General features: G+C 44.7%; 192 protein-coding genes, 1 tRNA gene and 1 other RNA gene (2 of these 194 cut by a window edge). 91 read left to right on the top strand and 103 right to left on the bottom strand.

Going from position 1 to position 230686, the window contains the following annotated elements; genetic code table 11:
- From murG to argC, 15 genes are all read right to left on the bottom strand, one after another.
- Positions 1–152, bottom strand: the 5' portion of a protein-coding gene (murG, locus tag AB1S55_RS08060; protein WP_370981294.1) for an undecaprenyldiphospho-muramoylpentapeptide beta-N-acetylglucosaminyltransferase. It extends 910 nt beyond the left edge of the window; the window shows 152 of its 1062 coding nt (coding positions 1–152); it begins with the start codon at positions 150–152; the stop codon falls past the left edge of the window.
- Positions 142–1299 (bottom strand): putative lipid II flippase FtsW, encoded by a 1158-nt coding sequence (ftsW, locus tag AB1S55_RS08055; protein WP_370981293.1) that lies wholly within the window; start codon positions 1297–1299, stop codon positions 142–144. Before ftsW ends, murG begins: the two co-directional genes overlap by 11 nt.
- Positions 1296–2642, bottom strand: coding sequence for a UDP-N-acetylmuramoyl-L-alanine--D-glutamate ligase (gene murD, locus AB1S55_RS08050; RefSeq protein ID WP_370981292.1), 1347 nt, complete (start codon positions 2640–2642; stop codon positions 1296–1298). Before murD ends, ftsW begins: the two co-directional genes overlap by 4 nt.
- Positions 2643–2644: 2 nt before the next feature.
- Complete coding sequence (gene mraY / locus AB1S55_RS08045; RefSeq protein ID WP_370981291.1) at positions 2645–3727, bottom strand: phospho-N-acetylmuramoyl-pentapeptide-transferase; 1083 nt, start codon at positions 3725–3727, stop codon at positions 2645–2647.
- A complete protein-coding gene (murF, locus tag AB1S55_RS08040) occupies positions 3727–5094 on the bottom strand; it encodes a UDP-N-acetylmuramoyl-tripeptide--D-alanyl-D-alanine ligase (RefSeq protein WP_370981290.1) in 1368 nt (455 codons plus the stop codon). The genes mraY and murF overlap by 1 nt, the downstream gene beginning before the upstream one ends.
- Positions 5088–6524 carry a UDP-N-acetylmuramoyl-L-alanyl-D-glutamate--2,6-diaminopimelate ligase gene (locus AB1S55_RS08035; RefSeq protein WP_370981289.1) on the bottom strand — a complete coding sequence of 479 codons (1437 nt, stop codon included), beginning with the start codon at positions 6522–6524 and terminating at the stop codon, positions 5088–5090. The genes murF and AB1S55_RS08035 overlap by 7 nt, the downstream gene beginning before the upstream one ends.
- Positions 6524–8248, bottom strand: a complete 1725-nt coding sequence (locus AB1S55_RS08030) for a peptidoglycan D,D-transpeptidase FtsI family protein (protein WP_370981288.1) — start codon at positions 8246–8248, stop codon at positions 6524–6526. Before AB1S55_RS08030 ends, AB1S55_RS08035 begins: the two co-directional genes overlap by 1 nt.
- A complete protein-coding gene (ftsL, locus tag AB1S55_RS08025) occupies positions 8245–8556 on the bottom strand; it encodes a cell division protein FtsL (RefSeq protein WP_370981287.1) in 312 nt (103 codons plus the stop codon). Before ftsL ends, AB1S55_RS08030 begins: the two co-directional genes overlap by 4 nt.
- A 2-nt stretch (positions 8557–8558) precedes the next feature.
- The gene (gene rsmH / locus AB1S55_RS08020) at positions 8559–9485 is read right to left on the bottom strand and encodes a 16S rRNA (cytosine(1402)-N(4))-methyltransferase RsmH (protein ID WP_370981286.1); all 927 of its coding nucleotides are present in this window, start codon (positions 9483–9485) and stop codon (positions 8559–8561) included.
- A 9-nt stretch (positions 9486–9494) separates the two neighbouring features.
- Positions 9495–9938, bottom strand: a complete 444-nt coding sequence (gene mraZ / locus AB1S55_RS08015) for a division/cell wall cluster transcriptional repressor MraZ (protein ID WP_370981581.1) — start codon at positions 9936–9938, stop codon at positions 9495–9497.
- Positions 9939–10417: 479 nt separating this feature from the next.
- Positions 10418–10763, bottom strand: an RNA gene (rnpB, locus tag AB1S55_RS08010) — RNase P RNA component class A.
- Positions 10764–10847: 84 nt separating this feature from the next.
- Complete coding sequence (erpA, locus tag AB1S55_RS08005) at positions 10848–11201, bottom strand: iron-sulfur cluster insertion protein ErpA (RefSeq protein WP_370981285.1); 354 nt, start codon at positions 11199–11201, stop codon at positions 10848–10850.
- Between the two features lie 69 nt (positions 11202–11270).
- Positions 11271–11726: a polymer-forming cytoskeletal protein gene (locus tag AB1S55_RS08000; protein ID WP_370981284.1), complete on the bottom strand. Its 456-nt coding sequence runs from the start codon at positions 11724–11726 to the stop codon at positions 11271–11273.
- A 1-nt stretch (position 11727) separates the two neighbouring features.
- Positions 11728–12468, bottom strand: coding sequence for a DUF6776 family protein (locus tag AB1S55_RS07995; protein WP_370981283.1), 741 nt, complete (start codon positions 12466–12468; stop codon positions 11728–11730).
- A gap of 35 nt (positions 12469–12503) precedes the next feature.
- Entirely contained in the window at positions 12504–13544 is a 1041-nt protein-coding gene (gene argC, locus AB1S55_RS07990; protein ID WP_370981282.1) for an N-acetyl-gamma-glutamyl-phosphate reductase, read from the bottom strand.
- Between the two features lie 158 nt (positions 13545–13702).
- On the opposite strand from argC, the gene AB1S55_RS07985 reads away from it, so the two are divergent.
- Genes AB1S55_RS07985 through hemL form a run of 3 tightly spaced genes read left to right on the top strand, consistent with a single transcriptional unit; the run spans position 13703 to position 17167 of the window.
- Positions 13703–15466, top strand: coding sequence for a chloride channel protein (locus AB1S55_RS07985; RefSeq protein ID WP_370981281.1), 1764 nt, complete (start codon positions 13703–13705; stop codon positions 15464–15466).
- Entirely contained in the window at positions 15453–15884 is a 432-nt protein-coding gene (gene hemJ, locus AB1S55_RS07980) for a protoporphyrinogen oxidase HemJ (protein ID WP_370981280.1), read from the top strand. The genes AB1S55_RS07985 and hemJ overlap by 14 nt, the downstream gene beginning before the upstream one ends.
- An 8-nt stretch (positions 15885–15892) precedes the next feature.
- Complete coding sequence (hemL, locus tag AB1S55_RS07975; protein WP_370981279.1) at positions 15893–17167, top strand: glutamate-1-semialdehyde 2,1-aminomutase; 1275 nt, start codon at positions 15893–15895, stop codon at positions 17165–17167.
- A gap of 23 nt (positions 17168–17190) precedes the next feature.
- On the opposite strand, the gene AB1S55_RS07970 is transcribed toward hemL, so the two are convergent.
- Together AB1S55_RS07970 and AB1S55_RS07965 are read right to left on the bottom strand one after the other, a co-directional pair.
- Entirely contained in the window at positions 17191–17514 is a 324-nt protein-coding gene (locus AB1S55_RS07970; protein WP_370981278.1) for a PilZ domain-containing protein, read from the bottom strand.
- A gap of 38 nt (positions 17515–17552) precedes the next feature.
- Entirely contained in the window at positions 17553–19823 is a 2271-nt protein-coding gene (locus tag AB1S55_RS07965) for a DUF1631 family protein (RefSeq protein WP_370981277.1), read from the bottom strand.
- A gap of 265 nt (positions 19824–20088) precedes the next feature.
- On the opposite strand from AB1S55_RS07965, the gene AB1S55_RS07960 reads away from it, so the two are divergent.
- Positions 20089–21078, top strand: a complete 990-nt coding sequence (locus AB1S55_RS07960; RefSeq protein WP_370981276.1) for an adenosine kinase — start codon at positions 20089–20091, stop codon at positions 21076–21078.
- Positions 21079–21126: 48 nt separating this feature from the next.
- Here AB1S55_RS07960 and AB1S55_RS07955 read toward each other — a convergent pair whose 3' ends face one another.
- Positions 21127–22176: a DUF2333 family protein gene (locus tag AB1S55_RS07955; protein ID WP_370981275.1), complete on the bottom strand. Its 1050-nt coding sequence runs from the start codon at positions 22174–22176 to the stop codon at positions 21127–21129.
- Between the two features lie 102 nt (positions 22177–22278).
- The gene (locus tag AB1S55_RS07950; protein ID WP_370981274.1) at positions 22279–22995 is read right to left on the bottom strand and encodes a hypothetical protein; all 717 of its coding nucleotides are present in this window, start codon (positions 22993–22995) and stop codon (positions 22279–22281) included.
- 189 nt (positions 22996–23184) lie between these two features.
- Between AB1S55_RS07950 and AB1S55_RS07945 the strand changes: the two genes are divergently transcribed.
- The 11 genes from AB1S55_RS07945 (at position 23185) to AB1S55_RS07895 (ending at position 35096) form a co-directional block, all read left to right on the top strand.
- On the top strand, positions 23185–24897 hold the full coding sequence (locus tag AB1S55_RS07945; protein WP_370981273.1) for a protein-disulfide reductase DsbD family protein: 1713 nt from the start codon (positions 23185–23187) through the stop codon (positions 24895–24897).
- 154 nt (positions 24898–25051) lie between these two features.
- Positions 25052–25495 (top strand): type II 3-dehydroquinate dehydratase, encoded by a 444-nt coding sequence (aroQ, locus tag AB1S55_RS07940; RefSeq protein WP_370981272.1) that lies wholly within the window; start codon positions 25052–25054, stop codon positions 25493–25495.
- Between the two features lie 29 nt (positions 25496–25524).
- The gene (gene accB / locus AB1S55_RS07935) at positions 25525–25995 is read left to right on the top strand and encodes an acetyl-CoA carboxylase biotin carboxyl carrier protein (RefSeq protein WP_370981271.1); all 471 of its coding nucleotides are present in this window, start codon (positions 25525–25527) and stop codon (positions 25993–25995) included.
- A gap of 14 nt (positions 25996–26009) precedes the next feature.
- A complete protein-coding gene (gene accC, locus AB1S55_RS07930) occupies positions 26010–27353 on the top strand; it encodes an acetyl-CoA carboxylase biotin carboxylase subunit (protein WP_370981270.1) in 1344 nt (447 codons plus the stop codon).
- A gap of 141 nt (positions 27354–27494) precedes the next feature.
- Positions 27495–28379 (top strand): 50S ribosomal protein L11 methyltransferase, encoded by an 885-nt coding sequence (prmA, locus tag AB1S55_RS07925; RefSeq protein ID WP_370981269.1) that lies wholly within the window; start codon positions 27495–27497, stop codon positions 28377–28379.
- A gap of 102 nt (positions 28380–28481) precedes the next feature.
- On the top strand, positions 28482–30014 hold the full coding sequence (locus AB1S55_RS07920) for a zinc-ribbon and DUF3426 domain-containing protein (protein ID WP_370981268.1): 1533 nt from the start codon (positions 28482–28484) through the stop codon (positions 30012–30014).
- Between the two features lie 171 nt (positions 30015–30185).
- A complete protein-coding gene (dusB, locus tag AB1S55_RS07915; RefSeq protein WP_370981267.1) occupies positions 30186–31175 on the top strand; it encodes a tRNA dihydrouridine synthase DusB in 990 nt (329 codons plus the stop codon).
- Positions 31172–31486 (top strand): DNA-binding transcriptional regulator Fis, encoded by a 315-nt coding sequence (fis, locus tag AB1S55_RS07910; protein ID WP_370981266.1) that lies wholly within the window; start codon positions 31172–31174, stop codon positions 31484–31486. Before dusB ends, fis begins: the two co-directional genes overlap by 4 nt.
- Positions 31487–31581: 95 nt before the next feature.
- Positions 31582–33159, top strand: a complete 1578-nt coding sequence (purH, locus tag AB1S55_RS07905) for a bifunctional phosphoribosylaminoimidazolecarboxamide formyltransferase/IMP cyclohydrolase (RefSeq protein ID WP_370981265.1) — start codon at positions 31582–31584, stop codon at positions 33157–33159.
- Positions 33160–33179: 20 nt separating this feature from the next.
- Complete coding sequence (purD, locus tag AB1S55_RS07900; protein ID WP_370981264.1) at positions 33180–34469, top strand: phosphoribosylamine--glycine ligase; 1290 nt, start codon at positions 33180–33182, stop codon at positions 34467–34469.
- A 183-nt stretch (positions 34470–34652) separates the two neighbouring features.
- The gene (locus AB1S55_RS07895) at positions 34653–35096 is read left to right on the top strand and encodes a DUF3859 domain-containing protein (protein ID WP_370981263.1); all 444 of its coding nucleotides are present in this window, start codon (positions 34653–34655) and stop codon (positions 35094–35096) included.
- Between the two features lies 1 nt (position 35097).
- On the opposite strand, the gene AB1S55_RS07890 is transcribed toward AB1S55_RS07895, so the two are convergent.
- On the bottom strand, positions 35098–36561 hold the full coding sequence (locus AB1S55_RS07890; RefSeq protein ID WP_370981262.1) for an AAA family ATPase: 1464 nt from the start codon (positions 36559–36561) through the stop codon (positions 35098–35100).
- A 122-nt stretch (positions 36562–36683) separates the two neighbouring features.
- Here AB1S55_RS07890 and coq7 point away from each other — a divergent pair, with 122 nt between their 5' ends.
- Positions 36684–37331, top strand: a complete 648-nt coding sequence (gene coq7 / locus AB1S55_RS07885; protein WP_370981580.1) for a 2-polyprenyl-3-methyl-6-methoxy-1,4-benzoquinone monooxygenase — start codon at positions 36684–36686, stop codon at positions 37329–37331.
- 51 nt (positions 37332–37382) lie between these two features.
- Here the strand turns inward: coq7 and AB1S55_RS07880 are convergent, their stop codons facing one another.
- Positions 37383–37814 carry an OsmC family protein gene (locus tag AB1S55_RS07880; RefSeq protein WP_370981261.1) on the bottom strand — a complete coding sequence of 144 codons (432 nt, stop codon included), beginning with the start codon at positions 37812–37814 and terminating at the stop codon, positions 37383–37385.
- 214 nt (positions 37815–38028) lie between these two features.
- Between AB1S55_RS07880 and crp the strand changes: the two genes are divergently transcribed.
- A complete protein-coding gene (gene crp / locus AB1S55_RS07875) occupies positions 38029–38664 on the top strand; it encodes a cAMP-activated global transcriptional regulator CRP (RefSeq protein WP_370981260.1) in 636 nt (211 codons plus the stop codon).
- A 90-nt stretch (positions 38665–38754) separates the two neighbouring features.
- Here crp and trpC read toward each other — a convergent pair whose 3' ends face one another.
- Genes trpC through AB1S55_RS07860 form a run of 3 tightly spaced genes read right to left on the bottom strand, consistent with a single transcriptional unit; the run spans position 38755 to position 41222 of the window.
- Positions 38755–39555, bottom strand: coding sequence for an indole-3-glycerol phosphate synthase TrpC (gene trpC, locus AB1S55_RS07870; RefSeq protein WP_370981259.1), 801 nt, complete (start codon positions 39553–39555; stop codon positions 38755–38757).
- Positions 39556–39578: 23 nt separating this feature from the next.
- A complete protein-coding gene (gene trpD, locus AB1S55_RS07865; RefSeq protein ID WP_370981258.1) occupies positions 39579–40610 on the bottom strand; it encodes an anthranilate phosphoribosyltransferase in 1032 nt (343 codons plus the stop codon).
- A 27-nt stretch (positions 40611–40637) separates the two neighbouring features.
- Positions 40638–41222, bottom strand: a complete 585-nt coding sequence (locus AB1S55_RS07860; RefSeq protein ID WP_370981257.1) for an aminodeoxychorismate/anthranilate synthase component II — start codon at positions 41220–41222, stop codon at positions 40638–40640.
- 237 nt (positions 41223–41459) lie between these two features.
- Between AB1S55_RS07860 and AB1S55_RS07855 the strand changes: the two genes are divergently transcribed.
- Genes AB1S55_RS07855 through prsR form a run of 3 tightly spaced genes read left to right on the top strand, consistent with a single transcriptional unit; the run spans position 41460 to position 47296 of the window.
- Complete coding sequence (locus tag AB1S55_RS07855) at positions 41460–43838, top strand: DUF1631 family protein (RefSeq protein WP_370981256.1); 2379 nt, start codon at positions 41460–41462, stop codon at positions 43836–43838.
- A 36-nt stretch (positions 43839–43874) separates the two neighbouring features.
- The gene (gene prsK, locus AB1S55_RS07850; RefSeq protein ID WP_370981255.1) at positions 43875–45938 is read left to right on the top strand and encodes an XrtA/PEP-CTERM system histidine kinase PrsK; all 2064 of its coding nucleotides are present in this window, start codon (positions 43875–43877) and stop codon (positions 45936–45938) included.
- A gap of 2 nt (positions 45939–45940) precedes the next feature.
- Complete coding sequence (gene prsR / locus AB1S55_RS07845) at positions 45941–47296, top strand: PEP-CTERM-box response regulator transcription factor (RefSeq protein WP_370981254.1); 1356 nt, start codon at positions 45941–45943, stop codon at positions 47294–47296.
- 55 nt (positions 47297–47351) lie between these two features.
- Here prsR and trpE read toward each other — a convergent pair whose 3' ends face one another.
- Both trpE and rpe read right to left on the bottom strand, forming a co-directional pair.
- Entirely contained in the window at positions 47352–48833 is a 1482-nt protein-coding gene (gene trpE, locus AB1S55_RS07840; RefSeq protein ID WP_370981253.1) for an anthranilate synthase component I, read from the bottom strand.
- Between the two features lie 106 nt (positions 48834–48939).
- Complete coding sequence (rpe, locus tag AB1S55_RS07835) at positions 48940–49605, bottom strand: ribulose-phosphate 3-epimerase (RefSeq protein ID WP_370981252.1); 666 nt, start codon at positions 49603–49605, stop codon at positions 48940–48942.
- A gap of 252 nt (positions 49606–49857) precedes the next feature.
- On the opposite strand from rpe, the gene AB1S55_RS07830 reads away from it, so the two are divergent.
- The gene (locus AB1S55_RS07830) at positions 49858–50946 is read left to right on the top strand and encodes a DUF3530 family protein (protein WP_370981251.1); all 1089 of its coding nucleotides are present in this window, start codon (positions 49858–49860) and stop codon (positions 50944–50946) included.
- Here the strand turns inward: AB1S55_RS07830 and AB1S55_RS07825 are convergent.
- Together AB1S55_RS07825 and AB1S55_RS07820 are read right to left on the bottom strand one after the other, a co-directional pair.
- Positions 50943–51626, bottom strand: coding sequence for a nucleotidyltransferase family protein (locus AB1S55_RS07825; RefSeq protein ID WP_370981250.1), 684 nt, complete (start codon positions 51624–51626; stop codon positions 50943–50945). The genes AB1S55_RS07830 and AB1S55_RS07825 overlap by 4 nt on opposite strands.
- Positions 51623–52624 carry an aminoglycoside phosphotransferase family protein gene (locus AB1S55_RS07820; RefSeq protein WP_370981249.1) on the bottom strand — a complete coding sequence of 334 codons (1002 nt, stop codon included), beginning with the start codon at positions 52622–52624 and terminating at the stop codon, positions 51623–51625. Before AB1S55_RS07820 ends, AB1S55_RS07825 begins: the two co-directional genes overlap by 4 nt.
- A 228-nt stretch (positions 52625–52852) precedes the next feature.
- On the opposite strand from AB1S55_RS07820, the gene AB1S55_RS07815 reads away from it, so the two are divergent.
- Genes AB1S55_RS07815 through AB1S55_RS07790 form a run of 6 tightly spaced genes read left to right on the top strand, consistent with a single transcriptional unit; the run spans position 52853 to position 59719 of the window.
- Positions 52853–55366 (top strand): LPS-assembly protein LptD, encoded by a 2514-nt coding sequence (locus tag AB1S55_RS07815; protein WP_370981248.1) that lies wholly within the window; start codon positions 52853–52855, stop codon positions 55364–55366.
- 28 nt (positions 55367–55394) lie between these two features.
- On the top strand, positions 55395–56690 hold the full coding sequence (locus AB1S55_RS07810) for a peptidylprolyl isomerase (RefSeq protein WP_370981247.1): 1296 nt from the start codon (positions 55395–55397) through the stop codon (positions 56688–56690).
- Positions 56690–57685, top strand: coding sequence for a 4-hydroxythreonine-4-phosphate dehydrogenase PdxA (gene pdxA, locus AB1S55_RS07805; protein ID WP_370981246.1), 996 nt, complete (start codon positions 56690–56692; stop codon positions 57683–57685). Before AB1S55_RS07810 ends, pdxA begins: the two co-directional genes overlap by 1 nt.
- Positions 57685–58500 (top strand): 16S rRNA (adenine(1518)-N(6)/adenine(1519)-N(6))-dimethyltransferase RsmA, encoded by an 816-nt coding sequence (gene rsmA, locus AB1S55_RS07800; RefSeq protein ID WP_370981245.1) that lies wholly within the window; start codon positions 57685–57687, stop codon positions 58498–58500. Before pdxA ends, rsmA begins: the two co-directional genes overlap by 1 nt.
- The gene (gene apaG, locus AB1S55_RS07795) at positions 58497–58868 is read left to right on the top strand and encodes a Co2+/Mg2+ efflux protein ApaG (RefSeq protein ID WP_370981244.1); all 372 of its coding nucleotides are present in this window, start codon (positions 58497–58499) and stop codon (positions 58866–58868) included. Before rsmA ends, apaG begins: the two co-directional genes overlap by 4 nt.
- Positions 58869–58909: 41 nt before the next feature.
- Positions 58910–59719, top strand: a complete 810-nt coding sequence (locus tag AB1S55_RS07790) for a symmetrical bis(5'-nucleosyl)-tetraphosphatase (protein ID WP_370981243.1) — start codon at positions 58910–58912, stop codon at positions 59717–59719.
- A 52-nt stretch (positions 59720–59771) separates the two neighbouring features.
- Here AB1S55_RS07790 and AB1S55_RS07785 read toward each other — a convergent pair whose 3' ends face one another.
- Positions 59772–61871, bottom strand: a complete 2100-nt coding sequence (locus AB1S55_RS07785; RefSeq protein ID WP_370981242.1) for a transporter substrate-binding domain-containing protein — start codon at positions 61869–61871, stop codon at positions 59772–59774.
- Between the two features lie 231 nt (positions 61872–62102).
- On the opposite strand from AB1S55_RS07785, the gene AB1S55_RS07780 reads away from it, so the two are divergent.
- The 4 genes from AB1S55_RS07780 (at position 62103) to AB1S55_RS07765 (ending at position 68400) form a co-directional block, all read left to right on the top strand.
- Positions 62103–64025: a PrkA family serine protein kinase gene (locus AB1S55_RS07780; protein ID WP_370981241.1), complete on the top strand. Its 1923-nt coding sequence runs from the start codon at positions 62103–62105 to the stop codon at positions 64023–64025.
- A 15-nt stretch (positions 64026–64040) separates the two neighbouring features.
- Positions 64041–65303 carry a YeaH/YhbH family protein gene (locus tag AB1S55_RS07775; protein ID WP_370981240.1) on the top strand — a complete coding sequence of 421 codons (1263 nt, stop codon included), beginning with the start codon at positions 64041–64043 and terminating at the stop codon, positions 65301–65303.
- Positions 65300–66856, top strand: coding sequence for a SpoVR family protein (locus AB1S55_RS07770; protein ID WP_370981239.1), 1557 nt, complete (start codon positions 65300–65302; stop codon positions 66854–66856). Before AB1S55_RS07775 ends, AB1S55_RS07770 begins: the two co-directional genes overlap by 4 nt.
- A 125-nt stretch (positions 66857–66981) precedes the next feature.
- Entirely contained in the window at positions 66982–68400 is a 1419-nt protein-coding gene (locus tag AB1S55_RS07765) for a deoxyribodipyrimidine photo-lyase (protein WP_370981238.1), read from the top strand.
- Between the two features lie 35 nt (positions 68401–68435).
- Here the strand turns inward: AB1S55_RS07765 and AB1S55_RS07760 are convergent, their stop codons facing one another.
- Complete coding sequence (locus AB1S55_RS07760) at positions 68436–69374, bottom strand: DMT family transporter (protein ID WP_370981237.1); 939 nt, start codon at positions 69372–69374, stop codon at positions 68436–68438.
- Positions 69375–69669: 295 nt separating this feature from the next.
- Between AB1S55_RS07760 and AB1S55_RS07755 the strand changes: the two genes are divergently transcribed.
- Positions 69670–70815 (top strand): hypothetical protein, encoded by a 1146-nt coding sequence (locus AB1S55_RS07755; RefSeq protein ID WP_370981579.1) that lies wholly within the window; start codon positions 69670–69672, stop codon positions 70813–70815.
- Here AB1S55_RS07755 and folB read toward each other — a convergent pair.
- Together folB and tsaD are read right to left on the bottom strand one after the other, a co-directional pair.
- The gene (gene folB / locus AB1S55_RS07750; protein WP_370981236.1) at positions 70812–71168 is read right to left on the bottom strand and encodes a dihydroneopterin aldolase; all 357 of its coding nucleotides are present in this window, start codon (positions 71166–71168) and stop codon (positions 70812–70814) included. The genes AB1S55_RS07755 and folB overlap by 4 nt on opposite strands.
- Position 71169: 1 nt before the next feature.
- Positions 71170–72225 carry a tRNA (adenosine(37)-N6)-threonylcarbamoyltransferase complex transferase subunit TsaD gene (gene tsaD, locus AB1S55_RS07745; protein ID WP_370981235.1) on the bottom strand — a complete coding sequence of 352 codons (1056 nt, stop codon included), beginning with the start codon at positions 72223–72225 and terminating at the stop codon, positions 71170–71172.
- Positions 72226–72517: 292 nt separating this feature from the next.
- Between tsaD and rpsU the strand changes: the two genes are divergently transcribed.
- From rpsU to AB1S55_RS07695, 10 genes are all read left to right on the top strand, one after another.
- Positions 72518–72733 (top strand): 30S ribosomal protein S21, encoded by a 216-nt coding sequence (gene rpsU, locus AB1S55_RS07740; RefSeq protein ID WP_370981234.1) that lies wholly within the window; start codon positions 72518–72520, stop codon positions 72731–72733.
- 71 nt (positions 72734–72804) lie between these two features.
- Positions 72805–73254 (top strand): GatB/YqeY domain-containing protein, encoded by a 450-nt coding sequence (locus AB1S55_RS07735; protein WP_370981233.1) that lies wholly within the window; start codon positions 72805–72807, stop codon positions 73252–73254.
- A 218-nt stretch (positions 73255–73472) separates the two neighbouring features.
- On the top strand, positions 73473–75461 hold the full coding sequence (gene dnaG / locus AB1S55_RS07730) for a DNA primase (RefSeq protein ID WP_370981232.1): 1989 nt from the start codon (positions 73473–73475) through the stop codon (positions 75459–75461).
- Positions 75462–75689: 228 nt separating this feature from the next.
- On the top strand, positions 75690–77519 hold the full coding sequence (gene rpoD / locus AB1S55_RS07725) for an RNA polymerase sigma factor RpoD (protein WP_370981231.1): 1830 nt from the start codon (positions 75690–75692) through the stop codon (positions 77517–77519).
- Positions 77520–77780: 261 nt separating this feature from the next.
- Positions 77781–77857 (top strand) — tRNA-Ile (locus AB1S55_RS07720).
- A gap of 260 nt (positions 77858–78117) precedes the next feature.
- Complete coding sequence (locus tag AB1S55_RS07715; protein ID WP_370981230.1) at positions 78118–78966, top strand: thiamine pyrophosphate-dependent enzyme; 849 nt, start codon at positions 78118–78120, stop codon at positions 78964–78966.
- A complete protein-coding gene (locus AB1S55_RS07710) occupies positions 78932–79876 on the top strand; it encodes a hypothetical protein (RefSeq protein WP_370981229.1) in 945 nt (314 codons plus the stop codon). Before AB1S55_RS07715 ends, AB1S55_RS07710 begins: the two co-directional genes overlap by 35 nt.
- A complete protein-coding gene (locus AB1S55_RS07705) occupies positions 79855–80772 on the top strand; it encodes a JmjC domain-containing protein (protein ID WP_370981228.1) in 918 nt (305 codons plus the stop codon). The genes AB1S55_RS07710 and AB1S55_RS07705 overlap by 22 nt, the downstream gene beginning before the upstream one ends.
- 8 nt (positions 80773–80780) lie before the next feature.
- Positions 80781–81698 carry a DUF6817 domain-containing protein gene (locus AB1S55_RS07700; RefSeq protein ID WP_370981227.1) on the top strand — a complete coding sequence of 306 codons (918 nt, stop codon included), beginning with the start codon at positions 80781–80783 and terminating at the stop codon, positions 81696–81698.
- Between the two features lie 21 nt (positions 81699–81719).
- On the top strand, positions 81720–82325 hold the full coding sequence (locus AB1S55_RS07695) for a class I SAM-dependent methyltransferase (protein ID WP_370981226.1): 606 nt from the start codon (positions 81720–81722) through the stop codon (positions 82323–82325).
- A gap of 11 nt (positions 82326–82336) precedes the next feature.
- On the opposite strand, the gene AB1S55_RS07690 is transcribed toward AB1S55_RS07695, so the two are convergent.
- From AB1S55_RS07690 to AB1S55_RS07575, 24 genes are all read right to left on the bottom strand, one after another.
- Positions 82337–83344, bottom strand: coding sequence for a glycosyltransferase (locus AB1S55_RS07690; protein ID WP_370981225.1), 1008 nt, complete (start codon positions 83342–83344; stop codon positions 82337–82339).
- The gene (locus AB1S55_RS07685; RefSeq protein ID WP_370981224.1) at positions 83332–84153 is read right to left on the bottom strand and encodes a galactosyltransferase-related protein; all 822 of its coding nucleotides are present in this window, start codon (positions 84151–84153) and stop codon (positions 83332–83334) included. Before AB1S55_RS07685 ends, AB1S55_RS07690 begins: the two co-directional genes overlap by 13 nt.
- Positions 84150–85949 carry an asparagine synthase-related protein gene (locus AB1S55_RS07680; protein ID WP_370981223.1) on the bottom strand — a complete coding sequence of 600 codons (1800 nt, stop codon included), beginning with the start codon at positions 85947–85949 and terminating at the stop codon, positions 84150–84152. Before AB1S55_RS07680 ends, AB1S55_RS07685 begins: the two co-directional genes overlap by 4 nt.
- A gap of 11 nt (positions 85950–85960) precedes the next feature.
- A complete protein-coding gene (locus AB1S55_RS07675) occupies positions 85961–87031 on the bottom strand; it encodes a hypothetical protein (RefSeq protein WP_370981222.1) in 1071 nt (356 codons plus the stop codon).
- A 78-nt stretch (positions 87032–87109) separates the two neighbouring features.
- Complete coding sequence (locus AB1S55_RS07670) at positions 87110–87883, bottom strand: hypothetical protein (protein WP_370981221.1); 774 nt, start codon at positions 87881–87883, stop codon at positions 87110–87112.
- 563 nt (positions 87884–88446) lie between these two features.
- Positions 88447–89118: a hypothetical protein gene (locus AB1S55_RS07665; protein ID WP_370981220.1), complete on the bottom strand. Its 672-nt coding sequence runs from the start codon at positions 89116–89118 to the stop codon at positions 88447–88449.
- A gap of 307 nt (positions 89119–89425) precedes the next feature.
- Positions 89426–89815 carry a hypothetical protein gene (locus AB1S55_RS07660; protein WP_370981219.1) on the bottom strand — a complete coding sequence of 130 codons (390 nt, stop codon included), beginning with the start codon at positions 89813–89815 and terminating at the stop codon, positions 89426–89428.
- A 172-nt stretch (positions 89816–89987) separates the two neighbouring features.
- On the bottom strand, positions 89988–90491 hold the full coding sequence (locus tag AB1S55_RS07655; RefSeq protein WP_370981218.1) for a hypothetical protein: 504 nt from the start codon (positions 90489–90491) through the stop codon (positions 89988–89990).
- 131 nt (positions 90492–90622) lie between these two features.
- Complete coding sequence (locus AB1S55_RS07650; RefSeq protein ID WP_370981217.1) at positions 90623–91021, bottom strand: hypothetical protein; 399 nt, start codon at positions 91019–91021, stop codon at positions 90623–90625.
- A gap of 262 nt (positions 91022–91283) precedes the next feature.
- Positions 91284–91628, bottom strand: a complete 345-nt coding sequence (locus AB1S55_RS07645) for a hypothetical protein (protein WP_370981216.1) — start codon at positions 91626–91628, stop codon at positions 91284–91286.
- Positions 91629–91643: 15 nt separating this feature from the next.
- Positions 91644–91973 carry a hypothetical protein gene (locus AB1S55_RS07640; RefSeq protein WP_370981215.1) on the bottom strand — a complete coding sequence of 110 codons (330 nt, stop codon included), beginning with the start codon at positions 91971–91973 and terminating at the stop codon, positions 91644–91646.
- A 624-nt stretch (positions 91974–92597) separates the two neighbouring features.
- Positions 92598–93107, bottom strand: a complete 510-nt coding sequence (locus AB1S55_RS07635) for a hypothetical protein (protein ID WP_370981214.1) — start codon at positions 93105–93107, stop codon at positions 92598–92600.
- A gap of 1318 nt (positions 93108–94425) precedes the next feature.
- Positions 94426–95073, bottom strand: coding sequence for a GAD-like domain-containing protein (locus AB1S55_RS07630; protein ID WP_370981213.1), 648 nt, complete (start codon positions 95071–95073; stop codon positions 94426–94428).
- Positions 95074–95383: 310 nt separating this feature from the next.
- Complete coding sequence (locus tag AB1S55_RS07625) at positions 95384–95773, bottom strand: hypothetical protein (protein WP_370981212.1); 390 nt, start codon at positions 95771–95773, stop codon at positions 95384–95386.
- A gap of 48 nt (positions 95774–95821) precedes the next feature.
- Positions 95822–96124, bottom strand: a complete 303-nt coding sequence (locus AB1S55_RS07620) for a DNA/RNA non-specific endonuclease (RefSeq protein ID WP_370981578.1) — start codon at positions 96122–96124, stop codon at positions 95822–95824.
- Positions 96120–96431, bottom strand: coding sequence for a hypothetical protein (locus AB1S55_RS07615; protein ID WP_370981211.1), 312 nt, complete (start codon positions 96429–96431; stop codon positions 96120–96122). The genes AB1S55_RS07620 and AB1S55_RS07615 overlap by 5 nt, the downstream gene beginning before the upstream one ends.
- A gap of 139 nt (positions 96432–96570) precedes the next feature.
- Positions 96571–96966, bottom strand: coding sequence for a hypothetical protein (locus AB1S55_RS07610; protein WP_370981210.1), 396 nt, complete (start codon positions 96964–96966; stop codon positions 96571–96573).
- A 281-nt stretch (positions 96967–97247) separates the two neighbouring features.
- Positions 97248–97637 carry a hypothetical protein gene (locus AB1S55_RS07605; protein WP_370981209.1) on the bottom strand — a complete coding sequence of 130 codons (390 nt, stop codon included), beginning with the start codon at positions 97635–97637 and terminating at the stop codon, positions 97248–97250.
- Between the two features lie 565 nt (positions 97638–98202).
- Entirely contained in the window at positions 98203–98694 is a 492-nt protein-coding gene (locus AB1S55_RS07600) for an ankyrin repeat domain-containing protein (RefSeq protein WP_370981208.1), read from the bottom strand.
- Positions 98695–99428: 734 nt separating this feature from the next.
- Positions 99429–100583 (bottom strand): ADP-ribosylglycohydrolase family protein, encoded by a 1155-nt coding sequence (locus AB1S55_RS07595; RefSeq protein ID WP_370981207.1) that lies wholly within the window; start codon positions 100581–100583, stop codon positions 99429–99431.
- 700 nt (positions 100584–101283) lie between these two features.
- On the bottom strand, positions 101284–101574 hold the full coding sequence (locus AB1S55_RS07590; RefSeq protein ID WP_370981206.1) for an HNH endonuclease: 291 nt from the start codon (positions 101572–101574) through the stop codon (positions 101284–101286).
- 420 nt (positions 101575–101994) lie between these two features.
- A complete protein-coding gene (locus AB1S55_RS07585; protein WP_370981205.1) occupies positions 101995–102390 on the bottom strand; it encodes a hypothetical protein in 396 nt (131 codons plus the stop codon).
- Positions 102387–107153, bottom strand: a complete 4767-nt coding sequence (locus AB1S55_RS07580; RefSeq protein ID WP_370981204.1) for an RHS repeat-associated core domain-containing protein — start codon at positions 107151–107153, stop codon at positions 102387–102389. The genes AB1S55_RS07585 and AB1S55_RS07580 overlap by 4 nt, the downstream gene beginning before the upstream one ends.
- A gap of 269 nt (positions 107154–107422) precedes the next feature.
- Positions 107423–110122 (bottom strand): protein kinase, encoded by a 2700-nt coding sequence (locus tag AB1S55_RS07575; protein ID WP_370981203.1) that lies wholly within the window; start codon positions 110120–110122, stop codon positions 107423–107425.
- 262 nt (positions 110123–110384) lie between these two features.
- On the opposite strand from AB1S55_RS07575, the gene tagH reads away from it, so the two are divergent.
- The 6 genes from tagH to tagF all read left to right on the top strand — a co-directional run bounded on the left by tagH (position 110385) and on the right by tagF (position 119512).
- Positions 110385–112232: a type VI secretion system-associated FHA domain protein TagH gene (gene tagH, locus AB1S55_RS07570; RefSeq protein ID WP_370981202.1), complete on the top strand. Its 1848-nt coding sequence runs from the start codon at positions 110385–110387 to the stop codon at positions 112230–112232.
- Between the two features lie 47 nt (positions 112233–112279).
- Positions 112280–112885, top strand: coding sequence for a type VI secretion system lipoprotein TssJ (gene tssJ, locus AB1S55_RS07565; RefSeq protein WP_370981201.1), 606 nt, complete (start codon positions 112280–112282; stop codon positions 112883–112885).
- Between the two features lie 66 nt (positions 112886–112951).
- Entirely contained in the window at positions 112952–114286 is a 1335-nt protein-coding gene (gene tssK, locus AB1S55_RS07560) for a type VI secretion system baseplate subunit TssK (RefSeq protein ID WP_370981200.1), read from the top strand.
- A 4-nt stretch (positions 114287–114290) separates the two neighbouring features.
- Positions 114291–115220: a type IVB secretion system protein IcmH/DotU gene (gene icmH, locus AB1S55_RS07555; RefSeq protein WP_370981199.1), complete on the top strand. Its 930-nt coding sequence runs from the start codon at positions 114291–114293 to the stop codon at positions 115218–115220.
- Positions 115221–115289: 69 nt separating this feature from the next.
- A complete protein-coding gene (tssM, locus tag AB1S55_RS07550; protein WP_370981198.1) occupies positions 115290–118829 on the top strand; it encodes a type VI secretion system membrane subunit TssM in 3540 nt (1179 codons plus the stop codon).
- Between the two features lie 11 nt (positions 118830–118840).
- The gene (gene tagF, locus AB1S55_RS07545) at positions 118841–119512 is read left to right on the top strand and encodes a type VI secretion system-associated protein TagF (protein WP_370981197.1); all 672 of its coding nucleotides are present in this window, start codon (positions 118841–118843) and stop codon (positions 119510–119512) included.
- A gap of 61 nt (positions 119513–119573) precedes the next feature.
- Here the strand turns inward: tagF and AB1S55_RS07540 are convergent, their stop codons facing one another.
- Genes AB1S55_RS07540 through AB1S55_RS07520 form a run of 5 tightly spaced genes read right to left on the bottom strand, consistent with a single transcriptional unit; the run spans position 119574 to position 128065 of the window.
- Positions 119574–121460 (bottom strand): LapD/MoxY N-terminal periplasmic domain-containing protein, encoded by a 1887-nt coding sequence (locus tag AB1S55_RS07540; RefSeq protein WP_370981196.1) that lies wholly within the window; start codon positions 121458–121460, stop codon positions 119574–119576.
- 27 nt (positions 121461–121487) lie between these two features.
- Positions 121488–122279 (bottom strand): transglutaminase-like cysteine peptidase, encoded by a 792-nt coding sequence (locus AB1S55_RS07535; RefSeq protein ID WP_370981195.1) that lies wholly within the window; start codon positions 122277–122279, stop codon positions 121488–121490.
- Between the two features lie 7 nt (positions 122280–122286).
- Entirely contained in the window at positions 122287–123804 is a 1518-nt protein-coding gene (locus AB1S55_RS07530) for a type VI secretion system contractile sheath domain-containing protein (protein ID WP_370981194.1), read from the bottom strand.
- A gap of 2 nt (positions 123805–123806) precedes the next feature.
- On the bottom strand, positions 123807–127136 hold the full coding sequence (locus AB1S55_RS07525; RefSeq protein ID WP_370981193.1) for a DUF6531 domain-containing protein: 3330 nt from the start codon (positions 127134–127136) through the stop codon (positions 123807–123809).
- 53 nt (positions 127137–127189) lie between these two features.
- Positions 127190–128065: a Stp1/IreP family PP2C-type Ser/Thr phosphatase gene (locus AB1S55_RS07520; RefSeq protein WP_370981192.1), complete on the bottom strand. Its 876-nt coding sequence runs from the start codon at positions 128063–128065 to the stop codon at positions 127190–127192.
- Between the two features lie 221 nt (positions 128066–128286).
- On the opposite strand from AB1S55_RS07520, the gene AB1S55_RS07515 reads away from it, so the two are divergent.
- The 10 genes from AB1S55_RS07515 (at position 128287) to AB1S55_RS07470 (ending at position 137051) form a co-directional block, all read left to right on the top strand.
- Positions 128287–128994, top strand: a complete 708-nt coding sequence (locus AB1S55_RS07515) for a transposase (protein WP_370981191.1) — start codon at positions 128287–128289, stop codon at positions 128992–128994.
- Positions 128995–129602: 608 nt separating this feature from the next.
- Positions 129603–130079, top strand: a complete 477-nt coding sequence (locus AB1S55_RS07510) for an Hcp family type VI secretion system effector (protein ID WP_370981190.1) — start codon at positions 129603–129605, stop codon at positions 130077–130079.
- A 164-nt stretch (positions 130080–130243) separates the two neighbouring features.
- Positions 130244–132184 carry a type VI secretion system Vgr family protein gene (locus tag AB1S55_RS07505; RefSeq protein WP_370981189.1) on the top strand — a complete coding sequence of 647 codons (1941 nt, stop codon included), beginning with the start codon at positions 130244–130246 and terminating at the stop codon, positions 132182–132184.
- Positions 132185–132223: 39 nt separating this feature from the next.
- Positions 132224–132799, top strand: a complete 576-nt coding sequence (locus AB1S55_RS07500) for a hypothetical protein (protein ID WP_370981188.1) — start codon at positions 132224–132226, stop codon at positions 132797–132799.
- A gap of 4 nt (positions 132800–132803) precedes the next feature.
- A complete protein-coding gene (locus AB1S55_RS07495; protein ID WP_370981187.1) occupies positions 132804–133292 on the top strand; it encodes a DUF6795 domain-containing protein in 489 nt (162 codons plus the stop codon).
- Positions 133293–134462 carry a lipase family protein gene (locus AB1S55_RS07490; protein WP_370981186.1) on the top strand — a complete coding sequence of 390 codons (1170 nt, stop codon included), beginning with the start codon at positions 133293–133295 and terminating at the stop codon, positions 134460–134462.
- An 11-nt stretch (positions 134463–134473) separates the two neighbouring features.
- Complete coding sequence (locus AB1S55_RS07485) at positions 134474–134764, top strand: PAAR domain-containing protein (RefSeq protein WP_370981185.1); 291 nt, start codon at positions 134474–134476, stop codon at positions 134762–134764.
- 25 nt (positions 134765–134789) lie between these two features.
- The gene (locus AB1S55_RS07480) at positions 134790–135272 is read left to right on the top strand and encodes a hypothetical protein (RefSeq protein ID WP_370981184.1); all 483 of its coding nucleotides are present in this window, start codon (positions 134790–134792) and stop codon (positions 135270–135272) included.
- A 137-nt stretch (positions 135273–135409) separates the two neighbouring features.
- Positions 135410–135868, top strand: coding sequence for a DUF6795 domain-containing protein (locus AB1S55_RS07475; RefSeq protein WP_370981183.1), 459 nt, complete (start codon positions 135410–135412; stop codon positions 135866–135868).
- Between the two features lie 25 nt (positions 135869–135893).
- A complete protein-coding gene (locus AB1S55_RS07470) occupies positions 135894–137051 on the top strand; it encodes a lipase family protein (protein ID WP_370981182.1) in 1158 nt (385 codons plus the stop codon).
- Positions 137052–137257: 206 nt separating this feature from the next.
- Here the strand turns inward: AB1S55_RS07470 and AB1S55_RS07465 are convergent, their stop codons facing one another.
- Positions 137258–137830: a M57 family metalloprotease gene (locus tag AB1S55_RS07465; protein ID WP_370981181.1), complete on the bottom strand. Its 573-nt coding sequence runs from the start codon at positions 137828–137830 to the stop codon at positions 137258–137260.
- A 256-nt stretch (positions 137831–138086) separates the two neighbouring features.
- On the opposite strand from AB1S55_RS07465, the gene AB1S55_RS07460 reads away from it, so the two are divergent.
- Complete coding sequence (locus AB1S55_RS07460; RefSeq protein ID WP_370981180.1) at positions 138087–138530, top strand: hypothetical protein; 444 nt, start codon at positions 138087–138089, stop codon at positions 138528–138530.
- 52 nt (positions 138531–138582) lie between these two features.
- Here AB1S55_RS07460 and AB1S55_RS07455 read toward each other — a convergent pair whose 3' ends face one another.
- The 3 genes from AB1S55_RS07455 to AB1S55_RS07445 all read right to left on the bottom strand — a co-directional run bounded on the left by AB1S55_RS07455 (position 138583) and on the right by AB1S55_RS07445 (position 160879).
- Positions 138583–139431 carry a hypothetical protein gene (locus AB1S55_RS07455; protein WP_370981179.1) on the bottom strand — a complete coding sequence of 283 codons (849 nt, stop codon included), beginning with the start codon at positions 139429–139431 and terminating at the stop codon, positions 138583–138585.
- A gap of 321 nt (positions 139432–139752) precedes the next feature.
- The gene (locus AB1S55_RS07450; RefSeq protein ID WP_370981178.1) at positions 139753–158601 is read right to left on the bottom strand and encodes a filamentous hemagglutinin N-terminal domain-containing protein; all 18849 of its coding nucleotides are present in this window, start codon (positions 158599–158601) and stop codon (positions 139753–139755) included.
- Positions 158602–158881: 280 nt separating this feature from the next.
- The gene (locus AB1S55_RS07445; protein WP_370981177.1) at positions 158882–160879 is read right to left on the bottom strand and encodes a ShlB/FhaC/HecB family hemolysin secretion/activation protein; all 1998 of its coding nucleotides are present in this window, start codon (positions 160877–160879) and stop codon (positions 158882–158884) included.
- A gap of 699 nt (positions 160880–161578) precedes the next feature.
- Between AB1S55_RS07445 and AB1S55_RS07440 the strand changes: the two genes are divergently transcribed.
- The 3 genes from AB1S55_RS07440 (at position 161579) to AB1S55_RS07430 (ending at position 166068) form a co-directional block, all read left to right on the top strand.
- Positions 161579–163765 (top strand): immunoglobulin-like domain-containing protein, encoded by a 2187-nt coding sequence (locus AB1S55_RS07440; RefSeq protein WP_370981176.1) that lies wholly within the window; start codon positions 161579–161581, stop codon positions 163763–163765.
- A 357-nt stretch (positions 163766–164122) separates the two neighbouring features.
- Positions 164123–165268 carry a hypothetical protein gene (locus AB1S55_RS07435; protein WP_370981175.1) on the top strand — a complete coding sequence of 382 codons (1146 nt, stop codon included), beginning with the start codon at positions 164123–164125 and terminating at the stop codon, positions 165266–165268.
- A complete protein-coding gene (locus tag AB1S55_RS07430) occupies positions 165268–166068 on the top strand; it encodes a hypothetical protein (RefSeq protein ID WP_370981174.1) in 801 nt (266 codons plus the stop codon). The genes AB1S55_RS07435 and AB1S55_RS07430 overlap by 1 nt, the downstream gene beginning before the upstream one ends.
- Before the next feature lie 68 nt (positions 166069–166136).
- On the opposite strand, the gene tssH is transcribed toward AB1S55_RS07430, so the two are convergent.
- The 8 genes from tssH to tssA form a co-directional block, all read right to left on the bottom strand.
- Complete coding sequence (gene tssH, locus AB1S55_RS07425) at positions 166137–168800, bottom strand: type VI secretion system ATPase TssH (protein ID WP_370981173.1); 2664 nt, start codon at positions 168798–168800, stop codon at positions 166137–166139.
- Positions 168801–168966: 166 nt separating this feature from the next.
- The gene (gene tssG / locus AB1S55_RS07420) at positions 168967–170109 is read right to left on the bottom strand and encodes a type VI secretion system baseplate subunit TssG (RefSeq protein WP_370981172.1); all 1143 of its coding nucleotides are present in this window, start codon (positions 170107–170109) and stop codon (positions 168967–168969) included.
- Positions 170073–171905 carry a type VI secretion system baseplate subunit TssF gene (gene tssF, locus AB1S55_RS07415; protein ID WP_370981171.1) on the bottom strand — a complete coding sequence of 611 codons (1833 nt, stop codon included), beginning with the start codon at positions 171903–171905 and terminating at the stop codon, positions 170073–170075. The genes tssG and tssF overlap by 37 nt, the downstream gene beginning before the upstream one ends.
- Positions 171906–172385: a type VI secretion system baseplate subunit TssE gene (gene tssE / locus AB1S55_RS07410; RefSeq protein ID WP_370981170.1), complete on the bottom strand. Its 480-nt coding sequence runs from the start codon at positions 172383–172385 to the stop codon at positions 171906–171908.
- Positions 172386–173909, bottom strand: a complete 1524-nt coding sequence (tssC, locus tag AB1S55_RS07405; protein ID WP_370981169.1) for a type VI secretion system contractile sheath large subunit — start codon at positions 173907–173909, stop codon at positions 172386–172388. It abuts the gene before it with no gap.
- Between the two features lie 84 nt (positions 173910–173993).
- Complete coding sequence (gene tssC, locus AB1S55_RS07400) at positions 173994–175481, bottom strand: type VI secretion system contractile sheath large subunit (protein WP_370981168.1); 1488 nt, start codon at positions 175479–175481, stop codon at positions 173994–173996.
- The gene (gene tssB / locus AB1S55_RS07395) at positions 175482–176003 is read right to left on the bottom strand and encodes a type VI secretion system contractile sheath small subunit (protein WP_370981167.1); all 522 of its coding nucleotides are present in this window, start codon (positions 176001–176003) and stop codon (positions 175482–175484) included.
- Positions 176004–176041: 38 nt separating this feature from the next.
- Positions 176042–177328 carry a type VI secretion system protein TssA gene (tssA, locus tag AB1S55_RS07390; protein ID WP_370981166.1) on the bottom strand — a complete coding sequence of 429 codons (1287 nt, stop codon included), beginning with the start codon at positions 177326–177328 and terminating at the stop codon, positions 176042–176044.
- 607 nt (positions 177329–177935) lie between these two features.
- On the opposite strand from tssA, the gene pyk reads away from it, so the two are divergent.
- Positions 177936–179357 carry a pyruvate kinase gene (gene pyk / locus AB1S55_RS07385; RefSeq protein WP_370981165.1) on the top strand — a complete coding sequence of 474 codons (1422 nt, stop codon included), beginning with the start codon at positions 177936–177938 and terminating at the stop codon, positions 179355–179357.
- 90 nt (positions 179358–179447) lie between these two features.
- Here pyk and AB1S55_RS07380 read toward each other — a convergent pair whose 3' ends face one another.
- From AB1S55_RS07380 to AB1S55_RS07365, 4 genes are all read right to left on the bottom strand, one after another.
- A complete protein-coding gene (locus AB1S55_RS07380) occupies positions 179448–179885 on the bottom strand; it encodes a PACE efflux transporter (RefSeq protein WP_370981164.1) in 438 nt (145 codons plus the stop codon).
- Between the two features lie 30 nt (positions 179886–179915).
- Positions 179916–180974, bottom strand: a complete 1059-nt coding sequence (locus tag AB1S55_RS07375; RefSeq protein WP_370981163.1) for a HupE/UreJ family protein — start codon at positions 180972–180974, stop codon at positions 179916–179918.
- Positions 180964–181779 carry a peptidyl-prolyl cis-trans isomerase gene (locus tag AB1S55_RS07370; RefSeq protein ID WP_370981162.1) on the bottom strand — a complete coding sequence of 272 codons (816 nt, stop codon included), beginning with the start codon at positions 181777–181779 and terminating at the stop codon, positions 180964–180966. Before AB1S55_RS07370 ends, AB1S55_RS07375 begins: the two co-directional genes overlap by 11 nt.
- Before the next feature lie 81 nt (positions 181780–181860).
- Positions 181861–183768 carry a DUF3604 domain-containing protein gene (locus AB1S55_RS07365; protein ID WP_370981161.1) on the bottom strand — a complete coding sequence of 636 codons (1908 nt, stop codon included), beginning with the start codon at positions 183766–183768 and terminating at the stop codon, positions 181861–181863.
- Between the two features lie 230 nt (positions 183769–183998).
- On the opposite strand from AB1S55_RS07365, the gene AB1S55_RS07360 reads away from it, so the two are divergent.
- Entirely contained in the window at positions 183999–184622 is a 624-nt protein-coding gene (locus tag AB1S55_RS07360; RefSeq protein WP_370981160.1) for a LysE family translocator, read from the top strand.
- On the opposite strand, the gene AB1S55_RS07355 is transcribed toward AB1S55_RS07360, so the two are convergent.
- Both AB1S55_RS07355 and AB1S55_RS07350 read right to left on the bottom strand, forming a co-directional pair.
- A complete protein-coding gene (locus tag AB1S55_RS07355) occupies positions 184619–185443 on the bottom strand; it encodes an SDR family NAD(P)-dependent oxidoreductase (RefSeq protein WP_370981159.1) in 825 nt (274 codons plus the stop codon). The two genes, AB1S55_RS07360 and AB1S55_RS07355, sit on opposite strands and share 4 nt — an antisense overlap.
- A 72-nt stretch (positions 185444–185515) precedes the next feature.
- Entirely contained in the window at positions 185516–186607 is a 1092-nt protein-coding gene (locus AB1S55_RS07350; protein ID WP_370981158.1) for a zinc-dependent alcohol dehydrogenase family protein, read from the bottom strand.
- 198 nt (positions 186608–186805) lie between these two features.
- On the opposite strand from AB1S55_RS07350, the gene AB1S55_RS07345 reads away from it, so the two are divergent.
- From AB1S55_RS07345 to AB1S55_RS07295, 11 genes are all read left to right on the top strand, one after another.
- Positions 186806–187690 (top strand): LysR family transcriptional regulator, encoded by an 885-nt coding sequence (locus AB1S55_RS07345; RefSeq protein WP_370981157.1) that lies wholly within the window; start codon positions 186806–186808, stop codon positions 187688–187690.
- A gap of 279 nt (positions 187691–187969) precedes the next feature.
- Entirely contained in the window at positions 187970–188692 is a 723-nt protein-coding gene (locus AB1S55_RS07340) for a DUF2971 domain-containing protein (RefSeq protein ID WP_370981156.1), read from the top strand.
- Between the two features lie 128 nt (positions 188693–188820).
- Positions 188821–189045 carry a hypothetical protein gene (locus tag AB1S55_RS07335; RefSeq protein ID WP_370981155.1) on the top strand — a complete coding sequence of 75 codons (225 nt, stop codon included), beginning with the start codon at positions 188821–188823 and terminating at the stop codon, positions 189043–189045.
- Positions 189046–189281: 236 nt separating this feature from the next.
- A complete protein-coding gene (locus tag AB1S55_RS07330) occupies positions 189282–189587 on the top strand; it encodes a hypothetical protein (RefSeq protein ID WP_370981154.1) in 306 nt (101 codons plus the stop codon).
- A 163-nt stretch (positions 189588–189750) separates the two neighbouring features.
- Positions 189751–190467: an NYN domain-containing protein gene (locus AB1S55_RS07325; RefSeq protein WP_370981153.1), complete on the top strand. Its 717-nt coding sequence runs from the start codon at positions 189751–189753 to the stop codon at positions 190465–190467.
- Between the two features lie 54 nt (positions 190468–190521).
- Positions 190522–190824 carry a hypothetical protein gene (locus AB1S55_RS07320; RefSeq protein ID WP_370981152.1) on the top strand — a complete coding sequence of 101 codons (303 nt, stop codon included), beginning with the start codon at positions 190522–190524 and terminating at the stop codon, positions 190822–190824.
- A 131-nt stretch (positions 190825–190955) separates the two neighbouring features.
- The gene (locus tag AB1S55_RS07315; RefSeq protein WP_370981151.1) at positions 190956–191561 is read left to right on the top strand and encodes a Crp/Fnr family transcriptional regulator; all 606 of its coding nucleotides are present in this window, start codon (positions 190956–190958) and stop codon (positions 191559–191561) included.
- Positions 191562–191658: 97 nt separating this feature from the next.
- Positions 191659–192390 carry an SDR family oxidoreductase gene (locus AB1S55_RS07310; RefSeq protein WP_370981150.1) on the top strand — a complete coding sequence of 244 codons (732 nt, stop codon included), beginning with the start codon at positions 191659–191661 and terminating at the stop codon, positions 192388–192390.
- Complete coding sequence (locus AB1S55_RS07305) at positions 192390–192821, top strand: DUF2141 domain-containing protein (RefSeq protein ID WP_370981149.1); 432 nt, start codon at positions 192390–192392, stop codon at positions 192819–192821. The genes AB1S55_RS07310 and AB1S55_RS07305 overlap by 1 nt, the downstream gene beginning before the upstream one ends.
- 10 nt (positions 192822–192831) lie before the next feature.
- Positions 192832–193476: a TVP38/TMEM64 family protein gene (locus tag AB1S55_RS07300; protein ID WP_370981148.1), complete on the top strand. Its 645-nt coding sequence runs from the start codon at positions 192832–192834 to the stop codon at positions 193474–193476.
- A 265-nt stretch (positions 193477–193741) separates the two neighbouring features.
- Complete coding sequence (locus AB1S55_RS07295) at positions 193742–194230, top strand: hypothetical protein (RefSeq protein ID WP_370981147.1); 489 nt, start codon at positions 193742–193744, stop codon at positions 194228–194230.
- A gap of 190 nt (positions 194231–194420) precedes the next feature.
- Here the strand turns inward: AB1S55_RS07295 and AB1S55_RS07290 are convergent, their stop codons facing one another.
- A complete protein-coding gene (locus AB1S55_RS07290; protein ID WP_370981146.1) occupies positions 194421–195002 on the bottom strand; it encodes a TetR/AcrR family transcriptional regulator in 582 nt (193 codons plus the stop codon).
- Positions 195003–195146: 144 nt separating this feature from the next.
- On the opposite strand from AB1S55_RS07290, the gene AB1S55_RS07285 reads away from it, so the two are divergent.
- The 4 genes from AB1S55_RS07285 (at position 195147) to AB1S55_RS07270 (ending at position 198555) form a co-directional block, all read left to right on the top strand.
- Positions 195147–195587, top strand: coding sequence for a GFA family protein (locus tag AB1S55_RS07285; RefSeq protein ID WP_370981145.1), 441 nt, complete (start codon positions 195147–195149; stop codon positions 195585–195587).
- Between the two features lie 128 nt (positions 195588–195715).
- Positions 195716–196069, top strand: a complete 354-nt coding sequence (locus tag AB1S55_RS07280; RefSeq protein ID WP_370981144.1) for a MerR family transcriptional regulator — start codon at positions 195716–195718, stop codon at positions 196067–196069.
- A 60-nt stretch (positions 196070–196129) separates the two neighbouring features.
- On the top strand, positions 196130–196936 hold the full coding sequence (locus AB1S55_RS07275) for an SDR family NAD(P)-dependent oxidoreductase (RefSeq protein ID WP_370981143.1): 807 nt from the start codon (positions 196130–196132) through the stop codon (positions 196934–196936).
- A 1034-nt stretch (positions 196937–197970) separates the two neighbouring features.
- On the top strand, positions 197971–198555 hold the full coding sequence (locus AB1S55_RS07270) for a DJ-1/PfpI family protein (protein ID WP_370981142.1): 585 nt from the start codon (positions 197971–197973) through the stop codon (positions 198553–198555).
- A gap of 976 nt (positions 198556–199531) precedes the next feature.
- On the opposite strand, the gene AB1S55_RS07265 is transcribed toward AB1S55_RS07270, so the two are convergent.
- Together AB1S55_RS07265 and AB1S55_RS07260 are read right to left on the bottom strand one after the other, a co-directional pair.
- The gene (locus AB1S55_RS07265) at positions 199532–199876 is read right to left on the bottom strand and encodes a DUF5992 family protein (protein WP_370981141.1); all 345 of its coding nucleotides are present in this window, start codon (positions 199874–199876) and stop codon (positions 199532–199534) included.
- A 312-nt stretch (positions 199877–200188) separates the two neighbouring features.
- Positions 200189–200821: a class I SAM-dependent methyltransferase gene (locus AB1S55_RS07260; RefSeq protein ID WP_370981140.1), complete on the bottom strand. Its 633-nt coding sequence runs from the start codon at positions 200819–200821 to the stop codon at positions 200189–200191.
- A gap of 190 nt (positions 200822–201011) precedes the next feature.
- On the opposite strand from AB1S55_RS07260, the gene AB1S55_RS07255 reads away from it, so the two are divergent.
- From AB1S55_RS07255 to AB1S55_RS07240, 4 genes are all read left to right on the top strand, one after another.
- On the top strand, positions 201012–201923 hold the full coding sequence (locus AB1S55_RS07255) for a LysR family transcriptional regulator (protein ID WP_370981139.1): 912 nt from the start codon (positions 201012–201014) through the stop codon (positions 201921–201923).
- A gap of 53 nt (positions 201924–201976) precedes the next feature.
- Positions 201977–202462 carry a GNAT family N-acetyltransferase gene (locus AB1S55_RS07250; protein WP_370981138.1) on the top strand — a complete coding sequence of 162 codons (486 nt, stop codon included), beginning with the start codon at positions 201977–201979 and terminating at the stop codon, positions 202460–202462.
- Between the two features lie 106 nt (positions 202463–202568).
- Positions 202569–203216: a class I SAM-dependent methyltransferase gene (locus AB1S55_RS07245; protein WP_370981137.1), complete on the top strand. Its 648-nt coding sequence runs from the start codon at positions 202569–202571 to the stop codon at positions 203214–203216.
- Positions 203217–203612: 396 nt separating this feature from the next.
- Entirely contained in the window at positions 203613–204017 is a 405-nt protein-coding gene (locus AB1S55_RS07240) for a DUF1801 domain-containing protein (RefSeq protein ID WP_370981136.1), read from the top strand.
- Between the two features lie 100 nt (positions 204018–204117).
- On the opposite strand, the gene AB1S55_RS07235 is transcribed toward AB1S55_RS07240, so the two are convergent.
- Together AB1S55_RS07235 and AB1S55_RS07230 are read right to left on the bottom strand one after the other, a co-directional pair.
- A complete protein-coding gene (locus AB1S55_RS07235; RefSeq protein ID WP_370981135.1) occupies positions 204118–204945 on the bottom strand; it encodes a hypothetical protein in 828 nt (275 codons plus the stop codon).
- Between the two features lie 396 nt (positions 204946–205341).
- Entirely contained in the window at positions 205342–208614 is a 3273-nt protein-coding gene (locus AB1S55_RS07230) for an FG-GAP-like repeat-containing protein (RefSeq protein ID WP_370981134.1), read from the bottom strand.
- A gap of 785 nt (positions 208615–209399) precedes the next feature.
- Here AB1S55_RS07230 and AB1S55_RS07225 point away from each other — a divergent pair.
- The 6 genes from AB1S55_RS07225 (at position 209400) to AB1S55_RS07200 (ending at position 212363) form a co-directional block, all read left to right on the top strand.
- Entirely contained in the window at positions 209400–209723 is a 324-nt protein-coding gene (locus AB1S55_RS07225) for a YceK/YidQ family lipoprotein (RefSeq protein ID WP_370981133.1), read from the top strand.
- 116 nt (positions 209724–209839) lie between these two features.
- Positions 209840–210058: a DUF6500 family protein gene (locus AB1S55_RS07220; RefSeq protein ID WP_370981132.1), complete on the top strand. Its 219-nt coding sequence runs from the start codon at positions 209840–209842 to the stop codon at positions 210056–210058.
- Positions 210059–210142: 84 nt separating this feature from the next.
- Positions 210143–210820 carry an SAM-dependent methyltransferase gene (locus tag AB1S55_RS07215; RefSeq protein WP_370981131.1) on the top strand — a complete coding sequence of 226 codons (678 nt, stop codon included), beginning with the start codon at positions 210143–210145 and terminating at the stop codon, positions 210818–210820.
- A 71-nt stretch (positions 210821–210891) separates the two neighbouring features.
- Positions 210892–211356 (top strand): GNAT family N-acetyltransferase, encoded by a 465-nt coding sequence (locus AB1S55_RS07210; RefSeq protein WP_370981130.1) that lies wholly within the window; start codon positions 210892–210894, stop codon positions 211354–211356.
- Between the two features lie 3 nt (positions 211357–211359).
- A complete protein-coding gene (locus tag AB1S55_RS07205; protein WP_370981129.1) occupies positions 211360–211641 on the top strand; it encodes a hypothetical protein in 282 nt (93 codons plus the stop codon).
- 110 nt (positions 211642–211751) lie between these two features.
- A complete protein-coding gene (locus tag AB1S55_RS07200) occupies positions 211752–212363 on the top strand; it encodes an alpha-ketoglutarate-dependent dioxygenase AlkB (RefSeq protein ID WP_370981128.1) in 612 nt (203 codons plus the stop codon).
- Positions 212364–212366: 3 nt separating this feature from the next.
- Here the strand turns inward: AB1S55_RS07200 and AB1S55_RS07195 are convergent, their stop codons facing one another.
- Both AB1S55_RS07195 and AB1S55_RS07190 read right to left on the bottom strand, forming a co-directional pair.
- A complete protein-coding gene (locus tag AB1S55_RS07195; RefSeq protein WP_370981127.1) occupies positions 212367–213320 on the bottom strand; it encodes a pyridoxamine 5'-phosphate oxidase family protein in 954 nt (317 codons plus the stop codon).
- Between the two features lie 32 nt (positions 213321–213352).
- Positions 213353–213994, bottom strand: a complete 642-nt coding sequence (locus tag AB1S55_RS07190; protein ID WP_370981126.1) for a glutathione S-transferase family protein — start codon at positions 213992–213994, stop codon at positions 213353–213355.
- 170 nt (positions 213995–214164) lie between these two features.
- Here AB1S55_RS07190 and AB1S55_RS07185 point away from each other — a divergent pair, with 170 nt between their 5' ends.
- A complete protein-coding gene (locus tag AB1S55_RS07185) occupies positions 214165–215067 on the top strand; it encodes a LysR family transcriptional regulator (RefSeq protein WP_370981125.1) in 903 nt (300 codons plus the stop codon).
- A 38-nt stretch (positions 215068–215105) separates the two neighbouring features.
- Here the strand turns inward: AB1S55_RS07185 and AB1S55_RS07180 are convergent, their stop codons facing one another.
- From AB1S55_RS07180 to AB1S55_RS07170, 3 genes are all read right to left on the bottom strand, one after another.
- Positions 215106–215873 (bottom strand): ABC transporter permease, encoded by a 768-nt coding sequence (locus tag AB1S55_RS07180; protein WP_370981124.1) that lies wholly within the window; start codon positions 215871–215873, stop codon positions 215106–215108.
- Positions 215870–216892 (bottom strand): ABC transporter ATP-binding protein, encoded by a 1023-nt coding sequence (locus AB1S55_RS07175; protein WP_370981123.1) that lies wholly within the window; start codon positions 216890–216892, stop codon positions 215870–215872. The genes AB1S55_RS07180 and AB1S55_RS07175 overlap by 4 nt, the downstream gene beginning before the upstream one ends.
- Positions 216893–216999: 107 nt before the next feature.
- On the bottom strand, positions 217000–217575 hold the full coding sequence (locus AB1S55_RS07170; protein ID WP_370981122.1) for a flavodoxin family protein: 576 nt from the start codon (positions 217573–217575) through the stop codon (positions 217000–217002).
- A gap of 65 nt (positions 217576–217640) precedes the next feature.
- Between AB1S55_RS07170 and AB1S55_RS07165 the strand changes: the two genes are divergently transcribed.
- Complete coding sequence (locus tag AB1S55_RS07165; protein ID WP_370981121.1) at positions 217641–218591, top strand: LysR family transcriptional regulator; 951 nt, start codon at positions 217641–217643, stop codon at positions 218589–218591.
- 81 nt (positions 218592–218672) lie between these two features.
- Here the strand turns inward: AB1S55_RS07165 and AB1S55_RS07160 are convergent, their stop codons facing one another.
- The 14 genes from AB1S55_RS07160 to AB1S55_RS07095 all read right to left on the bottom strand — a co-directional run.
- Complete coding sequence (locus tag AB1S55_RS07160; protein ID WP_370981120.1) at positions 218673–219302, bottom strand: energy transducer TonB; 630 nt, start codon at positions 219300–219302, stop codon at positions 218673–218675.
- Between the two features lie 57 nt (positions 219303–219359).
- A complete protein-coding gene (locus AB1S55_RS07155; RefSeq protein WP_370981119.1) occupies positions 219360–220682 on the bottom strand; it encodes a M56 family metallopeptidase in 1323 nt (440 codons plus the stop codon).
- Positions 220683–220827: 145 nt separating this feature from the next.
- Positions 220828–221214: a BlaI/MecI/CopY family transcriptional regulator gene (locus AB1S55_RS07150; RefSeq protein ID WP_370981118.1), complete on the bottom strand. Its 387-nt coding sequence runs from the start codon at positions 221212–221214 to the stop codon at positions 220828–220830.
- A 205-nt stretch (positions 221215–221419) separates the two neighbouring features.
- The gene (gene lipA, locus AB1S55_RS07145) at positions 221420–222400 is read right to left on the bottom strand and encodes a lipoyl synthase (protein ID WP_370981117.1); all 981 of its coding nucleotides are present in this window, start codon (positions 222398–222400) and stop codon (positions 221420–221422) included.
- A 68-nt stretch (positions 222401–222468) separates the two neighbouring features.
- Positions 222469–223194 (bottom strand): lipoyl(octanoyl) transferase LipB, encoded by a 726-nt coding sequence (gene lipB, locus AB1S55_RS07140; protein ID WP_370981116.1) that lies wholly within the window; start codon positions 223192–223194, stop codon positions 222469–222471.
- Positions 223195–223200: 6 nt separating this feature from the next.
- Complete coding sequence (locus tag AB1S55_RS07135; RefSeq protein ID WP_370981115.1) at positions 223201–223473, bottom strand: YbeD family protein; 273 nt, start codon at positions 223471–223473, stop codon at positions 223201–223203.
- Positions 223474–223478: 5 nt separating this feature from the next.
- Positions 223479–224645, bottom strand: coding sequence for a D-alanyl-D-alanine carboxypeptidase family protein (locus tag AB1S55_RS07130; RefSeq protein ID WP_370981114.1), 1167 nt, complete (start codon positions 224643–224645; stop codon positions 223479–223481).
- A gap of 84 nt (positions 224646–224729) precedes the next feature.
- The gene (locus tag AB1S55_RS07125; protein ID WP_370981113.1) at positions 224730–225737 is read right to left on the bottom strand and encodes a septal ring lytic transglycosylase RlpA family protein; all 1008 of its coding nucleotides are present in this window, start codon (positions 225735–225737) and stop codon (positions 224730–224732) included.
- Between the two features lie 12 nt (positions 225738–225749).
- A complete protein-coding gene (rodA, locus tag AB1S55_RS07120; protein WP_370981112.1) occupies positions 225750–226898 on the bottom strand; it encodes a rod shape-determining protein RodA in 1149 nt (382 codons plus the stop codon).
- The gene (mrdA, locus tag AB1S55_RS07115; RefSeq protein ID WP_370981111.1) at positions 226888–228783 is read right to left on the bottom strand and encodes a penicillin-binding protein 2; all 1896 of its coding nucleotides are present in this window, start codon (positions 228781–228783) and stop codon (positions 226888–226890) included. The genes rodA and mrdA overlap by 11 nt, the downstream gene beginning before the upstream one ends.
- Positions 228784–228786: 3 nt before the next feature.
- On the bottom strand, positions 228787–229254 hold the full coding sequence (gene rlmH / locus AB1S55_RS07110) for a 23S rRNA (pseudouridine(1915)-N(3))-methyltransferase RlmH (RefSeq protein WP_370981110.1): 468 nt from the start codon (positions 229252–229254) through the stop codon (positions 228787–228789).
- Entirely contained in the window at positions 229251–229601 is a 351-nt protein-coding gene (gene rsfS, locus AB1S55_RS07105) for a ribosome silencing factor (protein WP_370981109.1), read from the bottom strand. Before rsfS ends, rlmH begins: the two co-directional genes overlap by 4 nt.
- 30 nt (positions 229602–229631) lie before the next feature.
- Positions 229632–230285, bottom strand: coding sequence for a nicotinate (nicotinamide) nucleotide adenylyltransferase (gene nadD, locus AB1S55_RS07100; protein ID WP_370981108.1), 654 nt, complete (start codon positions 230283–230285; stop codon positions 229632–229634).
- A 16-nt stretch (positions 230286–230301) separates the two neighbouring features.
- On the bottom strand, positions 230302–230686 hold the 3' portion of the coding sequence (locus AB1S55_RS07095) for a glutamate-5-semialdehyde dehydrogenase (protein WP_370981107.1). 872 nt of this gene lie beyond the right edge of the window; 385 of the gene's 1257 nt are visible here — the last part of the coding sequence; its start codon lies beyond the right edge, outside the window; it ends in the stop codon at positions 230302–230304.

Raw genomic sequence — 230686 nt, 5'->3', positions numbered from 1 at the left:
CGCACAGGCACTAAACGTGATTCCAAGCCCGCTTCAGTACCAAGCCACTGCACTTCATAACCTCGAAGCTGTAATTGCTCGGCAAGAGCCAAACCAGGAAACACATGGCCACCGGTACCACCTGCGGCTATAAGGACAAGCTTATTTTTCATCGCTCTGCTCCTTATTTAGATCCGCCTGAACTCTAAAAACCAAAGCCAACATGACGCAAGTAACCACCAGGCTTGAACCACCATAACTGATCAATGGCAGGGTCAAGCCCTTGGTTGGAAGTAAGCCCGAGGCAACTCCCATATTAATAAAAGCCTGCATAGAAAGCTGGGCCGCGATGCCTAAACATAAATAAGCACCAAAGTCTTTGCCCCGCTCAAAAGCACGGAAAGCCACTTTCAATATTTGCGAAATAAAAAAACAGTACGCCGCAATAAAAACAACAACACCTAATAAACCAAACTCTTCCGCAATGATTGCAAAAATAAAATCTGTATGGGCATCGGGTAAAAAGAACAGCTTCTGAATGCTATTCCCTAGGCCTAAGCCAAACCACTCACCACGACCAAAGGCAATCAAAGACTGTACTAACTGATAACCACCATCGTAAGGATCTTCAAACGGATTCATAAATGACAGCAAACGTTCTTTTCGATATTCAGACATAAGAACCAAGAGACTGGCACTAAACACACCTAAAACCGAAAGCAGCACAAAACGAAGCACCGGTACACCGGCAACAAACATCATCACACCTAGGGTGAAACAAATAATTACACAGGCACCAAAATCGGGTTCAAGCAATAACAGGATTGCCGTTAATGCGATGATTCCCACCATAATGGCAAAGCTAAGCCAACGTGAATTGACCATGTTCGCTCGGCGGGTAAGGTAGCTGGCATAAAAAACAATCAAGCAAAACTTGGCAATCTCCGAGGCCTGAATACCAAATGGGCCGAAGTTGAGCCAGCGACGACTGCCATTCACAACCTTGCCAATGCCGGGCACCAACACCAACAACAAAAGAGCAAAGCTCATTAATAAAAACAGCATGCTAAAACGATGCAGCAGCTCTGTGGGCATCATAAAAACAAGGCTTCCAGCACATAAACCTAAAAACAAAAAGAACAGCTGTTTTTTAGCAAAGTACCAAGCATCTCCATAAACGGATGCCGCAAAATCAATCGAGCTGGAAGCGACAACTAACACCCCAAAACTGGCAATAGCGAGTAATGAAATAAACAAGTGATTATCGCTATTAAAGGCGGCAAAGCTTGGGCACTCATAACTAAAGTTGAAGGCTATCATAAAAACAGAGCCTCCACTTCATGCTTAAAGCTCTCTCCACGATGTTCAAAACCTTTAAACATATCAAAGCTTGCACACGCAGGGGACAATAAAACTAGGCTACCTGTTGAAGCTCGCTCATTCGCCACACCAACGGCCTCAGCCATGGATTCAACACGCAAACACTCTACCGTTTTATCTACCTTGCTTATCAGACTCGCAGCCGCATCACCTATAAGTAAAAGCAAATCAACACGATCTTTAAGTACGGGTAACAACTTAGAGAAGCTCGAGCCTTTGGCTTGCCCACCGGCAATTAAAATCACCTGAGAGAATTCATCTGCTAAGCCATTAAGGGCTGCAATACAGGCTCCTTCATTAGTTGCTTTAGAGTCATTTACAAAACAAACCCCGCCGTGTTCAGCGATAAATTCGCAACGATGTGCAAGCCCAGGGAAACGTTGTGCTACATCTTTAGTCGCTGAACGCTCAATACCTGCGGCATCACAGATTGCAAATAGGGCAAGTACATTCTCTATATTGTGCAAACCACGCTGCCTAATCTCACTGCGAAGCATCAGCTGCTCATCGCCACACATTAAGTAGCCGCTTTGCTCATCAAACCAATATTGAAGCTCTGAGCTTTCAATTGTTTTAGCTAAGGCGAAACCACGTCGACTCACCCCATCCACAATAGGCGGCTGAGTCAGTCTGTCGTCTGAGTTATAAACAACATTTTTTGCGCCGTGAAAGATTTTTTGTTTAGCAGAGAAATAATTTAACAAACTGCCATGTCGATCTAAGTGATCTTCACTGACATTCAAATTTACTGCTACCTGTAAATTGGCCTGAGCAGTACTTTCCAGTTGAAAGCTACTGAGTTCCAATACATACAGATCAGCCTGATCGGCTAATAACTCAAGAGCGGGGCGCCCTAAATTACCACCTACGGAGCTCTTAATACCGGCTTTTTCGGCTGCTAGCGCCACCATCGTTGTCACTGTGGACTTGCCATTAGAACCGGTGATACCAATAACAGGGCTAGCAACGGCCTTTAAGAACCAACTAATATCACCAGCGACTTCTATTTCTTTTTCAAGTGCAGCTTTAACCACAGCCGTATCACGACTGACACCAGGGCTTAATAAAACACTGCTAACTTGCTCGAGCAAGTTAAGATCAAACTCGCCTGAAAAACATGGAATGCCTGTATCAATTTGACGAAATGGCTCAAGAAGCGATGGCTCTGAGCGTGTATCAAAAACAAAAAACGCGATACCCTGCTGATGTAAATAGCGCGCAGCAGAAAGCCCAGTAGCTCCACCACCGACAATCAATACCGTTTGATTGCTCGCTATTAACATTCTTATCTCAACTTCAAAGTAGCTAATCCGACAAGGACAAGCATTAAACTAATAATCCAGAAGCGCACAATGACACGCGGCTCAGGCCAACCTTTTAACTCAAAATGATGGTGCAAAGGTGCCATTCTAAAAATACGGCGCCCTGTCAATTTGAACGATGCGACTTGTAAAATGACCGATACCGTTTCCACAACAAAGATGCCGGACATAATAAAAAACACGATTTCATGCCTAACCATGACAGCAATAACACCTAAAGCCGCGCCTAAAGCTAAGGCACCAACATCCCCCATAAACACTTGAGCAGGGTGGGTGTTAAACCATAAAAAGCCTAAACCTGAGCCAACTATCGCGGCACAAAACACAACAAGCTCACCAGTTCCCGCAACATAAGGAATGTGCAAGTAAGAAGAAAAATTTACATTACCAACCAAATAAGCAAATAAGCCTAAGGCAGCACCAACCATTACCGTCGGCATAATTGCCAAACCATCTAAACCATCGGTTAAATTAACGGCATTACTAAAGCCAACAATCATAAAATAACTAAGAATAATGTAGGCTGGACCTAACTGCAGAGCCCAATTTTTAAAAAATGGGAAATACAAAGTAGTCTCTACTGGGCTTTGCGCGGTGTAATACAGGTAGATAGAAGCGGCCAAACCAAAGACGCTTTGCCATAGATACTTCCAACGAGCTGGCAAACCTTTTGAATTTTTTTCAACTACTTTGCGATAGTCATCGACCCAACCAATAGCACCAAAGCTGAAGGTTACAAATAACACAACCTGAATATAACGATTCGCTAAATCGCCCCATAACAATGTTGCCAGACCGATTGAAAATAAAATTAATGCGCCACCCATAGTTGGCGTGCCAGACTTACTTAAATGAGACTGAGGGCCATCTTCACGAATAGCCTGACCAACTTGTAGCTGCTCAAGCTTACGAATAACCCAAGGCCCCAGCATCATCGATAAACCAAGGGCTGTTAACACGCCAACAATGGCACGAAAGCTTAAGTAGCGAAAAACACCAAAAACCGGAAAATATTCTTTTAAATTATCTGCGAGCCAATAAAGCATTATTGCCCTTCCTCTTGCTGTAATGCCCGACAGACTATATCCATCGATGAAGAACGAGAGCCTTTAACCAACACCGTAGGTCCATCGGACAAACGCTGCTGTAAATAGAGCACTAGTTCATTTTGATTCATAAAATGTTTTGCTTTTGAGCCATAGGCATCACAATAATCATCAGCAAAAGCACCTACTGCAAGCAGCTCATCCACACCATTTAAAGCTGCATACTTACCCACTTCACGATGAATATGTTCTGCGTCTTCGCCAAGCTCGGCCATATCACCCAAGACCAGAATTGATAACTCTTGCTTAGATAAATAATCAATAGCCGCCTTCATTGAAGCGGGGTTAGCGTTGTAGCTATCGTTCACCAATGTGGCCGCACCAAGTTTGCTAATTTGCATACGGCCTTGTTCACCACAATAAAGCTCTAAGCCGGCCACAATCGAAGCGGCATCAATACCCATCGCAAGTGAACAAGCTGCAGCAGCCAATGCATTTTCTAGCTGATGATGACCAGGAACGCGCAACTGAACCTCAAAAGCCTTGCCAGATAACTGCAATTTAAAGCCAGCACAACTGAGCTCATTTAACCGCTCATCACTGGCTGACACCGCCAAGCTCGTGTCGTCACGCTCAGTAAATAAAAGTACGGAACTTTGCTGTAACTGCTTAGCTATAGGCTCATAACTCAATAAAGCTTCATTAATCACGATTTGGGCATCGCGATTAAGATGCTTATAAATTTCTGCTTTTTCTTTTGCGATACCAGCTAATGTGCCAAAACCTTGTAAATGAGCAGGATGGACATTAATAACAACCGCAACATCGGCACAAATAAGCTCCGATAAATAAGCGATCTCCCCTTTAGCACTTGTACCGGCCTCAACAACTAAAAAGTCGTGAGTTTCATTAGCAGCCAATAAGGTAAGTGGAACACCAATATGATTATTTAAATTCTTAGGGGTCGCGTGAACAGTACCAGCTTGCTCGCAAATAGTGCGCAACATTCCCTTCACCGACGTCTTGCCGCAACTACCGGTAATCGCAACAACCTTAGCACCTAGCAACTTGCGCCAAGCGGCGGCTAAACGCCCAAGCGCCTCGGTTGTATTTTCAACAATGATTTGAGCTGAAGCTAAGTCATCCTGCCAAGAAGTCACAACAGCGGCGCAAGCACCGGCATTAAAGGCACGCTCAACAAAAGCCTCGCCATTGAAGTTATCGCCATGCAAAGCGATAAATAGGTCGCCAGTCTGAATGCTGCGGGTATCCGTGCTTACTCGATTAAATGCTAAGTTAGCATCTGCAGAAGGCCCTACTAAGCGCCCGTTCATCGCTAGTGCTGCATCGTGTAGAGTCATCAGCATTGCAACAACTCCTTAACCACAACGGCATCATTGAAGCTTATTTTTTCACCTTGAATTTCTTGGTATTGCTCATGCCCCTTTCCTGCAACAAGCACTAGATCGTCATTACTCGCTTGCTGTAAAGCAGCTTGAATGGCCTTGCGACGATCCAACTCCACAATAAAGCGAGACTCATCTTGAATACCACTTAAAACATCTTTAACAATAGTTAAGGGCTCTTCACTTCTAGGGTTATCTGAGGTCAGCAAAACGCTATCAGCAAGCCGTTCAGCGACTCCTCCCATCAAACTGCGCTTACCCTGATCTCTATCACCACCACAACCAAAAACAAGAATAAGCTTGGCCTGACAGTGCTCCTTTAATGAACGCAATACGTTTTCCAAAGCATCCGGAGTATGAGCAAAATCGATATAAACCGCTGGCTGTAAACTAACCCTTTGTAAGCGCCCAGGAACAGCTTGTAACTTTTCAGCAAGTGAGGCCAAGCGACTTAATGTTGTACCTTGCTTATACAGCACTGCAAAAACAACAAGTAAATTAGCTAAATTAAAGTACCCCATTAATGAGGTTTTAAACTCAAGCTGATGTGAGGCAAGCTGAAAGCGCGCACTCATACCCTGCAAACTAAAGCTTGCAGCCAACAGTGAAAACTCAGCCGCTTTATTACTTAATGAGAAGGCAGATATATGCGGCAACAAATCAAGCAACTGCTCATCATCGGCATTAATAATTGAACCGTTTGTATTACAACTCACAAACGACTTCTTAATTGCCGCATACGTTTGCATATCACCATGATAATCAAGATGATCGCGACTGATATTGGTTAACACCCGTTGATCAAAGTGAATTGCAGCAATGCGCTTTTGAGCAATGGCATGTGACGATACCTCCATTGCCACATAATCAATTCCATTTTCAACAAACCGAGCCAGAATCTTCTGCAGCTGCAAAGCGTCTGGAGTAGTCATGCCTATGCAGTGGTACTCTCCCGCTTTTGTAGACCAGCCAAGAGTACCTATACTCGCAGCAGAAAAACCTAGCTCACGCCAACTCTGGACAAGCAAATCAGCACACGATGTTTTACCGTTGGTACCTGTTATGCCAACAATGTTTAATTTTTTACTTGGCTCGCCATAAAACTTGGATGCAATCTGCCCCATACGCTCATTAAGGTCTACAAGTTCAAGGTAAACGACTTGGTCCTTTACACTGACGGAATCTTTGCCACTGACACTTTCTCGCACAATGACTACAGCACCTGCTGCCAAAGCAGCATCAATAAAATCTTCGCCATTGGAGTGCAAACCACGTACAGCAAAGAACAAACAGCCCTTAGCCACAAGCCGGCTATCTAAACTTAATTGGCTAATGCCGTAGAACCGAACGGCTTCAGGCAAAGAAATATCAACAAGTGCTTGTAAATCCATTAACCGCGCCCCCCAAATAGTTCTGAGGTACTGCTCAAATATGCAGATCGATCTTCAGGAGTAACACTAATAACACGTAAGCTTTTTTCCATAACACTTGCAAAGATAGGCGCAGCCGCTTTACCACCGCTGTACTCGCCATAAGCAGGCGGCTCATCAACAACCACGACCGTTACTAAACGTGGGTCATTCGCGGGAGCAAAACCTGCAAATAAAGCGCGGTATTTATCATCTGCATAACCACCACTTTTCGCATCAATTTTATGAGCGGTTCCCGTTTTACCGGCAACGGGGTAGTCAGCAATAGCCGCACGCGTTGCCGTACCGCCTTTTTCGGTTACCCCTCGAAGCATATCTCGAACTTCACGAGCAACATCTCGGTCAATGACCTGAACAGCATCAACATTTTGTTTTTGCTTAATTAAAGATAAAGGCAATAGCGCACCATCATTAGCTAAAACCAAATAAGCTTGTGCCAACTGCAGAGCATTCACGTTCAAGCCATAACCAAACGCAAAATTAGCTCGCTCAACATCGCTCCAACGATTCCGCTGAGGCAAGGTACCTGCTCGCTCGCCAGGGAAACCAATACCCGAGTTCTGGCCAAGCCCTGCACGAAAATACATATCTTGCAGCTCACTTGGCTGCATTTCTAAAGCGATTTTACTTACTCCCACTTGGCTTGATTTTTTTAAGATTTTTGCCAAGTCCATAGGTCCATAATTAACTGGATCCATAAAGGTTTTCGAGCCAACACGTAAATAACCCGGTGACGTATTGATCACATCGGTCGAACGGTAGCGGCCACTTTCCATTGCCGCAGCAATTGTTAAAGGCTTAACCGTAGAACCAGGCTCAAACACATCGGTGACCGCTCGATTGCGCATATGATCCCATGCGGCACCCTGTAAATTGTTAGGGTTATACGAGGGTTGATTAACCATCGCTAATATTTCCCCTGTGCGCGCATCAACCGTCACTAAAGAGCCACTTTTAGCTCCCTGCTTAGCAATCGCATGTTTTAACTCTTTGTAAGCTAAATATTGAAGCTTTAAATCTATGGTTAACTGAAGATCCTTACCTGGTACCGGCGCCTTTATAAGCCCCAACTCTTTAACAGTATGTTGTTTGCGATTTTTTAATACCCGCTTACTACCCAACTCTCCCTCAAGCCAAGAGTCAAAAGCTAACTCTAAACCTTCAACACCGCCTTTATCGGAGCCTGTGACACCCACCACATGAGCGGCGACTTCACCGGCAGGATAAAAACGCTTATATTCAGTACGACCATTAACACCGGAAAAGCGCTGTTTAAGAATTTTTTCTGCAACATGCGGAGCCAACTGCTGAGCTAGATACATAAAACGTTTATTTTTATAAAGCTCAACCCGCTCACTCAGTTTTGCCTTAGATAGCCCCAAAGCCTTAGCCAGCTCAGGCAATTCTTTTTTATTTAAAAACTTAGGATCGGCATAAATAGAAGTAACAGGTGTACTAACTGCCAATAGTTCACCACTTCGATCCGTAATCAAACCACGATAAGCAATAAGCTTTTCTGTTCGCAACGTACGGTTATCACCCTCAGCTTTAAGTGAGATGCCATGCTCTTCACCTTCCAACACCAATAAATTTGATGCTCGCGCCAACAGTAAATAAGGCAAAACCATCATGCCTATTACAATAAGCAAGAAGCGCCAGTGTTTTTTGATATTGAGCCAACTCATTGCGCTGGCACCAAGACCGTTTTTGACGGTTCCGGCGGTGTCATTTCGAGCTTAGCTTCCGCTAAGGTTTCGATGCGGGAATACGAAGCTAAAGAACTAAGTTCAAGCTTGTACTGGCCTGCACTTACCTTAAGCGCCAAACCTTCTCGACGTAAACTTTCCAGCTCCTGCGTTTTAATTCGTGATACATATGTGCTGTAAACAACCGCTAAACCAGAGAACAAAGTCAGCACCCACAAAAACGCCAAAACCGCGGCCCGAATGGTGCCGCGGTTAACGTTTTGTTCTTGATGCATGTCTTGCTGCATAGCTAATCCAAACAGCGTTCAGCAATGCGCATAATCGCACTGCGTGATCGCACGTTCTCCCCTAGTTCTTTATCACCGGCTTTAATTGCTTTGCCTATTATTTTGAGCGGCGACTTTAATTGATCGTGTGTTACCGGCACACCAATCGGAAAATCCTGACTCTGACTGTACTTTTTAATAAAACGCTTAACGATTCTGTCTTCTAAAGAATGAAAGCTAATAACGACTAAACGCCCGCCAGGCTTCAATGCTTTCATCGCGGCATCAAGTGCAAGCTTTAAATCTTCCAGCTCACGATTTATTTCGATACGTATAGCCTGAAACACACGAGTGGCTGGGTGCTTTTTTTCATCTTTTTTAGGCACTGTTTCTTCAATCAAACGCGCCAGCTCTAACGTTCTGGTCAATGGCTTTTCTGCGCGTCGTTCAACTATTTTTCTTGCAATGCGACGCGCAAAACGCTCTTCACCGTAATCGCGAAAAACACGTACCATGGCATCTTCTGCACTGTGTTCCAGCCATTGCGCGGCACTTGGGCCGGCGCTGGTATCCATACGCATATCTAAAGGGCCGTCACGCATAAAACTAAAACCGCGCTCGGCCTCATCAAGCTGGGGAGACGACACCCCCAAATCAAGTAAAATACCATCTACCCGACCACGGCAATCGGGTAGCGATGCGATATCAGCAAAGCTTGAATGCTGAATAGTGAAACGAGCATCTTCTGAGGCAAGCGCCTCTCCCGTAGCCACTGCCTGAGGATCTTTATCAAAACCTATAAGACGCGCATCAGCACCCAAGCGCTTTAGCAAAGCTCGGCTATGCCCACCTCGACCAAAAGTGCCATCCACATAAAGACCCTGCTTATCTTGCAGTAATCCATCTAGCGACTCCTCTAGGAGCACTGAGTAGTGCACATCCTGACTCATAGGTCCTTCTTATATACTTAGGTTCAGCATGGCTTCAGGGATAGGCTCATCCCCGATATCTTCAAGCGTTGCATTCCAGGCTTGCTCATCCCATAACTCGTACTTGTTACCCAAGCCAACTAACATCAACTTTTTTTCCAAACCAGCAAACTCTCGAAGCGTTGGAGGCAAAAGAACTCGACCGTTAGCATCGAGGGTAAACTCATGGGCATAACCAATGACAAGACGCTGTACACGGGCAGCTTGCTTGTAAGCAGTGGGTAAGGCTTGAATTTGCGGAAGGATGTTTTGGGTCCACTCACTTAAAGGGTAAACACAGAGACAGCGCTCTTGCATATGGGCGGTAATCACAACCTGTCCGCCACAGGCAGCAACTAGCTCATCCCGACAACGAGTCGGAATCGCAATGCGCCCTTTGGCATCCATGTTGATGTTGTTACTACCCTGAAACACTTTTTTCCCCGAAGCGCCCTTAACCTCCACTGAAAAGCACAAAAACCCACTTTCCACCACTTCTCACCACTATATTTCAGCAGCGCATAAAGTCAAGAAAATCCAGCACCGGAGCAGGGGCTAAGCAATTGAAAAACTTAGATTTTTCAACACGGGCACGAGAGGAAAAGAAAAATAAAACCGATTAAAAACAAGAGGGTAGAACCCGAAGCTAGAAACAGCATCAAGAACAAGATTATTTTGACCTGAAATAGGCCTGCAGAAATACTAAAAAATCATAAGAAAAAACGGCGACCACACTAAAGTACTAGTAATGCCAACATGCAAGACTAGACGACAGTACGCGAAGCCTCAAAAGACCGAGCTTGAGAGCCCAGTAGATAGCGCTAAAGCGCCTACCGCCTCACTCATCAAGCACAGCTAGCCTAGCCACGTTCGAGTGCGCTCTTGAAGAGCAACCAACCCATAACAAGCAGAATATATTGAGCCAGCCTATAAGCCGGGTTCTGTCTAGGACAATCATTCATCTAGGCCCATCATCGCTAATGGGCTCAAGCGACCTACCCGAATCCAGCGCGGGTACACGCCTATAGGATTCCTATTTGGTCTTGCTCCGAGTGGGGTTTACCATCGCCACAGACTGTTACCAGCTGCGCGGTGCGCTCTTACCGCACCTTTTCACCCTTACCACTGCTTACACAGAGGCGGTTTCCTTTCTGCTGCACTATCCGTAGGCTCACGCCCCCCAGGCGTTACCTGGCACTCTACCCTATGGAGCCCGGACTTTCCTCTCAACCGAAGTCGAGCGATTGCCCAGCTGGCTCGCGAGCAAATGTACACAAGCAAACAAAAAGAAACAAGTAAGATAAGTGAAGCGCCGAGAAAACAACGCCCTTAAAGACGGGGAAACTAGATTGAGAACGAAGAGCCACAACCACAGGTGGACTCAGCATTCGGGTTTTCAACCTTAAAGCGCGAGCCCTGTAAACCCTCTTCGTAATCCAAGGTTGCCCCCACAAGATAGGGGTAGCTCATAGCATCAACCACAACACAAACCCCATCACTCTCAATGAGGGCATCGTCTTCGGCATAGCTTTCCTCAAAAGCAAAGCCGTATTGAAAACCCGAACAACCACCACCTGTTACAAACACACGTAATTTAAGATCGGGATTCTCTTCCTCTTCAACCAGCTCGCGCACTTTGGAGAGCGCCGTACTAGTGACATTAAGAGCTTGAGGAACAAAGGTAGATGCGGTGCTCATATATAAGGATTGGCCTAATTTGACTAACTAGCTACGATTATCCAAATACCCGAGTACTTTAGTCAAGTATTATTGTGATTTCGACTCTTGTACTGCTCCCGCATCAGAAGAAACCTTAAGCTCTGCAACCTTGGCACTTGACTCAACCTTGCTAGGCTCAGCCTCCGTAATATGCACCAAACCACCATTCACGTGGGCACCTTTGACCATCTCAATCACCTGATAGTGCACATTGCCATTAACCTCAGCCTTGGCAGCCAGTTCCAGATGCTGATCCGCAAACACATCACCATTAACCTGGCCATTGATAATGACCTTAGGCGCACGAAGCTCACCATTAACACAGCCTTTGTCACGAATGCGGACCAGCGCATCGGCACCCTCCTCAGCCACGATATCACCGTTGACCGTCCCCTCAATATCAAGAGTGCCAGCAAAGCGCACACTGCCATCGATCACTAGTGCATGATCAAATAAGGTGTGGCCACCCTTAGCAAATTGGGTCTTCTTTTTTCTGCCTAACATCTTAACTCTCCTCTACCAGCCAGCCGAACTTTTTGGTTTTACTCTGGGCATTTTTACCCGTACTTCGCGCTTCAATTAAAATACCTGCCGGCTCAAAGCCTTCTGGCAGGGTTAAAACGCCCTCGACCACCTGAAAATACTTAAAACGTAAACGAATCGTGTCGCCTTCCACAGAAGAACTTAAGGCACTCAACGCATACTCTTTATCAACACCAGCCTCAGCCCCCGACAAGGTCACTTTAAGACTGCCGCTTAGCAAGTTGTGACGAGAAGCTAGCTGCTTAACCACAATCTTATAGCTGTAACGGCGAGGCTCACCTGCACTGACAAGCTCTACCGAACCAATAGTCAGACCACTGGCTTTTTCGTTCGGGGCCATCAAACCACGATAAAAGTTATTCTCTTCAGTCAGGCGAGCTATCTCATCATTTAGCTCAACAATAGTTAAGCGAACATCCTCACTTGCCTGCCTATCAACTTCAGCTGCAAGTTTTGAGTTTTCTAACATCTGCTCGTATTTATTCGCTTCAGATTGGTAGTGAGCTAAATCTTTTTTGAGTACACCCAATTCACTAAGTGCCTGTTGCTTTTCTTGCCCACCAAAGTTCAAGCCCAACCAATAAGACGCGGCAATGGCCGATGAGAACAACAATAAAACGATAAAGAACCATACAAATAGCTCGCGCAAACGGTATTCGACCACCTTAATGCGCTTTTTCTTAGATCCCGCCACCAATGCCATAGGCCTTTTACACCACCTTCATAATCAACAAGCTGCTAAGGCAGCAGTGCGATCTGTTCTAGACCTTCAGTCTCGGTAAAACCAAACATCAGGTTTAAGTTTTGAACAGCTTGAGCTGAGGCTCCTTTAGCTAAGTTATCAATCACTGACATCACAACCAACATCCCCTCATCCTGAGGATTTTCAACGCTAAGACGGCACATATTAGTACCTTTAACTGTGCGTGTTTCAGGGTACATACCTTGAGGCAATACATCTACGAAGGGCTCATCACTGTACTGTGCCTCAAAGAGTGACTGTAAATCACCTGCCTTTTCGTTCGCACGCACATAGATAGTGGAGTGGATACCACGAATCGTCGGCAGCAGATGCGGCACAAAGGTCAAGCCAAGCTCGGCACTCTTATCAGCACACATTGCCTTAAGGCCTTGAGAAATTTCCGGCAAGTGCCTATGCCCTGCAACACCGTAAGCCTTAAAGCTGTCGTAATTTTCAGCCATAAGTAAACCGGTCTTTGCATTGCGACCTGCACCACTAATACCAGAAGCAGAATTAGCAATTATAGTACTTGTATCGACCCAACCGGCTTGTAGCAAAGGCAATAAAGCCAACTGCACGGAAGTAGGATAACAACCAGGGCAAGCAATCAATTGAGCCGATTTAATCTGCTCACGATTTAACTCAGGCAAACCATAAACGGCCTCTTCGACCAAGTCAGGGCAAGCATGGGCTTGACTGTACCACTTCTCCCATAAAGCAATATCTTTAATACGAAAGTCCGCACTGAGATCGATAACACGAGCACCGGCATCAACCAACGGCTTCATCATCGACTGAGCAACGCCATGAGGCGTGGCAAAAAAGACCACATCACAGCCCAATAGCGCATCGGACTCAGGAGCGACAAACTCAAGATCAATCACGCCTCGCAAGCTTGGAAACAAACTGTCGATGCGCTTACCGGCTTCAGCACGAGAGGTAACAACACTTACCTCCACCTGCGGATGACGGGCTAACAATCTCAACAATTCGGCGCCGGTATAACCCGTCGCACCAACAATGGCGGCTTTAATCACAAGCTTTCCTCTATGTTTATAGTTAATTCAGCACTACGCCGAATCAAAAGGGGCCTAATGATAAGCCCTCACTCACAAAAAATCATGCCTAGCTTCACAAGCTTTGGTCATGACTGTGTACAATAGCCAACCTGACTCGTTTCTACACGACTAAGTACATGCCTCTTCGCAACGCTATTCAAACAAGGCTCGACCAACTGCGGCTATCTCTTGCTCAAGTTGATGCCCTCCCCCAGCTCAGCGCCATTGCTATTGTGGTGGGGGCCTTATGCGGCCTACTTATCGTACTTTTCCGGCTGGCCCTTGAAAGCCCCGATCTTTTTCTGCCCATGAGTAGCGCCGACAGCTTTGAGGAATTAAGCCCTCTTCAACGCACCTCTCTACTGCTTGGTGGCAGCGCGCTTATCGCATTAATTTTTCATCGATTAAATAAATATCAACGCCAGCTCAGTGTCGCCCACGTCATTGATCGCCTGCACAATCACCAAGGCCAATTGCCGATGAGCAACTGGCTAGCACAATTTGGTTTAGCCGTACTGGCTATATGCAGCGGCCACAGTGTTGGCCGCGAAGGCCCTGCCGTTCACTTAGGTGCTGGCGCGGCTAGTCAACTAGGACAGTGGCTGCGTTTGCCTAACAATAGCATGCAAACTCTACTCGCTTGTGGTGTCGCAGCTAGTATCGCAGCCTCTTTTGATACACCACTTGCAGGGGTCATTTTTGCGATGGAGGTGATCTTAATGGAGTACAGTATTATTGGTTTTGTCCCTGTAATTCTAGCTTCAGTCATAGGCGCCGCAATCAGCCAAACACTGCTTGGCGAAACCGTTGCTTTTGATGCCGAAAACGGCGGTTTAAACAGTTTAGTGGAATTGAGCCTGATCGTATTTTGCGGCTTTATTATCGCAGCCTTAGCCGGAAGCTATATCCGCATTCACCTATGGGTTGCTCGTATCGCTCGCTGGCCTATTAGCTTGCGCATTATGCTCGCAGGCGCCTTAACTGCAGCCATTGCTTGGCCTGTGCCTCAAGTGATGGGTTTAGGCTATGACACCATCCACTTAGCCATTGAAGGCCAGCTACTTATCAGTACGCTTATCTTTATCGCGCTGGCCAAGCTACTGCTAAGCCCCGCCGTTGTAGCGCTAGGCATACCAGGAGGCCTTATTGGCCCCTCGTTATTAATTGGCGCCTGCGTTGGTGCTGCTGTCGGCAGTATTGTTGAATTACTTATGCCCAACCTCAATATAAATCTAAGCCTGTACGCACTCCTAGGCATGGCCGGCATGATGGCCGCAACCATTAATGCACCACTAGCCGCCTTGGTGGCCGTTGTTGAGCTCAGCGACAACCCTCATATTATTTTTCCAGCCATGTTAATCATTGTTGTAAGCAGCATTAACACACGCACCTTTTTTAAAGTCAGCAGTATTTTTGTCGAACAACTGCGCATGACAGGGCGAGACATAGAGCTGGGGCCCGCTGCCCGAGCACTACGCCGAGCCAGTATCGTCAACACCATGGATAGAAAATTTATTATTGCCGACGCCCGTATCAACATTGAAGATGCGCGCTATATCTTAAGCACAGCTCCAAACTGGGTGGTATTTAGCGAGGGGGATTATTTATATTCACTGTGGGCAAGTGACCTTGCCAGTTTTATAGATAGTGCACCAGAGGATGTACTCAAGGGCGAAGCACTCATCCAGCTCAATGAAGTTCCAGGGCGCCGCCATCTTATGCAGCGTATATCGGAGTCGGAATCTCTTTACGATGCACTGAAACTGATTAAGAGAAGCCAGTGTGAAGTGCTTTATGTAAGCTCTAGTAGCTTATCGCACCGCTCTGTGCACGGCATTGTGAGCCTGCAAGATATTCAAAACCATTATCAACCCAAGGAAATGCGAGATGCTCTGGCTTAAAAGTTTTCACATTATTGCCGTTGTCTGTTGGTTCGCAATGCTTTTTTATATGCCTCGTCTCTTTGTCTATCACGCAATGACAGATGATGAAGCAGGAAAAGAGCGCTTTAAAGTTATGGAGCGCAAACTCTATAGAGGCATCGGCACCCCCTCAATGATAGCAACCATTTTACTGGGATTCGGCACCGCCTTTCACGGTGGTATGTGGGCCTATTACAGTCAGGCAACTTGGTTCTGGATAAAAATAGCCCTCGTTGCAAGCCTAGTTATTTATCACTTTGTGTGCGGCCACTATATGAAGCGCTTTGCTCGTGGCGAACAAGTACCCGGCCATGTATTTTTTAGAATTTTTAATGAGCTACCCGTAGTCGTACTGATAGCCGCTGTTATTTTGGTTGTATTAAAACAGCCTGCTTAGGAGAAAAAATGAGCACCGAATTTGAACAAGCCCAACAAGTTATTCCCGGCGGCGTAAACAGCCCAGTACGCGCCTTTAAAGCTGTTGGTGGTGAACCTATTTTTATAGAGCGAGCCGAAGGCCCTTATATCTACGATGTCCACGCTAAGCGCTATATCGACTACGTACTCTCGTGGGGCCCGATGATTGCAGGCCACGCCCATCCAGATGTTATTGAGGCCGTTAGTGAAAAACTAAAACTCGGCTTAAGCTTTGGTGCGCCCACAACAATTGAAACCGAACTTGCAGAAAAAGTGTGCTCCCTTGTGCCCTCAGTCGAAAAGGTTCGCTTTGTAAGCTCCGGCACCGAAGCCACTATGAGCGCTATTCGACTCGCACGAGGCTTTACTGGCCGCGACAAAATCATCAAATTCGAAGGCTGCTATCACGGCCATAGTGATAGTTTACTAATTAAAGCCGGCAGTGGCGCCCTAACCTTAGGTCTACCGAGCTCACCTGGGGTGCCTGCCGCCCTCGCCGCACACACAATAACATTGACTTATAACGACCCAGAACAGCTTAAGCAGGCTTTTGCTGAATTTGGCAATGAAGTCGCATGCGTGATCGTAGAGCCGGTGGCTGGCAATATGAACTGCATTCCACCAAGCGAAGGCTTTCTTGAAACAATGCGCCAGTGTTGCACCGATGCGGGCAGTGTACTTATTTTTGACGAAGTAATGACTGGCTTCCGCCTAGGCCTAGGCTGTGCTCAAAGCTATTACAATATAGAGCCAGACCTAACCACCCTCGGTAAAGTCATGGGCGGCGGTATGCCCGTTGGCGCCTTTGGCGGCAAACAAGAAATAATGGATTACATCGCCCCAGTCGGCCCGGTTTATCAAGCCGGTACTTTAAGCGGTAACCCTGTAGCCATGGCCGCAGGCCTTAAGACACTTGAACTCATTGAAGAACCGGGCTTTTACGATAAAGTATTTAAGCTAACCAAACGTTTGGTGACTGGCTTGCAAAAAGAAGCCGATGCAGCAGGCATTCCATTTACCACCAACCACGTTGGCTCAATGTGGGGCTGCTTCTTTACCGAAGCGGAAAGTGTGAGTAATTATGAGCAGGTAATGAGTGGCAATATTGAACGCTTTAATCAGTTTTTCCACGGTATGTTAGAACAAGGCGTTTATTTAGCCCCAGCATGTTACGAAGCCGGCTTTTTATCCTCAGCCCACAGTGAAGCTGATGTAGATGCAACCATCGCCGCAGCAGCAAAAGTATTTCAAAGCCTAAAATAAAACCAAGCAGCTTGAGAGATTTATTAAATTTGTGAGATATAACTCTCAAGCTGGCTTCGCCCCTCTGGGCTAATATCGATAATTTTAAAACCCGCCCAAGATTTATCGCTTTCAGTCGAGTCATTTAACCAAAGACACTCCAAACCTAAATGCAATAAAGCCTGGTCGGGAAACTCCATTTGCACCTGATAAACGCCGCCCTCATTTAATTGAGTAGCTCCAAGTAACATCAAACCGTCACGACTCAAGTTCACAAGCATGCCAAGGCTTTTATTTGTCAGGCTATTTTTTACCACTAGAGAACGCTCAATCGGGTGGCGCTCATGCCTGCGAAGCTCACTACTCATAATAAACACCCGCTATATGTTGCATACTAGGCGCCAGACTATTCAGCTTTAGCAGTTTCAGCTCCGGCACTGTCACCGGCCTGCTCTTGTAATTTGTGATAAATATTTTCCAGTGCTCTTTCAAAGAAGGGCTTAGAGCTACCTGAAATCACTTTGACCGAGCCTTGAATCATCTTCCTCGCCAGCACTAAACCACTTTCCATATTGACCCTTTTACCCATCTGATCAACAAACATATAGTGCGACGTTCGACCGTTATACCAAGCAACCTTTAAACGCTTGCCATCTTCAAACTCAAACCAAGTGCCAAACTCAATCATCTTAAGGCTTTCGACCATTTGCGCTTCTTCAGGGCTCATACCCTCCTCAGCCCCAGCATTGTCCCCAGCCTTCTCAGCAGATTTACGCACCATTTCTTCACGCATAGGCTCAGGCGCAGGCTCAGCTTTTTTCGCCTTCATCGCCAATTTAGACATATTAGAAAAAGCCACAATAAGCTTTTCGGCCTTAGCTGAGTCATAGCCGATAACCTCAAAGCCCTGCCTTAAGGCTTCTATCACTTTGGCTGTATTTTTAACCTGACGACCAACCAAAGTTGGGTCTTTTTTAGGTTGAACACACCATAGAATAGCTTCAACCACCCTCGTAGCATCTTTCCAGGACTGACTCTCACTACCATGACGCAATAAAATAAAGGCTAAATAATCCGACCAGGGCTGCAGCAATAACAACAAAATAGCGGACGGTAATTCATGACCATTAATATATTTACGGATATGTACATTCACGCGAAGCTTTACTTCGCGCAATTTATCTTCACCTTCAGCCTTCTCTTTAGCTCGCTTCTCGGTTAGCTCCTGCTTACGCTGAGCTTTTTTGGCATAGCTATTAAATTCAAATAACAGCGTCGTAATAACTTTAACGTCTTTATCAAATTCTTTAAGCACACGATCAACAGTGCCGCGAATTTGATCATACATATCAAATTGAGAGCTGCCGTTATTTTGCACCCACTTTGAACCTGCGTCCGCCAAGGTGTTTAACAAAACACGTGCAGGGTGCTCCGTACTTTCAAAAAAGTCATGATCAATAAACGCAATCTTAAGGAACGGCGTGTGTAAATAACTCAACAAGGTCTTCACTGCATCAGGGATATTTTCATCATTAAGCATGTACTCAAAAACCATACCGACCAAGTCGATGGTTTCCATGTCACTTTGCTTAACCGAGCCAGCTTCACCGGCGTCGCTTAAAGAGTGCTGAACATCGCTAGCAGCAGCGCCAACATTGAGTGGCACCAAACTACCAGGCTCTGCATTTTCCAAGTTGAGCAGGGCCTGAGGCTGAACCTGCAAACCACCGAGCGCTTGCACAAGCTGAGGCACCGTATAGGCCGGCCCTGAAGCGACAGAAGCGGCACTAACCACCCCAGCTTTAAGCTGCTGATTTAAACTGCGAATTGCAGAAACCAGTTCAGCCTGATACTGCTCAGGTGAGGCCTCTGGATTTGGCTCAGCACGCTGTATACCGTAATCCTCTTGACGGCGACCAAAGGTATCCCCCTCTTCAGCCAAATATGATTTTGGAGCTGCCTCTTTTGGCAGGCTATATTTGATATTCGACAGCACTCCCTGCTGCCCTAAATAACTATTGATGTCTTCAGACACCAACTTAAATAAATTTAACAACTGAAGATCAAATACTTTATAAGCCAGTAGCTTGGCACTGGCACTGAGCTCAAGTAAATCTAAGCAACTGCGCAAAGCATCACAGTACTGAATAGGTGAGGCAGGGTTATTGGCTTCTGTCACAGGCACACCGCCATTTAATACGGAAAAGCGCTGATTCAAAGCCCATAATGGTTCGGAAAAATAGGTATCCACTCGCTGGGTAATAGAGCTAATAGCAATGCTCTCTTCTAGCTCTTCATTTTCAATAATGCTGAGCTTTCCCCCTTCATCACTCTCACCGGAACCAATGCTGGTATTCAATGTTTTTTTACTAAAGCGAACAAAACCCTCTAAAAAATGCCCACAAAATTGATGCTTTAACTCCGTTGCATTTTTGCGAATAGAGCGCTGCATAGCCATCAACTTAACAGACTCGTCATTAGACTTGGCTTTATCAATTTCAATATCGTAGGCATCAAAGAGTGACTTTAAAAACACATCAAAGGCTCTCTCAACATGATCTCGAGCCAAGCCCTGGCATCCCTTAAGCAGATCTACAATCGCGGAAGACGACAAGATAGGCGCAGAAGAAACCACTTCAGCAGCGTTATCCTCGTGTTCACGAATGAGCTTTGACATAGATTTCCCTCAAATCCGCCCCAATAAGGCAAGCATAAATATAACTATAGAAGAGTAATTAGCAAAAACCGGCCCGATCCAGTAAGGCGCTGAAGAAAACTACCATATACCTATATAAAGGTTGAGTATTTCTATGTATTTAACGAATTTAAGCCTATATTTCAGGCGCTATCAAAACATTAAGCGACTAAAGCATGTACTTTAACTGCGCGTTCATGCCCAGTTTTGCTACACTCGCGCTTTTAAATTCACTAGAGAATTGATTGTGAGCCAATACGATATCTACGCCTTAGGCGCAGCCCTGCTCGATACTGAAATTGAAGTCAGCGATGCCGATCTTGCCACCTTTAACATCGACAAAGGCGTTATGACTTTAGTCGATGAAGCTCGACAGCATGAGCTAATGAACGCCCTAAGCGAGCACCTTGTACACTCCAAACGCAGCTCAGGCGGCTCGGCCGCAAACTCAGTGATTGCAGCTAGCTATTTTGGCTCTAAGTGTTTTTATAGCTGCAAGGTCGCTAACGACGAAAACGGCAAACACTACCTAGCCGATTTAAGTGCCGCCAATGTTGCCTTTCATAATAACAACGGTGTCGATACAGGCATTACAGGTAAGTGTTTAGTCTTAATTACTCCCGATGCTGAACGCACCATGAACACCTACCTTGGCATAAGTGAGCAACTCAGCACTAAAGATATCGATGAAGATGCACTTAGCCAAAGCCGCTGGGCTTATATAGAAGGCTATCAAGTGACCTCAGAGACTGGCCGCCCGGCAGCGATTAAACTGCGCGAGCTTGCGCATAAGCACAAAGTAAAAGTTGCTTTATCGTTAAGTGATCCAGCCATGGTGCAGTTTTTCCATGAAGGCTTAAGTAGCATGATTGGCGACGGCGTCGATTTATTATTCTGTAATGAAGCTGAAGCACTGGCCTACACAAAAAGCGATAACATTGACGATGCTGCAGAAGTATTAAAAGCCTGCGCCCAGAGCTTTGCGATCACCCTTGGTGCCAAGGGTGCCCTCATTTACGATGGGCAGAATTTGAGTACTGTTGATGGGGTTGAAGCCAAGGCTGTTGACACTAACGGTGCTGGTGACATGTTTGCAGGCACGTTTTTACACGCACTCTGCGAAGGCGCAAGCTACGAAGAAGCAGCTAAACTGGCAAACCGCTCTGCCGCTATCGTAGTAAGCCAATACGGGCCGCGTTTAAGGGAAGAGCAATACCTAGAGCTAAAATCGAACTAAAAAGAAAATACTGCGAGCCGATTCATACCGGCTCGCAGGCTTAAAACGCTAGCCTTTTTCCAGTAACTCACGCAAATCAATAATCGCCGCATTGGCGCGAGATAAATAAGAGGCCATCACCAAACTGTGATTGGCCAACATGCCAAAACCACTGCCGTTAAGCACCATTGGACTATAAAGTGTTTGCTGAGTACCTTCTAACTCACGAATAATTTGTTGCACGCTGACTCGTGCATTTTTCTTCTCTAAGACTTCGGCAAAATCCACCTCAAGTGCTCGCAAGAAATGAATTAACGCCCAAGCACTGCCTCTTGCTTCATAAAAGACATCGTCAATTTCATTCCACGGAGTCTTCACAATAAGCTCAGATGCAGAGCTGGTGCTTTGACGCGCAACCTCGACGTTTGCCAAATCTAAATTAATTCGACGCTGACCAACACTAGCACTCAAACGCTGGCTTAAACTCCCCAAGCGAGTTTCTACAGAGCTCAACCAGTAACGTAAATTATCAGAGCGAGCATAAAACTGCGCATTGCTATGATCATCATCCGTAAGGCGCGATAAGTAGTCACGAAGATAGCCAATACCCTCTTTATATTCACTTTCACTCGGGGGCAATAACCAGCTGCGATGATCAAAGTTCAGGCGCGACTCAGCCAAAGCCAAGGCTTTATCTTCGGTGCTTTGACTCTGAGAACGACTAAACGCTTCACGCATGGCTTTAGTTAAATCACGTACTTGAATAAGAGCCCCGTATTCCCAGTTAGGGATATTATCAAGCCATATCCCTGGCGGCGTAGCATCATTACTCAAGTAGCCGCCAGACTTATTAAGCAATGTATCAACCACGCCAATAAGCGATGAGCTTGTTGCCACACCGGCAACCAACTCAGGGCTTGCTATCGAAGATTCAGTTTGGGCCCGCTCCAACACATCAAATTCGTCAGGCTCAAGACTCCAATACATCCCCACAAGCATGGCAAGCAAGAGATATATGCCCACCGCACTTAACAACAACTTAAACACTTTATTCGATTCATAGAATGAGCGACGCACGTTCGCGCACTTTTCACTCCACCACTGACGAATACTATTCATTGGAAATCCATATCAATAAAAACAACAACGAAGGCTCATTCTACACCACATGTGCATAGCATGAGCCCATTAGTTCGCAGGCCTTAGAAAAAACGATCTTGATTACTCGAATGGCTCAAGCAAATGTAATTCAGGCCCACCTATACGTATATCTCCACGAATTCGATAACCTGTTACGGCCTCGCGCATTTGCTTGTAAATCCATCGCCCCTCAGCGTCTGAACGGGCATAAATCATCAAGCCCTGATGGGTATGCTTGATTTGCAAAGCCACCCCCACTAGCAAGCTTTTGACACTCTCATTTCGAGCACGCAGATCCGCGCCATCTAACTTGATCACCTCGATATGAGAAGTGGGCTCTGCAACCTTAACTGTCGCTTGAGGACGCAGATTGCGTTTTTTCTTCAACCCATCAAGCTCAACCTGAACACGCTCAACACTCGGCTCACCAGGAAACAGGGCCGAGCACTGCTTAAGCTGACGCTGAGCCTGAGCAAGCCGCCCCTTAGCCATAAGCTCATTCACCTTTTCAAGTTCTGCCAGCATAATCGCCTGCATACCAGCCATGGCAGTACTGCTTTTCGGCTCAAGCATCAACGCCGCACGGTAATATAAATACGCATTATCCTGTTCAGGCTCTAGTAAGCGACCAACATTAAATAAGGCATCAGCTTTAGCAATCATCGTGTCGGCCATTGTCGGCACCACACCGGTAAGCGGCGCAGAGGGGGCCACAGCTTCTTGCTCAGATTTAGTTGGCGTACTAGCACCACAAGCAGTAAGTAAGGCTGCTAGCACGAAAACAATGACAAACTTCATAATTTACCTTTAAATTTCTAAAACATGCCGTAATAAATGGCACTATGTCGCGACAAATATTTTAAACAACGATAAAGGCTAAGTATCCTATACTGGCCACGCAATATTTTCTTGTCAGGATACACATTCCTTATGCTGCACAGCACCATTTTCAAATCAAGCCGACAAACACTTATACAGAGCCTGGGTATGATCACCCTATGCCTACTCTCTTGCCTCAGTTGGGGCCAAGGCTTATTTGAGCAAGAAGACAGTTTCCTACCCGTAGAAAAGGCTTATCAAGTAGAAAGCTTTATAGAAGGGCGGCAAGTAGAGCTCCTATGGACGATTGCCGAGGGCTATTATCTATACCGGCACCAGCTCAAGCTCGAGCTAATTCAAGACGGGCAGCGCAGTAAACTCGATTTTGAGGTGCCCTCTGGCAAGAAAAAATACGACGAGATATTTGAAGAAGAGCTTGAAGTTTATTATCACAACCTAAACCTCAGCGCACTATTACCCCCCAATAGTGAAGGGGCAGTTATCGAACTGCATTCGCAAGGTTGTGCTGATGCGGGCCTTTGTTACCCCCCAAGAAAGCAGTGGTTTAAATACAGCAATGGGACGCTAAGCCCAACCGATCAAAGTAGCATTAGCACCCAAGTAAATAATGCCCCTGTTACCAATGCCCCTGAACCTATACCAAGCGCTCCCGACACATCATCTAGCTTAATCGTTATTCTGATTGGGGCTCTTGTCGGCGGCATGATCCTCAATCTAATGCCCTGCGTATTCCCTGTTCTGAGCCTAAAAGCACTCACACTATCGGCTGGCAACGCCAAACAGCATCGCATTAATGGCTGGGCTTACACAGCAGGTGTTGTTGCTTCGTTTTTATTGGTTGCCTTTATCATCAGTATTGCCAAAAGTGCCGGAGCCCAATTAGGTTGGGGCTTTCAACTACAGCAACCGATTTTTGTGGCTTGCTTAGTCTATTTATTTGTTTTACTGGCCCTCAATCTTTTTGGTCTATTTGAAATTGGCACAAGCCTCATGGGGCTCGGCCAAAACCTAGTCAACGGCAATGGTGTCTCGGCCTCTTTTTTCACCGGCGTACTCGCAGCCGTAGTAGCCAGCCCTTGCACAGCGCCGTTTATGGCCAGCGCCATTGGCTTTACCCTCAGCCAAAGCATGTCGGTATCGCTATTAGTCTTTTTCTGCTTGGGTTTTGGCATGGCTCTGCCTTATTTATTGCTTAGCCACAGCCCTGCTCTTTCCGCAAAACTACCTAAACCCGGGCCGTGGATGGAACACTTTAAGCAGTTTTTGGCCTTTCCTCTTCTCCTTACCGCAGCTTGGTTGCTCGCCGTCGTTGGCGAACAGACAAGCGCTTACGCTAGCGCGCTACTGGTTGGCGGCAGCATTTTGCTTGCTATGGCTTTGTGGCTACTTAACAAGAGCTATAGCCCCAAGGGCCGCTGGCTAGCTCGAGCTGTCGCCGCCTTGCTTGTTTTAATCGCCCTGCATATCGTTAGAGACATTCAAATTCACGGCAAAGCCAACGCCGAACACTGGCAAAGCTATAGCCCCGAATTACTCGAAGAACTACGCCAAGAGGGGCAGGCAGTCTTTATCGATCTAACCGCGGATTGGTGCATCACCTGCAAATTAAACGAACGTGTAGCTCTCAATATCGATAGTGTGCAAAGCTTTGCCCGCGATAACAATATAGCTATGCTGCAAGGCGACTGGACATCCAGCGACCCTCAAATTAGCGCCCTTTTGCATCGCTACGGCCGCAACGGAGTACCCCTTTATTTAATGTACCCAGCCAACAGTGATGCAGACGCAGAAATCCTGCCACAAATACTCAGCCCCAGCCTTGTAATCGAGGCTATGGAAAGAGCCACAGAAACACAGTAGCTGCATGAACTTCGGCAAAATTTCACGAAATAGCAGTGATCTGCTGAAAATAGTCCATAATCGATAGACAGACTTGCCTTTTTTGGGCAAAATCGCCGAACTTTTTCTGATAGCTGCGCTCTATGCGTAGTGAGATCTTGTTGTGAGCACGTTTATGGCTAAAATACTGGCGCTACATGGCCCCAATTTAAATCTTCTTGGCACTCGCGAGCCTGAGATTTACGGCCACACGACCTTGGCTGATATTAATCAGCGTCTTGCCGAACTTAGCGCAACTCATAACTGCGAATTCGACCACCTTCAAAGCAATGCGGAGCACGAGCTGATCAACCGCATTCATCAAGCACGTGAAGAAAAAGTCGACATAATTATTATTAACCCCGCTGCTTTTACACACACTAGCGTGGCCTTACGCGATGCCCTTGCCGCTGTCTCGATACCTTTTATCGAAGTACACCTTAGCAACGTGCACGCACGCGAAGCATTTCGCAAACATTCATATTTATCTGATATCGCCGTTGGTGTTATCTGCGGCTTGGGCGCCTATGGCTATGAACTCGCCTTTAATGCCGCATTACAGCAACTAACTAACAAATGACATTCGTCGTCTGGTACTGAGAGGAATCCATGGACATTCGTAAAATCAAAAAACTAATCGAGCTACTCGAAGAATCCAATATCGAAGAGCTTGAGATTCAAGAAGGCGAAGAAAGCGTTCGCATCAGCCGTGGTCAAAAAGGTTCTCAAGCCGTTATTTCTGCTCCAGTTGCAGCCGCGCCTGTTGCAGCTGCTCCGGTTGCCGCACCTGCCCCTGCTGCCGCACCAGCCGCCGCGCCTGCTGTTGAAACCCCTGCCGCACCGGCTGGCCACAGCGTAAACAGCCCTATGGTTGGTACCTTCTATCGCTCGCCTAGCCCTGGCGCTGCCGCGTTTGCTGAAGTTGGTCAAAGCGTTAAAGCTGGCGACGTCATTTGCATTGTTGAAGCAATGAAAATGATGAACCAAATCGAAGCCGACAAGAGCGGTGTTATCGAAGCAATCTTGGTTAAAGACGGCGAGCCCGTTGAGTTTGATCAAGCCCTGGTTGTCATCTCCTAAGTCGAGGATAGAACATGTTTGATAAGGTTCTAATCGCCAACCGTGGCGAGATTGCCCTACGTATTTTACGTGCCTGTAAAGAGCTGGGCATCAAAACCGTAGCCGCTTACTCAAAAGCAGACCGCGACTTAAAACACGTTTTATTAGCAGATGAAAGTGTTTGTATCGGCCCCAATAGCAGTCTTGAGAGCTACTTAAATATTCCTGCCATTATTGCAGCAATGGAAATCACTGATTCTGTAGCCGTTCACCCGGGTTACGGCTTCCTTGCTGAAAATGCTGATTTTGCTGAACAAGTGCAAAAAAGTGGCTTTACATTTATTGGCCCCGATGCCGATGTTATTCGCTTAATGGGCGACAAAGTATCCGCTATTGAAGCCATGAAAAAAGCGGGCGTACCCACTGTCCCTGGCTCTGACGGTGAATTACCTGATGATGAAGCTAAGTGTCGCGAAATTGCTGAGCGTATTGGCCTGCCGATCATCATTAAAGCCGCAGCGGGCGGTGGCGGTCGAGGTATGCGGGTTGTACACGACATAGAAAGCCTGTGGAGCAGCATCCAAGTAACCAAATCGGAAGCCGGTGCAGCCTTTGGTGACGACACGGTTTATATGGAGAAATTCCTACAGAATCCTCGTCACGTAGAAGTTCAAGTACTGAGCGACGGCCAAGGCAACGCCATCCACCTTTATGATAGAGACTGCTCTTTACAGCGTCGCCATCAAAAGGTTCTCGAAGAAGCGCCTGCCCCAGGCATCGACATGGCCATTCGTGAAGAGGTTTATAATGCCTGCACCAAGGCCTGTATCGAAATTGGCTATCGTGGCGCTGGCACCTTTGAATTTTTATACGAGAACGGCGGCTTCTACTTCATTGAAATGAATACCCGCATTCAAGTAGAGCACCCAGTAACCGAGATGGTAACTGGCGTCGACTTAATTCGTGAACAGATTCGTGTATGCGCAGGAGAAAAACTCTCCATCAAGCAAGAAGATGTGAAACTTCAGGGCCACGCTTTTGAATGTCGCATTAATGCTGAAGACTCTAAAACCTTTATGCCATCACCGGGCTTGGTTGATAAGTTTCATGCCCCGGGCGGCCTTGGTGTTCGCGTTGATTCGCACCTCTACGGAGGCTATAAAGTTCCGCCTTATTACGACTCAATGATCGCGAAGCTCATCACCCATGGTGAAGATCGAGCAACAGCGCTAAAGCGCATGGAAATTGCTTTAGATGAGCTTGTTGTGTCTGGCATTAAAACCAATACCGACCTACAAAAAGACTTAGTTCGCGATGAAGCCTTCCAAGAAGGTTGCGTGAATATCCATTACCTTGAGAAAAAGCTCGGCCTTTCTTAAGCCTTGTTTACGCACCCGCAAGCATGCGGGTGCATTTCTCCCAAGGGTGTTTATTAATGGCAAGATGCGGCTTAATAGCCACTAACTTGCCATTAATAAACACCTTTTGGCTTTCTGCCTTCCAAAGGAAAAGCTCCACTTATGTCTTGGCTCCAGCTTCGTATAATTACTGACCCCGATCACGCAAGCGTCGCGGAAAAAGCCCTCAATCACGCAGGCTCCATGTCGATCACATTCGAAGACAATGCCGACCAACCCATTTTTGAGCCAGAACTTGGCGAAACCCCTCTTTGGGCCGCTACACGAGTCACCGGGCTATTTCCAGCTGAGGTCGACTCGAATGCCATAGCACAGGACATCGCAACACGCTTAAAGATCAGCCAAGAGCAACTACATTGGCACGTACTAGAAGATAAAGATTGGGTGCGTGAGTGGATGAGCCAATACCACCCCATTCAATGTGGTGAACACTTTTGGATTTGCCCTAGCTGGTGTGATGAACCCGACCCTTCAGCCGTTAACTTAAAACTCGACCCCGGCTTGGCTTTTGGTACAGGTACTCATCCAACTACTTTTTTATGCCTACAATGGCTTGCAAAACAAAAGGTAAAAAACCTGCACGCGGTCGACTTTGGCTGTGGCTCCGGCATACTCGGTATCGCAGCATTATTATTAGGCGCCACACAAGTACACGGTGTCGACATCGACCCTCAAGCCTTGCTGGCCACGCAGGACAACATTCAGCGCAATAGCCTCGCCAACGAGCAAATGCCCGTTTATTTTCCAGATAAAGCACCACAAGAGCCTGTCGATTTAGTACTCGCCAATATTCTTGCCGGCCCTTTGGTTGAACTCGCGCCACAACTGATCGCCCTACTGAAACCCGGAGCCTTTATTTGTTTAAGTGGCATTCTAGCGACACAGAAAGACAGCATCGTTGCTGCATATGAACACGCTGTTGATTTTTCCTACAGTAAAGAACAAGAACAGTGGTTGTGCCTTGTCGGCCAGCGACGAAAAAACTAGACCAGGGCCCCAGACTTGCATGGAGATGTTTTACCTACGCCCATGCAAGGTATAGACTTCTGAAAGCCCCTATTGACGGACAACACAGTAATCCGAACGGATATGAGTGACTTAATCACCCGCTGCCCTAAATGCAGCACCGCATTTAAAGTACAACCTAGCCACCTCAACAGCGCCAAGGGGGCTGTTCGCTGTGGCTCATGTTTACATGTGTTTAATGCCAAAGAGCACCTTATAAGCTCACCTGCAAGCTCAACCAAGAAAAAAGCAGGCAAAAAACCTGCATCCAACAGATTAAGCGCTCAGCAAAAAGCGAAAGAAACAGCTCCGCAAAACCCCATCATTAGCCAGAATGATGATGACATTTTAATTAGTGACGATACGCCTTTCGACGAAGAGAAGTGGTCAGAACCTCAGCCAGAAGAGAAACAAAGCGAGCCCAAGCAGGCAAGCTTTATCGAGTCAGAGGAAGATAATTCATTCAACAGTGGCTTAATTAGTGATATCGATGAAGGCAGTGTTGACTTTGGCTTTGACGAAAATGTTTTTTTTGGGCACGAAGCCTCGAGTAAAGACATCAATCTCTTCGAAAAGAAAATCAAAGAAGTTGAAGTCAATGACGAAGATGACGCCGGTGAAGACGATGAAAGCTGGGCTCTATCTTTACTGGAAGATGAAGAGCGCGCAGAGCAAAAAAGCGCGGCTAAAACACCAAACAAGCTAGCACTCGAAGAACCGGAGCCTGAAGCAGAACCAGAACTAGAAGAAGCCGAAGAAGCTGAAACCAGCTCTATGTATCACACTAGCAGCTTTCGCATTATCGACGAACAAGACAGCACTACATCAAAGACCGATGATGAGCTCGACGGCATGGGGCAACTCGCCCAACAAGAGCTGAGCCAACGCACTAACAACAGCACAGAACCAACTGTCGATAATGACCAAGGCGACCCGTTTGACATTGACCACAATGTGATCAATGAGGAATTGGAGCCCAAGCTCGATGCCAAGAAAAAACAAGATAACGACGAAGAGTACGGCTTTGAACCCTTTGAGGGTGACATGCTCAGTGACAGTACTGCAGATGATGAGGGCAGTCGACTTGATGAGCTAGAAGCAGAACCACTTGAGTTTTTAGTCGAAGACAGTACGCCATGGTGGCGCTCGGGTAAACTCTGGCTCGGCCTGAATGTCATGCTCTTGCTATCGGCTTGTTTCCAACTTGCCTATTTTAAATTTGATGACTGGAGCCTTAAACCTCAGTGGCGCCCCTATTATGCTCAAGCCTGTCAATTACTTGGCTGCCAACTGCCCGCCCTGAAAGATTTAGGCGCGATAAAAATTGAAAGCATGCTAGTGCTCGATCACCCAGAAAAAGAAAGCATGCTCTTGGTTGACGCCACCTTATTGAATCGTGCAGGCTTTGCTCAAGACTTCCCCGAGCTAAAAATAAGCTTTTCAGACATCAATAACCGTGTTCTTAGCGATGTCCGTTTTAGCCCCTCACAATATGTCGGTGGAGAGCTTGCGGGTCGTAAGTCAATGCCACCTCGTCACCCAATTCACATTACTCTTGACGTTGAAGACCCAGGAAAAGATGCCGTTAACTACCAAATCAGCGTTGTGAAGCCCTAATCAATAGTTAGTCAAGACCCAAACTGCACTTTTATTGATCAAATTGTATAAAAGCTGCATTCCCAACGGCCTTCGGCTTAGGTATGATAGCCCCCCTTTTTTGGCGGGGCGTCTTTTTAACCAATAGTTAATTCAGACGCCAGCAGCAAGATATGATCGCGGGGGATCTAGGTGTTAAAAATTGGTCCATACGAGCTCGACAGTCCGGTACTGCTCGCGCCCATGGCTGGTGTCACCGATCTTCCTTTTCGTAAAATCTGCCGTCAGTTTGGGGCGGGCCTAACAACCTCAGAAATGCTAACGAGCGATACCTCCTTGTGGCACAGCCGCAAAAGCTCTAAGCGCTTAGTTATTGATGAGCAAGACTGGCCTATCAGCATTCAAATAGCCGGAAGCGACCCGCTAATGCTGGCCGATGCAGCGCAAGCTTGTGTAGAACTTGGTGCGCAAATTGTCGATATCAACATGGGTTGCCCAGCCAAAAAAGTCTGTAAAAAAGCAGCGGGCTCAGCACTGTTGGCCGACGAGCCTCAAATCGAGGCTATATTGCGAGCGGTGATTGATGCCGTCGAGGTGCCTGTGACCTTGAAAACTCGCACAGGTACGGAGCCAAGTAACCGCAATAGCCCTCGCGTTGCGAAAATGGCAGAAGCATTAGGTGTTAGTGCAATAGCCATACATGGCCGCACTCGAGCCTGTCGCTTTAATGGCGATGCTGAGTACAACACAATTACAGAAATCAGCTCAGAACTAAGCATTCCAGTTCTAGCAAATGGGGATATAAACTGCGCTGACAAAGCTCAAGCAGTGATAAAGAAAACCGGTGCCGCCGCACTTTTAATCGGGCGCGGAGCACTTGGCCAACCTTGGCTTTTTAGGGATATAAAACACATGCTGAATCACGGTGAACTACCAACACCGCTCAGCATGAGAGAAAAACAGCACGTTGTAGAACAACATCTAAGTGCGCTGCATGCATTTTACGGCCCCGTTCAGGGAGTTCGCATTGCACGTAAGCACTTTGCTTGGTACTGCGCTCATCTTCCCGATGGAGAACAGTGGCGACGGAAGTTCAACCAACTGCAAGAGCCTGAGCAACAGCTCTGGCTCAATAACAACTATTTTCAATGGCTCATTAGTTACGAGGAACAAGCAGAATGAATACAGCGGACACGCTCCTGACCGACCGAAATACCGACTTTGCAAGTCAGGTCCCAGCGCCAAAAGACTATGTAGCACCTCAAGATCAGTCTTTGCGTGACAGCGTAGAACGCGCCGTGAGCAATTATTTCGAGCACCTTGAAGGCCACGATGTTACCGATGTATATGAAATGGTACTCGCAGAGGTTGAAGCACCTCTGTTAGAAGTCGTGATGAAGTACACTCGCCATAATCAAACCCGTGCAGCCAATGTGCTGGGTCTAAACCGCGGCACCCTACGCAAGAAATTAAAGCAATACGGCCTACTTTAAGTAGCTCGTCGTAAGTAAAGAATGGAAAGGGACACTTGTGTCCCTTTCTTGGTTAAGCAGCCCGCCCACTCCGGCACACACTACAGGCTCACTCCATGACTGAAAAAGCATTGGTAAAAATCAATCGCGCACTGATTAGCGTCAGTGACAAAAGCGGCATTGTCGAATTTGCTCAAGCTCTTAGCGCACAAGGCGTTGAGATCCTATCTACAGGCGGAACCTACCGTCTACTTAAAGACAACAGCATCGCTGTTACCGAAGTCAGTGATTACACCGGCTTCCCTGAAATGATGGACGGACGTGTAAAAACTTTACACCCTAAAGTTCACGGTGGCATCCTCGGCCGTCGCGGCCAAGACGACGCCATCATGGCCGAGCACGGCATCAACGCCATCGACATGGTTGTAGTGAACCTATATCCATTTGCACAGACAGTAGCCAAAGCCGATTGCACTCTGCCAGATGCCATTGAAAACATTGATATCGGCGGCCCAACCATGGTTCGCTCTGCGGCAAAGAACTTTAATGACGTAGCAATTGTTGTAAACGCCAGCAGCTACGATGCTGTATTAGCTGAAATGAAAGCCAATGACGGTCAAATCGCGCGCAATACTCGTTTCGATTTGAGCGTACAGGCTTTTGAACATACCGCAGCCTACGACGGTATGATCGCCAACTACCTAGGTAACAAAGTACAAAGTGACGAAGCTGAGTTCCCTCGCACCTTTAACAGCCAGTTCCAACTAACTCAAACCATGCGCTACGGTGAAAACCCTCACCAAAACGCAGCGTTTTACGTCGACAAAAACTTTGAAGGTGCCAGCATTAGCACTGCCAAGCAACTGCAAGGCAAAGAGCTTAGCTTTAACAATGTTGCTGACACCGACGCGGCCCTTGAAACAGTGAAACAATTTGACGAGCCAGCTTGTGTGATTGTTAAGCACGCCAACCCTTGTGGTGTTGCAGTCGCTGCAAACATTGAAGAAGCCTACCAACAGGCTTTTGCCACCGACCCTGAGTCTGCTTTTGGCGGCATTATTGCGTTTAACCGAGAGCTTGATGAAGCCACAGCTGCCGCCATTGTCGAAAAGCAATTTGTTGAAGTCATTATCGCGCCAACAATCAGCGCCAAAGCTGTAGCAGTTGTTGCGGCCAAGAAAAACGTTCGTCTACTTGAGTGCGGCCAGTGGGCTGACGCCGTAACCGAAGGTTTTGACTACAAAAAGATCACAGGCGGCTTGCTTGTACAAGGCCGTGACAACGGCATCATCACCGCAGCAGATCTCAAGGTGGTAACTAAACGCCAGCCAACCGAAGACGAGATTCGCGACCTTCTATTTGCCTGGAAGGTTGGCAAGATGGTTAAGTCCAACGCCATTGTCTACGCCCTTAACAATCAGACTGTTGGCATAGGTGCAGGCCAAATGAGCCGTGTTAATTCCGCTCGTATTGCTGGCATTAAAGCCGAACACGCCGGTTTTGAAGTGCCGGGTTCTGTTATGGCATCCGACGCCTTTTTCCCTTTCCGCGACGGTATTGATAACGCCGCCAAGGCAGGCATCAAAGCCGTTATCCAGCCAGGTGGCTCTATGCGTGATGAAGAAGTTATCGCTGCCGCAGATGAAGCAGGTATGGCAATGGTCTTCACCGGCATGCGCCATTTCCGCCACTAATTCAGGAGCCTAGAGCAGATATGAAAGTACTCGTTATTGGCGGCGGAGGCCGCGAACATGCTTTGGCTTGGAAAGCGGCTCAAAGCCCCGAAGTTGAAGCCGTTTTTCTTGCACCCGGTAACGCCGGCAGTGCACGTGATGCCAAGCTTAAAAACATCGATTTTGACGCAACAGACTTCGCAAGCCTTGCAGGTTTCGCCAAACTCGAAGGTATTGAGCTAACTATTGTTGGCCCTGAAGTGCCTTTAGTAGAAGGCATTGTTGATTACTTTGCGGAAAAAGGCCTAGCTTGTTTTGGCCCAAGCAAAGGTGCAGCTCAACTAGAAGGCTCTAAGGCTTTCACCAAAGACTTCCTAGCTCGCCACAATATCCCAACTGCGGCCTATGAAAGCTTTACCGAAGTTGAACCAGCCTTGGCCTATCTTCGCAAACACGGCGCTCCAATTGTTGTCAAAGCAGACGGCCTAGCCGCAGGTAAAGGCGTAATAGTTGCTGAAGATTTAGCAACTGCCGAAGAAGCCGTGAAAGATATGCTTAGCGGCAACGCCTTTGGCGACGCAGGCTACCGTGTTGTTATCGAAGAGTTCCTTTCCGGTGAAGAAGCCTCCTTTATTGTCATTGCAGATGGCGTCAATGTTCTGCCAATGGCAACCAGCCAAGATCATAAACGTGCAGGTGATGGCGACAGTGGCCTAAACACCGGCGGCATGGGCGCCTATAGCCCTGCGCCTGTGGTAACCCCCGAAGTCTATGAGCGCATTATGGATGAGGTGATCATGCCCACTATTCGCGGTATGGCCGCCGAGGGCAATGACTACACAGGTTTCTTATACGCCGGCTTGATGATTGACAGCGATGGCACACCTAAAGTGATTGAATATAACTGTCGCTTTGGTGATCCTGAAACTCAGCCTATCATGATGCGCTTACAGAGCGATCTTCCAGCTCTTTGTTTAGCAGCCTTAGATGGCAAGCTAGACCAATGTAAAACAGAGTGGGATGAGCGCCCTGCCGTTGGTGTTGTGCTTGCAGCAGGTGGCTACCCCGGTTCATACAATAAAGGCGATGTCATCAGCGGCCTTGACGGTATCGACACGGATTCGGCAAAAGTTTTCCATGCTGGCACAGCTGATAAAGATGGGCACGTGGTAACCAATGGCGGTCGTGTACTTTGCGCTACCGCGCTGGGTAACTCAGTGACCGAAGCCCAACAAGCAGCTTACAAGCTTGCCAATAATATCGATTGGAAAGATGTCTATAAGCGTAATGACATTGCCTATCGTGCTATTGCTCGTGAGCAAGGCAAGTAAGCACTCGCCTAATAGCTGCATACACAACTGTATGCAGCTATTTTTAGGCCAAGCACCTATCTATTCACTCAAGCTAAACCGATACATATTAAACCCCAAACGCGACTCTGCTTATGCCCGTCCTCAGGCCCAAGGCTCAGCCAAGCTCAGTACTTACACGCCGTAACAGCTTTATCCAACTATATGCCCAAAGCCAAAATTGAAACAAAACTTGTTAGTTATGGAATCTACACAAAGTGGGATGCCAACTGTAAAAAACTGCCCAAGCTGCAGCGCTTTACCACCGAGGTGCCAGCCGAGATCGATATTGAGTTTGGTATGATCATCAACATCAAAAAAGCCAAAGGCAAGCAGATACATTGCTGTATAGACCACCCCGGCGTACTTGATGAGCACGGCCAAAAGCGCCCTCCGTTTAAAGACACACTTTATATAAGAGATAACAACTGGGATTTCTTTCTAGGCGATACCGTTTGGGCTCCTGTGGCCGATAAGCTCGGAAAGTGGGCCTTAAGCATAGAGCTTGAAGGCCAGGTCATTGCACAAAAAACCTTTCATATTGCCCCTTACCAAGAAACCCAAGTCAAACAAGAAGAGTCCTTAAAAGACTTATTATTTGGGGAATAACCTAAGCGGGTACAGAACGCTCTTTAGCCCAAGCCCTCAAGGCGTGAAGCTTCTCTGCCTGCAATACCGACAAGGGCCGAGTTTGAGTTAACGCGCGCTGCAAATACAGCTGCTCTAGCTGGCATTCATCAGCCCTTGCTTGATAGCAAGCCGCTACCACTGCTTGCTCTATTTCGGCACCCGTAAAGCCCTCGCTCATTGCCGCCAAGCTGTTTAAATCAAAGCCTTCACAATGAATGTCACGCTTTTGCATATGGATCGTAAATATATGCTTACGTGTTTCTTGCTCTGGTAAATCAACAAAAAAAACCTCGTCAAAACGCCCTTTTCGCATCAGCTCTGGAGGCAAGACACTGATGTCATTACTCGTGGCGACCAAAATAACCCGGCTCTTTCGCTCTGCCATCCAAGTTAACAAAGTACCGAGTATGCGCTGAGCAACACCACTATCACCATCTTCAGCAAGGCCCTTCTCAATTTCGTCTATCCATAACACACAAGGTTGCATGGTATCGGCAAGGGCTAAAGCCGCTCGTAAATTACGTTCGGTTTCACCGATGTATTTGTTATACAAGGCGGCCATATCCAAGCGCAATAAAGGCAGCTTCCACATACCGGCAATGGCTTTAGCAGCCAAACTTTTACCACCACCTTGCACACCAAAGAGCAACACGCCTTTAGGCGGCTCCAGGTCAACATCCATCAAGGCTGGCTCACGCTGCTTTAACCACCTTTTTAAACCTTCAAAGCCCGCTACACTGGCCAGAGCCTCAGTGTGGTACTCATAGTGCAATACCCCTTGCATATCCATCAATGCGAACTTTGCCTTATTAAGTTTGGGTACATCAGATTCGGTAATAGCGCCATCATCGGCTATCGCCCCCCAAGCCAAACGCCTAACATCTTCATGTGGCAAGCCACGCAAATTGGCAATTAAAGCGTCAAGACTGGCCTTATCAGTCTTAACACGAAGGCCTCGATTTTGCTCTTGCCAGCGCTTGGCCTCCAGGCGCAGCAAGCTTCTGATCTCATCATCGTCTGGCAGAGCTATCGCACTTTTTACACTTAGACGAACAAGCTCTTCTGGCAAACTCAAACGGTGGCTAAGTAACACAAGCTTTTGCCTCTGGGCATCAAAGCGTAAGGCCATATCTTTTAATAAACGAATGACTTTGGCATCGTCCAAAAAGGGGTGTAGATCACAAAGCACAATAAGTAAGGGGCCAGACAAGCCCTTCAAATGACGCAGGGCCGCTTCAGGCTCACAGTATTGCGATGCATCACTTAACTCGAGGCCAAAGCCCAAAGGGCCAATGCCGTCTGTTAAGGTCCACTTCCAAGCCGCCATGCCCAGATCACGAGCATGCGAGCTAACGAGTTCTACGGCTCGCTGTTCATCGTAACTCTCTAAAGCTATCAAAGGCACTCGCCCCTTTAATAAGAGGGCCAGATCATTGTTATCCATATACATCCTTTTTACAGCAGGCTTGATCTCACTAATCTAAACGCAAGAGTTTAGGCTGGACTATTTACTACGCAAAGGTAAAGTGTAAGCCAAAGCCTCAATACAACCCAGCTCGAGAATCGATTAACACCATGCGCCATCTAAGTCTTATTGACCGCTTTATTAGCGAAGCTGACCGCGCCCTGCGCTCCATTAGCCCTCATACTAAACCAGCATTACGCAGCTCTCCTGCTGAAAGCCTTAGCGAGAACGAACTGAGCGATAGCCAGCGACGCCACTCAGCAGGCTTAATGCGCGTCAACCACAGCGGTGAGGTATGTGCACAGGCCCTGTATCAAGGCCAAGCATTAACGGCAAAGCTAAGCGCGGTGAAAAAAGACATGCAACATGCAGCAGATGAGGAGATCGATCACCTCGCTTGGTGTGAAGATAGGTTAAAAGCGCTCGACAGCCACACTAGCCTATTGAATCCAGCATGGTACGGGCTTTCTTTTGGTATAGGCGCTATTGCGGGCTTAATTAGCGATAAGGTCAGTTTAGGCTTTGTAGCCGCCACCGAAGAACGTGTGTGCGCCCACCTTGAAGAACACTTACAAAGCCTTCCCTTAGAAGATAAACGCTCCAGAGCCGTGGTTGAGCAAATGCTCGAAGATGAAGCCAAGCATCAGCATATGGCCTTAGAGGCGGGGGGCTACGACTTTCCCGCCCCGGTAAAGACAGCCATGACGCTAGTCAGTAAAACCATGACTCAAAGTAGTTATCGTATTTAAGAACAAGGAGGGCGGCTTTAACGCTCTCCCAGTTTTTGAAGTGTTCAGTAATTATTCAGCGGCTTCAAGCTCTTCAATTTCATAGCTATGTGTCACCTCAACGCCGGCGGCCTCAAGCATGATGGAAGCCGAACAATATTTCTCCGCAGACAAAGATACCGCTCGCTTTACCAGCGTCTCTTTAAGTTTTGTACCTGTTACTTTGAAGTTCAAGTGAATCTTAGTAAACACCGAAGGCACCGCATCAGCGCGCTCGGCATCTATTTCAACATCGACATTGACGATTTGCTGGCGACTTTTCTCTAAAATAGACACCACATCAAAGGTCGAACAGCCACCCAAACCAAGCAATAGCATCTCCATAGGGCGCGGGCCTTGATTCTCTCCACCATGATCTGGAGGACCATCCATCGTTACGCTGTGGCCGCTACCTGAGTTGCCAATAAATTTGGCCTTACCGGCCCAGTTGACTGTTGCTTTCATGTTTTTATCCAGTGCTGTCAAAAATACTGCAGATTAAGACGCAATATATGTGGTTTAGGTGCCATTTTTTCAAGTGCATGCTGGTATTATGCACTAATTGTATGCAAAGATTCGCCCTGCCCAGTGTGCTGAAATATTTAGTACACGGTGTCAGGATGACAAACCGGCACTATCATAAAAGAACTGGATGTAAAAAGAACCTGAGGGCTCAGCTTTGATTACTGCTCCAATAACACCTCATATCGACAATGTGGATACTTTTTTATCCCACTGTCATCGACGTCGCTTCCCAGCCAAAAGCACATTAATTTATGCAGGCGATACCAGCGACTCTCTGTACTACATCGTCAAAGGTTCCGTTACGGTACTTATTGAAGATGACGAAGGCCGTGAAATGATTGTCGCCTATCTCAATGATGGTGACTTTTTTGGCGAAATGGGTATCTTTGATCAAGAAGATGCACGTAGCGCATGGGTTCGAGCCAAAAGTGAATGTGAAATAGCCGAGATTTCTTACGCTAAATTTCAAGAACTTTCTGAAACGCACCCAGAATTTTTATTTGCCGTCGGTAAGCAAATGGCTAAACGCCTGCGTAATACCACACGTAAAGTCGGCGATCTTGCCTTCTTAGATGTTACCGGACGTGTTGCCCGTACCTTGCTCGATTTAACCAAAGAACCCGACGCAATGACCCACCCAGATGGTATGCAGATTAAAATTACCCGCCAAGAAATAGGCCGTATCGTTGGCTGTTCTCGCGAGATGGTTGGCCGCGTACTTAAAACCTTAGAGGAACAAGGTCTGGTGTCGGTGAAAGGTAAAACCATGGTGGTATTTAATACACGCTAGTACCAACAAGCTTACATACTAAGCATAATTGCACATTAAAAAAGGCGCTGATAAGAGCGCCTTTTTTAATTTTAAAATACAAATCTAAAATTAACGAAATAATTCTGCCAATTTATCGCCTGGCTCAGGCACTCGCATCATACTCTCGCCAACTAAAAAACTGTTAACACCGTGGCGGCGCATAAGTGCAACGTCTTCAGGGGCTAAAATACCACTTTCTGTGACCACAACACGCTCACTGGGTATTTGCTCTAGTAAATCCAGAGTGGTTTGTAAGCCAACTTCAAAAGTATGTAAATTGCGATTGTTAATGCCAATGAGCTTATTAGGCAAGGCCAAGGCCTGCTCTAGCTCTTCATCATTGTGAACTTCGACAAGTACATCTAAACCCAGCTCTAAGGCAAGTTCATTGAGCTCTTTGAGCTTTTCAAATTCCAGCGCAGCAACAATCAACAGAACACAATCTGCGCCCATCGCCTTCGCCTCATATACCTGATAAGGCTCAACCAAAAAATCTTTGCGTATAACCGGTAAGTCACAAGCGGCACGAGCTTGCTTTAAATATTCATCCGCGCCTTGGAAAAAATCGACATCGGTCAGAACCGATAAGCACGCAGCACCCGCTTTAGCATAGCTTTTAGCGCAATCTGCAGGAACAAAATGCTCACGAATAACCCCCTTGCTAGGCGAAGCTTTTTTTATTTCGGCAATGACTGCACTCTCGCCTTTAGCCAGCTTATTAAGCATGCTGTCAACAAAACCACGAAAAGGGGTGTGGCGCTCATTTGCCAGCACTTTTATATCGGCAAAGCTAAGTGTTGCGCTGCGCTCGTTTATTTCTTCATATTTACGCTGAATAATTTTTTTCAGCACGGTAGGAGTGTCTTGCACGTTGTTACCTGTTATTGATATCGTTATTGAGCTTGAGTAAATTGCGCAAGCGCAGTTAATTTCTCTGTGGCAGCACCACTCTGAATTGCGTCCTCTGCCATAGCTACGCCCTCAGCCAAACTACTTGCAATACCCGCAACATAAATAGCCGCACCGGCATTCAAACTAATAATGGCGTGAGCCTTAAGGGCGGCATTATTTTGCTCACCAGTAAAAACAGATTTGATTAGAGCTAAGCTTTCATCTGCACTACTGACTTCCAAGCCGTTCAAATTATCAAACTCAGCCAGGCCTAAATCGGCAGCGCTGATGCGATACTCCAGAATTTCGCCGTTTTTTAGCTCGGCGACATTGGAGTGCCCCACAATCGATAGTTCATCCAAACCGTCATCAGCATGTACCACCATGACATGCTCTGACCCTAGGCGCTGTAGCACTTCAGCCATCGGCCGACACAAAGCGGCACTAAAGACTCCTAGGACTTGCCGCTTAACACCTGCGGGGTTGGTCATAGGCCCTAGCATATTAAAGACCGTACGCAAGCCAAGCTCTTTACGCGGGCCAATAGCATGTTTCATGGCGCCGTGGTGGGCCGGCGCAAACATAAAACCAACACCAATGCTTTCGACGGCCCTAGCAACCAACTCTGGCGACACGTCTAAGCGTACTCCGGCGGCTTCTAAGACATCGGCGCTACCGCTTGAACTGGATACAGAGCGATTGCCATGCTTAGCTACATGACCTCCGGCAGCAGCAACCACAAATGCAGCCGCCGTACTGACATTAAAAATATTGGCGCCATCACCACCGGTACCACAAGTATCAACAAGGTTTTCAGCATTAATAGCAACTGGGGTCGCCAGTTCTCGCATCACCTGAGCGGCCCCCGAAATTTCATCGACGGTCTCGCCCTTCATACGCAAAGCAACCAATAAACCTGCAATTTGCACAGGGCTAGCTTGCCCTGTCATCACTTGCTGCATAACTTCTGCCATTTGTACTTGGCTTAGGCTTTGTTGCTCTACCAATGCGGTGAGCGCTTCATTGATGTTCATATACATCCTTATTTTTATTGAGCAGACTTAGCAGCTTAGATCTAAGAAGTTCTGTAATAACTTATGCCCATGCTCACTTAAGATAGATTCGGGGTGAAACTGCACACCTTCAATCGCATAGTCTCGATGACGAATACCCATGATTTCATCAATTTCACCACTGTCTGTTTGTGTCCACGCAGTGACTTCCAGCCCTTCTGGCAAGCTCTGTTTATCGATGACCAATGAGTGGTAACGTGTAGCATCAAAGGGGCTCGGCAAGCCTTTAAACACGCCTTGACTACTGTGATACATGGGTGACAGTTTGCCGTGCATGACTTTAGCCGCGCGGATAATATCAGCACCAAAAGCTTGGCCTATACTCTGATGTCCCAAGCAAATACCCAAGATGGGAACGTTACCCTTAAAACGCTTAATCACATCAACCGAAACACCTGCCTCGTTAGGCGTACAAGGGCCCGGGCTAACGACAATACGCTCGGGTTGTAAAGCTTCAATTTGCTCCACACTAAGTTCATCATTGCGCACCACCTTTACTTCGGCTTTTAATTCCGCGAGGTATTGCACAACGTTATAGGTAAAAGAATCGTAGTTATCGATCATTAACAACATGATCTAAGGTCCCTAAAGTAAGCGAGGCCCACATTATAGGTTGCCGAGCGTATGAAACAAGCACACAAATCCACTACTGCAGGCTAGGTAGCGAAGCGTGTACAATAAAATGCAACATAACAATACACCGCGCTGCTGGCAGGCAGATAGGAAGCATTCAAGCCCAAAGGTTTGAAATGGAGCTAAGGCCCTTTCTAGAGAACGGTACACGCTTTAATGGAAGGCTTTGCAAGAACGATGATCTCAAATGCAAATAAGGAGCTGCTTCAGCAAATCGCTGAGATTAGCCATGACCATATACAGACCTTATTGGCCGAGCTTTTTAGTTCATCAGACCAACTGTTCTACGAACTCAGTGGCCGAGCGACCACAAACAATGAAGAGAACCTCTACTTTGAGGCCAAGCGAGCCATTCGCTCTGCACGCAACAAGTTTATTAGTGACTTTGGCCAAAAATTAGAAACGTATTTTAAATCGCTTGTCGAAGAACAAAGCCAAGCGTACTTAAACCCCGCAGCTACACCAGAGGCCGACAATGCGCTTTCTATTGTAGATAGCGAAGTACTTGAGCTAGAACTGGCCCAGAAAAACATGGCCGACCGTAGTCGCGATACATACCGCATTGAGCTTCACGAATTAGAAGCTCGCTTAGCTAAACTGCTAGAGCCTCTATTACTTAAGCAACAACACAACCCACTCGCTCCACTTACATTAAGCCAGCTGTTTAGCCAAATCTGTAAGGAGCAGCTAAGCCTCAATATTAAAACCCAACTGATCATGTTTAAGCTTTTTGAAACCCATGTGCTTAAACAGCTAGGGCATGTCTTTGCTGACTGTAATCGGGTGCTTATTAATGCTGGCATACTGCCCAAAGTAGCGCCCCCAAAAAGTAAAACCGTATGCGAAGAAGCAGAGTCAAGATCAGGATTTGAGATAGAGCAGAAAGAAGCACTCGGAGCAGAAACCGCAGCTTCCGAAACTCGGTCAACAGGAGCCTTTTGCTCTAGAGGGAAAATCAAAGCGGCTAATTTCGAACAATTTGAAACAGGCACACAAGCAGTACCGAGTAACAATACCTTCCAACCACTCTCAAGCCAGCTAAAGCATGGGCAAAATCTAACTCAAAACCTAGGTCACCACCAAGGTTTTAATATTGAAGCCTCGGTCTTAAGCGTTTTGATGGCCTCTATACGTACAGCTCGACAAACCCAATTACCGGATATAGACGATCTCGCTAATTACCATGTATTTAGTGAAAACCCCGGAACTTTAATGCCCGCAGCAGAGCTGAGCCAAAAACTAAGCCAGGCTCAAACTCAGCTAGACGCTCGTATCGACCAGGGCGAGCCCAAAAACTATGTGCCCCTTTTAGTTAAACAAATCCTCGCCAAACAAGACCCAAAGAAGCCACAAGCCACCAGTCAACCAGATGAAGACATCATCAACTTAATTGCGTTATTTTTTGACAAAATACTCGAAGATGAGCAGCTGCCAATCGCTGTGCAATCTTTAATCTGCCGCTTACAAATACCTGTATTAAAAGTGGCTTTATACGATAGCAACTTTCTGAATGATCAAAATCACCCCGCGCGCTTACTGATTAATACAATTACAGAAGCAGGCATGGGCATTGATGACAACAAGTCTCTAGAGAAAGACACGCTTTATCAACTGATGAGCCGCATCATCCAGCAGCTAAACCGGCAATTTAAGCTAGACCAAGATTTTTTTAGAACTGCCCGAGCAGAAATTCAAGCAGCCCTGCAAAGCGAACAAGACAAAGCCGCAATCGTCACCAGTAGAACAGAGCAAAGTGAAAGCGGTAAAGTTAAGCTCTCTTGTGCACGCGAAATGGCTCAAACAACGATTTATGAAAAAATTAAAGATCAACAGCTACCGGCTCAGCTAAATGAGTTTTTAGTTAGTACTTGGCTGCAAGTATTACTCATTAGCCACGCCCGTGGTGGCCGCCAATCAAGTGAGTGGATAGAGTACGAGCAAGTCGTGAGTGATCTTGTTTGGATTAGTCAGGGCCATAGCGATACAAAATCGATCGCGCGTCTACAGCGTTTATTACCCAATTTATTACAGCAACTTGCTACAGGCATAGCCTTAACGATCAATAACGATGAGGTCTGTAAAGAGAAGCTCGCTGAACTGGAGCACTTATTAATCAAAGCTGCTAATAATACAAGCCCACAGATACAGCGCCAAGGTATCAACTCCGAACAGCGTATCAAGCTCGGTAAAGATGAGCATGCCACTAAAGCCTGGGAAGATATGGATGCGCTAGAACGCCAACAAAGTCGTTACGAACAACTCAGCAACGAGTTTTATCAAAAAGCTAAAGATATGGCAGAGGGAACTTGGTTTAATTACCTGGGTGAAAAAAAAGCTTTACGCTGCAAACTTAGTGCAAAACTAAACGCGGAAAACTATATTTTTGTTAATCGCTTTGGCTTTAAAGCCTTAAACAAAAGCCGCAGGCAGTTTGCTTATGACATGCAATTTAAAAAAGCGATCGTGCTTTCCAACACACCTTTATTTGATCGAATAATGACAAGTTTAATAACTCGAGTCGGCAACATTAGTAAAGCTAGCCAGCCCCTATCGTAAGCAGCTAACCGTACTATAAAGAGGACAGCCAAACCAATGCAAAGCAGCCTAAGTATTACCGCGCTTATTTACCTTGCATCTAGCTTTATAAGCCTAAGCTTTTTCCTGACGCTGCTCTTACGCTATAAACGCTTACACCTAGGGCCTGCATTTATCGGAGCGGCATTCACACAAAGTACGTTCTTCCTAGGTATTACTCTACTCGACCCCTTTACTCAACAAAAACACCTAGAACATAGCTCTCAGATCATTAGCCAAATATGGCTTATAGAAAGTATACAATTAGGGCTTTGGTTATTTGCGCTTGTTTTAGCCACCCAGCGTTTATGCTCAAATAGCTTACCTAAAATACTGCGCATCAGTGCTTACACCCTCAGTATCGCTATACCAGGGCTAGCACTTAGCAACCTACTCAGCGACTATTTAGAAGACATACAACTGCAAGCATTACAGTGGAGCAGTATTGTTTTTTCCGTATTCTGCTTTCTGAGCTTGGAACAACTCTACCGCAACCTGCCCCACAACAGACCGCTTAGGGTTATTTGCTTAGGCCTTGGCCTTATTTTCATCTTTGATGCGCTAATCTACGCTCACAACCTGATCAACCATGAATTGAATCAAAGCCTTTGGCAAGCCAGAGCCTCCGTTAGCTGTATAGCCCTAGCGTTTACAACTGTCGCTTTACTCTTTTTACGCGACAATCAATTACATCAAGTCAATTTACGCTTCTCTCGTTCGGTGGTTTTTTATAGCACCTCCCTGACTATTTCTGGCGCCCTATTATTGCTTCTTGGCGCCGGCGGTTATTATGTAGAGTTTAATGAGGCTAGCTGGTCGAGTGTGATTTTCTCAGCTATAGCTGCGACAAGCACGATCGCTATCGTACTTTTATTTTCCTCTTCGCAAATACGCCAAGGCATCAATGTCTTTATTAATAAACACCTATTTAATTACAAATACGATTACCGCAATGAGTGGTTAAAACTGATAGACCTGTTATCACTGCCGACAGAGCACAAACAGTGTGGTGATATTGCTATCTCAGCTGCGGCAGACTTGTTTCGCTGTAAAAGTTCGGCTTTATGGTTAGTGCAAGACAGACAGCTTGTCGCCGCCGAGCAACAAGGCTTAAACCCGACACTGAAGCTAGAAAATATCGAACTCGATAGCGCCTTTGCCAAAACACTGGCCCAAGGCTGGGTCTTTGCACCTAGCGCCAACCAAAAACAAATGTGCCAATACAACGACCAACTACCAGATCACGTTGAAGAAATTGATCACTGTTGGTTGATTATGCCCCTACTTGTAGAAGGAACACTTAATGGTTTTATCCTACTTGCCGAACCGCAAAGTAATGAACGCCCCAACTGGGAAGACTTAGACTTAGCTAAAACCGTTGGCCGTCAAATTGCTAGTTATATATCTAGGCATGAGCAAAGTGAACTACTATCTGAAGCGCGCCAGTTTGAGGCAGTTAACAGGCTTTCTGCCTTTTTGATGCATGACTTAAAAAACCTCATAGCACAACAAAGTTTAGTCGTGAAAAACGCAGAAAAACACAAAGATAACCCCGCTTTTGTCGAAGACGCCATTAGCACGATTAGCAATTCGGTAGAGCGTATGAATACCTTATTGCGCAAGCTAAAACAAAATGAGCCCGAACAAATTCAAAGCATTAAATTAAAAACACTCATTCTCGATGCTGTGCGCCGCTGCCAAAAAAGCCTACCAACTCCAAGCCTTAGCAATATAGACCCTGACATCAGTATTAAGGCCGATTTTGACTCATTAGTAATGGTATTCACCCACCTTATTCACAACGCTCAAGACGCGACATCCGACCAAGGCTTTATCGATATTTATTACCAAAACGACAATGAGTACGCCCTCGTCATTATTGAAGATAATGGTGAAGGCATGAGCAATGAATTTATACGTCATAAACTCTTTCGAGCATTTGAAAGTACAAAGGCGGGCAAAGGTATGGGGGTTGGTGTATTTCAGGCTAAGGAATATATAGAATCTATTGGTGGCCACATCGATGTCAAAAGTCAGGTCGGCGAAGGCACGACCTTTACCTTATCAATACCAACGGCGTAAGCATGGCAAAAAAACAACAGCTTAATAAATTACTGATCGTCGAAGATGATACCGGCCTGCAGAGCCAACTGCGCTGGCACTTTGATCAGTACGAAGTCTACATTGCCAGTAATCGCGCACAAGCTATTGATGCCATTCGCCTGCATGAACCGGCTATCGTCTTGCAAGACTTAGGTTTACCGCCTGATGACGAAGGCGTCGAAGAGGGTTTTAAATGCATTCAAGAGATCAGTGCGCTCTCTCCCGCCACAAAAATCATTGTTATGACCGGTAACGCCGATTATGAAAATGCCGTGCGCGCAGTGGCTATGGGAGCTTACGATTTCTACCAAAAGCCCGTTAACCCAGACACTCTCGACCTTATCCTCGAGCGCGCCTTTCATATACACAAACTTGAACAGCAGAATCGCTTGCTGCAAGAACAAATGCACAGCCCTTTAGATGGGGTAATTGCCTGCGACGAAAAAATGCTAAAAATTTGTCGCATGATAGAAAAACTGGCTCCAAGCAATGTCACCTGCACCTTTTTAGGTGAAAGCGGTACGGGTAAAGAAGTACTCGCCAAGGCCCTGCACAACAGCAGCCCCCGCAAAGACAAACGCATGGTCGCCATTAATTGCGCTGCTGTACCTGAAAACTTAATGGAAAGTGAACTTTTTGGTTATGAAAAAGGCGCCTTCACCGGAGCCAGCAAGCGCACCTTAGGCAAGGTTGAAACCGCTAATCACGGTACTCTATTCCTAGATGAAATCGGCGATATGCCTTTGCCTCTACAAGCCAAGTTACTGCGTTTTTTACAAGAGCGGCATATCGAACGCCTTGGTGGCCGTGAAGAGATCCCTGTTGATGTTAGAGTTATCTGTGCAACCAATAAAAACCTACAAGAGCTAGTCAAAGAGGGCCTATTTAGAGAAGACCTTTATTATCGAATCTGTGAAATGGAAATCGCCATCCCACCTCTTCGAGAACGAAGTGGTGACAGCCTATTACTTGCACGACACTTCTTAAAAAAAGCCGCGCAAAAAAATAATAGTAATGTGACTGGTTTCACCCCCGAGGCCTGCGAAATTATCGAGAGTTACACTTGGCCCGGTAATATCAGAGAGATGGAAAACCGAATAAATCGCGGCGTGGTTATGGCAGATGAAAAACTCGTCAGTGCCGATGACCTAGGTATGAGTCTAGAACGAGAGCTGGACCTAAACTTACGTGAAGTGCGCTATAAAGCTGAGCGAGGAGCGATCATGCGAGCTTTATCGATGACAGACAACAATATCAGTTCATCGGCAAAACTATTAGGTGTGACTCGCCCCACCCTGTATGACCTGATGAAAAAATACAATATTGCCCAGATCTAGCAACAAGGTTACTGCCCTAGCTTGAAGCCCAAAAAGGCTTCAAGCTGCAAACAACTTAGCTATTATTAACCCAATCAATAGCACCAAATAAAGCCCGAGCTTTATTCATTGTTTCTTTCCATTCCAGCTCGGGAACAGAGTCCGCAACCACTCCCGCTCCAGCTTGAACATGGGCCTTACCATCTTTAATAACAGCCGTACGTATGGCAATGGCCATATCTAAATGACCATTCCAGCTTAAATAACCAACTGCACCACCATAGATACCACGCTTAACGGGCTCCAGCTCGTCAATAATTTGCATTGCTCTAATTTTAGGTGCGCCTGATAAAGTGCCGGCAGGCAATGATGCTTTTAATACATCCATTGCATCTAATTCGGGTTTGAGCTTCGCTGTTACATTAGAAGTAATATGCAAAACGTGGCTAAAACGCTCAACAACCATTTTTTCAGTCAATGTCACTGAGCCCACTTCAGCAACTCGACCCACATCATTACGACCCAAGTCGATCAGCATTAAATGCTCAGCAATCTCCTTGGGGTCATTAATCAATTCTTTTTCTAACGCTTTATCTTCTTCTTCGGTATAACCGCGACGGCGAGTGCCAGCAATAGGTCTAACGGTGACTTCACCGTCTTCAAGGCGGGCAAGAATTTCAGGGCTTGAACCGACAATTTGAAAATCGCCCAAATCCATAAAATACATATATGGTGAAGGATTTAAGCTGCGTAAAGCGCGATATAGATTAATCGGCTTAGCAGTAAATTCCCCAGTCATACGCTGGGCAAGAACTACCTGCATGGTATCACCAGCAAGGATATAGTCTTTAATCTTTGCCACTGCCTGCATAAAGCTATCGCGGCCATAACTCGACTCAAACACTGTTTCACTTTCGGTTTTGGCTGAGTCGATATTAGCCAGTAAACGATCACTTTTTACCACGCTGTTTTCAAGCTTATCTCGAAGCTCATCAATGCGTGTATGTGCACGCTCAAAAGCCTGCTCTTGAGCAGGGTCAACATTAACAACAAGGTGAATTTTGCCTTGCAAATTATCAAAGACAAGCACTTCGTTAGAAACCATCAGCAAGATGTCGGGCACATCCAGCTCATCGTCAGGAGCATGGCCGGCCAGTTTATCTTCAACATAACGCACAGCGTCATAAGCAAAATAACCAACTAAGCCACCAAAGAAACTGGGTAAACCTTCAAGTTCCGGCACCTTAAAACTGTTCTGATATTCAGCAACAAATTCGAGCGCATCTTTATTTTTAACAAACTCATCGGCCTGAGCCTCACGCTTAATAACAATGCTATCTTCACGAATTTCTACGCGCTCTGATGCATGTAAGCCAATAATGGAATAGCGACCCCATTTTTCACCACCCTGCACAGACTCAAATAGATAACTATAAGGGCCTGCCGCAAGCTTTAAATAAGCAGTTAGAGGGGTTTCCGTATCGGCTAAAATAGTCCGAGTCACGGGAATACGGTTATAGCCTTGCTTGGCAAGGGCTGAAAATTCTTCTTTCTTCATGTTTTATCCTGTTTTGTAGTGGGGGCTAACTGAAACAAAATCAGTCACGCCAACGCTCTACAAAACGAAATCCTGGGCTGTAATGACGCTTTAACACACTCTTACCTTAAAGCCCTTCTAATTCAACACGCATGGCCTTAACAACATCGGCGTAATCATCACTGCCAAAGATAGCCGAACCAGCCACAAACGTATCAGCGCCAGCCTCTGCGACCTGACGAATATTGTTAACACCTACACCACCGTCCACTTCGATACGACACTCGAGACCACGCTCAACAATAAGCGCTTTTGCCTTGCGAATTTTATCCAGCACATAAGGTAAGAACTTCTGACCACCAAAACCTGGGTTGACCGACATAAATAAGAGCATATCCAGCTGATCCAGTACCGGTTCAATAAGAGAAACAGGGCTTGCAGGGTTTAAGACCAAGGCTTTTTTGCATCCTTTAGACTCGATCAGTTTTAGCGATCGGTCCACATGGCGAGACGCCTCCGGATGAAAACTGATGAAATCAGCACCCGCATCAGCAAAGCTAACAATTAAATCGTCTACCGGCTCAACCATCAAATGCACATCGATTGGTGCTGTGACTCCATGCTTACGCAGAGCTTCACAGATCATTGGGCCAAAGGTCAAATTTGGCACATAGTGATTATCCATAACATCAAAATGGATCATATCCGCCCCAGCTGCGAGCACATCATCACACTCCTGCCCTAAACGAGCGAGATCAGCAGCTAAGATTGAAGGGGCAATTAAAAAAGACATGAAACACAACCTGCGTAAGTGCAAAAACAAAATTGTACTAAGGATCGCCCCTATAAATCTATGCCAAGCACACGAGATAGCGCACTGAAGCCTATAAGTGTCGTATTTTGAGCAAAACACAAGCGCCACAATGCATCTAAACTAAAGAGCAAAGACAAGCATAAACCTAAACACACTGGGCTACCCTTGCTAAGACTTGCAACAATACAGAGATTGACATCAAGCTTCTTGCCACTGAGCAAGCAAGTTTTTATGGCTCTTTTAGCAAGCTTACTACTTTCAAGCTTGGCCAGCTTTGCTCAAGACAAAGCAGATGAGCCAAACACCCCCGAAAAAACACAATCCTTGGAGGGTGAAGAGCCGTCAGCGGATGAGGAGTCGTCAGCAGGTAAGGAGCGATCAGCAGAGAACGAGCCATCTGCAAATAAAAACGCCATAGAGCGTACCGTTCCCAAGCCTCACCAAAATCTCATTAAACAACTCAAAGCCAGCTATAAAGCAAATGAACTCAACACTTTGCAAGCAGAAGGTGAAAGCTTTCACGCCCTTTGGCGAAAAGATAGTACTGGTCAAGCCTATGGCGCGGTACTTCTCGTTCCTACAGATGGCCAAACCCCCAACTGGCCATACACAATAGAGCCTCTACGCACCCATTTAAGCACAAGCGGCTGGGCCACCCTGTCTATTGAAATCAGCCCCCATCCTGCAAGCGCGATCCCCTCACGCCCAGCCCCCAAACAAGTAAAAGCAGAACAAAAACCTGCCGAAACAGAAGCCGATGAAAATGGCGATAAAACTGAAAACGACTCAAGCCAAGACGAAGCGGTAGAAAAGCCAATAGAAAATCAGCAAGAAATAACGACAAAAGAAAAAAACACGGAAACAAGCATCAAAAAAGACAGCGGACTTGCGCGCATCGACGCCGCCATCCAGTTTCTCCATAACAACGGACAATTCAATATCGTTTTAGTCGCTTATGGCAATTCCGCTCAACGTGTACTCGACTATGTTTTTACTCACGCTAAAAACCCAACCAAGCAAATGCGAGCCCTAGTATTAGTTAACCCAATGCCGCACAAAGCAGGGGATCTTAATGCAGCACTGACTCGCTTCAACGAACTCAACTTACCAATACTGGATATTAGCTTCTCTCAACACCCTATCGACCAACTTAAGACCCAAGAGCGCCTCAACATTGCCAAAAGCCATAATTTTAACGCCTATGAACAGAGCCTGATTATGGAGCCTCTCCACAGTACATCCAGACAAGAGAACCGCTTAAGTAAACGTATTCGAGGCTTTTTAAACCGCAAAGCCAAAGGCGTTGAAATAGAGCGCTAAGCTAAACGCTGCTGAAGGCTGAGCAAGCGCTCGGGAGTGCCTATATCATCCCACTCACCTTTAAATATCGAGCCTGTCACACGATTGGCATGCATAGCCTCGAGCAAGGCCTCTTTCATAGGGAAAATAGATCTAGCCTTGCTATAAGCGCTAATTAAGCGAGGATCAATCAAGCTGATACCGCTAAAGGTCCAACCTGCTTCTTGAGAAGCAGCCAAGGGCCCTATTCGCTCACCACAAGTAAAATCAAAATCACCCGTTTCTTTAAAAGGCGGGTTCGGAATCAGCACCAAATGGGCAAGCTCTCCTTCATCTAAAGAGCGCTTTAGCAGTTGACTGTAATCGTAATCCGTCCACACATCAGCATTGACCAACAGAAAAGGCTCGTGCCCCAATAAAGGCAATGCTTTTAATAGCCCCCCCCCGGTCTCTAAAGGCTCCTCTTCAAACGACAAGCTAAGCGTTATCCCGCCCAGGTCCATCTGTTTTAACGCAGTTTCTATTTGCTCGGCAAGGTAGCTGACATTAATCACACATTCGCTAACACCTGCAGCAATCAACTTTTGCAACTGATGCTCAAGCAAACTACAGGAGCCGGCCAGCAATAAAGGCTTAGGCTTTTCCAGTGTCAAAGGCCGCATGCGTCGCCCTTCCCCTGCGGCAAAAATCATCGCCTTCATGATGCCAAACTCTGTAATCGAGTACTTAATGTCGGAGAAAGTTGATCTGCAAACAATGAACTTAAGATCCCAGCCTCATCGTATAAAGATAGGACCTCAAGCACATAAGCTAAGACCCGAGGCAGATCTTGCAAATAGTGATGCTTGCCATCTCTTAGAGATAAACGAGCAAAGATACCCAATACTTTTAAGTGACGCTGCAAGCCCATTAAATCAAAAGAGCGTAAGAACTCAGTAGCACCTTGTGCAGGCATAAGACCCGCGTCTGCTGCTAGAGATGCATAAGTTAAAGCCCAGCGCTCTACTCGTTCTCGCGGCCAGTCAATGTAACAATCCTTAAGTAAGCTAACCAAGTCATAGCTTAAAGGGCCATATACAGCGTCTTGAAAATCAATAGTTGCCAAACTTTCATCGGCCAATAAGAGCAAGTTACGACTATGAAAGTCTCGATGAACAATAACTTGAGGCTCAGATATAGCGCTCTCGATCAACATTTGCTTTAGTACCGCTAACGCCGCTTGCTGCTCGACATTAAGCTCAAAAGATAAAAGGTGCGTTAAAAACCACTCATCAAACAAATCTAACTCTCGCTGCAATAAAGCACGGTCATAAGCAGGGAAAAGTGCTGCATCAAGCTCAGAAGCCTGTAAATGCAACAGCATAGACATTGCCTCTGCATAATAGGTATCAACTGTATCCTCATTAAGCTGCGCTTGTAGTAAGGCATCACCTAAATCCTCAAGCAACAAGAACCCTTGTTCACTATCATGAGCTAGGATTTTAGGCACACGCAAGCCACGCTTAGACAGCCAACTAGCCACTGCACAGAATCGCTCAGAATTTTCACTTTCAGGTGGGGCATCCACAAGCAGCACTTTAGCTTGGGTATCTAAACGGTAATATCGTCGAGCGCCGGCATCACCACTCAGTGGCTTAAGCTGCTTAGATTTAAGCTCTATCAATGCCGCTTCACAAGAACGCTCAGCAAAGCCTAACATCGCCTCAGTACGAGCACATAAACTAGACAGAATTCCCTCCTAATAGTATTTTTCAAGCCACAAGTTAAAGTCTGCCTTTAACTTTACTTGAGATATTCGAGCTTGTCCTCGATCCGGCAAGAAATCATCGAAGCACATAGACTGTGCTTTAGTCATTTGCGCAGGTAGAATGCTCGTTTTGAATCTCTGCCTTATACGCAGTCCGTCATCATCGACCTGTTGCAACACATGCCACTTCGCTTTATTAGCCCGAAAAATAAGCTCTTAGCTGCAAGCCTTAGGCGTACTCTGCTAATCGCTAGCACTCTTGTGCCCCTAGCTCAAACGTATGCCGACACTATCTATGCCGACAGTACCGATGGGATTTGCGATAGTGAAAACGCAGATACAAACCAAGCATGCAATAGCACGACTCACAGCTTTGCAGATCTAGATTGGCTCAATAAAGATCAACTGAATCCTGCGCAACAACACGAGTTAGCGCCAGGCTGCACCGGTATCTATGTAGACCCATTTGCAGATCAGTCGATCGACGATGCTGACATGGCAGAACTACCGCTGATTGTTGAAGCCGATTCAACTGAAGTTATCGGAGGTGTGCATGCAACCCTAGAAGGGGATGTCGAAGTCTCGCAGGGCCCGCGCTCTATTGCAGCTGACAAAATGGTGTATAGCCGAGCAGACGATAGCGCCTTAATGCAAGGCGATGTTGTTATCCGTCAACAAGGCTTACTCATTCGCGGAGAAAGCGCCCGAGTGGATACCACCAAAGAAGAAGCCGAGTTTATTGACGCCCGAATTGTTTTACACAATCAACATATCCGCGGCAGCGCCAGCAGCATAGCCCAAGAAGGTCGCGGTAAAGCCGTACTCAGAAACGGCCATATCACCAGTTGTGCACCGGACTCCAACGCTTGGTCACTCGAAGGCGCCGAGCTGGGTATCAATGAACTAACCGGGCAAGGTTATGGTAAACACGTTAAATTTCGCATTGCCGACGTCCCCATTTTCTACCTACCCTATGCGACTTTTCCCGTTGGGGATCAGCGTCAATCGGGCTTTTTAGCGCCGAGCTTTAGCACCAGTGATAAAGGCGGTTTAGATATTAGCCTGCCTTATTATTTAAACTTGGCGCCTAATTATGACGCGACCATCACCCCGCGTATTATTAGTGACCGCGGACCGATGCTTGAAGCCGAGTTCCGCCATTTAAGCCACTCTATTGAACAAAAAGTAAGCGGCTCCTTCCTACCCGATGACGGCGGCTCCCAAGGTCACGACGGCTCTAGCAACACTCATGTTGGAACTAATCGCTGGTTATTTCAGTACAAACAAAACGGCGGCTTAGGCAGTGGCTGGTATACCGAGGTCGACTATAACTTAACCTCGGATGAAGATTATTTTCGAGACTTAGGTACGTCCTCTTTTGAAGTGGCCAATACCACCTACCTCGACCAAAAGTTAGTCGCAGGTACTCAGCTCGATAACTGGGATCTCAACCTAAGAGTTCAAGATTACCAAACGCTCTTACTAAACCTTGATGCCCCCTACCGAAAGCTTCCGCAAATAGAGGCTAATGGTAATTACTACCTTGGCCGCATGAACCTAAACTTAGACAACCAGCTCACAAGCTTTGATCATGAGCAAGGTCTAAGTATCAGCGGTAAACCCATTATCACAGGCCAGCGCTATGCCGCGGATTACACTTTAGGCCAGCGCTTTAGCAATGCTGCGGGTTATATCAAACCGGAAGTCGGCTATAAGTATCGCCAGTACAAGCTCAGTCCAGGCGAAGGGGATAGCATAGAACAAGAGCACGTCAGCCTCGGCGCACCACAGGCCTCTGTCGACGCAAGTCTTGTCTTTGAAAATCCTCAGGGGCGCTATTTACAAACCTTAGAACCGCGCTTGTATTATTTATACCGAAGCTATGAAGACCACAGTGCGCTGTACAACGCCAGTAACTCCGGCGGAGGCGTCAACTTTGATACCTCAACACGAACCTTTAGTTATGGCCAGCTCTACAGGGACTCCCGCTTCAGTGGTTACGACCGCTTAGACGATGCCAACCGCCTTACAGCAGGTATTACCAATCGCTGGATGAGCCACAAAGATGGCCATGAATTTTTTGCGCTTAGCTTAGGCCAAATAAATTATTTTGAAGACCGCCGAGTTGGTTTAGAAAGTGACATTGACGCGCAGCAAAACTCCTCGGAGATCGCACTTGAGTTTAGTGCCAACGCTCGAGCGGGCTCCGGCGTCTTTGGCAACTTAATCTATGACGACGCAGCAGAACAGATGAGCCGTTTTTCCGCAGGCTATAACTATGCAAGCCAAGACAAACTTAGCCTCGTCAGCTTGAGTTATAGCTTCGTTCGTAAAGACCCAGAGATCAGCAGCAGTAAACAACTTGATCAAGTCGATCTCGCATTTGTTGCCCCTATCGTACAACAGTGGTTTATGATGGGCCGCAGTAATTACGACTTTGAAAATCAACAGGAACTCGAGACCTTTGGCGGTATCGAATACAACAACTGCTGCTACCGAGTACGTTTTTTAGCAAGGCGCTGGCTCGATAGTAATGTTGCTAACGAAGAAGGCGGCTCAGGCCAATATGACCGAGGCGTCTACCTTGAGATTGAATTCAAAGGCCTAGGTAGCACTGGCACACGCATTCGTAACATGCTTGAAGACGCCCTACCAGGCTACGAGCGCCGCGAACGATTAATGAGCGAGCATTAAGCTCCAGAACACAAAAGTAAAAACAAAGATGACCTCACTATTATCCAAACTTAAACTTGCAGGCTTAGCCATACTACTTAGTTACAGCTATGCCGCCCGCGCAGAAATACAAATGCTCGATCGCATTGTTGGGGTTGTTGATGACACAACCATAGCTCAGAGCGAATTAGACGAACGCGTCAGTGGTGTTATCAACCGAAGCCGAGCAGCCGGAGTCGCTCTGCCCCCTATCAGCGTGTTAAGAGAGCAAGTTCTTAATCAATTAGTTGATGAAACACTGCAGTTAAATGTAGCCAATCTTTATGGTGTTGAGATAAGTGATGAGCAGCTTGCTGAGTCCATGCAAGACTTATATAAGCGTCAAAACTTAACCGAAGCTCAGCTTGCAGCCACACTTCAACAAGAAGGCACAAACTTACCTCAATTTAAAGAGGACATGCGCCGCCAATTGAAAGTGCAAACCATTGTGCAAGGTTTGATGCGTCAACGAATTAAAATCAACGAAAAAGATATTGATAACTTCTTAAAATCGGCAGACGCTCAATTCTGGATTGCGCCGTCCTATCACTTACAGCACATCCTTATTCCGATTGCTAGCGGTGGCGGTACAAGCGCTGTTGCCGCTGCACAAAATCACGCCGAAGAGATTTATCAGCAACTACAAAATGGCGCCAATTTCTCAGAACTTGCCATTGCCGAAAGTCGAGGCCCTGCTGCACTAAAAGGCGGTGATTTAGGCATGCGTAAAAGCTCTGAGCTGCCTACGCTGTTTGCTCAAACTGCGCCGAATCTAGACATCGGCCAAGTCAGCGAACCACTGCGCTCACAAGCAGGTTTTCACATCTTAAAGCTGTTAAATAAAGAGGGCGAAACAAAGCAAGTTGTTCGTCAAAGTCATGTACGCCACATCCTTATTAAGACCAATGAAATTATTGATGACGAGGGCGCACGTGAAAAATTACTGGGCTTTCGCAAACAGATCGAAAGCGGAGAGAAAACCTTTAGTGTACTAGCCAAACAATACAGTGATGACATCGGCTCTAAAGCAACGGGAGGCGATATGGGGTGGTCCAGCCCTGAGATTTTTGTACCCGAATTTGAGCAAACAGTAAAAACGATAGAAGTCGGTAAAATCAGTGAGCCATTTAAAACACAATTTGGCTGGCACATTCTTGAAGTGATGGATAGAAGAGACGAGGACTTAAGTGAAGAGGTGATTCGCAATAAAGCACGCAACCTTCTTATTGGACGCCGCATGGAAGATGAGGCTCAGGTTTGGATGCAAGAAATCCGTGATGAAGCCTTTATTGAATTAAAAATCTAATGACTTGTGCCCGCATACTTCTAACCGCCGGTGAACCGGCGGGCATCGGCCCCGAACTCGTCGTCAAAGCCGCACAAACAGCCCGAGCCTATGAACTCTGCGTGATTGCGGATGCTGAACTCTTACAAAGCCGCGCTAAGCAACTAGGCCTTGAAATCAGCATTCGACATACAAGCGCCAACGACTCACCTCGTGCAACACAGGCCGGTGAGCTTGCCTGCATTCACAGCCCGCTTAACAAGCCCAGCATAGCCGGCAAGCTTGATGCCGCCAACGCAGCGTATGTCTTAAACACCTTACAGCTTGCCAATGACTTAGCGCTTAACAAACACGCTGAAGCCATCGTCACAGGCCCAGTTCAAAAAAGTATCATCAATGATGCCGGTCACGCCTTTAGCGGCCACACCGAATTTTTTGCCGAGCAAAGTAAGACCAACAAAGTCGTCATGATGCTTGCCTGCCCGGGTTTAAGAGTCGCTCTCGCAACCACACACCTGCCTTTAAAAGAAGTCAGTGACGCGCTAACACAAGCTGAGCTAGAGCAAGTCAGCCGCATTCTCTATCAAGAACTTCAAACAAAATTTGCCATTAAAGAGCCTCGCGTTTTAGTTGCTGGGCTTAATCCGCATGCTGGTGAAGGTGGTCATTTAGGCCGTGAAGAAATCGAAACAATAGAGCCGGTATTAAGCAAGCTGCGCGAGCAAGGAATGAAGCTACAAGGGCCTTTGCCTGCGGACACGCTATTTACACCGCGATATCTAGAAACAGCAGATGCCGTGCTAGCAATGTATCATGACCAAGGTCTTCCTGTATTGAAGTACCTAGGCTTTGGCAACGCCGTCAATATCACCTTGGGTTTGCCTTATATTCGTACATCGGTAGACCATGGCACAGCACTTGATTTGGCTGGCACCGGTAAAGCCGATTCAGGCAGCTTAGAAGTCGCACTCGAGCAAGCTTGGCTGCTCACCCAAAACATAGGCAAAATAAATTAATGGCGAACAAGAACCCTTTACAGCACAAAGCGCGTAAACGCTTTGGGCAAAACTTTTTAGTCGATTTTGGCGTTATCCGCCATATCGTGCGCGCCATTGGGCCACAAACCGATGACAATATTGTTGAAATTGGCCCAGGCCAAGGCGCCATTACCGCCTCTTTGCTTGAATCATGCACCGAGCTCAATGTCATCGAGCTCGACCGCGACTTAATCCCAATACTAAAAGTAAAATTTGATCGCAATCCGGGCTTTAAAGTCCATGAATGTGATGCGCTTAAATTCGACTTTGCAGGCCTAGCTCAAGCCGAGCGCCCTTTAAGGGTTGTAGGCAACCTGCCTTACAATATTTCAACACCGCTTATTTTCCACTTATTAAGCTACAAAGACTGCATAGCCGATATGCACTTTATGCTGCAAAAAGAAGTCGTGATGCGCTTAGCAGCAAAACCTGGCGATAAAAACTATGGCCGGCTTAGTGTGATGGCCCAGTACTGGTGTGAAACTGAAGACTTGTTTGATGTGCCCCCCGAGTGCTTCGATCCAGCACCAAAGGTTGTATCTGCCATTGTGCGACTCACCCCACATAAAAACCTACCTTATCCGGCACAAAGCTTTGAAGAATTGGAAAGAGTGGTTAAGCTCGCTTTCTCTCAGCGGCGAAAAACCTTACGCAATGCACTCAAACCATTATTAGAAACATTGCCAGAAAATACCGAGCTATGCGTCGATCTTGGATGCCGTGCAGAACAGTTGGGCCTAGAGCAATTTGTCGCCCTAGCAAATCAGATTACAGAACTACAAAAATTAGCATGAACAACGATATAACCGTCAACGTTAAAGCACATTACTTAGAAAAAGAAAGCCAGCCCGATAACAGGCGCTTTGTTTACGCCTATGAGATTTCAATTGAGAACAACAGTGAAATCAGCACCCAACTGATTAGCCGCCACTGGAAAATTATCGACAGTAATGAAGGCATTCAAGAGGTTCAAGGCCTTGGTGTTGTCGGCCAGCAGCCTATTCTGCAACCCGGTGAAAGCTATCAATACACAAGTGGTGTTGTGCTTGAAACGGATAGCGGTGTAATGGAAGGCAGCTATATGATGCGCGCTGAAGACGGCCTAGAGTTTGAAACACCAATACCAAGCTTTGCTCTAGTCAGCCCTCGCGCCCTACACTAAGCCCGAACAGGGCAAAAGTGTAACAAGGCTAATCTATAACTATGGCTACCTACGTTGTTGGTGATATACAGGGCTGTTTAGAGCCTCTACTGAAACTACTAAAGAAAGTCGACTTTAGTGAAGACGACGTACTCTGGTGCGCCGGAGACCTCATTAATCGCGGCCCCGATAACTTAGCCACCTTACGCTTTTTAAAAGAGCTTGGCCCTCGCTGTAAAGTTGTTCTCGGCAACCATGACTTACACCTTCTTGCTTGCTGGAAGGGCCAAAGAAGCCCAGGTAAAAAAGATAATTTCGACGATGTCTTAGAGGCAAAAGACGCAGACAAATTACTGAAATGGCTGATTAAACAACCTTTAATTCACCGTGATAAAAAACTTGGCTACGCTATGGTACACGCGGGTATTCCGCCGCAGTGGTCACTAAAAAAAGCACTTAAACGAGCAGCCGAAGTAGAGAAGGTATTACGCTCTAAAAAAGCAGAGGCCTTCTTTGCCCATATGTACGGCAATGAACCTAATCGTTGGAGCAAAGACCTTAAAGGCATGGATAGACTGCGTGTTATCACCAACTATTTTACTCGCATGCGCTTCTGTGCCGAAGATGGCAGCCTTGAACTCGAGAGCAAATGCGCACCTTCCACACCGCCTAAAGGTTTTGCCCCTTGGTTTAGCTTTAAAAAACATCGAGCGCGCAATAAACGCATTCTTTTTGGTCACTGGGCAGCGCTACTTGGCGCCACCAATAGCCATAATTTTATTGGTTTGGACACAGGCTGCGTTTGGGGCGGTGAACTCACCATGATCCGTTTAGAAGATTCCGAACTCTTCTGTTTGGATTGCTCTCTCTAACGAGCCCCCGCCACTATAAACAGCTGCCCCCATTGGCTTTGAACACTCTTACTTACATTGCATTTAAATACGCCATATAACGCTCGCGAATGTCGCGAACATAATTCACCGGTTCACGGCCACGCACATAGCCAAAACGCGCTTTTTTATAATATTTAGGTTTGGATAAAGCCAACATGGCATTTTCGACATTGCCAAACCAGCGCTTATCATCATAACCTAACTCTCGTGCGAGCTTACGTGCATCCCGTACATGGCTTGCGCCGGCATTGTAGGACGCCAGCGTAAAATACAAACGCTCCTCAAAAGCCAAATCTTCAGGGAAGCGGTCTTTTAACCAGTGCATATAAGCTACTCCGGCCTCTAAGCCCTCACTCGGCTCTGCTAAATTAGTAAAACCTAACTCTTTAGCTGTACGAGGAAGTACTTGCATTAAACCTTTGGCGCCAGCATGAGAACGAGCCTTAGGGTTAAACTTACTTTCCTGATACATTTGCGCAGTAATTAATCGCCAATCCATATGATAGCGCTGTGCCAAAGCTTGCACAGTCTCGTCATAAGGTGAGAGCCCGCCTCCGGGTAAAACTCGTGCCTGCTGATATTTTTTAATGCGCTTTTCATTTTTGAAATACTTGTTGTAAGTCACGTTATAAAACAGACCACGATGTTTCTTTTTAATAAAAGAATCTAACTCTTGTTTAAGCTCTAGTTGTTCAGGCCTTAGCCCCCAAGCAATTGCCACATCTTCATTAAGTTTATAAACCTCATTAACGTGTTTGTGGTAGCTATTCTCCAAAGCTACAAGGTGACTATCAGCGAGCGTATAGTCATAGGCATCCGAATCCAGAGCCTCTAAAAGCTCTTCCGTTGAAGCCTCAGGCAACGACACCAACTCTAATTCAACACCCTGCTTTTGCAGCTCTAGCATGCGTTTATAAAATACCGTTGTCGGATTCACCGCGACTCGTTTGCCCGCCAAAGCGCTTAAATCCATAATCGCTTGCTTATCAAGAGCCCCTACAATTAGCTCATCAATATATAAATAAGGGCGACTAAATTGCACACCAAGGGCTTCACGCTCAGGGGTCGCCGTCATTGAAGCAGCAATAACATCCCCCTCTCCTGCTTTAAGGGCCTCGATTAAACTTTCATAATCGGGTTTTACAATCACGGATAAACTGAGCTTTTGGTTTTTAGCAAACTTATTGAGAAGATCATAATCAAAGCCCATTTGCTCCCCGCGCCACAAGAAATAACAGGATGGGTTATTTAAGGTCAGCATCCGCAATTGGCCACTGTCTTTAATTTGCTGCCAAGTGCGAGGCTGATTATTCGAGGCACTGGCAAGCACATGGTGCTCAACTAAATAGTGATTCAAGTAGCTCAGCAATTTAGGGTTATCCGGCCGTAAAGCCCAAGCAATCGAACGGCGTTTTTGTAAGGTCTGCCCCAGCTTTAAGTTTGGAAACAAACCAATAAGATCTCTTGCCATATTGCTATCAAGTACAGTCGCTCGAGAAGGCTCTTCTGCAATATAACTCAACCATTCATAAGCACTTTTATCTGCAGGCAAGATGGTCACATGCTCAACCCCCTGCTTACTTAAACTTTCAGAAAACGCGCTCGCCTCACCCACTATGTAATGCTTTTGAGCAGGCGGCTCCGTTGTTTCTTGATGCTCGACTACAAGTTCATCTACCTTGGCTAAAGGGCGGCTAAAACTCACCTGCTTTTTACGCTCAGGCGTCACACTGATATTACTAACAATAATATCTCCTCGCCCCGCTAATAAAGCAGGAATTAAATCACTGCGATCTTTTACGAATACCCACTCGGCTTCAAGTTTTAAGCGATCGGCCAGCGCATTAGCTAAGGCCTCATACTCTTTAAACAGTGGGGATCGATTCGAAAGGGCTTGTGGCTCTGTCGCCGCAAGTGGTGCAATAAAACGGATACGACCATGCTGCTTAATAACATCAAGATCAGCACTAGAAATATATTCAGGAGAGGGGCTGGGGCTAGGACTTAACTCAACAACAGGCTCTTCAACATCCTTACTGCATGCCGTTAACAAAAGCAGAGCACATAATACAAAACAGAAAAAAAGAGGGCTAAGTATGGCCTTGTCATATAGAGCGATAGGCTTAGGCATATACGAATCATTAGTTATCATTTTTTGTCATTATCTCAGCGTCACGTCACGATATTGTTTCAGCAGCAAGGCCTACTCGCAAGCCTTTGATTTACGCATGCTTTTTAAGCCCAACTGTATTTTCGCGCCAATTTGTCCGCTAAGCACTAGCTACAGGGTCTATGCTTAGATGGAGGCTGTGTCGTTGAGCCTCTGAAGGCGGACTGCCAATCCAGCGTACAGGAGGCTTTAATGACGATCTTCAGTCACTATCAACAACGCTACACCGACACCTTGCAAGAAGAGCTAAGCCTGCAAGAGTATTTAGATCTGTGTAAAGAAGACCCCACTGTCTATGCCAGTGCCGCAGAGCGCATTTTAAATGCGATCGGCGAGCCTGAGCTTGTCGACACATCCAAAGATCCACGCCTAAGCCGTATCTTTTCTAATAAGGTGATCAAGCGCTACAAAGGTTTTGAGCACTTTTACGGCATGGAAGAGGCAATCGAACAAATTGTCTCGTTCTTTCGGCATGCTGCGCAAGGTTTAGAAGAGACCAAACAAATTTTGTACCTACTTGGCCCTGTTGGTGGCGGTAAAAGCTCATTAGCCGAAAAGCTTAAAAGCCTAATCGAAAAAGAGCCCATTTACTGCCTTAAAGACAGCCCTGTTTTTGAGTCACCTTTAGGTCTGTTCGATGAAGAGGAAGATGCCGCCATCCTAGAAGAGGACTACGGTATTGCGCGTCGTTACATTAAAAATATTATGAGCCCTTGGGCAGTTAAACGTTTACACGAATACGGTGGTGACATCAGTCAATTTCGTGTTGTTAAGTTACGTCCATCAGTCTTGGATCAAATAGCAGTAAGCAAAACAGAACCCGGAGATGAGAACAACCAAGATATTAGCGCCCTAGTTGGTAAAGTAGATATACGTAAACTTGAAGACTTTCCTCAGCATGACCCAGATGCATACAGCTTTTCTGGTGGCTTGTGCCGAGCGAATCAAGGCTTAATGGAATTTGTAGAAATGTTTAAGGCGCCTATTAAGGTGCTTCACCCTCTACTCACTGCAACTCAAGAAGGTAATTACAATGGCACCGAAGGTCTTGGCGCCATTCCATTTAACGGTATTGTTCTTGCCCACAGCAATGAGAGCGAATGGCAAACCTTTAGAAACAACAAAAACAATGAAGCTTTCTTGGATCGAGTGTATATCGTCAAAGTACCTTATTGCTTACGCCTGTCAGGAGAGGTACATATTTACGAAAAGCTACTACAAAATAGTTCTTTGCACACATCGCCCTGTGCTCCAGACACGCTCGACATGCTCGCACAGTTTATTGTCTTATCTCGCTTAAAAACGCCAGAAAATTCAAATTTATTCTCAAAGATGCGTATCTACGATGGTCAGAACCTAAAGGATACAGACCCAAAAGCTAAATCCATTCAAGAGTATCGCGATAACGCCGGTGTCGACGAAGGCATGGACGGATTAAGCACACGTTTTGCGTTTAAAATACTCTCTAAGGTCTTTAACTTTGATCCAACAGAAATTGCGGCCAACCCTGTACACCTGCTTTATGTACTTGAGCAACAAATTGAGCAAGAACAGTTTAGCGATGAGATTCGTGATCACTACCTCTCATTTTTAAAGGAGTATCTAGCACCACGCTATATCGAATTCATAGGAAAAGAAATACAAACAGCTTATTTAGAAAGTTATTCAGAGTACGGACAAAACATCTTTGATCGCTATGTCACCTATGCAGACTTCTGGATTCAAGACCAAGAATATAGAGACCCAGAGACAGGAGAAATACTCAATCGCTCCTCTTTAAATGAAGAGTTAGAAAAAATTGAAAAATCTGCCGGCATAAGCAACCCCAAAGACTTTAGAAATGAAGTCGTAAATTTTGTCTTGCGCGCTAGGGCCAATAATAACGGCCAAAACCCTGCGTGGAACAGCTATGAAAAACTGCGCACAGTCATAGAGAAAAAAATGTTCTCCAATACCGAAGATCTCTTGCCTGTTATTAGCTTTAACGCCAAAAGCTCTGCTGACGATTCGAAAAAGCATGAGGATTTTGTTCAACGTATGACCGAACGAGGTTATACCGAGAAACAAGTGCGCCTACTATCGGAATGGTATTTACGCGTTCGAAAATCTCAGTAGCCACGGGGGCCTGGCATGAGTTATATCATCGACAGGCGGTTGAACTCCAAGAACAAAAGCACGGTCAACCGCCAGCGCTTTTTACGCCGCTATCGAAAGCATATACGTAAAGCCGTATCTGATGCAGTCGACAAGCGCTCTATTACAGACATGGACAAAGGGGAAAAGATTAGTATCCCCAGTAAGGATATTAGCGAACCGCTCTTCCATCACGGTAAAGGTGGAAAAAACACGCGGGTCCTTCCAGGTAACGATCAATTTGTTAGCGGCGATCATATCGCTCGCCCTCAAGGCGGGCAAGGCCAGGGCGGCTCAGGTGAAGGCGCTAGCGACTCTGGCGAGGGCATGGATGAATTTGTTTTTAATATCAGCCAAGAAGAGTTCCTTAACTTTGTTTTTGAAGATCTAGCCTTACCCAATCTTGTCAAACGTCAACTAGCAGGTATTGATGAGTTTGAATACCATCGTGCAGGTTTTAGCAATGAGGGAAACCCTGGCCAAATCAATGTCGTTCGCTCTTTGCGATCAGCCAATGCAAGACGCATCGCTTTAACAGGTAAAAGTCGAAAACGGATTCGTGCCATAGAAGAAGAGCTTAAAACACTCAAGCAGACAGATTCTAATAAACGCATAGAACTCGAAGCGGAACTGAAAAAGCTCAAAATACGTATTAAAAAAGTACCGTGGTTAGATAACTACGACCTTAAATATAATCTTCACGTTAAAAGGCCAATGCCAACTAGCAAAGCGGTGATGTTTTGTATTATGGATGTGAGCGGTTCCATGGACCAAAACACCAAAGACATTGCTAAACGCTTCTTCCTATTACTGTATTTGTTTTTACAGCGAAACTATAAAAAAATTGAGGTGGTCTTTATTCGTCACCACACAAGTGCAAAGGAAGTCGATGAACAAGAATTTTTCTACAGCCGAGAAACCGGTGGCACCATTGTGAGCAGTGCATTAAAACTAATGCAAGAAGTCATGGTCGAACGCTATCCCAGCTCCGAATGGAATATCTATGCAGCGCAGGCATCCGACGGAGATAACTGGAATGATGATAGCGGTCTCTGCCAAGAGCTACTCAGCCAAAACATACTGCCTTTCTGCCAATATTTCTCTTACATTGAAATCACCAATAGAGAACGCCAAGCTCTTTGGCACGCTTATCAAGAGATTCAAGCTCAATTCCCAGACACCTTTGCAATGAAGCATTTAATTGGCGCCGGCGATATATACCCGGTATTTAGAGAACTCTTTCAGAAGCAAAGCGTATGAATAAATCTCTCATTTCAGAAAGCTCCGAATGGAGTTTTGAGCTAATAGAAAAATACGATCGCGAGATAGCGGCAATTGCTCAAGAGTTCAAACTCGACACCTACCCAAATCAAATTGAGGTTATTAGCTCAGAACAAATGATGGATGCTTATGCGGCTACCGGTATGCCGATAGGCTATAACCATTGGAGCTATGGCAAGCAATTTTTAAGTGTCGAACAAGGCTATAAGCGTGGTCAAATGGGGCTTGCTTACGAAATTGTAATTAACTCCAACCCCTGTATTGCCTACCTTATGGAAGAAAACACGCTCACCATGCAGGCGCTGGTTATTGCGCACGCGTGTTATGGGCACAACAGTTTCTTTAAAGGCAACTATCTCTTTAAAAGCTGGACAGATGCAGACTCTATCGTCGACTATCTTGTATTTGCAAAAAACTATATTGCAAAATGCGAAGAGCGCTTTGGCATAGAGGAGGTCGAAAACTTACTCGATTCATGCCATGCCTTAATGCACTATGGTGTCGACCGCTATAAACGCCCTTATCCCTTGAGTACCTCCGAAGAACTAGAACAGCAAGAAGAGCGGGAGCTCTACCTGCAAAAACAAGTCAATGACTTATGGCGAACCATTCCCAATCAAAATAGCGAAAAAACACAAGATACAAAGCTGCGCTACCCGTCTGAACCGCAAGAAAATATTCTTTATTTTATCGAGAAAAATGCACCTCTACTTGAACCCTGGCAGCGTGAAGTCATTAGAATAGTAAGAAAACTCGCCCAATATTTTTACCCCCAGCGCCAAACTCAGGTCATGAATGAAGGTTGGGCCTGCTTCTGGCACTATCACTTACTTAACGAGCTCTACGACCGAGGCAAAGTAAACGAAGGCTTTATGTTTGAGTTTATGCAGAGCCATACCAGTGTCATCTATCAACCCCCTTATAACAGCCCTTATTTTAGCGGTATTAACCCTTATACCCTGGGCTTTAACATGATGATGGACATAAAACGCATCTGCCAACAACCAAGCAAAGAAGACAAACACTGGTTCCCTGAACTTGCAGGCAGCCCCTGGTTAGAAAGCCTTGACTTTGCAATGCGCAACTTTAAAGACGAGAGTTTTGTATTACAGTATTTATCACCTAAATTAATGCGAGACCTAAAGCTTTTTAGCATTATTGATGACGATGCTAATAGCGACATTGAAGTTAACGCGATACATGATGATCCTGGTTATCAACAAGTCAGAGAAGCCTTATCCGCGCAATACAACCTAGGCAATAACGAACCCAATATTCAAGTTTACAGCGCCGATGTCAGAGGTGACCGTTCCTTAACCTTGCATCACTACCGCCACAATCGTAAACCACTTGATGACGGCGCCAATGAGGTACTCAAACACGTACACCGCCTCTGGGGCTTTGACGTACATTTGCACTCGCTAGAAGGCGATCAACTACGCCAAGAATTTCATTGCCCAGAACAAAAACCTGCTCAGGCCACAGAAGCCAAAAACAACATAGGGACATCCATCAACCTTAGCGCCCCTTAACGGCCCTGTTTTATGAGTGCTTTAAGAGCTGAGCTGAGCGAGATCCGCCCCCTTGCCCTATATAGATAAAGTGTAAACTAAGCACCGACCATGATCCAAATTAGTATATTAAGCGTATTGTGACCATGCGATGCTTATACCTATTTACCAACGACCTTCGTCTTGATGATAACCCTGCCCTCAATGCAGCTTGTGCTGCCGAGTACATTTTGCCTGTTTACATACACCCAACTTGCCCATCTAGCGAGCAAGCTGAAGCGAGAAACTGGTACTTAAAATCAAGCTTAGAAGAGTTGCAAACAAGTTTAAAGAAACAAAAACTTGCGCTAGTGTTGAAATCTGGTGATGTACTTAAACACTGCAAAGAGCTGTGTATTGAGCATAATATCACTCACTTATACTGTGCTCGATCCTACACACCCGAAGAGAGAGTCCTACAAAAAAAATTACACCAGTGGTGTAATCAGCAAACTATTAGCTTTAAACGCTGGCCCGGTGGCCTGCTAACAGAGCCCGAGAGCATACAAAATCAATCAGGTTCTTTTTTCAAAGTATTCACCCCTTTCTACAAAAAAGTACAGCAACAAGTACTGCGTAAACCCCATATATTCCAAAGGGCTCACGCCAAACTAATAAAATGCCAAGGTGATTCCATTCATGAGCTCGGCTTATACACATCAACACCTGACTGGGCATCCGACTTTAAAACACACTGGCAGCCTGGACACCTAGACGCCGAGCAACGCCTGCATGAATTTGTGCAAGGGCATATACAGAACTATGAAAGTACTCGCAATGAACTCAATTACCTAGAAAGCTCTCAACTTGCTGCCGCACTTGCAAACGGGGAGATAAGCGCAAGCCGCATATGGCAAGAGTGCAGAGAATATTGTGGCGAAGAGCAAGCAGCGGTTTTTCTGCGCCAATTAGTATGGCGAGATTTTAACGCACATCTACTTTTTCATAGGCCAGAACTACTTACCAAAAACTTTAAAGACAGCTTTGATGCCTTTCCATGGCGTAGCACCTCGAACGAGCTCAAGGCCTGGAAAAGAGGGCAAACAGGCTATCCTGTCGTCGATGCAGCCATGCGCCAACTATGGCAGCAAGGCTGGATGCCAAACAGGGCACGCATGATTGTCGCATCGTTTTTATGCAAACACCTATTGATTGACTGGCGCCTAGGTGAGCGGTGGTTCTGGCGCACCCTTGTCGACGCTGACTTAGCTAATAATGTCGGCGGCTGGCAATGGACGGCCGGTAGCGGTGCAGATGCTGCCCCCTACTTCCGCATCTTTAACCCAATCACTCAAGCAGAAAAATTTGATCACGACGCGACTTACATAAAAACATGGCTGCCCGAATTAAAACACTTAGAGACACGATACTGCTTCGACCCAAGTTCTGCACCGCAATCGGTATTAGATAAAGCAGGCATTCAACTTGGTCGCGATTACCCTAAACCTATAATTGAGCATAAAGAAGCGCGTCAGCGAGCATTAATGGCTTATCAGTTTTCAAAAGACAATGCCCCAAACAAGTAATAGCCCTCTTTACTCAAATAGGGCTATTACAAACGTCACACAAACAGCGGTTTTACTTTCATCAGGGCATAGTTTAAATCTTTTTTCCACCTTCTATGCACAATACGATATAGACGTTGGAACAACTGCTGATATAAAGCGAGTGAAAACAAAATACACACAGCGCCGATTAACATCGCCAAACGTATCTGCTCGCCCTCAATCAACACTCCCAATGCAATCGCAACCACGGGCGTTAAAAGAGGAATTAAACTCACTGTCACTACCTGACAATTCGTTAGCACATAATAAAATGCAACCCCACCAAACATAGAACCAGCCAATACTAGGTAAGCCACCCCTAGAGCCGACTTAAGATCTATCGATGCAGGAATAAAACCATCAGTAAGATACCAAGTTAATAAGAACCCAGGTGCAGCAATAAACAAGCTGCCACTTAACTGCCTAAACGCATCCACAGAACCGCCGACCTTTTTCACCAATACCGTAGAGAAGGAAAAAAGCAACGATGAAGTAAGTATGCCCAAGACGCCATAAACAGCATCCGAACCAAGCTGTAATTGATCAGCATGAATAACCACCAAGCCTATTAATGCTATAAACAAGGCCACCACCCTACTTACATTAAAAGGGTTCTGTTTAAGCACAACAATGGAACACAAACCCGTAAAAAAGGGATAGGTGCCAAATAGAATCGCAATTAATGACGAGGGAATAAACTGGGCAGACCAATACACCAAAAGCATATTAGGAAAGATACCAATAGAACCGGCAATAAAACTTAAAACATCGCGTTTATCTTTCACTATCGCTCGGCGACTAACAAGTAAAATAAGCGCGCATAAAATGGCAGCAATCGCCATACGCGCAGTTGCAGCGGCCTGAAAACTCAAGCTGCTATTACTCCACTGGACCGCAAGCGGTGTAGTGGACCAAATTAATACAACGCCTAGATAGGCACCGATGACTTTCATGACATTACTCCCTTAGTGAGTCATCTACTTGTTAATCGCGTTGTATTTTCCTTTGACCATAAACGAAAAAGGCCGCAGGAAAATCGCTGCGGCCTTTAATAAATATTGCTGTTTTATTGCAAATCAACTAAGCCGCTTTTTAGATGCACGCAGACACCACACTTTGCGTACAAAACGCAGTGCGGGAATGACGAGTGCAATAGCGGGTTTCAAAAAGTTCATCGCAAAAAAAATTACTTAGCATTAAGATAGTGGCTAAAGTGTGAGCCATGAACAACAAAGCGTCAACAGTGAAATGAAAATATATTTAGTCGGTGGTGCCGTACGTGACAAGCTGCTCAATTACCCTAGCATCGAAAATGACTGGGTCGTTGTTGGTAGCAGCGAAAAAGCCATGCTAGAACAAGGCTTTAACTCAGTTGGTAAAGACTTCCCCGTTTTCTTACATCCGCAGACAAAAGAAGAATACGCACTGGCGCGCAAAGAAAGAAAAGTGGCAGCAGGTTATGGCGGTTTTGATTTTGACACCGACAGCAAGGTCAGCCTTGAAGAAGATCTGCTACGTAGAGACCTCACTATTAACGCCATTGCCGAAGATGAGAACGGTAAGCTGATCGACCCTTATGGCGGTATCGACGACATTAATAACAAGCTACTTCGACATGTCAGTCCCGCTTTTACTGAAGATCCATTACGTGTCTTACGTGTTGCTCGCTTTGCTGCTCGCTACCACCACCTTGGTTTTTCGGTTGCAGATGAAACACTCGCTTTAATGCAAGAGATTTCAGCCAGTTCGGAACTCGATGCCTTAGTCGCCGAGCGAATATGGCAAGAATTTCAAAAAGCGCTTGGCGAGCCAAACCCAGAAATATTTTTTGAGGTACTCAGTTCTTGTGGTGCTTTAGAACGACTGTGGCCAGATCTTGCACAACACAAAGAAAGCGCTTTATTCCAGTTGCGACAAGCAACGTTTTTAACTAGTAGAAATAAAAATCTCAACGCCAAACAATGCCGCTTTGCATGTTTATTGCAAAGCCTAGAAGCAGAACAAATCCTCCACTTATGCGCAGCCATAAAGTGCCCTAAAACTTGGCAAGAACTTGCCAGCCAATTAAAACAGCAATTAACAGTAATTAGCGCTAGCCTTCATTTCAACGCTCAAGAACTGTTTCAAGTTTTAAAAGACAGTGACGCCTTGCGCCGCAGTGATCGCTTTGACGACCTATTGCTGTGTTGTAAAGCTTGCTACCGAAGTCAGACAGGGAAAACTTTAGACAATTTTGTTCAAGCTTATCAACTTAAACTGGCCCTAAAAATAATTGCAAATATCAACGCTAAAGATCTTATCAAGCAAGGTTTAAAGGGCCCAGAGGTAGGGCGAGCCTTAGAAGAAAAGCGCATAGAAGCGCTCGAAGAATTAATGCAAGCACTCAATAACTAAACGGCAATGCCACGGCGAATAACAATACCCACCGAATGGGTATTAGCAATCGCCTGAGGCTTAGAGACACGCAACATTAAACCTGGAATCTTAAATTCATTTAATAAACATTGAGCAATAGTTTCAGCCAAGGTTTCAACCAGTTCAAAATGCGTTTCAGCGCAAATTCGCTCAATGCGAATACAAACTGCGTGGTAATCCAAGGTATCTGTTAAACGATCACTGACACACGCTTTCTGACAATCCCAAGCCATATCCAGATCAAACAGCAGAGGCTGAGGCTCGAGCTTTTCATGATCATAAACACCAATTAGGGTGGCGACTTCTAAATCACGAATAAAAACCGTATCCATATTAAGCACCTTCGCTTTCACTATTCACTGAATCTAAAGGCGGTAGATCTTCCATCGCCCAACGCGGTTTTACCTGCACACTTAAATCACTGCTTAAGCCTGCCTGCAAACGTTGATGACCTGCAAATGCGATCATTGCACCGTTGTCCGTACATAGCTCGGGCCGAGCATAAAAAACCGTAGCATTCATTTTTGCCAGTGCCGCTTCTAACTTCTCACGCAAGCGCTTATTCGCGCTCACACCACCAGCTATGACCAAACGACTATAATCGCAGGCCTGCAAAGCACGACGACACTTAATAACCAAGGTATCAACAACAGCTTCCTGAAAGGCAAAAGCAATATCAGCGCAGCACTGATCATCCGGCAGCCCGTTCACCTGAGCATGCTTAGTCACCGTATTTAAGGTAAAGGTTTTAAGACCGCTAAAGCTAAAGTCTAATCCCGGCCTATCACACATAGGGCGCGGAAACTTAAAGCGCTCAGCAGAACCATGCTCGGCAAGTTTGGCAATGTTGGGGCCTCCAGGGTAGTCCAGATCCATCATTTTAGCCGCTTTATCAAACGCCTCACCGGCGGCATCATCTAAGCTCTCACCTAAAAGCGTGTACTTACCAATCGCTTCTACCTGCACCAACTGCGTATGACCGCCACTGACTAACAAGGCAACAAACGGAAAACTCGGAGGGCTATCTTCTAACAAAGGCGCCAGTAAATGCCCCTCCATATGATGCACACCAATTGCAGGTATCCCCCATGCATAAGCAAGAGCCCGCCCTGCACAGGCCCCAACCATAAGCGCGCCTATTAGGCCAGGACCTTCGGTATAGGCAATCGCATCAATACGATCTTCGCTATCACAGGATTTCAGCAGCGAATCAATCAAAGGAATAAGCTTGCGCACATGATCGCGAGAAGCCAATTCAGGCACAACACCACCATATTCACTGTGCACCTGAATTTGGCTATAGAGTTCATGCCCCAATAAACCTTGCTCAGAATCGTAAATGGCAACGCCTGTTTCATCACAGGAACTCTCAATACCCAAAACCCGCACAATACACCTCTTACGCAGAGCTGGAGCGCCTCTCCAGCCTGCTCATAACCTTAAAGTCGCGGACAATAACACAGAAAATAAGCATGAGCATGAACTCAGGGGCTAAAAATCGCACAAGTGTGTTGCCTGAGAGTAAGAGTGGGTATAGAATGCGCCACCCGATTTTAGTGAAGTAAGCGCTGATCTTTTTAGAAAACAGCAACTAAACTTCAAAGCAATTGGCCAATTTTGACTTGGATGCTGCCGTGAAGGCGGCGACATTCAAACAGAACTAACGGATAACTGACTTAATATGCCTTCTGTAAAACTTAAAGAAAACGAACCATTCGATATTGCTCTTCGTCGCTTCAAGCGCTCGTGTGAAAAAGCCGGCATCCTTGCCGAAGTTCGCCGTCGTGAATTCTACGAGAAGCCAACCGCTGTTCGTAAGCGTAAAGCTGCTGCCGCTGTTAAGCGTCACATGAAGAAAGTGAACCGCGAAGCGCGTCGCTTTACTCGCCCTTACTAAGTTTTAGATTTTATAACTGAGTAAGTTGCGGCGCGCCTAATCTCTTAAAGCGCGCCCGCAAGGATCTTCTTATGGCTAGCCCAATAAAAGACAGCATTGCTCAAGCAGTGAAAGATGCTATGCGCGCCCGTAATAAAGAGCGCCTTACCGTCCTCCGCATGCTTATGTCTGAATTCAAACGCGTTGAAGTTGATGAGCGCATTGAAGTAGACGACAAGCGCGTGCTTGCTATTTTAGATAAATCCGCCAAACAACGCCGTGACGCTGCCCAGCAGTACCGCGATGCAGAGCGTATTGATCTTGCCGAAGTCGAAGAGTTCGAGATAGGCGTCATTCAAGACTACCTACCAAAGCAGTTTAGCAGCGAAGAGATTACCGGCCTGCTTGATGAAGCCATCTCCAGCACCGGCGCCAGCTCCATGGCTGACATGGGTAAACTTATGGCCGCACTCAAACCCAAACTTCAAGGCCGCGCTGACATGGGCGAAGTAAGCAAACTGGTAAAACAGAAGCTCAACTAAGCCAATCAGAATACACCTCTAGGCAAGCTAGCGTGACTAAATAGGGCACGCTGAACCTGCGTTACTGCGCACAACAAAAACAATACCAGCGACCGCACAAACCTTTAACAGATCTTTTCTTTACGCACTACCTTTGCACAAACCCAGCATAACCCAGACCACACGACAACAAGAAAAGCGCTATCTAGATCGAGACAACAAAGGTTAAACTGCGCATCATGAGCCGTATCCCCCAAAGTTTTCTTGACGACCTACTTAGCCGTGTCGACATTGTCGAAGTGGTAGACCAGCGCGTCAAACTAAAACGCAACGGCAAAAACTACAGCGCCTGCTGCCCTTTTCACGATGAAAAGACCCCCTCCTTTACCGTCAGCCCCGACAAACAGTTTTATTATTGTTTTGGCTGCGGTGCGAGTGGCACCGCGATCAACTTCCTGATGGAATACGACCGCAGCAACTTTGTTGACTCGGTGGAATACCTCGCCAAACAAGCCGGCGTTGAAGTGCCAAGAGAGCAGCGCAGCGAAGCTCAAGATGCCCGTGAAATACAAAGAAAACGCTGTTACAAGCAGCTTCTTGAAGCAAGCGAGCACTTCCAAAACCAACTGCGACAACACCCCAAGCGCGACTTTGCGGTTAAGTATTTACAGGGCCGCGGCCTAAGCGGGCAAATCGCTAAAGCTTACGAACTTGGCTACGCCCCTCCCGGCTGGGACATACTATTGAGCCGCTTCGGCAAAACAGAAAGCGACACAAACCTACTGATCGATTGCGGCTTAGTGGTTGATAAACTTGATGAGAATAAGCGCTACGACCGTTTTCGCCACCGCATTATGTTTCCTATACGGGATGTAAGAGGTCGCTGTATCGGTTTTGGCGGGCGCGTACTAGATGACAGCAAGCCCAAATACCTAAACTCACCAGAGACCGATGTATTCCATAAAGGCCAAGAACTCTACGGCCTCTATGAGGCTCGCCAATTTAGCCGCAACCTAGAGCAACTGATCGTCGTTGAAGGCTATATGGACGTTATTGCCCTAGCCCAATACGGCATCAGCAACGCCGTTGCTACCCTCGGAACAGCCTGTGGCGAAGACCATCTCAAACTCGCTTTTCGCCATGTAAAAAACATCGTTTTTTGCTTTGACGGCGACAAAGCCGGACGCAATGCCGCCCAGCGCGCCCTACAAGCCTCACTTGGCTCAATGGAAGATGGCCGCCAAATACGCTTTTTATTTCTAGCAGAAGGCCAAGACCCAGATAGCCTTGTACGCCAAATTGGTGCCGAGCGCTTTCAGCAGCAACTCGATAACGCCCTGCCCTTAGAGCAGTTCTTATTTGATAGCGCCGCAGAAGGAGTCGACCTAAACAGCCTTGACGGCCGGGCCCGCTTCGCAAAAAACGCAGCACCAATGCTCAACCAATTACCCGGCGGTATTTTTCGCTCACTCATGTTCGACAACCTCGCCAAGCGCACAGGCTTAAGCACCGAACAACTGGTTGAGTTCACCGACATGCCCGTTATACCGGAGCCCGCTAATAGCGAAGCTGAGGTCGAGCACGCAAACGAGCCTAGCCCAACACAAACAACAGAAAAGCAAGCCCTCCAAAGTACCACGCATCAGACAGACAATGGCGATCAGCCCACCGAGCACGACAACGAACCCCCGGCTTGGCTCACTCAAGAACTAGAACAAAACCAAAGCCAACATCACGTCGAACACCTAAGCGCACCAACTCAACCAACACGAACACGCAGCCTAATGGCACTGAGCCCTGCTCGACGCGCAAGTATCTTGCTACTCGACCACCCACAGCTATTCAACAACAGCCAACACCAACTCAATATCCAAGATGAACAGCCAGAGCAAGAACTGCAAATCCTTGTCGATATCATGCAATATTTGCAGCGCCGACCTCAGGCAAACTTCAACAACATCATGGGCTGGTGGGGCGGGAGCCATGGCGTAGAAGCGCAGCAAGCACTTGCAAACATTGTTAGCCATCCACTGTTTAACGAACTTAAAGGCCTGAGTAATTTTGACGCTGAAAGAGACTTTAGTGCCTGCCTTAAGGCCATCAATGAAGAGCAGCTTAAAGCCCACTGCAAACGTGAACTCGCCCAACTTAACGCCAAAGGCTTAAAACAATTGAGCCAAGAAGAAAAACTGCGTTACCAACAACTTATTCTCGGCAACTACAGCTAAGCCACACAAAGCTGCCACAGGCCATCGATTTAGAGGGATGAAGTTGTAAAAAGCCCTACCCGCCCCCATCTATAGGGCCAAGCACACTCTAAGCACAGCAAAACAAAAAAAAAGAGCCAAAAAAAGGGAAAAAGTGCCCCAACTTGGCTCTCGTTCACTGGCCGCTTAGAAGCGAAATGATTATAATGGCGGGCTTTTCGCCAACCCCTCCAGCAACAGGGAACCTTAATGAGCGACCAACCGCAACCGCAGCAAAAGCAGTCTCGCATCAAAGAACTGATCAATCGAGGCCGCGAGCAGGGCTACTTGACTTACGATGAGGTCAACGACCACCTGCCCGATGAATTCAGCGACCCGGATCAGGTCGAAGACATCATCCAAATGATCAACGACATGGGTATTCGTGTATACGAAGTAGCACCTGATGCCGATGAACTTTTGATGACCGATGGCGACAACAGCACCGATGAAATTGCTGCCGCCGAAGCTGCCGCCGCTCTTGCCGCAGTAGAGACTGAAGCAGGCCGTACTACCGACCCAGTGCGTATGTACATGCGCGAGATGGGTACGGTTGAACTTCTAACTCGTGAAGGCGAAATTGCTATCGCCAAGCGTATCGAAGAAGGTATTCGTGAATTAACTCACGCCTTAGCGCACTGGCCAAATTCCGCACGTAAAATCGTTGACGAGTTTGACCTTATTGAAGCCGGCGAACGCCGCATGCCAGATGTTGTCAGTGGCTGGCTAGACCCCGCTGATGAAGTGCAAGCTGCAACACCAATCAATCAGGCAGAGAAGAACGAGAAAGACGACGAAGCCGACGACGAAGATGACGACAACCCAGGTGGTATTGACCCTGAGTACGCCAAAGAGCGCTTCGACGAGCTACGTGTTGTACTAGAAGCAGCCGAAAAAGTCATCGAAGACAAAGGCCGTGCCAGCAAAGAAGCAGGCAAAGCACTGGAAGAACTGGGTGAAGTTTTTAAATTCTTCAAACTTCCACCTCGCCAGTTCGACCCCATTTATGATCACGTTCGTGGCATGCTTCGCCGTATCCGCATCGAAGAAAAAGCCATTATGCGCCTTTGTGTTCAGCGCGCAGGTATGCCTCGTAAGACCTTTATGAAGGAATACCCAGGTAACGAAAGTGACCTAGAGTGGATTAACGATATCGTTAAGAAAAAGCGTGACTACAGCGACGCGCTACGTGGTTACCAAGGCGACATCCTGCGCAGCCAGCGCAAGCTCGCTCAAGTAGAAGAAGAAGCCGGTTTAGACCTTGCCACCATTAAAGAGATCAACCGTCGCATGAGCATCGGTGAAGCTCGTGCTCGCCGCGCCAAAAAAGAAATGGTTGAAGCGAACTTACGCCTGGTAATCTCTATTGCGAAAAAGTACACCAACCGCGGTTTACAGTTCTTGGACCTTATCCAAGAAGGTAACATCGGCCTAATGAAAGCCGTAGATAAATTCGAATACCGCCGAGGTTACAAGTTCTCAACCTATGCAACATGGTGGATTCGTCAGGCTATTACTCGCTCTATTGCCGACCAAGCCCGCACCATTCGTATTCCGGTACATATGATTGAAACCATCAACAAGCTCAATCGTATTAGCCGTCAGATGCTACAAGAAATGGGCCGTGAAGCCTCGCCAGAAGAATTGGCAGAGCGCATGGACATGCCAGAAGACAAGGTTCGCAAAGTACTGAAAATCGCCAAAGAGCCTATCTCTATGGAAACGCCAATCGGCGACGATGAAGACAGCCACCTAGGCGACTTTATTGAAGACGTAACGATCACCTCACCGGTTGAATCAGCGACCTCTTCAGGCCTTCAGGAAGCGACTAAGTCAGTACTTGGCGGCCTTACCGCCCGAGAAGCTAAAGTACTTCGTATGCGTTTTGGTATCGATATGAATACCGATCATACTCTTGAAGAAGTAGGCAAGCAGTTCGACGTAACGCGTGAACGTATTCGTCAGATCGAAGCAAAGGCTCTGCGTAAATTACGCCACCCTTCACGCTCAGATCACTTACGCGGCTTCCTAGACGAATAAGCACTAAAAGCACGATTCAAAAGGAGGGCCTAGGCTCTCCTTTTTTTATTTCTGAAATAAAGAAAAACCAACCCTAGTTTTTCATGCCACTGCACCTTATAATGCGCCGCTTACTGATTCTAATCACTTAAGAAACAAACGCTTAGAACAGCAAGTGCAAAGTGAATCGAGTAAGATGGATTCATCTGTTTACACAAAGATCAAACCAGCTTGTATTACCCTCGGTAACTCCAAGCACGCTCTCCATCTATGGAGACATAAGGGCCTTTAGCTCAGTTGGTTAGAGCATCCGACTCATAATCGGCAGGTCCCCAGTTCAAGTCTGGGAAGGCCCACCACTTTTTACCTCAATAAGATAATTCTGTTCATGATATAAAAGCTTGGCTGCTTTATTTAGCTACATTGAAGAGCTTTATTCATAAATTATTGTGTTTTGATCACCAAGATCTGACCCAAAATCATTTCAAGCCAATTGTTCTCATATTTGCACTTATTCCAGTTATATCAAATTACCAAAATGATCATTGCCTCTTTCACCATCAAGCATTAAGGTTTGAGGCTAGATTGCAGGGACAAATATAATCATCAGGGATATAGCATGGTTACGATTAGCAAGAAGGAGCAGCTAGGCAACTCGACAAGTCGCCAAATACGCCTGCAAATTCTCGATGCACTTTACCAAGCAAAAGGGGGGCATTTTGGAGGGGCATGTAGTTGTGTCGAGATCCTTCAAGCTTTACTCGTACATGGCAGTATTTCCCAGCGTGGAGCCAGCCAAGATATTTTCATTTTATCAAAGGGCCACGCAGCCGTTAGCTATTACGCTAGCCTAAATGCATTGGGCCTGGCGCAGCTAGATCTTTCCAATTACGGTAATTCAATTACTGGCACCGAAATACACCCCTGTATTCATGCTAACAACTGGGTACACTTTTCAACAGGCTCATTAGGCCAAGGTCTGTCTTATGGACTAGGAAGCGCACTAGCGCTTGCCAATGAACCGAATCGTCATGTCTGGGTAGTAATGGGAGATGGCGAGTGCCAAGAAGGTCAGGTGTGGGAAGCCGCTATGCTGGCCTCACGCTACCAATTAACCAATTTGCATGTCATCTTAGATTTAAACCGACACCAGGAGTGTGGCTGGGAAGCTCAGGAAGTCGCTCATAATGTGCCGCTACCTGCTGCTGAAGAAAAATGGCGGGCCTTTGGTTGGCAAGTAGAGAGCTTAAATGGCCACTGCCTGACTAGCCTACGATCTTGGATTGAGGCAAGTAAAACACGAACACTGCAACCTCTAGACCCTAAACAGCCTAACATCGCCATTGCAAACACCGTAAAAGGGGCCGGCATTCCTTGTTTTGAACAACAACCTGCATTAAGCCACTGCACGACATTAAGTAGGGAGCACTATCATGCCAGCAGAAACTTCCTCGCCGAAGCTTGCTAAATTACTCGTTCAGCATTTAGCAAAACTGGCGCGCTCTGAATCAGACTTATGGCTACTGGATGCCGATCTGGGTGACTCCTACGATATAAACAGCGATGTCATAACAACCTTTGGCCCCCGCTATATCCAAGCAGGTATCGCCGAACAATGTATGGTATCGGTCGCAAGCGGTTTAGCTGCAATGTCTAAACGTCCGTGGGTATTCTCATTTGCGGCTTTTTTATTAAGCAGAGGCTACGATCAAATACGGTGCGGTGTCAGCCAAATGAAGCTACCTGTAACCTTAGTTGGTGCAAATAGTGGCATCACCGGCATTAAAAATGGCAACTCGCATATATGCCTAAATGATGTGGCCATTATTTCCAGCCTACCTCATATTGATATCTGGTCACCTGGATCAGAAAAAGATGTAATTTATGCAGTCAAACAAATATTAGAGCGACAACAACCAGCTTATATACGCCTTTCTAAATTTACTCCAGCAATCACAACGGAAAAATCACAAGACTGCTATTGGCTAGAAAAACAAGGCCATGATGTTCTTTTAATTTCCAGTGGTACAGCCAGCGAATGGGCAGTTGATTTAAGCCTGTCGTTAAAACAGAGTGTTTCCGTAAGCCATATGCATATCAACCGGATTCGTCCACTACCAGAAAAACTCGACACAATTATGCGGCAACCGTTTAAGCATATTTATGTAATTGAGGATCATTTTTCTAACGGTGGGCTCGGTGATATCGTGGCCCATCAATACCCACATTTAACCATTCACAAAATTGGGTGGCCACAGAATTGGCTACCCGTGATGCAGTCAATCAACGAATTACGAGAGCAATGCTCTATTGACACAGCCAGCCTACGACAATGGATTTTGGAAGATATAACACCATGGATACAACAGAAGCTCTAGCCCCACTCGCGTCGAAACACGCTGATATTGACGTCCTTAAACGCATCCTCGGCAAGGTCAGTGTCGATGAATTTATGCATGACTACTTCAATAAAAAAGCTCTTCACATTAAAGGCTCTGAAGATAAATTTGATTTTCTTTTTCGTACAGACGAGTTTAAAGAAAACCTAGACAAAGCGGATCATATTCGAGCAGTGTTCCCCTTGTTACGCCAAGCAAACATAAGCATCGCAGATATACCAGATATGCTAAAAGCAGGCGCATCCATATGCGTGACAGGCATGGAACAAGCCCACCCAGTATTAAGGCAAGCTGCGCTAAATATTAAACAGCGCGTGAGCTACAGTGGCAAAGTCAGCTTTCGCTCTTATCTATCTCCCGCTGGCAGCGGCTTTGATATGCATTTCGATGCTCGTGTCGCTACCGCCATTCAAATTGGTGGCTACAAACGCTGGTGGTATAAGCTCGATCACACTACACGTTACCCCAAAAGCAATTCACCGCACACTGCCCACCTTGAAGAACAGGGATTTAAGCCACCTCAAAAAGAAGACATGGAATCTATTGTTTTAGGCCCAGGGGACATGTTGTGCCTGCCCGCTGGCGCTTGGCATTGCGCTAAAGCAGAAGAAGATTCCCTTTCATTGAATCTAGCTTTTGACTATAAAAACGCAGGATATATCGACGGGCTTCTCGTGTACTTAAAAGAACAAATGAATGCCAACCCTAATAATCGCGCACCAGCCTTTTCACTACTAGACATACCAGCAATAGACCAATCTGTCGTGAACGAGACGCATGAAAGTATTGATGCGATGATTGAATTATTGAAAAAACTAAAAACCCAACCCACTGAATTGGAAAACCACCTCAAGAAATGGCTTGAGGTTTGCTAGCCTTGAGTATGGATTACAACGCAAATAGAAAGAAACAGTTAGCCGCCTTAAAAAACACACGAGCCACATCACACAGCGGCGGTAATTTTCTTCAGCACCTATTCGGTGTGTTTGATATTTTACGCGCCTGGGGAGCCCCCGAGGAGGTGTACCTAGCGGGCTTGTATCATAGCATCTACGGCACTGAGTTTTTTCAAAAGTCGACCGTTGATAAGCAACAACGTCAAAGTATACAAGCATTAATTGGAGTACCAGCCGAGAGATTGGCCTACGCTTTTTGTTCGGTACGGCGTAATGAAATATTGCCCGCTTTATTAAATTGCTCTTTGCCCGAGCAACACTCAAGAGCCACGCTAAATGAAATAAATAGTCACAACACACTGCAATTGACAGCATTAGAATTAGAACAACTTTTATTGATTGAGATGGCAAATCTACTTGATCAGTTATCTGACAAAGACCGATCTCCCGCTATTTTTATATGGCGATTGGTAGAAATGGCCGAATCAATTAGCTTCTTACCCCCTCAACATCCAGCACTGTTAAGTCAAGGATTGCGCAAAACTGACGAAATAAAGGCATTAGAAGCCTATAAACAAGCACTGACAATTAGCCAGCCAGATAATGCAAAAACACACCTAAAAAAAGCGATTGGACTTAATCCTATTATCGGAGAAAGCTATATATTGTTAGCCGCTATCGAACTCGATAGTGAACGTTTTGACAGTGCGCTCTATTTAGCAAGTGAGGGCTTGCAGCACCTTCGCACTTGGGCCTCACCATGGGACAAAAGGCTGCTATTAAGTGATTGGATGAGTTTGGCTGAACGCTTAATTGAACTTGCGTGCATTGGCGTAAGAGGAGAAGGTTTCTGGCAGCGCCTGCAGAAAATGCTAACAAATAGCCATATGAGACGGTGCTCTTAGCGCTTTGGGTTGAATGAAGTTATGCCGTTTAGCGTCGATTATTTTAGATCAGATATTAAAAACCATATTGTAAGAAAGTTCCCATCCAATAAAACTACTATTCTCGATGTAGGTGCGGGAGCTGGTGCCTACGCCAAGCTTCTCAGAAGTAATTACCCCAGTATTGATGCATGCGAGATTTGGCCGCCGTATATTGAACAATTCAAACTGAATCAACTCTACAGGAAAGTTTATGTAGACAACATAGTGAATACAAAGATCATTTTTTACGATGTTATTATCATGGGCGACATTCTAGAACACATGTCGGTTATCAATGCCCAAAAAACCATAGAGCGCCTATCCAGACACTGCACAGAGCTCATCGTTGTAGTTCCCTTTGAATCTGAACAAGAGGAAGAGTTTCACAACCCCTATGAAGAACACATACAGGCAGATTTAAATCCCAAAATAATGCATCAACGCTATGGCCGATATCTTCAGCTGGCAGATTCAGCCGGAGCAGATAAGTGTTGGGGGTATGAAATTGCGCTCTACTTTAAAAAACCTAATCGACTCATAACTTACCAAAGTAAGCTAAACAAACTTCATCTATACATTAAAAATTGTATAGAAAGCACCAACTAGATTCGTTTCTATCAAACAACCTCATATTCGATATCGTGCTTCTTGCAAAGTAATTCTAAAGCACTCAATTGTTGCTGAGGGTATTCACCATATGACCCTTTACGCACAAACAAGCTGTAGTTATCTGGCGGAAATTTCTGCTCTTTTGCTTTCAGATAACATGCCTTGGCCTCTGACACGTTGCGTAAAGCTAAATTCGCATCCCCCATTAAACAGTAAGCTTCCGCAAGCCCCGAATGTAGGTCAACCACCATTTGCGCACAATCTATAGCCTCTTGCCACTTCTTTAAATAAAGAAAACAAGTTGCTAGCGACTCTAATGTGGCGCAGCGATACGCAGTTGATAACTGAGGGTGATCAAGGCAATCCATATATGCATCACCAGCCTCGATAAATTTTCCTTGCTTACGCAGGGCCTCCGCGAGATAAAACATGGCTCTAAGATCAGCTGGGTTTTGATTTAATAAATTCCTACATATACGAGCATTTCGTGAAGCAGATTCTTCCGTTTTTTGGCTCTGCCCCAAGTCCTGAATACATAAGTCTCTGAGTGTAATGACCTCTCCCGTGACGTTAACAACCTCGTGAACTGCATGGTGAAAACGCTGTTCAGCCATATTCCTAAATAGCCTTATGGCCAACCATTGAGTCTGTCCACGGCTAATAGTAATTGCTGCAGCTGTTGTTTTATTCTCAACCTCTAGCAGCTGTTTAATCGTCTTATCTGACTTATTGCTAAACACCTCATCAGCATCAATCGAAAGAATCCAGTCTCCTTGCGCTAGCCTAACACAGCGATTACGCGCATCAGAAAAATCAATTATTTTCTGATCAGTATTATTGCAGCCCGTATAGCGCTCAAAAATATCAGCACGACGCCGCGCAATATCAGCCGTGTTATCCGTAGAGCCTGTATCGACAATACATAGCTCATCGTACCCCCCCGCAAGACTATCAATACAGCGCTCGAGTACTTCTTCGGCATCACGCACAATCATGCAAACGCTTACGCGGTGCATAATGTACTCCGAGTAACTTCCCTAGTTGAGTGGCTTAGCAAATCTTCCTGTAAGGTTCCTAAGAAGATATTTTGGTCATAACGCGATAGTGCGCTTCTAAACATTCTATCCCGACTTTCCCAGCGACTACTTACCTCTGGATACTCCTTAGTTCGTGAATGATCATCGTGTGATAAGTGCAGTAACGTGCCGTGTTGCTGCCTACTTAGGCCAAGCCCCAATGTTAATCGGCAGATCATATCTTGATCTTCCCAACCCCAGCCCTGCATAAAACCGCTATAACCATTAATTTTCTGCATATGATCTTGCGTCAAAAACAGAAGACCAGGCGCATTGCGTATGCCTGTAGCCGCATCTTCTTCAAAATCAACAATCTCTACCTGCTGACCATCGCGCGTTTTGATAATCATATGATAACCAAAACACTGAATATGGTTTATATCAATCGCGTTAATCTTCTCCTCTTGAACATGCTTAATAGTGACAAAAGACTTTGGCAAGACTAATAATTCAAGGCATCGTTGAACAGCATCCAGCTCTAACACAATGTCACAGTCACAAAAAAACAGATTATTATTTTTCGCATAGGAGGAACCAATATTATTAGCCGATGCCTTATTGAAGAAATCTCTACCGGTGATTTCGACAATACGCAGGTCGTCGTGCTTGGGCAAACGCTCATAATCTAATTGGCCACAATAATTCACCAAAATCACTTCGCCTTTTAGCACATTAACAACGTTGATAAAGCTATCAATACTACGATAGAGTTCATCCCTATTTTTCCAAGCGATTATAATACTGATCATTGAATATACCTCTTGTACCAGGCGCTTACAGTTAACAGCACCCACAATTCATTCGCCCAGGAGCCATGATCAATGGCTTGATTTTCCTTATTGCATTTCATATATAGCAAATAACGATCCAGGACTTCCTCATTTACAATACCGGACAACCAAAACTCGCTTTGCTCAAGCTGATTACGAACAAAATCATAGAACTCTGATTGTTTAAGCCATGTTTTAAATGGAAAATCGAATGTTCCGCGCTTACGACTCAATATTTCTTCAGGAAACTTTTCGGCAACAATCATTTTTAAGCTAACTTTACTAAGCCACTTATCATCTTCATATAAGAATCGCTCTTGAGGATAAAGCGAACATGCCTGCTCTACAAACTGTGGATCCAGAAAGGGATATACGATATTAGCGCCAAGTTGGCGCGGATAGACATTAAAATTCCGCAATAATAAGTCAGGGATACGATGATGACATTCATGCGAAACCATAAATGAAAATAAATGACTATCTTTATCGACTCCACCACAACTTTGATAAAAGTATTTCAAATCTTCAATATTGAAATCCAAAAGATGATTATCTGCTAATATATCACGCAAGGAATCTGGATTAAAAAAGTCCGCAACACCTGGAAATAGGATCTTATCAAGCTCATTAACATAATTTAGTAAATTAACCGCTCTAACACCGCCATCTTTAACGATATCACGCACACGAAAATAGTAATCAAGCATCTTGTCATAATTACCAAGTACTTCGTCTGATCCCAAACCAGAAAGGATATGCGAATACCCATCATTAACGGCAGCATCTACAAGCGCATGATTACAGATTCCAGCCCAGGCACTAAGGGGCTGAGGTGAATCAAGCACTTGCTTCAGGTAATGTAATACATTCTCTTCATTAAGTGAGACTTTAGTTAATGGAAGGTCGTAAGCTTTACTAACGATATTTGCATAATATGCTTCATCATCGAATTGTGGGTCATCATAGCTCACGGTGTAACAAGATACGTCTATGTTGCCCCCCCGTTTTTTTCTCCATTGACTCCCTGCTATATAGCTAATATAACTGGAATCGAGCCCGCCAGATAAAAATATAGCATTGCCCTCTTCACTAAAGCTTTGCAAACACGCATTCTCCAGAGTGTCTTCTAATACTTTTAAGCGCTCTTCACGCCGTAATAGAGGTAGCGGCTTATCCAATGGCGACCAATATCGTCCGCTTTTAACTCCTCCATTAATTGTCACAAAGTTTGCCGCCTCAACACTATGAATCCCATGAAATAACGATGCCCCAGCTCTGGGCCGACCATAGAGAAAATGATTGAACATGGAATCAATATTGGGGCTTCGCCCTCCACCACTTTGAGGAGGAAAAAAAGCATCCACTAACAGGGTTAAATTTGTAGATACGCCACAAATATCTTCACTGCAGTGGTAATAGACATCGTCAACACCGAGACGATCACGTACAAGAACTAAATCACCTTCAGAATAAACCAGTAATGCACAGCTTAGACTACACTGCTCAACTAAAACCAAGGAAGAATCAACATCACCGGATTGCCAACTTTCTGAAAAATCTTTAAGGGCGTATTTATCCCTATCAGTTAATGGATTAGCAGCAACAACGACATCATCATGCTTAATGATAAAAGGCGCGTAAATGATGCAGTGAGAATCGACAAACAGCTGATGCTGATGATTACGGGCGTGGAGGTTCTGCACAAACTCATAACTAGGGTGCTCTTTGATGAGGTCAGACGAGAAGGATCCAAGCAAGGTATGTTCAGAAATCATATTATCTAGCACTAGACTTTATTAGCGTTAGATAAGAGACGATTTAAGCGACCAAATTGATCTAATGCGTTTTCTACATTTAAAGGCGCTTCCATAAAACGTAATGATTCCGGTAAATTGTTTTTTAGCTCACTAGTAAGATGCACCATGCCACACTCGTCAATATGCTCGATGCCATCCAACTTTGCAGCTTGCTTATTTAGAGTAATCGCTTGCTCATGCGACAAATACTGGCAACTCTCTGATATTAATCGCCCCTCCTCTATGCGACATGGATAACCGCCAGCCAAGCCACTCGGAGAAGGTAGACTCGTTGAAAGGCTTCGTGACGAATCTAGCAGGGCAATAACGACATCAACTGCATGGGCTGCAGTAAGCTGATTAAGGAGAATATTTCGTTCTAGCGGGGCTGTGCCAACCACAAGATCAGACCAAGACCTTGGCTCACCGTTGAACTCAACGTAGCAAAGCGCTTCATTACTGTAATCACCGCACAATAAAGCTTGTACCACTGCATGGTGAGCAACTACACGTATTTCAGCTCTAGGGTTATGCACCTGTAAAAAACGATGCAGCATACCTGCATTCCCCAACCCACACAGTGGTGCCAAATCATTCTTGGCAAGAATTACGTTGACTGAATCGGGAAAGGAACAGTTGATATATTTAGATTCGGCACCCAACCGCCGTAACGAATCGGCGATTCGAAAAGCTGCGGGTAATTGAGCGCAAAGCTGAGCGGCAAAGGCAAGGCTGCCAAGTTTTTTTGCAGTAGGGCTCGGCGTACTTAAGTAAGCCCATGGAGAGAGCAGGCTTGCACAGTTGATATAAATATCCCCCCCTGCATGCTCAATATAACTCTCAAGCTGCCCCGAGTCTAAAACATCAACCTGGTATGCAGCCACTCGTGCGAAGTTCGCCCCAATAGCCGAACTATTTAATAGGCAGGCTTTTGAATACACATGAGGGCTGCGGCTTACAAGATCAATATCAATATCGTATGAAGACAGCTGTAAACCTGCTGCGATGCGCACAGCCAAATCACCAGCACCAATCAATACGACCTTTTGCCTAGGTTGCATATTTAAGCCCGCAAAGAATAAGACAATAGAAGGCAATACTAAGTATTAAATTTATCGATACCTAGTACACCCCTATATTTAGAAAACGATGGCGCCTAGAACAACACCAATAGCGATGGAAACACCAATATATGGCCAGTTGATAACGGTGCCTTGACGATTGAGAACATCTGGCTCCCCGCCCTTACCTGTATCGCCATCACCATCAAAACTAGACAGACGTGTTTTGTATCGCTCAGCGAGGTTATCTAAATCACCAATCAGTCGGCCAATACCTTGGCTAGCTTGAAATAACTCGGCATCTTTTCCGGTATCGCCATCAGCGGCATCGCCTTTTCCGGTATCGCCATCAGCGGCAAATTTACCAAAGCGATCACGATAACGAGCTGCTAGATTATCTAGGTCACCAAAGAGCGAATCTAAGTGGCTCGAAATAACACCAGCATCCTTACCTGTATCCCCATCAAGTGCTCCAGGAAAACGGTTGCGGTAACGATCAGCTAAAACATCAATGTCTTTAAAGAGAGGAGTGAGATTGGCGCGGACATCCAAAATACTGCCTTTACCAGTATCACCGTCACCGCCATCTTTACCAGTGTCTCCGTTACTAAACTTTCCTAATCTATGATAACGCTGTGATAGCTCATCCAGATCACGAATTAAATTCTCAGTACTAGAGACGGATGAAATAAATGCCTTACCGGTATCACCATCTAATCCACCCTTGCCGGTGTCACCATCTAATGCATCTTTACCTGTATCACCGCTATTTTGGAATCGATTACGAAAACGAGAAGCAAGTTTATCTAGATCTTGTGTTAACTCAGAAACAGAGTTTTTACCTTCCATCATACATCTCCTTGTAATTTCATTGGAATAAATACCAGCAATCAGCCACAGACGTTAAGCGATTTTCATTATCAAAGCAAGCAACAAAAATCACCCTAATTTTAGCGAAGAAACATTGCATAAATCCCCCTCCATGAGGCATAAATAGCCACGCCAAGCAAAAGAGACATACCGCGCCAAAATAGAATTTATCAGCATGAAAAACAGCAGAAGGGCTTAAAGAGTAATTTGCTATTAGAAATCAAAATCTATACTAAGAGCAGCATATAAGCAGCGTTTTAATCGCCCCATCCAAGATGGATCCACAAAGAAAGAGCACATCAAAACTGTGTTTGATAAAAAAGGAGGGTATAAATTTAGTTATGGCCTTAAATAACGAAGATTGAAATGGCAGGCGCCATAAATAATCACTAACTGCCAGATCGAGCCCTGCTACGACGATTAAGGCGACATGAAAATCATCACAGAATCAACCCTGTAACTAATCACTTGTGTCCTAATCGCCAACCTATATTGCTATGAACATTCACTAGCACAGCAGAAACATACATGAAAAAGTCACTCCATCAAGACGTCAGCGCCTTTAACCCCAGCAACTTTCCAACCACATTTGCCCTACTAGCATCATTAGCAAGATAACTCTGAGTCGTCTGCTCTACAATCTGATGATACTCAGTAAAGGTCGCGGCCTTAGCTTTTTTGGGGTTAGTACTACGCAAGAGTGATTTAATGCCAACCGACCTACTTAAAGAACTAGGCGCGCAAGAGGACTGTGAATAACCAAAATGCAACAAACCAAGAATTTCACGACCAGTTACTCTAAACGCGTAGTCATCAGGGTCTTTATCGGTATGACTTAGATTAAAAAGATTTTTTTGCTCTGCATAAGAGGCAAGCTCAAAAGTGGCGCCGCCATGAATGCCGCCCATAATCCAACAGTCGTTCAACAAAATACTCCACGTAGTACCGTGAACCTGAAGAATATTGCCAGAGCGCATCACCGACGTCTTATCATAAACGCCATGCGCATCCTTCAAGTCATCTAGCACACCAGCAATCAGGCGCTGACCATCCGCATTTTTAGCATTGTTATACACGGCCCAATACGCTTTGAGGTAAATAGGCATATCGAGGTGATCGGTCTTACTGATTTTACCCGAGGTGATTTTCCCTGCTCGCACCAACGTCTCGAGAATGGGTTTTACTTCCGCCGAGAACTGGGTAAATGAGGTATACATGCGTGAGATCTCCCTTTCGTATTTGAACCGTGTTTTATCTTACTCAAATCGTATTACAAATAAGTAAAACTACCACACAAATACGCACAAAAAAACGGCCAATATTTAAGCATAAGTATGAACGAGTAGGCACAAATCAAGAAATAACGCTGCTATTTAACTTATATCAAATTATCGCCATCGACTGCCCACCTACAAGGTGGGCTAACAACTGAACGCCACCCAAGCCCAATCCTCCTAAAAGATCCAGAAAATCAATAATCAGATAAAAAAGTACCCGCATAAAGCGGGTATTTAAAACCAAAAACTAAAATTTAGGCCGTAGAGCTTCACGCATCTCTTTCATTTTAGATGGGACGATCGTCCACCTATTAGCATCATCAAATTCAAAATCAATTTTAAACCGCCCAGACTCTTTATCCATTTGAATAAGGAACTGTTTGAATTTATCACCGCACTCAACAGCAACAGCTTGACGGAGCTCAATAATTGTATCACTCAACAACAAAGGTGAAGATTCGATACCTGCAGAAACGGGTCTTACTTTTCCTCTATTATATAAAAATCCTGAGTTGGCCACATGCCCATCTGCAGTATCAAAAACAAAAACAAGCTGCTCCCATTCATTTTCTATGACTTTTTTACACTGAAGAATTAAACCTGCAATTTCTTGAACATACTCATTTTTAGTTTTCATAATCCCTCCTAGCGAACACACCAGTGAATACCTTAATAAATCTAAATACACCACGATTAAGCATTCTGGAAACCTATGTAGAGCGAAAACGTTAGTGATAATATATACGCAGAGCCCATCGATAGCCCAAAAAAACCTTCTATGAAGAGCGCATTAGTAACTATATTCAGAGTTAGACCCTACTTGAAGGCTTATCAGCAATATTTAAGGATACAACTACAGGACAACAAGTATTCTTTGAATAAGTAATATGTAGTCGATAATCAAAGAAGGTATCCCACCTTTCTGCAGCTATAGACTTATCCCTCCTTTCTCTTGACCAAGACGCTTCACCCAGAACTTTTGCAATATCGCTCTGAGTAGCATCAAATCGAATACCATTAGGCATTGAGCCAGCATATTCTGAATAGTCGTCCTTACCTTCAGAGTATAAAAATATGCCACTTAAATATAAAGAACCAGTACCAATACCTTGATCTTCTCTACCTAGAAACATCGCTTCATCAGTGAACACCAACGAATAACCATCACTTCTATTTTCATAATAGGTTCTATACTCACCAGAAGGTAAAGCTAAACCTCTTACTAGGCCATCTGATAAGACACTCAAAAAGCTGTTTAACTGAGAATCAACCACCGACCTCCCCAACAAGGGTAATAACTCATCAAGATTCATAACTAGACCCTAAACAATTAAAACTATTAGAGGAACCTGCTACCACACAAGAATTCTGACATATGATCAGGCAGACCAAAATCATCCGTTTAATGAATACAACAACCTGAACAGACATACATAAAGATGTATTATAAACTTGGCTTAAGATCCTCTCTTATCTCTTTCAGAGTTTTACCGCCAGAGGGGATAACTCTCCAGCGCTGGCCATCATCAAATTCAAAATCAATTCTAAAACGTCCAGACTTTTTTTCCATCTGAACAAGCAACTGCTTAAACTTTTCTCCACAATCACCCTCAACAGCCGCTCTAAACTCTCTAATTGTGTCACTTAACAACATTGGATCTTCTGATATTCTCGCGGTTACAGGTCTAACTCGATCGCCATTGTAGAGAAACCCTGAATTAGCAATGTGGCCTTCCCCAAGATCAAAAACAAAAGTTAGAGACTCCCATTCGTTAGCAATTACCTTTTTGCACCTAAGAATAAGATCTGAAATTTTTCTAGGGTATTCATCTTTATTTTTCATAAATTATATCCCCAATATCAGGATCGGTTACTTCTTCAGAAACTATAGTTATGAGTCAGAATCTTACGAAACATAAGGCTATATTTTTACCTTCCGCTAAATTCCTTCATACTACCCATCATACCATTCATTTTCACCTTTATTATAAGTACTGAGATTACGGTTAATTTTTGAGAAATGGAATCTTATTGCTTCAATCAGACGCATAATAATAGTAAATAATATGGCAGCCAAAGCGCCCCTTCTAATCTACAGATAAAATTTATGTAGACCTTAGCTTAGAGATTCTTGGAGGGGTATTATATGAGAATTCGTATGAATAATTCCCATCATCTGCAATTTTGATATCGCATATCGTCCACGCTGTATTATCTTTATTAACACTCTTATGCGTAGATCTAAGGCTTTCTAGGGAATCACATACATCAGCACTCAACTTAAAACGATTTCTCTTATCACCGATGGAATAATAGCAAGAGGGGCTAATAACAAGATCCCCGTCCACCTCATCAATCTCAACATTAAGGCCAATTGACTCCCAATCATCCTCGACTAAATCTACGATATCTTGAAGAAGAGCTATTTGCTCATCATTTATGATACTCATTGTTATTCTCCATCCTTAACGGGCCCTTAATTTATCCAATCTAGGTGTATTTTCATAAGAGTATGTGTACTCAAAGTCACCACTTTCTTTGATTACAAGATGACAAGTCTTCCAGCCTCCTCCCTGACTCAAATCTTTTAGCTGCTCAAACTTATCAGTCACTTTAATACTCAAGCTAAACTCAGCCTCTTCGCCATCTAAAACAGAGTAACTATCAGGGCTCATTACCCGCTCACCATCGATATCATCAATTTCTAGATCGATGACTATTTCATTCCAATCATCCTCAACCAGATCAACGACATCTTGCAGCAATTCTTCTTGTTTTTCTCTTACGAATTCCATCTTAACCACCTTGCTGATTCTTAAATCGATATTTAACAGACCACTACTCTCTACTCTGTAGGACGCCTCAAATTGATCTGGCCTACTTGACGCATTACCTTCTTCGTAGAGAGGCTTAACCTCTATCGCTATTTCGTTACCAATCTTACCGATACTAACCTCATCTACCCCAGGCCAATGATCGGCCTTTTGTAACCAAACCTTATCTGGCGCGCCTGTTTCTGACTTGCAATCATTGCCCCAATAAGCTGATCTATTTTGTTCACCGAGGCATCTAGCTCATTATATATAGGGACACAGGGGGCAGGGGGGCAGGGCTACGTCCATAATTTGGGCGCTATGTTTTCTCGTATGCTTTGCAATTTTCTTAGTAGTTTCCGCGCACTCAGTAAGTAACTTTCCAACTTTTAAACCAGACTAATAAGAGCGCTTGACTGCCAAGTTAGGCTACGACCGCAGCGCTACCGGTTACGGCCGAGAGAATAATGGTAAGGATTAATTCAAATACACCGACAATGTCTACCCCCCCATGATTTTAATGAGGTGCTTACCACTCACGCCCATTTACTCAAACAACAGAGTAAAAAGTCAACTACAGCGTCCTAAGAACCTATACTCATTTGGCTACCTATTATCATTGAACTCATATTTATCAGATATTTTTTTAAACTGATCAACCAAGCCCTTTTCTCTAAGCAAGTGGTATGGAATCTGAATAGAGGTTGATTTTTTAATCTTACCAGGCCGGCTAAGATTACTGATCGTAATACCTGGCTCAAACTCCCTTCTACAATTAGGAGTGAATCTAAGCTTGATTGTCTCTCCATTTATATTTTTTTTGTAATGCAGCATGTCTGGTGAAGCGCCACCATCATTTGGCAGTTTCCAAAATATAGAGGTAACAACATTATAAGCCCAAGAAACTGCTGAAACCGGCATAATAAACTGACTTACGCTGTAGCCAGGCTCATCCTCTGATCTAAACCCAGAAGGATCGTAAGGATCTTTCCTAAGAAAAACCAGATCCTCATCAGACTGAATTAAATATGTTATTTCACCTAAATAAAACGAGTTATTTATTTCAGAAACAACAGTGTAACCACTAGGCAGGTTATTAATATCTAAAAACGTCACAACCTCCTCCCTTACTTAATCGATTTTTCTGAAACTAAAATGATAGATCCACGCTCTTCTGATTTACATATAGCCTTAGGCAATTTCGTCGAATTCATATATTAAGTACGACACTTTTTAAAACCATGAAGGAAAGCAACAAAATAAATCTTATCCCATTCCGGAAAAATGAAGAAGAGTAATGGCTTATCCTAAGAAGAAATAATAGCGCTTTAAGTTGCTAAACTGCAGTGCTTATCAATCAGGGCAATTGCAGATGTATTCGACATCATCTCTACGCCATATCGATAATCGACTAATAACCTACAGACCATCTTAACCATATTAATAGTCATTTCACTATCTCTGGTTTTGAAAAGGTGAGATTAAGATTAAATATTTGTGTTTCACCACCAAGGAAAACCTTATCACTCCCAACCCAATATTCAATGCTTTTCACTCTTAACTTAAAGGTGCTTGCACCCTCTAACACCTCGAAATCAATCATAGATCGACCTTCGATGTCACGCCAATCTTACCCGCATTAACGTCAGTATTATCAACATAATAGCTTCCGATTTTGGCTCTCTAGTCTTTCTATCTGATACGAACATTGATAATGATTGTCATCTTTTTGACACCTATCACCTCAACATTTAAATCAGCATCTATTCCCCGAAGGGGGGGCTGTCACCATTTTCATATCTCGCTTCGGAGAACACTGCAAGAGGCTTGCTAACATTACACTTACTGCATGTGTCTTAAACTTGCCAAATGTTATTAACTCTATAACCACTAAAAATAACATTTTTATTTAATATATCGCTCAAGCTTCTCCCTCAAAATCCGCTTCAACATAGGCTTCTCCACCCTTACTTATTACCACATGCTCTTCCAGCGCTAACCCTGACAGCGTCACGCATAATCTTGACAACAATAAATTAGGCCTTCACTGAAATCCCGCTCTCTCCTCTGAAACTCTAGTGGCAAATCGCTAGGTGGAATAATCTCATAAAACTCTTCATTTATTGACTTATCACATAAAGGGATAAAACTACCAGATACACCATACCCATCCTGATCACACAACAAATTATCTTCTAAGTATTTTTTAATTCTTTAGCTATACGGCGTAACTTAACAACATCAACATCTATGTAACGATATTCCAACTCATTAAATCTAACTAACTTTTTAATTGTCATGGGCATTTTATCCCTGTCACAACTGGAGAACTAAAATCGGCTCCACTATACCTACTTCTTTTAGTTCGGCGAAGCATTGAATTTTAAGATGATCCGGGAATGGGGCCTTAAGAAAACTGAAGACAAGTAAAAAATTATGAGAAGGCCATATTTGACAAATCATCTTCAGTAATGACGGATGGTGATTTAAGATCTTTTATCAACGACAGATATAGAAACAGATCACTCTTATTTAACGAATTTAGGTTTTGCCCACCTCCTGCAACTAAAGACGGAGTAAAAGAATATACTTCAAACTCGCTAGTCGGGCCAAGTTTCTCACAAAGTTGCTCATGCATTTCTTCGCCAGTACTCTCATCTTCCACATCAAGAATATCTGGCGACAAAGAAGCCAAAAACAGATTAAATTCTTTGTTTAAATCCGAACTGGGTGGATCTTGTAATATTATCCAGGAGTTCATGGAGTTAATCTCATATATAAGCCCATAATCTTCTTTCCAGACAAAAAGATCTCCAAAGGCACTTTTTGCAATAACATGATAGTTATCTGCACCTTCAAGACCGGCTTTATCCAGCCACTCACAAAGCTCTCCCTTGTATTGTTTCGGATTTACAATCCAAAACAGCCCAGAAAGAAATGAGCAAAACCCATAACTCCCCCAAAAGGATATTAGATTTTCTGGAAGCTTAGCGCTGTATTCTTTTATAGTTTGTTGATCAGGGAAAACTTGATTTTCAACAGCCTCGAATTCATCAAAAAAACTATCAATATATTTATTCATGGTTACATTTAGCAGATCATTAGCATCAAATTAATATTATCATTAGACAACACTCCCTAAGACTTTAACTGTCGCCTCATCCGCGCCAGAAACTCTTAATTGCCCCCCTAACTAACGAGTTAGCGCTTACATTTCACATCCCATTAGTGCCTACCCTAGAAGATAATCTTGCCCCACGAACACATCCGAAACATGGGGCATCAGCTAATTATTCATTACCTTCAAGCCATCACGATCTCGACCTTTTTAAATCGGAAAACATTAATCAGATAAAAAACACCCGCATAAATCGGGCATTTAAAACCAAATACTAAAATTTAGGCCGTAGAGCTTCACGCATCTCTTTCATTTTAGATGGGACGATCGCCCACCTTTTAGCATCATCAAACTCAAAGTCAATTTTAAAATGCCCCGACTCTTTTTCAATTTGAATCAAAAGCTGCTTGAATTTTTCACCGCACTCATTAGCAACAACCTGACGAAACTCTTTAATAGTGCCACTTAACAGTAGAGGCTCTTCTTTTATTCGAGCTGTAGCTGGACGAATTTTATCGCCAGAATATAAGAAACCGGAATTTGCAATATGCCCATCCGCAACATCAAATACAAACGTCAACCCATCCCAATCATTAGCCACAACATCTTTACACCTAAGAACCAGGCTAGAAATTTCTTGAATAAAATCGTCTCTAGTTTTCATGAAATACTCATTATTTATAAAAAGCTATATCTGCCTTTGACACCCAATCTAAAGATTCGACGGCAGCATTATCAAACTCATGCTCCCTTTTGGAAACAACATCACCGGAACCTCATACTCAGATATAATATTTGTGGGCCTTTCCACCCCAAAAGGATGCAACTCTACCTCTAACTTTACTTCAAAGCCTTCATTACTCCAATCCGCCCACTCATTTTCTATCTTTTTATAAGCGCCACGATTTAGGTTGGAATTTTGAGGGAATAAGTTCTTCTTCCCTTGATCGAACATAGAACGATGCCCAACAATATGGCCGCCAACATCATCCGCTAGATGAGCATCACCTTTAATGCGTACTAGAAATGGGCCCCTCTACAGAGACAGGGCGGCCTTTCTCATCAACTGTCCATTCCGCAATATTATTGCCGTGAACCTCCTTAATTTTTTGTTTTCGGCTTCGTCTTACTGACCTCTCCCGTCTCCGCCCCATGCTAATCAGTCTTCTTAGCACCGCCTTCAGCCGTATCCAAGTCAGTAAACTTAGGTGCAGAGCTATCGCCATCAATTTTTTACTGCGCTTTTTAGCTCGCTTAGCAATCTTTTTGGTGGCCTCTACAAATTCTTTAAATAACTTACCGACGCTTTTGAACTTGCCCATTAAACGAGCTTTGCTACCATACAGCTACAGCACTACCGGTTACAGCCGCCGGCACAATGGTGATAAGGTGTTAAGAAATAACCTCAAGAGCAATAACCAGATAAAAATACCCGCTTATATCGGGCGTTTAAAACCAAAACTAAAATTTAGGCCGTAGAGTTTCACGCATCTCTTTCATTTTAGGTGGGACGATCGTCCATCTATTAGCATCTTCAAACTCAAAGTCAAAGTCAATTTTAGATCGCCCCGATTCTTTTTCTATTTGAACAAGAACCTGTTTAAACTTATCACCACACTCTTTAAAAACCACTGACCTTAACTGCTGAATTTTTTCATCAATAACCAAAGGGGAATTTTCGATATCTGCAATTGCTGGGATACATTTTTCACCATAATAAACAAAACCTGAATTAGAAGTAGCACCATCGCTTGTATCAAAAACAAATGCACAACAATCCCAATCTATACTCAATAGATCCTCACTTTGGCATATAAGGTCTCTTATTTCATTTGAGATCCTATTATCTATATTCATATTAGTTTACATACCCTTTCATATCTTACCTTTAAATATGATATAAAATTTTAGTTCCAAATTGTAAAATCACATTTACGCTTAAAGAAACATCACCACTGGAAAATAAACCTCTTCCTCATGGATTTTACTAGCTTGTCTTTCCGTCCAACAAGAATGAAACCCACATCTAAGATTTCAAACTTAAGAAGCAAACTTCCCCACCTTCGGATCTTATTTATACCATAAAAACAATAATTAGATAAAAAACACCTGCATAAACTGAGACCTTAAAACAAAAACTAAAATTTAGGCCGTAGAGCTTCACGCATTTCTTTCAACTTAGATGGAACAATTCGCCAACGGCTACTATCTTCAAACTCAAAATCGACCTTAATTTTTCCTGATTTCTTTTCCATTTGAATGAACACTTGCTTAAATTTCGCTCCGCAATCTTCTGCAATCTTCTTTCTAAGTTGTTCGATCTTCAAATCCAGCAAAAGTGGTTCTCCATCAATCCCAGCAGAGATTGGGCGTATTTTATCCCCATAGTACAGGAAGCCTGAATTGGCGGTATGGCCCTCAGCCGTATCGAACACCAAAGCCAAAACGTCCCATTCATTCTGTACAACCTTTCGACACCTTAGAACCAATTCACCGATTTCATTAATATATTCATTATCAATATTCATGATTAAAATTTGTAGTCCTTCATATCAGATTCAGCGATGCGGTCAAAACCTTAACCCACAGTGTTATCAAACATATGCCTTCCATCAAATACAGCATAACTGGTATCAGTGTCAGTAACTCATACCCTGACATTATATTTGTGGGTCTGTCCGCCCCAGACTGACCAGCCCCTAACGTTATTAACTTTACTTCAAAGCCTTCATTATTCCAATCTGCCCACTCATTTTCCATCTTTTTATAAGAGTCACGATTTGGATTATAGTTTTGAGAGAATAAGCGTTTGCCGCTCCTTGATGGGACATTAAACACCCCCAATAGTATGACCGCCATCATTTACCAAACGAGCGTCACCACCTACATTTCTGTAAACCATTTATTCTGATAAGCGAACGCCAAGAAAGAGTATGCGCCCTCCCAAGCTTTAAATTGTGCTATGGATCGGATTAAGTAGGTCGCCCTGCGCAAACAACTAGTTACAAATAAATATTAAATACGACCATTGACCAGAGGATACAAAAAGGCCAGCAATACTTAAATATTTACCTCATAAAAGATGTAAGTAACCTACCTATTAAATAAATCCTTGATGATATCGTCTTCACCTGCGACTATCTCCGAAAATTCTTTCTCAGAAATACCGCCTTCTATCTTCTGCTCTATATTAGCCCCATGCTCTAACAGTAACCGTATAGAAGAATACTCATAAGGCTTAGTTAACAGCGCCTCCCGAAGAGGGCTAACACCTTCATCATTAATATGGTTCACATCCACCTTAGCGTCCAACAATACTCTAACTATACCCGCATCTTTCAATTTCATCGCGTAATGAAGTGCATTATTACCATAAACATCAATAGCATTCACATCAATGCCGCAGGTAATTAGGTGCTGAACCATTTTCAAGACAGGAGGCTGTGAAATGGGCATTAACGCTCGATGAAGATAATTCCAACGCTCTTTCGTTGTAATCTCATCAACGGCAAGCCCTTGCTCTAAGAAGCCATTAAATTTTTCGATATCGCCTTTTAATATAGCCCTTAAAACTTCTCGTGACATACCACAAAACCTCTAACTTTCAATCCGAAGCAATCTTCCATATCAATAATAATATTAACGACTCTACCTCTACTAGGAATTTTATCCACATGATTTAAACTTCTCTTTTCGTCCTCAACTTTAGAAATTGATGGCGAACATTTGTTAATACTCCTTTCTTAACAAGCCCTCGCTTAGAATATTAAGATACTAACAAATTAGAAGTTAAATTATGATGTATTCGTCTTTTTAAGCCCTCCTTCTTTTTCGGTCTTCATAAACTTAGTTTCGACAGACTCAACATACAAACCAAGAGCAGTTTTAGGGAACTTTATCACAGTACCGCCAACTATTTTTCTGGTCGACCATCTACAGAAGGATAAATGCTTTTAGATACCCAGATGTAATAACCATCACTATCCAACAAAAATATTCATATTTATCATTGAAAGGACCACTTACAACCTCAACCTTTAAAACTATATCCTGCCTACCTAAAACACCTTTAGCTTTAATATATTCAATATTTTCATCACTATAAGTCCACTTTTACCAGAGCACCTTCATACTCCAACTTCCCTAAAGCCTGAAGTCTCTTATCAAAAGTAAATACCTTAATCGACCATACTCAGTAGGGGCCTTAATATTTGCATCCCTTGTCAAACCATTTCAAGATTTACGATCGTCCTACAAATAATTTATAGGAATGCTCACCTTACCCCATTTTAATATCCCCCCTTAACTCCAGCTAATTCCTAATCACTAGAAATCAAGGAGCATAACTCTTTAGCCTTAAGAAAAAAAACATGGGCTTCTTTGACTTTATCTATCCAATTTATTGGCAAAGCCCTTTCCCCATAATAAGCACCGGCTAATTGCCCATATACGGCACCTGTGGTGTCAGCGTCCTCTCCAAGATTAACCGCCATTAAAGCGCCCTCTTCAAAAGAGTGGCTATTCTCAAAGGCCCATAAAGCTGCTTCTAATGTATGTAGAACATAACCACTAGCACGAATATCCTTCGCTTTTTTGGCCTTATAGCTACCAGATGTAACAAGCAAATTAATTGACTCGCATAAAGGATTTTTGTTCCAGTACCCAGTTTCGGGCGAATAAAGTCCATTAAGGAGAACACTCTTTTCGACACCATGTAAGCCCCCCCAAATTAAAGCGCCGTAATATCTACACGCGTCAACGGCCTCAGTTGCACCATGAGTTGTTAATGAGCTTTTTCCTGATAACTCAACAGCTTTAGAGAAATCATTAAAATAGCGTATTGGCACTGGTGCAAGTCGCATTAGGGAGCCATTTCCTGCAGACATTGGTGACGTATCACCAGAAATAGGGTCTCCAGTCTGACGATACCGATCTAATGCGGCACTTACAGTATTGCCTATATCAAAACAGTGACCATTAACACTGAAAACACCATCTTCACGCCAACGGCAATAAAGCTCTATTTGATCAGACAGATCGAAAGAATTAGTCCTTACTAAACTATGAGCAAGGCAGTACATCATACTGGTATCATCTGTCCACTCCCCAGCCTTTAAACCGAACGGTCCTCCACCAACAATGTCATCTATAGGCGTGAAAGCTCCCGGCTGAGTAAACTCTAGTGTAGTCCCAAGCGCATCACCTAGAGCACAGCCAATGAGCGCCCCCCTTATTCGATTTTCGCTCTCCGAAGCTATAGCTTCTTGAGGAAGCTTTTCAAACTCAACTTCACTCACAATATTTCTTGATACCGCTCGACGGAGCCCCATATATTCCGTAAACCATTCCGTTTTAGTAGGCTCGGTTGAGCCACTTAACCTACTAGTTGCATGCGGGAAGGTCAGGCCTTCAGATTCCAGCTTTTTTAGTTTTATTAACTTTGCAATACTGTTTGATTTCTTTGTACTACTCATACTTATATTTCTTCAAGCTCAATATAGATATGACCATCGACATTCTCTCGGCTTACCACCCGGAATTTCGTTTGGATCAGATTACGTAGCATACCAAGCCCATCCAGATATACAGCCATATAACTTGATGACCAAACGATCTGACCTGTATTACCTGTCATTATTGAGGCATGCCTTAATGATCAAGACGGTAATGGTAGATCTCACTACCCTGTACCCGGGCCAGAGAGTTAAATCTATTACGTTCGGAGCTATATCTTTTTAGAGCTAATCACCGGCCCAAATAAAACAGCCTGCGCCAACGCTGCCGCTTTTGCTGATACGCCCACCTAACAAGTCTTTCTTTTATGTGCTGCGCTGGCCGTTCTTTTCTATGGCTGCGAGTTGATTGTCGCGTTGTAGTGACAGCTGGTTTCTAGCTTGCCTTCTTTGCTGATCAAGCTGCCGGAGAGGTCGAAGTAGAAACGCTCTGGATCAGTAGCCTCAACTCGCTCTATTAAGTTGACTAAGTCGTAGACATAACGGGTGTGTTCATCACCGTTTTAAAGTCGCTTAAGCAGCCGAATTTATCATAGCCGTAACTGTGCTGAACGGAACCGGTCCGCAGAGGAAGGGATTGTTAAAGAATGTAATGATCGGCATTAACGGGGAGGTAATCGCCGATCTAAAATCAGGTTATGCCCAAAGACTTTCAAAAAAATTATATTTCAAGGACTCTGACCCCTTGATTAGCCCCCTTGATTAGACACGGCAGTTTCCCACGGTACTTGAGTACCGTGTCTAATTTCATTTTCACCGAGCAATTAACAAAGTATTGATTAATGGAACGACAACACACAACCAAGTTGTCGTCACCATCACTGCCACCTAATGATTTTGCAATAACATAATCCTGAGTGGCATCAGAAAGTGCTAACGGTTCTCGGCAGTAAAAACACACACCGCCCTGCAAAAATAATCGTCGTTTAGTTGCCGATGCGTTTTTAGCCATACTCTGCTCCCATAATATGCATAACACTTTAGGAAACAAAATGTATAGCTGCCACTTAATCTGCCTGTGCGGCAGTACATCCCTTGATTGTCATTAATCTGCGTATTGCTTTTTTTCTAAGCTGCCTGTGCAGCACAGTGAACAAATTTAAAAAGGTGTTGGACTGCTCCCAACGTGCTCACCACTTGGCAGGTGACGCGAACGCTTTTGGCAATTATGCAGATTTCGGCAACATGCGAGCGTCCTTGCAATACGATGATTCTGACTACTCTACAGAATCACCCGTGCATCCTTTCAACCTCAAGTTGATTTATTTTAAGCATAAAAAAGCCTCGATCGGAGGCTTATTTAAAACATAATTATTTATCGATTCCTTTACAGCCGCTAAGTTATTCAATAACAACGGCCCTATTGATTTAACTAGCGATAAATGTTGATGTACTTTCCAAGAGGCTGTGACTCACTTTCAAGCTCGTATTGCTCAATATCTCTCCATTGGTTCCCTACATCATCGTCTACAGGACAAAAAAGTAAACTAACACCAAGCTTTGCTTTAAGATTTCTATTAATACCTCTGTATTGATAACCTCGCTTTTCTGGGATATTAAATGATTCAATTAATTCGCCAGAAAGCGAATATCTCAAAATTTCATCCTCAGAATAAAGACTAAAAAATACGCTTTCATTGTCTTCAACATAAACGTGCCGCGCTATAACAGAGAAGCTTATTGTTACTTCTTTGTTTTCATAAATCCATGAGAAGGCTGTGCTCGCATTTCTTCCCTCACCCTTTTTTTTAACCTTAATGTCAATCATTTTTCTTTACCCAATTTCTTTTTCCCTGCCACTTCCAGATAAGGGTCATCAGTAAAATCATTGAATTCGTTGGGCCGAGCATTAGCCCAACTTGTGCCTTGATCTTTGAATGTGATCTGTGTCCCACCACCCGCTACGTAGGTACTTCCATCAATTTGTGGACCAACAGGACCTTCGTATACATCAAAGGGCTTTTTAACGCGGTATGTCACCACATTATCAAGAGTCGACTTCCACTCTTTTTTTATCGCTAACTTTTGCCGACCATATTCAGGGCTAGCAATATCGTCAAACGTTGCAAACCTTCCTGGCATATCATCGGCACCTTCATCAACAATCATATTGAAAGTTTCACCAACCTTCATAGTTCGAACATGGGAAGTATGGTCGTACCCAATAGGCCAAGGCGATTGCTGCTCTTTTAAATCTTTATAAGCTTTAGAGGCTTCAGATACAGTGGCAAATTGCCCCTTATGATCCTTCTGGAATTCGTTCCATGTATTCTCCTTACATTTCAGCCCAAGCGGATCAATCCATGAGGTAGGATTAGGCGCATACTGATAGCCGTTAGTTCCACCCAATAACCCTATCGGATCTTGTGTCGTAAACTGGCCTACACTCGGGTCGAAATATCTGTGTCGGTTATAGTGAAGTCCAGTCTCTTCATCAAAATACTGGCCCTGAAAGCGCAGGTTATTTTCAACATTATTCACGTCATTGAGCGCGAGATTACCGTAGGCCTTATAGCTTGATGACCAAACAATCTGACCGGTATTATCGGTCATCTCTTGAGGCGTACCTAAATGATCAAGATGGTAGTGGTAGATCTCGCCGTCTTGTATCTGGGCCAGAGGTTTAAAACTATTAGGTTCGTAAAGGTATATCTTTTCATTACTCGCACGTGCCTCACTCAGGAGAACATCACCATTCCAAAGGAATTCTGTTTTACCAAAGCTATCCTCTTTACTAATACGGCGGCCAAGCGCATCGTAGCTGTAACGAGTTACTTGCTTACCATCATCCACGCGCACTAATTGATTTTGAGCGTTGTAGGTATAGCGTGTCTCTAAAGCACCATGCTTACCACGATTTTCACGTATTAAATTACCCGCATCGTCGTAGGTAAATTTACGATCGCCTTGGAACTGTAAGCGGTTTCCTTTAACTTGAGCAGAAGCGCCTTGTGATTTTTCACTGCCACTGGAACTGGAACTGGAACTGTTTGAAAGTAAGTTTCCTGCTGGATCAAAATCAAATTGCTCATCGCTAAAACCACTAACCGCCTTTAACTGGTTTAAAGCATCATATTGATAATGCGTACTACCTTTACGGAAATCATCAACTAAAGCTAAATTTCCCGCATCATCGTAAGCATAATCTCGACTAATAAGCTGATGTTTGCCCGACTGGGTAGTCACTTGATGACTACTTAAGCGCCCCATTGGGTCATAGTCAAAATGGCTGGCACTTGCCCCCTGAAAGCGCTGTAACTCTCGCCCCCAAGCATCGCGATCAATATCCACCACGCGCTGACCGTCAAAACTCATACCACTCCAGCGGTTGTGGTTATCGTATTGATAGGCAATCTCTTGGCCAGCCGGTAAGGTGGTTTGTGTGCGCTGTTTTAATGCATTGTAGTTATGACTTAGTGGCTGATCATCTTGCCGCTCACAGCTAAGTAAGCCTGCCGCCGTGTACTCGAAACTCAACTGACGAGCATTGTTGTTTGCGGCTAATAACTGGCCTACCTTCGAATAACTAAAGAACGACGTTTCACCATCCGGACAACGTTTTTCCAGTAAACGCCCTAGTGCATCGCGCTTAAACTGCGTGGTGTAGTTAGCTGCTGTTAGGCTATCTGGGTGACTGCCTTCAACATGAGCAACTAAATGGCCTTGAGAGTTATAACGATAGTGCTGGGTACGCCCATCAAACCCTACTTCTTTGACCAACCGCTCATTACGATCGTATTCAAGTTGATACTTTTCACCGTTTTGGTTGATCAAACCAATCAGATTGCGCTCTTTATCGTACTGATATTTAAAATGCTGGCCAGCTGGATCAATTTTTTCGCGAACCTGCGACAAACCATCGTAGCGATATTGTGTTGTCCGCCCAGCAGTATCCGTAACGGATATTAACTGATCATTCGCGTTATAAGCCATGACCTGCTGCTTGCCATCGGGAAAGGTTACTTGAGTAACATTACCACTGACATCATAGTCGTAGCGTGTGATACGAGCATGGGCAGCCTCAGCCTGAGAGTCGAAGTTAGTATCGAATTCAGCTACCTGCTCAATCTGATCCCGCGCGTTATAGCTAAAGTGGCGGCTCAATTCTCGACTTTGCTCTACAAGCAATCGATCTTGCTCATCCCAAGTCAATTTAGTGACTTGTCCTGCGGGGTTGCGAATCTCAGTAATTAAACCCTGTGCATTGTAAGTGTAATGAGTGCTCAAACCATCTGGGTTTGTAATCTGGCGTATTAAACCATTATCGTAATAATCACGCGTCCAACGATTACCATCGCCATCGATCAGAACTATTGGTCGATCACCTTGATATTCTATTTGGTGGCCACCACCTAACGGGTCCCTATAACGAGTCAGCTGACCAAACTCATTGTATTCATAACGATGTTGCACGCCCGAGGGCTCGGTTTTAACAAGTAAATTACCTACATCATCAAACTGAAATTGGCTAACGCCTCCTTCAGGGTCCACAATTTTAGTGACCTTGGCATTATCATCATAATGAAACTCTTTAATACCGCCATTACTATCAATTGCACGACTTACCCTTTGAGTGTCATCCCACTCAAAGCGATAGCTATAAATATCATTATCACCCCACTGACGCGTACAACGTGCCAGCGGGCTGTACTCATCCCACTCGAAATAAAAGTTAAAGCCTGTTTTCAGAGTGCGCTGAGTGATGACATGATTTCGGTATTGATACTGTTCCCCTTTACCACCAGCGTCTTCACATGCAATTAAATCTTGAGTGAAGTCGTAGTGATATTTAACCTCTAAAGTACGCGTTCCATCGACAGCAATCTTATCAATCTGAGTAATAAGGCTATCTGCCCAACTCAACTCTAACGCTTGACCTGCACTACTTTGGATGCGACGTAGCTGCGCATCTTCAGAATAATGGAAATCCAAACGGTTGTTACTAGCATCAATCAGGGCTGTTAATTGATAATCCGTCTCTGCAGAGAAAATTCGAACCGCTTTACCTGGCGCCTCAATAGCATACGTTGTGGCATCAAGGTAACGCAGCGTCAGTTTTTCAACTTTATTTAACGACGCTTGCTGTAACTTGGGCCGCTCAAAGGGAATATTTCGGCCTTCGCTATCGACAAAACGAACCTGTTCATTTGTTATGAACAGACGCTCACTAAGCGGATGACTCCAACCATAACCAAGCCCACGATTAGCTGTACTGGTTGAACGATAAATTCGCCTCCATGTTAATGGCAGTGGCGCGCGGAAGGTAAAATCGGTGAGCTCTAGTAGTTCCTCACCAGTAACCATGTTGATGGGCTCACCCTCAAGGCTAGATTTACTAGCCTCTTCAGATGGCTTACCGGTATCTGTTTTACCCACCTCTGATGCGGCAGGAGCTTCAGAATCACCCGAGACCGATGCGTCATCTGGCACGGTTGCGCCAGAAGTATTATTGGCTTTCGATACAGCCCCAGTCTCAGCCCCATGCGGATCAGTCTTCTTAGAACCGCCTTCAACTGTATCCAAATCCGTAAACTTAGGTGCCGAGCTATCGCCATCAATTTTGGCGTTGCGCTTTTTCGCACGCTTAGCAATTTTCTTAGTAGCTTCGGCAAACTCGGTAAGTAGTTTGCCAAGTTTTTTGAACTTGCCTAATAAGCGCGCTTTACTGCCAAGTGAAGCTACGGCTGCAGCACCACCGGTTACGGCCGCAAGAATAATGGTGAGGATTAATTCAAATACACCGCCGCCGGCTATTTCCGTGATTTCAATGGAGTGCTGGGCGTTGGCATAGTCGAGTGCAAATTTCTTTAAAATGCTTTGCAGTCCAGGGTCGTCCATGACTAACGTAGTCATAGCGATAGCTTCATCGACTTGCTTCATCGTGATTTGGGTTGGGTCAAAACCCAAGACCTCTACCAACTCACGCTTTTCTGCAGCTAGAACGGTTTCACCATACGTTTTAGCAAAATCATCCGACTGCCAAGCCGCAACAAGCGCTTGGCTTTGGCGATATCTGCGCATGACGGGGTTAACTACGTCATTAACGTCTTTTAGCCAAACGGCTAAACCCCAAGCTGCTTCGCCGATGCCCTTGCCTAAGGCAATACCATATTCTGCAGCAACACCTAGATTCGATTTAGCCGCCAGTTCACGTTCAATTTGCGCTGCTTGGGCTTGCTCTTGGGCAATGATGACCGCTAAGGTTTGGCGGATTTTGATTCGTAGCTCATTACGGGGGTCAGATACATCGGCGTCAATCGCTAAGGCTGAATCGAGCTTTTCGATCACTAAGTAGGACTGAGATAAAGCCGAACTTAAAGCGTCTTTAGGATTGCCAGAAAGGCCATTAACGGAGGAGTAAAAGTGGCTAAAAGCACCTATTATTTGTGGCTCACCAATACCGCCTAGTAGATTATCAGCCATCATGCAGCTACCAGCCACAAGATTTTCATCGTGTGGCAGCAATGGGCCTGCGCCAATGGAAATACGGTAGCGGTTACCGTCTTTATCTTCTAACTCGTAACTAGACATGTCCGTGTCTTAACTCTGTGTGATATTTGATGACATGGGCGGTTTCACTCGGTTGGAGCTGTGGCGTTTTGGCAGCCGAATACGCTCTCTTAGAAACAAAGCGAGATATTAGCACAGCTGGCACGCAACTAAGTGCACGCTTAGCATTACACGGCACGCCAATGTGAAGTGCCTCACGGGCGCTGCAGTCATCATTTAAAAAATACTCTTAAAATTTGCTTAAAGCACTTAACCCACCATGCCATGAGCTAAGCATGTGAGAGAGCTAGCTAGCGATTTAACTCCCGCACCAAACGAAAGCCAGTTAACTCATCCGCTTTGCCGCTATGACTTTCAAGACTGGTATAACGGCAGTTATTAATAGGCGTCTTACGTGAACCTCCAGCCACTTTAAGCTGATCTCCCTGCATAACCCATTCACGCACATTGCCCGCAGCATTCATTAGGCCATAACTATTGGCTTCACCAACGGTCGTCTTATAGAGTTCCCCCCCTTTTTCTATACCACCGTATTTTAAGTGGCAGTTGCGGTTAGATGGCTCTGCCTCGCCTTTAGCCTTAGCCGAAAGTAACCACTCACTGCGACTAGGCAATCTATAGGTGTTACCTGTCATCTTAGTTAACCACTGCGCGTAGGCCTTCGCAAAAGCGAAGTCGACATTATGAACTGGCATGCTGTTACCGCTGTATTTACGGGCATCACACTTAGCTGTGGCCTGACAAAAAAGTGCCACGTCATTGTAAGAGGTTTCAAACTTTGCAATTGCAATTGGCTTGTCTGATGGAGAAGGCACCACGACCAACGATGGCCCTTTTTGGCCTCCAGGCAACCTATCCTGACAAGTATAACGACGACCTTTACCACCTGTACCCGGTTTTAAGTGGGAGCAATAATCTACTTTTAAACTTTTTAGTGCGACTTGCTCTGGCAATAATAAGCGAGACTGTTGAAGTACTTTTTCTGCAGAGTAAGGGCTTTTAAGCGCTAAGCGGTTAAAGCAGGTGACCAACTCTCCCGCTACGGCTTCTCGCAACTGGGGCGCACGAGCGCTGTCGAGCCTTTCTAGAGCCCCCAAATGGGTGGCGACAGCTCCGGCAACATCAACACCAGAACGACAACGTAATGCTTTTTCCAAAGCCGTTAATTCATTGTCGATACTCTGCTCACGGCTCGCAGCCAAAGCAGCTTCACGCTTGCGGCGCTCTGCTGCAAGCCTATCGGCCTCTTCTTTTTCAGCGGCTAAGCGGGCATTTTCTTTACGCAAGCGCTCAGCTTCTTTTAACGATTCAACCCGCTCTTCAAGCACAGCAGCTTGCTCGGGAGAAGCCCCCCAAGAGATAGCGGCAGCCAGTACAGGGGCAACAGCATCTAGATCGTTATCCTCAATCAGTCGACCGGCCTTGTCTAAATAAAGCCTGCCAATACGATTCTTAACGCTTTTAGGGGTATCACCGTCAGCAGGCGCTAACTGACTGTAGCCATCAAGCACCTTGCTAACGTCTTGATCCCATTCAGGGGTCAAGGTTGCTAGCTTCACAAAACGCTCTAGCGTTGCTTTTTGGTTATCAATTTCAGCTGTTTTTAGCTTGTCGGCCATTTGCTGCTGCATTTCTGCTTTAAGCTCTTTCTCCGCCTCGGCTTGATCGCTATATAGCTCCATATACACCAAGCCTGCAGCCAAAAAGGCCACAACCGAACCCAAGAGTAACCACAGTAGAATTTTGGGCTTACCAAAAAAGGCCTCGTAAAACTCCTCAATGGTTTCGGTGCGCTGTTCACGTTTAAGCTCTAATGCTTTACTTAAGGCCTTCCATTGACGGCGCGATAAACCCTTCAGGCGCTTAGGTTTAAGCTTTTTATCAAAGGCCTGGTCGGCAGGCACCTTGCCATAAGGATGGCTGCCACAAAAAAGCTCATAGGCAACACAAGCGAGAGCAAACAGATCATCCGATGGCGATGGCTCTTTGCCTTTGAGCATTTCATAGCTGGCATAAGCGGGCGTTAACGCGCCTAACGTACCGGCATCAAAGACTGTTTTTTCACCCCCACTATGAGCAGCATTACCCTCTGACACAGCGCGAGCAATACCAAAATCAAAGACTTTAGCGCCTTTGCCTTCACCGCTTTTGCCCTCGGTGACAAAAATGTTTCCCGGTTTAAAATCCGAGTGAACAATATTGTGGGAATGGGCGTAAATCAGGGCGTTTGAGATCCCTTTAAGAATCGTCATCGCCTCTTCATTTTCTAGACCATGCGGGTATTCACGCAATAGGGCATCTAAAGGTGCCCCTTCAAGAAACTCCATGGTCATAAATACCATGTCGTTATCTCGGTCGAAATCGTGAGCCGTTACAATATTTGGGTGAGCGAGCGTTTGTGACTTACGTGACTCACGCTGTAAAGAGATAAATGCGTCGGGATGCTGACGAAAGTCATCGTTTAACAGTTTAACCGCAACATAAGGGTCGGAGTCACTGGCCTCAACTTTTCGCCGGTCTAGGGCTTTATACACCGCCCCCATGCCGCCCACACCAAGCAAAGACACCAGTTCAAAGCGACCTTTAATAACCTTGTTACCTGCCGCTGAAACATCTGAGTTAGCTTCTGGGTCGGTACTACCAAAACCTTGCGTAGGGGAACTAGCAACTTGCGTTGGCGCACCAAATTGAGCTCCGGCCTGGCCACTGTTTTGCTGAGTATGGTGCTGCCCTGTTTGTGAGGCCGTCGGGTTCGGCCTTGGTGCAAATACAGTCGCATCAGGGTTACTGGGCACGGCCGGCTGCTGTGGCGCCGTCGGCTGACGCGGAGCAAAGACAGTAGCGTCATCACCAGCACTTGCGGGTACGTGGCTAGGGTCTTGCGGCTGAGCCGCTGGAGGTGTTGGCGGCTTGTTATGCGCAAAAACGGTTTTATCGTCTGTGCTTTCAGGCTGTGTTTGTTTGGGGGAAAACTTGGTCTTATCATCCATTGGTGTAACCATAATGCAGCCTAAAAATTGACGGCTGGGTCCTTCTCTGCGTCGGGTTGCCAAAGTGTGATCTGGCAGCTTGTAAAATCTGCCGCCAATAGTATAGAAAGCGTTTCTGTCTCTCAAGAGATAACTTATTGAGTGACAACGGAATTTCACAAGACTCAAGACGACCTCTTTACCCCCTTACTAAAGCGCAAAAGACTGGCTAGAATGGTGCCCAACTGGGCCTGTCCCTATCGGTTACAACATTGGTAATGAAATGGATTTAATTCTTACGGTAATCAAAGACCCTAGCGGCGCCAACATGCTGAATCACACCAAAGTCTTTAAAGCTGCGGGTGGCACCATTGGCCGCGCCGACGGTAATGACTGGGTACTGCCCGATGCCGAGCGGGTTGTTTCATCAAAACATACAGCGATTCAATTTCAAGGCGGTCAGTTTTTATTGGCTGACACCAGCACAAATGGTACATACGTTAATGATGCTAGTGACCCTTTAGGGCCTGGTAAAAATCACCCCCTCGCTGATGGTGACATCATTGGCTGCGGCGATTATCAACTTAAGGTGACACTGAAAACGCCCGCTAAAGCAGATGATGGCCTCCCTAAAGGTTTGGGGGAAGTTGATTTTCTCGACAGCTCTGATCGCACGACCTTTAGCCCTGTCTTAGCGGCTAAACAGCAAGCTGCATCCGAAGCACAAGAGCTTGATAGCTGGCTAGATCCCGCCGCACCCTCGGCTCAAGCTCCGGCAAGCTCTAATAATGACTGGGGCTCGGTGACACCTTCTGCGGACCCTCTTGCCAGTGCTGCGCCTCAGGCCCCGAGTGCCGACCCTCTGACTGGCTTTCAGCAAAGCCCTGCACCGGCGGATTCGTTTTCCTCAGATCCACTCGCCGCTTTTGGTGGTGACCAACAAAGCCCCGCCAGCAGTGACCCACTTGCAGCCATGGATCAAGCAGCCGGTATTCAACCAAGCCAGACAGCTGGCTGGGCTGACGATGATGATTGGTGGAAAGAAGGCAGTGGTACCGATCACTCGCCAGCGAATCAGCACATGATGGATATCCCCAAGCCACAGGCTCCGGTTGAACCCACACCAGCACCGGTTATTCCTCAACCTGCGGCTCAAGTACCTCCGACACCCAGCCCAGGGGCCCACCCCGGCACAGCCCCTGCAGCACCGGCTTTTGCTCCGGCAGCACCTGTAACACCAGCACCACAAGCTGCCCAACCGATGGCGACACCAGAGGCTAATCCGTTTGCAGCATCTAGCGCTGGAGTTCAGCAGGCAAATGTAGATAGCGCATTGGGCATGCCAGGCGCCCCAGCTGATCCGGCAGGCCAGTTCGCACAGCCTTTAAGCCCACCGCCACAAGCGGGGGTTGAACCTGAATGGGGGCAAGCTCAGCAGACTCCTGCCCAGCAAGCACCTAATCCGGCCGTGCAAGCGGCAGCTATGCAGCAACAGCCTGCCGCAGCTCAAATGCCAAACCAAGCAACTACAGCTATGGCAGCCGCTGGCACCGACAGCGCCCAACTCGCAGCCTTACTAGGGCTTGATCAGATGCAAGCTCAGCAGTTGCAACAACTGGTTCCGGAAGCAGCTGGCATCATCAAAGAGACGACCAACCGCTTAATTGACTTATTACGAGCTCGCTCTGCCATTAAAAATGAGTTACGCGTTCAACGAACCGTCATCCAAACAGCAGATAATAACCCGCTTAAATTCTCTGTAACCGCTGAAGATGCCTTACGTGCTATGTTTAGCCCTGATCAAGCAGCTTTTATGCGCCCTCAGGATGCAGTGCAAGACAGCTTTGATGACTTGTCAGATCACCAAGTGGCAGTACTCAGTGGTATGCGTGCAGCGTATGACGCAATGTTTAAGCACTTTAAGCCAACTAACCTTGAGCGCTATATCAATGCGGGCTCTGGTTTGCTTGCTAGTAAAAAAGCCAAAAACTGGGAAGCTTACGAAAAATACTACGAAAGCATGATCCGCGATAGCGAAACCACCTACAACAAATTGTTTGGTGAAGAGTTTGCTGTTACCTACGAACAACAACTTTCAGAATTGAAAAACGCTCGCGCGCTCAGTAAATAGCGCGCGTGAGTTTAGGAACGCACGAATAATAAACCTAAGGATACCCTATGACTTTTTCACGACTGTTTAAATACTTCATTATTGTGACTGTTATCGCCTCTCTAGTAGCCTGTCAAACCACACGCAGAACCCTAAAGTTTGATACCAGTGCAGAGATTAATTTCAAAGCTCTGGAAAACATCAACCCCGATGATGATGGCCGCCCCTCGCCTGTGGTTGTACGTGTCTTTAAACTGACTGATAGCCGCCAGTTTAGCCGTGAAGATTTCCTCAATCTCTACGAAAACGCGGATGATCGCTTAGGTAAAGACCTTATCGACACCATCATTCTTAAAGAGTTGGCACCGGGTGAACTACGCACAGAAACCCTAGAGTTGAGTACCGATGTTAAGTACATTGGTTTACTGGCTGAATTTGTACGCTACCAAGATGCCGACGCAATTGTTTTATTACCGATTACTGATCACAAGAAAAACAGCTTTGATGTCACCTTAGATCGCACCGACATGCTCTCCGGTGACTACCCAATGAAAAAAACCAGCCAAACATCTTCTAGCGATAAAAGTGATGACGACTCTGGCCTAGATATGGACGATGCTCGCAAAGCCCAAAAAGACAAGAGCACCGTAGAAAAAGAACTCGATAGCTTTTAATAACAAATCCAACTTTTTATCGCATTCTAGCCGGGGCCAGCCTCGGCAATGACACAAGGACTTTTCATGTCATCCAACAATAAGGTTATCTGGACTGAGGGTATGTTTTTGCGCCCTCAGCACTTCCAACAACAAGACCGTTTTATCGAACGCCTAGTCGAAGCGCGTACAGGCTCTTTAGGCCGCTACCACTGGGGGATTCAAGAGTTGGCCATAGACAGTGAACCACTGTCGCTTGGAAAGATTTCCATCTCGAACATTAAGGCAGTTTTCCCCGATGGCACACCACTCTTAGCGCCAGAGTCTGAAAACTTACCAGATGTGCTGGATGTTCCGGAAAACACCCGCGATGAAATTATCTACCTATGTATTCCTTTAAAGCGCCCAGGCTCACAAGAATCCGTACGCGATCAGGAAGATTTCCCACAAGCTCGCTATCAAACTTATAACTTTGATGCGCGCAACAGTGCTTCCGCTTCTGGAGAGTCCGCACGTATTCAAATAGGTAAATTACGCGCTTGCTTAAAACTAGGCTCAGAGGATTTAAGCGGCTACGCCACAATCGGTATCGCGCGCATTTTCGAGCGCCAACCTGACAAGCCAGTGCAATTAGACAACACCTACATACCACCGGTATTACACTGTGAAGCCAACTCTGAAATTAGAGCCTATATAGAAGAAGTTAAAGGGCTAATGCAGCAACGCGGTGAAGCCTTAAGCCATCGCTTAAGTGATTCCGGCCGTTCAGGTTCAGCAGAAATTGCTGATTATATGCTGCTGCAAGTGATCAACCGCGTTGAGCCTATGATTCACCACTTGGCCAATTTGTCGAGCGTGCACCCACTAACGCTGTATTCAGAACTACTGCAATTATCTGGCGAGCTAGCCACCTTTACGAGCAGCAATAAACGACCGGCAGAAATCCCACCGTATTTGCATGAAAACCTGCAGCAAACTTATGCCGGTTTATTTAACTCCCTACGTCAATCCTTAAGTATGGTACTTGAGCAGTCAGCTACCTCGCTTGAGCTGGTTGAACGCAAATACGGTATTCATGTGGCACCGATTACCGATCCGTCACTCACAAAGAGCGCAAGTTTTGTTATTGCCGTTAAAGCCGATATTCAAAATGACCTATTGCGCAGCCGCTTCCCAACACAAGCCAAGATTGCACCGGTAGAAACTATTCGAGACTTGATCTCCACACAAATGCCAGGCCTACAAATGCGTGCACTGCCTGTCGCACCAAGACAAATTCCGTATCACGCAGGTTTTACTTACTTTGAAATTGATCGCAGTGGCGATTTGTGGACAGCCATGCAGCGCTCGGGCGGTTTCGCTGTGCACCTAGGCGCCGAGTTCCCAGGCTTAAATATGGAACTCTGGGCGATAAGGAACTGATATTATGAGCAATCAAAATAACGGCGGCTTTACGCCTCCCCCAGCACCAACCGGCGCCGATCGCACGGTTATGATTCCGACACCTGGTGGAGCTCGCTCTGGTGCAACTCCGCCACCACAGCAAGCACAACCAACACCTGCGGCTATGTTTCAGGCACAAGAGCAAATTGCACTGCGCCGCGGCCTCAACCCCTTGGTCAATTCTGCTGCTACTGTACTTACGGTGGTTATTAAGTTGCGTACCACGCTGAACCACGGCAACGTACCCGACCTACATAAGCGCTTAACCGATGAATTAAAAGCCTTTGAGTCAAAAGCCAAAAATTCTGGCGCAGCCCCTGAAACCGTTGTTACTGCACGCTACCTTTTATGCGCAGTTATTGATGAGGTTGTCTTAAATACCCCGTGGGGAACCGCTAGCGGTTGGAGCCAACACTCATTGTTGAGCCTTTTTCACCAAGAAACCTTTGGCGGTGAGAAGTGTTTTGTCATTCTTCAGCGCATGCTTGAAACACCGGGATCTCACCTAGATATTCTTGAACTCTTCTATTTGTGCTTAAGCCTAGGCTTTGAAGGTAAATATCGCTTAGAGCAGCGCGGACATGAGCAACTCGAACAAATACGCGACAACCTTTATCAAACGATTGAGAACCACAGGCCCAGTCGTGAACCCGACCTATCTCCTCACTGGCAAGGTAGTGTCGACCCCAATAGCAGCATGATGAATTACATACCGATGTGGGTATTTGCCAGTGTTGTACTAGCAATTTTGGTACTGAGCTATTCCGGCTTCCGCTATTGGCTATACGACGCCACCAGCCCTATGGCCGAAAAGATTTCGGAACAAATATCCGAACCCGTCGCGCAAGAGCAAAGTGTTGAAGCTGTCGAAAGCCCTGCAGACACCAAAACTGAAATCAAACGCTTTTACTAAAAAGTACGCGGGCCTTTGGCCACACAACAGAATTGATTATGCCGAGGTTTCGGCATTACGGAGATTTACATGAAGCGACTGCTTGAGTTTTTCACCAACAAGTGGGTCCTTGGAGTGATAGGCCTAAGCGCCTTATCACTGCTAATTTGGTTTGGTGCTGGTTATATTAAATTTGGTGCCGACAATACAACTCTCAGCGAATTAACCCGAGGCATTATCATCGGTGTTATCTGGGCAATTTGGCTGACTTGGAACTTAAGTCAATGGCTGGTTGAGCGCAAACAAAATCGCGAGCTATTAAAAGATTTAGAAGAAGCCCAAGAAGCAAGCAACCCCGATGAAGAGCGCAGTAAAGAAGAACTAGCTGCTATTAGCCAACGTTTTCGCGAGGCAATGAGCACACTTAAAAAATCTCGCTTTAAAGCACGTGGCGGCAGCAAAAGCCTCTATCAATTACCTTGGTACATTATTATTGGCCCACCGGGCTCAGGTAAAACCACAGCTCTAGTTAATTCAGGTCTAGAATTTCCACTTGCGCAAAGCCACGGTAAAGAAGCGCTCGGTGGTGTTGGCGGCACACGTAACTGCGATTGGTGGTTCACCAATGACGCGGTACTGATTGATACCGCCGGACGCTATACAACCCAAGACAGCCACCGTGTTATCGATAACTCCGCTTGGAATGCCTTTTTAAGCCTATTAAAGAAATACCGCCGTCGCCGCCCAATTAACGGGGCCATTATCGCCATTAGTTTACAAGATTTAATGGTACAAACCGCAGAGCAGCGTTTACACCAAGCCAAAACCTTGCGTACCCGTATCAACGAATTACAAAAAGAGCTGGGTATTCGCTTTCCTATTTATTTAAACTTTACCAAATGTGATTTGGTTGCAGGTTTTAGCGAGTTTTTTGCAAACTTGTCACAAGCTGAACGCGAGCAAGTCTGGGGCGTTAGCTTCCCAACTGAAAGCAGCCCGCAAGCTGGGGCCGACATTGACAGTTTTGCCGCCGAGTTTGATCAATTAGTCGAACGCTTAAATCAGCGCCTGCTTTGGCGTGTTCACCAAGAGCGCAATATTGAAAAACGCTCTGTACTGCAAAGCTTTCCTGCGCGCATGGAAGGCCTTGCCGACATTATTACCGACTTTGTAAACCAAACCTTTAAGCCCAATCGCTACGACACCGTGCCAATGGTACGCGGCGTTTATTTTAGTAGTGCCACCCAAGAAGGTAGCCCTATCGATCGCATGATGGCTCAAGTAAGTGCCAATTTTGGCCTTGAACGAGATATGGGCAAGCAACAGCACAACAGCGGTAAGAGTTTCTTTATCTCGCGCTTATTAAAAGACGTTATCTTTCCTGAGTCCGAACTTGTTGGGGTAAACAGAAAGATCGAACGCGCCACCATTTGGTTCCGCCGTATTGCCTTTGCTGGTTTTGCCAGCGCCTTAGTCGGCAGCATTCTTTTATGGAGCGGCAGTGTTGCGCAAAATAAAATATTTATGAGTGATGTCGATGACAACCTGACTGAATTTATGCTGGCCGAGCAAGCCTTTAATACCAACAGCTCAAACCCTGCTGAAGTATTAACTGTGCTCAACCCTCTACATCAAGCCAGCCTTGTTTACGACCAAGAAGATCACCCTCTACTTAACAACTTAGGCCTTTACGATGGTCGTGTTGATATAGCCAGCGACCAACTTTACCGAGATAAACTTAATACGGTTTTCTTGCCTTCATTAATTAGTACCATCGAGCAACACCTAAATACCCTCACCGTTAAAGATGCCGCCTTATTACCCATTTTTAAAATGTATTTAATGTTGTTTGACGAGCAAAAACTCGATTATCAAATGATTCGTTCTTACGCTCAAACTCGCTGGCAAGATGAACTACCAGGCCGAGCAAGTGAGCAAGAGCAACTGTTAATGCATTTGGATAACTTATTCCAGCAGCCATTTACTCAAGCCATTGAGCCTAATGAACGTGTCGTATCTCGCGCTCGCCAGCAGTTGCGTCGTATTCCTGTGGCTCAGCGTCTATATACGCAACTAAAAAGCTCGGGTAATAACGCCCAAATCGTCGACCTTTACAATGAAATTGGCGGCGACATGCGTCAAGCCTTTGGCCTTGCCGAAAACTCACCCGTCTTCTCTATGCCCTACCTATTCACAAAGGCTGGCTATAAAGAAACCGACTTTAGCGCCAACTCTGACTTAATGGAGCAAATGGCTAAAGACCGCTGGATTTACGGTGACGACATGACCGGCGAAGACTTCTCCGAAGCCGACAGAGAAAAACTCAGTAAAGAAATTGAGCAAATTTATTTAAATGAGTACGCCAAGCGCTGGCAAGACTTTATCGATAGTTTCACTGTTGTGAAGTTTACGAGCACCTCACAAGCACTGAATTTATTGCAGCAATTATCTGACCCGATTTATTCGCCTCTATTAGCAGTGAGCGAATTAACCGCTAATAACACCCAGCTAACGCCACAAGTTAATTTAAACGTAAATACCAGTGGTGTACGTGCACCAGTTAGCAGTACCACGCGTAAAGCGGCTGGTGCACTTGCTGATGCAGCTAGCTCGGCAATGGGTGAGCACTTTCAACCGAACGTGGTTGATCTTCGCTTCCAAGATATTCAGCGCATGGTCACCAGCGTACAAGGTCGCCCAGCTCAGCTTCAAGACTATTTAAGCAGCATTCAAACCCTGCATGAATATCTGACAGAAATAGACAGTGCGCCCAATGCCAACGAAGCCGCTTTTAAATCGGCTAAAGCGCGTTTCTCTGGTGCCGGTGGTGACGCCATTAAACAACTGCGCATTAAAAGCATCAACGCACCCGACGTAGTGAAAGACTGGCTGACAGACTTAGCGGATAATACTTGGGGGCTGGTTATGGCCAAAACCAAGCGCCACGTCGATGCCGCTTGGCGTGATCAGGTCTATGCAAACTACCAAAGTAATTTATATAACCGTTATCCGATGACAGCCGGTCGTGATACCGAGACCCCTGTGATGGCATTTAATGACTACTTTAAAGCCGGTGGTATTGAACAAGCCTTTGTTTCTGCTTACCTGAAGCCATTTATGGATACACGTCGCTGGAAAGTAAAATCATTTGAAGGCCAAAGCCTACCTATTAAGCAATCAACACTGACTCAATTACGTAGAGCCACCAATATTCGTAGTGCCTATTTTAGTGTTGGCGACGGAGTAGCGATCAAATTCCGCATAGAACCAACCAAGCTAGATTCGAGTGTGAGATTATTTGCGCTGGAAGTGGGTGAAACACGAGTGCCTTATTCCCACGGCCCACGAACCCAGAAAAATGTCACTTGGACAGGCGGCGAAGACAACCGTGTTCGCATTATCTTTGAAGATTTAAATGAAACCATGAACCGTCGCCAATACGAAGGTGATTGGGCTTGGTTACGTCTATTAGATAATTCACAATTGAGCAACACCAACAACAATAATGTTCGTAAAGTTGTCTTTAATGAAAATGGTCGCTCTGCCGAATTCAAGCTATATGCCAGCAGCAGTGTGAACCCATTTGACCTCGGTTTATTACGTAACTACCGTTGCCCTCAAGGCTTGTAAGGCTAAGTACTATGACCCTAGGTATTTTTGGAAAAATCCCAGCTCACGGGGACTTTATCGATAGGCAATGTCCCCGCAGCTTTTTAGATGTGTGGGACGAATGGCTACAGCGAGCGGTTTCAAGCTCGCAAGAAATACTCGCCGATAGCTGGTTAGATATTTATTTAACCAGCCCTATTTGGCGCTTTGCCAGTAGCCCTGGCGTCATCGATCAAAGCGCATGGGCAGGTATACTCGTCCCCAGCGTTGACAGTGTCGGACGCTACTTTCCTTTAACCATTGCCTCAACTCTAGAAAGCAACAGCAACTTATTTGAGTTTATGGCTAATAATGATGACTGGTTTACAAGCCTTGAAGAATCGGCACTTGGCGCTCTACAAAGCCAATTTCAAGCAGACCAGCTCATGGAGTCACTAAAAGCATCAACGCAAGTGCAACGCCAAATAAGCCAAACACCCGCAACACCACCACTGATAAATCAAGCTCGTGTAGCTTTTGGAAATGGCGATATTGCCAACAGCTACCCACAGCTATTGCACTCGTGTTTTGCAAGCTTAAGTAGCTATAGCCTTTGGGCCTGTAAAGGCTCAGCCAACATGCCTGCAGCGACCTTGGCCAGCCCAAGCTTACCCGAACCCACCCAGTACGCAGCCATGCTTGAAGGGAATTGGCAAAGACCTTAAAGAATAAAAGTACAAGGCTATCGTTTTGAAAGGCCACAGCAGCACGCTGTGGCCTTTTTAATTAAATAGTTTGCCCCTGAACACCTAAACTCTCTAGGTACTGCCACTCTTTCTCGCTGTGCTCGCCATCAGCGATCACAGCCGCCCCTAAGGTATTGGCCATATTGACGATACCTTGCACTAAAATTTGCTGACGCGCAGACTCACTCACGCCATGAAGCAAAGAATAATCGATACTGATTAGATCCAAACCAAGTTGATACAGCTGCGCTAACGAACCTAGCTGGTGATGTATATGTTCGACACCAATATAAAATCCAGCTTGTTTAAATAAACTCATTACATCGGCTAACTCAACTAGAGAAGCGCTTAAGCACTGTTCAGGGAACATCACACAAAGTTTATCAAGCGGCACAGAGTATCGTTCAAACAGAGCCTCACAAGCCAAGCAAAGCTGCTGAACTTCATAGTGATGTGTATTCAGTGTTATGGCTAAGACGCCATTAAAGTCATTTTTTGAAGCCTGCAATAAGGCGCTCTCGAGCTGGCAAAGATCAAACTCCAACATGCGCCCCTGATGTCGAAACCAAGGCAAGTAACGGCCGGAGCTAATAGCCTGTTCGGCTTCAAGATCCAGCTGAAACTGAAGCTTGTTTAAACGCCCCAATTTATTGCTTAACCTTAACTCTCGCAAACAAGGCTGTAAATCTTGAACCTCTAACGAGCGGCGGCTGAATCTGCTCTGCCAATCTTTGTCTTGCTCAAGACTCGGCAAGGTGCGCCCACTGGAAAGAATAAGACTATTTGAAGTAGCCTCAGCTTTAGCAAGAGCCTCATCAGCCCATGTAAGCACTTGCTGTGCCTGATTCATATTACCAAAGTAGGTATAACCTGCCGACAAATGGCTAAGGCCTGCGGGTAAGTCAGCGCAATAATGGTTATTCAAGCGATTAAATAAACTGTCTAGCTCTTGCTCAAGATCATCACTTAACTCAATCAGCAATGAAAAGTCAGAACCATTTAAACGGCCAACTGTAATAGTTAACTCGTTATCCGTGCGAATTAATTCAACCAAGCCTTGTAATTTAAGGTCAACCTTAGCTCGCCCAAAATGACGATTAAGCGCCATTAAATTATGAGCCCGAATAATAAGCAGAAGCCCTTGAGAAAGGTCGTTCTGTCGAGCGTGTCGGCTGGATAGCTCACGGATAAAAGCCTCACGCTCCAGCGCACCTGTTAAAGCATCATTTTCCAATTCAGCCTTATGTAAGGCCAAGCGCGAGCTATCGCTATCGAGTTGCTCTTTTAAGCGTAAACTCAGTGCATTCATCGCTTCAACTAAGCGCTTAAATTCGATAATTTTGGGGACAGGTAATGAGATAAAGCGCCACTGACCCAAGGCATCGGCTTGTTCAACTACCTGACTAAGCGTTTGATTAATTCGGCTTAAGAATAAACGCCCTAATAGCCCCAAAAAAATGGCAAAAACAACAAAATAAAAAACCATCATCACTAGTGTTGCTTTTAATGCTCTATAGGCAAACTGCGTTTGCACTTGAAGTTCAAGACTCCCTAATTGCTGCCAACCATTACTTACCTGTGCTCGACCAAGCTGGGGAACAATAGGCAACAAGCGGCTTAACAAGGAGCCTCTTTCTACAGCTGTACCCGCTTTACTATAAAGCTCCTTACCTTCCGGTGAGAGCAATCGAATATAAGCATAATGCCCAGTATCAAACTGCGAGGATATTTGCAGCTCCATTTGCACAGGGTCGCCCGCTACCTGGCTTAAACTTAAAGCTAAAGATTGGCTATTGTCGCTATTTTGTTTACTGAGTTGCTCGATCAAGGCCACTTGGCTTGAACGGGCCATAATGCTAAAGCTGCCGACAAAAGCTATTGCTGTAATAACAGCAATAGCAATCCAAAGTTTGGTAATTAATTTCATAGATCCTTTACTAAATTAAGCCATTAATTAAATTAAAGTAATTCCTTGGCGCTGTAAGCGCTGCAATAATTCTCTCCACAACGATAGGTTATTTTTAGATTGTGATTCAGATGAACTACTGCCAGCCCTTAACCATAAGCTATCACCATTAAAACTAAATACAGGCCTTAAATCTGGTCTTTTAGAAGCAGGCAATAACGTTGGGTTAAGGTTATCTAAAATAAAGGGCGATGCACTTGGGCTAGGATAATAAGCAAGCACCATGTGCGCTTGCGGAGCTTTTCCATTAGGCCGCGTCGCTTTAACATAAACAAAGCGCAGCTTGCTTTCCTCCACCCCCATTGCCAATAAGCTGATGTATTTACCAATGGCGTAGTCTTCACAGTCTGCTTGACCAACAATAAGACTATCAACAGGGCTTGCCCAGAAATCACTTTGCTTCCAAATGGCAAGGTCGGCATTAAACTCCAGCATGTCGTTAAAAAAGTGATTAACCGAACGCACACTGTCTATTTCTGTTTTTTGTAGGGTCGATGCCAAGAAGTCTTGCCAAGAGTGCACATTGGACACCTTGGGTGAGCTTTTCACTTGGGGCAAATTAAGAATATAGGCAAAATCGGCTTTAACAGCGGGACTATTAGCCCAAGAGCTAAACGCAGATATAAGAATAGCCAAGAAGACAGCTTTAACTTTTTGTAACCGATATACGCGTCTGTATTGATAGAAATGCTGCTGAGGTTCGAGCAAACCCTGAAAAGCGCTCTTAAGCCCTGCATCCGCACTTTGGGCCTGTCGTTTTTCAGGGCTCGCGCCAAACAAAATAGACCTAACTCCAAGGGCCTCTCAAAAGCCCTGATTCGGACACTGATTTAAATTGATTGATCAATACAGCATCACTATTTTGAACCGAACGTACGGCCGTTAAACCCGCTTGAGCTAACACGCCAATACCTGAGTCGGTTAATAAATTTTCCGCACAAGGTTTTATCTGTTGGCTGCCGTACTCTTTATACACATGGAGCGGAAGGTCAGACACTTTAGGATTGTGATCCGGATTAAAGTGACTGCCGAAATCCAAGTAGCTCTGACATAACTGCAGAGTCACCAAATAGGCACTGTTGCCCCACAAGTAATATTTATGCCCTTTTGTTTCTGGCAACTCTTCAAACTCAAAGCAATCTGTAGAGGCCGTCTTCGCACCAAAAGGCAGGCGCAATAAGAAACGCGGGGCGGCTAAACAAAGGTGTTCACTTGCATCAAACGCCCTTAAAGCCTGCCAAGCCGACTGAAACTCATCATCAATAGGATAGTACCAATCGTCCGGGTCTGCAGAACCAGCGACACTTGGACAACCAGCAAGCTTAGTGCTACCGCCACTGACAAAACAGCCGTCTACGGCTTGGGCAATGGTCGCCATATCGATCAAAAGCGCCACATCCTCAACACGATCCTCAATAAAAAAGTCACCAAGCACTAGGTTGTAAGGCATGTTGCCACTCGACGTTTGCGAGGATACCAAACGTTTAAAAATCTGAGCCTGCTCTAAATCTTCACCAGCAGCCGCAAGATCTGCCAATAGCTCAGCTTTAGTGATATCAATGATGTCGATATAAAGCTCTGGGTGACTATCTAAACGACGCATCAACATATGTAAACTACGCCAACTTGCTTCAATTTGCTGAAAATCACTCTGATGCATGATTTTTCTCATTGCATCATTCGTCGCCTCCGTCACAGCCTTCAACATATCCGCCTGACGAGGGTCAGCCGTAGGAGCCACAAACGGTGCAACGATGTCTTTGATCAGCTGATCGATTTGCCCTTGTGGAGAGCTGGCATACTGAGCTTGATAGTTACTTGAAGATAAAATCGCATCAAGCATTAGCTGGCCTTCTTCAGCATCAGTATCAGCGCCTGTTGACGTAAATTGCTGTGCCTGAAAATTCACCCACTGCTTGATTTCATCAGCCGCTTGATCAAACTTGCTCGGTGTTAACAGCTGCTTATTGAGCTCGATAAACTGCTTGAATAGAGGTACACGGCTATAGAGGTAGTCTGGGTGAAGATCATCAAACTCCATCAGCGAAAGAGGCTCATCCATCACCGGTACCTTCAACTGAACGCCAAGGTCTTCAAAAGTACGCTCAAAATTATCTTTATTCAGCGTATAGGCCCTGCGCTTTGCTATTGTCTCGGGCTCCGATATACCACGACTACTACGGCCTGAGAAGTCACCTAATATCGCAACACGTAAGGGCTTGGTCAGAGTTGCTTTAGGGCGGATTGGATGGTCTTGCCCATCACTAAAAACAGCACCGGATGTTTGCATGGTGGCGCGTGGCATAGTTAGTCCTTAGAGAAATGTAAATAATCAGTCAGAAGTGCCGCAATGGCGCAGTTTTGATCTTTTAAATGCCTTAAATCATTCAAATTAACGGCTTCATACGCATCTTGGCGAAGCTCCATACTAGGTGCAGCCCACAGTGAAACAGGGCCTAGACGTGTTTGAATAGGCGCACTCAAAGAAGTATGAGATAAGGGCTCACGATAAGCGTGATGGCCATCTTGCCAAACATAGTTTAAGCCCGATTCACTATCCGTATATAAACCGGCTGAGCGAACAGGATTGGATACCTGAGGCTTCTCATGAAAACGATTTACCCCACCAAGTAGACGAGCCTGATTTTTCCAAACCAGTTCAGCTTTGGCATTAGTCAGCTCACAGACATAACCGCGCCCGTCTTGGTGCATAGCGAATAACTCACCATCGCGAACAACTGCAAGCAGTTCGGCATTTTGCGGGGCTAGGACATAATTTTGAACACGCTGTCCCTTTGGAGTTAACTGAATATCCGACCACAGCTGTTGGCCATTATGGCGAAACGAGCCCTTTTTCTTTTGTTTGGTTTTTAAATGCGTTACGACTTTAGACAAACGTCTTCCCAGTGCGTCATAACGGTAGAAAGTCTTAAAGTCACCGTTTTCAATGCTCGACAACTGGTTCCAGCCGGTATAGTTATAAGTCACTGAGTTAGGACTCGTTTTTCCTGCAGATCGAAAGACAAGATTGCCGCGTTTATCAGCCTTGAGGCTCATGTCACCCAACTGCTCAAGCAACTGAAAAGGCGAATAAGATAGCGCCGATTCAGCCACTCGATTAAGCAGACCTTGTTCGTTGTAACTTAGCTGCTCTGCAAACGTACCATCACACGCTATGAGCTTGTCCTGTTCGTTATAACTGAACTGACAAGGACCAAACACTTTGTCGTCCATAACAGACAAGCGCCCTTTTACATCGTATTCATATTTGCGCTCGATAATCGGCTCAGCCACACCCGTTTTTATCACTGACTGAGCAACTAACTGGCCCAAATCGCTATAAGCAAACTGAGACTGCAGCTCAAGCTGCGTCTGTTCAAGCACTCGGCCACAGGCGTCGTAAGCTCGGCGTAGAACGGTTTCACCATTTAGATCCACACCAAAGAAACGACCGGCAGGGCTGTAATGGTATTGCAGAAAAATCTCATCGGTAATGGTTTTGATACGACGACCACAGACATCGTACTGGTGCTCAAAAGAATGGCTACCAAACTCCTGATCGTCTACATGCTCACTAAGTAACTGGCCTTCGCTGTCATATTGATAACGAATTAATGCTTCACGGTTATTCGCCGCAATAATTCGGCCTATAGGATCGTAGTGGTAGTCACAAGCATCACCACTATTATTACTCGCCCTTGTTAGCTGGCCTGCTTGGTCACGATCAAGGCTTGTAATCACCTCTGGGTCTCGGTATTCAATCAATTGACCGGCTTTGTTATATTCAAAGCGATAATGACGACCATAAAAATCATTTTGTTCAGCAACGTAACCGCAAGGATGATAGCTGGTACTAAAGCGTAAGCCCGTTGAGTTTAGAGCCTCTATAAGGCGAAGCTGCTTGTCATATTTAAACTCAGCATGACCGCACCGCGAGTCTTCTAGCGCAACTAACAAACCGTGCTGATAATGATACTGAGCACGGTGTTGCTCGCCCTTGGCAAGCTCTGTCACCAAACCAACTTGACTGTATTGCAGTTTAATAACAGGTAAATCTGCTTGGGTAATTTGAGCCAACAAGCCCCGAGCATCGTAAGTAAAGCTCTGCTCCATACCACACGCATCAAGTACACGCTCAAGCCTTTGCCAATGATCGTATTCAAAACGCGTACTGTTATTCTCAGCATCAATCAACTGAGTTAAATTGAATTGGCTATCCCACTGAAATTGCGTTTTGGCCTCTTCTGGGTCAAGCACGCACTCCAACTGACCTTTAGCGCTATAACTGAACTGCCACACCGAAGCCTTAGGGCTACGAACCTCTAACAACTCACCAGCAGAACCATAACGCCTTTGCCAGTGATTGTTTAATGCATCGGTAATTAAATTAGGGCGGCCTTTGTCATCATAACGGATACGTGTAGTGCGATTTAAACTGTCCGTCATGCGGGTAACTTGGCCACTGCGGTTATAGCGAAAATAAAACGCTTGGCCCTCACCATTGGATTCACAACATAAGTTGCCATAGCTATCGAATAAACGGCGAATAACGCTGCCATCCGGTAAACTCACTTGGCGAATTTGTCCTTGATTATCGAGCTGATAAGTCCACAGAGCATCACAACCACGCCTTAGCTCTGTTTTTAACTGCTTATATCGCCATTTAAGCTGGTAGATTTCACCCGTCTGAGCGCACTCGGCTTGAAAATAGCGCGCAGGAACGGAGTCTGACTCAATACTGTAGTGCCAACTCTGGCCAACTTGTGTATCTCTAGATACCAAAAAACCAGCCTCGTAGGCATAACACTCACCACTGCGGCTAAAATCAGTCGCCTCAACCAAAGCCCCCGCTTCACTATAACCATAGTGCGCCAACAAGCCTTGAGGGTTAGTATCGGAAACAAGGTCATGAGAGTGAATCGATTTAATTTGGCCGCTATCAGTATGTTCAAAATGAATACTGCGCCCCCAGCTCGAGACCAGCTTCTGCACTTGGCCGCGCTTATAATCCACACTAATACTGTTATTAAAACCATCCCTAAATTCAACTAGGGGTAAGTAATCACTCACGCCATCAGCACGAAACAGGCGAAAATCATCACAGCCAATGGTTGATAAAAGGTAGCTATGTTCCGCTTGGCGTGTTAGCAGCATTTTCTCCTGACGGTGCTGGCAGCTCGAGCCAATAGTGGGGTTTTTAAACTCTATTAAACGGCCGGAACTCGTCGTTAAAATAACGGTGCCAGCACTAATATGTAAGCGCTCACTTAAGGGTGTAACCCAACCAGGACCATGCCCAGTGCCAGAAAGAAGACTGCTGCGATAAACACGCCGCCAGGCAAAGGCAATCGGGCCAGGCAATGTGAAATCCGTTACCTGAAAAACCAACTCACCCGAAACTATCGAAATAGGCAGAGTTGGATGCTCATCAAGCTTGGCCAGAGCATGCCCTTCTAAAACTTTAGAAAAGCACGGCCTTGCAACGGAAGGTAGCGGCAGTGAAGGTAGCTTAAGTTGCTGCTGAACCTTCTTCTGTAAATGTTTAGCACTGATATGCCAGCCAGGGCTAACAAGCACTGCCCCAGCAGGCTCGTTCGGCTTGTCGTCAGAGCGATTCAGACTTTCCTTTGTCAACATCTTAGATCTCTATAGCGTCAGCATTCTTATATTTCTTTTCTAGTGCGTCAGCATTAGGGGTTACGCTCTTTACGTACCGTAATATCATCCGAAGGCTCACTTGAGCTCACTGGAGGAGGGAAATGATTTACTGAGGCTTGAGCCCCAACCGTGTATTCGATAATACCTACACTAATATTATCTTTACCGCCTTGCTGGTTAGCATCGTCAATAAAACGAAAACAACACTCTAGTGCAGGCCTATGCGTAGCAAGCACGAACTCGAGCTCACTATTATCTAGATACTCTGTTAAACCATCACTACAAAGCATCAATAAGGCATTACCTGTAAGCTGATAATTATTGATGCTAGGCTCAACATCAGGCATGACCCCCAAAGCACGAGTAATGTGGTTTCTGACATCACTCGTACGAGCCTGATCTTCGGTCAGAGCGCCCGAGTCAATCATATCTTGCACAACACTGTGATCTTTCGTCAGTTGTACCAGCCCCTGTGAATCCCAAAGGTATGCGCGAGAATCCCCCAAATGGGCAATAGTGACCTGATCTTGCCAAACCAAAGCTAACACCAGGGTTGTCCCCATATGGGCAAACTGGGGATTAGCCAACTTGGCATTTAATATGGCTTGATTCGCTTGTTTAACTGTATCGAGGAGTAATGCCTTAATCATCAGTTCCTGTTGATCAGGCGTACACGATAGAAACGTAGGGTTCATTAAAGTCTCGAGCTGTTGACCTAAAGTATCTACGGCAATCTTGCTAGCTAACGCGCCACCGGTATAACCGCCCATTCCATCTGCGATAACCGTATAAGAAAACGGCAACGTAGGATGAGCAAACCAACGAATGCTGTCTTCGTTTTCATCCCTTACTTGGCCAATATCAGTTCGGCCATTGACCGCGAGACGGATGCTACCCATTTCATTCATTATTAAATCCGTTATTTTTTGTCTATAAAGCAGACAATCTTTCAGGCTATACCAAACCCGATTGTATAGAATCACGATTAAAGCATTAATAGCCGCTGTAGAATAGGGTTGAGGTAAAAATTGAAATCGACAGCACACTTACGCATAATTGCCGACTCTGCAGGATCGCAGCCCGCATCTAGGGTCGATGAAACGATATTAGGGAATAAGAATAAGCAGTTATGGCTCGATTGCCGCGCATTAATATTGCCGATATACCACAGCATATTGTTCAAGTAGGCCATAACAATCTGGCCTGTTTCTTCGACGACGAAGATTATGAATTTTACTTGCAGTGCCTACACAAAGCCTCTGAACAATATCAGGTGCACGTGCATGCCTATGTCTTGCTGCCTAATATGATTCAAATTATTGCCACCCCCAAAATGACCCAGGGCATCTCATCCATGATGCAATCCCTTGGCAGGCGTTATGTGCAATACGTAAACCACCGCTATAAGCGCTCAGGCACCCTCTGGGGAGGTCGATACAAATCCAGCCTGATTGATTCAGACGCCTATTTACTTACATGCTACCGCTATGTTGAGCTCAAACCCATGTACTTAGGCTTAGCAGATAGCCCTGAAGACTATCAATGGTCTAGCTTTAACTACCACACCTGCAAAGCTGATAGCGAACTTATTAAAGACCACCGACTTTATAATGCCCTAGGTGAAAGCGATGTGGAGCGCGGCCAAGAGTACAGCCGTTTATTCCGCTTTGACTTTGACTCTCGCTTGATTGAATACATTGCAGAAACAGTCAAACTCGGACAAGTCTTAGGTGGCGACGCCTTTAAAGACAAGATTGAGAAAATTGCCAATCAACGGGTTCGCCCACTTAAGCGTGGTCGGCCAAGCAAAAAAGAAGCGAACGATTCCAGCGACTAACTCCTAATAAAGTACAAGCCTTGCTCTACTCAAATCACATAAAATGAAGCTCAAGCCAAGTGATATCGATCTTGGCTTATTTAATTTTCCTACGCATTCCTATCCTAAAACTCACCGCCTACTCGGAGCAAGACGCGGAAAAACGCGACATCCATCTCACTTTTTTAAAGTTTTTGAAATTTTTTTGATCCTAATTGGTGTCAGAGTCGACCCACAATTCAAAAAAGCGTGTCAGAGTCAAAACCTCATAAAAATTAATTGGTGTCAGAGTCAAAACAAATCACTGACTAAATAATATTCAGCCCTATGGCTTACAGGGCCAAATTTAAGCACTCTGCTAATTTGCACGACAGGCTAGGCTTTTTATTCGTGCCAGAGTCAAGTTTGCTTATTTAAATTCGTACCAGAGTCAAAAAATTAAATGGTGCCAGAGTCGATTAAAAGCCTTAAAAACAGGGGTTTTCAGAGTAAAAAAACTCTGCTTTAATTCATCGCAATTGCCAAGGGCAAGGTTTTCTTTAACGGCATATCCGTCGATAAGGGAAAAAAATAAAACCCTGAATTTAACCAAGACCATAGAAAGAGGAATTCGATCGATGGCTATCTACATGAACTTTAACGCAAACTCTCCTGCTGGTAACGTTACTGCTGCTGGTTACGAAAACTGGATCGAAGTTGACAGCATGAACTTCGGCGTAGGCCGTGCCATCACTATGGAAGCTGGCGCAATGTCTAACCGTGAAGCTACTCGTCCTAGCATCAGCGAAGTTACCGTAACTAAGCCTCTTGACGCTGCTTCTGGTGGTTTGTTCAAGAACTCTGTAACTGGTGATGCCGGTGTTAAAGTTGAAATCCACGTTGTTCAAACTGGTGCTTCACAAGTAGAGAAATACGCAGTATTCACTCTAGAAGAAGTAATGATCTCTTCTTACAGCGTTAGCGCTTCTTCTGGTGGTGCTCCACACGAGTCTATCTCTCTTAGCTTCGCTAAGATTGAAGCTGATCTTACTCACGCTGATAAGACGAATAAGAATACTAAGAACATGAAGGTTGGTTACGACCTTACTACAGCTAAGCCATTATAAGTTTCCGTTCTCGGTTTCTTATAAGAGGGCCGAGTGCCCACAGCTTAGGCTGTGGGGGCTTCGGCCCTTTTTGGTTTTTTGGCTGAACTGTTACCGACAGCTCAGCCAAGCAACTACCCCTCTGTTAAAGTATTGCTAACCACTCAGGAAATAGCGACAAGGCCATGTCTATACTCAACCAAGATAAACGACTGATTCATATCGACACTCCACTGGGAAAGGACGCCTTTATCGCATCCGAAGTCAGCGGTGATGAGTACGTATCCGATCTATTCCGCTTTGAGCTGGAACTCTACTCAGACAATCATACTGTCGACCAAAAAGACCTTGTCGGTAAAGACCTAACCGTCAAACTCTTAAACAGCGGTGAAGACAAACCTCGTTTTATCAACGGTTATGTCACGCATTTGGCCATGCTTGATGTCGATGGCAACGGCCTACGCCGTTATCGCGCCGAGATCGTACCAGGTTTTTGGTTTGCAACTTTAGGCTCCAATAATCGAGTCTTCCATGAAAAAAGCGCCAAAGACATCATCACCGAAGTTCTCGGCGAATACTCAAAAGTAATCAGCCTGCAACTAAAACTCTCAGCAACGTATTTACCTCGTGAGTATTGTGTGCAATTTGACGAATCAGACTTCGACTTCGTTAACCGCCTTATGGCCGAAGAAGGCATTAGCTATTACTTTAAACATGCCGACGGCAAACATGAGCTTGTCTTAGCCGATGATGCCCAAGACTACTTCGACGCCGAAACAGATAAAATCGAATACGATGGCGGTGGCAGCCAACCAACCAAAGACACAATCCACTCTTGGCAGCGCAGCTTTAACTACCATACCGGTGGTTTTGAATTTAAAGATTACAGCGAATTCACCACCACCAAAGATAACAAGCAAGAGGTAAAAACAAACTCACCCCTCAATAGCGTATCGAGCTATAAACACCGTCAATATGGTCTTTATAACTTTGAAATCGACGCAGAGCACAAACACAAATTTAAAGACTCCTACAATAAGGGGCTTAATGAATACTCAATGGAAGCTGAAGAAGCTGGTTTTGATATTGCCAAAGGCACCAGTGATGTCACCGTACTCGCTGCAGGCGGACGCTTTGAGATTGACCACCCACTGAGTTCAGAAAAAGGGAAATATCTACTGACCCATGTGCATATCGTCGCGCGCGACCGCAACGATCAAGACAGCTACTTTAGCAACCGCTTTAGCTGTGTTCCTAGCAGTGTGGTATTGCGCCCAGCACCATCGGGCTTTGCCAAGAAAATTCACTCGCCGCAAGTAGCGACTGTGCTCGAAGTAAAAGCCACAGCAGCATCTAGCTCAAAAGACCCCTACACTCAAGTCAAAGTAAAATTCCCTTGGAATAGCGCCCAAAACTCATGCTGGGTACGCGTTGTACAGCAGTTTGCAGGTAAAGGCTGGGGAGCAAACTTCGTTCCGCGCGTGGGCCAAGAAGTGGTTATCAGTTACATCAATGGCGACCCTGATCGCCCACTGGTTACGGGTGCTGTCTACAACGGCACCAACGAAGGGCCAAACTACACCAGCACTCAAAGCGGCTGGAAAACCGAGCTTGATGGCAGCAAGTTTAATGAATACCGCTTTGACGATAAAAAAGGCGAAGAAGAAATCTATATGGAGGCCGGTAAAGATCACAACTGGATCATCCATAACGATCAAACTGGCAAGGTTGAAAACGATCAGACTCTAGAAGTCAAAAACAATCGTTCGATTACCGTTACAGATGGCAATGAAGAAACCACCATCGCCAAAGGCAACCAAAGCTATACCGTCAGCAAAGGTAATCAAAATGTTACGGTTTCCAAAGGAAACCAAACCGTCAAAGTAGACTCTGGCAACCACAGCCTAAAAATAGGTAAAGGCTCTTGCACAATCGACGCAATGAAAGCCATTAAGATCAGCTCCAAGACCTCGATCGAGCTTAAAGTAGGTGGCAGCAGCATTAAACTAGATGCCAGCGGCGTGCAGATTAAAGGCACCATGGTTAAAGCTAAAGCCAGCGCCATGGGCGAAGTATCTGCAGGCGGCATGATGACCGTAAAAGGCGGCATCACCAAGATCAACTAAAGCATACGCACTTAAAGAAATAGAGAGTTACATAAAGCCATGACGGATCTGGTAAAAATTCAAGCTCTAACCGCTGAAGAACTACTCAATCACTTCGAATTGACTGATGAGGGCTCTGAGGATGTCGTCATTCTTGATACAGCGCCTCAAATCAGCATAGAACGTTTACGTGACGCCGGTTTTTTTCACGACTCAGTCAAACTTCTCGCACACGGCCTGCCCAAGCGTGAAGCCGTGTGGTGGGCCTGTTTAGCGGCCCGTAAAGCTCAGACCCCAGAAACAGACGAAGCCAACATCAACGCACTGCTCGCGGCCGAAGCTTGGGCCAAAAAGCCCTCTGAAGACAACCGCCTTCGCTGCAAAGAACTCGGAGAACTCACCAAGAGTAAAACCGCCGCAAGTTGGGCTGCAACCGCTGCAGCTTGGTGTACCGGAAGTATGACCCCCGAAGGCGAGCCAGAAGTTCCACCACCTGAATACCTATTCGCCCACGCCGTCGCTGGCTGCGTTAGCTTAGCCGCAGCCCTAATCGACCCAGAAAAGCTCGAAGAAAATTACAAATATTTTATCGCCCAAGGTTTGGATCTAGCTCGCGGTGGTAATGGTCAGGTCTAGAGGAATGAAAATACTTCTAGTACTTCTTTTAACTTTTTCTATCTCTGCTTGCGAGGCTGACGTGAAACTTTTAGGTACAAAAATAGTTGATGCCGTACTTTTTTCTCCTCTAGAGGGGCATGTTTTATTAAATGGTTCTCCTGCTTCTGGCGCAGAGATCACTAGGATAATTAAGTTACAAGGCGAGGAGTATTCAGAAGAAAAATTTAAAGCTGATAGTCATGGGCACTTCAAACTACCACTAGTAAGAGAGGAGCTTGAGTTAACGCCCTTAAACCAATTTCTCGCAAGCCAACGGATTTTTGTCCAATACAAAGATGAAGAATATTTAATATGGAATTTTGGAAAGATGGACACAGACATACACTCTGAGCTTGGCGGCAGCCCCATCGATTTAACTTGTAACCTGACAGATGAGCTTCGAAGAGTTGAAACCCCGCGAGGCGGACTTATGACCATTTGTCACTGGAGAGAATTAAAGGAGCATAGGTAAATGGAGTTAAACCCTAAGCTTTCCTCCCAATTTGCTGATGAAGTTTATGCCGTACAAGATGACATAGACTTAAAAGGCTTTCTTTTAAGGCCAGAGTTTTCAACAAAAAACGCTGACAAAAAAAAGCTTACCGCTAAAGTCGGCGGACATATTATTAGAAGTGCCACTGATGGCTTTGGTGTGTGCGCTCTTGGTTCAGGCGATTATTCCAACGATATTTTTATTATTTTTCGTGGATCTACTACGGCAAACAACAGTGCCGACTGGGTCAGCAACTTTAAAATAGGTACTGAGATTTCCGAAACAGGATTTGCTGTACATGTTGGTTTTAACAACATATTTAAAAGCATGAAGTCGGATATCTTAACCTTTCTGAATCAGAACAATAGTCGTACAGGCAATATTCATTGCATAGGTCATAGCCTAGGCGGAGCTATAGCCACTATCGCTGCCGACTGGGTTCAGTCAATTAGAAAAACACAGGAAGTAAAACTGTATACATTTGGCGCCCCGAAGCCCGCAATGATGTTTTTCTCTTCTCATTTTACACGTAGCATTGGAGAGAGAAATATAAAAAGAGTTTTCAAAGCAACCGATCCTGTGCCAATGATCCCACTATTCCCTTTTGTTCATCCTCCATTTCAGTCTAGCGGACATTACATTAGCTCTAGCGAGAGTATATTGTCTGCTCAAGCCCATGATATGAAAGAGTACTGTAACTCGGTTAAAGATTTAACATGGCAAGATCTGAAAAGAAGACAACCAACCCATACCCTTGATGAAATCATTGAAGAGTTTTTAAAATCCAAAAGCCCAATAGACTCATCAAGTGCAAAAACCTGGCAGCTACTGAACAGCGCTCTAATTTGGGTATTCAAAAAAGCGGGAAGTGGCATTTTTCATGCGCTTCAACTGCCCTTGATTGGTTTCATGAGCCTGGCAGATAAGCTCGCGTATCTACTATCCAAAATTAAAGATATAAAATTTCCGACTTGGGATGGCTCTGTATGGCTCTTTCGCTTGATCGCAAAAATGATGCAGGCACTTGGCATGGCCGTGGTCAAAAATATTAAAGAGATGACCATCGTCTTAATTCGAAATGTCATATACCGGCTTATGCAAAAAACAACTGAAGTTGCTCGTAAAGCTATTTACGGCATAGGAAAATAGAGGAAATCACTATGGGAATGCCCGCTTCAAGAATAACCGACATGCATGTCTGCCCAATGGTGACAGGCACCGTACCCCATGTTGGCGGACCTATTGTGTCGCCAGGTGCCCCTACTGTTCTTATAGCCAATATGCCAGCCGCAACACTTGGTAGCAGCTGCGTTTGTGTAGGACCACCAGACAGCATCGCCATGGGTAGCACTACCGTTTTGCTAAGCAACAAACCTGCCGCACGCTTGGGAGATACCACCGCCCACGGCGGTAAGATTGTTGTGGGCTGCCCGACTGTATTAATAGGTTAGCTAAAGAGTCGTAGAGCATGATCATATGAAATCAGTTATCTACACTCTCTTATTTTTTACTGTATTTGTAAGTTTTACAAGAGCTGGTACCACAATGAATTCAACCTCAAACAACAACGAGTTCGCTGTATCAGGCGTAAATGATTACTCATTCAAATTTGATGATGGTGAGACCGGTTCTGTAATTATCTTTTCTTCAAAAGAGTTGACCCAGTGTCGATTGAGCTTAACCGCTGGTAAGTTTGTAGATGGTTATAAAGATATTTCCTCACAACTTGGGGAAAAAAATTTAGACTTAACCTGCCTTTCTGCAACTGACCACTATGCATTAAGCCCAAATAATGAAACTTCAATTGCCTTATCAGTATTGATTAATAATGACTCTGCACATATTAAGCTTAACTTTAAGCTCTTCGGAGTAAAATCTAAGCAATATTTAGAAAGATCAAATATCGAGCTAAGTCTAACCAAGCAACAAGTCAAAAGCATTAAGTCTGGCCACCCTTGAGTTAATTGTCGCCTAAGGTAACGAGAAAGTTAAAGCGGCAAGCTACACAATAATCTAGCGAATACTTAGTTTGCTTATAAAGACAACCACATACATAGCCGACTAAACTGGTCAGTAACTGTATAAATTGGATAACCATGAAACAAGTTATCGTTTTTTTTGTTTTAATTTTAATTTCAAGCTTTGGAGCTGCAATGTCGTTATTTGATGCCGGAAAGTCATGCGTATTTTCTGAGGTAAAGTTAAAAGTCACCCAGGATGGAAAACCTGCTTCAGGTGCTAAGTTAACACGCTATATTTCTTGGCAAAAAGAAGTAAGCGATGAATTCACCCTCAATGACAACGGTGAAATCCATCTCGAAGCTGTCTATCAGCGCTCTCTTACAAGTTTACTACCAGTTGAATTTGTTGTTGCTCAATCCCTTACTGTATTTTATCAAGGGAAAGAAGTTGAAATATGGTTAAACTCCAAGAGAAGACCTGACGAAAACTCAGAGCTTGGCGGTCAAGCATTAGTATTAACTTGCGAGCTTTCAAATGAACCAGTTCTGCACGAAGAATTCAAAACACTACTACTAACAAATTGCAATTGGTAACACTTATAATTCAAAGGACTATCATATGACTGAATTAAGCCCTGAGTTTGCAGCTGGATTAGCCTCAAATATCTACGATATAAAGAATGAAAAAACACGCAAGTTATTTTATTTTAAATATAAAAACTTGCTTGATCTTGGTGACAACGCGTCTTTAAGCGATAAAGGTTTAAGCGGTAAAACGGGCGGCATCGTACTAAAAACCTCTCATATGATGGGGCTATATGCCGAAGGACTAAAAGATACTATTTATCAAAACCAAGCTATTTTTGCTATAAAAGGTACGGCGAGCCTAATGGATGCCCTAACAGATTTAAACGCGGGCATTAAGGCATCTAGAACGGGAGGAAAAGTTCACCAAGGCTTCCAAGATACCTTCAACACATATGCAGATGATATACCTACACCATCGAAAAACATTCACACAATCCATTGTGTTGGTCACAGCTTAGGCGGTGCATTAGCAACACTTACCGCTGACTGGCTTAAGTCATCTACTGGGCGCACAGTTAAACTATATACATTTGGCAGCCCTAGAGTTGGATTAGAGTTTTTTTCAAATAAGGCAAAAACACGAATAGGCGACAATAATCTTTACCGCGTTCATCATAAAACAGACCCTGTCGCTATGGTCCCTACTTGGCCATTTGTGCATGTACCCAGCTCAGGAAGAGGTGACTTCTTACTGCCATCAAATGCCCAACTAGCATTTTGGCAGCCTCATTTAATGGCTAACTACATAGACTCGGTAGAAAAAAGAGATAGCTGGGATAAGCTTGCAGGCTCTAGACCTCAGAAAATGCTAGATGCCTCTATTGAAGCTTGGTTAAAGTCTGACGGCCCTCTGTCATTCTGTTTAAATACCGCCGAAGTTGCCGGTGCCGCTTTATTATGGGTGGTAGAGAAAGCCATCAACCTTTCAGGTATAGCTGTAGTTTTAGGTGGAAGTACAATATTTACGATTTTGGATCGTCTTGCTTATGTCGTCCACAAAGCCGCTGATTTAGTTAAAGAAGCCTCTTTTTGGGTTACACGCCTTATTATTCGTATGGCTACAATTCTGGGAATCAAGATTGTTGAAGGCGTAAACATCACCTACTCATTTATAAGAAGCATTTTTATACGAATGCATCACGCAGTGTCTGAGTTGGTTAGGCAAGCTGGCCGTGGTCTGGAGTCTTAGTAATTTACTCTGACTTTAAAAACCAGAGTGATAAGCGCAGTGCTTAGTGCTCAATATTTATACCCTTACAGCTGTAAACTAATAATAACTGCAAGGGTATAAAGTGGCCTTCAAAAAAGGGAGGCACAACAAAAAGCATTACACTGGCTATTCAGGCTTAGAAATTGAATGAACATAAGGCCGCCATAACGGCCTTATAGACAAACTCAACCATAAATAGCTTGAACCACGGCAATATCACCAGCACTTAAAGTTCCATTACTATTCCCATACTTCATAACCGAATTTGCATCAAAATCGCCATGCGCCATATAACCAAACTGTTTTTGGTTATTACGACAGTTATCCCACTGAGCATCTAAGAGCCAGCTTTGTACTTTGGGGTTTACCGATTTTTTTGAACTGTAAAATGCTTGTGTTTTGTCACCAGGGCGCTCTTCTTCATGAGCAAGACCAAGTACATGCCCTAGTTCATGGAGGATATTATGATCTGATATTTGTGTCCCAATTGATAAGATAGAATTTACATCTTTAATTGGCTTCCCTAAGCCACCATCACCGGCAGTGAATGACCCACCAGCACCGTCCTGTTTTTTTAACGACACAATACTTGTTTTTAAGCCGATAAAAACAAATAACGGCAAGCCTGTTTGAGTATTCCAAGAATTTGCTGCGTTTTTTAAGCGCGTTAGTAATAATGAAGGAAAATCATTTGGAACGGTAATCTGAATAGGTAATACCCACTTACGAGCACTTTGCTTTGTTATTCCATATCCCATCTCTCTCTCCTGATGTCTCATGTTTTATCTGTAATGACAGTTTACTCAAGCGAGATGATTGTTAAAGTGTAAAACGCAGCATTCACATTTGTTCCTAATTTGTCGTTACTCCCACTCGGGCATTAATTAAAGGCAAGACAGAAATAGCGCACTTATGCGGTAGGCATAATGAATAGCGATACAGATATTTTCACTATAAAAGTAGCGTCTAATGCGTTAGATTGCCCTTAACGTCGCTAATGGAATAAATCAGACTATGAACAAAATCGAACTACAATCTCTCACCAAAGCTGAACATGGCCGTGTAGATGTGTTTTGGCACGAAGATAAAGCGGCTGGCATGGCCCGAACGCTTTACCATCGCATTACCATTCCTCTGAGCCAGTTTAAATTAGACATTGAGGGCGAAACTAAAGCCATTGATACTGAACTTGTATTTGATTGGTATGACTTAGACCTAGGCGAACGCTACGCCTTAAATGGTTTAAATCTCACGCATGAAGCCTACCCAGAAGCAGAAGGCTCACTAATGATCAATGACATCGATAATTGGTGTGATGTAAAACGCTTAGCCATTGAAGAAACAGCCCCCGATGAATTTAAACTTACCGGTGAGCTCATCATTGAATTCGAAGAAGGCGGGCTAGCTGAAAATACATCCTTTAGCTTTGAAACCACAATGAGCGCAGAACGAGGCTAGGCTTAAACCCCCAGCTCTGTGCCGCTTGCCCGCTAATACTTAGCTGTTAAGTCTAGTGGGTAAGCTCGGCTTCCGAGAGCATTTCTTGCTTGCGTGTTTTAGTACACGAAAAGCTCGCATTCATAGCATTAAAAAGTGGGCGGACTTGCTGAAAGTTGTGCTTACTCGTCCAAAAGTACACAGCGTAGAAATGATCTAAACCCTCAAAGACACTGATAAGATAGTGCACATTAGACTGATCGACTAAGCCCGTTATTTCAGCAGACAAGCAATCTAATTCTCGGTGAGCCTGTTTTGCTATTGGGGTAGAAATACGTCCCTGCGCAATAAACCCAGCTGCAGACTCTATAACGGCCTTAGTATAGGCCTTTAAGTCTGGGCTACCTTCAATGTCTTTTTTAGGTTGGGCAATCACAATCATGTAGGCATCACGGTCTTGACAGCCAGCCTGAATACAAGCGTTAGGATTAAGTGTGTTTTGCTGCTGCCAGCCTTTTAAAATACACATTGATGCAGGAACGCGAGGGGCATAAATCCGCTGTATATGAGCTTTTTTAGCTGGCCCGACACTGGGCTTTTCAAGCTGCTTGCCCTGTGTAGGCGCTACATCAGCATCAGAACGTCCAACCGCAAGCTTAGACTCTTTAGCCTCAACCGTTGTATAGACTTCTTTATCTGCTTTTATTAACGAAGAATGCCAACCTGCAGACCAAAGCGCTTTAACCCATTTGTGAGCTTGCGGCTTCGTTAAGTCATTTTTTAGAATTCGCGGCGAGCCCGTAATTAACTTATCGGCTCGCTCGTCATTAAGCTTAAATAACTTAATCAGAGCTAGTCTCGCCTGCTCGGCTTCAAAGCCATTACGTAAGCGTGCTGAAAATTTAAGAGAATAATCTGACATACAATCCATCGTGCTAGCCTGCTCGCACGCAAGCTTATTTATATCAAGCGTAAAGCTAAGCCAACATTTACTATCTAAGCCTACTTATAAGCTAATTTTATCTAGTTTACGAGTAGGACACAAAGCCACATCCCATATAGAAAAGAGCTGGGCATTTTTACAAATGATACGCAAAAACCATCTAATAGCCCCAAAGATAAATGAGACACCGATCACATTTAATAGCTGACTCCAAAGAACAAGAAACAAAAAAGCCCTCATCAAGAGGGCTTTAGAACTCAATATTAAGCCGCTAAAAACAGCCCAATATAAGGAAAGGCCTTAGAACTCATTACGATTACTTACAGGTACAAGCACATCCATACCTAGTGGGTTGTCACTGCCATCTTCACGACGAGCAGCTAGCGCCGCACGCAGCTGCTCTAATAACTCACCACCAACTTTAACAACGACATTAACAGCCTCGCCAGGGTAGATAAGATCAGGGTCTTCAACACCAGGGCTGCGCTGCCAAATAGCCTGCCAATCTTTAGCATTTTGTAGATACTGCTCAGACAGATCCCACATGGTATCGCCTTGAACAACCGCGTAGTCCACAACCACACCAAGAATATCTCCCGCTTCATCAAGCGCAACTCGAACCTGACCTTCAGCGTTGGTATACCAATCACTATCTTCAGTTACAAGCTCTTCAGCTACTTCCTCTTCCGTATCTCCTTCACCCGCTGCTGTTGGAGCTAGAGTCAACAGAACTTCTGCGTAGTTATTTGCATCATAACCCGCATCAGCAGCGTCACCACCCACAATAGCGGCAGCTTCGCCCTGCTCTACACCACCCAAAGCATTTGCATCGGCGGTATAAGGATTAACTGACTCAAAAATACCTGGATCGACCTGAGCGTAGCTTTCTAGGATAGGCAATACATTACCTGTATAAGGCTGAATCTCCTCACCCTCTGCGCTAAAGCTGGTTGGAACCTGACCAACAAAAGTTGGTGTTACGAAGAAGAACGACTTCATATCAACACGATCGGTTACATCAAAGGTCACACCTTGCTGTCTCGCCGTATCACCGATCTCCAAGAAACGATAATCGGTGCCAATTTCAACTGTGCCTGCAATAAAATTGGTATCACCATAACCTTCAGAAGTAAGGTTGCCTGCACCAACACTACCTAACTTGATATATCCATCACGACCAGCATCAATTGTTCGCAAGACTAAGTCATCGTCTTCTAAAATATCAACAGAAATCGAGCGCTCATCATTTGTTGCAACATTCACAACATCAATAGCTGTCTCCAGCGTTACATCACCAGAACTGACGATATCCAACTCAACCGCTTCTATTCGGCCAGTTATAGCTTCGCTAGAAGTGTTAGTGCTGTTAATACTAACGTTACCTTCAGAATTGAAACTTAAGTCCATACCCGCATCAGTAAAGCTGACGCTGCTGCTGTTAAACACTGTTTGCAGAGAAGTCTCTAGAACAAGATCAGTGACATTATTATCAAGGCTCTCAAAGTTGCTAAACGCAAAGTCACCTAAATAATTAACAGCACTGATGTTTCCTGTCACTCTCCAAACAAGGCCTGCAACATTGTTGATTAGGCTATCTGTACCGGCTCCGGCATTTAAATTACTTGGAGCCGAATCGATAGTATTAATCTCAACAATATCGTTTCCATCTCCTAAATTTAAACTCGTAACGACACCACCATCAAAATAAGCTAGATCATTACCAGCGCCTGTAGATACAGAGTCTATCGAGCCGGAAAGGAAGTAAAACACATCAGCTTCAGAGCCCGCTCCTATAGCTTCAACTCCACTAAAGCTTAAGGTCTCACTACCTGCTATATTTTCAATCGAACCAGTATCACCATTGATCGTCCAGCTGGCAGATAAATTAGGTCCAATTAAGGTGTCATTCGATCCATTAACATCCACCTCAGCTACATCATGGAAAGTGATATTCGAACCAATAATGTCAATCGTATTAAAATCAGTTAACGAATATTCAGAACTAACACCAGAGCCAGTCAAAAGACCAGTACCCGTCACTTGCTCTAAACCTGTGAAGCGTAAGCTAACACCACTTATTAATGCTAAGGCCTGTTGACTTAGAAGCTCGTTATTCTCAGAAGCGGCCGACCATGAATCTGCAGCAGAGCCTGCAACAGAATCTTGGCCAGAACCTGCGTTTATTGTACGAATATTAGTGAAGCTAATAGCGCGTACATCAACAGACGCATCGCTATTCAACACATAATCTTCACCTAAGTCACTGCCCACTAAAGCATCATTCTCATGAGCCTCGACTTGGCTAATACCTACAAACTCAATGGATGCTGCAGAGAGAGCACCATCACTACCATTTAACTGATAGTTAGTGCCACCAGAAGAACCAGCAATAACCGCCTCAGAGGAGCCCTCTTGAACAGCGCGATCAATACCAACAAAATCCATTCCATTCGCGATTAATTGATTATCAACACCGCTTAAGCTCCAAGTAATCGCATTGGAGCTAATCACCGAATCTTCTCCGCTCCCTGCGTCAATACGAGTCACACCAGAAAATAAAATACCGTCTGAATTGTTACGAATAGAGTTATCACTACTATTGAGAACAAAGGTATCTGCTACATTATCAACACCATGAAGCGTTGAACCACTTGCTGTAGCACTTGTAAATTCAGTGAATGTTACTCCACTGGTGATAACAGAATTAACTTCATTTGCCAGTAACTGCCAATCAGCGCCATCCAAACCAACTACAGTGTCATCGCCGCCATTACCCGCGATAGACTGAACACCATTAAAGTCCATTTGATAAGCGCTTACCGCATTCTGTCCTGTTACATCAAAAGTATCGGCAGAAGAAGTCCCCAAAATATGAGAATCTGTACCAGCCGCACCAACAGATTCAACTCCTGTAACAGCTATCGACGCAGAAGAATTACTGGCATTCACCGCAGTGACTGAACTATTGCCATCTATCTGCCAAGTCTGACCATTAACCCCCGTAACAAGGTCAGATGAAGCTTGACCAGCAGCGTCAACAGAGCCAACATTTGTAAATTCAACGGCTGTTAAGCCACTATGAGAGAATGCAACCGAGCTGCCAGAAACAGCAAAGATATCATCACCGTCACTACCTAATAGTGACGCTTGCTGGGCATCCAAACTAAAGCCATCGGTAAAACTATAACCTTCGGCCAAAGTCAGCTGATCGCCTGCTCCCCAGCTAAAGTCATCCGTACCCGCACCACTGAAATTAATCGATGCAACTTCAATTTCATTAACAGAAGCAATTTTATACGTTAAATCACCAGCATCCGTCACCGAGTCTTGCGCATCATCCAAATTCACACTGCCAATACCCGTGAAAGTTATTGCATCAACCTCCACAGTATTCTCTGCAACAATGTTAAATGTCTCAGCATTACCCGAATTATGAGAAAGAATCATACCGCTCACAGACTGTCCGTCTGCCAACTCAACGATATCAACACCTGAAAATAACACACCGTTACTGCTAACTTGGTTTGCACCCTCTAAACTCCAAGCCTGATCCGAAGAGCCGGTAACAGTATCGTTGCCACTATCCATTAAAACATTATTGATATTGGTAAGTGTGAGCTTACTATCGCCCCCAAAGTACTCAACGCTATCTAAGCTCGCAAGCCCCTCTAAATTAAAGGTGTCATCACCATCACCAGAAACAAAGGTGGCATAGTTCGCATCAATTTGCTGATCGTTTAAAACAAAGCTGTCAGCCAATTCAATAAAGTCATTGTTATCCCAGCCTGCGGCGCTAGAGAAATCAACACCTGAGAAATTAACACCATTTAAGCCCAGTGAATCATCACTAATCAGAGTATAAGTATTATCTTCAGCTGCACTACCAACAATCAACGCGCCTTTACTATCTAGGGCAGAGGCAGTCACAACAGCAGGAGCGGAATCAACCTTAATAACATCGTCACTTGACCAACCAACATCAGCTTGCGCAAAAGCAGTAATATCTAAACCGGTAATATTGATACCATCAGTGCGACTTCCACCTGATAGTACGAGGTCAACATTACTTTGACCTGCTATGAAATAATCATAGGCGCCATTGTCAGAAACAGTGTCTTCAGCCTGTAAAACTAGAGCATCAACGTCAGTAAACTCGATACCATTTTCAAGCTCGAAACTATCATTACTCGTAACTAAAACGCTATCACTGTTGCCATCTTTACCTGTGACTGTACTAGCGCTGGTAATACGCTCAATACCATCGACTAATACATTGGCAGACTGGGCAGATGTGGTACTTTCTATCTGCCAATCAGATAGGCTTGAAATAGTGTCTGTATCAGAACCGAATTCGCTTTCGATATTCAGTTGCGCAAGTGTAGACTCCGTAAAATAGATCGTTGCATTATCACTGCCATCATCCAGAGACAAAGTCACAACTCTGTCATCAACGATCACAAACTCATCATTACCTACACCATCAACCAAGGTTGCACCATTTAGCTCAATAGCGCTCGCCTGATTGTTACTCGATAAGCTGTGCCCCTGTTGTAAACCAACAGTATCACCGACTACCCAGCCAAGATTAGCCCAAGCAAAAGCACTTGCAGTCGCGTCTAGCTCAAGAGATATGTTTTGTGTAGTAAGGTCAACCCGCTTATCAGACATCAAGAAATAGTTAACTGGTAATAAACCATCGTGGCTTGATGTATCGTCTGCAGCCATAAGCACAGAGTCAACACCGCTGAAATTCATGCCACGAGCACTTAACTCACTATCACCAGTAATTATGAACTCATCTACAGCGCTAGCATCATTTACCAACTGACCACCAGTAAGCGTCACGTCCTGAATATCTGCAAATACGAGGTTCGCACTTGAAACACTGTTCTCACCATTGATTGTGACATCCTGATCAGAGGCGGCAACGACCAAATCGTCACCCAAAGACGCATCAACTGTGCCTGCCCCGTCAAAGGTTACCAAGACTTCTAATGCTGAACCTGCACGCTGATAACTTACATTACCATCTGTCGTTACGGTAAATACATCTTCACCATCACTGCCTAATAACGTAGCCCCACCCGCGTCAATGGTTTGGGTATAGGTATGGCCATCGGCCAATGCAATTTGATCACCCGCAGCCCAGCCAAAACCAGCAGAAGGCAAACCTTCCACCCAAATCGAATTAGCATCAGTACGACTATCGCTATAAATTAAATAAGTAACGGAGCTAGCACTATCAACCTCAAAAGTATCATCAGCGCTAAGTTCAGCTTTATTAATACCGTTAAATGTTAAGCCAAGAACCTCAACGTGATTATTAGAAGAAGATACAAGCTCATCAGTACTAGAAGAGCCTATGAAGGTAGCGTCGTTAGAACCAGTGCTAAAACTTTCCGCATCTAAGAAGCTAATCGTAGGCGTATCAACCTGAGTTGAGCTAACTAGAGTCCAAGATTTATCGTGATTATTTATGACTGTATCTACGTCAGATGCATCACCGGCGTCCACCGTAGATACATTTATAAATTCAACGGCCTCATCGGAATTTGATCGCTCAAACGACACACTGTTATCAGCCAAAACACTGAAAATATCATCGCCATCACTACCAAGAAGTAATGCGGAATTAGCATCAATCTCGTCACTAGAGGTTAACGTATGACCGTTTGCCAGCGCTAATGAATCGCCAGTGCCCCAGTCAAATTGGCCAAGCAATAAGCCAGTAACATTCATTTCGTTAACATCTACATCCGACATACCGTTTAAGGTAAACAGCTGGTCACCGTCAACGGTGAAGCTATCGCCATCTTGTAACTCGACGGATGCAACCCCACTAAAACTTAAGGCCTCAACACTCAGCTCATTGTCCGCTGAAGTCGTAACAATATCTGCCGAAGAGGTACGCCCAACAAAAGTAGCGCTATTTGCACTGTCACTAAAATTATCAACGTTATAGAAACTGATCCCAGCAGCATCAACCTGTGTGGCCGATATTAAAGCCCACTCTGTCGCTGCAACATCCGTCGACAAGCTATCTCCAGCAGCATCACCCGCATCGACCGAGACAAGATTTGAGAATTGAACCCAGTCACCAACACTGGCTCTTTGATACTCAAGCTCACCTACCGCAAGTAAATTAAAGCCATCATTGCTATCACTACCAAGTAACTGAGCAGAGTTTGCATCTACCGAACCAGAAACGCTATGAGCACTCGCTAAACTAATTTGATCGCCCAACCCCCAACCAAAGTTATCACGAGCACCGCTAGTAAATGCCAAACTGCCAACATTAACAGCCGTATTAGAGACTAATTCATAGCTATAACCTGTGACACCATCATCGGTAACTGTATCACTACCATCAAGTACAACTGAGCCAAGGCCAGAAATACTTAAACCAAGAACATCTAAGCTGCTATCACCTGTAATGCTATAAGAATCTGTTTCACTACGGTTGGCTAATGAGGCGGTACCTGAAGCCACGCCCAATACATCGACATTACTAAAGCTTAAGCTCTGCGCTGATGCCTCAATACTATTTTGCCCATCACCACTAACCAGTGACCAAGCCTGATTAGCCATACCGATAACGGTGTCATCACCGCTAAGACCACTTACGTCAGATAAACCGGTGATCGTGACCGCAACACCTGAAACCCCATTACCGGTATCACCACGAGTGTAATCTAGCTCGCCAGACCCAGTAATAGTAAATACATCGTCACCAGTCGAACCAATTAAGGTCGCATCTTTAGCTTGAATCTCATCACTGGCTATAAATGTATGTAGATCAGCAAGACCAATGGTATCGTCCGCATCCCACTCAAAAGCCCCTGAGCTAAGACCCTTAACGTTAATATCATTAACATGAGCCTCGCTACTGCTCACTAAACTGTAATGGGTCGACGCAGCCGTAGATTCAAATGTATCACCTTCAGCCTCGACTAAATTAGCTTCCGTAATCCCATAAAACTCTAGAGTATCGACAGTTAAGCGATTAATCGCGCTGGATGTAACTGTATCTACAGCGCCAGCTTTACCAATAAAACTAGCACCATCGCCGATTTCACCAAAAAGCTCAGCATTAGTGAAAGTCACATCACTTGAAGAAACCTCAGCGCCAGCTAATAGCTGCCACTCTGGCGTGCCAATATCAGACCGAATGCTATCGCCCGTAGTCGAGTCACCCGCATCCACATCACTAACATTTACAAAGCTAACCTGCTCACCGGCACTCGCTCGCTGATAATCAACTGCTTCACTACCTTTAATTGTGAACGTGTCATCGCTGGTCGTACCCGTTAGTGTCGCACCGTTGGCGTCAATGTCCGTCGATGAGGCCGTATATTCATGACCATCGGCAAGACCGAGTGTATCGCCTGCCCCCCAAGTAAACTGACTCGTAGTTAGGCCCTTAACTTGAATACTATTTACATCGGTACGGCTAGCACTGAATAAGTCAAAATGAGTATTAGATAAGCTCGAGCCAAAAGTATCACCTTCTGACTGCGTTAAATTAACTTCGTCAATTCCAGCAAACACCAAAGTATCAACGGTCACACTATTAAGCGCAGCAGAAGTAACTGCATCTATAGCGCCTGATTTACCCGTAAAACTAGCACCATCACCAACTTCACCAAAAAACTCAGCATTAGAGAAGGTCACACCACTTGAAGAAACCTCGGCCCCAGCTAACAACTGCCACGCTGGGGTGCCAACATCAGACCGAATGCTGTCGCCCGTAGTCGAGTCCCCTGCATCCACATCACTAACATTGACAAAGCTAATATGTTCACCGGTACTCGCTCGCTGATAGTCAACGGCTTCACTACCTTTAATTGTGAACGTGTCATCGCTGGTCGTACCCGTTAACGTCGCACCATTAGCATCAATATCATCCGATGATGCAGTAAATGAATGGCCAGAAGCTAAAGCCAAAGTATCACCTAAAGCCCAAGTAAACTGACTCGTATTCAAACCCAGCACTTGAATACTGTTCACATCAGTACGGCTAGCACTGTACAAATCAAAATGGGTACTGGATAAGATCGAGCCAAAAGTATCACCTTCTGACTGAGTTAAATTAACTTCGTCAATTCCAGCAAACACTAAAGTATCAACGGTCACCCTATTAAGCGCAGTAGAAGTAACTGCATCTATAGCGCCTGATTTACCCGTAAAACTAGCACCATCGCCAACTTCACCAAAAATCTCAGCATTAGAGAAAACCACGCCACTTGAAGAAACCTCGGCGCCAGCTAGTAACTGCCACGCTGGGGTGCCAACATCAGACCGAATGCTGTCGCCCGTAGTCGAGTCCCCCGCATCCACATCACTAACATTGACAAAGCTAATCTGTTCACCGGCACTCGCTCGCTGGTAGTCAATATCATTCGTATCAGTAATGGTGAACGTGTCATCGCTGGTCGTACCCGTTAACGTCGCACCATTAGCATCAATATCATCCGATGATGCAGTAAATGAATGGCCAGAAGCTAGAGCCAAAGTATCGCCAGCGGCCCAACTGAAATTATCAATGTCACCACTTGTGAAAGCTATGTTACCTACATTCACTGCGCTGCTAGATACCAACTCGTAGTTATAACCAACGCCGTCATCCACTACCGTATCCGTTGAGTCTAGGGTAACTGCTGACACTGTAGTAAAGTCGATGCCGTTTGCTGTAACTGAATTCGAGCCAAAAATTACAAAAGCGTCTACATCACCAGAGCTTGTAGTTATAGAAGCGGTACCGGAAGCAACCGAAGCTTGCTCGATACCCGCTAAGGTAATACCACCAACACCTGCCTGGAAATTACCGGTGTTATCGGTAAGTAACCAACTCTGATCAGCAAGGCCAACCACTGAATCCGAATCACTGTCACCTAAATCAACAGAACCAACATTACTAATGCGAACATCACTAGCATCACCAGACTGCCTTAAATCGATGCTGCTTGATGTAACAAGGGTGACGAGGTCACTGCCTGTCGTACCCAATATTTCAGTACTTTTCGCATCAAAGGCGCTCACACCATGCCCAGTTGTAAGGCCAATTGTGTCACCTGCTGCCCACGCATAATTGACCAGAGTCGCTCCACTAATGGTTATACCTTCGGAAACAACCTCGGTAGCATTTGTAATCTGGTAATGAGTATCTAACTCTGTAGTACCTTCACCAGCGTCTGTATCTGTGTCTGTTACAAGGTCATCAGCTTGCAAAGCGACAGAGTCGATACCTGAGAAATCCATGGCAGCAATACTAAAACTTTGGTTACCACTAATCTCTAAGGTCTCTGCCGTACCACTATGCCCTGTAACGGAATCACCCGCTTCAACAAACTCAATAGACGAAGCCGTTAAGATCAGGCTGCTGTCATTACTATCAAGAAGTTGTAACTCACCGTTATTAGCCGTTAACTGCCAACGCTGATCTGAAGACGCTTGAATCGTATCGGCTTCATCCCCAGCATCAATAACACTCACACTGGTGAAGCTAACTGCTGCACCAGCTGCACCGCGTGTATAGTTAACAGTTGTACCATCTAAAGTAAATGTATCAGCTAGATCACTGCCACGAAGGGTCGCGCCATTGGCATCAATATCTGCCGATGAGGCAGTCAAAGAATGGCTAGAAGCTAGCGCTAAAGTGTCACCAGTAGCCCAACCAAAGTTATCGACATCACCATTTGTGAAGGCCAAATCACCCACATTCACTGCACTGCTAGATGCCAACTCGTAGTTATAACCAGTGCCGTCATCCGCCACGGTATCCGTAGAATCCAAAGTGATATCAGACACCGAACTAAAGTCGATGCCGTTTGCTGTAACTGAATTCGAGCCAGAAATTACAAAAGCGTCTACGTCACCAGAGCTTGTAGTTATAGAAGCGGTACCGGAAGCAACCGATGCTTGCTCGATACCCGCTAAGGTAATACCACCAACACCTGCCTGGAAATTACCGGTGTTATCGGTAAGTAACCAACTCTGATCAGCAAGGCCAACAACTGAATCCGAATCACTGCCACCTAAATCAACAGAACCAACATTACTAATGCGAACATCACTAGCATCACCAGACTGCCTTAAATCGATGCTGCTTGATGTAACAAGGGTGACGAGGTCACTGCCTGTCGTACCCAATATTTCAGCACTTTTCGCATCAAAGGCGCTAACACCATGCCCAGTTGTAAGGCCAATTGTGTCGCCTGCTGCCCACGCATAATTGGCCAGAGTCGCTCCACTAATGGTTATACCTTCGGAAACAACCTCGGTAGCATTTGTAATCTGGTAATGAGTATCTAACTCTGTAGTACCTTCACCAGCGTCTGTATCTGTGTCTGTTACAAGGTCATCAGCTTGCAAAGTGACAGAGTCGATACCTGAGAAATCCATGGCAGCAATACTAAAGCTTTGATTGCCGCTAATCTCTAAAGTCTCTACCGTACCACTATCGCCTGTAACGGAGTCACCCGCTTCAACAAACTCAATAGACGAGGCCGTTAAGATCAGGCTGCTGTCATTACTATCAAGAAGTTGTAACTCATCGTTATTAGCCGTTAACTGCCAACGCTGATCTGAAGACGCTTGAATCGTGTCGGCTTCATCCCCCGCATCAATAGTTGTTACGCCCGTAAAGTGAACACCTCCGGAAGCTGCTCCACGAGCATATTGTACCGTCGTGCCACTTAGAGTGAATGTATCAGCAAGATCACTGCCGCGAAGAGTCGCGCCGTTGGCGTCAATATCATCTGACAGTGCTGTAAATGAATGACCATCAGCCAAACCTAAGCTATCGTTTGAATCCCAAGTAAACCCAGAGGTATCCAAGCCCTGAACTTGAATAGCATTAACATCAATACGGCTAGCACTGTGCAAGTCATAATGCGTGTTACTTAGGGTCGAACTGAAGCCATCATCAGATGATAATTGCGCAACCTGAATACCATCAAAATCAATACCTTCCACAGTAAGACTATTAATCCCACTTGAAGTAATAATATCTACTTCAGAATCACGGTCATTGAAGGTCCAAGTATTATCGTCAACGACGCCACTGTATGATAGTGCGTTAGATATTTGCATATCCGCAACATCAACACGAATATCGCTAACTAAAGTCCAAGTTTTGGAAATACCAGCAGAACCAGAAACGCTAACCGTATCCGCACCACCGTCTAAATCAACGGTACTAACACCAGTGAAAGCAACAAGGTTTCCATCACCTTCGTAGTTTAAGTTAAGAGAATCTGAACCGGTAATAATAAGCGCATCAGCAGAATCACTGCCCTGAAGACCGGCACCAGTCAGCGCCACAGAACCACTAACACTATGCCCAGAACTTAGGGTTACAGTATCCCCAGCCCCCCAAGTAAAGTTGCTACGAGCACCGCTAGTAAATGCCAAACTGCCAACATTAACAGCCGTATTAGAGACTAATTCATAGCTATAACCCGTAACACCGTCATCGGTAACCGTGTCACTACTATCAAGTACCACTGAGCCCAGGCCAGAAATACTCAAACCAAGAACATCTAAGCTGCTATCACCTGTAATGCTATAAGAATCTGTCTCACTACGGTTGGCTAATGAGGCTGTACCTGAAGCCACACTCAGCATATCCACATCACTAAAGCTTAAGCTCTGTGCTGACGCCTCAATACTATTTTGCCCATCATCAAGGCCTACAGTAGCAACATCATCACTAATCAATGACCAAGCTTGATTAGCCATACCGATAACCGTGTCATCACCACTAAGACCGCTTACTTCAGATAAACCGGTGATCGTGACCGCAACACCTGAAACCCCATTACCGGTATCACCACGAGTATAATTTAGCTCGCCAGATCCCGTAATAGTAAATACATCGTCACCGGTCGAACCAATTAAGGTCGCATCTTTAGCCTTAATTTCATCTATGGCTGTAAACGTATGTCCATCAGCAAGGCCGATACTGTCTTTATGATTCCAGTTAAAGTTGGACGAACTGAGCCCCAATACCTCGATATCATTAACAAAGGCTTCAGCACTACTTACCAAGCTGTAATGAGTTGAGTCAGCTATCGATTCAAAAGTATCACCTTCAGCCTCGACTAAATTAGCTTCCGTAATCCCATAAAACTCTAGAGTATCGACAGTTAAGCGATTAATCGCGCTAGAGGTAACGACATCGGTTGCACCTGATTTGCCGGTAAAGCTAGCACCATCGTCACTTTCACCAAAAAACTCTGCATTAGTGAAAGTCACATCACTTGAAGAAACCTCAGCGCCAGCTAATAGCTGCCACGCAGGCGTGCCAATATCAGACCGAATGCTGTCGCCCGTAGTCGAGTCACCCGCATCCACATCACTAACATTTACAAAGCTAACCTGCTCACCGGCACTCGCTCGCTGATAATCAACGGCTTCACTGCCTTTAATTATGAACGTGTCATCACTGGTCGTACCCGTAAGCGTCGCACCGTTGGCGTCAATGTCCGTCGATGAGGCCGTATATTCATGACCATCGGCAAGACCGAGTGTATCGCCTGCCCCCCAAGTAAACTGACTCGTAGTTAGGCCCTTAACTTGAATACTATTTACATCGGTACGGCTAGCACTGAATAAGTCAAAGTGAGTATTAGATAAGCTCGAGCCAAAAGTATCACCTTCTGACTGAGTTAAATTGACTTCATCGATACCAGCAAACGTCAAACCATCAACCGTTATACTGTTAGTTCCACCTGAAGTAACCGCATCTGCAGCACTGGATTTACCTGTAAAACTAGCATCATCGCCAACTTCACCAAAAATCTCAGCATTAGAGAAAGTCACATCGCTTGACGAAACCTCAGCGCCAGCTAACAACTGCCACGCTGGGGTGCCAACATCAGACCGAATGCTGTCCCCTGTAGTGTCATCACCCGCATCCACATCACTAACATTGACAAAGCTAACCTGTTCACCCGCACTCGCGCGCTGATAATCAACGGCTTCACTGCCTTTAATTGTGAACGTATCATCACTGGCTGTACCCGTTAGCGTCGCGCCATTGGCGTCAATATCGGTCGAGGACGCCGTAAAAGAGTGGCTAGCAGCTAAAGCTAAGGTGTCACCAGAAGCCCAACTAAAATTATCAATATCACCACTTGTGAAAGCTATATCACCTACATTCACTGCACTGCTAGATGCCAATTCGTAGTTATAACCAGTGCCGTCATCCGCCACGGTATCCGTAGAATCCAAAGTGATATCAGACACCAAACTAAAGTCGATGCCGTTTGCTGTAACTGAATTCGAGCCAGAAATTACAAAAGCGTCTACATAACCAGAGCTTGTAGTTATAGAAGCGGTACCGGAAGCAACCGATGCTTGCTCGATACCCGCTAAGGTAATACCACCAACACCTGCCTGGAAATTACCGGTGTTATCGGTAAGTAACCAACTCTGATCAGCAAGGCCAACAACTGAATCCGAATCACTGCCACCTAAATCAACAGAACCAACATTACTAATGCGAACATCACTAGCATCACCAGACTGCCTTAAATCGATGCTGCTTGATGTAACAAGGGTGACGAGGTCACTGCCTGTCGTACCCAATATTTCAGCACTTTTCGCATCAAAGGCGCTAACACCATGCCCAGTTGTAAGGCCAATTGTGTCGCCTGCTGCCCACGCATAATTGGCCAGAGTCGCTCCACTAATGGTTATACCTTCGGAAACAACCTCGGTAGCATTTGTAATCTGGTAATGAGTATCTAACTCTGTAGTACCTTCACCAGCGTCTGTATCTGTGTCTGTTACAAGGTCATCAGCTTGCAAAGTGACAGAGTCGATACCTGAGAAATCCATGGCAGCAATACTAAAGCTTTGATTGCCGCTAATCTCTAAAGTCTCTACCGTACCACTATCGCCTGTAACGGAGTCACCCGCTTCAACAAACTCAATAGACGAGGCCGTTAAGATCAGGCTGCTGTCATTACTATCAAGAAGTTGTAACTCACCGTTATTAGCCGTTAACTGCCAACGCTGGTCAGTAGATGCTTTGATCGTATCACTTTCACCTTCAGCCTCAATTTGCGTTACACCCGTGAAATTAACACCACCACTGGCAGCTCCGCGAGCATACTGCACGGTGGTACCATCTAGAGTGAAGGTATCGGCTAGGTCACTACCGCGAAGAGTTGCACCGTTAGCAACAAAGGTATCACTTTCATCAAAACTATGGCCGCTGGCAAGCCCTAAGTAATCTCCTGCACTCCAGTTCCAGCTCTGAGCATTACCATTAAAGGTAATGCTATTCGCTAAGGTTGTACTATCATCTTTCAACTCATAGAAAACCGAACCACTGTCGCCAACCGTGTCAGTGCCACTAACAGCTACAGCATTAACCGAATTGAAGGTTATTCCGCGTGCAGTAACAATATTATTTCCATTGCCATTATCATAATCAGCTAGAACAAATGCATCACTGCCATTACTCTTAATAGAGCCAGTTTGACCATCAGCAACCCTTGCATTATCAACATTTGCAATTGTTAAGCCCTGCCAACTCAATTCATTCTCGTTACCAGTGAGCAGCCAAATAGCGTCAGCATCAGCATTACCACCTTCGCCATCGTAGTGGGCCTCGGCGATCACCGTATCACCCGCTACCCCTGTATCACCTAACAAGTCGACACTGCCAATATTGGCAAAATAAACTGTGTCTGTTTGCCCTAGCCCAACACCATCATGGGTAGCGTTACCGCCAAACGTGACATCCAATAAACGCAAATAATCGGCACCACTAGAACCCAATAACTGCGCACTATTAACATCAATGGCATTGGCGGTACTATGACCACTGATTGAATGACCATCAGCCAAGGCCAAAGTATCACCAGCAGACCAAGGCGTTCCACTAAATACAAAACCATTAAAATCAATGCCATTAATACTATCGACACTGGTCAAACTCGATAACACGTAATCAGCTGCACCGGTATCTGATAGTGTTGTGCTACCGCCCGTGGCGTTTGTAACCTCACCAATATGAGTAAAGCTAATACCATTAACAGTTAGCGACCGCGTAGCTTTATCACCTAAGACAAAGGTATCACCAGTACCGGCAACCCGACCAATAGAGCCTATATCAGCCACCAGCCCGGCACCCTGAACGGCATTGCTAATTCCACTAAAATCAATACCGGCGGCACTAATGGCATTAGCAACAGCATTGTCATCAATATCTTTAACCAAATCCCACTGCTGGTCACTATCACCCGTCACAGTATCGCTACCACCAGCACCATCTACTGAATCTACACCAGAAAAGGTAATACCGGCAGTGGCTAAAGTATTAAGGCTCGATTCAGATACAGTGAAATTTTGGTTCGCGTCGGTTGCCGTTAAGTCGCCCGTAGTACTGACACTAGAAACATCCTCTAGAACTAAACTATCAGTATTGTATGTGGCTGAGATCTGATTATCTTTCGCAACGTTGCCATTGCCGGAATCAGCCACCAAACCTATTGCAATTCCAGAGGCATTAGTAACGTTATTCGTATCAGCATTACTGCTTACCGCGTCTAAACCGATAAATTGAATGCCACCGACGGTTAAGGCTAAATCATCCCCTGATGTCGACAAAATAAAACTTTCTGTTTCACCAGCACCTTGGAGATCGGCAGTTAAACTATCGCTCCCCGTACCCGTATCAATCTCGCTAATGTCAGAGAAATCAATGCCGTTAAAGGCTTGGGCTGCACCAAAGCCAGACAATGTAAGAACCTCATCTGAGCCATCGGCCAATTTCAAACGGCGGGTATTATTTATAGCTGCAACTTCTGTGATTAGAAGTTCATTGTTTCCATCTCCAGAGTTCTCACGGTAGAAACGAGCAGCAGAATTCGCTAGGGCACTACCAGACCCGTTTAAATCGAAGATAGCACTAGTATCACTTTCAAGAGCATCCGAAGCTTTAATAGCAACATCACCAGCATTAGCATCGAGCGTCGCGATATCACTAAAGACGAAATTCCCCGTGTCTATTGCAATAGAATTAATTCCATCAAGACCACTTGCACTTGCAGCCTGAAGAGTAAAATTTTGGCTGCCCTCAGCGTCAGCGGTAAAAGTATTGGCCGTCAAAGTACCAACGTTTAAACTTTTACCACCAAAGAAGCTATTGGAGACGGAAGCTAAGGATATTTCACTACTAACGTTCGTGCCATCAAAACCATAAGCAGCTTGTCTATTAGTTCCGCTGACAAACCAATCCACACTCTGATCCGAGCTTCTTACCTCTGTGCTTCCAGCACCAGTAAGAGTATTAACACCACTAAATGTAATGCCCGAAGCCCTAGCATCAAGCCCCGTTTGGGTGCTATTCTCAATCAAATCGAATGAGCCCGTATAGCCTCCATCAGCAAGAACACTACTGCCACCGTCTGTATCGGTAATGCCATCAACCCCCGTCATCACAACGGCATTAGTCACAGAAGCATCGGTATAGCTAACTTGGTTAGATGTTGAATCTACGGTATAAGCACGGTCTGTGGTGTAGTTAAAATTATCACTACCTGTTGAATGACCAGCGACCGTTAAGGTTTGTGCAGTGATATTACCTAAGGTGTTATTTGAACCCGCTCCAGCCGTACCAACCTCAATAGCAGCAGTGCCAGTACCAACATTTAAAGTGCCACTATTACTAAAGGAACCTGCTGTTTTGATCGTGGCCGCAGCACCGCCTGTTTGCACCACAATTGCGCCTATATTTACTTCGGCAGCAGCAGTCGTATTACCAATGTTTAGGGTGCCGCCATTGGTATTTAAACCATTCGCAATATCGACATCACCATCTGTATTTATAGATATACCGCTATTACCAGTTGCCAATGCCATAAATTGGTTGATCGTAACATCGGCACTATTACTGCCGGTGACAGCCACACCACCTGCGTTAGTCACAAGACCTAAAGTCGACTCAAGATCCTCGTCAAGGCTTAAATTAAAGCTGCCATAAAGATCACCACCAGTTGAACTAGCTCCGGAATCGCCCAGATTTAATGTACCGCTATTAGTTAACTGCCCCGTGCGAATAGTAATATCACCCGAACCATTGGTCGCCGCGACATCGTTGGTAATCGTATCGGTGGTGTTAATCGTCACACCTCCCGCAATATCGACTTGAGCAGAATGAGAATCGGCAGCAATCCCCCCCATCTCAACATAACCGCCCGCAGTGGTGATATTGGCATTAACATCAATCAAGTTATCCGACTGCAGAACGACATTAAGGCCTTCTGTTGCATTGCCTCCACCATCATTAATAATGGCTTGATTAACCACCAAATCACCACCATCAGCAATTAAGGTTAAGGTAGCAGGGCCTTTACCACTACTTCCGCTTGCCGTTGAACCTACATTAGTATTTATTTCAGCATCAACAATTAACTTGCCAGACCAGCCGTTAGCAGTAGTAGTATTAGCCCCGGAAATAAGCGTTGAAACATTAGTACTATCATTCCAAGGATTATAAAAATCCGATAAATCATTAGTTGAATTAATATTTGAGGCGGTTGTTTGAATGGTTAAGCTTGTGCCCTGATTCAAGACCTGCTCAACAAACTCATCAGTGACTGTGTTTGTACCATCGGTATCATCTTGTGAGTCAACAATCCTAAAATCTTTAGGGTCGATCAGCCAGATACCTGCTTGGCCTCCCTTGTGGGATTTCGCTACAGCATAGCCTTTAAGGTCAATAATCTGTTTACCCGAGGTCTCTATAAAACCGCCATCACCACCCAAAAGGCCCGAGCTGGCATCGATAAAGCCGTAAAAGTAAGCATCTTCATTTGCCCAGACAATCACCTTACCGCCATCGCCTAAGTTATTACCGCTGGCATCGATAACAACATGCTCACCAATGGTTGTGGTGGTGGCATTGCGAACCTCGGTATTTTTACCTTGGTAATCACCACCTATCAGTATCTCACCACCACCGGCTTCACCTTGGGCCGAAAGATAAGACTCACCACTGAGTTCAACCGTATCACCCAGTACATTAATTTGCCCGCCTTTACCGGCTTGGTTACCGCTGCCTGTGCTGTCGACCAAAATAGTGCCGCTATTAACAACCTGATCACCTTCTATATGCACAATGCCACCATCGTGCAGGGCTGAGGCATCTAGAGTCCCGCTATTCACCACACGAGCAGAACCTTCGGCCTCGGTTGTTGGCGAACCACCAAACAAACGGATTTTACCGCCAGAAGTATCAATGCCTCGTGCCGTTACCGTACCGCTGTTATTTACCGCGTTATGGAATAAATCTTTAGAGACACTCGCATCCAGCAGTACTTTTTGGCCTTCTAATTGACCTTCGTTTAATACGGCTGAATCAACACCTAAAGAGTTCTCTAAGACAGATTTTTCAATTTTGACACCAATTAAACCATCGGCATCAAAGGTCAGCATGGCTTCATCGGCTGCTGCCAAAGAAATAACATCGGCGCTAATAAGTGCCGTTTCGCTATTGCTAACATGCTTACCGACTAAGGCAACCGATGAGGCATTAATAAGGCCTTGGTTAATCACTACACCGTCTTTACCTTCAACACCTTTAAACAGCATATTGCCGTTCATAAAGGCATCGGAATCGATACCCAAACCCGAGGCAACCAAGCCATTTACACTAATAGTTGCGGTATCGGTAAATAAAACACCATTAGGGTTAACAAGAATCACCTGCCCATTGGCATCCAGAGAGCCACGAATGGTCGAGACGTTTTGATCAAGAATCGTGTTAAGTGCTACTGAACTGGAATCGGGCTGAATAAACTCAACACGCTCATCCACCGCTACGTTAAAGCTGCTCCAGTTAATCGACACCCGGTCGCTGTGCTGGTTAATCGTGGTATTTTTATCTGACTGATTAATATCGGCACTACCACCCACCACATTACCACCCTCTGGGCCGGCAAAAGCAGGGCTAAGCAGCTGGCCTGCAAACAAGCCACCGAATAAGCTGGTTTTTAAGCCTCCACGCACTACACGGCTAGCACTAATGGCTCTGGCCAAGGCTTTGCGGCGAGGCTTAAACGCTGTTGCCACTTTGTTATTGGCAGTCGTTTTACGCTTAAGAGATACAGCCCTGTTGTTGGCTTGCTTAGTCATAGTCAGTCACTCTATGTTATGACACTCTCGTGTCTCTATCTGGGCCAAAGTTTAGCCCACATATAATTATTAAATACCGGGTGCGCTTCAAATCACCCTTATTATTAACGCTTGTTCTAATTGCTTTAAACAAACGCATAACCGGCTATAACCGGCTTTAAATCTTTGCCCAAAATCTATACTTAAAATCAATACAAAAATATGGGCTTATAACAATCAGTAATCAGCTACATAGAAGTAGAGTCGGCCATGCGTAATAAGTTCTACACGGCCCAACTACTTAATAGGTAAAACTGAAATCTGCGTAAATACGGTTATCTTCTGCGTCTTCTGCCACAGTGTCTAAATTAGAATTACTCACCATAGGCTTAGCCCAAGAAACCTTACCGGCAAAGTGCTCACCCCAATTCAGTTTAAGCACCAGACCAACATCGGTTAGAGACGCCCAATCGTCTTCTTTTTCTTCGGCACTGCCGGTAGGGATATAACCACCATTGGCAACACCGTAACTGCCATCAGCCAACAAACCGATTTGGAAAACGTCGTTAAAATTCTTTCCAGCAAATAAAGGCCAAGCAGGTAAATCTGGATACCACTCAGCACTTAATAAAGCCGCGCTATCGGCAGAGAAATCTCGTGAACTATAAGCGCGGGCAGCATTAGCACCACCAATACTAAATTGTTCAAACGCAGGCAGAGATTTATCGGTATATTGAAGATGAGAGCGCAAAATAATTCGGCTAGAGGCGTCGGTAAAAGGCAGAGGCATAAAAAATAGCGAGTTAGAATCTAAACTCAATTTCACAAATTCATCACCACGACCTTCAGCCGTTTCATTTTGATGAGCACCGTATTGAAGTTTTACGCTGGCTAAGTTCAGCATGCGCACAGTTTCACCTAGGCCATCAATATAAAAGTTTACTTCACCACCCAAAACATGGTCACCGGTATTTAATGGCGACTCATCAGGCAAGTTACTGGCGCGAACTTTTGATTCTTTATCGGTAAAAGCAAAACCACTCGACAAGTTAAAATCACGAGAGCGACGGAATTGATGATCCAAGAACAAAGCATAAGTACTGTTAGTCCCTTCTAAACCTGCAGCGTTAATACCTTGTTCATCACCCTCATCAACAATAGTAAATTCATTGTAATCGGCACTCACACCCACTCGGGTGCGCAGGCTAAACAGAGGTAGAGTGTATTTAAACTGGCCTAAATCGGATTTAGCTTCGTTCTCGGCAAGGTTACGCCCCTCAATATCTTCTGAACGTAAATAACCAACCGTTAAGCTATCGCCTATACCAATAGGGTTGTACCAGTCCACAGTGGTAAATAAGCGTTTATCACCCGTAAAGGTCGAGCCGTGGTTATCTGCTCGAACCGTCAGCCTCCACGCATCTTCTTCACGAACATTTAAGTTAAGCTTCGTTTCACCAGGTTTGTCACCGGCACTAAAATAACCGGCTACATTTAAACCGGGTAAATCATTCAGCAGGTACAAGCTTTCTTCAACTTGATCGTGGCTAACCAAGCCACCCAAATCATCAACAAAAGGTTTTTCTAGGGTTTTAAGTTGATACTTACGATTATTCTCAACAGCAACTTGCCCTAAACGCCCTTCCATCACGCTTAGCACCAACACCCCCTCTTCAACATCTTGAGGTGGTATTTGCACCTTGGCTAAAAACAGGCCTTGCTCACGATAATAACGAGTAAGCTCGTTGGTCACCTCTTCAAGATCGGCATAACTCAAACCGCGATTGTTGTTTTGCTGACGCACAATATCGATCAGCAATTGCATATCTTCATAGGTAATATCATCAGCGTTGGTTTGCGCACCCACTTCATTTAGATACTCTGCCAACTCAACCAGCTCAGCCTCGGTAAAACCTCCGGCCAACATCTGATCTTCTTTCATATATTTAATACGCAGCTTTTCGGCTTCGGCCTCTACCTGCTCTTTACTAATGCCCGCCTCTGGGAATTCCTCTAGGCGTTCAAATTCAAACTTGCGCACCAAGATACGAGGCCCACCGACACGCTGCTCTGCATCTGGAATAGTGGTATCGAGCTTAGGCGCATTTTGATCAATAACCGTGCGTTCGAAGTACTCTTCGGTTACATCGGGGGTTTGAGTCGGAGTATCTTGCTGAAAAACATCACGCAGTGACTGAGCAGCTGCAGCACTGGATAAACCCGCCGATACCACCAAGGCAATAGCACTCGACAACAGCGAGCGCTGCAGACATTTACGATTAATAAACTCTTGAGACACACCTATTCCTATTTTCAATCTTATTAATTCCTATCACTCAACGTCTGGGCAATAAAGCAAAAACGCTGAACGCAAAAAAACCGACACTGAGGCACCTCTGCCAATAACAAACAAATAAGCTCGCTACTTGGGTGGACAATATCGGTTCATCCTCAACCTGTTAATACTGGCTTTATCAGCCTAGCTAGCGCCTTTGCGCCCAACTCTCCCTTTTATGTCTACGCCCTTAGGGCTTTAAACCTGCCCCAGTGGGCCTTTCTACAAAACAACGCCTCAAATACGGCCTTAAATACGGCTTCCCCCATCTGCAAGCCTGCCCTCATACACAAGAGCTACAGCCAAAAGAACTAAGAGAGGCAAAGCCTTATATCTTTTTCTTATAATCACGGATTATTCTATCAAAAAAACAATGATTTTTGTATAAAAAATGTTCTTTTAGGCGCCAAGTCTTGGTACACAAAAACCGTAAACCTAGGGTGCCGAGGTGTTTGTAGTTACTAACACAAAGGAACTTAAAAGCATAAAAGACATCAAAACTTGAACCAAATCACAAATAAGTAGAGGCATACAAAATCAGAGGCGCCGATTTAGTTTTTGTCGCTTTTCACAACCTTATTCGCAAGCAGCTTGTGCTACGATTAATACCATTTTTCATCGCTTAGCAAGCCTTCAGGATTTCAAGATACAAGGATCACCCTCATGCTTTTTGCACATACAACACAACTTAAGCGCCTTAGCCTAGCCGCTAGCATTAGCCTCTTATTAAGTGCCTGTGGCGGCGGAGGGGGCGGCTCTAGCAGCCCAGACTCAAGCCCGAATCCCGAATCCCGCGTAAGCCCAAGTCCAGCGCCCGTTGATACCAGTATCCCGGTACTAGAACTGCTAAGCACCGATGCCATTGAGTTAACTGCCGGCACAGTTTCAGACAGCGACATCGCACAATATATGGATAGCAATGGAGTTGTGCGTGTCAGCGATACCGATGCCAACGGCAATGCCGTTGATCTCAGCGCCAATATCAGTGTTATTAATACTGACGACTTGGATTTTGATGTACCGGGTTCCTACACCCTGACGTATACCGTCAGTGATTCTAGTGGCAATATTGCCGTACCGGTTACACGTGAGGTAAAGGTCTTACCTGCACCAGCTACCGGTGCCAGCTTAATGGGCTCACATAGCGGCCTAGATTTTACATGGACAGCCGGAACTGGGGCCGATACTTACCGGCTTTACCGCAAGCTCGATGGCGAAACAGAATACAGTTTAGTTGATGGGCACGCTGCGATTAGTGCTACCAGCTTGTCATTAGCTGCCGAAGACTTAAGTGAAGCCCAATTTGCCGCCGGCTATCAAATTGAAGCCTGCGCAGTAAATAACAGCCTCTGCGCTGAGCCAACAACAGTAACAACTGAGTACAATCTCAACCTGATAGGTAGCGTGACAGGCCTAGATGGCCAGCTCACCTTAATCGATGCCAATACAGAACAAACCAGCATAGTAAATACTAACGGTGATTTAACAACGGATATAAATCTAGCCTACGGCGAAACAGCTTCGCTAAAAATTCACCGCCAACCCGACGACCAAATTTGCGATCTTGATGGCAGCACTGCCACCAATGAAGGTGACATTGAATTGCTTAGCCCAAATACACTTAAACAACGCTTTAATCTGATGTGTATTACGGTTGATAGAACTATTCGTATCAGTACCGATGCAGAGGGTATTGCAACAGATACCCATGCCCTATATACGTTCCCAACAGAAAGGCACACCAGCTATAACGGTCGCTGGAACCTTATCTCTACCAAGGCCACTAATTTTGCAGACAACCCAACTGGCGTCAACCAGCTTTATCGCAAAGATATAATCACTAACGAACTAAAGCTGCTCACCCAAGTGGATAATAACGCCCTTTCGGAAGATGCCATTGAGGGCAACCTAACTTCGGACGGCAAAAAGGTATTTTTTAGATCAAAAGCAGCTGAACTATGTGCAAGCTGCGCCAGCGCCGATGTCGAAGGCGCATTTATGGCAGGCATTGAAGCTCGTAGCCTTACTCCTTTAAATTACGATGAAAATAATGAGCTGCAATATCACACAGGCCTGTCATTAACCGTTTCTGGTAACGGCCATTTTGTTTTATTAGATGGTTTTATAGGCGAAAACGGCGTTTATGCCCGCGACCTTGTTAACAATACAACTACCGAGTTAATCGCCCCTTCTTGCGGTAATGCCAATGACAACCGATTTAGCCAAAACACATCCCACAATGGCAGGTACTTAACCTTCCAAACTGTCTGTGATCAATATGAAAGCAGCCCCAACGGCCTAACAGATCAACTTATTTACGACACACAAAACCAAGAAATGACCGTTGTTGAAAATGCTAGCGATGCCAGAATACGAACAGGGGCCATGTTTAATAACGGCATTATTTATTACAATGCATTAAACGATATTGGAGATGGCGACACCAATACCCGAACAGACGTTTATCGTTATAACCCAGCTACCAAGCAAGTAAGCCAAGTGGATATTACCAGGAACAACGAGCAAACAGATAATAACGCTTTTACTGAAAGCTCATCCCTGGATGGCCGTTATGTGCTTATGCGCTCCGATGCAACCAATATTGTCGAAGGCGTTACAACAGACGACCGAGTCGAGTCTTACATTATTGACACTCAAAACAACACAATTACATTACTAGATATCTCCCCAGGTCGACTTGAAGCGTCAAAGATAAATATCACTGGCGATGGCCGTTATATACAATTTATCAGCTATATGTGGGATATAGTTGAAGGGGATAACAGATCCGACGGCATAATTGCCGATGCATTTATCACCCCCAACCCTCTGTTTACTTACGACGATTAAGATTATTATCTAATCCAGCCGCTAATAAAAAAGCCGCGATATTTTCGCGGCTTTTTTATTTCTTGTACTAAAAAAAATCACGCCTGCCCCCACAAAATAACCAGCACTAATAATCAAACCCGACTCAGATTCCCGCCCATACGATATAAATCACAGAGAGTGAAATTATGTCTTACATAGTCAATATCCTACATAGATATAGACATTAGCCACTATTATTTACGCACATTAATGTCTACAATCTGTCGTTTTTATCATCATGCTAGACGTTATTAAACTAGGATCTAGCAAGCACGAATAGGTACAAGCTAAGGCATTGCTGCCAGCAGGGATCGCTTGCCAAATAAGGACATAGATATGAAAAACGTACACAACGAAGACTATGCGTCGTTTGTTTATTTTCACGAAAGCACAAAGGGAGAATCTGGTCGAGCAGTGTATATCAACCCAGAGCTACTAAGCCGGTTTTTAGATCTTATCGACACACGACAAAGCTCCGGACAAAATACAGCTCGCTTAATCAATGCCATTAAAGATATAAAAGTCGATGCCAATGGCCTTAGCACCAATAGCAACCTAAGTAATGGCTTTGAAGCCCGTAAGGATTGCGGCCCTGTTGAGGTGACCTATACGGTGTATCAAGACAATGCAAGTAGCCACAGAGGGCCTGGCGCTTATATTACCAAGCTAAAACGCCTGCATAAGGATGAACAAGAGGAAGATAAACCAGCGGGGCTTTATAAAGCTACTCTTAGCAACCGAAGATCTTGGGACTTAAAAAAAGAAGAAGGCTGCACAATCCCAACGGCGATTGGCTCTATTGGCGCTATTTTTAACGGCGAGCGCTACGACGCAAAAAAAACAGCCAACCAATTTGGTAAATATTTTGAAAGCAATAGCCAAGTCAAAAATAAGGATCTAAACAATCAGTTTTCTCTTTATTATGCCCCTAGCTATATAGTTGATGCCTTAGGTATTTGGAAAACAGCCAAGCAAAAACGAATAGCAAGTAATGCCGGCCCCAAACAGCTAGCTGAGATCTTTAAAGCCTCTTTACCTTGGGGCACAACAAACACTGAAGGCAAGGCTAAATATCACTGGTACGTTTTTGGTGAAGGCGCAAAAATTCTTGCTTTAAGCCTTAAAGAGCTTAGCGCGATTACCACTAATAAAAAGCTGCATGAACACCAGTTCACCTTTATTGACCCAAAAGAAAATATTGGCAGCCTTTTGATTGAGCTAGACAAGCTAGGTGCCCGCGCAGATAAAACGAACTTTCAAATAGCTCAAGATAACTTAAGCAGCAAGCTTCACCAAATATATAAAGCCGATGACGTTAGACCTAAAGCATTAAAGGCTCAAAATAGCGCTTGGAATACCCTTGATGGCACCGTAAGTCCGATTGCGGATCAGTATAAAAAGTCTTTATTAAGTAATAACCAAACCACTTTTGTGGATGTTTTGAGTAAAGCCAATAAAGCAATTAGTACAGGGTGGGCTTAATGTCTAAAGAATACAGGGTAAAAAAGGCATATAAAATTGATGTAGTAGACCCAGACCAGCCACTACTGGAACAGATGGACGGCTGTTTTTGGCCACCTTTTGAAGATGAAGTACATAGTAGCTATGATCTGTCTGGCTGGAATTTACGTTTTTTTGGAGACTGTCAAGACGATGAATACGGCTTATTAAATTACGCGAGTTACCATACCGATATTTATAAAACAGAAAGTTATCCTCAATACAGGGGCAAGCGTAAACAATGGGAAGAAGACACACGCTATATGTGGCTACGTATCGCTGATATCGTTACTAACGCTCATGTTGATATTGGTGATGACTCTACCTGCTGTTTTAGCACCTTAAATTTTGATATTCGAATTTATAAATTCATTCCCAGAGTAACAGATTCTATAAAGTCCCTTATCCTCGCCATGCATCAAGAAACCCAAGAACAATTGAATTACGATACTTGGTTTTGCCCAGAGTCGGTTGATGAGATAACCAGTACTACTATCAAGCAAAGAGAATGGTTACGGATTATTGACGGAAATAGAGAACACAACTGGAATTTTAATTTTTACCATATGCTTGATGAGCATCATGCACTAAGCATTTGCTATGAACCCAGCGAAGTTTGGCCTCCTATGCATGAGCCTAGCGAAAAAGCACTTAAGGTAATTATGATGCCATTCTGGGATTTTATGGATAACCTAAGCCTCACACCACCAAGCCAAGAGCGTTTTGAAATTGGCCGAAGCGAGACAGAAAAAGAACAAGCAAGTGATGATTTTTCTTGGTAGACAGACCCAAAAAGACAAATAAAAAGAAATAAAAAAACGGCCAGTAATATTGGCCGTTTTTTTGAGGTTTAACTTAGTTCGTAAGTAAAATCGCCCTCTTCCGTTGCACCAATGTGTACTTTCTTAATTGGTTCATCTTGTGCCATTTTATTTAAGCACTCGCTGGCAAGCGAAGGTAGTAAAGTACGGTTAAGAATAGTTTCGATATTTCGCGCACCCGTATCGGATTCCTGACAACGAGCGACGATATTAATCAGTACATCTTCATCATAGCTAAATTCTGCGCCGTAATTAGCCACCACACGTTTTTCGATTTTACGCAGGTTGATGGCAGCAATCTTCATTAAGTTTTCATCGTCTAATGGATAGAACGCAATGGTATTAGCGCGCCCCATAAACGCCGACTTAAAGTGCTGCAGCAAGTGCGGGCGAATATTATCAAGCAGCACTTCTGGGTCTGGCTTTTCTTCAACCTGATCGAAGATTGCACGGATCGCATCTTCACCGGCATTAGAGGTCATAATGATAACGGTGTTTTTAAAGTCGATATCTCGACCTTCGCCATCTTTGATGGTGCCTTTATCAAATAGGTTGTAGAAAATATCCTGCACACCTTTATGCGCTTTTTCCATCTCATCCAGCAAGATGACAGAATAAGGTTTACGGCGCGCCGCTTCGGTTAAAACACCGCCTTCACCAAAACCAACATAGCCCGGAGGAGAGCCAAGTAGCATAGATACTTTATGCTCTTCTTTAAATTCCGACATGTTAATCGTGGTAATGTTTTGCTCGCCACCAAAAAGCTGATCGGCAAGCGCCAAGGCCGTTTCCGTTTTACCTACACCGCTGGTACCACAGAATAAAAACACACCGACTGGTTTACGCGGGTCGGTTAAGCCGGCACGAGAGGTACGTATAGCTTGTGCTACCGCTTCTAATGCGTGGGGCTGACCAATAACACGCTCCCCCAGCCTATCTGCTAGCGACTGTACGGCAACAATTTCATCACTAACCATTTTACCTACCGGAATGCCTGTCCAGTTGGCGATTACTTCGGCAATGGCTTGCTCATCGACGTTCGCTTGCATTAAAGGCTCTTGGCCTTGAATTTCTTCTAGGTCACGGGTTAATGACTGCAATGACTCTTTAAGACCAGCCAACTCTGCTTCTGGCAAGGTATCGCCATCGGCCTTTAAGAAGTTTTCATCAATGGCATCACGAATACTGCGAATTTCTTCAATCAGTGCGCTTTCTTTTTTGTGCTGCTCACTTAATTCTGCCAGCAGCGTTTCTGCGCTGCTTTTTTCTTCAGCTAACGCTTGAAGGCGATCTTCATGATCTCCGGTAGCAGCGTGTTCACGCTCGAGCTTAGCAATGGTGGTTTCTGCGCGCTGTATACGACGCTGAGCATCTTCAATAGCACCGGGTGTGGCAGACTGACTTAAAGCCACACGCGCACACGCAGTATCTAACAAGCTCACAGACTTATCAGGAAGCTGGCGCCCAGGAATATAACGATGAGACAAGACCACAGAGGCAACAATGGCTTCATCTAAAATACGTACATTGTGATGGCTTTGCAGGGAAGTCGAAATTCCACGCATCATATCAATGGCTTTTTCTTCTGAAGGCTCTTCCACTTTAACCACTTGGAAGCGGCGCGTTAGTGCTGGGTCACGCTCAAAATACTTTTTGTATTCGGCCCAGGTTGTTGCAGCGATAGTACGCAATTCACCACGCGCTAAAGCAGGCTTAAGAAGGTTGGCAGCATCGCCCTGACCTTCTTTACCACCGGCACCGATCATGGTGTGGGCTTCATCAATAAATAAGATAATTGGTGTAGCTGAGGCACGAACCTCTTCAATAACAGATTTAAGGCGGTTTTCAAATTCACCTTTAACGCTGGCGCCGGCTTGTAATAAACCTAAGTCTAGAGTGCGAACGGCAACACCTCGTAAAGGCTCTGGCACATCACCTTCGGCAATACGCAAAGCAAAACCCTCGACTACAGCGGTTTTACCCACACCCGCTTCACCCGTCATAATGGGGTTGTTTTGACGGCGACGAGTAAGAATATCTATACACTGACGAATTTCATCATCACGCCCGAGCACCGGATCGATCTCACCGTTTTTAGCACGCTCGGTTAAGTTGATGGTGAATTTATCAAGCGATGGGGTTTTACTAGCCGTAACAGGCTGACCATCAGCGGATGTTGGCGCTACAGCACCAGAAGCCGTTGGCAAGCTACTGGTTTCTGAGGTCGTACCAAAAATAGCTTTGGCGGTTTCACGAATAGACTCAGGTGCAATTTCTTTTAGCTCTGGGCAGCTTTCATAAAGCTGACGGCGCGATGGCTCATCCAATAATAGTGCTGCCAGTAAGTGGCCTGAACTAATGGCTTGCTGTCCGTAGTCAACCGATGCCAGCATCCACGCATTTTTAGCCGCCTCGACAATAGTGGGCGCTAACGCTGCAGGGCGACTACTGCCAGACTTAAACTTAGCAATGGTATTGGCAAGTTGCTTGGCTAAGTTTGATGGGTTAACACCATGCTTTTCGAGCAGATGATAAAAATCAGTATCGCTCTGATCCAATAATTTCAACAGCCAGTGTTCTAGCTCAACATTATATTGAGTGTGTGCCAAGCAAAGTCCGGCGGCGCCTTCGAGAGAGTCGCGCATATAAGGCGACATTTTATCTACTAAGGACTTCAGGTTGATATTAATCATCCGAGCGTTTTCCTTATTGTGAGGGTGAATATCCCTTGTTTATTTAATGGTTATTTAACTATTTACTGTCTAGCTGTTAGCTATCTTAGTTTTTAATGCATGACTAAGGCAAAACAATGATACTGCGCCTTAGTTAAATCCTCTTCAGTCTGCCAAGGCCATTGCATTACAACGCCAGCGGTAAACCATCATCCGGCGATGACATGTCCTGCGACAATAAAATTGACACAGGTGGCGCTTGTTCACGATCTTCACACATATGAGTATTCCAACCTAGTAACGGGCGATACTCTTCGGTATCTACCAAGTGGGCCATAGGAATATGATCATCGGTTAAATTCACTTCAATGTCGAAATCCATATCAACACCGGCTCCCATTTTAATAAAGCTCTTAAGCCCTTCAAGTTTTTTAGAGCCTGGTGCTAGATCCATAAAATCATCAGCATTTAATGGCGCCACCACCACCGTAAATTTACTTTGAGCCTGATAACACTTAGCGCCAAGTACTGTACTCACACCAAGTTGGTTATTAATGCCGCGATTCATATTTTCTGGGCCAGGCAACTGACAGCGCACATCTTCAGGCAGATCGTGCCACTGGCCTTTAAACTGCTCTATTTCTACGTCGAGATTAAAGAACTGTCTGATCATGCGCCCTTGGCTATCAGCAGAACAAATGTTACGGCCGAGCAGCCCTGCAAAACCGGCAATACTCTCATCGGGAACCGGCAAACGATATTGCAGCTCCGAGGTGCCAATACCGGCAATGGACATTAACGCTTCAGTAAAGAGATCGGGCTTGCGATCTTGCCTTTGTTTACTGCGCTCGTAGCTCGCTGGTAATTGATATTTATGCCACGCCTGATAAAACATGGAGATTGTTCGATGATTAAATAAATCGAAATAATCTCGCAGAGCATCGTTCTTTTTACGCTGCTCTGAGATCACCATTTCACTCAAATGATGAGGCAACACTCCTTGCGAGCCCGTCAGGCCCATAAAGGCGACTTCCATCTGCCACTGTAAATTGGCGTTTTTACTGTCGTCGTGGTTTTCGATGCGCTTTTGACCAACGTCGGTAACATCGGCAGGGCTAAAAGCCAGACTTTGCCGCGCGCGAAAGTGCACCGCCTCTTGATGCGGAGGCGCTTTTAAAGCAACGGGTTCAGTCGCGATTTGATCTTTTTCTGGATATAACACAGCCGCACGCTCAAGCAAGCGCGTAGCCTGAAAAAAATCAAAACGCCAAGGCTCGCTCTGAAGCTGTTCGACTAGATTAAGGCTTTTTCGCCAGCGCGTGGTGGCCATCGCTTAAGCTCTCCATCTTTGCCACTGAGTCTAACAATCAGCCGAGTGAATGAATTAATCGAGCAGTAAAGGCCAAAAAAGCGCTCCAACACACTCGCAAAAATAAGGGGGCTAGTGCCCGATAACATAATTGGGTCTAGATCTAGATCTATTTGCGTGCCGCGACACAACGACACCAAACCTTCAATTTGAATCGGAGCCGTAATGGATTTGGTCTGCATTTTTAATACCGACTCGATCATATTGCGCGTGCTGGCAGAGTCTCTAAAATCATAAAGACGCAAGATCTCTTTAATTGCATCCGTTGAGCCCCCACCATTACTCAAAGATAAATGGTTTAAATTTAAGTGTGATATTAAACGCCAATAACCGCGCTCACGCATGGGCGGACGAATAGTTGGGGTTGGATTAACAACACAACTAATTCGCTCAGCCGGCGCCTCACCATCCACCACTTGCATATAAGGCTGGCCCTGACCGGTTTGTAACTTGCGCGGTAAATTTCGATTACTGCAAACGAGCTTTAAATCTAGAGTTTGATCACTAATTTCATGGGGGTTAAAGTTTAAATCTACCAGCGAGATATCCATCTCTGAAGCTGGTTCATTGCGATGCTCACCCTCAATCACTTCGCGGCGTCGAGTTAACCAAAAAGCGGCTTGTTGCTCACTATTACGACTGTGCTGGATACCATAAAAAGGCCGATACGGAGTGTAATTGCCATCGGTATCGGTTGCACCAGCCGACTCTACGCTATATACCTCTAACCCATCACAACGCCTAGCATCAGGCACAATATGATAATTAGACTCGGTATGCGTCAGCGGAATAGGATCAGCGGTGTGATCAAATAAGTTCACCACCGGCGTGCAACCCAAGGCAAAAATGCTGGCGTCGATTTGATGCTCTAATTCGGTGTCACTTTCCGTTAAATAAAAGTACAGATTGAGTGAATCACCATAGTGTTCATTAATTGCTTCGTCGAGCTGAGTAAAGTCTAAAAACTGAAATTTTTCAGGGAAAGCAAAATATTCAGTTAGTAAACGGTAACCACTAAACGAGGAATCAGGATAAGGCAACAAACCCTCATCTTGATTAAAGCCTACCTGTTGCACCATACCAGGATCTAAAAAGACCGGCTTATTATCTGTCTCACCTTTAGCAACCACAACCCTTAAACACTTTGTTAATAACAGTTCATAAAGTGGATAAACGTGCTGAGGCTGACCACGCAGGAAAAAACGCAGGGCGTTTAAGCCCATTTCACCAATAGATAAATCTGGGCTTAAGGACTTTAAGGACAACTTTAATACCGCACTTGCACCGGCAATATCATTTGAACCCGGAGCAATAAACGGCCGTGGCATAAGCTGAGCTGAATCGACTTTAATCGGCACAATATCGACAGGGTAACTGCTTTTAAAACGACAGGTCTGCCCTTGGAAGCTGTCTGTTTCTAATAGGGTGTTTTTATCGACACGAGCTGGAGCGTCTAAATCAAGCTCTGGATTAAACTGCACCACAGCCATAGATGGCAGAGGTCGTAAATAATGAGGATAAAGCGTCTCTAACAGTGCATCTGTTAATTCAGGGAAATCGTCCGCTAGCTTTTGCTGTATACGAGCATTTTGAAACGCAAAGCCCGAAAGCAGGCGCGCAACCAATGGGTCATCAACCGTATCACCACTTAACTGCAAACGGGCAGCGGCTGATGGATGCTGTTTTGCAAACTCACCGGCTGACTTTTGAATAAAGGCCAGCTCTTTTTCATAGTGATAGAGGAGCTTGTCACTCATTTATAATATCTCCGAGACATCAACTGTCTGGGTAATCGGGTTTAAGGCCGAGTCAAAAATAATTAATTCAGGTGCCGCATTGGTATGCAAAACCGCCTCTACTCGAAAGCGAATACTGGGGTCTTCGTTATCCACCGCTTCATCGCTTTTTACTTTAACGGTCTTAATACGAGGTTCAAACTTTAAAATTGACCGCTCTATATCTCGGCAAAACTCTTTACGACTGTCGATAGAAGTCATATTAATCGTCGACAAGTCAGGCAGACCAAAATTCAGAACTGAAGCATCTAGATGCTCGTAATCCTCAGGAGGCGATACACAGCAATAGCGTGTATTAAACAGATTTTCTAAATCTCGCCTTACACTTTCTCGCAAGTGCCTTAGCACTTGATGGGGCTGCCTGAAATCGCTATTTCGATTTTGCTCCAAAAGGCGATCGAGCACAGGAGCCAATAGGCGCTTATCTCCACTACCGGCCATTTACGCCACCGTTCCCAAACCGGCTTGAGACAAGGCGGTTGTTAATTTTAATTCAGACACCAAATGATCCACGGTGTAGTGGCTCTTTAAATGAATCACACTTTGATAGTGGCCAGGCTTGCCAGGCTCCTCAATAACACGCACTCGAGCTTCACGCAGCGGATAACGTGCCATCATTTCCCAGGATAAATCATCACGACCTGTGGCATATTGGTCTAACCAATTTTGCAGATAACGTTCGCAAGTATCGGCATCGATATAAGAACCGATTTTATCGCGCACCATCACTTTTACATACTGAGCAAAGCGTGAGCCACACAAGATCTGCTGCAACATGGCCGAGATACGTGCATTGGCATTGGCCGCTTTGCTGCCATAGTCTTTGGGTGACTGCAATGAAGGGCAATTATTAAACGCCGCAAACGGGGTTTGAAAACAGTGGCACAGAGAAATCAAACCTAAGTCGCTCAATTCGCGCTCAAGGGAATCACTGATTAATACCGGTGTTATGATTTTCTCAGATGCTAGGGTCGAGTCCGGGTTGTATTTAATCGATGGAAACTGAGTCACTAAGCCGCCACCGAGATAATCGCGAGGCACGCCACGAATATGGCTAAACCAGCCTACCTCTGAAAATTCGCGAATTAATACTGCCCCCAAAGCAAAGCAGGCGTTGCCCCATAAATAATTACGGCTGTGTTTAGCTTCTACTTGTTCTTTAAAGCGTAAACCCTGATAAGCAGAAAACTTCACGTTATAAGGCTCACGCATCAAGATATTTGGCAGCGTCAGTGCTAAAAATCGGCTATCTTCTTGTTCGCGCATTGAGCGCCAACGCATATATTCTTTTTGCCGAAAGACATTATCAAGATCAATGGGTAAACCCAAAGTATCGTAACTATCTAAACCAAAGAGCTGGGGTGCTGCACTGCATACAAAGGGGCAAAAAGACGCAGCGGCAGTACGAGCGATGCCCTGCAAGGTAAAGATATCATCGTATTTGTGGCCGTCATAAGGCCTGTGCGCTACAAAGTAGTCGCCCAACAATACACTAAAAGGTTCCCCGCCTGGGGTACCAAACTCTTCGTTATAAATTAAATGAAAGAGTCCACTTTGATCAAAATCTGGAGCACGCTCCATATCCCGAGACAGCTCTTTCCAACTGATATCGAGCACACGAATTTTAACACTATCGGAACTGCTTGCTGCATCCACTAAATACCACAAGCCACGCCAAGCACTCTCAATACGCTGAAAGCGTTCATGATGAAGAATGGCATTAATTTGCTCACAAATAAGCTCGTCTATATGAGCTATTTGCTGGTTGAGCCAACGACGACTGCTGTAGTTTTTATTAATAGGCAGAACAGCCAGCTCATTAAGCCAAAATTCAAACGCAGCAATATCATCTTGCTCACGCAAAAAGTCATTGATCACCGAGGAGTGATAGTGATTCTGAGTTCTGGTTGAGGCGTTCGATGTATTGGCTATCACGCGACTCAAGTGAGAAGGCTCTTGCGACACGCGACGTCCTTTCGTGTTGAGAATTTCGAGTCTGGGGGATTGAGACGAGCCTTAACTCAGGCTCGCCTCTACTAGCTAAGGTTATTAACCAGCACTTGGAATATTGGCAACCATACGCATAGAGGTTGTCAATTCTTCCATTTGTAGCCAAGGCTTCAAGTAAGCAACAGCGCTATATGCGCCTGGCTGACCTGGGATTTCCTTAACTTCAACACGGGCTTCCGCCAGTGGGTATTTCGCTTTCATTTCTGCAGAAGCTTCTGGATTCGAGTTGGTGTACTGCTGAATCCACTTGTTCAACCAGCGCTCACAGTCTTGTGATTCCATAAATGAGCCCACTTTATCGCGCGCCATTACTTTTAAGTAATGAGCGATACGAGAAGTAGCCATCAAATAGGGTAGACGAGCCGAGATAGAAGCGTTCGCCGTTGCATCTGGATCATCATACATTTTAGGCTTCTGAGTACTTTGAGCACCAAAGAATACCGAGTAGTCGGTATTCTTATAGTGACACAAGGGCAAGAAACCCTGACCTGAAAGCTCAGCTTCACGACGGTCAGTAATACCGATTTCAGTAGGACACTTCTGATCCGTATCACCGTCATCAGACTTAAATAAGTGAGTAGGCAGGCCTTCAACTTTACCGCCACCTTCAGCACCACGAATAGCGGTACACCATGAGTTCTCAGAGAACGCCTTAGTTAACGTTGTTGCCATAACGTAAGAAGCATTCATCCAACAGTAATCGTGGTGATCGGTTACTGTTGACATACCTGATTCGTCTAGCTCGAACTCTTCAAAGTTGAAGCTTTCAACTGGCTTAGAGTTAGCACCATAAGGCATACGAGAAAGTACACGAGGCATTACCAAGGTGACAAAGCGTGAATCTTCGCTGTCACGGAAGCTGCGCCACTTGATGTATTCTTGAGATTCAAAAATACCACCCAAGTCACGAGGCTTAGATAGCTCAGTGAAATCGTCAAAGCCAAACATCTCTGAACCAGCAGCCGAGATAAACGGACAGAAACCTGCTGCAGCCACGTTAGACATTTTGCTCAATAGGTCGATATCTTCAGGGTGATTGGTGAATTCGAAATCACCAATCATGCAACCATAAGGTTCACCACCAGCGGTACCGAACTCTTCTTCGTAGATTTTCTTAAAGGTCTGGCTCTGATCGAACTCAACGGCTTTATCTAGGTCACGGAACAATTCGCGCTTAGAGATGTTAAGCATGCGAACTTTCATGGTCGCACCGGTCTCAGAATTCATCACCATGTGGTTAAGACCACGCCAAGAGCCCTCAAGCTTTTGGAACTTTTCTTCGTGAAGAATAGCTGACAACTGCTTTGACATAGCCACATCAATCGCATTGACAGCGGCATTGATGGTTTGAGTCAAGTTGCGGTCCCAAGTTACGGTACCTTTAAGAACTTGCTCAGTTAAGTTGCTTAACAAGTCTTCCGCTTCTGCGCGCTCGGTCTGCTTGGTTGAGCTAATCGCTTGCTCTAGCAAACTTACCGATTGCTCTTCCGCTTCTGCTCCGCCTGCTGCTTCTACTTCTGTACTCATTTACTCTTCTCCCTCAGGTTTTGCTTCACCAACACCCAACTCTTTAGAGATCTCGGTGATGTTGTCGGTGTTTTTCAGAATATCTTCCAGTACATTCTCAAGATCTTCTGAGCGATCTGCCTTGCTCAATAGATCGCGTAGTTTGTTACGTGCTTCTAACAACTGCTTCAAAGGCTCTACTTGATCAACAATCGCTTCTGGAGAAAAATCATCCATCTTATTGAAATCTAGATCAACAGCCATTTTGCTGCCGTCGCCAGCTAAGGTGTTTTCAACTTGCAAACCTAACTTAGGATTTACCTTGGCCATAGCTTCGTTGAAGTTATCACGGTCGATCTGAACGAACTTACGCTCTTTCAAATTCTTTTTGTTATCAGTGTTGTCACCAGAATAATCACCCATGACACCAGCAACAAACGGAAGTTCTTTTTTAACTTCAGCGCCGTTAGTCTCAACATCGTAAGTGATATGTACACGCGGCTTACGCACACGTTTCAGTTTGTTATGAATACTTTCAGACATCTGTGTCTCCTTTCCGTGTCATCAACGGCATTAAAAAGTTACCAACCCATATTTGCAGGTTGTTCAGGTTGTTCAGGTTCTGCCGCAGGAGCAGCATCCGCACTTGCAGCTGGTGCTGGTGCAGGCGCTACCGCAGTCACAGGTGGGGCAACATAGCTTTTCGTATCGCTTCCATCAAGCATTACGCCTGTTAGTTGCGAATAAAGGCCACGTGCTTGATCATCAGGTAGTAGCTCCATCATCAATTCAGAGACCGTCATACGGCCCCAACCAATGATACGCTCCAGACCCGGTGAAATCGGGGTATGAGGTTCGTACTGGCGGAAATATTTGGCTACGTCTTCAAGGCGTTTTAAGGCATCTTCACGATTGGTAATAGGACCTACGGTACCTGCCGCAACTTGCTGGATAACTTGTGTTGTCACCGTTGCTGCTCCCTCTGTAGCCTGTACGGCTTCGTCTGTAGCTTGCTGCTCTGCTTCAGCAGCTTGTTCGGCCGCTTGCTCCGCAGCTTCAGCAGCCTCTAACTTGTCCTTGTACAAAAAGCGCGCGGTACGCTGCACTTCATCTAAAAGATTGGCGATATTAGTACTCGGAGGTGCTTCGTGTTTGCAGTGCTCACGAAGCATGTTGTTAGTATCTTTATACGCCTCAAGGCTCTCTTCGAGCGTAGCGATAATATCTTTACAGGTTTGTAAGTCAGTTTCAGCGACGGTGTCATTAATAATTTTTAGGCTATAACCCAAAACATCATTACGGGCAGCTTTTTCGTCTTCATCTTCAATACGATCGGCATCTCGAGCCTGCTGGAACTGCCAGAAGCTGAATTCACCATAATCACCTTCATTAGTGATCGCAACATTGCGTACAGGAGTCATCAACGTGCCATCACCACCATCACCGTTCAAACCGGTAAGTGGCGCAACCTTGGTTTCTATACCATCTTCATCGGGCTCAGGATATAAGCCCTCCCAATGCTCTTCGACTAAACGCTTGATTAATACCAAACCATCACGCAGGCCCGCAATACCTTCATAACGAATCAAGCCCTCAAGATACCAACAGGCAACCTCTAAGTCTTTGGACGTTCCTTTAAGTATTTTAGGTGCGACCTCAAGAACGATACCCCAAGGGGTGAGTAGGTCGGCTTCATCGTCATCAAACATGGCCGCTCGTTCAGCAGCACGAGCACTGTTACGAGCATCTTTTATCGTGTAGTAGTCGGATGTTGGCGATCGATCGGCACGGATATCAGTACCTTGCGGCGCTTCATCCGATATCGGGGCGGCCAAAGCATCCAAATCAATAACGTGACTGAGTGACATCTATACTTAATCCCTAAGTTATTCTTATCGAGTCATACATAATAGCGGCTAGTTGATCTCGAGCAAGCAAGCTTACACGCGAGTCGGCAGACTGAAAAGCCACTTATTGTGCCTCAAAGTAATTATTCATATTTTTTTCAAATTTATTAATTAACAACTGGCACGGAAAACATCTCAAACCAAGTCCACGGTAAAAAAGGTGGAAGCAATCAGGTAGGTGATAGCACCAGCGTCAACCCCCAAAGCAACGCTACTAGGCCCTCTCACGAACAAGCCAAGCTAAACCACAAGCCTTAACGACATTCACATAAACAAACCCAACACGTACTGTTCAAGAAAAGCACGATATAAACGCGTTATATAAATGAGGGAAGAAAGGAGCAATAAGCCCAACAACAAGCGAGGCCACACAGTGGTGCAAAGCAGAAAAATCGCACCACATTCACGCACAACTTACTTTTGCAGGCTAAAGTTAAACCGCCTCAAAGCGATTTTTGCGCTTGACATTGCCGTGCATCAAGTAACAGCGCCCCTTTAAGGTGAATATTCTTCCCAAATTAAGTAGAATCCGGCCACGGAATTAACCTCACGATACTGATTGGTAAATATGAGCAAGAAGACAAAGATAGTAGCAACTGTTTCGGACCTTAAAGGCAGCGTAGAATTCATTTCTGACCTTCACAAGCGTGGCGTTAACGTCATTCGCTTGAATACGGCCCACCAAACGCCTGAAGACACTCGCAAAGTTATCGAAAATGTTCGTAAGGCAAGCCCTCAGCTTGCGGTCTTGGTAGACACCAAAGGCCCTGAGATGCGCACCAACTTAAAAATCGAAGAAGACCTCGATATCAAAACTGGTGACAAAGTAACATTCCGTGCTGATGGCCTAGACGTAGCAACAACACGTGATGCCGTTCAAGTTAACTACCTAGGTTTTGTTAAAGACGTTCCTGTTGGCGCTAACATTCTTATCGATGACGGCTTGCTTGAGCTAGTTGTAGATAGTAAAGACGACGAAGCGCTTTACACCACTGCCATGAACAACGGCAAAATCAAAAAGAAGAAAAGCGTTAACGTTCCTGGCGTTGAAATCCAGCTTCCTTCTGTTACTGAGCGTGATAAGTCATTTATCGAAATGGCTATTGATGCCGGTGTCGACTTTATTGCTCACTCTTTTGTTCGCAACAAACAAGACGTTCTAGATGTACAAAACATCTTGGATGCTAAAAACTCTCCTATCAAAATCATCTCTAAAATCGAAAACCGTGAAGGTGTTGAGAACTTAGATGAAATTTTGGAAGTTACCTACGGTGTGATGGTTGCACGTGGTGACCTAGGTATCGAGATCCCAGCTGAAGAAGTACCTTTAGTTCAGAAAGACATGATTCAAAAGTGTGTTGCCGCCCACGTACCGGTTATTACCGCAACGCAAATGCTTGAGAGCATGATTAATAACCCACGCGCTACCCGCGCTGAAGTATCTGATGTTGCCAACGCCGTTCTTGATGGCACTGACGCATTGATGCTAAGTGGTGAGTCTGCTTACGGTGACTACCCATTTGAAGCGGTTGAGACTATGGCTCGCATTGCTTCTCACCTTGAAGAAAAAACCGCTCACGACATTAACTTTGAGCTCCCCAACGACAGACACAACCTACAAGCTTATGTTGCTAAATCAGCCGCTAAAGCTTCTCGCGACCTACACGTAGATGCGATTGTTGTACCTACCCGTAAAGGTGTTACCGCTCGCTCTGTTGCTTCCCACCGCCCTAACGCGCCTATTTACGCGGCCTGTTTCGAAGAGCAAACCATGCGCTGGTTGTCGCTGAGCTATGGCGTTGAAGCTTATAGCATTGACGAATATGAAAGCCGTGCAGAAATCTTGAAAAACGCGGTCACACCTCTGATTGAGTCAAAAGGTCTTAGCGAAGACAGCCTACTTGTTTCTATTATCTCAGCTCCGGGCTCGACCCAACGCGTGAGCAACCTAATGGAAATCAACCCTGCAGGCGTTATTGTTAACCGCTAAAGTTAGACGTTAACAAAGCACAAAAAAAAGGCTTAACCAAAAGGTTAAGCCTTTTTTATTGGCCGCGAATAAAACAAGCTAAAAGTAAGGCTATTTTTTCTGTGCGGACTGTACAGCGCGCTTATTAAAACAGTGATGCTTAATAACATCGTAGAGCCAGTTATAAACAACAGAATACACCAGAAAAAAAGCCACTGCTCCAATATCCAAAAGCAGCACAGCCCAAAAACCCAGTTTTAGCCACCACATAATCACTGGGAACGAAAGCACTACCATACCCAATTCAAACAACACGCCGTGCCACACTCGAATTTTTAAACCACGCTGATAACGATCGTGACCATAGACCCGATCAAAACCTAAATTAAAGGCGTAGTTCCACGTCATGGCAATAAGGGACAGGCAAATAGCCAATGCCGACATGCTAAGCACACTGCCTTTAGCTATAAGCATGGCTAAGGCCGTCAACAAAACTAAAGCAATAGCCTCAAACAAAAGCATATGCAAGATACGTTCTTTAACGCCCATATAAATCTCTTTAATTAACCCCAAAGACCATTAATAAAACTGAGCTAGGCGCTCAACAAACCAATAACAAGAAATAGTACCAATACAATAGGCCGGCATTAAATAAACCCAACGAGGCCAAGTGACAGTTAACAGTTTTAATGCTCGTAAACACAGCATAACGGCTGCAACAAACACAAGCTGGCCGAGCTCCACACCCACATTAAAACTTAATAGCGCTAATAAGAGCTCGCCTTCCGGCAAACCAATATCTCTCAGTGCGCCAGCAAAGCCCAAGCCATGCAACAAACCAAAAGCAAAAGCCACCAGCCAAGGCTGGCGTGCGGTAAAGCTAGTATGGCCACGCTGAATACAAATAAGTTCTCGGGCTAGAAACATAATAGAAAGCGCAATCACCGATTCAACAGGTGGCCCAGGTAACTGCACCCAACCGAGAGCACCTGGAATTAAAGTCATGCTATGCGCTAAGGTAAAACAGGTAATCGTAATCACCAAACGACGCCAATCACCAACGATCAGCAAAAGTGCAAAAACAAATAAAAGGTGGTCAAAACCCTCTAATATATGCTCCAGACCAAAATAGAGATAACTCCAACCTACATGTTCTAATTTAGGCGTCTCTGGTAAATTCAGAGTTAAAGCTGGTGTCTCAGTATTTAATATCTGGGTAAATTGTACTTGGCCTTGAGAATTTAAAACCCGCACAATGACATCACGCGAATCACCTTTTAATCCCTCGATATAAAGATGTAAGCCCTGCAACCCCTCTTCCCGCTCAATCACCCAACGCTGACTATAAACGTTATCCAGTAAACGTGACTGCGGCGTACCGACATAAGTGGCACTTTGATCCAGAGTGGGTGACATAGGGGCGCGCTGATTATTTTTAATCGGCAGCCGCCACGAAACTTCGGTTTGCCTATCATCAAGCTGTTTAAAACTTAAAGAGGCAGGGCGCAAATCATCGGCTGCCACCGCTGCACTTAGTAAAAAATTAATAACAAACAAACTAATAGCTAAGAAACCTTTAGCCAATAAACAGCACGAGTACAAGGTACGATAATTAAACAAGCGCATATTAAGACTCACGCACTACCGTATACAAAGCTTTTAACTGCTGCTCATATTGCTCACGCTGTTTTCGTTTAGCATCGTAAAGCCAATCATTGAGCACCTTCTTATTAACTTTGTCATAAGATAGTTGTTCACTATCCTGCCGCTTATTTACACGCAACCAATGCCAACCAAAAGCCGACTTCACAGGCTTTGACCACTGGTTTAATTCGAGAAGACTAAGCTCTTCGACAAAGCCCTTACCAAAACGCGAGACCAACTCTTTATCACTTATATCCTCATAACTAGGCGGTAATAAAGAACTCTGCCCCAAGGGCAATAAACCTTTCTGCACTCGTATCTGCTGCGCTTGTAGGTAGCTTTCTAATTCAGCCCCCTTAGTTGCATCTGAAAAAAACACCTGCTCAAAACTATAAAATGCCGGCCCCTGATAACGCTCTTTATACAGCTGATAATAATCATTTAACTGCTCTTCGCTTGGCGCCTCTGCAGCAACTCTATCATCAAGCAGATAATCCATTTTTTGGCGTAAGCGCCTATCAATCACTGAATCATTTTGATCCAAACCGAGTGCGTGCGCTTCACGCAAATACATCTCATTGATTGCATAGCTGTCTATCGCATTTTTAAGCTCTTTATCCAAAGGCTTACGCGACCACGCTTTAGTAAAACTGGCTTCTAGCTGATCAACACGCCCGTCAGTGATAACAATAACCCTATCATCTTCAGACCCAGGGTTAAGCAAGGCATACAAGACAAAAAGGACAAACGACAGTAACAAGAAATGAACAAGAGGCTCTTTAAGCACGGACCTAAACACGAGATAACCTTAATCAAAAAAGGAGGATAAAAAAGAAGAAATAAAAAAGGCGACTACAGAGCCGCCCTTGTTAAAAGCCTATTATTTGGGTGAATACCAAATAGGGGATGTATAAGCTCGCTCTTGGCCAACCAGTTGAGCCTCCTCAGGAACTTCCGCGCCTAAGCGTACCTTGTCATACAAAACCCAGCGAGGTGTTGGAATCTCAAGTACTCGTACATAATAAAAAGCAGGCTCACTGGCATCAAAATCGGGGTCGGTCCAAACCTGTGCCAACTCTGCCTCACCAATGCTGTTGCTCCAAGTCGCCGTTTCTAAATCGACAGTATTACCAACCGCCTTTTTACACAAACCTTTACGATTAATACGACGACCGTCTGAACAAGCCACATCATAAACACGCTCGTGTAACTGACCTTCAGCATCTAACCACCCTTTTACAACCTGCATACGATCCAAGTTAGCACTCATAGGATCTTTTAATGCTGACAACATAAAGCTTGGCGCTTTAGCTTTAGCACCCACTAACTCACCGCCCATTGGCACGCCTTTATCGTAACCAATAGAGATGGAGTCGCTCGCTAGCATGTCTTTTTTGTCAAAACCCCAACCACCAAAGAAGCGCACGGTCATACGTGGGCCAGTAGTAGCGTAGGTTTCTTTTCTTTCCATCGCATCAAACAGGGCTTCACGCGTATTCTCATGAGCCCAAATACCGGTATAACCCGAAGCCACTAATATGTAGCCAGGGTAAGTCCCCAGCTCAGCAGCAACAAAAGGATGACTAATGCGATCAGCACTTGGCTCTACAGAAGCCGACTTACCAAAGAAGTTGTTCTCCTCTCCAGTGGCTAAAGAAGTATGACTATCGGTTGCACCACCCACACCAAATTTATAGGGGTTAGTACCAAACTTCCTCTCAAGTTTTAAACCTTGCTTGAGTGCTTCACGAGCATATTCACCTTTTAGCATTTCAGGCTTTTTAAGCTCGGTAATATCTAAGTTACCTATGGCCCAAGTTTCGTAATCGGCAAACTGATCGTCTGGGGAAAGATAAGGGTGGGCTTCACCATCACCTTTCATCTGGGTGATTTCATAGTGAGGCTCCCACTTAGCACGCAACTCAACGTAATTTTTATCTACAACACCACCAGCATAAGTAGCTTCCGTAGGAAACATCCACCCGTTAGACATATTGCCGTTATGGGCAAAAGCAAAAGCACGACCACCTGTGTCTTTTTCGTAGTCTTCTAGCCACTGATATAGAGCCAAGGGATCGGTGCTACCCAGAGGAGCCTGAGTAGTTAAAGGCTGAGACTTTAGTGCTTTATCAGCACCGTCGCGGTAAATCACGTTGCGATGTAAGTTGAAGCCCTTAGGCACAGATGTCCACTCATAACCAATAAAGGCCGTAAAGGCTCCCGGCTCGTTATGACGGTCTGCAGCCTCGACGATGTCATTCCACACCCCATTAAAAACATCAGAACCCGGGCTGTAATCTTCAAGTAACTGCTCTGGCAGGGTCATTTGCGAGAAATTAGTGATCAAATCAAACGCCGCAGCACCAGCAGCTTTACCACCTTTAACAAAGGCTTCGTGCCACTCTTTACCTTTTTTATCGGCCAATATATTTGGTGTACCGCTTTTAATATCTGCAGCGATACCCATTAAATCAGTGTGATCAGTAACAATAAGCCAATCTAAAGGACGAGACAGTTTTACAGGAATACCGGTGGATGACTTAATTTCATCACCGCGAGCAAAGCGATACGCATCATCAAGCCCAATCGTATTACCAAATAAACCCGCATCCAAAGACAAGCCTGTATGTAGGTGGGAATCCCCCCAGTAGACATTGCTAGCCTGAGTTGTATTGGCGTAAGGGGAGTAATTTTTCTGAGCTTCAGTGAGTTCGGCCGCGCCAGCTAAAGCCAAGTTTGAAGCAAAAGAAGCAGCGATACACAAAGCCAAAGGCTTGAGCTTAAACATGGGGCATCCTTCCGTGAAAGTAAGAGCAAATTGCTACATAAATAATGACAGCAAGTTTAAGCAAGATTCAGTGAAAAAAATAGGGCCCAACTCACTATTACAAAAGTCTTAAAGCTATATATACTCTACTTTTGAATAAACAGATCAAACAGCCAAGCACGCCCCCTGTTACAAGCAAGTAATACCAGCCAAAGCCTAACAACATCATCTAAACGACACCTAACTGACTTATGCCTGACTTGTGGCTCTTTATTAGCCTCACACTGTTTCTTTCAGCAAGCCCAGGGCCGGTAATGCTGAACTGCCTAGCCGATGGTGCACGTTATGGCTATCGGCACTGTACGATCGGCATGCTGGGTGTCAGCCTAGGTAATATCTGCTTAATCATCGCAAGCGCTTTAGGCTTGAGCTTACTGCTTAAACAATCGCCTCTTGCTTTTACTGGCCTTAAATATCTAGGGGCTGCTTATTTGTGTTATTTAGGTATTTCCATGATTCGCCACGGACTTAAAACTGGCGAAGATGAGCTGCAACTTGAACAAAGCGAAGTAAATAAAAACAAACTATTCAGCAAATGGTTTTTTATTGCTCTTAGCAACCCCAAAGGCCTGATCTATTTTGGCGCCCTATTCCCACAATTTATTCGCGCAAATGAGCCTGCTGCTATTCAGTTCTTTGTACTTGCGTTTGTCTTTTTAATCATCGATTTTATGTGGATGAGTAGCTACGCCCTAGGAGGAAAGGCTTTACTTAGAATACTTAAATCTCGAAAGGCCCGCCAGGTGTTTAACAGTGCCTGTGGAAGCGCACTTATTGCCGCAGCGATAGCACTGAGTTTGAGCAGCTTAAACTAAGTAAAATCAGCTAAACACTCTTCAATGGCCAATACCACACTGGCATTTTTCTGCGGACTTAGAGCATCATTATGCGGGTCTGAAAAATCACCACTATCGTTATCGAAATACAGTCCCGAGGCGTTAGCAAATTCATCAGCCAGTGAGGCCCGAACAAGAATATCAGCTCCTATATTGATGTCTTTTCCAGCCACGCCAAACCCCTGCTTTACCATTTTACTTGCCAGCAAAGAACCAGGGTTAACCGCAATCAGCACCGGAGTGCTATTACCTAACTTATTGGCTAACTGGCGTGTCCACTGTGTTAAAGCCAACTTACTCTGGGCATAGGCATTAAAATCATCAGCGATGGTTTTTTCACCAATGAGAGCAGCTATATCGACACTCGCTTGCGCTGCAGAACTTAAATTAACGACTCGTGAATGCTCATTTAAAACAGGCTTCAAAGACTTAGTTAATAAATAGGGAGCAATAGTATTCACCACAAAGCGCTGGTCTTGGCCGTTGGGTAAATGCGGTGATGCCAACTTAAACACACCTGCATTATTGATAAGCACATCTAAAGTACACCCCTGCTTGTTTAATAGATCAATAAGCTCTTTAGCCAAGTGTTTAACCTGTTTTAAATCAGATAAATCAGCCTGAAGGCTTATAACAGGCAAGCGGCCTAAGGCATTTAATTTAGTTTCTGCGGCTTTGAGCTTGGCCTCACTGCGACCGTGAATAAACACCTGGTGCCCAAGTAACACAAACTTTTCTGCCGTTAATAAACCAATACCATCCGTTGCACCGGTAATAGCGATGATTTTATGTGTATTCATTTTTTACAGCCTTAATTGAATAACAAAGTTATTAAAGGAGCACCAACACTGCCCCCTTATAAACACCGAAGCTTATCCAGCCACACTAATAACCACTTTACCCATACCTGTACCGGCCTCGGCATAGTCGTGGGCAGCGGCTGTTTGCTCTAAGCTAAATTGCTGTTCGGTTAGTACCGGTTTAAGCGCACCGGCGTCAACGATGCTTGCCAACTCCGCTAATATTTTTCCGTGTTGCTCTCGCCCTACGTTGTGGATCATAGGAATAAGCATAAACACCACATTCAAAGACAGCCCTTTAAGATGAGCGAGGGAAAGATCAACCTCAGCAAAACTATCCGTTGTTGATATATGTGCATTTAGACCCGCCGCTTGAATTGAATTGGCAAGGTGCGCCCCACCGACACTGTCATAAATGGCATCAAAACCGGCGCCATTGGTATGGCTTTGTACGTAGTCATCGACTGTTTCGGTTTTATAATTAATTGGCTTAGCGCCTAATTGCTTGATTAACGCCAGTTGTTTATCACCACCGCCTGTTGAACTCACTTGCGCGCCCATGTGTTTAGCTAGCTGTAAAGCCACATGGCCTACCCCACCAGAACCACCGTGTACCAATACTTTTTTACCTGCGGCAGAATCAGCATTAATACCCGCACGGCTAAGGCCTTCATAAGCGGTAATACCAACCAAAGGCAGCGCTGCCGCTTCAGCCATGCTGAGGTTTTTAGGTTTTAGCGCAATCAGTTTGGCATCGGCCGGAATAAATTCAGCCAAAGCGCCCTGTAATACTCCTTCTACTGAGGCCAAACCACCGGCACAACCATAGACCTCATCCCCCACTTCAAAACCATCAACCCCCTCACCCAAAGCCTGAACCGTGCCCGCGAAATCCATGCCCAATACACTCGGTAACTCTGGCGAAAAAGGCAGAGCTTCACCCAAGGCGCGAATTTTAAAATCAACGGGGTTAACACTGGTCGCTGCTACCTTCACAAGCACTTGGCCCGCCTTAGGTTTAGGCACACTTAACTCGGCCAACTCAAAACCTTCGGTACCACCAAAGGCGCGTAAGGTCATGGCTTTCATACTATTAGGGATAGACATAGAGTCTCCTTGCTCAGAAATGGAAGATGCAGCCGTAGCTGTTGTATTTGCTGTCATTGCTTTGTCCTTGCTGCTCTGAGCCAACGTAGTGGGTAGAACACTAACGACGCCGCCCAAGCAATAAACAATAAAACGAGTACCGAAAGAAGCGATTACTCGGTTCGCCCAATGCTTGTTAAGCAGTATATTTACAATAAGTAATATTGATAATAAAGTTGTTTGCACAATCACTTTTTAGATTTCATTGAAAATAAGATGAACATTGAGCACTTACGCCTATTTATGCGCATAGCCAACACCCACAACATAAGCCAAGCAGGGCAAGAACTCGGCTTAAGTCCGGCGGTGGCCAGCGCTCACATCAATAAGTTGGAAAGCGAACTTGGCACCCGCCTTATTCATCGCACGACCCGCAAAGTATCCTTAACCGAAGATGGGCAGGCCTTCTTACCCCATGCAGAAGACGTGCTCGCCAGCGTAGAAGCGGCACAAGCAGCCATAGGTTTAGGTAATAATTCACCTTCAGGTACCTTACGCATTACCGCACCCGCCTCGTTCGGGCGTATGCACCTAATGCCCCATATGGGCGACTTTATGCGGGCCCATCCGCAACTGAATGTGGATTGCCGCTTATCTGACTCTATTGTCGACATGGTGGAAGGCGGTTTTGATATTGCTATACGCAACGCCGCCCTACACAGCTCTAATTTAATCGCCAGAAAACTCTCAAGCGACCAACGCCTACTCTGTGCGAGCCCAAGTTATATAAAACAATGGGGCGAACCCCAAAGCCCGCAAGAATTACAAAAACACCAATGTTTATTATTAAGCGGCCTAGATACTTGGCAATTTGAAAGTGAACAAGGCCATATAAATGTAAAAGCTAAAGGGAAATTCCGAACCGACAACGGTGAAGCGTTAAGAGAAGCCTGCGTACAAGGCTTAGGTATCACTATTAATTCACGCTGGAGCGCCAACGAATACTTAAAAAGCGGCGCCTTAGTAGAAGTATTAAAAAACTACCCGCTGGTTAGCAACACAGCTATTTGGGCTGTATACCCAAGCTCACGCCAGCTCGCCCCCAAAGTCAGAGCCTTTATAGACTACTTTGCAGCGGTATATAGCAAGCAAGCGTTTTAATATAGGCACAATAAAAAGGACTTTAACAACAAAGTAATGACTAGAAAGCGTTCTTAGCCATTTAAAGGTAATGCCATAATCCTTTGATTTAATTGAATTTTATTTAAGCCTCACTGAAACACTAGAAAAGTGTCAACGATAAGTAGTACACCAGATCAAATAAGGGGTAGCTAAACCTTTGATTGTAATGGAAGTTTTGTAAGCATAGAGGTAGATTAGAAGAAGGATTATAGGGACGCCGTTCTATTAATTAAAACTGTTAGATTTTGAAAGGAACTCATGCGTACATCAACATCACTTTTCAAATACAGAGCATTCAATAAATCTTCAATCGAGTTATTGGTTAATAGGGAATTGTGGTTTGCTAAGCCAGAAACTCTTAACGATCCATTTGAATGCCAGCTTTCCTACGAGCGTGTTTTAGAAGCGGTATGGAATAAAAAAGAAATTGCCAAAAACCAACAAAAAATACTTAAAAATGAACTGGACAAAAGACTTTCTGAGTTGGGTATATGTTCATTTAGTCGCACTCGTAAAAATCAATTGATGTGGTCACATTACTCTGATGAACATCGTGGTTTCTGTGTCGGCTTTAACGAGAACACCTTGAAAAAAACAAGTGGGCCGTTTTCTTCCATCCCTGTTGATTACCAAGCGGACTTACCATACCAAAAAATAATTAAACGCTTTGAATACTTTGAAAGTAATGAACCACTAGATAATTCAATTAATGATATTTATGGTGATATTCTTGCTTCAGTAATAGGCACAAAGTATACAAACTGGAAATATGAAAAAGAAACTCGGTTAGTAACTCATGAATTTGGTTCTTTAGCGTTTGAGCCTAAATCAGTAGTTTCTATTGCATTTGGGTTAAGAATGGCTAAAAGAGATAAAGTTACTTTAAAAAAGCTGCTTAACTCGCCTGAGTGGAGCCATATAAATTGGTTTCAAGCTGAGAAAGCCAAAGATAAGTTCGGATTGGAGTTTGTCAAAATATAACAGTTGCTCAAGGCGGGCCAGATAAAGTTTGACTCGGTTCCGCTTCGCTACACATTTTAGCCAAAAACTATCGCCCCATAACAAGGTGTTACCGAAAAAAATTTATTTCAAGTATCAAGGATACGTGTATGGAACAATTTAGAATTATCGGTGATATTAGAGAATACATAAAAAGCTTTGATGCATTTTGCGCTCGATCAGTACAGCGTGGAGAGCATGCAACGCTCTATATGAATGATGAACAAGGTAAAACTTACAACAATATTCGTGAAAAAGACTATCTTTTCTCCCATTGCAAACAGTGGGTTCTGCCCCATCCACAGATGGGCCTCTCTTTTTCTGCTCATTGGTAGCACCTAAAAGACAAGTACAAGCTTAAGAAAAAATGGTCAAAAGGCAACCCCGTAGACGTATTTTGGGTAATTGAGAAATGTGATTTGCCTACAGGCCTAATGTTTGTCGCTGATAAAAAAGATAAAGAACATTCCTTTCTGACGGTGACAGAGCGTATGACAACCACTCAACTTCGAAAGAAACTACAAGCTGTAGCTGATAGAATGTCTGTGATTAGAGAGGCTCAAGGCGCGCTATGATTACATACCGATATGAAAAAGAGAAAGAAATTGCTAAGTATTATGCCGTTAAGCTCTCAGATGAAAGATCGCTGAGTATTCTAGACAATGGTTTTGTATCAAATTCAGAAGAAGCAGTACACCTATCTACATTTTTTTGGCGTGTGGTAGATGAGCTAGTATCTGACTCTGAGAAGGGAAATGAAGTATGTGGGGAGGCCTATTTAGAAGAATGGAGTGAACTAATTATGGCTTCATTTAGGGCATACCTTAGAAGTAGCGGCTATGAGAAAGAATGGAACGAAGTTTCAGATAATGCCTAACAAACTGCTGCATTTGACGCCCTATACTCTAGCCTCAATTACGCATCACCAAATACATATCAAAGTTTAAATGTTTAATGTCCGTCAAAGTGGTAGCAAATCACAAACTAAGTTCCACTCAGTAATACAACGTTAAGTCTATTAAGGAATATACGAGCCTAGGATGAACGAAATAAAACAAAAGATAGCCTTGTTTATTGATGCTGATAATGCTCCAGCCAGCAGGTTCGAAGATGTTCTTAGTGAGGTAGCAAAGTATGGAGTGGTTACAATCCGCAAGGCTTATGGAAACTGGAAATCACCAACTCTAAAGCCATGGGAAGAGCTTCTCCATGAGTATGCGATCCAGCCAGTACAGCAGTACGATCTAACCAAAGGTAAAAATGCTTCTGATATAGCCTTAGTCATTGATGCGATGGACGTCATGTACACCAAAGAAATCGATGTAATGTGCTTTATTTCATCAGATAGTGATTTCACCCCAATGGTTACGAGAGCGTTAGCAGAGGGAAAGGTTGTATTGGGATTCGGTGAACGAAAAACACCCTCACCTTTTGTAAATGCGTGCTCAAAATTCCTCTTTCTAGATCAACCAGAAGCTATAGAAGCTGAAAAGAACTCTAAACCCAAAAACATCAAGTCGGACACAAAGCTAATTAGCCTGTTACGGCAGGCAATTGAAGCCACTGAAGATGACGATGGTTGGGCTCCTCTTGGCCCTGTTGGTGCAAACATATCCAATAGGACATCATTCGATTGTAGAAACTACGGGTTCAAAAATCTTAGTAGCTTGTTTAAAGCAATTGATCTATTTGAGCTTAAAGGTGGGCAAGGAAAGTCTTTCTTAGTTCGAGATATTAGAAAGAGCAAAAAGACTTAACGCAGCACCACCCCGTTAGCACGGTATTAACACTCATTCACGGAGTTTTAGAATATGAGTATTTCTGAGGATATCGATAAAATCTTGTCGATTCAGCTGGCAAGTACATCTGGCCTACCGGACAAGCTGATTTCATCTCTTGATGACCTTCTAATCAAATATCATCCAGCCGAGATACTTGCCTCAATGAATGGGCTTAAAGAGCCGTATCGAGACGCTGAGCTAAAAGCTAGAAAGTCCATGGGAGGCTCCGGCATGGGGGCGGAATTTCATATCGAGAAAGCACTTAAGGTTTCGTATCTAAAGCAATCCGTCATATATATAGAAAGAGCTAACAAACGCAGGCAGGCGAACTAAGTAGGCACGCGGTATAAAACCTCAATCGAGTGAAGCAAATGTTTGATCATATTACTAGTTTTCAGTAGTGTCTATGGTTGAATAATGGTCAAATTTAATGCTTATCACAAATGCAAGATGGTATAGAAGCAATGAAAGAGCTAAACCAGTTATTTGCTAAAATTGAGTCGGTATTTTCATTTTCCGAAGAAGAGAAACAGGTTTTCAGACAAAAGGGGAAAATCAAACATTTTGCTAGCGGAAATCACCTGTTTAGAAGTGGTGAAACCCCTAACACCTTATCATTCATTTGCTCTGGGGTTGCCTGCAACTATTACACTAAAGCAGATGGTACGCGACGAAATAAGTCTTTTCTTCAGGTTGGAGATGTGGCGGCATGCTTGTCTTCGCTTCATCTAAGTAAACCAACGCGATTTAGTTGTGAAGCCCTGACAGATATTGTTTGTTTTGAAGTTCCTTTTTCTCAGTTATCGGTGTTAATGGCGCAACATACAGGGTGGCAAAAAGCACTCAATGGTTTTGTGACCATGTTGGCCTTAAAAAAAGAAGCGCGAGAAGCGGACTTGCTTTTGCTTTCACCTCAACAGTTTTATGTCCAGTTTATCGAGCAATTCCCTGAACTGGCCAGTCAATTACCGAATTATCATATTGCCTCTTATCTCGGCATTACTGAAGTTTCGCTTTCGCGTATTCGGGCAAAACTCGGCGTACAAAACCCCTATAACAAAACTGTGTGATCTTTACTTATTTTTGTCAATTTAACTTATGTTAAAGAGTGAACTAACTTAAACAGGTAGTCTAGCTAACGAATAAATAACTAAGTTAGCTTGGGCTATGATTTTAGAAGGTAAATATATTGTTATTACCGGAGGTACTTCTGGAATAGGGTATCAGCTGGTCAAAATGCTTCAGAATTCCAATCGCGTGGCCATAATTGGAAGAAACCCTGTAAAGCTTGCTAAGTTAAGCAAAGAGTTTCCAAACATAGAAAGCTATCAGGCAGATTTGGCAGACATTTCACAAGTAGAGACGGTAACTGATGTACTTGCAGATCAAGCCCACCCCATTGATGTTCTTATCAATAACGCGGCTGTGCAATATACCCCTACGTTTATCAGCAATGAGTTTAATCCGACTACGATAACTGAAGAAATCAACATCAACTATACCTCAATATGTTATTTGATTGCAGGTTTATTACCACAGCTTAACCAAGATTCAAAAAGTGTCATTCTTAACATTAACTCCGGGCTTGGTTTAGTGCCAAAAACCGACTCTGCTGTTTATTGTGGGTGCAAAGGTGCTCTGAATATATTCTCGCAAAGCCTCGCTTATCAACTTGAAAAAACCCAGATACAGGTTCAACAAGCATTTTTACCTTTAGTCGAGACTGGAATGACGACAGGAAGGGGCCAGGGAAAGATTCCCCCTGAATTTGCAGCTAAAAAAATCATTGATGGTTTGGTCTCTGAGAGAGAAATTAACGATATTGGGAAAGTAAAGCTATTGCGTTGGTTGATCAGATTGATGCCATCCCTAGCAAGAAACATCTTAAAGGGAAGTTAATGATGAAGCATTTATTTTATCTGACAATGGGAGTGACACTGATGAGCCAACCAGTTAAGGCCGATAAAGTGCAGATTGAAATTAACAACATTGATACAGGTCGATCAGGATTACTAAGGGTTATGCTGTTTGCAGAAGACGGATTCCCAAAAAATCACCAAAAAGCGATATTCACCCAATCTATTGGGTCTGACAAATCCACAGTCAGCGTCTTATTTTTTGACATTCCGGATAGTTTTGCCATCAAGGTACTGCATGATGAAAATGAAGATGGCAAAGTATCCAAAAACTGGACCGGAATATTACCTAAGGAAGGATTAGCATTTTCCAATGGCGCCAGAATTCGTTTTGGCCCGCCTAGCTTCAAAAGTGCCCGAATTGAACGTAAAAACATGACGGTGCCTGTATCTATAAATATGATTTATCCATAAGGAAGCAATAATGAAGGCACTTATCAAACTAATCTTGGTGTTAGCATTGGGGTTTGCTTTTACTTTTCTCGCTTTAAAGTTGTCTGGCACATTGAGTGTAGAGACCATAAAACACTGGTTAGAAGATGCGCAATCGGTTAACTCCTGGTACCTGGCAGGTATGATTTCGTTTTTATTGTTTGCTGATCTATTTGTAGCCATACCAACGCTAACGGTCATTATGTTAGGTGGTTTTTTTATCGGTCATTTACTCGGTGCGTTAGCCTCAATAGTAGGGCTTATGGCAGCAGGTTCCGCCGGGTATATGATCAGCTACCATTTTGGTGAACATTTGGAAAAACTGGTTATTCGTGACCCCAAACAACGTAAAGAAATGCGAAAACAATTTCATAAATACGGTATCTTTATGATTTTATTCTCACGTGCCATGCCTATTTTACCTGAAGTAAGCGCTTGTCTAGCAGGAATCACACGTATGTCGTTTGGTAAATTCTTACTGGCTTGGAGTGTCTGCACTATCCCTTACTGTATCATCGCGGCTTACGCAGGCTCTATCAGTACACTTGACGACCCTAAGCCCGCGTTATTGACGGCTGCTGGACTATCCGTTTTCTTTTGGACAGCCTGGTATATAATACGTAAACGTAAAGTTTAGAAACAACCCTAGACATAATGACCTTGCAACATCCTTTCTAGGCATTCATATATTACACTTGCCCTAAACTAAAAGAAGGTATTGCCTTGGAAAGTTAGGTGCACGCACCTATTTTCAGTAAAAGAAAAGTACTTTAATATCAGTTAAAAAGCTGATTAAATCAAAATATACCAACAAGTGTATTCTTCGGTAAAATATTACTGTGCCGACTTTTCTTTTTCACTCCGCCCCCATTGATGCAAGCGTTAATTTTCATGAGCTTACCTTGAACATCGAAGAATTATTATCCACTCTGACAACTGGTAATAAGCGTGACATATCTGAGATATCTGAGATATCTGAGATATCTGAGATATCTGAGATATCATATGCTTTATTGAATCTATCTGATGTGGATATGCTAAAGGAGCTGGCAGAAAATCGCTATCAAATTAGGTCTTTTTCAGAACCAAGCTATTGGTCTTCGAATGAAAATAAAGACGCAATACTTAAATCAATCAACAGAATAGTTAAGTTTCTAGATGCTGTGAGCATAACTGGTTGTAGATGTGAGAAATATGCCCAGGCTTCGTACTTTGCACATAGCGAGACAAAGCATGGTTTAATAGAAATACTAACGAATGATTCTGATCCCAAGACAAGGGAATCAAAAATAACGTGTAAATGTACTGCTTGTGGACAGCCATATTCTGTACGAGAATTTGAAGCAGGTTTTGGCCGTAGATCTAAATGGCAAAAAAGAACAAGGCCATGAAGACAACCTGCAATACTTGGTACGAGAGCTATGAATAATGAAGAACGCTATGAATTAGCGAAGACAAAAGCCTAGCGTCAAAACTCTAAATAGTAAATAGTCAAATTCAGGGACACTTCATAACAAACCGATCAACCATCATCAGCTTTCTCGACTTGCATCCCTGCCGTATTGCTCGTTTTTCGAGGTGTTATATTCCACCCAACTTTATACCCGCTTCTCGTCGGCACGCCGCTAATAAATGCTCAATCGATTCTTTGCTCTGAAGTGTTCTAGCGATAGCTACGGCACCGATCATCATTGCGGTTACCGAAAAAACATCCTGCTCGTCACAGTCGCAATAGCTACTCGCGTACTTCATAATTGCTGTATTCATCCCATAGTAAACATCGGAATAAGCTGTTTTTATTGTTTTATCCTGCATATTGATGTCTGTGGCTAAGAATGCTAACGGACAAGACAAAGAGCGCTCTCCGCTCACATGTTCCAAGCTTAGGTATGTATTTAGCAGCAAACACAACCACTGTTTGTTTGATACCCCCTCTGGTTTAAGGTTGGCAAGCTTAGTGCTGTTGGCTCTGAATTTTAATGCCTCACTGTAAAGCTCTGTTTTACTTTTAAAATGTGCATAAAAAGCGCCTCGGGTAAGCCCGCAGTCATTCATCAGAACATCAATAGTAACACCTTCAAAACCTTTCATTGCAAATAACCTGAAAGAGCTTTCAAGGATTCTTTCTCGGGTGTTATTTTTGTGAGCCTTTGTATAGGGCATTGGTATGAATTCCCTTGTATTTATATATGTTCTTTATCATATATAAAATCTCCCCTAGGATGAAGTGTCATCTTTGACAGGAAAACCAAACCCGAATATTTTGTTTTACATACTACGCTGGGGACTAACCAGAACGGAGATAACATGAGAAAACATATTGGAAGCTGCACATGCGGCGGCATTGAATTTAGCTTTGATGACGGCCCTATAAACTCAGTTTTTTGCTATTGCAGTGAGTGCCAAACGCTCACCGGTTCAGATAAATGGTTTGGTCTATGGGTGCCAAAAGATAATTTTAAATTCACAAAAGGAAAAGCTTCATCATATGCGCGTACTGGAGGCTCAGGAAAAGAGGTTGCTTACCATTTCTGTAACACTTGTAGCTCTGTTTTGTGCGCTGAGGTAACAGCGGGAAATTTTTACTCTGTATCAGCTACTTCATTAAATAATAATATATTTACTCCTAAAATGGCGATCTACGCCGCTTCAGCACCATCATGGGCAATCTTCCCTAGTGATGTGCCAACATTTGATATTCTGCCGCCAGAAATGGGAAGACAAACGCCTAACAAAAACGGACCATAGTAAGCTATGATATAAAAAAATAGTAAGTCAATCCTGTGTGCGCAGGAAATTGCACCGAACTTCGCCTACAGCCCATCTGCTAATTTGAGCCTTAGGCGATCATCAACTCATCATTACAGAAAGCTACTATGTTAATAGGTCGTGTTTCTAAATTGACGGGAGCATCTCGAAAAGCGATTCGGCACTACGAGTCTATTGGCTTGATAGATCCTCCCGCGAGAAAAGGCAACTACCGCGTGTATAGCGATCATGATGTAATCGTTATTCATATGATTTGTCGTGCAAAAAATCTTGGCTTTAGTCTCTCTGAAATCAAAGAATTAGTATCAAAGAAAACTAAAGATAAAAAGCTCCCTATTGATTTGGCATATCAACTAATCGATCAAAAAATATCGAATCTAAAACAGGAAACAGAAAGAATTCAACATATAATTGGGAGCTTACAGGAGTTTAAAATGGATTTAGGTGAAAAATTCACTTGACCTTCCCCCTAAGGGCAAGGTGTACGGTTAGCTCTCTAATAAGCCGACCGGGAATCAATAGTGAGAACACTAAATTTTGAAAATACCACCATATTAATAACTGGTGCCTCTTCAGGTATTGGAAAAGAATTTGCGATACAACTTGCAAGAGAGGGCGCCAACTTAATTCTAACAGCCAGAACACATTCCGATCTAAAAAAACTAGCGGACGAACTAGAGTCTAGACACACCAATATTTGGGTTATAGCTATTCCTGCTGACCTAAGTGAGTCCAACGGTGCAAGAACATTATTTGAAAAGACAAGCGATTTAGGTTTTTCAGTTGATTATTTAATCAACAATGCTGGTTTTGGGAGATTTTGCCAATTTCCTGAGAAGGATTTTGAAACGTATCATAGAATGATAATGTTAAATATAAATTCTCTGGTGGAGTTGACTCATCTATATTTGCCGTTCATGAGAAAGAATAATATCGGGGGCATTATAAACGTAGCTTCCACTGCATCTTTCCAACCTTTGCCATATCAAGCTGTTTATGGCGCCTCTAAAGCTTTTGTTTTAAGTTTTTCGGAAGCACTAACAGGGGAATTATTAGATACAGATCTTCGTGTTATGGCTCTGTGCCCTGGAGCAACAGAATCTCGTTTTATGGATACTGCCAATGCTGATACATCAAACATGAAACTAGCACGGCCAAGTGAGGTGGTTAGCTCTGAATTAAAAGCTTTTTCACAGGGTCGGATGTTAAAAATATCTGGAACAGCAAATTACTTAACTTCTTTAATACCTCGTATGGTCTCGCGTAAGACTGTTGTTAAAATAGTTTCCAACATGTTTAAAGAGAGTATTTCATCCAAACCAGAATAGATTTAAACCAGAATAGATTTAAACCACTCAGAGTCAATACTGAAGTAATCATTAAATATATTTTTTAGCAATGTGGCTCATGGATTTTCTCTTTGGCAAGTATTGCCTTATCAGGCACTGGTGTTTTCCCTCAACCTTTTCCCTAAATAGTGGAGAGGTGTGGCAAAGTAAAAACTCACACCAGTCACTTCTTCAATCACTTTAAAACCATAAAATTCAGTATCGTTATCTGATGTGACCGTTTTAAACGGGTAAGGGCTTTAGACAGTCATTTACTCAGCTTTCTTGCTTAAAGAGCCTACTGATTTGTCGAGTAGCTTTCCGATAAGGTGAGTTTCGTTTTCCTATCGACTAGAGCCACAATACAGTTTGTACCCTGCCCATACCTCATGACAATATCTATTAGCAATGGTCCGCTCGGCTCTTGTTTTCCGCTCAATTTGGGCACTCGTAGATATGGTGTTTATGCTTGAATCATAAGCTCGAGATCACTTTTTACGAATCTTTCCGGCTGTCTTAAATGAATATATAAACTCCGCAGTTGAACTTGTTGCACAATATGTAACGATGAGTTACTTCATGGATGATGGACATATTTTTATTCATTTTCAACCACGCAGGCACTTGCCCTGGACTCCAATCCAGCCGAATCAATTCAGTAATCATTTAACCAGTCAAGCTCACTGAAATATCACTTCGCCTAGACCTGACTCTACGGGCTCTAGCATGCTCATCGCATATTTAGGTGGCAAGTACCTTCCGTTAAGTCCCGCTTAACTTCCCTAGATATGGTGCTGGGCACTCAATTAAGATATCTAGCAATTTCAGCTTGAGAAAATCCTTGCTTTCTAAGAGAGGAAATCGTATATCTTTCACCTGCGGTGATCTAGTGGCATTTCATCAACATGGCCTTCTTGGGGGCAAGTGAGTGTTAGGCGCCTCTAATTACTGATCAAAAGTAAAGTGAGTCAACTTTTCACTTAGCCTATGAATTCGGCTATATAACAAGCTATGAATAATCGGAGTACTGTCCTTTGAACATAGGAATATTTATTTACGAAAACGCCGAAGTACTAGATTTTTCTGGTCCTTTTGAAGTCTTTTCAACCGCTAGCAGGCTATCTAATCCAGAAGGGCTTTTTCACGTTTTTCTAGTAGCTGAGGAAAACGCTTCTGTTTGTGCGAGAGGCGGCTATAACATTAACCCCCATTATGATTTTAATAATCACCCTAAAATTGATCTGTTGATTGTTGTCGGCGGCATTCACACCGAAGAGATGAAAAAAACCAAGGTTATAGATTGGGTATCTACCACGTCTAAGAGCGCAACTATTGTAGCCTCTGTTTGTACAGGAGCATTTTTACTTGCAAAGGCGGGCTTACTGTCAAATTTAAAGGTAACTACCCACTGGGAAGATATTGAAGACCTTCGAAACGCTTATCCGGATCTTACGGTTATTGAAAACCAGCGGTGGGTAGATCAAGGTAAGTTTGTAACGTCCGGTGGTATTTCGGCTGGAATCGATATGAGTCTTCACTTAGTTTCAAGGGTTGTCGATTTAGAACTGGCTGAAAAGACTGCGAGACAAATGGAGTTTGAGTGGAGTAAAAACTCGTAACAAGCCATAAACCAGAGGTAAAAAGTCGCTTTTTGCCTCCTCCCTACGCTCAGAACTAACCATGGGGGCGTTATAAATAAAGGATGTCGTGGAAGAAAATAGGTTCTTTAAACGGATTGATGCTATTTGCAGGCTCCGCCCTAATCCTTGGGTTTTTCAATCTATCCGATACTTAAAGAAGTATTACGTGAAAAACCCAAGGAAGAAATAACCACTAATGCTGCAAGAGACCCCAAAGGTAAGGAGAAGTGGGAGCTTGGGCGGCTATACGAATCTCAGGCAGCAATTACCTGATGCTTCCATTGATCTCTGAAAGCCGTGAGATTCAAGAAAGCCGGGGGCTAGTACTCGCCAAATCTAACTATATGGAATTTGGAAGAGATCCTGCAAAAAACACCCTCTTTATTGAGTCGACTTCTAATACGTAAAATTGGCTATTTAATGATACGAATAGGCTGATTCTCTCTACAGAAAAATTTCCATGCTCTTATGGCTGTGGCCAAAAAGGAAAAGAAACTAGAGTAATATTTTACGAAATTGCTTCTCAAGATACGATAGACGCTGGGCTCTGCGTTTATTTTTTGCCGCGAGTTCCGTTTGGTTTTTTCGTGTTGGTTTAATGGGATGGGCCGCACTCACGGGAGGAATAGGCATTGACTGGAATAGCTTTAGAGGGCCATTTTTAGATTTTATCGCTTTTGCCCAATACTTTCTCCCCCTGGCTATGCTGGAATGGTATTTCTACTGCAAACAAACAGAAAACCAAACAACAAAAATTGCTTTTTGTTTTAGCCTAAGCATACTCAGCTTGTTTCTTATCGTTGGCATAATCACCGCAACTATGGGCATGTGGCTGCCTAAAATGTAGCATAGGTTTTAGACCCAGTTAATGGCATACACAGCATGCCTATTCCCAGCAAGCGAACTATGCATACAGCTTAAATGGGCTGCAACATTGCAGCCCATTTATAAATAATCACCTTCGTAATTCGACATTTGCTACGGCATTGCTGCAATCTAATACATCACCATATTGCCATATATTGATTTTAAGATCGTGCACCATCGCTGCAGTGGTCAAATCAAATCCCCGTTGGAAAGTAACTGCATCAACATGTTCACTACCGTTATCTGGAACAAATTTTATCTTGCCATCACAGGCATCCGCCCCTGAAGTATTGGAGTACCAAATCCAATAGGCATTTCTAGTAGAAGTTGTTGATTGAATAAGATCAACACTCGCTCCAGTTACAACCCAATCTCCCGAAAAAGAAAATGATGACGATAACAACAAAACCAATGACACTACAATCTTGTTCATTTTAATCCACCTTGATTTAAAGTTTGAATACCACTCTTGGCTCTGTGAGTATAGAAAACCTTCAAAGACAGACATATATCATTTTTTACTTGAAATAGCGCTATTTTAATTATCTATCTAGTTAACGGATCTGGAAAGTCGCTATTAATTGAGACGGGCTCATTTAAACTCATTGATAAAAAGGAACTTCCGCATATTGAAAACCAATAACAAAGCAAGAAAGAATGGCCATAAAGTGGCCGAAACACCTTTCAGCCTGCCATGTTTTTGGCATCAAGAGTATTCTAAAGAAGCTACAATCAAAGCTTCTATTTATGTCGTCACTTTACGCGCAATGATAAAAACAGCTATACCATTATTCCCGTGGTGCCACTGAGTTTCAATGGTAAAGCCGGCGTCAATAATTTCTTTTTCCCACTCTGATTCTTTTAGAATAAAAAGATCTGGCATCAACCCCAAAAACTTACCAATAGGTTCGAAAAGTTTAACAAACCGAAGGTAAGAGCCGCCAAGGCAAACAGTGCTACTCACAAAAATACCGCCGGGCTTTAGAATTCTGGCTACATCCGCCAGCGTTTCTTTTCGATTTGGTACAAGGTGCATAACGTTTAAACCAAGTACAGCATCTAAGCTTTCTGATTTGGCGCACAAGCCGGTTAACGTACTTCGTTTAAAAACAACATTGTCTACACCAGCTTTCTTGGCTCGCTCCCGACCAATCTCAAGCATATTTTGAGCAATATCGATCGCTAGAATATCTTTTACATTGGGGGCATGTTTAATAGCTGTGGTCCCTGTACCACATCCAAACTCTAAGATACTCATCTCAGGTGTAAGCAAGGCCTGTGTTTCAGAGAGCTTCCTTTGATAGCTTTCTTCATCAGCGATAGGGCTTTCGGCATACGCCCCGGCTTTCTTGTCCCAAAACTCTTGAGAAACGCTCATATCAATCCTCTGCCAATACCAAGTTAATAATTAGCTATATGGGAAAGTCGGACTCGACCCCGCTCTTTTTACGCCGCCCCTTATTCGATGGCGACTCCTTAAAAGACGATAGCTAATTGACTGTACTATTTGGCCATACGCTGATAGCGTAGTAAATAAAGAAATTTCTATACTGGGCATACAAAAACCAATGAACTGGAATGACATCGCCTTTGACTGGAACCAGATAAGAGCCTTTCTAGCGACCTCGGCAGAGGGGTCATTATCCGCAGCGGCTCGCGCCCTTAATCAGACTCAACCAACATTGAGCAGGCAAGTGACGAGCTTGGAACAAGCCCTCGGCGTGACGCTCTTTGAGCGTGGGCATCGGCAGGTTCAGTTAACGGCCGCGGGATTAGAGCTTCTAGAGCACGCCCGAGCTATGGCTGAGTCCGCCAATCGGATATCACTTGCCGCCTCTGGTCAATCGGTAGGGATTGAGGGCCGAGTGTGTATAACCGCGACGGAGATGATGGCTGCTTATTACTTGCCGTCGATGCTGAGAAAGCTCCGCGACATTGCCCCAGGTATTGTGATTGAGGTTGTCGCCTCCGACGAAGTTCGCGACCTTGTAAAGCGAGAGGCCGATATTGCGATACGACATGCGCAACCGACACAAGCTGATCTTATTGCTCGTTGTATCGGGTATCTCAAGGGGCAGGTTTACGCCTCCAAAAAGTTGTTGAGTGAAGTTGGGATGCCTAAGACCATTGAGGATCTATCTACACAGGATTTCGTGGGACTAGAAGATACTGAGACGATGATAACTGGACTTGCAGAGCGGGGCTTGGAGCTACGCTTGGAGCAATTTAGGATACTCACCTCCAGTGGAAACTGCATGCTCCAGTATGTCCGAGAGGGTCTAGGTTTTGGGATTCTACCTATGGATACTGACGGTGTTTTTGATGATCTTCAGTGTGTTTTACCCGATTTGTTCAACCCGCAAATACCGATTTGGCTTGTCTCTCATCGAGAGCTGCGTAATAGCCGTCGTATCAGGGTCGTGTTTGATCTGTTAGCTCAAGAACTTGCTTCGCTTTCGTTAGATCAGCCTGAAATCTAACAATAGACTTAGCCGAAACTGAAAACAACGTTATGCCTCTCGGAAATGGAGCTATGTCAATTAGTCAAATAAATGAAAAATCTTGGGATGAGATTGTAAAGATCCAGGAAGAAGTCTATACCGATATAGCTCCTGAAGATGTAAACGTTCTAAAAAGCAAATGGTATTCATCGCCACAAACCTGCTCAGTATTTACAGACCATAAAGGTAAAATATTAGCTTACTTATTAGCTCACCCATGGGCGAGCAAACACCCACCAAAGCTAAATGAAAAACCCCCTATAAATTACAGCTCGAATCTGTTTATTCATGACCTAGCATTAGCTACTGAAGCAAGAGGAAAAGGCATAGCTAAAGCATTAGTGAAAAATCTAATTGATAACACCAAAACACAAAACTATGTAAGAATATCATTAGTAGCTGTTCAAAACTCAACTGGTTTTTGGGGTAAGTTTGGATTTTTAAATATGCCTAGTGATGAAATTTTTTCAGGTTATGGTGAAAACTCGCAATTAATGGTGTTAGAGTTAGACACATAACAAGTCATTAAACAGAGAAAAATTGGCTATTACTCCTTTGCCACTTATTTAGCCAATAATTTAGCCATTAACGGGGCGCTACGCTTCCCCTACTAAGGAGTAGAAGATGAATAAATCGGAAGAATTTTGGGATGGCGCGTCCAAAAATTACGACAAGACCGAAGAGCGATTTGAATACATTCATAGTAGATCTAGGGAAAACACCAAAAAATTCCTAAAGGATAGCGACACCGTTCTCGATTATGGATGTGGAACAGGAACCGCAGCATGTCAGTTTTCTAACCAAGTTAAAGAGCTTCACGCTATTGATATATCATCGAAGATGATTGAAATTGCGAGGGGGAAAGCAAAGGCCTCGAAAGTTGAAAATATAAGGTTTGAGCAATCAGATATTTTTGACAGAAATCTTTCTAATGATTCCTATGATGTCATCCTAGCCTTTAATATGTTACACACAGTTCCTAACCCACAAGATGCAATGCTACGAATAAATGAATTGCTAAAGCCAGAAGGTTTATTCATTTCCGTTACACCATGCTTGCGTCAAAGGATGTCATTTTTAGTTAACATTCAAATTCAACTGGTACGAGTCTTATGTAAACTTGGGTTAATCCCCATACCAATAAGAAGAATCACAAGCTCCGACATAGAAGATTTATTAAAAGCTGGTGGATTTCAGTCAGTTGAGTCCGAAGAGATATATAAAAACGCATCAAGCTATTTTGTCGTAGCTAAGAAGTCACAAAAAACATAACCATGTTAGTACTAGGAGTTGTTTGTATGATTTCCGATGCTGTTATACATATGTGGGAGAAAAGCTTATGCTTGAACCGATAGTATTAAAAGAGAATACCAATTTAATATAAGCTTCATTGGTGGTGTAGTGATGGCTCGTTACTAATTATTAGTTTTTTCTAAGCCTAATACCTGTGGATAAATCATTAAAGTAATCCACATAGAACACAGGTATAACAAGGTGGCTGCCCCCATGGAGTAGTTTGATGCCATCCCGCGCTTCATTTCCTATGAGCCAGCAAAAGAAAACAACAGCCTGTGGAATGAAGTTACACAAATGGCGTTACACTGAGCGTCGATGGCAATAACAAACTTCCTTTATCAGACGCTAACATGCACAAATCAGGTTCTATCTATGGATGACAAGGTTCAAGCCAAGTTTGAAACGTATCCAACTAAAGCCAAAACACAACTACTTAAGATACGATCGACCACTCTTGAGCTAGCAAAAAAAGAAAAGCTAGGTGAGGTCGTTGAAAGCTTAAAGTGGGGTGAGCCTAGCTACCAAACCAAGCATGGCAGCACACTCAGAATAGACTGGAAAGAGAAATCACCCAATTCCATTTCTATCTATGTTAACTGTAAAACAAAATTAATAGAAACCTATAAAGAGCTATATCCAGATACTTTTCACTATATCGGCCAACGAGAAATAGCACTACCAATATCAGGTCCACTACCATTGAGAGAGCTTAAGGTTTGCATATCTTTGTGCTTGAGATACCACAAGATCAAACACTTGCCTTTACTTGGGGAGTAAAAAAATATTCGCTGTTAGCGATACTTCCCTTTGAGCAGCGATAACCGAACATAGGGTGGCCACCGCTGCAATAACGTTACCGCTAGTTAAAATAGGCTAACTAATCAGCTAAGGCGTCGTTAACAAGCATTTCTAAAGGTAAAGAAGGACTAAATTCGACAGGGCCACCCACCGTTCTTTGATAACGAATAACTACTTCATCCATACCAAATAGGCCAGTAGGGTTCGATACATCAACACCAATCATTTTCATGCCCGGCTGCCATTGTCCAACAGGAATAAATGCCGTACCTGTGCCATGCCCTAACCAACTAACCTTAAGCTCTGCACCTTCACCAACGGGCCCATTAATAGGGTCTAGATTATGGCTATAATTTTCATTTAGCTTAAGGGTTAGTCGCTTACCTTGGTGTTGCTGGCTATGTACATCTGCCAAGGTAAAAGGAATAACTTTTTCAACTTGAGCATCTAAAGTAAACAAATCGAAATCAAACTGACTTGGCTCATCGTCAGAAACATATGAGTCAGAACTTTCAACTGAAACACGAATTCGCACGCTATCAGCCAGGCTTAAAGCATCAAAATTCTCTATCGACACACGAACAGCACGAAACAACCACTGATCTTTTTTAACAACCGTTATCGTATCGGGCTCGTTAGAGTTAGAGACAAAACCACTTTTAATGCTTAGTGTCTTGGCAGGAAAAGGGGAGCCTTCAGAAAAAGCCAAGGTTAATTGATCAACTTTTGTTAAACCTGTGCGTTCATCCAAACTAGCCTTGATGCTTCCTGTAGCAATGCCGTTAAAATCAAGACCTGGAATCACAACACCTTGCTGGGTATTACCTTCAATAGAAAAAACATCCGAAAAAGATGATGTAGACATAAAAAACGCTAGAACAGAAAAAGCTTTGATAAGAAATCGCATTTATTACTCCATGTAATATTAGATGTGGAAAACAGCGCCACAATTAGAAACAAGTAAGAACAAGCTTTCAGTTACAAACAAGTGAGCCTATATCATAGCATTATTATTTATTGATTTTGATGACAGTTGTCACCTTCAAATATCGGTATTTTAGCCCCCTAAAAGAGAAGTAATTTCCTTGCTATTCAGGCCTAATCTACTCGTTTAAAAAGAAAGAATTCAGACATCCATCTGTCTTGTTTTTATAACAAATAAAATAAAAAAAGGGCAGAGATAGTTCCCTGCCCTAAACGCGTGAGCTAACTTATTCGTTGGCCGGCCAATTTAAAATCCGGCTTTTATTACTAAAGTAAAATACAAAGGCCTGTAATACTGCGAGGCAGTGTCGTCTCTATTTTACTCGTCATCGACAAGAGTAATAATATCCGTTGGACTTCCGACACCTGCACCGACTACATCACCGCTACTTGAGGTCATACGAGCCCAAATAAAGTAGAAGTTACCATCTGGCAGTTCCGCAGTTGGTGTCCGATCACTAATATCAAAGCTCACCGTTGCAACCCCGTTAGTGGTACCAATGACTGTTGCGTCTACTTGAGTTGCATCTTCAACGGGCGTCCAACCAGAATTTAGCTCTCTAAACCAAACAATGATGCCACCGTCTCCACCATCTAGAACGGTCTCTCCGTTGCCCGCTTCAAACTGAAGTGATATTTCTAGAGGCTCAGAAGTAGAAAACTCTTCGCTCAAAAAGCTCTCTCTATTTACGTAAGTCATCGAGGTTGGTCTATATGTCTCAACCGTGATCTCACTTTTGTCTTCGTATCCTCCGTCTGCAGTAGTAGCCGTAATCGTTGCATCACCATCAGCTATACCTCGTACAACACCACTGTCGCTAACTGTGGCAACGCCATCATCACTTGAACCCCATGTAACGGAAGCATCATCAACACGCTCAGGCATTACGGTTGCACTTAGATTCAGTTCTTGATCAACCAATACAAAGGCTGTTTCAGGCGTGACTGAAACACTTTCGACTGAATAAGGTACGTATGGAATAACTTCAATTTCAGCAAAATCACTTTCTCCATTTGTAACAGAGCTTGCTGTAATATTTGCCGTACCCACGCTCACACCGGTTACAACACCTTCAGTATCAACCGTTGCAATAGCGTCGTTACTTGAACTCCAGTTTACAGCTGGATTGGCATTAACCGGGTCAAGAATGATATCAAGGTCAAGATCGGCAACACCCACTCGAACACTTTCACTTGCCGGGGTAACCGTTAAGCTGGTTGGCTCTGGGAATTCGCCATCATCGCTTTGCAATACTGTATTGGCATCAGGTCCGGTTAGGTAAACAGTCTCACCATTTCTCCAGCGAATGGATACTGATTCAATACTAGATTCATCACCTAAACCAAAGTGAACCGTATTTAATAAACTCTGAGAGTGGGACTCACCCGCTGAACCAACACGCTTGTAATAGGTATTGTTTGTTGTTTGCACGACGACTTGTGCAGAAATAGGATCGATGTTTTCGATTGGGCTATACCCTACACGAACAAGGCTGTAGTTAGCGCTTGCATCGGCATCGTTACGGAATAAATGCCAATTACCGTATTGGTCGTCGCCACTTAAAATATCAACATCACCATCAAGATCGAAGTCAAAGGCCTGACCAGAATCCGCATGGCTTACACCAGCAGTGTGGGTCGACTCTTGAGAAGTTACGATTTCAAAGCTGTTGTTACCGGTATTTAATAAGGTGTAATCCGCAATGCGATCACGGATATAACCGTAACGATAAACAAAGATATCGTTGAAAGAATCGTTATTAAAGTCACCGTAGGTCACACCCCAGTGGTTACCACCTTGAGGGATATTCCAGCTCGCATCAGCGGTGCTGAAGTGATCGCCTTCGTTAATCAGTAGAATGTCTTGCAGGTTGCGATTGTTAGCATCCCATTCAGTTTCGACACTGCTTAAGCCTTCTAACCTATAACCAATACCCCACGAAATAAACTGGCTACGCACAACTTCTAAACGCCACTGACCGTCGCCGATATAACCAATATATACACCGTTTTCACTGCGGTCTTCTGGCCAACCTTCTGCAGCAGCCTGAGTAATGACATTCGTTTCATCATTACTTTCTGGGGTTTGCTCCGCTTTATTAGCACCCAAGTAGACATTGAACTCGCCGTCATAACGCGAACGCACAATCGTATGATCGTAGTGTGACATGCTAATATCGCCATCAGCACTAAAGCTTATCTCCGTGCTTTCAGTGCGCTCACCCGAATCATAAATATCCATAATGCCGGTGGCAGCATTAAAATCCATAGATGGTGTGGCGGCATTACTCACACTGTAATAGGCGTAACCTCGAGTGATATAAACTTCGTTATCACCGTCATTATCTAAATCCATATCTGCAGCGGCATAACCACCGTATACACCACGATGTTCTTCAGGAATCCACTGCGTAGTCACGTTGGTGAAGGTGTAGTCGCCATTACCCTGCCACAAAGAAAGAGGCGAAGTAATTAAGAAATCATCAATGCCATCTTTGTTAAAGTCGAGCATCAATAAACGGTCGCCAGCGGTATAACCAAGCCCTAGCACATCAACTAATTCAAAAGCGCCTTCACCATCATTGCGATAGAAAATATGCTGAGCGCCTGTCTCACCGTTAATACCAGCAGCGTTAAATAAGGCCAGGTCTAAGTCGCCGTCGAGATCAAAATCCCCCCAACGAGCGGAGCGACCACGCGCACCGGACGTTAGACCAATAGGGGCGCCTTGGGTTGCGGTGCTGGTATTAAGTACACGATCACCATCATTAACATAAAACACCGGAGGTTGAGGACTAGTGCCGTTACCACCACCTAAAGTGACTAAGAGGTCTAAGTCACCATCGTTGTCATAATCACCTGCGGCTGTGCCGTGTAGATCCATCAGATTCCACAAGGCAAGATCGCCTTCATTTTTAGTAACCGATGTACCAGCATTATTCCAGTACAGCTTACTTGGCGAATCGTTATGGTTGTTAAGCACCAAGTCGTAATAGCCATCGTTATTCATGTCAGCAACCGTTGGTCCACTGTACTTAAGGCTATTGTCATCAATTAAACCAATATCTGCTGCAATATCGGTAAATGATGGAAACTCAGTGGCATTGATATCGCTAAGCTCAACGTTTTCAATAACAGCTTCACCGCCACGCACATAAAATTCGAGCGTCTTGTTACCTGTTGAACCAAAGTTCACGGCAGCATTAAGAGCATGCGTACCTGAAGCTACAACATCTAAATTATCGAGTAATACAATGCCGTCAGATTGAATATTGACATTGGCATAAGGGGCCTCGGTTGTAATATCAAAACTCACACGCTTAAGTGCCGAGCCTGTCACGTCCACACTGATACTAGCCATCAAATTAGGCACTGCCGGTGAAGGCTCTGAACTAGGTATGGTGCTAGGTTCTGAGCTTGGCTCGGGACTGGTTGTTGGTGTAGCAGCTGGGCTCGCTTCAGGGGTGACTGTTGCAGCAACTGTTGGTGAAGGGCTTGCCTCACCCTCCGGCTTGTCTGATTTACCACCACAAGCGCTTAAAAGCGCCAACGGAAAACATAAGGCTAAAGCCTTGGGTATCGTTTTTATCATTATTATTCATCCAATATTTGGAAGTTATTTTAGGTTCTGGCGATAAGAGTTTTTAGCTTACTTATTATTCTTATCATGCCCCTAAATTAACACTCTAGCTTATGCTCTTCCTTGACGATTCTGAACAATCTAAGCTTTTTTCATTAGTCAGATAAAACGATAAAAATCAACTACTTAAACCCTAAGTTCATTATTTTTCGAAGTAATCTTGAAAATAATGAACCCGTATTCCTCACCCTAAATCACTATTTTTAAGCGTGGCCTTTAGCCATGCCCAAACCTAGGTGTTAAGAGCCGAGCCCAGCGCTGCTTTATGCCCTTATCACCAACGCAAGGCAAAGCCCAAACAATAAGTAAAGTGACTGATTTAAAGGGCTATACCCCAGACCTCTCAAAAGAACGAATGAATCCGATTGACAACAAAAGTTAAGCACACGCTTTTAATGCATACGTAGGGTGTTATTATTGTCATAACTACGACTATGACTCATAGATTACGCTCATTAGCAGAAGGGTAATAACGTATAAAAGAAGCTGTCTTTGTCAATCCGTTACCGTTGAAATAGAAGACTCACAAGAGTTTGAAGCCTGTCACAGGGACTCTTTGGTTTAGACACCGGACTTAACGTCAAAGAGCAGATCTTTATTGCTCATAAAGCAGATTTATGTTTATTTACGGAAGAAATCGAAGCGCTGACCGAACAGGAAGTATTTAAAAAATACAGTGCCTAAGCTCGCCCATTAACAGTAGCAAGACCCTAGCATAAGCCACTATGGAGCTATATATGAAAAAAGGACTATTCATTATCTTGGCACTAAGCAGCCTATGCGCATGCGGCACCTATACCAGCCTAAGCTCTACGGATAGGCAAATTGCGCGAAAGCTCGATAAGAAAAACACTCATTGTGATTCAGTGAGCCGTTTATATGGAGGCGTTTCGTACAATCTTTGCTCTTTACACTCTTCTCCTAATAAGAGTTATTACATCAACGTATGGGCTTCTGGTTTTTACTTAGTCGACACCGCTTTTTCTGCTGTAAGCGATACCGTAGTTATTCCTTACAGTGCCTATAGGCAAATAAACGATGGTAATGTAGAGGTTAACTAAGCAACTTATTTGCACTTGAAGCCCAGCTCATTAATAGAGCGTTTAAATATACTTAATAAAAAACATGTAACATTGCATGATTTTTAAATTAGTAATAACAATGTACACAATAAGCTATGCGCACTGAACTTCGAAATAAAATCGTTGAAATCTGCGATCAAAAGATGGAAAAGAAAGGGGAGGATGTCGGCCTATCGTTCTACGCCTTCTTTAAGAATAAGAATGATCAACCCGAGATACTGATGGAAGCGGCACAGTGGTGGATACAAAAACATCAGTTAAATCACTTTGAAAAAGCCCATAAGATCAAGTCGATGGTTAAATCGGGCTTATAATAGCTCGCCATTTCACCTATAAACCATCACTTTAAAATAGAGCGCAACCAGCTTGCTAGGTAAGTAGCCACTAAGGATGCCACCATGAATTTAAACGATGTTGTACCCTGGGGGCGCTCTTTAAGAGAGTACCAGCAGATGTTTTCGCTTAATCAAAGTGATTTAGATAAGAGAATCCTAGGCTGCAGTGATGGCCCTGCTTCTTTTAATGCTGAACTTACAAAAAAAGGAGGCAAGGCTGTATCTATAGATCCGACCTACCAGTTTGAAAAACACGAGCTAGAAGCTCGTATTACAGAGGTTTATGATCAAGTGATGGCTCAAATGCGAGCCAACCAAGAACACTATATTTGGAAAGACATTGAGTCCGTAGATGCATTAGGTAAAACAAGAATGTCGTCCATGAAGGCTTTTATTGATGACTATGAACAAGGAAAACAAGCGGGCCGCTACCAATATCAAGCCCTTCCCTCTCTGAACTTTAAAGATAATGAGTTTGATCTTGCTCTTTGCTCGCATTATTTGTTTTTATACAGTGAACATGTGAGCTATAAGCAACACCTACTTTCAATTTTAGAACTGTGCCGAGTAGCGAGTGAAGTACGCATTTACCCCTTATTAACACTTGCAAACAAGACCTCCCCCTATCTAAGCGATATTATAACCGAACTAGATAAAAAGGCATTGAGCTGCTCACTAGTAAAGGTCTACTACCAGTTTCAAAAAGGTGCAACACAGATGCTAGTGATAAAACGAGCTTAAACTTCGAAGCCAATTAACAGCATAAAATAGAAGCGCTCACATATAACACCTCTTAACATAGGTATATTGTTTTGTCAGGCAGCCATAACACCATTATTCGTAAAGCAGAACTAGAAGATGCCGCAGTGATTAGCCGGCTTATTTCTTCCCTTTCTCATTTATATTTACAAGATAGCAGCGCTCAACTACCTGAGTGGTTTGCAAAGACTCTATGCATAGCAGAGCTTGAGAGGCGACTAAAAGATAGTCACTTTGAGCATTATGTGTTTTTAACAGGCTCAGAAATAACAGGCTATATCGCCATTAAAGATGGTCATCACCTATACCACTTATTTGTAGCCGAGCACCAGCAAAGAAAAGGCATAGCCAAGCAGCTGTGGAAACACGCAAGTACGACTTCAGACACCTACACTGTCCGCTCATCCATCAATGCGATACCTTTCTATAAACACCTAGGCTTTAAAGAAAGCGCAGCCCAAGCTAATAAAAGCGGTATTGCCTACCAGTGCATGACATTTGTACGAGAGATGACTTAGCTAATGAAACAGTGGATTATCTGCATTATTTTAAGTGCCCTGTCTTGTATTATGAGTCTTTGCTACTTTATTGAATTCATTGCTCAAGATAGCTGCTTAGATTTAGGCGGCCAATGGCTTGGAATGATTGAAGGTTGCATAGGTGGCAATGAGTTTTCTATGGCCAAGCTACTTACACCACTCTCTATTGCAATCGCCCTGGGAATTTTACTGGGTATGAGCAGCGCTTTAGTACAAATATCCAGCATGCTTAATAAAGCGCTACACTCTTTTAAAAACAAATAGACTATGGCCCCTATCGGGCAAGCTGGAATCAACATCGCATAGCTTGTGGGCTACCATAAAGCCTATAAAGGTAAAAACCAAAGCATTATTACTGTATCTATTATTGCCTTATGGATTTATTTAGCCACTTAGCCAATCCTCAAGAAAATTTATTACCTCGTGGAGGCGTTGTAAATTATTACGGGCCGGTACTTGAACATGACGTAGCTGAATACTATTTTGAACGTTTGTTAAACGAAGTAAATTGGCAGTACGATGAAGCGAAACTGTATGGCAAACATATCATTACCAAACGAAAAGTAGCTTGGTATGCAGACCAAGCTTTCGACTACCACTATTCAGGCACTAAAAAACGAGCACTCGCTTGGATAGAGCCTATTGCAGAACTCAGAATGTTAGCAGAAGAAAAAACAGGTGAGTGCTTTAATGCGTGCTTGCTTAATCTCTATCACACTGGCTCTGAATCTATGGCTTGGCACAGTGATGCCGAAAAAGAACTCAAGCGTCATGGTGCGATTGCGTCCTTAAGCCTTGGCGCTGAGAGAAAATTTTGTTTCCGACACAAAGGCGATAAAGAAAAAGTTGAAGTGAAATTAGAGCATGGCAGTTTGTTAGTGATGAAAGGTGCCACTCAAACTTTTTGGCAACACTGCTTACCTGCCACTAAAAAAGTCGATCAGCCTCGTATCAGCTTAACCTTTCGATCAATGCTAAGCCCTTAATTACTAGTTACCATCAGGCCAGTGCCCTGTTTTATCAAGAGCAGGAGAATATTCCATCAATTCACCTGTGGCCGCTAAATCAAGATAGGTGCTTTTTTGTACATGAACTTCAATAATACGCTCAGCCCCCACAAACGATTCTAACGCTGTATGTTGCCAATGTATTTTGGCTCGCCCTTGCACATGCAAAGCTCTAGATTTTTGAAAATCTGGGAACAATAAGGCCACACGCGAATCAGATTCAATATTACCCAAAGTATTATAAAAGCGGTTACCGCTAAAATCTGGAAATAACAAGGTATTGGCTTGTGCTTTAACAAAACCTAGCTTGCCTCCACGATGTGAAATATCTAAACCTGTATTTTCCTGATCGTTAAATTCATCCGTACGAGAGGCTATATAAAAGCTAAATGCCTGAGAAATAAACCAACGGGCTTGTTCGTCTAAACCGGAAAGTGAAGAACTGATTTCTTGCTTCAACTTACTATGCATAGCTTTAACGGTTAAAGCTTGTGTTTGAATATACTTGGGGCAATTCCCAAAACTCTGCTCCACAGCAATGCTAAACCCTTCGGTATCTCGATTTGAGACCAGACCATTCATACGGTTACGTCTGCGGCTGCTTAGGTCTATACCCAACGTTGCCACTTTTTCTCCTTGCGCTAAAACACAGTCTAAAGCCTCAAGTGCGCTAGGTAGCGCACTCACTTTCAGCTCTTGATTCGTCGGTGAAGAGATAAAACCGGGATCAGAAAAAACAGGTAATGCACAGGGCCAACCATGTTTATCGCTCAGCCCCAACATCAACATAGATAGGCTTTGAAAAAACGCTCTATGCTGTTCGGGCATATAAGGGCGAATAAAGCTGGCTCCAACGTTACTCATACGCTCAGCAAACCCCAAACGCTCTTGCACTGCGACTTCTGCTTTATGAAATGCTCTATGAACTTGCTTCAAGATACAAACCTATACTCAACACAGTTAATAAATTAAGCCGGCGTATCAGTGGCAAGCATAGCAATATATCCAGGCAAGGCTTCAATACTTTGCAACCAAGCGAGGATATGCGGATAAGTATCTAGCAATACTCCACCTTCGGGTGCATGCTTGATATAGGTATAACAGGCCATGTCTGCAAGACTTATTTCTTCGCTGGCTAAAAAGCCCCGATCACTTAAAACCTCATCAATTAAGCGCAATACGCTATGCGCTTTTTTCTTAACAAGCTCATGATCTAGAGCAGCGCCAAAAACCGTCACCAAACGTGCAGCAGCAGGGCCTGCTGCCAATTCACCCGCAGCCACACTCAACCAACGCTGCACATTAGCGGCGGCAACGGGGCCTTCAGGCAACCAACTCTGATCCCCCCCGTAGCGCTTAGCCAAGTACACTAAAATGGCATTCGAATCGGTCAATAGCGTGCCATTATCATCAATGGCTGGGACCTGAGCAAAAGGGTTTATCTGTAGAAAGCTTGCTTGCTTGTGCTCACCATTAGGTAGATCTAGGTCAACCAATTCATAAGGTAGATCGAGTAAGGATAAAAATAACTCAACACGGTGGCAGTGGCCAGATAAGGCAAAACGATAGAGCTTGATAGCGGTGTTATTTGTGGGAAAGTGTGCGTTCATGATTGTTAGCCGTTTCCTTGTTTATGTTCATCATTAGGCCTGAGCGGCCAGTAATAGAGGCTTAGCTGCAAGCGATGGTTGTACTTTATCTATTCCCCTATTAAAAATAATTAGCCTAAATTGAAATTTATTATTACGATAATAGAAACAATTGAGACTAAGTAAGTGCTATGGATAAACTAGAGGCGATTCGCGTATTTATTGAGGTCGCCAAACAAAAGAGTTTTGTGGCCGCCAGCCAGCATTTAGCGATGTCTGCCCCCGCTGTCACTCGTGCTATTGCGCAACTAGAGCAAGGTTTGGGTGTTAGTCTCCTAAACCGAACAACTCGCAATGTACGCTTAAGTGATGCAGGCTTACGTTTTTTGACAGACGCCAAGCGTATAGTCGAAGACTTAGAAGAAGCTGAAGCCGCAGCGGCAGGTGTTTACGCCGAGCCTAAAGGCATGCTTACCGTCACCTCTCCGGTTCTTTTTGGTGAAAAGCATGTGATGCCGATTATTACGGAATATTTAACGCTTTACCCCGAAATGAGTGTACGTGCGATGAACTACGACCGTATCACACACTTACTTGAAGAAGAGATGCATATTGCTATACGTATAGGCCATCTTAAAGATTCAAACCTATATGCCACACAGGTTGGGCAGATACTGCGTTTACATTGCGCATCACCGACCTACTTAAAAAAGCATACACCACCAAAGCAACCATCAGATTTACAGCAGCACCAGATTATCTTTAGCACGAGCCCCGACTCCACGCCGATTTGGCGCTTTAATAACAAGGGCAAAACTGAGCATATTAAGCTCAGCCCTCGCCTTTATTGCAACCAAATTGGCGCTAGCATCAGCGCAGCATTACAAGGTCATGGCATTGTACGCGCCCTATCGTACCAAGTGAGTGAGCACCTACAGCAAGGCGATTTAAAAACTGTGTTAGATGAGTTTCAAGAAGCGCCTCTGCCTGTCAACGTAGTTCGTATAGAAGGCAAAAGAAGCAACGCAAAGATTCGTAGTTTCTTAGATTTAGCCATCAGCCGCTTGCAGGAAAACAAAATTATTAATCCATAAAGTAATCTCAATTTAGCTACTTTGCATATAAGCTCAGCCTAAGACCGAGCCTTTGCATACAGTTTTAAAGCCAGTAATAAAAAAGCAACAGAGAAAATGAGCAGAGCCGTTATATGCACAACAATAGCCCCCCCTAGATCCTGGCCGATCACTTTTAAAGTAAGCTGCGCAAGGTGATACGAAGGTAGAAACTGTGCAAAGCTCTGCAAAAAGCCAGGCAACATGCTAATCGGTAGCCATAAGCCAGAAAGAAAAGACATAGGCAAATAAATAGCATTGACTACTGCAGCAGCACTTTCTGCCTTAAGACTGAGCCCCAATACTAGGCCCAATAAACAAAAGGGCAAGCTTCCTAGTATCAATACAAAAAGAAGTAATAAACCTTGATCCAGGGACAAATTCACACCCGCCACAAATACCGCTATCAACATCATCACAGAAACAATAATCAAAGAAAATAGCATAGATACCAGTATCCGGCTCACAACTTGAGCGAAGGCAGGCATAGGTGATGCTTCTTTTACATCAAGCCAGCCCCTACTTCTTTCCACTGCCAGACCAGCACCAAAAGAAAACAAAGCAGGCCCCATTACACCAAAGGTCGCGTAGGTACATAACAAATAAGTAGAGGCCGGCACATTACCTTGATTAAGAAGCACACCAAAAAACAAATAGAACATGGTTGGAAACAAAAGCGTTGGCAGTGCAAATGCAGGGTTTCTGACTGTTTTAAGCCATTCAAATTTTGTCTCTAACCAATAAACATTTAAAGTATTTACCTTAGGTATCAATAGCGATGTGCTCATGCTGCGCTCCTCTTACTTAGCTCTTGTTTTGCCGGTCTTTGCTCGTTCAAAGCTTGCCCATTTATGCCATTACTTTGACAGGCAGTATTTTCCATGCGTAAAACAGCTTGCTCTAAGCCCGCTTGAGACACTGTGAGCTCTTTTAATTCAGGCTGAGCTGCCAATAAAGACAGCAGGGTTTTATTAGTGTTTCTGCTTTGCAAGCTAATATATTTACCTCTCTGAGCTACGGATACGACATCAACAAAACCATAAAAATCGATGTCTTCATCCGGATTCAAAAAACGAATTAAACTTGAGCTCACACTTGCTTTAATCTCTTCCGCAGTGCCGTGCTGAATTATCTTCCCTTCTTTAAGTAAAAGAACCTCATCTGCTAGGCTATCTGCTTCCTCTAAGTAGTGGCTTGTTAGCACGATTGCGGCTCCCTGTTGCTTAAGCTTACGGATAGCCGACCATAAACTCTGCCTAGCACTAACATCCATAGCCACACTCGGTTCATCTAAAAATAAGAGCTTAGGGTTTCCACAAATACTTAAAGCAAACAACAGGCGTTGCTTTTCTCCACCAGACAGTTTTTTTGAATAACGTTCTTGTAAACCCTCTAACCCTGCATAAGCGATCACCTCGTCGTAAGGCATAGGCTTGGGGTAATAACTTTGGAATAGCTGAATATGTTCTTTTACTTTGAGCGTGTCAGGCAGTGAGGCAACTTGCAATAAGGCCCCTGTTTGCCTTTTAACAACAAGCGACCCAGGTTTTTCACCAAAAATACGAATTCGACCTGAATCCAAACTTAAACGACCTAGCAAACCATTTATTAACGTTGTTTTGCCGGCGCCATTTGCCCCTAAAATTGCAAGCACTTGGCCTGGACGAATAGTAAAATTAATATCGTTAAGAGCAACTTTTCCAGCAAAGGTTTTATTTAAGCCCTTGATAACAGCAACAGGCTCACTAGCTCCAGTTTCAATTGCATGCCCAGTTGCACACCCTGTCACATTGTTCGTTGAGTTCATAATCCACCCTCTGTCATTTCCTTAAGTGTTATGGATTATGAACTCGGTAATAACAATAAAGCATGGACAAGTATCATCAATTAGATATGACAAATGTCATATCATGCCTAGATAGATAAGCCCTGAGTAAGCTGCGCAATACGCAACCCAAAAGCCTTTGCTGTTTCTAAATCACCAGGCAAGGGCCCCTCATCAGGGTTGGCATCAGAGGGAGATTGCGCCATCAGCCCACTATAAGAACCCAGATAGTTTAAATCGTTTCTATCTGCACTCTTACTATTAGACGGTGCTGATGCCGCTCCGGCCCACAACATGCGATGCTGCATGGCAAAGGTCATTAGCCAGCTAATTGTTGTTGCCTTATCACCATTCATAGAAGCGGAGTTAGTAAAGCCCGCACCTAATTTATTTTTCCATGCAGATGCAAACCAACGCTTACTGCTGTCATCAGCAAATTTTTTAAACTGCCAAGGCACGGTTCCCATATAAGTCGGCGCACCAAAAACAATGGCATCTGCCACATCCAAACATTCCCATTCCGACTCAGTTAAGGCCCCGCCTTCAGAAATCGCCAAAAGCTGAACCCGTGTATTAACTTGCTGCTCCAACCCCTTAACGACGGCCTGCGCTTGACGAACGGTATGACCATAACCACTAAAATAGACCACTGCGATAGACTTCATTGCTGCTACTCCCTCCTCTAGTTTTTAAAGAGCTCATGCTACTATCCCGTTTTTAAACAAAAAACATGGAAAAACAAGAGGAAGCATCCCATAAACGGGATAATCTAGGCGCTAATTATATGAAATGGAACTATGACGACATTGCCCTTTTTATCAGCATTGCCAACAATGGCAGTTTTAGCGCTGCTGCACGCCAGCTAAACATCCCCAGTAGTACCGTCAGCCGCCGCTTAGCCCAACTAGAAGAAGCCCTAAACGTTCGCTTATTAGAGCGCAGCTCTCGCAAAATGAAATTAACCTCAGCGGGGCAACAACTGCTCGATGGCGCCGAGCAATCTGTTCTAACTATTCGCGAGCAAACTGAAGCCTTAGTACGTAGCCAACAAAATATTGAAGGCCATATTCACCTCAGCGCACCGGTATTTATGGCTCAAGAAGTATTAAGTGAGTGGTTAAGTGATTTTGCCTTAAAGCACCCAAGCATAAGAATCCAGTTCAGTTTAGATAACGAGCTTCAGGATTTAATCGAAGAAGGTATCGATTTAGCAGTGCGTATTGGCCCTTTACGTGATAGCAATTACATAGCGCAGTTTCTGGGTAGTAGCTCTTATTGGCTCTGCGCTAGCCCCAAGTTCTTAGCGAAACAAGAACAAACAACAACCGAACAATTACTGGCGCTGCCTTTTGTTAATTTTAAGCGCAAGCACGAGCTACACATTAAAAACAACACTGGCTTTTCAGAAAGGCTGGGCACCCATACCCTTTATAGCAGCAACGATATAACCGTGCTAAGGCAAGCGGCAATTAAAGGCCTTGGTTTATGCTGTCTTCCCGACTTTGCTGTTAATAAATACGTGGCCAAAGGTGAGCTAGTGCGTTTACTTAGCGAATACTCTATCGAACCCATACGTGACATATACGCTGTTTACCCTAGTAGAAAGCAGCAGTCTTTAAGCACGCGTTTGTTGATTGATTATTTGAAAGAGCGCTATAGAAGTTGCCAGCCGATACTTTAGCAATGCTTGTATATACCGTTTAATAAATAGACGCATAGTTTTATAAAAAAAGCGCCCGAAGGCGCTAAGTAACGTAGCATTCTATTTATCAAGCTTGAAAGTTATACGCTTTCTCATGGCTCTAAATGTGGCTGGTTGTCCCTCATCATCAACCAAAGGCTGATAGCGCCAGCGCGATACAGCGTTTTTGGCAGCACTATCAAAGATACCCTCAGGCTGTGAGCTCACAACTTGAATATTTTCAGGCTCTCCGCGCTTATTAACATCAAATTGCAGCAAAACCCAACCTTCTAAATTACGTCTAATGGCTTTTTGTGGATACCTAGGCTGAACCATCGCTCGAGGTACTGGATGTTGAGCCACACCGATTCTTAATGTGGTTTCAAACGTTTCTTTAGGCAAATTCAAGGTAGGAATCTCTACCCCTTCCCCTACCATATTCTCCTGAGGAGGATCAAGCATCTCAGGGGGCTCTTCGATTGGCTCTGGGCGTACAATCGAATCGTATTTAGGGTCTACACTATCTCGCTCATCAAGCACAACCGCCGGTAGTATCGGTGCTACCACATCAACAATATCGACAGGTTCTGTACGAACCAATATATACATAATATAAAATAGAAGCAGTGTCATAACGGCTGCAGCGACTAAAGGAACTAGCACCGATGACATGTGCGTTAATACATTGTTATTTCTTATTGCCTGGCTCATATCCACCTCGCATTGCGATTGATCATTTTTATATATGGGTAAAAGCGCTACGTTTTATTAATTTATTTTAAACTTATAAACTTCCCTAGCTCGGGATATTCTCACCGGCTCCCCATTCAAATAACGAACTGAAAACCGGCTATTTTCTAAAGCTTTTTTAACCTCCTTATTAAATACATGATTTTTATTTTCCTCTTCAAATCTAATATTCTTTGCCAATCCGTCAACATCGATATCAAATATAACTTTGATCTCGGCTTCCTGTGAGCGACGTAAAGCTTTTAACGGATATCGAGGCACCAACATGTCATCAGCCAAAAAACCACTAAGTTCTATTGAAATATTATCGGCTTCAATACTCTCAGATAAGTCGTAGTCTAAAGATCGGTCTTGATTAACAAAACCAACCTTAGGTAACACAGCCTCAACAACGTCAGAGTCAACACTTGATACTGCGCTCCATGATTGAGGCATGACTGTTAATTGTTCATAAACCGATCGCTTTATCACGTCTAGACTATGAAGCTCACCTTCCTTTTTTTCGTTTTTATTCTCTACAGATCTGAAGGAAGTCAAGGTTAAATCTGGCGCTTTATAAACTAATACCGGCCTCTGATACTCAGTAATGTGCAAACTAAATAACAGGGACAACAATAAAAAAAGACCAATAATAGAGACCACCTTACCCCTAAAACTAAATCCGCTTCTGTCCCTTCCTCCATCGAGTACATTTGACAACCTCTGGTGTAAAAAGCTCTGGTCTAATGCAACTAACTGCTGTGGTGTTTTCTGCTCTACGACCATAAACAAGATGTCTTCGGCATAAGCGCTTCGACATGATAGCTGCTCTATTACTTGATCATCTGCACTGAGCTCTGCATTCTTTTTAATACGATCTAATAAAATCCAAGCTGGTGGTAAAAACCAAAACACTGCACGTATAAAATACGTTAGCTGACGCCACAACCAATCCCTGCGATGCACATGAGCCAACTCGTGCAACAAAATACGCTCCAACCTATCCTTATCCCAAGTGCGCCAAGTACGGGGTAATAATATAAGTGGTTTCATCGCCCCCCAAACAGCAGGGGTATTAATCTCTTTAGTTTCTATAAAGCTAATAAATCCAAACTTTACAGGCAGTAATTTTTCAGCCTCACTCTTATTGATTAAACTTGCTTTTTTAACGACCCGTCTTGCCTGATAAAGATCTCCCAGCCACAAAAATACTAAAGTAAACATAGGAATAAAATATAGTGAAAAATAGATTGGCCAAGGTTGATGCCATAACATAACGATACTTACCTTGGCTGCCGGCATAAACGGTAAAACAACCTTTGGAAGATGAGCCTGTAAAACAAATAAAACGATAAAAAGCAATAAACTCGACGTCAACAACCACGAACAGCGCGCTGGCGATTTGGCAGGCCCTGCTTTTATCAATAGCAAAAATATGAAAACGACTAAAGGCTTAATAATCACAGCACATAAGAAGTTAATTAGCTCAATATTTTCAAACACAGGCTTACCTATTTTGAGATTTTAATCGCTTAATCTTGCGCTCTAACTCATCTAGCTCCCGTTTATTTAGTTCTCCATCATTCAAGTCCAGCAGTGCTGAAACCGCATTGATCGCCGAGCCTTTAAAAAAGGTTTTAACCAATCGTTTCAGTGCAGAGCCCTGAACATGCCCTTGAGATATTTTTGCAAAATAGATATGCCGAGTCCCTTCGCTTCGCTTATCCAATACTCCCTTCTCAACTAAGCGCGCGATTAAAGCTCTAACAGATGAATACGACGGAGGATCGGGCATGCGCTCTAACACCTCTTGCGCCGAACAAGCTTCGAGCTCAAAGATAACATCCATGATTTGTCGCTCTCGACGACTTAAATTTTGAAGTTGATTAGACATACGACCTGCTAAATTTGTAGCACATGCTAGAAATTTAGCAGGTCGTATTAATATATTCAAGCTATAAATGCTAAAAATTTAGCAGCTATAGAAGTGGCCCAGAGACAGCCGAGCTTAAATCGTCGCAAGATAAACTAGCCCACATACAAAAAAGCCTGAAGCAGCAGCGCTGATTCAGGCTTTTTTTAATAACTACGAAGTAGCCTTATTTGACTTCTTCACCATGAGCTTGTTTATCCGCATGATATGAAGAGCGAACAAGTGGGCCACAGGCTGCGTGTTTAAAACCGAGCTCTTCGGCTAAGGCTGTGTATTCATCAAACTCTTCGGGTGTAACGTAACGCTCGACAGGTAAGTGGTCTTTAGATGGTTGTAGGTATTGACCAATAGTGAGCATGTCGATGTCGTGCTCACGCATATCGCGCATAACATCAAGAATTTCTTCTTTGGTTTCACCAAGGCCTACCATCAAGCCACTTTTTGTTAATACGTCAGGGCGGCGCTGCTTGTATTTTTGTAGAAGCTCAAGAGACCATTTGTAATTAGCACCGGGGCGGCTTTGTCGATAGAGACGTGGCACGGTTTCCAGGTTGTGGTTAAAGACATCGGGCGCGTCTTTTTCAAGAATATCCAAAGCAATATCCATGCGGCCACGGAAATCCGGCGTTAATATTTCGATTTCTAAATCTGGGCACAACTCTCGGGCATGGCGAATACATTCAGCAAAGTGCTCCGCACCGCCATCACGCAAATCATCTCTATCAACAGAGGTAATAACCACGTACTTAAGCTTCATGTCAGCAATCGCTTCAGCCAAGTTTTTAGGCTCATCCGCATCAAGTGGGTTTGGCTTACCGTGGCCAACATCACAAAAAGGACAGCGGCGGGTGCATATCTCACCCATGATCATAAAGGTCGCGGTACCACCACCAAAACATTCACTTAAGTTCGGGCAGTTGGCTTCTTCACAGACTGTCGCAAGTTTATTTTTACGCAGCAGTTTTTTAATGCGATCGACTTCGGGTGAATTACTCACTCGAATACGAATCCAATCTGGCTTGCGTAAAACCTCATCGCTGGCGATGACTTTTACTGGGATACGCTCAACTTTATCGGCATCGCGAAGTTTTTCACCTTGCTGTAAGCGACGTGTGCGTTTGACGGGTGTTTTACTTTCTTCAGACATAGTACTTCTTTGCTGGGCGACTACGCTTTTGGCTTGTGACCTGAGCGCACGCGACTGACTGTGAACGTTTAGGCTTGGGCAGGCCAGGCTTCGCTGCTGTGGCGCAGTGCCTGAGACTCATAGCCCAAAATCTGGGCAAGCATTGTAGCGTAATCGCTTTGAAATTGCTTGAGTGAGGGCAAATCCTCACCTGCAAGTAGATCCGCAAGCTGAACCATGGAAAGCCCCGGATACCCGCATGGGTTGATACGTAAAAAAGGGCTTAGGTCCATATTGTAATTCAGAGCCACACCATGAAAGCTGCGGCCATGGCGAACTCTAAGGCCAAGCGAGGCTAATTTCCGGCCTTCAACATACACACCAGGCGCATCCGGCTTGGCAGCAGCCTCTATGCCATAAGAAGCTAGCAAAGCCACAACACTGCTTTCAATGGCGCTCACGAGCTCTCTGACGCCCATTTTTAGACGCTTAAGATCCAACAACACATAAGCCACTAACTGACCTGGGCCGTGGTAGGTCACCTGCCCACCTCGATCACTTTGCACTAGAGGGATGTCGTCACCAAGCTCCAACAAGTGCTCAGCCTTACCGGCCTGACCCTGAGTAAAAACGGGCTTGTGTTCTAACAACCACAGCTCGTCGATGCTGTCGGGGCTGCGCTCATTAGTAAATTGCTGCATGGCCTGCCAACTGTCTTGATAATCGACATGGCCTAGCTCTCTTACAATTAAAGGCAGCTTATTGGTCTTAATTGAAGCCTCTGTAGTAGATGGCGTGATGCGGCTTTCACTCATGCGCCTTTAAAGCACCATCTTAGTCGCAGCTACGGCTTTTAAATCCATATGCAAGGCGTGCAACTGTTCTTCACCCGTTGCCGTAATTAATACGGTAATCGAGCGAAAACTGCCTTTAGAGCTGACTTTGATACTGACTCGCTTGCGGTCAAAACCAGGGGCATGCTTTTCAACAATATCAAGCACGGTTTCGTGATACTCCTCGCTGTGCTCACCCATGATTTTGACTGGGTAGTTGGCACAAGGGAATTCAATCTTAGGAGGTTCTTGCTGACTCATTGCTTTTACTCGTCTTCAAACATCAACATGAGTTCATCCCACATGCGCGCAAAGAAACCGGCTTCAGCAACATCGTTTGCAGCCAGTAAGGGCGCTTCAACAACGGTCTTACCATCGAGTTGTAGAGAAAGCACACCCAACTCTTGGCCCTTACTAATAGGCGCTTTTAAAACGCTGTCGACTTCACTTTCTAAACTCAACTGCTCACGTGAGCCACGAGGAATCGTTGCGACAACATCGCTGGCGATCATCATATCAAGGCTTTCTTGCTCACCGCCCCATACGCGCTGCTGAAGCTCAGGCACAAGTTGCCCCTTGCTATACAATTTGTGTGTTTCGTAATAGCGGAAACCGTAGGCCAATAGCTTCTGACTTTCAGTGGCGCGAGCTTCGGTGCTTTTGGTACCCAAGACCACAGAGATTAAGCGCATATCATTACGCTTTTCCGAAGCAACCAAACAATAACCCGCCTCCTTGGTATGACCGGTTTTTAAACCATCAACAAATTTGTTACGAAACAGTAGCTTATTACGGTTAGGCTGATTGATGCCATTGTGCTTGTAGTACTTTTCAGCATAAATAGCATAGTGGTCAGGGTGATCATTAATTGTAGCGCGGGCCAAAATCGCTAAATCACGTGCCGTTGTTAAATGCCCCTCTGCAGGCCAGCCAGTTGCATTTTCAAAATTAGTATTTTGCATGCCAAGAAGCTGAGCGACTTGGTTCATAACGTCAGCAAAGGCTTCTTCACTACCTGAAATATGCTCGGCTAAGGCGATAGAGGCGTCATTGCCACTTTGAATAATCACGCCACGCAGCATGTCGATAACGGACACTTCCGAGCGAGGTTTTAAGAACATGGTTGAGCTACCGCTCGCAGAACCACCTTTGCGCCATGCGTTATCACTCACGCGCACAAGATCTTGCTCTTTTAGGCGGCCTTCCATAATTTCTTCCGACACGATGAAGGTCGTCATTATTTTGGTGAGGCTTGCAGGAGGTAGTTGCTGGTCGGCATTGTATTCAACTAAGACCTCGCCACTGTCAGCATCCATCAAAACCCAAGCCTTAGCTGCCAACTCTGGAGGAGCCGGTATAATGACCTGAGCCGCTTGTGTAGCAGCGGTTAAACAAAACAATAAAGCACTAAAAGCGAGCTGTAGTCGAGACATGAACTGACTATTCCTGATTTGGGGAGCTATTGGACGCGCGAATTGTAACAAAGGTTCCCAGAGGGAACCACGCACACGATCGTATCAAGGTTTACGAGTCACTGGGATGGACTTTATTTGGGCTTGCTCTAACAAGGCCTTTTGTACAATCTCTAGCGTACTATCATCAGGCAAGGGGCCAACACTAACTCGATAGATCTGTTTGTCGCCGGCCTGCTGTAAGGCCTCCACCACCACGGGCCAAGAGAGCAAGCCCCCCAACTGGAACTGAGTGGTTAAGGCGGCGGCCTCCGTACTATAAGCACCGACCTGCAAAAAACGCTGAGGCTGCCCAGTATTAGAAGCCGAATTCACTGACGCCTGCCCGCTTAGCTGAGCCACCGCACCGGAGACAGACTCTGACACATGCGCTGCGCTATTGTTTGAAATCACTTGAGCACGCTTATTTGGCTCGGCTTCTTTAGCTGGAGCAGAAGGTGCTGCCACAGGCGTGGCGTTCTGGGAAGAACCGGCGACCTTAACAGCTTCACCAGTAGGAGCAGGTACCTCGATATACTCTATGCGAACTTTGGCAGTGCCTTGCTGAACGTAGTCTAAGCGCTGAGCCGCAGCATAACTCAAGTCGATAATACGCCCATGAGCAAAGGGGCCCCTATCATTAACCCGCACAACCACGGTTTTACCATTTGTTAAGTTAGTCACTTTAACAAAACACGGCAGCGGTAAACTTTTATGCGCAGCCGTCATGCCATACATATCGTAGCGCTCGCCATTACTGGTTAAATTACCGTGAAACTTATTGCCATACCACGAGGCAATGCCGGTTTCACTAAAGCCTGAAGCCTCAGTCATTACGTGGTAGACCTTACCCTTCACTTTATAGGGGCTGATATTACCCGCCCGACGCCGAGGCTCATAAACCGGTACGGCATCTGGGATATGGCTCATATCTATTTCTTTACTGGGGCCACTGTCTTTTTCTTTAGTAGGGATAATATCTTTAAGATCAGCATAAGGGTCATCTTTAGTTTGCTGAGCGACACAAGCACTCAACAGCGCAACCAAAAGACCAAGAGTCAGGAGCTTTAACATAGCTAGAGGGCTCTAATTGGAGGGCTTGTTTGTGTCTGTGGCTATGGCCATCAAAATGCCAAAAGCCAGCATAAGCGTCACCAGTGAGGTGCCTCCTAGACTAACCAATGGCAATGGCACTCCTACAACAGGTAACAAGCCACCTACCATTGCAACATTCACAAAAATATAAACAAAAAAGGTCAGAATCAAACTGCCAGCCAGCAAGCGGTTAAAGGTGGTTTGCGCTGTCCAAGCAATAAATAAACCGCGAGAAACAATAGCAAAATACAAAGCCAATAGCGCCACCACCCCAACAAAACCAAATTCTTCGGCCAAAACAGCAATAATAAAATCGGTGTGACTTTCTGGTAAAAAGTCGAGCTGACTCTGGCTGCCATTTAACCAGCCTTTACCATTTAAGCCACCTGAACCGATGGCAATTTTTGCCTGAATTGTATTCCATCCTGCACCAAAGCGATCAGCCTCAGGGTTAAATAAGGTTAGAATTCGCTGTTTTTGATAACCATGTAATACGTAATTCCAAATAGGCCAAGCACTTGCCCCCAACAAACAAAAACTACCTAAAATATAACGCCAGCGCAGCCCAGCAAGAAAAAGAACCAATAAGCCAGAAGCGGCAATAAGAATGGAGGTACCCAAATCGGGCTGTTTTAAGATAAGCACCGCCGGCAGCCCAACAATAATCAAGGCAGCAATAATATGCTTCAATTTAGGGGGCAACATACGGCTAGAAAAATACGCTGCCATCGCTACCGGCACTGCAATTTTCAGCACTTCCGATGGCTGGAAACGAATAAAGCCCAAACTGATCCAACGCTGTGCGCCTTTCGCTTGCACACCAACAATATAAACCAATATCAACAGAACAATGCCAATGCCATAAAACCAAGGTGCCCAACGACAAAGCAGTTTCATGTCTAACTGGGCAACAGTAAACATGGCGCAATAAGCAATAAAATAAAAAGCTAGCTGACGCTTCACCACAGCCAAACTTTGACCACTTCCACTATAGAGCGCAAACAAACCAAAGCCGGTCAGTAGCAACAATAACAACAATAAAACAGGGTCAATGTGAATGCGCCGCCAAAAAGATTCAGCGCGGGAAAAGTGTGCGGCCGAGTCGGGTAACTGCCGTAAAAAATCCGAACTACTCGACATCGGCAAACTCCAAGGGGTGAATATTTTGTAAGTAAGCGGCCATCACGCCTTTGGCAACGGCCCCTGCTTTACTTGATTTCTCACCATTTTCTATCACTACAGCAACAGCAATCAGTGGGTTTTCTACCGGCGCATAACCAACAAATAAGGCGTGGTCACGATTGCGCTCACTGAGCGCTTCACTGTCGTATTCACCTTCCTGGGCAATACTCACGACTTGCGCAGTACCGGTTTTACCTGCCATCGTAAATTTAAGCTTTTTATTCAGCACTTGTGCAGTTCCTCTGGGGCTATGCACAACATCCTTCATCGCTTTGTAGACTAAATCCCAGTTTTTTTGCTCGCCCTTATAAACGCTGCGAACCACTTTTGTGGTTTCTTTACCCGCTACACGTTTAGCTAAACGCGGCTCGATAAACTTACCCTGATTAGCCATTGCGACCGTCATCGCGGCAAGCTGCAAAGGCGTCGCTAATACATCACCCTGGCCAATACTCATATTTAAGTTATTACCAGGATACCAAGCTAAACCACGCACATTGCGCTTCCACTCTTTAGATGGCCACAATCCACGCCGCTCATTTGGAATATCAATATTTGTACGCTCACCCAAACCAAAGTACTCACCAAAGGCATGCATTAAATCAACCCCCATGCGATGGCCTAGGTCGTAAAAGAAAATATCACAGCTTTGTACAATGGCTTTGTATAAATCAACTTCGTGACCATGGCCACCTTTTTTCCAGTCTCGATAAAGCCGATCATCGCCTTCTAGCTGATACCAACCCGGGTCACGAACTCGGCTATATTCGCTGATGATTTTATTTTCTAAGCCGCCCAAACCGAGCATGGGTTTTAACGTAGAGCCCGGAGGGTATTGAGCTTGAATAGCGCGATTAAACATGGGCAAATCTAGGTTTTCATTGAGCCCTCGATAATCTTTACTGCTAATGCCTGTTACAAACAAGTTGGGGTCAAAACTTGGCGCACTTAGCATAGAAATAACACCGCCTGTTTCAAGTTCCATAGCCACAACAGCGCCACGACGCCCTTGCATAAGCTCAGCGGCTTTTTTCTGAACGTCGATATCTAAAAAAAGTTCGACATCATTACCAGCTTGTGGAGCCAAGCTATCGACAGCTCTTAAAGCGCGCCCACGCGCATTGGTTTCGATTTTCTCTTGGCCAACAAGGCCTAATAAGTCATCTTCGTAAAAACGCTCAAGGCCAATTTTTCCAATACTTTGAGTGCCGGCATAAAGTTGCTTTTGTTTTTCATCAAAGCGGCCCTGTTCACGCTCATCAATACGTCCAACATAACCCAACACATGAGCAAATAAATCATGGTAAGGATAATAACGCACCAACTGACCAGTGAGTTCAACACCATCGAGCCGATGTTCATTGACCGCAATACGAGCCACTTCATCATCACTGAGTTTAAATTTAAGCGGTACGGGCTCATAAGGACGGCGGCGCCATTTAAGCGCTTTTTGAAAATTCTCTGTGTTGCGGGTACTAATATCGACCAACTCGGATAACTCTTTTAACGTAGCATCGAGATCATCAACTCGCTCAACCACCAAACTCAAAGTTCGAATGGCTTTATTTTCAGCAATAATACGGCCGCGATTATCTATGAGCAGGCCGCGATTAGGAGGAATAGGCCGAACCTGTAAGCGGTTATTATCACTCTGGGTCACATAATCTTCGTATTGTTCTATCTGCAAGGTATGAAACCGAAGAATCAACACCAATAAGGCAGCTAGCAATAGCAGCAGCGACACAACAACGCGCCGCTTAAATAAACGGTGCTCACTGACATGGTCTTTAAAGTGATGGTGATCACTATCGTAAGACGACTTGTTAGCAGCAGAACCGAGCATCGCTTATTTGTGATAGGGATGGTTGTTGAGAATAGTCCAACCACGATACAACTGTTCGATTAAGACAATACGAACCAAAGGGTGGGGAAGTGTTAAATCCGACAGAGATATAAGCTGATTGGCTCGCTTAAGACAGGCCTCAGATAAACCATCGGGGCCACCAATAAGAATGGCGATATCTTGCCCCAACTCTTGCCAGTTTTTCATATTAGTAGACAACGAATGGGTATCGACTTTCTTACCTAATACATCCAAAGCGATCACATAGGCATTGCGCGGCAAGGCCGCAAGAATTTGCTCGCCTTCTTGTTGTTTTAATTTCTCGACATTGGCGTTATTGCTGCGTTTGGCAACCGCAAGTTCTCGCACATTGGGCTTCCATTCCCTGGGCAAGCGCTTTTCATACTCTTGAAAACCACTTTGCACCCAAGCCGGCATTTTCGTGCCGACTGCTATAATCGTAAGCTTCATTCTTCGTCAGTATTCGATCGAGAAGAGGGTTCCATAGACCATAGCTTTTCAAGTTCATATAAGTCACGCGCACTTTGCTGCATAACATGAACAACCGTATCGCCAAGATCAACCAAGGCCCATTCACCAGCATCTAGACCTTCGACACCTAAAGGCTGAAAGCCACCTTTTTTACAATCTTCAACGACATTGCCAGCCAAAGATTTAACATGGCGATTAGACGTACCGGTAGCAATAACCAAGGTATCCATGACATCGCTTAATTCGCGAACGTCTAACACACTAACATCTTGAGCTTTTAAATCATCTAAGGCATCTTCGACGATGGCTTGTAAAGATTTAGACATAGTTTCTTATTCTCGTAATATAAAATTCAATTAGGCGCTATAAAGCGCTTGTTTGCGAATCAAGTCTAATACCGCAGGGCTTATAAACTTGCGTAAATAACTGTCATCACAATGAGCGCGTAAGGCCGCTCGCAATTCACTTGATGATATAGGCCAAGCAGGCATCGGCAATTCAGCCATAGCTCCGGCGCTGTGTTGATTTAATTGCGCCGCCTCGACCTCACGCTGCTGTTTTTCTTTGCGTATTTCTGCTGATTCTAGCTCTGTATAACCCGGTCGTTTTGCAATCACAAAGTTACACAGTGCAAATAACTCTCGCCATTGAAACCAGCGATCTAAGCTTTGCAGAGAATCCCAACCAATGATGAAATTCAAACTGCAAGCCTTACCATATTTGGCTCGAAGCTCTTGCAGGCTTAATAAGCTGTAAGAGGCTCCTTCACGCTCAAACTCCCGAACGTCTATTTCTAGTCGAGAATCGGCAAGCTCCGTAACAGCCGCTTGCAGCATGGCCAAACGCATTTCTGCAGAGCTGACCAAGTTCGCTTTATGAGGCGGTGTCGCACAGGGTAAAAGCAATAAACAATCCGGCTTTATTTGCTCTAAAGCCGCTTTTACCAAGGCTAAATGCCCTAAATGCAAAGGGTCAAAACTACCACCTAATACTGCAACCGATGCCGCCACTACTTACTATGCTGCATTAAACGCGAATATGGCCATCGCCCATAACAACCCACTTCTGGGAAGTCAGCCCCTCTAAACCAACTGGTCCACGCGCATGAATTTTATCCGTACTAATACCGATTTCTGCACCTAAACCGTATTCAAAACCATCAGCAAAACGGGTTGATGCGTTAATCATGACAGACGCGCTATCAACCTGCGCAATAAACTGACGCGCCATGGTGTAATTTTCAGTGACGATGCTTTCGGTGTGCTGTGAGCTGTGAGTATTAATATGATCAACTGCTTCTTCAAAGCTCGAGACCACTTTAATAGCTAATACAGGTGCTAAATATTCTGTATCCCAATCTTCTTCACTGGCGGTTTCAATGCCAGGCAAAATATCCAAGGTGCGGGCACAA

The sequence above is a fragment of the Agaribacterium sp. ZY112 genome, assembly GCF_041346925.1.
In the GTDB taxonomy this organism is placed as follows: domain Bacteria; phylum Pseudomonadota; class Gammaproteobacteria; order Pseudomonadales; family Cellvibrionaceae; genus Agaribacterium.
This window is presented reverse-complemented; position numbering and strand designations above follow the sequence as displayed.

Coding starts and splice junctions, on each gene's coding strand:
- AB1S55_RS07675 (WP_370981222.1), bottom strand. CDS start 87,031: ATGCAACCTAGGCAAAAGGTCGTATTGATTGGTGCTGGTGATTTGGCT.
- AB1S55_RS07150 (WP_370981118.1), bottom strand. CDS start 221,214: ATGTCTAATCAACTTCAAAATTTAAGTCGTCGAGAGCGACAAATCATG.
- AB1S55_RS07705 (WP_370981228.1), top strand. CDS start 79,855: ATGGATACAACAGAAGCTCTAGCCCCACTCGCGTCGAAACACGCTGAT.
- AB1S55_RS07225 (WP_370981133.1), top strand. CDS start 209,400: ATGAAAAAAGGACTATTCATTATCTTGGCACTAAGCAGCCTATGCGCA.
- AB1S55_RS07985 (WP_370981281.1), top strand. CDS start 13,703: ATGCCTCTTCGCAACGCTATTCAAACAAGGCTCGACCAACTGCGGCTA.
- rpe (WP_370981252.1), bottom strand. CDS start 49,605: ATGTCTTTTTTAATTGCCCCTTCAATCTTAGCTGCTGATCTCGCTCGT.
- tssF (WP_370981171.1), bottom strand. CDS start 171,905: ATGAGTGACAAGCTCCTCTATCACTATGAAAAAGAGCTGGCCTTTATT.
- rsmH (WP_370981286.1), bottom strand. CDS start 9,485: ATGAGTCAGGATGTGCACTACTCAGTGCTCCTAGAGGAGTCGCTAGAT.
- prsR (WP_370981254.1), top strand. CDS start 45,941: ATGGCAAAAAAACAACAGCTTAATAAATTACTGATCGTCGAAGATGAT.
- pdxA (WP_370981246.1), top strand. CDS start 56,690: ATGACTTGTGCCCGCATACTTCTAACCGCCGGTGAACCGGCGGGCATC.
- AB1S55_RS07305 (WP_370981149.1), top strand. CDS start 192,390: ATGATGAAGCATTTATTTTATCTGACAATGGGAGTGACACTGATGAGC.
- AB1S55_RS07540 (WP_370981196.1), bottom strand. CDS start 121,460: ATGAAATTAATTACCAAACTTTGGATTGCTATTGCTGTTATTACAGCA.
- AB1S55_RS07510 (WP_370981190.1), top strand. CDS start 129,603: ATGAACTTTAACGCAAACTCTCCTGCTGGTAACGTTACTGCTGCTGGT.
- AB1S55_RS07180 (WP_370981124.1), bottom strand. CDS start 215,873: ATGAGCACATCGCTATTGATACCTAAGGTAAATACTTTAAATGTTTAT.
- AB1S55_RS07160 (WP_370981120.1), bottom strand. CDS start 219,302: ATGAGCCAGGCAATAAGAAATAACAATGTATTAACGCACATGTCATCG.
- lipB (WP_370981116.1), bottom strand. CDS start 223,194: ATGAGTGAAAGCCGCATCACGCCATCTACTACAGAGGCTTCAATTAAG.
- AB1S55_RS07715 (WP_370981230.1), top strand. CDS start 78,118: ATGGTTACGATTAGCAAGAAGGAGCAGCTAGGCAACTCGACAAGTCGC.
- AB1S55_RS07810 (WP_370981247.1), top strand. CDS start 55,395: ATGACCTCACTATTATCCAAACTTAAACTTGCAGGCTTAGCCATACTA.
- AB1S55_RS07450 (WP_370981178.1), bottom strand. CDS start 158,601: ATGACTAAGCAAGCCAACAACAGGGCTGTATCTCTTAAGCGTAAAACG.
- AB1S55_RS07470 (WP_370981182.1), top strand. CDS start 135,894: ATGACTGAATTAAGCCCTGAGTTTGCAGCTGGATTAGCCTCAAATATC.
- AB1S55_RS07355 (WP_370981159.1), bottom strand. CDS start 185,443: ATGAATACACATAAAATCATCGCTATTACCGGTGCAACGGATGGTATT.
- AB1S55_RS07360 (WP_370981160.1), top strand. CDS start 183,999: ATGCCTGACTTGTGGCTCTTTATTAGCCTCACACTGTTTCTTTCAGCA.
- AB1S55_RS07220 (WP_370981132.1), top strand. CDS start 209,840: ATGCGCACTGAACTTCGAAATAAAATCGTTGAAATCTGCGATCAAAAG.
- AB1S55_RS07665 (WP_370981220.1), bottom strand. CDS start 89,118: ATGTATACCTCATTTACCCAGTTCTCGGCGGAAGTAAAACCCATTCTC.
- rpsU (WP_370981234.1), top strand. CDS start 72,518: ATGCCTTCTGTAAAACTTAAAGAAAACGAACCATTCGATATTGCTCTT.
- AB1S55_RS07135 (WP_370981115.1), bottom strand. CDS start 223,473: ATGAGTCAGCAAGAACCTCCTAAGATTGAATTCCCTTGTGCCAACTAC.
- dnaG (WP_370981232.1), top strand. CDS start 73,473: ATGAGCCGTATCCCCCAAAGTTTTCTTGACGACCTACTTAGCCGTGTC.
- AB1S55_RS07710 (WP_370981229.1), top strand. CDS start 78,932: ATGCCAGCAGAAACTTCCTCGCCGAAGCTTGCTAAATTACTCGTTCAG.
- AB1S55_RS07300 (WP_370981148.1), top strand. CDS start 192,832: ATGAAGGCACTTATCAAACTAATCTTGGTGTTAGCATTGGGGTTTGCT.
- AB1S55_RS07690 (WP_370981225.1), bottom strand. CDS start 83,344: ATGCACCGCGTAAGCGTTTGCATGATTGTGCGTGATGCCGAAGAAGTA.
- AB1S55_RS07995 (WP_370981283.1), bottom strand. CDS start 12,468: ATGGCATTGGTGGCGGGATCTAAGAAAAAGCGCATTAAGGTGGTCGAA.
- tagF (WP_370981197.1), top strand. CDS start 118,841: ATGACCCTAGGTATTTTTGGAAAAATCCCAGCTCACGGGGACTTTATC.
- AB1S55_RS07480 (WP_370981184.1), top strand. CDS start 134,790: ATGAAATCAGTTATCTACACTCTCTTATTTTTTACTGTATTTGTAAGT.
- AB1S55_RS08000 (WP_370981284.1), bottom strand. CDS start 11,726: ATGTTAGGCAGAAAAAAGAAGACCCAATTTGCTAAGGGTGGCCACACC.
- AB1S55_RS07815 (WP_370981248.1), top strand. CDS start 52,853: ATGCCACTTCGCTTTATTAGCCCGAAAAATAAGCTCTTAGCTGCAAGC.
- rsfS (WP_370981109.1), bottom strand. CDS start 229,601: ATGTCTAAATCTTTACAAGCCATCGTCGAAGATGCCTTAGATGATTTA.
- AB1S55_RS07830 (WP_370981251.1), top strand. CDS start 49,858: ATGGCTCTTTTAGCAAGCTTACTACTTTCAAGCTTGGCCAGCTTTGCT.
- AB1S55_RS07530 (WP_370981194.1), bottom strand. CDS start 123,804: ATGCCACGCGCCACCATGCAAACATCCGGTGCTGTTTTTAGTGATGGG.
- AB1S55_RS07615 (WP_370981211.1), bottom strand. CDS start 96,431: ATGGGCAAGTTCAAAAGCGTCGGTAAGTTATTTAAAGAATTTGTAGAG.
- AB1S55_RS07965 (WP_370981277.1), bottom strand. CDS start 19,823: ATGTCAAAGCTCATTCGTGAACACGAGGATAACGCTGCTGAAGTGGTT.
- murF (WP_370981290.1), bottom strand. CDS start 5,094: ATGCTGATGACTCTACACGATGCAGCACTAGCGATGAACGGGCGCTTA.
- AB1S55_RS07970 (WP_370981278.1), bottom strand. CDS start 17,514: ATGAGTAGTGAGCTTCGCAGGCATGAGCGCCACCCGATTGAGCGTTCT.
- apaG (WP_370981244.1), top strand. CDS start 58,497: ATGAACAACGATATAACCGTCAACGTTAAAGCACATTACTTAGAAAAA.
- AB1S55_RS07580 (WP_370981204.1), bottom strand. CDS start 107,153: ATGTCTAGTTACGAGTTAGAAGATAAAGACGGTAACCGCTACCGTATT.
- AB1S55_RS07605 (WP_370981209.1), bottom strand. CDS start 97,637: ATGAATATTGATAATGAATATATTAATGAAATCGGTGAATTGGTTCTA.
- AB1S55_RS07955 (WP_370981275.1), bottom strand. CDS start 22,176: ATGAATAGTATTCGTCAGTGGTGGAGTGAAAAGTGCGCGAACGTGCGT.
- AB1S55_RS07790 (WP_370981243.1), top strand. CDS start 58,910: ATGGCTACCTACGTTGTTGGTGATATACAGGGCTGTTTAGAGCCTCTA.
- tssC (WP_370981168.1), bottom strand. CDS start 175,481: ATGAGTACAGAAGTAGAAGCAGCAGGCGGAGCAGAAGCGGAAGAGCAA.
- AB1S55_RS07350 (WP_370981158.1), bottom strand. CDS start 186,607: ATGACAGCAAATACAACAGCTACGGCTGCATCTTCCATTTCTGAGCAA.
- AB1S55_RS07945 (WP_370981273.1), top strand. CDS start 23,185: ATGATCACCCTATGCCTACTCTCTTGCCTCAGTTGGGGCCAAGGCTTA.
- AB1S55_RS07755 (WP_370981579.1), top strand. CDS start 69,670: ATGAAAATATATTTAGTCGGTGGTGCCGTACGTGACAAGCTGCTCAAT.
- AB1S55_RS07590 (WP_370981206.1), bottom strand. CDS start 101,574: ATGGCTAAAAACGCATCGGCAACTAAACGACGATTATTTTTGCAGGGC.
- AB1S55_RS07760 (WP_370981237.1), bottom strand. CDS start 69,374: ATGAAAGTCATCGGTGCCTATCTAGGCGTTGTATTAATTTGGTCCACT.
- AB1S55_RS07170 (WP_370981122.1), bottom strand. CDS start 217,575: ATGAAGTCTATCGCAGTGGTCTATTTTAGTGGTTATGGTCATACCGTT.
- AB1S55_RS07330 (WP_370981154.1), top strand. CDS start 189,282: ATGATTACATACCGATATGAAAAAGAGAAAGAAATTGCTAAGTATTAT.
- AB1S55_RS07315 (WP_370981151.1), top strand. CDS start 190,956: ATGAAAGAGCTAAACCAGTTATTTGCTAAAATTGAGTCGGTATTTTCA.
- trpD (WP_370981258.1), bottom strand. CDS start 40,610: ATGAACATCAATGAAGCGCTCACCGCATTGGTAGAGCAACAAAGCCTA.
- AB1S55_RS07660 (WP_370981219.1), bottom strand. CDS start 89,815: ATGAAAACTAAAAATGAGTATGTTCAAGAAATTGCAGGTTTAATTCTT.
- AB1S55_RS07855 (WP_370981256.1), top strand. CDS start 41,460: ATGATCTCAAATGCAAATAAGGAGCTGCTTCAGCAAATCGCTGAGATT.
- AB1S55_RS07380 (WP_370981164.1), bottom strand. CDS start 179,885: ATGGGCGTTAAAGAACGTATCTTGCATATGCTTTTGTTTGAGGCTATT.
- AB1S55_RS07125 (WP_370981113.1), bottom strand. CDS start 225,737: ATGTTAAAGCTCCTGACTCTTGGTCTTTTGGTTGCGCTGTTGAGTGCT.
- tssA (WP_370981166.1), bottom strand. CDS start 177,328: ATGTCACTCAGTCACGTTATTGATTTGGATGCTTTGGCCGCCCCGATA.
- AB1S55_RS07455 (WP_370981179.1), bottom strand. CDS start 139,431: ATGTCAGATTATTCTCTTAAATTTTCAGCACGCTTACGTAATGGCTTT.
- AB1S55_RS07640 (WP_370981215.1), bottom strand. CDS start 91,973: ATGGAATTCGTAAGAGAAAAACAAGAAGAATTGCTGCAAGATGTCGTT.
- aroQ (WP_370981272.1), top strand. CDS start 25,052: ATGGCTAAAATACTGGCGCTACATGGCCCCAATTTAAATCTTCTTGGC.
- tssH (WP_370981173.1), bottom strand. CDS start 168,800: ATGATTAATATCAACCTGAAGTCCTTAGTAGATAAAATGTCGCCTTAT.
- AB1S55_RS07585 (WP_370981205.1), bottom strand. CDS start 102,390: ATGATTGACATTAAGGTTAAAAAAAAGGGTGAGGGAAGAAATGCGAGC.
- AB1S55_RS07775 (WP_370981240.1), top strand. CDS start 64,041: ATGAGTTATATCATCGACAGGCGGTTGAACTCCAAGAACAAAAGCACG.
- AB1S55_RS07310 (WP_370981150.1), top strand. CDS start 191,659: ATGATTTTAGAAGGTAAATATATTGTTATTACCGGAGGTACTTCTGGA.
- AB1S55_RS07670 (WP_370981221.1), bottom strand. CDS start 87,883: ATGATGGAAGGTAAAAACTCTGTTTCTGAGTTAACACAAGATCTAGAT.
- rsmA (WP_370981245.1), top strand. CDS start 57,685: ATGGCGAACAAGAACCCTTTACAGCACAAAGCGCGTAAACGCTTTGGG.
- AB1S55_RS07625 (WP_370981212.1), bottom strand. CDS start 95,773: ATGAAAACTAGAGACGATTTTATTCAAGAAATTTCTAGCCTGGTTCTT.
- fis (WP_370981266.1), top strand. CDS start 31,172: ATGAATACAGCGGACACGCTCCTGACCGACCGAAATACCGACTTTGCA.
- trpE (WP_370981253.1), bottom strand. CDS start 48,833: ATGAAGAAAGAAGAATTTTCAGCCCTTGCCAAGCAAGGCTATAACCGT.
- AB1S55_RS07345 (WP_370981157.1), top strand. CDS start 186,806: ATGAACATTGAGCACTTACGCCTATTTATGCGCATAGCCAACACCCAC.
- AB1S55_RS07950 (WP_370981274.1), bottom strand. CDS start 22,995: ATGAAGTTTGTCATTGTTTTCGTGCTAGCAGCCTTACTTACTGCTTGT.
- AB1S55_RS07765 (WP_370981238.1), top strand. CDS start 66,982: ATGCGATGCTTATACCTATTTACCAACGACCTTCGTCTTGATGATAAC.
- AB1S55_RS07460 (WP_370981180.1), top strand. CDS start 138,087: ATGAACAAAATCGAACTACAATCTCTCACCAAAGCTGAACATGGCCGT.
- AB1S55_RS07645 (WP_370981216.1), bottom strand. CDS start 91,628: ATGAGTATCATAAATGATGAGCAAATAGCTCTTCTTCAAGATATCGTA.
- murD (WP_370981292.1), bottom strand. CDS start 2,642: ATGTTAATAGCGAGCAATCAAACGGTATTGATTGTCGGTGGTGGAGCT.
- AB1S55_RS07610 (WP_370981210.1), bottom strand. CDS start 96,966: ATGAATATAGATAATAGGATCTCAAATGAAATAAGAGACCTTATATGC.
- ftsL (WP_370981287.1), bottom strand. CDS start 8,556: ATGCAGCAAGACATGCATCAAGAACAAAACGTTAACCGCGGCACCATT.
- mraY (WP_370981291.1), bottom strand. CDS start 3,727: ATGCTTTATTGGCTCGCAGATAATTTAAAAGAATATTTTCCGGTTTTT.
- tssB (WP_370981167.1), bottom strand. CDS start 176,003: ATGTCTGAAAGTATTCATAACAAACTGAAACGTGTGCGTAAGCCGCGT.
- mrdA (WP_370981111.1), bottom strand. CDS start 228,783: ATGCTCGGTTCTGCTGCTAACAAGTCGTCTTACGATAGTGATCACCAT.
- AB1S55_RS07235 (WP_370981135.1), bottom strand. CDS start 204,945: ATGCGATTTCTTATCAAAGCTTTTTCTGTTCTAGCGTTTTTTATGTCT.
- tssE (WP_370981170.1), bottom strand. CDS start 172,385: ATGGCCGGTAGTGGAGATAAGCGCCTATTGGCTCCTGTGCTCGATCGC.
- AB1S55_RS07600 (WP_370981208.1), bottom strand. CDS start 98,694: ATGTCACGAGAAGTTTTAAGGGCTATATTAAAAGGCGATATCGAAAAA.
- AB1S55_RS07435 (WP_370981175.1), top strand. CDS start 164,123: ATGAAAAACGTACACAACGAAGACTATGCGTCGTTTGTTTATTTTCAC.
- erpA (WP_370981285.1), bottom strand. CDS start 11,201: ATGAGCACCGCATCTACCTTTGTTCCTCAAGCTCTTAATGTCACTAGT.
- AB1S55_RS07700 (WP_370981227.1), top strand. CDS start 80,781: ATGGATTACAACGCAAATAGAAAGAAACAGTTAGCCGCCTTAAAAAAC.
- AB1S55_RS07430 (WP_370981174.1), top strand. CDS start 165,268: ATGTCTAAAGAATACAGGGTAAAAAAGGCATATAAAATTGATGTAGTA.
- prmA (WP_370981269.1), top strand. CDS start 27,495: ATGTCTTGGCTCCAGCTTCGTATAATTACTGACCCCGATCACGCAAGC.
- AB1S55_RS07440 (WP_370981176.1), top strand. CDS start 161,579: ATGCTTTTTGCACATACAACACAACTTAAGCGCCTTAGCCTAGCCGCT.
- AB1S55_RS07825 (WP_370981250.1), bottom strand. CDS start 51,626: ATGAAGGCGATGATTTTTGCCGCAGGGGAAGGGCGACGCATGCGGCCT.
- rpoD (WP_370981231.1), top strand. CDS start 75,690: ATGAGCGACCAACCGCAACCGCAGCAAAAGCAGTCTCGCATCAAAGAA.
- AB1S55_RS07860 (WP_370981257.1), bottom strand. CDS start 41,222: ATGTTGTTAATGATCGATAACTACGATTCTTTTACCTATAACGTTGTG.
- hemJ (WP_370981280.1), top strand. CDS start 15,453: ATGCTCTGGCTTAAAAGTTTTCACATTATTGCCGTTGTCTGTTGGTTC.
- AB1S55_RS07895 (WP_370981263.1), top strand. CDS start 34,653: ATGCCCAAAGCCAAAATTGAAACAAAACTTGTTAGTTATGGAATCTAC.
- AB1S55_RS07495 (WP_370981187.1), top strand. CDS start 132,804: ATGAAAATACTTCTAGTACTTCTTTTAACTTTTTCTATCTCTGCTTGC.
- AB1S55_RS07475 (WP_370981183.1), top strand. CDS start 135,410: ATGAAACAAGTTATCGTTTTTTTTGTTTTAATTTTAATTTCAAGCTTT.
- AB1S55_RS07770 (WP_370981239.1), top strand. CDS start 65,300: ATGAATAAATCTCTCATTTCAGAAAGCTCCGAATGGAGTTTTGAGCTA.
- prsK (WP_370981255.1), top strand. CDS start 43,875: ATGCAAAGCAGCCTAAGTATTACCGCGCTTATTTACCTTGCATCTAGC.
- AB1S55_RS07630 (WP_370981213.1), bottom strand. CDS start 95,073: ATGAATAAATATATTGATAGTTTTTTTGATGAATTCGAGGCTGTTGAA.
- AB1S55_RS07230 (WP_370981134.1), bottom strand. CDS start 208,614: ATGATAAAAACGATACCCAAGGCTTTAGCCTTATGTTTTCCGTTGGCG.
- AB1S55_RS07880 (WP_370981261.1), bottom strand. CDS start 37,814: ATGAAAGCAACAGTCAACTGGGCCGGTAAGGCCAAATTTATTGGCAAC.
- tagH (WP_370981202.1), top strand. CDS start 110,385: ATGGATTTAATTCTTACGGTAATCAAAGACCCTAGCGGCGCCAACATG.
- AB1S55_RS07785 (WP_370981242.1), bottom strand. CDS start 61,871: ATGCCTAAGCCTATCGCTCTATATGACAAGGCCATACTTAGCCCTCTT.
- AB1S55_RS07200 (WP_370981128.1), top strand. CDS start 211,752: ATGGATTTATTTAGCCACTTAGCCAATCCTCAAGAAAATTTATTACCT.
- AB1S55_RS07320 (WP_370981152.1), top strand. CDS start 190,522: ATGAGTATTTCTGAGGATATCGATAAAATCTTGTCGATTCAGCTGGCA.
- AB1S55_RS07245 (WP_370981137.1), top strand. CDS start 202,569: ATGAATAAATCGGAAGAATTTTGGGATGGCGCGTCCAAAAATTACGAC.
- hemL (WP_370981279.1), top strand. CDS start 15,893: ATGAGCACCGAATTTGAACAAGCCCAACAAGTTATTCCCGGCGGCGTA.
- tssG (WP_370981172.1), bottom strand. CDS start 170,109: ATGGCCACCACGCGCTGGCGAAAAAGCCTTAATCTAGTCGAACAGCTT.
- AB1S55_RS07215 (WP_370981131.1), top strand. CDS start 210,143: ATGAATTTAAACGATGTTGTACCCTGGGGGCGCTCTTTAAGAGAGTAC.
- AB1S55_RS07285 (WP_370981145.1), top strand. CDS start 195,147: ATGAGAAAACATATTGGAAGCTGCACATGCGGCGGCATTGAATTTAGC.
- rlmH (WP_370981110.1), bottom strand. CDS start 229,254: ATGAAGCTTACGATTATAGCAGTCGGCACGAAAATGCCGGCTTGGGTG.
- AB1S55_RS07365 (WP_370981161.1), bottom strand. CDS start 183,768: ATGTTTAAGCTCAAGCCTTTGGCTTTGTGTATCGCTGCTTCTTTTGCT.
- AB1S55_RS07260 (WP_370981140.1), bottom strand. CDS start 200,821: ATGAGCGTTTCTCAAGAGTTTTGGGACAAGAAAGCCGGGGCGTATGCC.
- folB (WP_370981236.1), bottom strand. CDS start 71,168: ATGGATACGGTTTTTATTCGTGATTTAGAAGTCGCCACCCTAATTGGT.
- AB1S55_RS07520 (WP_370981192.1), bottom strand. CDS start 128,065: ATGAATGAAATGGGTAGCATCCGTCTCGCGGTCAATGGCCGAACTGAT.
- AB1S55_RS07165 (WP_370981121.1), top strand. CDS start 217,641: ATGGAAAAACAAGAGGAAGCATCCCATAAACGGGATAATCTAGGCGCT.
- AB1S55_RS07735 (WP_370981233.1), top strand. CDS start 72,805: ATGGCTAGCCCAATAAAAGACAGCATTGCTCAAGCAGTGAAAGATGCT.
- tssJ (WP_370981201.1), top strand. CDS start 112,280: ATGACTTTTTCACGACTGTTTAAATACTTCATTATTGTGACTGTTATC.
- AB1S55_RS07595 (WP_370981207.1), bottom strand. CDS start 100,583: ATGAGTAGTACAAAGAAATCAAACAGTATTGCAAAGTTAATAAAACTA.
- AB1S55_RS07175 (WP_370981123.1), bottom strand. CDS start 216,892: ATGAACTCAACGAACAATGTGACAGGGTGTGCAACTGGGCATGCAATT.
- AB1S55_RS07505 (WP_370981189.1), top strand. CDS start 130,244: ATGTCTATACTCAACCAAGATAAACGACTGATTCATATCGACACTCCA.
- pyk (WP_370981165.1), top strand. CDS start 177,936: ATGAGCAAGAAGACAAAGATAGTAGCAACTGTTTCGGACCTTAAAGGC.
- AB1S55_RS07250 (WP_370981138.1), top strand. CDS start 201,977: ATGTCAATTAGTCAAATAAATGAAAAATCTTGGGATGAGATTGTAAAG.
- rodA (WP_370981112.1), bottom strand. CDS start 226,898: ATGTCGAGTAGTTCGGATTTTTTACGGCAGTTACCCGACTCGGCCGCA.
- AB1S55_RS07695 (WP_370981226.1), top strand. CDS start 81,720: ATGCCGTTTAGCGTCGATTATTTTAGATCAGATATTAAAAACCATATT.
- AB1S55_RS07485 (WP_370981185.1), top strand. CDS start 134,474: ATGGGAATGCCCGCTTCAAGAATAACCGACATGCATGTCTGCCCAATG.
- AB1S55_RS07340 (WP_370981156.1), top strand. CDS start 187,970: ATGCGTACATCAACATCACTTTTCAAATACAGAGCATTCAATAAATCT.
- AB1S55_RS07185 (WP_370981125.1), top strand. CDS start 214,165: ATGGATAAACTAGAGGCGATTCGCGTATTTATTGAGGTCGCCAAACAA.
- purH (WP_370981265.1), top strand. CDS start 31,582: ATGACTGAAAAAGCATTGGTAAAAATCAATCGCGCACTGATTAGCGTC.
- AB1S55_RS07820 (WP_370981249.1), bottom strand. CDS start 52,624: ATGTTAGGCTTTGCTGAGCGTTCTTGTGAAGCGGCATTGATAGAGCTT.
- AB1S55_RS07685 (WP_370981224.1), bottom strand. CDS start 84,153: ATGATCAGTATTATAATCGCTTGGAAAAATAGGGATGAACTCTATCGT.
- AB1S55_RS07255 (WP_370981139.1), top strand. CDS start 201,012: ATGAACTGGAATGACATCGCCTTTGACTGGAACCAGATAAGAGCCTTT.
- AB1S55_RS07650 (WP_370981217.1), bottom strand. CDS start 91,021: ATGAAAAATAAAGATGAATACCCTAGAAAAATTTCAGATCTTATTCTT.
- AB1S55_RS07490 (WP_370981186.1), top strand. CDS start 133,293: ATGGAGTTAAACCCTAAGCTTTCCTCCCAATTTGCTGATGAAGTTTAT.
- AB1S55_RS07780 (WP_370981241.1), top strand. CDS start 62,103: ATGACGATCTTCAGTCACTATCAACAACGCTACACCGACACCTTGCAA.
- AB1S55_RS07515 (WP_370981191.1), top strand. CDS start 128,287: ATGGCTCGATTGCCGCGCATTAATATTGCCGATATACCACAGCATATT.
- AB1S55_RS07290 (WP_370981146.1), bottom strand. CDS start 195,002: ATGCCCTATACAAAGGCTCACAAAAATAACACCCGAGAAAGAATCCTT.
- AB1S55_RS07205 (WP_370981129.1), top strand. CDS start 211,360: ATGAAACAGTGGATTATCTGCATTATTTTAAGTGCCCTGTCTTGTATT.
- AB1S55_RS07325 (WP_370981153.1), top strand. CDS start 189,751: ATGAACGAAATAAAACAAAAGATAGCCTTGTTTATTGATGCTGATAAT.
- AB1S55_RS07265 (WP_370981141.1), bottom strand. CDS start 199,876: ATGAACAAGATTGTAGTGTCATTGGTTTTGTTGTTATCGTCATCATTT.
- AB1S55_RS07500 (WP_370981188.1), top strand. CDS start 132,224: ATGACGGATCTGGTAAAAATTCAAGCTCTAACCGCTGAAGAACTACTC.
- AB1S55_RS07920 (WP_370981268.1), top strand. CDS start 28,482: ATGAGTGACTTAATCACCCGCTGCCCTAAATGCAGCACCGCATTTAAA.
- icmH (WP_370981199.1), top strand. CDS start 114,291: ATGAGCAATCAAAATAACGGCGGCTTTACGCCTCCCCCAGCACCAACC.
- AB1S55_RS07655 (WP_370981218.1), bottom strand. CDS start 90,491: ATGAATCTTGATGAGTTATTACCCTTGTTGGGGAGGTCGGTGGTTGAT.
- ftsW (WP_370981293.1), bottom strand. CDS start 1,299: ATGATAGCCTTCAACTTTAGTTATGAGTGCCCAAGCTTTGCCGCCTTT.
- AB1S55_RS07525 (WP_370981193.1), bottom strand. CDS start 127,136: ATGTTGACAAAGGAAAGTCTGAATCGCTCTGACGACAAGCCGAACGAG.
- AB1S55_RS08030 (WP_370981288.1), bottom strand. CDS start 8,248: ATGAGTTGGCTCAATATCAAAAAACACTGGCGCTTCTTGCTTATTGTA.
- accB (WP_370981271.1), top strand. CDS start 25,525: ATGGACATTCGTAAAATCAAAAAACTAATCGAGCTACTCGAAGAATCC.
- AB1S55_RS07190 (WP_370981126.1), bottom strand. CDS start 213,994: ATGAACGCACACTTTCCCACAAATAACACCGCTATCAAGCTCTATCGT.
- purD (WP_370981264.1), top strand. CDS start 33,180: ATGAAAGTACTCGTTATTGGCGGCGGAGGCCGCGAACATGCTTTGGCT.
- AB1S55_RS07575 (WP_370981203.1), bottom strand. CDS start 110,122: ATGGATGATAAGACCAAGTTTTCCCCCAAACAAACACAGCCTGAAAGC.
- tssK (WP_370981200.1), top strand. CDS start 112,952: ATGTCATCCAACAATAAGGTTATCTGGACTGAGGGTATGTTTTTGCGC.
- AB1S55_RS07890 (WP_370981262.1), bottom strand. CDS start 36,561: ATGGATAACAATGATCTGGCCCTCTTATTAAAGGGGCGAGTGCCTTTG.
- AB1S55_RS08035 (WP_370981289.1), bottom strand. CDS start 6,524: ATGGATTTACAAGCACTTGTTGATATTTCTTTGCCTGAAGCCGTTCGG.
- lipA (WP_370981117.1), bottom strand. CDS start 222,400: ATGTCTGAAGAAAGTAAAACACCCGTCAAACGCACACGTCGCTTACAG.
- AB1S55_RS07680 (WP_370981223.1), bottom strand. CDS start 85,949: ATGATTTCTGAACATACCTTGCTTGGATCCTTCTCGTCTGACCTCATC.
- AB1S55_RS07280 (WP_370981144.1), top strand. CDS start 195,716: ATGTTAATAGGTCGTGTTTCTAAATTGACGGGAGCATCTCGAAAAGCG.
- AB1S55_RS07335 (WP_370981155.1), top strand. CDS start 188,821: ATGGAACAATTTAGAATTATCGGTGATATTAGAGAATACATAAAAAGC.
- tssM (WP_370981198.1), top strand. CDS start 115,290: ATGAAGCGACTGCTTGAGTTTTTCACCAACAAGTGGGTCCTTGGAGTG.
- AB1S55_RS07240 (WP_370981136.1), top strand. CDS start 203,613: ATGGATGACAAGGTTCAAGCCAAGTTTGAAACGTATCCAACTAAAGCC.
- accC (WP_370981270.1), top strand. CDS start 26,010: ATGTTTGATAAGGTTCTAATCGCCAACCGTGGCGAGATTGCCCTACGT.
- AB1S55_RS07465 (WP_370981181.1), bottom strand. CDS start 137,830: ATGGGATATGGAATAACAAAGCAAAGTGCTCGTAAGTGGGTATTACCT.
- AB1S55_RS07130 (WP_370981114.1), bottom strand. CDS start 224,645: ATGTCTCGACTACAGCTCGCTTTTAGTGCTTTATTGTTTTGTTTAACC.